Source organism: Glutamicibacter mishrai (assembly GCF_012221945.1).
Taxonomy (GTDB): Bacteria; Actinomycetota; Actinomycetes; order Actinomycetales; family Micrococcaceae; genus Glutamicibacter; species Glutamicibacter mishrai.
Map to the genome: position 1 here is coordinate 1,263,565 of NZ_CP032549.1, position 226,226 is coordinate 1,489,790.

At 59.2% G+C, this 226,226-nt stretch carries 216 protein-coding genes, 4 pseudogenes and 3 riboswitches (2 of these 223 only partly in view); of the genes and pseudogenes, 88 read left to right on the plus strand and 132 right to left on the minus strand.

Annotated features, from left to right (window positions below; translation table 11 throughout):
* Positions 1-1,272, minus strand: the 5' portion of a protein-coding gene (locus tag D3791_RS05950; RefSeq protein WP_246242366.1) for a BCCT family transporter. The gene continues 387 nt to the left of window position 1, outside the view; 1,272 of the gene's 1,659 nt are visible here — the first part of the coding sequence; the start codon lies at positions 1,270-1,272; its stop codon lies beyond the left edge, outside the window.
* A 44-nt stretch (positions 1,273-1,316) separates the two neighbouring features.
* The gene (locus D3791_RS05955) at positions 1,317-2,291 is read right to left on the minus strand and encodes a flavin reductase (RefSeq protein ID WP_172511584.1); all 975 of its coding nucleotides are present in this window, start codon (positions 2,289-2,291) and stop codon (positions 1,317-1,319) included.
* Positions 2,292-2,419: 128 nt separating this feature from the next.
* Here D3791_RS05955 and D3791_RS05960 point away from each other — a divergent pair, with 128 nt between their 5' ends.
* The 8 genes from D3791_RS05960 to D3791_RS05995 all read left to right on the plus strand — a co-directional run bounded on the left by D3791_RS05960 (position 2,420) and on the right by D3791_RS05995 (position 8,941).
* Positions 2,420-3,118 (plus strand): GntR family transcriptional regulator, encoded by a 699-nt coding sequence (locus D3791_RS05960; protein WP_141356368.1) that lies wholly within the window; start codon positions 2,420-2,422, stop codon positions 3,116-3,118.
* A gap of 31 nt (positions 3,119-3,149) precedes the next feature.
* The gene (locus D3791_RS05965; RefSeq protein WP_141356366.1) at positions 3,150-3,818 is read left to right on the plus strand and encodes an amino acid synthesis family protein; all 669 of its coding nucleotides are present in this window, start codon (positions 3,150-3,152) and stop codon (positions 3,816-3,818) included.
* On the plus strand, positions 3,815-4,366 hold the full coding sequence (locus D3791_RS05970) for an amino acid synthesis family protein (protein WP_038993192.1): 552 nt from the start codon (positions 3,815-3,817) through the stop codon (positions 4,364-4,366). The genes D3791_RS05965 and D3791_RS05970 overlap by 4 nt, the downstream gene beginning before the upstream one ends.
* A gap of 34 nt (positions 4,367-4,400) precedes the next feature.
* Entirely contained in the window at positions 4,401-5,153 is a 753-nt protein-coding gene (locus D3791_RS05975) for an alpha/beta fold hydrolase (protein WP_172511585.1), read from the plus strand.
* Entirely contained in the window at positions 5,150-6,634 is a 1,485-nt protein-coding gene (locus tag D3791_RS05980; RefSeq protein WP_172511586.1) for an aldehyde dehydrogenase, read from the plus strand. Before D3791_RS05975 ends, D3791_RS05980 begins: the two co-directional genes overlap by 4 nt.
* 13 nt (positions 6,635-6,647) lie before the next feature.
* The gene (locus D3791_RS05985; RefSeq protein ID WP_038993187.1) at positions 6,648-6,854 is read left to right on the plus strand and encodes a tautomerase family protein; all 207 of its coding nucleotides are present in this window, start codon (positions 6,648-6,650) and stop codon (positions 6,852-6,854) included.
* Positions 6,855-6,884: 30 nt separating this feature from the next.
* Positions 6,885-7,943, plus strand: coding sequence for an LLM class flavin-dependent oxidoreductase (locus D3791_RS05990; protein WP_172511587.1), 1,059 nt, complete (start codon positions 6,885-6,887; stop codon positions 7,941-7,943).
* 191 nt (positions 7,944-8,134) lie between these two features.
* Positions 8,135-8,941, plus strand: coding sequence for a GNAT family N-acetyltransferase (locus D3791_RS05995; RefSeq protein WP_172511588.1), 807 nt, complete (start codon positions 8,135-8,137; stop codon positions 8,939-8,941).
* A gap of 10 nt (positions 8,942-8,951) precedes the next feature.
* Here the strand turns inward: D3791_RS05995 and D3791_RS06000 are convergent, their stop codons facing one another.
* Positions 8,952-9,722, minus strand: a complete 771-nt coding sequence (locus D3791_RS06000; RefSeq protein WP_172511589.1) for a VOC family protein — start codon at positions 9,720-9,722, stop codon at positions 8,952-8,954.
* A gap of 191 nt (positions 9,723-9,913) precedes the next feature.
* Here D3791_RS06000 and D3791_RS06005 point away from each other — a divergent pair, with 191 nt between their 5' ends.
* A complete protein-coding gene (locus tag D3791_RS06005) occupies positions 9,914-11,473 on the plus strand; it encodes a long-chain-fatty-acid--CoA ligase (RefSeq protein WP_172511590.1) in 1,560 nt (519 codons plus the stop codon).
* Positions 11,474-11,479: 6 nt separating this feature from the next.
* Here the strand turns inward: D3791_RS06005 and D3791_RS06010 are convergent, their stop codons facing one another.
* Positions 11,480-12,274 carry an enoyl-CoA hydratase/isomerase family protein gene (locus tag D3791_RS06010; protein ID WP_172511591.1) on the minus strand — a complete coding sequence of 265 codons (795 nt, stop codon included), beginning with the start codon at positions 12,272-12,274 and terminating at the stop codon, positions 11,480-11,482.
* Positions 12,275-12,393: 119 nt separating this feature from the next.
* Between D3791_RS06010 and D3791_RS06015 the strand changes: the two genes are divergently transcribed.
* The gene (locus D3791_RS06015; RefSeq protein ID WP_172511592.1) at positions 12,394-12,894 is read left to right on the plus strand and encodes a DUF456 domain-containing protein; all 501 of its coding nucleotides are present in this window, start codon (positions 12,394-12,396) and stop codon (positions 12,892-12,894) included.
* Here the strand turns inward: D3791_RS06015 and D3791_RS06020 are convergent.
* The 4 genes from D3791_RS06020 to D3791_RS06035 are packed head-to-tail and all read right to left on the minus strand — an operon-like array spanning position 12,891 to position 16,313.
* The gene (locus tag D3791_RS06020; protein ID WP_172511593.1) at positions 12,891-13,496 is read right to left on the minus strand and encodes a response regulator transcription factor; all 606 of its coding nucleotides are present in this window, start codon (positions 13,494-13,496) and stop codon (positions 12,891-12,893) included. The genes D3791_RS06015 and D3791_RS06020 overlap by 4 nt on opposite strands.
* Positions 13,493-14,647: a sensor histidine kinase gene (locus D3791_RS06025; RefSeq protein WP_172511594.1), complete on the minus strand. Its 1,155-nt coding sequence runs from the start codon at positions 14,645-14,647 to the stop codon at positions 13,493-13,495. Before D3791_RS06025 ends, D3791_RS06020 begins: the two co-directional genes overlap by 4 nt.
* Positions 14,644-15,399, minus strand: coding sequence for an ABC transporter permease (locus D3791_RS06030; RefSeq protein ID WP_172511595.1), 756 nt, complete (start codon positions 15,397-15,399; stop codon positions 14,644-14,646). Before D3791_RS06030 ends, D3791_RS06025 begins: the two co-directional genes overlap by 4 nt.
* On the minus strand, positions 15,396-16,313 hold the full coding sequence (locus D3791_RS06035; RefSeq protein ID WP_128469341.1) for an ABC transporter ATP-binding protein: 918 nt from the start codon (positions 16,311-16,313) through the stop codon (positions 15,396-15,398). Before D3791_RS06035 ends, D3791_RS06030 begins: the two co-directional genes overlap by 4 nt.
* A gap of 315 nt (positions 16,314-16,628) precedes the next feature.
* Between D3791_RS06035 and D3791_RS06040 the strand changes: the two genes are divergently transcribed.
* The gene (locus D3791_RS06040) at positions 16,629-17,330 is read left to right on the plus strand and encodes a DedA family protein (protein WP_022875582.1); all 702 of its coding nucleotides are present in this window, start codon (positions 16,629-16,631) and stop codon (positions 17,328-17,330) included.
* A 2-nt stretch (positions 17,331-17,332) separates the two neighbouring features.
* Here D3791_RS06040 and D3791_RS06045 read toward each other — a convergent pair whose 3' ends face one another.
* From D3791_RS06045 to D3791_RS06055, 3 genes are all read right to left on the minus strand, one after another.
* The gene (locus D3791_RS06045) at positions 17,333-17,689 is read right to left on the minus strand and encodes a DUF2695 domain-containing protein (protein ID WP_022875583.1); all 357 of its coding nucleotides are present in this window, start codon (positions 17,687-17,689) and stop codon (positions 17,333-17,335) included.
* 109 nt (positions 17,690-17,798) lie between these two features.
* Positions 17,799-18,995, minus strand: a complete 1,197-nt coding sequence (locus D3791_RS06050; RefSeq protein ID WP_246242374.1) for a pyridoxal phosphate-dependent aminotransferase — start codon at positions 18,993-18,995, stop codon at positions 17,799-17,801.
* A gap of 93 nt (positions 18,996-19,088) precedes the next feature.
* Positions 19,089-20,213, minus strand: a complete 1,125-nt coding sequence (locus D3791_RS06055) for a YkvI family membrane protein (protein ID WP_172511597.1) — start codon at positions 20,211-20,213, stop codon at positions 19,089-19,091.
* A 248-nt stretch (positions 20,214-20,461) separates the two neighbouring features.
* Here D3791_RS06055 and D3791_RS06060 point away from each other — a divergent pair, with 248 nt between their 5' ends.
* Positions 20,462-20,719, plus strand: a complete 258-nt coding sequence (locus D3791_RS06060; protein ID WP_022875586.1) for a hypothetical protein — start codon at positions 20,462-20,464, stop codon at positions 20,717-20,719.
* A gap of 61 nt (positions 20,720-20,780) precedes the next feature.
* Here the strand turns inward: D3791_RS06060 and rlmN are convergent, their stop codons facing one another.
* The 5 genes from rlmN to D3791_RS06085 all read right to left on the minus strand — a co-directional run bounded on the left by rlmN (position 20,781) and on the right by D3791_RS06085 (position 25,738).
* Entirely contained in the window at positions 20,781-21,914 is a 1,134-nt protein-coding gene (gene rlmN, locus D3791_RS06065; protein ID WP_484494462.1) for a dual-specificity RNA methyltransferase RlmN, read from the minus strand.
* A 276-nt stretch (positions 21,915-22,190) separates the two neighbouring features.
* Positions 22,191-22,787, minus strand: coding sequence for a hypothetical protein (locus D3791_RS06070; RefSeq protein WP_172511598.1), 597 nt, complete (start codon positions 22,785-22,787; stop codon positions 22,191-22,193).
* Between the two features lie 268 nt (positions 22,788-23,055).
* Positions 23,056-23,724: a GOLPH3/VPS74 family protein gene (locus D3791_RS06075; RefSeq protein ID WP_172511599.1), complete on the minus strand. Its 669-nt coding sequence runs from the start codon at positions 23,722-23,724 to the stop codon at positions 23,056-23,058.
* A 53-nt stretch (positions 23,725-23,777) separates the two neighbouring features.
* Positions 23,778-24,935 (minus strand): hypothetical protein, encoded by a 1,158-nt coding sequence (locus D3791_RS06080; protein ID WP_172511600.1) that lies wholly within the window; start codon positions 24,933-24,935, stop codon positions 23,778-23,780.
* Between the two features lie 53 nt (positions 24,936-24,988).
* Positions 24,989-25,738, minus strand: coding sequence for a sulfite exporter TauE/SafE family protein (locus tag D3791_RS06085; protein ID WP_172511601.1), 750 nt, complete (start codon positions 25,736-25,738; stop codon positions 24,989-24,991).
* Positions 25,739-25,839: 101 nt separating this feature from the next.
* On the opposite strand from D3791_RS06085, the gene D3791_RS06090 reads away from it, so the two are divergent.
* Positions 25,840-27,012, plus strand: a complete 1,173-nt coding sequence (locus D3791_RS06090) for an FAD-dependent oxidoreductase (protein ID WP_172511602.1) — start codon at positions 25,840-25,842, stop codon at positions 27,010-27,012.
* Positions 27,013-27,021: 9 nt separating this feature from the next.
* Here D3791_RS06090 and D3791_RS06095 read toward each other — a convergent pair whose 3' ends face one another.
* Complete coding sequence (locus D3791_RS06095; protein ID WP_172511603.1) at positions 27,022-28,044, minus strand: agmatine deiminase family protein; 1,023 nt, start codon at positions 28,042-28,044, stop codon at positions 27,022-27,024.
* On the minus strand, positions 28,037-29,014 hold the full coding sequence (locus tag D3791_RS06100; protein WP_172511604.1) for a nitrilase-related carbon-nitrogen hydrolase: 978 nt from the start codon (positions 29,012-29,014) through the stop codon (positions 28,037-28,039). Before D3791_RS06100 ends, D3791_RS06095 begins: the two co-directional genes overlap by 8 nt.
* A 144-nt stretch (positions 29,015-29,158) precedes the next feature.
* Between D3791_RS06100 and D3791_RS06105 the strand changes: the two genes are divergently transcribed.
* Entirely contained in the window at positions 29,159-29,782 is a 624-nt protein-coding gene (locus D3791_RS06105; RefSeq protein ID WP_022875595.1) for a TetR/AcrR family transcriptional regulator, read from the plus strand.
* A gap of 37 nt (positions 29,783-29,819) precedes the next feature.
* Here D3791_RS06105 and D3791_RS06110 read toward each other — a convergent pair whose 3' ends face one another.
* The 7 genes from D3791_RS06110 to glsA all read right to left on the minus strand — a co-directional run bounded on the left by D3791_RS06110 (position 29,820) and on the right by glsA (position 35,225).
* Positions 29,820-30,911 (minus strand): signal peptidase I, encoded by a 1,092-nt coding sequence (locus D3791_RS06110; protein WP_172511605.1) that lies wholly within the window; start codon positions 30,909-30,911, stop codon positions 29,820-29,822.
* A 22-nt stretch (positions 30,912-30,933) separates the two neighbouring features.
* A complete protein-coding gene (locus D3791_RS06115) occupies positions 30,934-31,509 on the minus strand; it encodes a hypothetical protein (RefSeq protein ID WP_028268607.1) in 576 nt (191 codons plus the stop codon).
* Complete coding sequence (locus D3791_RS06120; RefSeq protein WP_172511606.1) at positions 31,509-32,150, minus strand: hypothetical protein; 642 nt, start codon at positions 32,148-32,150, stop codon at positions 31,509-31,511. Before D3791_RS06120 ends, D3791_RS06115 begins: the two co-directional genes overlap by 1 nt.
* A complete protein-coding gene (locus D3791_RS06125; RefSeq protein ID WP_172511607.1) occupies positions 32,147-32,707 on the minus strand; it encodes a signal peptidase I in 561 nt (186 codons plus the stop codon). Before D3791_RS06125 ends, D3791_RS06120 begins: the two co-directional genes overlap by 4 nt.
* The gene (locus tag D3791_RS06130; protein ID WP_172511608.1) at positions 32,704-33,279 is read right to left on the minus strand and encodes a hypothetical protein; all 576 of its coding nucleotides are present in this window, start codon (positions 33,277-33,279) and stop codon (positions 32,704-32,706) included. The genes D3791_RS06125 and D3791_RS06130 overlap by 4 nt, the downstream gene beginning before the upstream one ends.
* Positions 33,280-33,304: 25 nt before the next feature.
* Positions 33,305-33,859: an alternate-type signal peptide domain-containing protein gene (locus tag D3791_RS06135; RefSeq protein WP_022875601.1), complete on the minus strand. Its 555-nt coding sequence runs from the start codon at positions 33,857-33,859 to the stop codon at positions 33,305-33,307.
* A gap of 337 nt (positions 33,860-34,196) precedes the next feature.
* Positions 34,197-35,225, minus strand: a complete 1,029-nt coding sequence (glsA, locus tag D3791_RS06140) for a glutaminase A (protein WP_172511609.1) — start codon at positions 35,223-35,225, stop codon at positions 34,197-34,199.
* 209 nt (positions 35,226-35,434) lie between these two features.
* Between glsA and D3791_RS06145 the strand changes: the two genes are divergently transcribed.
* Both D3791_RS06145 and D3791_RS06150 read left to right on the plus strand, forming a co-directional pair.
* The gene (locus D3791_RS06145) at positions 35,435-35,857 is read left to right on the plus strand and encodes an acyl-CoA thioesterase (protein WP_022875603.1); all 423 of its coding nucleotides are present in this window, start codon (positions 35,435-35,437) and stop codon (positions 35,855-35,857) included.
* Between the two features lie 203 nt (positions 35,858-36,060).
* Complete coding sequence (locus D3791_RS06150) at positions 36,061-36,492, plus strand: VOC family protein (RefSeq protein ID WP_061956334.1); 432 nt, start codon at positions 36,061-36,063, stop codon at positions 36,490-36,492.
* A 12-nt stretch (positions 36,493-36,504) separates the two neighbouring features.
* Here the strand turns inward: D3791_RS06150 and D3791_RS06155 are convergent, their stop codons facing one another.
* From D3791_RS06155 to D3791_RS06165, 3 genes are all read right to left on the minus strand, one after another.
* Complete coding sequence (locus D3791_RS06155; RefSeq protein WP_246242385.1) at positions 36,505-37,329, minus strand: SGNH/GDSL hydrolase family protein; 825 nt, start codon at positions 37,327-37,329, stop codon at positions 36,505-36,507.
* 125 nt (positions 37,330-37,454) lie between these two features.
* Positions 37,455-38,567: a 3-isopropylmalate dehydrogenase gene (locus D3791_RS06160; protein WP_172511611.1), complete on the minus strand. Its 1,113-nt coding sequence runs from the start codon at positions 38,565-38,567 to the stop codon at positions 37,455-37,457.
* Entirely contained in the window at positions 38,564-39,205 is a 642-nt protein-coding gene (locus tag D3791_RS06165; RefSeq protein ID WP_172511612.1) for a GntR family transcriptional regulator, read from the minus strand. Before D3791_RS06165 ends, D3791_RS06160 begins: the two co-directional genes overlap by 4 nt.
* Positions 39,206-39,437: 232 nt before the next feature.
* Here D3791_RS06165 and D3791_RS06170 point away from each other — a divergent pair, with 232 nt between their 5' ends.
* From D3791_RS06170 to D3791_RS06180, 3 genes are read left to right on the plus strand one after another with little or no spacing between them, the layout of a single operon-like run.
* Entirely contained in the window at positions 39,438-40,889 is a 1,452-nt protein-coding gene (locus D3791_RS06170) for an aldehyde dehydrogenase family protein (RefSeq protein ID WP_172511613.1), read from the plus strand.
* Positions 40,890-40,915: 26 nt separating this feature from the next.
* Positions 40,916-41,686, plus strand: a complete 771-nt coding sequence (locus D3791_RS06175; RefSeq protein ID WP_172511614.1) for an SDR family NAD(P)-dependent oxidoreductase — start codon at positions 40,916-40,918, stop codon at positions 41,684-41,686.
* A gap of 22 nt (positions 41,687-41,708) precedes the next feature.
* Complete coding sequence (locus D3791_RS06180; protein WP_172511615.1) at positions 41,709-42,482, plus strand: FadR/GntR family transcriptional regulator; 774 nt, start codon at positions 41,709-41,711, stop codon at positions 42,480-42,482.
* 161 nt (positions 42,483-42,643) lie between these two features.
* On the opposite strand, the gene D3791_RS06185 is transcribed toward D3791_RS06180, so the two are convergent.
* The gene (locus D3791_RS06185; protein ID WP_172511616.1) at positions 42,644-42,892 is read right to left on the minus strand and encodes an antitoxin VbhA family protein; all 249 of its coding nucleotides are present in this window, start codon (positions 42,890-42,892) and stop codon (positions 42,644-42,646) included.
* A gap of 147 nt (positions 42,893-43,039) precedes the next feature.
* Between D3791_RS06185 and D3791_RS06190 the strand changes: the two are divergent.
* A pseudogene (locus D3791_RS06190) lies at positions 43,040-43,221 on the plus strand (IS1380 family transposase); the annotation flags it as partial.
* A gap of 2 nt (positions 43,222-43,223) precedes the next feature.
* Here the strand turns inward: D3791_RS06190 and D3791_RS06195 are convergent.
* From D3791_RS06195 to D3791_RS06215, 5 genes are read right to left on the minus strand one after another with little or no spacing between them, the layout of a single operon-like run.
* Positions 43,224-44,639: an amidase gene (locus tag D3791_RS06195; RefSeq protein WP_172511617.1), complete on the minus strand. Its 1,416-nt coding sequence runs from the start codon at positions 44,637-44,639 to the stop codon at positions 43,224-43,226.
* A gap of 27 nt (positions 44,640-44,666) precedes the next feature.
* Complete coding sequence (locus D3791_RS06200) at positions 44,667-46,409, minus strand: dipeptide ABC transporter ATP-binding protein (RefSeq protein ID WP_022875613.1); 1,743 nt, start codon at positions 46,407-46,409, stop codon at positions 44,667-44,669.
* A 2-nt stretch (positions 46,410-46,411) separates the two neighbouring features.
* Positions 46,412-47,263, minus strand: coding sequence for an ABC transporter permease (locus D3791_RS06205; protein WP_022875614.1), 852 nt, complete (start codon positions 47,261-47,263; stop codon positions 46,412-46,414).
* The gene (locus D3791_RS06210) at positions 47,263-48,210 is read right to left on the minus strand and encodes an ABC transporter permease (protein WP_022875615.1); all 948 of its coding nucleotides are present in this window, start codon (positions 48,208-48,210) and stop codon (positions 47,263-47,265) included. The genes D3791_RS06205 and D3791_RS06210 overlap by 1 nt, the downstream gene beginning before the upstream one ends.
* Before the next feature lie 30 nt (positions 48,211-48,240).
* The gene (locus tag D3791_RS06215) at positions 48,241-49,761 is read right to left on the minus strand and encodes an ABC transporter substrate-binding protein (RefSeq protein WP_172511618.1); all 1,521 of its coding nucleotides are present in this window, start codon (positions 49,759-49,761) and stop codon (positions 48,241-48,243) included.
* Between the two features lie 183 nt (positions 49,762-49,944).
* On the opposite strand from D3791_RS06215, the gene D3791_RS06220 reads away from it, so the two are divergent.
* Positions 49,945-50,703, plus strand: coding sequence for a FadR/GntR family transcriptional regulator (locus D3791_RS06220; RefSeq protein ID WP_022875617.1), 759 nt, complete (start codon positions 49,945-49,947; stop codon positions 50,701-50,703).
* A 3-nt stretch (positions 50,704-50,706) separates the two neighbouring features.
* Here the strand turns inward: D3791_RS06220 and D3791_RS06225 are convergent, their stop codons facing one another.
* Positions 50,707-51,291, minus strand: a complete 585-nt coding sequence (locus tag D3791_RS06225) for a GNAT family N-acetyltransferase (protein WP_172511619.1) — start codon at positions 51,289-51,291, stop codon at positions 50,707-50,709.
* A 125-nt stretch (positions 51,292-51,416) separates the two neighbouring features.
* Here D3791_RS06225 and D3791_RS06230 point away from each other — a divergent pair, with 125 nt between their 5' ends.
* From D3791_RS06230 to D3791_RS06240, 3 genes are read left to right on the plus strand one after another with little or no spacing between them, the layout of a single operon-like run.
* Positions 51,417-52,691 (plus strand): sensor histidine kinase, encoded by a 1,275-nt coding sequence (locus D3791_RS06230; RefSeq protein WP_172511620.1) that lies wholly within the window; start codon positions 51,417-51,419, stop codon positions 52,689-52,691.
* Complete coding sequence (locus D3791_RS06235) at positions 52,679-53,368, plus strand: response regulator transcription factor (RefSeq protein ID WP_022875620.1); 690 nt, start codon at positions 52,679-52,681, stop codon at positions 53,366-53,368. Before D3791_RS06230 ends, D3791_RS06235 begins: the two co-directional genes overlap by 13 nt.
* Positions 53,365-54,240 (plus strand): DUF4097 family beta strand repeat-containing protein, encoded by an 876-nt coding sequence (locus D3791_RS06240; protein ID WP_172511621.1) that lies wholly within the window; start codon positions 53,365-53,367, stop codon positions 54,238-54,240. The genes D3791_RS06235 and D3791_RS06240 overlap by 4 nt, the downstream gene beginning before the upstream one ends.
* A gap of 79 nt (positions 54,241-54,319) precedes the next feature.
* Here the strand turns inward: D3791_RS06240 and D3791_RS06245 are convergent, their stop codons facing one another.
* The 4 genes from D3791_RS06245 to D3791_RS06260 all read right to left on the minus strand — a co-directional run bounded on the left by D3791_RS06245 (position 54,320) and on the right by D3791_RS06260 (position 59,029).
* Positions 54,320-55,147, minus strand: coding sequence for a PspA/IM30 family protein (locus D3791_RS06245; RefSeq protein ID WP_172511622.1), 828 nt, complete (start codon positions 55,145-55,147; stop codon positions 54,320-54,322).
* An 81-nt stretch (positions 55,148-55,228) separates the two neighbouring features.
* A complete protein-coding gene (locus D3791_RS06250; protein WP_246242391.1) occupies positions 55,229-55,888 on the minus strand; it encodes an AAA family ATPase in 660 nt (219 codons plus the stop codon).
* Between the two features lie 89 nt (positions 55,889-55,977).
* Positions 55,978-57,012 carry a hypothetical protein gene (locus D3791_RS06255; RefSeq protein ID WP_172511624.1) on the minus strand — a complete coding sequence of 345 codons (1,035 nt, stop codon included), beginning with the start codon at positions 57,010-57,012 and terminating at the stop codon, positions 55,978-55,980.
* Positions 57,013-57,133: 121 nt separating this feature from the next.
* The gene (locus tag D3791_RS06260; RefSeq protein ID WP_172511625.1) at positions 57,134-59,029 is read right to left on the minus strand and encodes an FAD-dependent monooxygenase; all 1,896 of its coding nucleotides are present in this window, start codon (positions 59,027-59,029) and stop codon (positions 57,134-57,136) included.
* Positions 59,030-59,301: 272 nt separating this feature from the next.
* Here D3791_RS06260 and D3791_RS06265 point away from each other — a divergent pair, with 272 nt between their 5' ends.
* Both D3791_RS06265 and D3791_RS06270 read left to right on the plus strand, forming a co-directional pair.
* Positions 59,302-60,999 carry a purine-cytosine permease family protein gene (locus tag D3791_RS06265; RefSeq protein WP_172511626.1) on the plus strand — a complete coding sequence of 566 codons (1,698 nt, stop codon included), beginning with the start codon at positions 59,302-59,304 and terminating at the stop codon, positions 60,997-60,999.
* Positions 61,000-62,713: 1,714 nt separating this feature from the next.
* Positions 62,714-63,382 (plus strand): IclR family transcriptional regulator, encoded by a 669-nt coding sequence (locus D3791_RS06270; protein WP_172511627.1) that lies wholly within the window; start codon positions 62,714-62,716, stop codon positions 63,380-63,382.
* A 30-nt stretch (positions 63,383-63,412) separates the two neighbouring features.
* Here D3791_RS06270 and D3791_RS06275 read toward each other — a convergent pair whose 3' ends face one another.
* Entirely contained in the window at positions 63,413-63,577 is a 165-nt protein-coding gene (locus tag D3791_RS06275; protein WP_172511628.1) for a hypothetical protein, read from the minus strand.
* 218 nt (positions 63,578-63,795) lie between these two features.
* Between D3791_RS06275 and D3791_RS06280 the strand changes: the two genes are divergently transcribed.
* The gene (locus D3791_RS06280; protein WP_022875630.1) at positions 63,796-64,563 is read left to right on the plus strand and encodes a DUF2786 domain-containing protein; all 768 of its coding nucleotides are present in this window, start codon (positions 63,796-63,798) and stop codon (positions 64,561-64,563) included.
* Positions 64,564-64,713: 150 nt separating this feature from the next.
* Here D3791_RS06280 and D3791_RS06285 read toward each other — a convergent pair whose 3' ends face one another.
* The gene (locus D3791_RS06285; protein WP_172511629.1) at positions 64,714-65,172 is read right to left on the minus strand and encodes a GatB/YqeY domain-containing protein; all 459 of its coding nucleotides are present in this window, start codon (positions 65,170-65,172) and stop codon (positions 64,714-64,716) included.
* A gap of 84 nt (positions 65,173-65,256) precedes the next feature.
* On the opposite strand from D3791_RS06285, the gene D3791_RS06290 reads away from it, so the two are divergent.
* A complete protein-coding gene (locus D3791_RS06290) occupies positions 65,257-66,648 on the plus strand; it encodes a DUF4232 domain-containing protein (protein ID WP_172511630.1) in 1,392 nt (463 codons plus the stop codon).
* Positions 66,649-66,656: 8 nt separating this feature from the next.
* Here the strand turns inward: D3791_RS06290 and D3791_RS06295 are convergent, their stop codons facing one another.
* Positions 66,657-67,931, minus strand: a complete 1,275-nt coding sequence (locus D3791_RS06295; protein WP_172511631.1) for a carboxylate--amine ligase — start codon at positions 67,929-67,931, stop codon at positions 66,657-66,659.
* Positions 67,932-67,944: 13 nt separating this feature from the next.
* Complete coding sequence (locus tag D3791_RS06300) at positions 67,945-69,087, minus strand: lipid II:glycine glycyltransferase FemX (RefSeq protein WP_022875634.1); 1,143 nt, start codon at positions 69,085-69,087, stop codon at positions 67,945-67,947.
* 96 nt (positions 69,088-69,183) lie between these two features.
* Between D3791_RS06300 and D3791_RS06305 the strand changes: the two genes are divergently transcribed.
* Genes D3791_RS06305 through D3791_RS06315 form a run of 3 tightly spaced genes read left to right on the plus strand, consistent with a single transcriptional unit; the run spans position 69,184 to position 72,192 of the window.
* Positions 69,184-69,513, plus strand: a complete 330-nt coding sequence (locus D3791_RS06305) for a metal-sensitive transcriptional regulator (protein WP_022875635.1) — start codon at positions 69,184-69,186, stop codon at positions 69,511-69,513.
* Between the two features lie 57 nt (positions 69,514-69,570).
* Positions 69,571-69,891 carry a heavy-metal-associated domain-containing protein gene (locus D3791_RS16735; RefSeq protein WP_172511632.1) on the plus strand — a complete coding sequence of 107 codons (321 nt, stop codon included), beginning with the start codon at positions 69,571-69,573 and terminating at the stop codon, positions 69,889-69,891.
* A gap of 57 nt (positions 69,892-69,948) precedes the next feature.
* Entirely contained in the window at positions 69,949-72,192 is a 2,244-nt protein-coding gene (locus D3791_RS06315) for a heavy metal translocating P-type ATPase (protein ID WP_172511633.1), read from the plus strand.
* An 8-nt stretch (positions 72,193-72,200) separates the two neighbouring features.
* Here D3791_RS06315 and D3791_RS06320 read toward each other — a convergent pair whose 3' ends face one another.
* Entirely contained in the window at positions 72,201-72,992 is a 792-nt protein-coding gene (locus D3791_RS06320) for a hypothetical protein (RefSeq protein WP_172511634.1), read from the minus strand.
* A gap of 280 nt (positions 72,993-73,272) precedes the next feature.
* A riboswitch (glycine riboswitch) is annotated at positions 73,273-73,371 on the plus strand.
* Position 73,372: 1 nt separating this feature from the next.
* Positions 73,373-73,480: riboswitch (glycine riboswitch) on the plus strand.
* 176 nt (positions 73,481-73,656) lie between these two features.
* Between D3791_RS06320 and cycA the strand changes: the two genes are divergently transcribed.
* Both cycA and D3791_RS06330 read left to right on the plus strand, forming a co-directional pair.
* Positions 73,657-75,159 (plus strand): D-serine/D-alanine/glycine transporter, encoded by a 1,503-nt coding sequence (gene cycA / locus D3791_RS06325; RefSeq protein ID WP_022875639.1) that lies wholly within the window; start codon positions 73,657-73,659, stop codon positions 75,157-75,159.
* Positions 75,160-75,338: 179 nt separating this feature from the next.
* Positions 75,339-75,698, plus strand: a complete 360-nt coding sequence (locus D3791_RS06330; protein ID WP_022875640.1) for a 4a-hydroxytetrahydrobiopterin dehydratase — start codon at positions 75,339-75,341, stop codon at positions 75,696-75,698.
* A gap of 15 nt (positions 75,699-75,713) precedes the next feature.
* Here D3791_RS06330 and D3791_RS06335 read toward each other — a convergent pair whose 3' ends face one another.
* The 4 genes from D3791_RS06335 to D3791_RS06350 form a co-directional block, all read right to left on the minus strand.
* A complete protein-coding gene (locus D3791_RS06335; RefSeq protein WP_172511635.1) occupies positions 75,714-76,745 on the minus strand; it encodes an FUSC family protein in 1,032 nt (343 codons plus the stop codon).
* A complete protein-coding gene (locus D3791_RS06340; protein WP_172511636.1) occupies positions 76,745-77,194 on the minus strand; it encodes a MarR family winged helix-turn-helix transcriptional regulator in 450 nt (149 codons plus the stop codon). The genes D3791_RS06335 and D3791_RS06340 overlap by 1 nt, the downstream gene beginning before the upstream one ends.
* Before the next feature lie 217 nt (positions 77,195-77,411).
* Entirely contained in the window at positions 77,412-78,941 is a 1,530-nt protein-coding gene (locus D3791_RS06345; protein WP_172511637.1) for a GMC family oxidoreductase, read from the minus strand.
* A gap of 138 nt (positions 78,942-79,079) precedes the next feature.
* Entirely contained in the window at positions 79,080-80,057 is a 978-nt protein-coding gene (locus D3791_RS06350; RefSeq protein WP_172511638.1) for an EamA family transporter, read from the minus strand.
* Positions 80,058-80,177: 120 nt separating this feature from the next.
* Here D3791_RS06350 and D3791_RS06355 point away from each other — a divergent pair, with 120 nt between their 5' ends.
* On the plus strand, positions 80,178-80,726 hold the full coding sequence (locus D3791_RS06355) for a CGNR zinc finger domain-containing protein (RefSeq protein ID WP_022875645.1): 549 nt from the start codon (positions 80,178-80,180) through the stop codon (positions 80,724-80,726).
* A 111-nt stretch (positions 80,727-80,837) separates the two neighbouring features.
* The gene (locus tag D3791_RS06360; protein ID WP_022875646.1) at positions 80,838-81,149 is read left to right on the plus strand and encodes a hypothetical protein; all 312 of its coding nucleotides are present in this window, start codon (positions 80,838-80,840) and stop codon (positions 81,147-81,149) included.
* Between the two features lie 13 nt (positions 81,150-81,162).
* On the opposite strand, the gene rraA is transcribed toward D3791_RS06360, so the two are convergent.
* The 8 genes and pseudogenes from rraA to D3791_RS06405 form a co-directional block, all read right to left on the minus strand.
* Complete coding sequence (rraA, locus tag D3791_RS06365) at positions 81,163-81,639, minus strand: ribonuclease E activity regulator RraA (protein ID WP_172511639.1); 477 nt, start codon at positions 81,637-81,639, stop codon at positions 81,163-81,165.
* Between the two features lie 347 nt (positions 81,640-81,986).
* Positions 81,987-82,898, minus strand: a pseudogene (locus tag D3791_RS06375) (HipA domain-containing protein).
* Between the two features lie 112 nt (positions 82,899-83,010).
* A complete protein-coding gene (locus D3791_RS16905; protein ID WP_172511642.1) occupies positions 83,011-83,307 on the minus strand; it encodes a helix-turn-helix domain-containing protein in 297 nt (98 codons plus the stop codon).
* Between the two features lie 260 nt (positions 83,308-83,567).
* On the minus strand, positions 83,568-84,962 hold the full coding sequence (locus D3791_RS06385) for an amino acid permease (protein WP_246242545.1): 1,395 nt from the start codon (positions 84,960-84,962) through the stop codon (positions 83,568-83,570).
* A gap of 177 nt (positions 84,963-85,139) precedes the next feature.
* Positions 85,140-85,433 carry a hypothetical protein gene (locus D3791_RS06390; RefSeq protein WP_246242393.1) on the minus strand — a complete coding sequence of 98 codons (294 nt, stop codon included), beginning with the start codon at positions 85,431-85,433 and terminating at the stop codon, positions 85,140-85,142.
* A 38-nt stretch (positions 85,434-85,471) separates the two neighbouring features.
* Positions 85,472-86,065: a hypothetical protein gene (locus D3791_RS06395; protein ID WP_172511644.1), complete on the minus strand. Its 594-nt coding sequence runs from the start codon at positions 86,063-86,065 to the stop codon at positions 85,472-85,474.
* Between the two features lie 447 nt (positions 86,066-86,512).
* Complete coding sequence (locus D3791_RS06400) at positions 86,513-87,733, minus strand: alpha-hydroxy acid oxidase (protein WP_172511645.1); 1,221 nt, start codon at positions 87,731-87,733, stop codon at positions 86,513-86,515.
* Between the two features lie 36 nt (positions 87,734-87,769).
* Positions 87,770-89,119 (minus strand): MATE family efflux transporter, encoded by a 1,350-nt coding sequence (locus D3791_RS06405; RefSeq protein WP_425483150.1) that lies wholly within the window; start codon positions 89,117-89,119, stop codon positions 87,770-87,772.
* A gap of 148 nt (positions 89,120-89,267) precedes the next feature.
* Between D3791_RS06405 and D3791_RS06410 the strand changes: the two genes are divergently transcribed.
* Both D3791_RS06410 and D3791_RS06415 read left to right on the plus strand, forming a co-directional pair.
* Positions 89,268-90,101, plus strand: coding sequence for an MBL fold metallo-hydrolase (locus D3791_RS06410; RefSeq protein ID WP_246242395.1), 834 nt, complete (start codon positions 89,268-89,270; stop codon positions 90,099-90,101).
* A 67-nt stretch (positions 90,102-90,168) separates the two neighbouring features.
* A complete protein-coding gene (locus D3791_RS06415) occupies positions 90,169-90,822 on the plus strand; it encodes an enoyl-CoA hydratase/isomerase family protein (protein ID WP_172511646.1) in 654 nt (217 codons plus the stop codon).
* Between the two features lie 39 nt (positions 90,823-90,861).
* Here D3791_RS06415 and D3791_RS06420 read toward each other — a convergent pair whose 3' ends face one another.
* From D3791_RS06420 to D3791_RS06465, 10 genes are all read right to left on the minus strand, one after another.
* The gene (locus D3791_RS06420; RefSeq protein WP_172511647.1) at positions 90,862-92,061 is read right to left on the minus strand and encodes an MFS transporter; all 1,200 of its coding nucleotides are present in this window, start codon (positions 92,059-92,061) and stop codon (positions 90,862-90,864) included.
* A gap of 4 nt (positions 92,062-92,065) precedes the next feature.
* Positions 92,066-92,836 (minus strand): CPBP family intramembrane glutamic endopeptidase, encoded by a 771-nt coding sequence (locus D3791_RS06425; protein WP_028268621.1) that lies wholly within the window; start codon positions 92,834-92,836, stop codon positions 92,066-92,068.
* 172 nt (positions 92,837-93,008) lie between these two features.
* Positions 93,009-93,773 (minus strand): aquaporin Z, encoded by a 765-nt coding sequence (gene aqpZ / locus D3791_RS06430; protein ID WP_172511648.1) that lies wholly within the window; start codon positions 93,771-93,773, stop codon positions 93,009-93,011.
* Between the two features lie 181 nt (positions 93,774-93,954).
* Positions 93,955-95,028 carry an FUSC family protein gene (locus tag D3791_RS06435; protein ID WP_172511649.1) on the minus strand — a complete coding sequence of 358 codons (1,074 nt, stop codon included), beginning with the start codon at positions 95,026-95,028 and terminating at the stop codon, positions 93,955-93,957.
* 189 nt (positions 95,029-95,217) lie between these two features.
* Positions 95,218-96,108 (minus strand): LysR family transcriptional regulator, encoded by an 891-nt coding sequence (locus tag D3791_RS06440; RefSeq protein ID WP_172511650.1) that lies wholly within the window; start codon positions 96,106-96,108, stop codon positions 95,218-95,220.
* Between the two features lie 125 nt (positions 96,109-96,233).
* Positions 96,234-98,318, minus strand: coding sequence for an ABC transporter ATP-binding protein (locus D3791_RS06445; RefSeq protein WP_425483151.1), 2,085 nt, complete (start codon positions 98,316-98,318; stop codon positions 96,234-96,236).
* Positions 98,319-100,052 carry an ABC transporter ATP-binding protein gene (locus D3791_RS06450; RefSeq protein WP_172511651.1) on the minus strand — a complete coding sequence of 578 codons (1,734 nt, stop codon included), beginning with the start codon at positions 100,050-100,052 and terminating at the stop codon, positions 98,319-98,321.
* 257 nt (positions 100,053-100,309) lie between these two features.
* Positions 100,310-100,891 (minus strand): hypothetical protein, encoded by a 582-nt coding sequence (locus tag D3791_RS06455; RefSeq protein WP_172511652.1) that lies wholly within the window; start codon positions 100,889-100,891, stop codon positions 100,310-100,312.
* Positions 100,892-100,945: 54 nt separating this feature from the next.
* A riboswitch (SAM riboswitch) is annotated at positions 100,946-101,058 on the minus strand.
* A gap of 78 nt (positions 101,059-101,136) precedes the next feature.
* Positions 101,137-101,928, minus strand: a complete 792-nt coding sequence (locus D3791_RS06460; protein ID WP_246242397.1) for an MFS transporter — start codon at positions 101,926-101,928, stop codon at positions 101,137-101,139.
* A gap of 162 nt (positions 101,929-102,090) precedes the next feature.
* Positions 102,091-102,741, minus strand: coding sequence for a 4a-hydroxytetrahydrobiopterin dehydratase (locus D3791_RS06465; RefSeq protein WP_172511653.1), 651 nt, complete (start codon positions 102,739-102,741; stop codon positions 102,091-102,093).
* Between the two features lie 182 nt (positions 102,742-102,923).
* Here D3791_RS06465 and D3791_RS06470 point away from each other — a divergent pair, with 182 nt between their 5' ends.
* On the plus strand, positions 102,924-103,460 hold the full coding sequence (locus tag D3791_RS06470; protein ID WP_172511654.1) for a hypothetical protein: 537 nt from the start codon (positions 102,924-102,926) through the stop codon (positions 103,458-103,460).
* Complete coding sequence (locus D3791_RS06475; protein WP_172511655.1) at positions 103,460-103,915, plus strand: DUF421 domain-containing protein; 456 nt, start codon at positions 103,460-103,462, stop codon at positions 103,913-103,915. The genes D3791_RS06470 and D3791_RS06475 overlap by 1 nt, the downstream gene beginning before the upstream one ends.
* 79 nt (positions 103,916-103,994) lie before the next feature.
* Here the strand turns inward: D3791_RS06475 and D3791_RS06480 are convergent, their stop codons facing one another.
* Genes D3791_RS06480 through D3791_RS06495 form a run of 4 tightly spaced genes read right to left on the minus strand, consistent with a single transcriptional unit; the run spans position 103,995 to position 105,389 of the window.
* Entirely contained in the window at positions 103,995-104,333 is a 339-nt protein-coding gene (locus D3791_RS06480; protein ID WP_172511656.1) for a hypothetical protein, read from the minus strand.
* On the minus strand, positions 104,324-104,929 hold the full coding sequence (locus D3791_RS06485; protein WP_172511657.1) for a cysteine hydrolase family protein: 606 nt from the start codon (positions 104,927-104,929) through the stop codon (positions 104,324-104,326). The genes D3791_RS06480 and D3791_RS06485 overlap by 10 nt, the downstream gene beginning before the upstream one ends.
* A 3-nt stretch (positions 104,930-104,932) precedes the next feature.
* Positions 104,933-105,139, minus strand: a complete 207-nt coding sequence (locus D3791_RS06490) for a hypothetical protein (RefSeq protein ID WP_172511658.1) — start codon at positions 105,137-105,139, stop codon at positions 104,933-104,935.
* A gap of 40 nt (positions 105,140-105,179) precedes the next feature.
* Positions 105,180-105,389, minus strand: coding sequence for a hypothetical protein (locus D3791_RS06495; RefSeq protein WP_172511659.1), 210 nt, complete (start codon positions 105,387-105,389; stop codon positions 105,180-105,182).
* A gap of 199 nt (positions 105,390-105,588) precedes the next feature.
* Between D3791_RS06495 and D3791_RS06500 the strand changes: the two genes are divergently transcribed.
* Entirely contained in the window at positions 105,589-106,005 is a 417-nt protein-coding gene (locus D3791_RS06500; RefSeq protein WP_172511660.1) for a CBS domain-containing protein, read from the plus strand.
* 114 nt (positions 106,006-106,119) lie between these two features.
* Here D3791_RS06500 and D3791_RS06505 read toward each other — a convergent pair whose 3' ends face one another.
* Genes D3791_RS06505 through D3791_RS06515 form a run of 3 tightly spaced genes read right to left on the minus strand, consistent with a single transcriptional unit; the run spans position 106,120 to position 106,842 of the window.
* Positions 106,120-106,368, minus strand: a complete 249-nt coding sequence (locus D3791_RS06505; protein WP_172511661.1) for a hypothetical protein — start codon at positions 106,366-106,368, stop codon at positions 106,120-106,122.
* A 27-nt stretch (positions 106,369-106,395) separates the two neighbouring features.
* On the minus strand, positions 106,396-106,551 hold the full coding sequence (locus D3791_RS06510; protein ID WP_022875697.1) for a hypothetical protein: 156 nt from the start codon (positions 106,549-106,551) through the stop codon (positions 106,396-106,398).
* A 24-nt stretch (positions 106,552-106,575) separates the two neighbouring features.
* Entirely contained in the window at positions 106,576-106,842 is a 267-nt protein-coding gene (locus tag D3791_RS06515) for a DUF7218 family protein (RefSeq protein ID WP_028268631.1), read from the minus strand.
* A gap of 312 nt (positions 106,843-107,154) precedes the next feature.
* On the opposite strand from D3791_RS06515, the gene D3791_RS06520 reads away from it, so the two are divergent.
* Positions 107,155-108,171, plus strand: coding sequence for an SDR family oxidoreductase (locus tag D3791_RS06520; RefSeq protein WP_246242399.1), 1,017 nt, complete (start codon positions 107,155-107,157; stop codon positions 108,169-108,171).
* 36 nt (positions 108,172-108,207) lie between these two features.
* On the opposite strand, the gene D3791_RS06525 is transcribed toward D3791_RS06520, so the two are convergent.
* Entirely contained in the window at positions 108,208-109,302 is a 1,095-nt protein-coding gene (locus D3791_RS06525; protein ID WP_157379129.1) for a hypothetical protein, read from the minus strand.
* A gap of 245 nt (positions 109,303-109,547) precedes the next feature.
* Between D3791_RS06525 and D3791_RS06530 the strand changes: the two genes are divergently transcribed.
* Positions 109,548-109,718 carry a hypothetical protein gene (locus tag D3791_RS06530; RefSeq protein WP_172511662.1) on the plus strand — a complete coding sequence of 57 codons (171 nt, stop codon included), beginning with the start codon at positions 109,548-109,550 and terminating at the stop codon, positions 109,716-109,718.
* A gap of 47 nt (positions 109,719-109,765) precedes the next feature.
* Complete coding sequence (locus D3791_RS06535; RefSeq protein WP_172511663.1) at positions 109,766-110,938, plus strand: alcohol dehydrogenase catalytic domain-containing protein; 1,173 nt, start codon at positions 109,766-109,768, stop codon at positions 110,936-110,938.
* Between the two features lie 3 nt (positions 110,939-110,941).
* Here D3791_RS06535 and ku read toward each other — a convergent pair whose 3' ends face one another.
* Positions 110,942-111,910, minus strand: a complete 969-nt coding sequence (gene ku, locus D3791_RS06540) for a non-homologous end joining protein Ku (RefSeq protein WP_172512915.1) — start codon at positions 111,908-111,910, stop codon at positions 110,942-110,944.
* Positions 111,911-112,072: 162 nt separating this feature from the next.
* Here ku and D3791_RS06545 point away from each other — a divergent pair, with 162 nt between their 5' ends.
* From D3791_RS06545 to bcp, 3 genes are all read left to right on the plus strand, one after another.
* A complete protein-coding gene (locus D3791_RS06545) occupies positions 112,073-114,595 on the plus strand; it encodes an ATP-dependent DNA ligase (RefSeq protein WP_172511664.1) in 2,523 nt (840 codons plus the stop codon).
* A gap of 15 nt (positions 114,596-114,610) precedes the next feature.
* Positions 114,611-114,868, plus strand: coding sequence for a DUF4235 domain-containing protein (locus tag D3791_RS06550; protein ID WP_172511665.1), 258 nt, complete (start codon positions 114,611-114,613; stop codon positions 114,866-114,868).
* Positions 114,869-115,259: 391 nt separating this feature from the next.
* Positions 115,260-115,736: a thioredoxin-dependent thiol peroxidase gene (gene bcp / locus D3791_RS06555; RefSeq protein ID WP_073707239.1), complete on the plus strand. Its 477-nt coding sequence runs from the start codon at positions 115,260-115,262 to the stop codon at positions 115,734-115,736.
* Positions 115,737-115,841: 105 nt separating this feature from the next.
* Here bcp and D3791_RS06560 read toward each other — a convergent pair whose 3' ends face one another.
* Positions 115,842-116,921 carry a carboxylate-amine ligase gene (locus D3791_RS06560; protein ID WP_172511666.1) on the minus strand — a complete coding sequence of 360 codons (1,080 nt, stop codon included), beginning with the start codon at positions 116,919-116,921 and terminating at the stop codon, positions 115,842-115,844.
* A gap of 623 nt (positions 116,922-117,544) precedes the next feature.
* On the opposite strand from D3791_RS06560, the gene D3791_RS06565 reads away from it, so the two are divergent.
* On the plus strand, positions 117,545-117,868 hold the full coding sequence (locus D3791_RS06565; RefSeq protein WP_028268635.1) for a hypothetical protein: 324 nt from the start codon (positions 117,545-117,547) through the stop codon (positions 117,866-117,868).
* 145 nt (positions 117,869-118,013) lie between these two features.
* On the opposite strand, the gene D3791_RS06570 is transcribed toward D3791_RS06565, so the two are convergent.
* Complete coding sequence (locus D3791_RS06570) at positions 118,014-119,390, minus strand: NAD-dependent succinate-semialdehyde dehydrogenase (RefSeq protein WP_172511667.1); 1,377 nt, start codon at positions 119,388-119,390, stop codon at positions 118,014-118,016.
* A 430-nt stretch (positions 119,391-119,820) separates the two neighbouring features.
* On the opposite strand from D3791_RS06570, the gene D3791_RS06575 reads away from it, so the two are divergent.
* From D3791_RS06575 to D3791_RS06600, 6 genes are all read left to right on the plus strand, one after another.
* Entirely contained in the window at positions 119,821-120,693 is an 873-nt protein-coding gene (locus D3791_RS06575) for a hypothetical protein (protein WP_172511668.1), read from the plus strand.
* Between the two features lie 9 nt (positions 120,694-120,702).
* Positions 120,703-121,122: a phage holin family protein gene (locus tag D3791_RS06580; RefSeq protein ID WP_172511669.1), complete on the plus strand. Its 420-nt coding sequence runs from the start codon at positions 120,703-120,705 to the stop codon at positions 121,120-121,122.
* Entirely contained in the window at positions 121,119-121,697 is a 579-nt protein-coding gene (locus D3791_RS06585) for a DUF3618 domain-containing protein (protein WP_172511670.1), read from the plus strand. The genes D3791_RS06580 and D3791_RS06585 overlap by 4 nt, the downstream gene beginning before the upstream one ends.
* 156 nt (positions 121,698-121,853) lie before the next feature.
* On the plus strand, positions 121,854-123,236 hold the full coding sequence (locus tag D3791_RS06590; RefSeq protein WP_172511671.1) for a cryptochrome/photolyase family protein: 1,383 nt from the start codon (positions 121,854-121,856) through the stop codon (positions 123,234-123,236).
* Positions 123,237-123,558: 322 nt separating this feature from the next.
* Entirely contained in the window at positions 123,559-123,969 is a 411-nt protein-coding gene (locus D3791_RS06595; RefSeq protein ID WP_038993038.1) for a DUF4383 domain-containing protein, read from the plus strand.
* Positions 123,966-124,640, plus strand: coding sequence for a hypothetical protein (locus tag D3791_RS06600; RefSeq protein ID WP_172511672.1), 675 nt, complete (start codon positions 123,966-123,968; stop codon positions 124,638-124,640). The genes D3791_RS06595 and D3791_RS06600 overlap by 4 nt, the downstream gene beginning before the upstream one ends.
* Before the next feature lie 59 nt (positions 124,641-124,699).
* Here D3791_RS06600 and D3791_RS06605 read toward each other — a convergent pair whose 3' ends face one another.
* Positions 124,700-125,761, minus strand: coding sequence for a 2,3-butanediol dehydrogenase (locus D3791_RS06605; protein WP_172511673.1), 1,062 nt, complete (start codon positions 125,759-125,761; stop codon positions 124,700-124,702).
* Between the two features lie 117 nt (positions 125,762-125,878).
* Between D3791_RS06605 and D3791_RS06610 the strand changes: the two genes are divergently transcribed.
* The 7 genes from D3791_RS06610 to D3791_RS06640 all read left to right on the plus strand — a co-directional run bounded on the left by D3791_RS06610 (position 125,879) and on the right by D3791_RS06640 (position 133,838).
* A complete protein-coding gene (locus D3791_RS06610) occupies positions 125,879-126,481 on the plus strand; it encodes a very short patch repair endonuclease (protein ID WP_343034528.1) in 603 nt (200 codons plus the stop codon).
* 74 nt (positions 126,482-126,555) lie between these two features.
* A complete protein-coding gene (locus D3791_RS06615; protein ID WP_172511674.1) occupies positions 126,556-127,839 on the plus strand; it encodes an MFS transporter in 1,284 nt (427 codons plus the stop codon).
* Between the two features lie 216 nt (positions 127,840-128,055).
* Positions 128,056-129,600 (plus strand): ABC transporter substrate-binding protein, encoded by a 1,545-nt coding sequence (locus tag D3791_RS06620; protein WP_172511675.1) that lies wholly within the window; start codon positions 128,056-128,058, stop codon positions 129,598-129,600.
* 1 nt (position 129,601) lies between these two features.
* Positions 129,602-130,555, plus strand: a complete 954-nt coding sequence (locus D3791_RS06625) for an ABC transporter permease (RefSeq protein WP_172511676.1) — start codon at positions 129,602-129,604, stop codon at positions 130,553-130,555.
* Positions 130,548-131,399 (plus strand): ABC transporter permease, encoded by an 852-nt coding sequence (locus tag D3791_RS06630; protein WP_246242400.1) that lies wholly within the window; start codon positions 130,548-130,550, stop codon positions 131,397-131,399. The genes D3791_RS06625 and D3791_RS06630 overlap by 8 nt, the downstream gene beginning before the upstream one ends.
* Positions 131,392-132,942 carry an ABC transporter ATP-binding protein gene (locus D3791_RS06635; protein WP_172511678.1) on the plus strand — a complete coding sequence of 517 codons (1,551 nt, stop codon included), beginning with the start codon at positions 131,392-131,394 and terminating at the stop codon, positions 132,940-132,942. The genes D3791_RS06630 and D3791_RS06635 overlap by 8 nt, the downstream gene beginning before the upstream one ends.
* Before the next feature lie 53 nt (positions 132,943-132,995).
* Complete coding sequence (locus tag D3791_RS06640; RefSeq protein ID WP_172511679.1) at positions 132,996-133,838, plus strand: transporter substrate-binding domain-containing protein; 843 nt, start codon at positions 132,996-132,998, stop codon at positions 133,836-133,838.
* Between the two features lie 88 nt (positions 133,839-133,926).
* Here the strand turns inward: D3791_RS06640 and D3791_RS06645 are convergent, their stop codons facing one another.
* The 5 genes from D3791_RS06645 to D3791_RS06665 all read right to left on the minus strand — a co-directional run bounded on the left by D3791_RS06645 (position 133,927) and on the right by D3791_RS06665 (position 139,274).
* The gene (locus D3791_RS06645) at positions 133,927-135,000 is read right to left on the minus strand and encodes an alkene reductase (protein WP_172511680.1); all 1,074 of its coding nucleotides are present in this window, start codon (positions 134,998-135,000) and stop codon (positions 133,927-133,929) included.
* Between the two features lie 144 nt (positions 135,001-135,144).
* Positions 135,145-136,539 (minus strand): ABC transporter ATP-binding protein, encoded by a 1,395-nt coding sequence (locus D3791_RS06650; protein WP_172511681.1) that lies wholly within the window; start codon positions 136,537-136,539, stop codon positions 135,145-135,147.
* Positions 136,536-137,294, minus strand: a complete 759-nt coding sequence (locus D3791_RS06655; protein WP_172511682.1) for an energy-coupling factor transporter transmembrane component T family protein — start codon at positions 137,292-137,294, stop codon at positions 136,536-136,538. The genes D3791_RS06650 and D3791_RS06655 overlap by 4 nt, the downstream gene beginning before the upstream one ends.
* Before the next feature lie 7 nt (positions 137,295-137,301).
* The gene (locus tag D3791_RS06660; RefSeq protein ID WP_172511683.1) at positions 137,302-138,108 is read right to left on the minus strand and encodes an ECF transporter S component; all 807 of its coding nucleotides are present in this window, start codon (positions 138,106-138,108) and stop codon (positions 137,302-137,304) included.
* 116 nt (positions 138,109-138,224) lie between these two features.
* A complete protein-coding gene (locus D3791_RS06665) occupies positions 138,225-139,274 on the minus strand; it encodes a nucleoside hydrolase (RefSeq protein WP_172511684.1) in 1,050 nt (349 codons plus the stop codon).
* A 717-nt stretch (positions 139,275-139,991) separates the two neighbouring features.
* Between D3791_RS06665 and D3791_RS06670 the strand changes: the two genes are divergently transcribed.
* Complete coding sequence (locus D3791_RS06670; protein ID WP_216847364.1) at positions 139,992-141,584, plus strand: DNA cytosine methyltransferase; 1,593 nt, start codon at positions 139,992-139,994, stop codon at positions 141,582-141,584.
* Between the two features lie 221 nt (positions 141,585-141,805).
* On the opposite strand, the gene D3791_RS06675 is transcribed toward D3791_RS06670, so the two are convergent.
* From D3791_RS06675 to D3791_RS06700, 6 genes are all read right to left on the minus strand, one after another.
* Positions 141,806-147,394, minus strand: a complete 5,589-nt coding sequence (locus D3791_RS06675; RefSeq protein ID WP_172511686.1) for an ATP-binding protein — start codon at positions 147,392-147,394, stop codon at positions 141,806-141,808.
* A 1-nt stretch (position 147,395) separates the two neighbouring features.
* Positions 147,396-148,802: a hypothetical protein gene (locus tag D3791_RS06680; RefSeq protein WP_172511687.1), complete on the minus strand. Its 1,407-nt coding sequence runs from the start codon at positions 148,800-148,802 to the stop codon at positions 147,396-147,398.
* Entirely contained in the window at positions 148,802-150,817 is a 2,016-nt protein-coding gene (locus D3791_RS06685) for a hypothetical protein (protein WP_172511688.1), read from the minus strand. Before D3791_RS06685 ends, D3791_RS06680 begins: the two co-directional genes overlap by 1 nt.
* Before the next feature lie 408 nt (positions 150,818-151,225).
* A complete protein-coding gene (locus tag D3791_RS06690; protein WP_172511689.1) occupies positions 151,226-151,501 on the minus strand; it encodes a hypothetical protein in 276 nt (91 codons plus the stop codon).
* A 197-nt stretch (positions 151,502-151,698) separates the two neighbouring features.
* On the minus strand, positions 151,699-152,034 hold the full coding sequence (locus D3791_RS06695) for an MFS transporter (RefSeq protein ID WP_172511690.1): 336 nt from the start codon (positions 152,032-152,034) through the stop codon (positions 151,699-151,701).
* Entirely contained in the window at positions 152,006-153,091 is a 1,086-nt protein-coding gene (locus D3791_RS06700) for a carboxylate-amine ligase (RefSeq protein ID WP_172511691.1), read from the minus strand. Before D3791_RS06700 ends, D3791_RS06695 begins: the two co-directional genes overlap by 29 nt.
* Positions 153,092-153,511: 420 nt before the next feature.
* Between D3791_RS06700 and D3791_RS06705 the strand changes: the two genes are divergently transcribed.
* From D3791_RS06705 to D3791_RS06715, 3 genes are all read left to right on the plus strand, one after another.
* On the plus strand, positions 153,512-154,306 hold the full coding sequence (locus D3791_RS06705; RefSeq protein ID WP_172511692.1) for a YsnF/AvaK domain-containing protein: 795 nt from the start codon (positions 153,512-153,514) through the stop codon (positions 154,304-154,306).
* 178 nt (positions 154,307-154,484) lie between these two features.
* Positions 154,485-155,183, plus strand: a complete 699-nt coding sequence (locus D3791_RS06710; protein ID WP_172511693.1) for a hypothetical protein — start codon at positions 154,485-154,487, stop codon at positions 155,181-155,183.
* Between the two features lie 154 nt (positions 155,184-155,337).
* Entirely contained in the window at positions 155,338-155,805 is a 468-nt protein-coding gene (locus D3791_RS06715; RefSeq protein ID WP_172511694.1) for a DUF4383 domain-containing protein, read from the plus strand.
* 149 nt (positions 155,806-155,954) lie between these two features.
* Here D3791_RS06715 and D3791_RS06720 read toward each other — a convergent pair whose 3' ends face one another.
* From D3791_RS06720 to D3791_RS06730, 3 genes are all read right to left on the minus strand, one after another.
* Positions 155,955-156,263, minus strand: a complete 309-nt coding sequence (locus tag D3791_RS06720) for a DUF4193 family protein (protein WP_172511695.1) — start codon at positions 156,261-156,263, stop codon at positions 155,955-155,957.
* A gap of 159 nt (positions 156,264-156,422) precedes the next feature.
* On the minus strand, positions 156,423-156,977 hold the full coding sequence (locus tag D3791_RS06725; protein WP_083586724.1) for a type 1 glutamine amidotransferase domain-containing protein: 555 nt from the start codon (positions 156,975-156,977) through the stop codon (positions 156,423-156,425).
* A gap of 186 nt (positions 156,978-157,163) precedes the next feature.
* Positions 157,164-157,451, minus strand: coding sequence for a hypothetical protein (locus tag D3791_RS06730; protein ID WP_172510947.1), 288 nt, complete (start codon positions 157,449-157,451; stop codon positions 157,164-157,166).
* Between D3791_RS06730 and D3791_RS06735 the strand changes: the two genes are divergently transcribed.
* Positions 157,405-157,794 (plus strand): IclR family transcriptional regulator, encoded by a 390-nt coding sequence (locus D3791_RS06735; RefSeq protein ID WP_246242546.1) that lies wholly within the window; start codon positions 157,405-157,407, stop codon positions 157,792-157,794. The two genes, D3791_RS06730 and D3791_RS06735, sit on opposite strands and share 47 nt — an antisense overlap.
* Before the next feature lie 14 nt (positions 157,795-157,808).
* Here D3791_RS06735 and D3791_RS06740 read toward each other — a convergent pair whose 3' ends face one another.
* On the minus strand, positions 157,809-158,492 hold the full coding sequence (locus D3791_RS06740) for a response regulator (protein WP_172511696.1): 684 nt from the start codon (positions 158,490-158,492) through the stop codon (positions 157,809-157,811).
* Positions 158,489-160,357, minus strand: coding sequence for an ATP-binding protein (locus D3791_RS06745; protein ID WP_172511697.1), 1,869 nt, complete (start codon positions 160,355-160,357; stop codon positions 158,489-158,491). The genes D3791_RS06740 and D3791_RS06745 overlap by 4 nt, the downstream gene beginning before the upstream one ends.
* A gap of 749 nt (positions 160,358-161,106) precedes the next feature.
* Here D3791_RS06745 and D3791_RS06750 point away from each other — a divergent pair.
* Positions 161,107-162,918, plus strand: a complete 1,812-nt coding sequence (locus tag D3791_RS06750; protein WP_172512917.1) for an APC family permease — start codon at positions 161,107-161,109, stop codon at positions 162,916-162,918.
* A 468-nt stretch (positions 162,919-163,386) separates the two neighbouring features.
* On the opposite strand, the gene D3791_RS06755 is transcribed toward D3791_RS06750, so the two are convergent.
* Genes D3791_RS06755 through D3791_RS06775 form a run of 5 tightly spaced genes read right to left on the minus strand, consistent with a single transcriptional unit; the run spans position 163,387 to position 168,324 of the window.
* Positions 163,387-164,136, minus strand: a complete 750-nt coding sequence (locus D3791_RS06755) for an SDR family NAD(P)-dependent oxidoreductase (RefSeq protein ID WP_058255783.1) — start codon at positions 164,134-164,136, stop codon at positions 163,387-163,389.
* 25 nt (positions 164,137-164,161) lie between these two features.
* Positions 164,162-164,947, minus strand: a complete 786-nt coding sequence (locus D3791_RS06760; RefSeq protein WP_172511698.1) for an SDR family NAD(P)-dependent oxidoreductase — start codon at positions 164,945-164,947, stop codon at positions 164,162-164,164.
* Entirely contained in the window at positions 164,947-166,302 is a 1,356-nt protein-coding gene (locus D3791_RS06765) for an MFS transporter (RefSeq protein WP_172511699.1), read from the minus strand. The genes D3791_RS06760 and D3791_RS06765 overlap by 1 nt, the downstream gene beginning before the upstream one ends.
* A 28-nt stretch (positions 166,303-166,330) precedes the next feature.
* A complete protein-coding gene (locus D3791_RS06770) occupies positions 166,331-167,218 on the minus strand; it encodes a polysaccharide deacetylase family protein (protein ID WP_058255786.1) in 888 nt (295 codons plus the stop codon).
* Between the two features lie 17 nt (positions 167,219-167,235).
* Positions 167,236-168,324: an asparaginase gene (locus D3791_RS06775; protein WP_246242402.1), complete on the minus strand. Its 1,089-nt coding sequence runs from the start codon at positions 168,322-168,324 to the stop codon at positions 167,236-167,238.
* Positions 168,325-168,432: 108 nt separating this feature from the next.
* On the opposite strand from D3791_RS06775, the gene D3791_RS06780 reads away from it, so the two are divergent.
* Entirely contained in the window at positions 168,433-169,437 is a 1,005-nt protein-coding gene (locus D3791_RS06780; RefSeq protein WP_058255787.1) for a LacI family DNA-binding transcriptional regulator, read from the plus strand.
* 397 nt (positions 169,438-169,834) lie between these two features.
* On the opposite strand, the gene D3791_RS06785 is transcribed toward D3791_RS06780, so the two are convergent.
* The 6 genes from D3791_RS06785 to D3791_RS06810 form a co-directional block, all read right to left on the minus strand.
* Positions 169,835-171,436 (minus strand): bifunctional phosphatase PAP2/diacylglycerol kinase family protein, encoded by a 1,602-nt coding sequence (locus D3791_RS06785; RefSeq protein ID WP_172511700.1) that lies wholly within the window; start codon positions 171,434-171,436, stop codon positions 169,835-169,837.
* 63 nt (positions 171,437-171,499) lie between these two features.
* Positions 171,500-172,858: an alanine racemase gene (locus D3791_RS06790; RefSeq protein ID WP_172511701.1), complete on the minus strand. Its 1,359-nt coding sequence runs from the start codon at positions 172,856-172,858 to the stop codon at positions 171,500-171,502.
* A gap of 53 nt (positions 172,859-172,911) precedes the next feature.
* Positions 172,912-174,534 carry an FAD/NAD(P)-binding protein gene (locus tag D3791_RS06795; protein WP_172511702.1) on the minus strand — a complete coding sequence of 541 codons (1,623 nt, stop codon included), beginning with the start codon at positions 174,532-174,534 and terminating at the stop codon, positions 172,912-172,914.
* On the minus strand, positions 174,531-175,523 hold the full coding sequence (locus D3791_RS06800) for a pyridoxal-phosphate dependent enzyme (RefSeq protein ID WP_246242547.1): 993 nt from the start codon (positions 175,521-175,523) through the stop codon (positions 174,531-174,533). The genes D3791_RS06795 and D3791_RS06800 overlap by 4 nt, the downstream gene beginning before the upstream one ends.
* 169 nt (positions 175,524-175,692) lie before the next feature.
* The gene (locus D3791_RS06805) at positions 175,693-177,075 is read right to left on the minus strand and encodes a purine-cytosine permease family protein (RefSeq protein ID WP_172511704.1); all 1,383 of its coding nucleotides are present in this window, start codon (positions 177,073-177,075) and stop codon (positions 175,693-175,695) included.
* On the minus strand, positions 177,072-177,521 hold the full coding sequence (locus D3791_RS06810; RefSeq protein ID WP_246242404.1) for a YybH family protein: 450 nt from the start codon (positions 177,519-177,521) through the stop codon (positions 177,072-177,074). The genes D3791_RS06805 and D3791_RS06810 overlap by 4 nt, the downstream gene beginning before the upstream one ends.
* Before the next feature lie 72 nt (positions 177,522-177,593).
* Between D3791_RS06810 and D3791_RS06815 the strand changes: the two genes are divergently transcribed.
* The 3 genes from D3791_RS06815 to D3791_RS06825 are packed head-to-tail and all read left to right on the plus strand — an operon-like array spanning position 177,594 to position 179,951.
* Positions 177,594-178,346 carry a helix-turn-helix domain-containing protein gene (locus D3791_RS06815; RefSeq protein ID WP_343034529.1) on the plus strand — a complete coding sequence of 251 codons (753 nt, stop codon included), beginning with the start codon at positions 177,594-177,596 and terminating at the stop codon, positions 178,344-178,346.
* Entirely contained in the window at positions 178,336-179,055 is a 720-nt protein-coding gene (locus tag D3791_RS06820; RefSeq protein WP_172511706.1) for a B3/B4 domain-containing protein, read from the plus strand. Before D3791_RS06815 ends, D3791_RS06820 begins: the two co-directional genes overlap by 11 nt.
* Complete coding sequence (locus tag D3791_RS06825; protein WP_343034530.1) at positions 179,052-179,951, plus strand: EamA family transporter; 900 nt, start codon at positions 179,052-179,054, stop codon at positions 179,949-179,951. Before D3791_RS06820 ends, D3791_RS06825 begins: the two co-directional genes overlap by 4 nt.
* Positions 179,952-180,033: 82 nt before the next feature.
* On the opposite strand, the pseudogene D3791_RS06830 reads toward D3791_RS06825, so the two are convergent.
* Positions 180,034-180,225 (minus strand): annotated as a pseudogene (locus tag D3791_RS06830) (IS110 family transposase); the annotation flags it as partial.
* Positions 180,226-180,508: 283 nt separating this feature from the next.
* Between D3791_RS06830 and D3791_RS06835 the strand changes: the two are divergent.
* Positions 180,509-180,808, plus strand: coding sequence for a hypothetical protein (locus tag D3791_RS06835; protein ID WP_172511707.1), 300 nt, complete (start codon positions 180,509-180,511; stop codon positions 180,806-180,808).
* Positions 180,809-180,815: 7 nt separating this feature from the next.
* Here the strand turns inward: D3791_RS06835 and D3791_RS06840 are convergent, their stop codons facing one another.
* Entirely contained in the window at positions 180,816-181,193 is a 378-nt protein-coding gene (locus tag D3791_RS06840; RefSeq protein WP_172511708.1) for a VOC family protein, read from the minus strand.
* 514 nt (positions 181,194-181,707) lie between these two features.
* Here D3791_RS06840 and D3791_RS06845 point away from each other — a divergent pair.
* Positions 181,708-182,325, plus strand: a complete 618-nt coding sequence (locus D3791_RS06845; protein ID WP_216847365.1) for an acyl-CoA desaturase — start codon at positions 181,708-181,710, stop codon at positions 182,323-182,325.
* Between the two features lie 132 nt (positions 182,326-182,457).
* A complete protein-coding gene (locus D3791_RS06850) occupies positions 182,458-182,766 on the plus strand; it encodes a ferredoxin (RefSeq protein ID WP_172510948.1) in 309 nt (102 codons plus the stop codon).
* 241 nt (positions 182,767-183,007) lie between these two features.
* On the opposite strand, the gene D3791_RS06855 is transcribed toward D3791_RS06850, so the two are convergent.
* Together D3791_RS06855 and D3791_RS06860 are read right to left on the minus strand one after the other, a co-directional pair.
* Complete coding sequence (locus D3791_RS06855; protein ID WP_172511709.1) at positions 183,008-184,471, minus strand: amino acid permease; 1,464 nt, start codon at positions 184,469-184,471, stop codon at positions 183,008-183,010.
* 478 nt (positions 184,472-184,949) lie between these two features.
* Positions 184,950-186,176, minus strand: a complete 1,227-nt coding sequence (locus D3791_RS06860) for a tripartite tricarboxylate transporter permease (protein WP_425483152.1) — start codon at positions 186,174-186,176, stop codon at positions 184,950-184,952.
* Between D3791_RS06860 and D3791_RS06865 the strand changes: the two genes are divergently transcribed.
* Together D3791_RS06865 and D3791_RS06870 are read left to right on the plus strand one after the other, a co-directional pair.
* Entirely contained in the window at positions 186,154-186,528 is a 375-nt protein-coding gene (locus D3791_RS06865) for a FadR/GntR family transcriptional regulator (RefSeq protein WP_172511710.1), read from the plus strand. The genes D3791_RS06860 and D3791_RS06865 overlap by 23 nt on opposite strands.
* Positions 186,529-187,058: 530 nt before the next feature.
* Positions 187,059-188,255, plus strand: coding sequence for a Fic family protein (locus D3791_RS06870; protein WP_022875773.1), 1,197 nt, complete (start codon positions 187,059-187,061; stop codon positions 188,253-188,255).
* Positions 188,256-188,315: 60 nt separating this feature from the next.
* Here D3791_RS06870 and D3791_RS06875 read toward each other — a convergent pair whose 3' ends face one another.
* From D3791_RS06875 to arsB, 3 genes are read right to left on the minus strand one after another with little or no spacing between them, the layout of a single operon-like run.
* Complete coding sequence (locus D3791_RS06875) at positions 188,316-189,731, minus strand: FAD-dependent oxidoreductase (RefSeq protein WP_022875774.1); 1,416 nt, start codon at positions 189,729-189,731, stop codon at positions 188,316-188,318.
* Positions 189,732-189,766: 35 nt separating this feature from the next.
* Positions 189,767-190,180, minus strand: a complete 414-nt coding sequence (locus tag D3791_RS06880; protein ID WP_022875775.1) for an arsenate reductase ArsC — start codon at positions 190,178-190,180, stop codon at positions 189,767-189,769.
* An 11-nt stretch (positions 190,181-190,191) separates the two neighbouring features.
* Complete coding sequence (gene arsB / locus D3791_RS06885; RefSeq protein ID WP_281350623.1) at positions 190,192-191,280, minus strand: ACR3 family arsenite efflux transporter; 1,089 nt, start codon at positions 191,278-191,280, stop codon at positions 190,192-190,194.
* Positions 191,281-191,389: 109 nt separating this feature from the next.
* Between arsB and D3791_RS06890 the strand changes: the two genes are divergently transcribed.
* Positions 191,390-191,764: an ArsR/SmtB family transcription factor gene (locus D3791_RS06890; RefSeq protein ID WP_172511711.1), complete on the plus strand. Its 375-nt coding sequence runs from the start codon at positions 191,390-191,392 to the stop codon at positions 191,762-191,764.
* A gap of 10 nt (positions 191,765-191,774) precedes the next feature.
* Here the strand turns inward: D3791_RS06890 and D3791_RS06895 are convergent, their stop codons facing one another.
* The 9 genes and pseudogenes from D3791_RS06895 to D3791_RS06935 all read right to left on the minus strand — a co-directional run bounded on the left by D3791_RS06895 (position 191,775) and on the right by D3791_RS06935 (position 201,004).
* The gene (locus tag D3791_RS06895; protein ID WP_246242411.1) at positions 191,775-192,290 is read right to left on the minus strand and encodes a GNAT family N-acetyltransferase; all 516 of its coding nucleotides are present in this window, start codon (positions 192,288-192,290) and stop codon (positions 191,775-191,777) included.
* Between the two features lie 97 nt (positions 192,291-192,387).
* On the minus strand, positions 192,388-193,359 hold the full coding sequence (locus D3791_RS06900; RefSeq protein WP_172511712.1) for a hypothetical protein: 972 nt from the start codon (positions 193,357-193,359) through the stop codon (positions 192,388-192,390).
* 18 nt (positions 193,360-193,377) lie between these two features.
* Positions 193,378-193,533: a hypothetical protein gene (locus tag D3791_RS06905; protein ID WP_172511713.1), complete on the minus strand. Its 156-nt coding sequence runs from the start codon at positions 193,531-193,533 to the stop codon at positions 193,378-193,380.
* A gap of 167 nt (positions 193,534-193,700) precedes the next feature.
* Positions 193,701-193,955: a hypothetical protein gene (locus D3791_RS06910; protein WP_172511714.1), complete on the minus strand. Its 255-nt coding sequence runs from the start codon at positions 193,953-193,955 to the stop codon at positions 193,701-193,703.
* Positions 193,956-194,050: 95 nt separating this feature from the next.
* Complete coding sequence (locus tag D3791_RS06915) at positions 194,051-195,094, minus strand: hemolysin family protein (RefSeq protein ID WP_172511715.1); 1,044 nt, start codon at positions 195,092-195,094, stop codon at positions 194,051-194,053.
* Positions 195,094-196,437: a hemolysin family protein gene (locus D3791_RS06920; RefSeq protein WP_172512923.1), complete on the minus strand. Its 1,344-nt coding sequence runs from the start codon at positions 196,435-196,437 to the stop codon at positions 195,094-195,096. Before D3791_RS06920 ends, D3791_RS06915 begins: the two co-directional genes overlap by 1 nt.
* 320 nt (positions 196,438-196,757) lie before the next feature.
* Positions 196,758-198,066: pseudogene (locus D3791_RS06925) on the minus strand (ISL3 family transposase).
* 396 nt (positions 198,067-198,462) lie between these two features.
* Entirely contained in the window at positions 198,463-200,340 is a 1,878-nt protein-coding gene (locus D3791_RS06930; RefSeq protein ID WP_172511716.1) for a glycerophosphoryl diester phosphodiesterase membrane domain-containing protein, read from the minus strand.
* 190 nt (positions 200,341-200,530) lie between these two features.
* A complete protein-coding gene (locus tag D3791_RS06935) occupies positions 200,531-201,004 on the minus strand; it encodes a hypothetical protein (protein WP_022875785.1) in 474 nt (157 codons plus the stop codon).
* A gap of 336 nt (positions 201,005-201,340) precedes the next feature.
* Between D3791_RS06935 and D3791_RS06940 the strand changes: the two genes are divergently transcribed.
* The gene (locus D3791_RS06940; RefSeq protein WP_281350624.1) at positions 201,341-202,261 is read left to right on the plus strand and encodes an MFS transporter; all 921 of its coding nucleotides are present in this window, start codon (positions 201,341-201,343) and stop codon (positions 202,259-202,261) included.
* Entirely contained in the window at positions 202,201-202,446 is a 246-nt protein-coding gene (locus D3791_RS06945; protein WP_172511718.1) for a hypothetical protein, read from the plus strand. Before D3791_RS06940 ends, D3791_RS06945 begins: the two co-directional genes overlap by 61 nt.
* A gap of 197 nt (positions 202,447-202,643) precedes the next feature.
* Here D3791_RS06945 and D3791_RS06950 read toward each other — a convergent pair whose 3' ends face one another.
* The 4 genes from D3791_RS06950 to purU form a co-directional block, all read right to left on the minus strand.
* Positions 202,644-202,955, minus strand: a complete 312-nt coding sequence (locus D3791_RS06950) for a type II toxin-antitoxin system RelE/ParE family toxin (protein WP_172511719.1) — start codon at positions 202,953-202,955, stop codon at positions 202,644-202,646.
* Positions 202,952-203,236: a ribbon-helix-helix domain-containing protein gene (locus D3791_RS06955; RefSeq protein WP_028268657.1), complete on the minus strand. Its 285-nt coding sequence runs from the start codon at positions 203,234-203,236 to the stop codon at positions 202,952-202,954. The genes D3791_RS06950 and D3791_RS06955 overlap by 4 nt, the downstream gene beginning before the upstream one ends.
* 250 nt (positions 203,237-203,486) lie before the next feature.
* Positions 203,487-204,563, minus strand: a complete 1,077-nt coding sequence (locus D3791_RS06960; protein ID WP_425483153.1) for a M14 family zinc carboxypeptidase — start codon at positions 204,561-204,563, stop codon at positions 203,487-203,489.
* Between the two features lie 248 nt (positions 204,564-204,811).
* Complete coding sequence (gene purU, locus D3791_RS06965; RefSeq protein WP_172511720.1) at positions 204,812-205,684, minus strand: formyltetrahydrofolate deformylase; 873 nt, start codon at positions 205,682-205,684, stop codon at positions 204,812-204,814.
* 416 nt (positions 205,685-206,100) lie between these two features.
* Between purU and D3791_RS06970 the strand changes: the two genes are divergently transcribed.
* A complete protein-coding gene (locus D3791_RS06970; RefSeq protein WP_172511721.1) occupies positions 206,101-206,763 on the plus strand; it encodes a GntR family transcriptional regulator in 663 nt (220 codons plus the stop codon).
* Between the two features lie 34 nt (positions 206,764-206,797).
* Here D3791_RS06970 and D3791_RS06975 read toward each other — a convergent pair whose 3' ends face one another.
* The 3 genes from D3791_RS06975 to D3791_RS06985 form a co-directional block, all read right to left on the minus strand.
* Complete coding sequence (locus D3791_RS06975) at positions 206,798-208,639, minus strand: BCCT family transporter (protein ID WP_172511722.1); 1,842 nt, start codon at positions 208,637-208,639, stop codon at positions 206,798-206,800.
* A 239-nt stretch (positions 208,640-208,878) separates the two neighbouring features.
* Positions 208,879-210,093 (minus strand): formaldehyde dehydrogenase, glutathione-independent, encoded by a 1,215-nt coding sequence (fdhA, locus tag D3791_RS06980; protein ID WP_022875794.1) that lies wholly within the window; start codon positions 210,091-210,093, stop codon positions 208,879-208,881.
* Between the two features lie 129 nt (positions 210,094-210,222).
* Positions 210,223-211,158, minus strand: coding sequence for a LysR family transcriptional regulator (locus tag D3791_RS06985; protein ID WP_172511723.1), 936 nt, complete (start codon positions 211,156-211,158; stop codon positions 210,223-210,225).
* 157 nt (positions 211,159-211,315) lie between these two features.
* Here D3791_RS06985 and D3791_RS06990 point away from each other — a divergent pair, with 157 nt between their 5' ends.
* The 4 genes from D3791_RS06990 to D3791_RS07005 all read left to right on the plus strand — a co-directional run bounded on the left by D3791_RS06990 (position 211,316) and on the right by D3791_RS07005 (position 217,173).
* Positions 211,316-212,620 carry an aromatic ring-hydroxylating oxygenase subunit alpha gene (locus D3791_RS06990; protein ID WP_022875796.1) on the plus strand — a complete coding sequence of 435 codons (1,305 nt, stop codon included), beginning with the start codon at positions 211,316-211,318 and terminating at the stop codon, positions 212,618-212,620.
* The gene (locus D3791_RS06995) at positions 212,617-214,005 is read left to right on the plus strand and encodes a flavin reductase family protein (protein ID WP_172511724.1); all 1,389 of its coding nucleotides are present in this window, start codon (positions 212,617-212,619) and stop codon (positions 214,003-214,005) included. The genes D3791_RS06990 and D3791_RS06995 overlap by 4 nt, the downstream gene beginning before the upstream one ends.
* A gap of 41 nt (positions 214,006-214,046) precedes the next feature.
* Positions 214,047-216,566: a GcvT family protein gene (locus tag D3791_RS07000; protein ID WP_172511725.1), complete on the plus strand. Its 2,520-nt coding sequence runs from the start codon at positions 214,047-214,049 to the stop codon at positions 216,564-216,566.
* A 346-nt stretch (positions 216,567-216,912) separates the two neighbouring features.
* Positions 216,913-217,173 carry a GlsB/YeaQ/YmgE family stress response membrane protein gene (locus D3791_RS07005; protein WP_022875799.1) on the plus strand — a complete coding sequence of 87 codons (261 nt, stop codon included), beginning with the start codon at positions 216,913-216,915 and terminating at the stop codon, positions 217,171-217,173.
* 87 nt (positions 217,174-217,260) lie between these two features.
* On the opposite strand, the gene D3791_RS07010 is transcribed toward D3791_RS07005, so the two are convergent.
* Together D3791_RS07010 and D3791_RS07015 are read right to left on the minus strand one after the other, a co-directional pair.
* Positions 217,261-217,548, minus strand: a complete 288-nt coding sequence (locus tag D3791_RS07010; protein WP_022875800.1) for a hypothetical protein — start codon at positions 217,546-217,548, stop codon at positions 217,261-217,263.
* Between the two features lie 142 nt (positions 217,549-217,690).
* On the minus strand, positions 217,691-218,251 hold the full coding sequence (locus D3791_RS07015; RefSeq protein ID WP_172511726.1) for a MarR family winged helix-turn-helix transcriptional regulator: 561 nt from the start codon (positions 218,249-218,251) through the stop codon (positions 217,691-217,693).
* Positions 218,252-218,423: 172 nt separating this feature from the next.
* Between D3791_RS07015 and D3791_RS07020 the strand changes: the two genes are divergently transcribed.
* Positions 218,424-218,882 (plus strand): hypothetical protein, encoded by a 459-nt coding sequence (locus tag D3791_RS07020; RefSeq protein ID WP_172511727.1) that lies wholly within the window; start codon positions 218,424-218,426, stop codon positions 218,880-218,882.
* 135 nt (positions 218,883-219,017) lie between these two features.
* Entirely contained in the window at positions 219,018-219,491 is a 474-nt protein-coding gene (locus D3791_RS07025) for a hypothetical protein (protein WP_216847366.1), read from the plus strand.
* Positions 219,492-219,742: 251 nt separating this feature from the next.
* Here the strand turns inward: D3791_RS07025 and D3791_RS07030 are convergent, their stop codons facing one another.
* Positions 219,743-220,975, minus strand: a complete 1,233-nt coding sequence (locus D3791_RS07030; protein WP_172511728.1) for an MFS transporter — start codon at positions 220,973-220,975, stop codon at positions 219,743-219,745.
* Between the two features lie 802 nt (positions 220,976-221,777).
* Complete coding sequence (locus tag D3791_RS07035) at positions 221,778-222,473, minus strand: fasciclin domain-containing protein (RefSeq protein ID WP_172511729.1); 696 nt, start codon at positions 222,471-222,473, stop codon at positions 221,778-221,780.
* A gap of 492 nt (positions 222,474-222,965) precedes the next feature.
* Here D3791_RS07035 and glyA point away from each other — a divergent pair, with 492 nt between their 5' ends.
* The 3 genes from glyA to D3791_RS07050 form a co-directional block, all read left to right on the plus strand.
* Positions 222,966-224,282 carry a serine hydroxymethyltransferase gene (gene glyA, locus D3791_RS07040; RefSeq protein WP_425483154.1) on the plus strand — a complete coding sequence of 439 codons (1,317 nt, stop codon included), beginning with the start codon at positions 222,966-222,968 and terminating at the stop codon, positions 224,280-224,282.
* Between the two features lie 116 nt (positions 224,283-224,398).
* Positions 224,399-225,595 (plus strand): pyridoxal phosphate-dependent aminotransferase, encoded by a 1,197-nt coding sequence (locus D3791_RS07045; protein WP_172511730.1) that lies wholly within the window; start codon positions 224,399-224,401, stop codon positions 225,593-225,595.
* Positions 225,595-226,226: the 5' portion of a 2-hydroxyacid dehydrogenase gene (locus tag D3791_RS07050; protein WP_172511731.1), read on the plus strand. It continues 328 nt past the right edge of the window; 632 of the gene's 960 nt are visible here — the first part of the coding sequence; the start codon lies at positions 225,595-225,597; its stop codon lies off the right edge, out of view. The genes D3791_RS07045 and D3791_RS07050 overlap by 1 nt, the downstream gene beginning before the upstream one ends.

A 226,226-nucleotide genomic window follows, 5' to 3' on the forward strand; every position in this document is an offset into this window, starting at 1 on the left:
GTTGGTGTCCTCCAGCGTCGCCTGGCCGATGCCGGAGCTGCCGTTCATCTCCTGGTGGATCGAGGTGCCGCCGAAGATGCTGAACCAGACGCTGAAGACCAGCGACGGGACACCCATGACCGCAAAAACGAACTCACGGATGGTCCGGCCCTTTGAGATGCGCGCCAGGAAGATGCCGACGAAAGCACCCCAGCTCAGCCACCAGGCCATCATGAAGTAGGTCCACCATTGCATCCACTGCAAGTCCTCCGCTCCCGAGGGCGTCAACAGCGCCACGGCCGGGAATTCGCCCAAGAACTGCCCCATGGAACGGAAATAGATGTTGGAGATGAATCCGGTGGGGCCGGATACCAGGACGAAGACGCCAATAGCGGCGGCACCGATCATCGTGCCCTGGCTGAGCCATTTGATGCCTTTGCCCACGCCGGAGAGCGCCGAGAGGGTGAAGACGATGGTCACGCCGGCGATGATCACGATCTTGACGAACAAATCCGTGGGAATCCCGATCAAGCTGTTCAGCCCCTCGGCGATCTGCGAAGCACCCAACCCCAGGGAAGTGGTCGTGCCGAAGAGCGTCGCAAGCACGGTGAACACGTCAATGATTTTCCCCAACCATCCGTCCATCGACTTTCCGAGGATAGGCCTGAGCATCACCGAGACGAGGCCCGAATTGCCCCGGCGGTGTGTCGAATAGGCAATGGCCAGGCCAAATACGCCGAACAGCGCCCAGGCATTTGGTCCCCAGTCGAAGTATGAGAATTGCAAGGCCAGAACTGCGGCATCCATGGTTTCCGGCTCGGCCCGGCCATGCGGCGGCACCATGAAGTGGCTCATCGGCTCAGCAGCCCCATAGCTGATCAGCCCGATGCCCATCACAGCACCGAGGATCATCGCGATCCATGCCCAAGTGGAGAATTCAGGCCGGTCCGCGTCCTTGCCCAGCCTGATGCCCCCGTAGCGCGAAAAGGCCAGGAACAGCATCAGCACGATGCAGCCGAGAGTCACCAGCAGGTAGCTCCAGCCAATGTACTGCGCCGACCAGCTGGACGCCCCGGACATCAGTGCATTGAGCCGCTCCGGTGCAAAAGCCGCCCACAGCACGAAGACCACGACCAGGGCCAGCGAAAGGAAGAGGACGCTGCCTGGGCGCTGGAGCTGCTTGTAGACCTGTTTCGCTTCGTTCTTGTCCGCAGCCCGGCGCAATTTGCCGCCGGTGAGCGTAGGCCCTCCGCGTGGCCCATTGCCCTGCATTTCGTTGGTTTCGGTTTTCATGGCTCTCACACTTCGTTGTTTTGGAGGATTCTGCCAGCGCCGGGCTACAGCGCGGTCAATTCGGCGCCGTCGTAGAACCGGCCGGCTTTGTAGACCATCGGCTCAAGCTGGGCGACCTCGGAATGCTTGACCTTGGCGATGAATACGGTATGGGTCTTGGCCTGGAAGCGCTCCTTGATTTCGGCTTCGATGGACGCGGCCGAACCGTCGATCAGCGGGCTGCCGTTCGGGCCTTGGTGCCATTCGAGGTTGGCGAACTTGTCATCGCCCTTGGCTGCGAACGTGCCCACGGTGTCGCGCTGTCCGTTGCTCATGATGTTGATGCCCAGATGGGTGGATTTGAACAGCGACGCATAGGTGCTGGTGGTCTTCTGCACGCAAACGAGCACCAGCGGCGGCTCCAGCGAAACGGACACGTAGGAATTCGCGGCAAGCCCGCGGGGCTTGCCCTGCTCGTCCATGGTGGTCACGACGGTCACGCCGGTAACGAACTGGCGGTTGAATCCCTTGAGTGCGTCGAGGTTCGGCACCCCGCTCAAATCATCCACGACCACGCCTTCGCCGGCAGGTTCGAATGCGGACTTGAGCGAAGGGACTCCCACATCTTCCAGCAGCTCGCTCTGGTCCCACGTCACCTGCTCGGAGATGATCTTTCCATCCTGGATCTTCATCAGGTTGGAACCACGGGTTTCCACGGTGTTGCCAGTAGCCGGCACTCCCTGCAGATCGTTGATGAAGGTCCCGGTGGTGTGCCAGAAAATCGCGATGGACTGCTCCTGCTCATCAACGAGCAGGTGGTCGATTCTTGTCACCAGATCCGGGAAAGCATCCCGAACGGACAGGATCTCCTGCTTCAGTTCGCCAATGGTGGCGACGTTCTTGGATTTCTTGCTGATTCTCCGGAAGTCCGCGTGGAAGATCTCGTCCAGGGCTTCGACCTGCCCTCGGTCCCAAGCCGCTTCCCAAGCATTGACGAGCGATTCCTTGACAGGCTGGAGTGAATTTACAATTTGTTGCATGCAAGAAATGCTAGCAAAGGTTGTGATGGAGTCAACACATTTCAAAAGATTCTCATTAATTTAGCGATTTCATGCCGATCGACTAAGTTTCTGTTGCATACAAGGGAATCTATGGATAGAGTTCTTGTATGCAAGAGAGTTCAATCGTGGAATCAAAAGCCAGAAGCAACCCGGAGACGCCGCTGCTCGGCAGGCTCCGTCAGATGATCGTCACCGGAGTTGTCCAACCCGGGGACCTATTGGCGGAGACTGCCCTCGCGCAAGATTTCGAGGTCAGCCGCACTCCGATCCGGGAAGCTTTGAAGCAGCTGGAGCGCGAGGGCTTGGTTGAGGTGCGAGCGCGGGTCGGAACTTTCGTCAGGAAGCCTACCCAGCGCGAAATCCACGAGATGTTTTCGCTCAAGGAAGCCTTTGAGGGATTGGCGGCTGGCTTGCTGGCCAGGCGCGGGGCCGTACCTGAACTGGACCAGCTCAAGGAAAACGTTGCACGCAGCCAGCAGGCCGTCGAACGCGGCGACGCCGAACTCTATTCGCAATTGGTCCATGAATTCCACAGCACCTTGGTAGCCGGAGCCGACAACAGGAAGCTATCCGAGCACTATGACCTGCTGATGAACCAGCTGGCCTACCATCGCATTGTTTCGCAGACGCTGAGCTTGCCCGGGCGCTTGCAGAATTCGAAGGACGAGCATCAGGCCATCATCGACGCCATCAGCTCCAAGGATCCATTGGCCGCAGAACTCGTGATGCGCAGGCATGTTGCAGCATCAAGCCAGTCGGCTGCCCTAGCAGCGATGAAAGAAGAAGACGAAGAACAACCGGGTTAGCCCCACAATAGCCTCGCAAAGGAATAACCAGATGAATTCTCCACTGGCCCAGCCGTCCCAGCTCATCGATTTGAGCAACAGATCAACGCTCGATGCCTACGAGGACTTGGCCCGGGCCATCGGCTTGCGCAAGATCTCGTGCACGGTGGAAGAACTTCCCCACCGCGAGCTGGGCGCCATCACCCGTGCGACGGCCACCGCTGTCATCCCTAATCCATGGCTGGGCACCGGAACGTCGCAGGACTTGTCCGAGCGGACCGAAGCCATCGCTCCTTTGCTGGCCAAGCTGCTCTCGGATCGTCTGCTCCAAGCCTTGGGCGGAGCCGAGAAGGTCGAAGCTTTCGGCAAGGCCGCTTTGGTGGGCAGCGATGGGGAACTGGAGCACGCCGGCGCGCTGATCCACACTCCTTTCTTCGGCAACCTGCTGCGCGAAGCTCTCGGTGGCACCTCGATCATCTGCTTTGTCGACGGCCGAGGCGTTCCCGGTGAGTCGCTCCGCGTACCGATGTGGCACAAGACCGCAGCGGCCACCCGAACCCACTACCAGACCCTGGAGCTGTCCTTGCCCGACGCCCCGCATGCCGGGGAGATCGCCGTGATCGCCGCGGCATCCACCGGACCGCGTCCGCACGCCCGCATCGGCGACCGCACCACCGACCAAGTCATCACCTCCGAAATCCTGAAGGGAATCCAACTATGAACTACCGCAAGCTTGTCACCATCGTCGAGGAAACCGCTTCCGAAGGCGGCCGTCCAGTCGAGCCGGCGGCCAAGGTGGTCATTGTGGCCGCTGTGTTCGACAACCCCTGGGCAGGCCAGGGCTTCGTGGAAGACCTGACCGAGGGCATCGACAAGGTGGCCTCGGATTTGGGCGCCCTGCTGGCACCCCGCGTAATCGAAGCGCTGGGCGCCCCGCTGGAAGCCTACGGCAAAGCAGCCATCGTGGGCCTGGACGGGGAAATCGAACATGGCTCGGCCCTGATCCACACCCTGAAATTCGGCAACCACTTCCGCGATGCGGCCAACGCCACCACCTTGCTGCCGGCCGTAGAAAAGCGCGGACCGGCCGGGGTGCAGTTCGACATCCCGCTCAAGCATTTCACCGATGCCACGATCCGTTCGCACCACCAGAGCGTCGAGGCCAGGATCGCCGATGCTCCGCATGCCGGCGAAATCCTGATCGCCTTGGCTGGTGCGACCCGCGGCCGGCCGCAGGAACGCCTGGCCCCGCTGTCCACCGAACAGTAGCAGGACGCATCAGCCGGAACGGAGCGAAGCACGCATGACAAGCACCAAGCAGCCAATGGTTGTCCTCCTGCATGGAGTCGGATTGGACCGGACCATGTGGAAGCCCCTGCGCGAGCAGCTGGGACGCGAATCGGTGGCACTGGATCTGCCAGGGCATGGTTTGCGCCCGCCCTTGCGCAGCGAGCAGAGCCTGGCGAGCCTGGCCTCCGATGTGCTCGAACGGATCGAATCCCGGGAGCCGGTGCACCTGGTTGGATTCTCCCTCGGGGCGCTGGTTGCCCAGCACCTTGCGCGCTTCGCTCCCGAGCGCGTGCTGACCTTGTCCGCGGTGAACTCCGTATGCCAGCGCACCAGCGAAGAGTCCGCAGCAGTGGAGGAACGCCTGGCTACCGCCGGCACGAACTTCTCCCAGGGAGTGGACCGGGCCATCGAACGGTGGTTCCCGGCCTCGTCCACCACCGTGGATCCGGAGTTCATCGAAGCTACGCGGCAAACCATGGCCGGCAACGATCTCGAATCCTATCTGCACGCCTACGCGGTCTTCGCCCGGGGCGACCGGGAGATTGCCGGCGAGCTCGGGGCGATCAAGCAGCCGACGCTGGCTATCACCGGCGAGCTGGATCCCGGCTCGACCCCGCAGATGTCCCACCGGCTGGTTGCCGCCGTACCGCAGGGGCGGCTGCGCATCATCCCCGGAGCACGGCACATGCTCCCGGTGGAGAATCCGCGGGCCTTGGCCGCGGAATTGAACAGTTTTTTCAGCGATAACGAAGGGAAACAGGCATGATCGAGCGTTACATGCATTTCATCAACGGCGAGCACGTCGCTCCCAGCGAAGATCGTTTCTTCACCAGCACCAACCCGGCGACTCTCGACGAGCTCTACGAGGCCGCCCGCGGCAATGCCGAAGATGTGGACCGTGCTGTCACGGCCGCCCATAAGGCCTTCACCGCCCCATCGTGGAGCACCTTGAGCGCCACCGCCCGCGGACACCTGCTACGCCGGTTGGGCGATCTGATCGGCGAGAATGCCGAGAAGCTGGCCCGCTACGAGTCCCTGGACAACGGCAAGCTGCTGCGCGAAATGCGCGGCCAGCTGGCCACGCTGCCCGAGTACCTCTACTACTATGCCGGGCTGGCGGACAAGGTTCAGGGCTCCCAGATCCCGAGCATGAACCCGGCGATCCTGAACTACACCCAGCGCGAGGCGCTGGGCGTGGTTGGCGCAATCACCCCGTGGAACTCGCCGCTGACCCTGACCACATCCAAGATCGCCCCGGCACTGGCCGCCGGCAACACCGTGGTGATCAAGCCCAGCGAATACACCTCGCGCACGGTGCTGCTGCTGGCCGAGCTGGCCGACCAGGCCGGATTCCCTCCGGGCGTCATCAACGTGGTCACCGGTTTCGGGGCCGAGGCTGGAGCCGCACTGGTGGCCCACCCGCTGCTGGCCAAGATCTCCTTCACCGGTTCCACTGCCACCGGCTCCTCGATCGCCGCCCAGGCGGCCAGCCGCTTCATCGGCTGCACACTGGAACTGGGCGGGAAGAGCCCGAATATCGTCTTCGACGATGCCAACGTCGCCAACGCGGCCATGGGCGTGGTGGCAGGCATCTACGCCGCGGCCGGCCAAACCTGCATTGCCGGCAGCCGGGTGTTCGCCCACAAATCGGTCTACGACGAGCTGCTGGAACGTGTCACCGAACGTGCCAAGTCCATCGTCATCGGCGACCCGCTGGCGGATTCCACCGAGCTGGGCCCGCTGGCCTTCGCCGACCAGCTGGAGAAGGTCGCTTCCTACGTGAAGATCGGCGCAGACGAGGGTGCCAAGGTGCTGGCCGGCGGTGCCCGCCCCGAAGGCTTGGATCTTCCGGGCTACTATTTCTCCCCCACCGTGCTCACCGACGTGAATAACGACATGCGCGTGGTCCGCGAGGAGATCTTCGGTCCGGTGGCAGCGATCATGCCTTTCGAGCACGAAGACGAACTGCTGTCGATGGCCAACGACACCGACTACGGGCTGGCCGCTGGCGTATGGACGCAGAACCTGGCCCGCGCCCACCGCATGGCCCGCAAGCTGGATGCCGGCACGATCTGGGTGAACACCTACCGGGCGATGTCCCCGATGTCCCCGCGCCAGGGATTCAAGAACTCGGGCGTCGGCATCGAGCACGGCATCGAATCCATGAACGAATACACCCGTCTCAAGAGCGTATGGATCAACACCGACGAATCCCCCGTCGCGGATCCGTTTGTGATGCGCGGATAAGGGAGGGGCTCCCATGCCATTGATTGATGTTTCCATCGCCAAGGGCCGCAGCCCGCAGCAATTGCGCGCCTTGATCTCCGCACTGCACCAAGCGGCCGAAAACACCGTGGATGCCGCACCAGAGAACATCACGGTCATCGTGCGGGAAATCGAGCACGAACACTGGTCCCGGACCAACCAAACCATCGCCGAACGCAATAACAGCCAGGCATCTGCCTAAGGGCAGCAGAGCACCGAAAGAAGGATAGGCATGCGCTTTTCACTGTTCATCCACATGGAACGCTATGACGACTCGATCAGCCACGCACAGCATTTCGAGAATCTCGTCGAGCTGACGCAAATGGCCGAAGCCGGCGGCTTCTCCACCGTCTGGATCGGCGAGCACCACTCCATGGAGTACACCGTCTCGCCGAACCCGATCCCGCAGCTGGCATACCTGGCTGCCCGGACCTCCACCATCCGGCTCGGAGCCGGCACCATCATCGCTCCCTTCTGGAACCCGATCCGTGCAGCCGGCGAACTCGCGCTGCTCGACGTCATCAGCAATGGCCGTGCCGAACTGGGCGTGGCACGCGGAGCCTACCAGTTCGAGTTCGATCGCATGACCGATGGCATGAAGGCCACTGACGGCGGAGCCTCCATGCAGGAACTCATCCCGGCAGTCAAGAAGCTGTGGGAGGGAGACTACGCCCACGACGGTGAGGTCTGGCAGTTCCCGACCTCCACCTCGGTCCCGAAGCCCGCGCAGAAGCAGATCCCGGTCTGGGTTGCGGCCCGCAGCCCCGAGTCGCACGACTACGCTGTGGCCAACGGGTGCCATGTCATGGTGACCCCGCTGATGAAGGGCGACGAAGAAGTCGAGTCATTGGTCGAGAAGTACGAGACGGCCATCGCAGCCCACCCCGAGGTGCAGCAGCGCCCCGACATCATGGTGCTTCGCCACACGTACCTGCACTCCGCCGACGAGCCGGAGGCCTGGCGCCCGGCGGCCGAAGGCATCAACAAGTTCTACCGCACCTTCGATGCTGTCTTCGGCAACAAGGTGGATCCGGTCAACGGATTCATCGATCCGAGCCCCGAGGAGAAGTTCGCCGGACGCGAGGAATTCACGCCCGAGTCCCTGCATCGCACCGCGATGATCGGCACTCCGGACGTGGTTATCGAGCGCCTTCGCCACTATGAGGAGCTGGGCGTCAGCGAATACAGCTTCTGGAGCGACAACGCACTGAGCCATGAGGAGAAGAAGCGCTCGCTGCAGCTGTTCATCAACGAAGTCGTGCCGCATTTCGCGAAGCAGCCAGCGCTGTAACGACCCAAGGCCGCCGTGCATCCGGTTCTCCGGTGCCGGCGGCCTTCGCCGTCAAGCTCCAGATCCTTGGTTGCTCGGAGGAGCTCGACTTGCGAAACATTTCATGGGCCCGACTGTTGCTTTCCTCCCCACCAGTGGCACCGTTGGCCAGAGGAGGCAAAGTGGAGGGGCAGCGGCCGTAAACTATGCAGATGGATACCGATCGCGATCGCCTCCTCAGGCTCTACGACGAGCAGCTGCGCACCGATGCCGAGACTCCGGGCGCCCAGTCCATCACCCGGCTCGGTCCGCTGCGCCTGGCCACCTACGCCCATGGGCGCGGTTTCATCACCTATCCGCATTTCAACGGAAAAGAACCGCAAACCTTGGCCCAGCTGGCTGGAGCAGCACTGGAGCATTTCGCGGCGCAGCCGCAGATCACCGAGGTGGAATTCAAGACCCGCGGACACGACCATGCACCCGGGCTGGCCGAGCGCTTGCAAGCATTGGGATTCAATGCCGAGGAGAGCGAATCAATCATGATCGGACCGCTGCAGGCATTGCCCAGTGGCGACCCCGGTCCGGCTAGGCTGGAATTGCGGCGTGTGAGCGCTGCAGAAGAAATTGAGGAAATGTGCCGCATGGTCGACCAAGCCTTCGGCGAACCCTACGACCCAGCCACCACCCAAGCCCTGATTTCACGCATGGGACGCAATGACGGCATGGAGCTGTGGGTCGCCTGGCTGGAGGGGCGAATGGCGGGTGCGGGCCGTCTGGAGCCGGTGGCCGGCACCGAATTCGCAGGCCTCTGGGGAGGCGGCGTGCTGCCTGAATACCGCGGACGAGGTGTCTACCGGGCCCTGGTTGGTGCCCGGGCACGCAGCGCGATCGCCATGGGCCGCAAGTACGTGCACAGCGACAGCACGGAGTATTCCCGTCCGATCCTTGAACGCCAGGGCCTGGTGAAGGTTTCCACCACGACCCCTTACATTTGGAAGCGCGCGGCAACCGGAAGCTAGCCGCTTCCAGCTAGCTTTTCGACGGGGAGATGATCGCGAATTCGGCTCCGGTGACATCGCCGAGCACTGCCATGCGGCCGAAATAGGAGTCATGGGGTTCATGGATGACCGTGCCGCCGAGCTTCTCGGCAAGCGCCACGGTTTCATCGGTGTCCGCCACCGCGAAGTAGGCGCGCCAGCCGGACTTGGAGTCCGGATAGCCGGAGATGTCGAAGATGCCCGCCACCGCCTCGGGCCCTTGGCCATAGGTGTGGTAGCGGAACTCGTCCGTGTCCGAGACCGGGGACAAGTTCCAGCCCAGGGCCTCGCGGTAGAAGCGGGCCACCGTCTCGAAGTGCTTGGTGTGCAGTTCATTCCAGATCCGTGTGCCCGGTGCACGGCTCGTGGCCGTTCCCGCTGGCGCGAAGGCTTGGAAGAGTCCCACGCCGGTGCCGGCTGGATCCCCGATGATGGCCATGGTTCCCTGTCCGGGAACCTCGATGGGCTTGAGATAGACCTTGCCGCCGTGCAGCTTGGTGGCGTAGGCGGCAGCGTGCACATCGGTGACATTCAGGTAGGTGGTCCAGCAGTCCGGAACCTCGGAGTCCGGGTCATTGGCAATGAAGTCGGTGACCATCGACCCGTTGAGATAGACCTCGGCATATCCTTCGTCCGTGTCTTGCGCGTTCCGGCGCATTTCCCATCCGAATAGCTGCGCATAGAACTGGGCGGAGCCTTCCATGTCGCTGGTGAGCAGATCGACCCAGCAGGGTTCGGCTCGTGGATCCCTTGGTGCCGGCATCGCTTCCCCATTCCACAATACATCCAGCTCGCTTGGCCTGAGTCTATGTCCTTTTCGTCCAGATCAGCAACGGAAAATTTGCTGCCACCCAAGATATTACGGAACTGGATGCCTTGCGATGAACCGCGGTTTCATTATGTTTTAATGTGACACAGGGCACATAGCATTGTAAGTTCACCGAGGAGTTCACCATGAGCGTTCCCACGTCCAATCTCACAGTTTCAGTAGCAGCAATCCTCGCAGAAGGGGCCACCCGCTACGGCGAACTGAACGCCATCACCGTCGATGGCCACAGCACAACTTATAGGCAGCTATGGGACGAGACGCGGAACTATGCCGGGGCGTTGCAGGCCCATGGCATCACGGCGGGTGATCGGGTGGCTCTGCTCATCCCCAATGTCGAGGACTTCGCCCGCGCCTACTACGCGGTTCTGGCCCTGGGTGCCGTGGTGGTGCCGGTGCACGCACTGCTCAAGGCCCGCGAAATCTCCTACATCTTGGAGGACTCCGAGGCTAAGCTGATGATCTGCGCCGCGCCGCTGCTCGCCGAGGGTGCTGCCGGAGCCACCGCTTCAGGCGTCCCGGTGCTCAGCGTGCTGGCGCCAGAAGACTCGGGCACCGACCGGCTCGAAGACCTGGCACGGGCGGCTACGCCGATTGCCACCTACCTGCCGCGGCGCCCGGAGGACCTGGCCACGATCCTGTATACCTCGGGCACCACCGGCAAGCCCAAGGGTGCGCTGGGCACGCACCTTGCCTTGATTGAGCAGACCCACACCACGCTGCTGAACACCATGGATTTGCGCCGCGGCGACAGGCTCTTCGGCGGGCTGCCGCTCTTCCACACCTTCGGCCAGACCTGCGTGCTCAATACCGGGCTGCGGGTGGGCGCCGAGCTGATGCTGCTGCCCAAGTTCACCGCCGAAGGCGCCCTGGAGCTGCTGCTGGACGCGGGCATCGATGTCTTCTTCGGGGTGCCGACCATGTATGTGGCCCTGCTCGAAGCGGGCAAGCACCGCACACAGACGCCCCAGAAGCTGCGCTACGCCATTTCCGGCGGAGCGTCGCTTCCGGTATCCATCCTGACCGCCTTCGAGCAGCGCTTCGGCGCGCGGATCCACGAAGGCTACGGGCTGACCGAGACCTCTCCGGTGGCCTGCTTCAACCATGTGGGCGTCGAACCGCGGCCCGGCACCGTCGGCACCCCGGTCTGGGGAGTGGATGTGGAAATCGCGGACCCGGCCAGCCCGGAGAAGATCCAGCTGCTGCCGCGCGGCGAGCTGGGCGAACTGGTGGTCCGCGGGCATAACCTGTTCTCCGGCTACCTGAACCGGCCCGAGGCCACGGCCGAAGCGGTGGTCGATGGCTGGTTCCGCACCGGGGACCTGGGCACGAAGGACGAGGATGGCTACCTGCGCATCCTGGACCGTACCAAGGACATGATCCTGCGCAACGGCTACAACGTGTACCCGCGCGAAATCGAGGAGGTGCTGGTGTCCCATCCGGAGATTTCCAATGCCGCAGTATACGGGGTGCCGCATGAAACCCACGGGCAGGAGATCGCCGCTTCGGTGACCCTGGAGGCAGGCTCCACACTAGGCGCGCAGGATCTGGTGGCGTGGGCCAGCGAGCAGATGGCCGCGTACAAGTACCCGCGGCTGATCGAGATCGTCACCGAGTTCCCGCTGGGTCCCAGCGGGAAAATCCTCAAGCGCGAACTGGTCGCGCAATTCACCGCCGAGCAGCGCTAGCTGGCACTATTTGCGCAGCCCGCTGTAGTCCGGGGTACGGCGTGCCAGGAACGCGGATCTGCCTTCGGCCAGGTCCGCGTTCGCCCCGTTCTCTTCCCACAGCGTTTCCCACCAGCTGTCGGTGGGTTCCCCAGCGCTCACCAGGTTGATCGCTTCCTTGGTGCGCGAAATGGAATACGGCGAGTTCGCCGCCAGCTGGCCCAGCAAGGCGTCCAGCTGCTCTTCGAGCTGCCCATGGGAAACCACCTTGGTGAACATGCCCCAGCGTTCGGCTTCGGCAATGGACACCTCCGCTCCGGAGAGCAGCAGGTACTTGGCCCGGTGCTCCCCCACGGCATGCACCAGCCGCTCGATGCCCGGGCGCGGGAACACCAAGCCGATTCTTGCCGGGGTGATCGCGATGCGCACATTATCCGAGGCCAGCTGGATGTCGCAGGCCGAAGCCAGCTGCCAGGCACCGCCGAAGCAATTGCCTTCCACCACCGCAATGGTCGGCTTCGGACAGCCCACGATGATCTTGTCGAGCAGATCGAAGTGGTTGATCAGTTCCCCCTCCTCATCCCGGTCGAAGAGCACTTGGTCCATTTCATCGATGGCAATCCCGGCGCAGAAGTTCCCTCCGGCACCGCGCACCACAATGGAAGCGACCTCGTCATTGGTCGCCAGGCCGGCAAAGGCGCCCACCAGCTGCAGGCACATGTCCTTGGTGAGCGCATTGAACTGGCCCGGATTCTCCAACCGCACCACTGCGGTGGACCCGGTAATCCCTACGCTGACCCGTGCATTATTGTCCCTGCCCATCAGGATCCTCCCCGATTCATCATGCGTCTCTGGCAATCTATCGCGAATCGGCCAGCTTGCGGAACCTCTCCACGCGCCGCTGGGCTCTAAGCAGGTGGCACCTGTGCGAAACTGGGCGTGTGGATGCACAGATTATTTACACCATCATCGCCGGACTGCTGCTCGTCGTCTCCGCGTTGGGCACCATTTTCCCGGTGCTGCCAGGTTCGCTGCTGACCATCGGCACGCTCCTGGCCTGGGGCTGGCTGCTGGGATCCGGCGCATCCTGGTGGGCGGCCGGACTGGGCATGGCGATTGCCCTGCTGGGCTGGTCGGCCTCAGCAATCCTGACCGGCAAGAAGCTCAAGGAGCATCAGATCCCCAAGGGATCCATCCTCTTCGCCGTTGTCGGCGCCATCGCCGGCGCGTTCATCATCCCGGTTGTCGGCATGTTCATCGGCTTCGCGGTGGGCCTGTTCGCCGGTGAAAGCGTGCGCCGCCGCGAGGTCTCCGGGGCGTTGGGCTCATCCTGGGCTGCGCTGAAGGCCATGGGCCTGGGCATCGTGGTGGAGTTCGGTTGCGTGCTGCTGGCGTCCTCCATCTGGGTCATCGGCATGATCATGCACTTCGTGATGCGCTAGATCCAGCCCATCTCCCTGGCATAGCGCGCGGCCTCGATGCGATTAGCTGTGCTGGTCTTGCCGATCGCATTGGACAGGTGGTTGCGCACTGTACCCACCGACAGGTGCACCGTCGAGGCGATCTGCGAGACCGGCGCACCGGACGCGGCCAAGGCCAGGATCTCGCGTTCGCGCCCGGTTAGCGGGTTGCTGCGGCTCTCCACGCTGAGCATCGCACGCTGCGGATCCACCACCTTGTCCCCGCAATAGACCCTGCGGATGGCGGCAATCAGCTCGGCAGGCGGAGAATCCTTGACCAGGAAACCATGAGCTCCGGCTTCGAAAGCCTGGCGGAAGTACCCGGGACGGTCAAAGGTGGTCAGGATCAGCACCTTCACCTCGGGGTGGCTGTCCTTCAGTTCTGCCGCGGTGCTCAGCCCGTCTTGCCGGGGCATCTGCACATCCAGCAATGCAATATCGGCCCGATGCGCATCCAGCGCCGCGGCAACTTCGTCTCCGTCGGCGCATTGCGCAACGACCTCGATGTCCTCTTCGAGGTTCAGCAAGGCTGCCAGCGCGCCGCGCACCAGATGCTGGTCATCGGCAATGAGTATCCGGATCATCGGGCGTTCCCGTCTGCCGCAAAGGCTACCTGCACGCTGGTTCCGCCCAGCCGCGAGGCCCCCACCGTGCAGCTGGCGCCGAACTGCTTGGCACGCTCCTGCATTCCGCGGATCCCGTGGCCGGGCGTGCTGGCCTGCAGCCCGTCGCCGTCATCTTCAATGCTGACGTGTCCGGATTCCAGCTGCAGCACGATCCTGCTGGCGTGCGCATGGCGCAGTACATTGGTGACCGCTTCGCGCAGGATCCATGCCACATGCGAACGCAGCTGCATCGGGACCTGCTCGGCGGATCCGGCCACCGTGAATTCGAGGTTGTTGTCGTTGCAGGCCTTCCGCAGCTCAGCCAATTCCGCGGCCAGGTCCTGGCGGCTAAGCCCCTGCACCGTGGTGCGCACGGAGTCCAGCGCATCGACGGCCAAGGCGCTGAGCTGTTCCAGTTCGCCGCGGGCCCGGGCGTACTGCTCCTGGTCCAGCAGGCGCAGGGCCAGCTGCGCCTTCAGGTTCAATGCGGTGAGCGAATGGCCGATCCCATCATGCACGTCCCGGGCAACGCGTTCCTGTTCGGCGACCAGTAGGTAATCGCTGCGCATCTTTTCGGCTTCGGTCGAGCGCCGGATGGCCGCCACGGTGATCGCATATACCACCATCAGCACGAGGTTCAGGCCGATCAGGAAGATCGCGTCCATGAACTGGCCGTAGATGATTGGCAACGCGAAGCTGAGCACCAGCACCGCCGAGTAGGCCGCGATGGCCCACCTCCTGCCCAGCAGGAAGATCGCGAAGGAGGTGATGAAAGGGAAAAGCCCCATGGTGGTCAACCCGACGACCGGGATGCCCAGCACAATAATCGCGCAGAGCACCAGGAAGTTCACGTGCGCCCGGCGAGCACTGGTTCCGCCCTGCCCGATCTTCGAGGAGAATTTCGAATAGGACTGCAAATACACGGTGGCGAAGAGGGCAATCAGCGCCAAGCCGATGATCCGGGTGGGCAGCGAATAGTCCTCGACGAGCAGGTCCAGCACCGGGAAGACCAGGAAGATCACCCAGACCCCGGCCACCAGCCAGCCTCGGCGATCCCAGAATTTCTGGTCTTCGTCGAGGCCGCAGAGCGGATCGTCCACCGGCGCGGAGCCAGGCTGGCGTGGGCTCACTGGCGCGCCTTGGCCTTGCGGGTGGCGAGAACCGCGAAGAGAACGAAGATGAGTGCCCATGCCACTAGATTAGCGGTTGGGACCCACAACGCATCCGGTGCCATATCGACCCCGGCAGGCATGTCCTTGAGCAATGGGTAGCGGGCCAGCGCGACGTAGCCATACATCGGGGTGAAGCGGGCCGCGTCGAGCATGCCTCCTTCCAGAGGCATGAACACGTTGCCGAAGAAGGCGAAGAACACCATCAGTCCCGAGGCCAGGCCCAGGGCCGATTCGGATTTGAACACCATGCCCACCCCGATCCCGTAGCAGGCGAAGATCATGGCACCGAGCAGGATGATCAGGTAGCTCGCGACCCAGATCCAGCCTTCTTGCGCTTCGGCTCCGGTAGCGGCGCCCAGGGCGAAGACTAGCGCTGCCGAGGCGCCGGCAACGGTGGCCGCGACTATCATCTTGCTGCTGACGAACATGCTCGGCGGCATTTTTGTCAGCGAAATTTGCCGGCCCCACCCCTGCATGGTCTCGGTGGCCACGGTGCCAGCGATGGCCACGGTGCTGACTGCCGCTCCGTAGGCCGCCATGGAAATCATCAGATAGAACTTCACGTTGCCGGCGCCGAGCTCGAACTCGGTGTAGCTGGGGATGCTGCCGAACAGGATGTACATTGCCGCAGGCAGCAGCAGGGCGAAGATCAGGTTGTATCCGTCGCGGAAGTGCCGCGCGAATTCCACGCGGATGTAGGTGCTCATCATGATGGGTCCTTGGTCAGTTGGATGAAGGCGTCTTCGAGGCTCGGGGAGGAAATTTCCAGGTCGTAGCCTTGGTACTCGGTCAGGAGGGCGGCTGCGAAGCTGTCGGAGTCGGAGCTGCGGAAGGCGAAGCGCAAGCCATTGCGTTCAGCCACCTGCACCGAATCGCTGGAGGCGGCGGCTCGTTCGGCATGCTCGGCCGAGGGGAAGGAAGCGCTGACGGTGCGTCCGGAGATGAGCTTGCGCAGATCCTCGGTGGCGCCGTCGGCGACGATGAGCCCGTGGTTCATCAGCACGGTGCGTTCTGCGAAGTTCTGCGCTTCTTCCAAATAGTGCGTGGCGAAGATGACGGTGCGTCCTTCGGTGGCTTCGACGCGCATTGCGGCCCAGAAATCCCGGCGGGCCATCACGTCCATCCCTGCAGTAGGCTCATCGAGGATCAGCACATCCGGATCCGGCAGCAACGCCAACGCGAACTTGATGCGCTGCTGCTCGCCGCCCGAGCATTTGCCCACGCGCCGCTTGGCGATCTTGTCCAGTCCGGTGCGTTCCATGACCTCACCAATGCGATCTGCCTGCTCATGCATGTGGGCGATGACCGACACCGTTTCCTTGACGGTCATGTCGCGCAGCAGCCCGCCGGTTTGCAGCACTGCCGAGACCCTGCCAGCCAGGACCGCCTGGCGCGGGTCCAAGCCGAGGATTTGAGCCGATCCCTCGGTGGGCTGGGTCAGGCCGAGGATCATGTCCACGGTTGTAGTCTTGCCGGCTCCGTTGGGCCCCAAGAAGGCCACGATCTGACCGGTCTGGATCTGCAGGTCGATGCCCTTGACGGCTTCGACCTTGCTGCGCGGCGTTGAGAAGGTCTTCTTCAAGCCGCTGAGCGAAACTGCATTGGTTTTAGTCAGCGTTTCCATGACTCCCAGTTTTCTCCGTTTGCCAGGTAGGCAGAAGAGCAGAAAGTCATGGGTTGCCCATGACCGTTGTCATGGACCAATACCAGTTGCTCGACGCATCTATGCTGATCATTGCTTGAAAACCTGCTGTGAGCTTGGCAACTCGCCGCTGGGCGATGCGCCTTCGCCTCGGTATGCAAGCCCTGGGAAATGCCATGATCCTCCGGGTCAACGACCAAATTGGAAATTTCCGCCCTTGTGGTCGGGTTATCCCCCATCAGGCTTTACGGATTCCTCTCTGGGAAACTCACAGCGTATTCCCGTAGGATTTTTCCTGTGCTAGATCATTCTTCTTTTCTTTCCTTCGTGACGGATTATGCGTCGCCGACCATTGGCGCGGCCTTTCTGCCAGACTGGTTGAACCCTGCCGTCTTCCTGAATAACCCGGACCTCGGCCCATGGGTACTGTTGCTGGTGTGCGCCATTGTCTTCGCTGAGACCGGTTTGCTGGTGGGATTCTTCCTACCCGGCGATTCGATGCTCTTCACCGTCGGCATGCTCATCGCCACCGGCACTATCCATATCCCGCTGTGGCTTTTCTGCGCCGCGATCTTCGTCTGCGCCTTCGCCGGCGACCAAACCGGCTACCTGATCGGCAGGAAGTCCGGACCGGCCATCTTCAACAAGCCGGATTCGCGCTTCTTCTCGCAAAAGAATGTTGAACGCGCCCACGAATTCTTCGAGAAGTTCGGTGGCCGCGCAGTGATCCTGGCACGCTTTGTCCCTGTGGTTCGCACCTTCGTCCCGGTCATCGCCGGCGTGGCCAAGATGGACCACAAGACCTTCATCAGCTTCAACCTGATCGGCGCCGCCCTCTGGGGCATCGGCGTCACCCTGCTGGGTTACTGGCTGGGACAGTTCACCTGGATCGAAGAGAATATCGACATCATCTTCATCCTGATCGTGCTCATCTCGGTGATCCCGATCGGCATCGAACTGCTCAAGGCCCGCAAGCCGAATAAGAAGATCGAAGACTAGTTTCAAGCACTTCGGCGGCCGAAACGACCGCCGCCCCACTGTACGCCGCGGCGCATCAACCAATTTTCGCAAGGTTGGATGGTGCCGCGGCGTACTCCTTTGCAGAGAAGATCCTCGCCTGCATCGATCAGGCGCATCACCTCGGTGGTGGCCGGGCGCACCACATTGAGCAGGACTTCGCAGTCGCAGTATCCGCCGAGCACCCGGACTTTCTTCTCCAGCGCGCTGGCTCGCGGTGCGCATTCATCACGATAGAAGCCCAGCATCCGCAGGCTCCCGTCGCAGGCCACATCCGAGGCCACCCGATAGAGGTAGCACGGAAGGCATTCGTGGATCACAGGCCTGGGCAATTCGGACATCAGAACTCCTTAGTGCGGTAGTGGCGAGGGCGGTGCCTTCACCGCTCTCGCCACTACTGTCCGCTGATGCTCGTCCTGTCCGAAGCCATGAACCGCGAATTGTGGACATCTAGCTCACCGCGAGGCTCCTGCGCAAAAACGCGTCCACCCGTTCCAAGGCCTCGGCCACGCGCTCATAACCGGCGGCGAAGGACAGCCGCATGAACAAATGCCCGTCGAAGGGGTCGAAGTCCCCGCCGGGTGTGAGAGCCACATGCGCATTCTCCAGGACTTCTTGGCAGAAGCCGATGGCCGAACCGAAGTGATCGAGCACTTCGGCAGCCAGCTTGCCGTAGAGGTAGAACGCCCCATCGGCCGGCGCGGCCTGCTCGATGCCGAGCTTGTCCAGGCTGCCCAGAACCAGCTCGCGGGTGCGCGCGAATTCCTTGACCCGCGCGTCCGCTTCCTCCAGGCTCTGCGGGGTGAAGGCGGCGACCGCGGCACGCTGGGCCGGGGCGGGCGCGCAGAGGGCCAGGTTGGAAGCCAGCGCATCCACGGCCGGCAGCAGATCATCGGGGACGATCATCCAGCCCAGGCGCCAACCGGTCATGCCCCAGTATTTCGAGAAGGATGAGACCACTATCGAGGTCTGCGAAAACTCCCACGAGGTGTGCCCCTGGCGCTGCGGATCGAATTCGATGCCGTGGTAGATTTCGTCGCTGATCAGCCGGACATCATGGGCTTGGCACCATAACGCCAGCTCCTGCAGCTCCTGGGCGCTGAACATGGTGCCGGTGGGGTTGTTCGGCGAGGCCACCACCAAGCCGTCAAGGCGTCCGTGCTCTGCCAGCACCTGTTCCAGGTTCGCGATGGTCGGCTGGAATCGCTGTTCGGCAGTGGTCGCCACGTCCACGACCGCCAGTCCCAGGGCACGAAGAATATTGGCATAGGCCGGATAGCCGGGGCGGGCCAGCGCCACGACATCGCCCGCGTCGAAAGCGGCGAGGAAGGCAAGCTGGAAGGCGCCGGAGGACCCGGTGGTCATCACGAAGTTCTTCGCCGGGATCTGCACGCCGTATCGCCGGTGATAATGCTCGGCGAGGGCTTGACGGGTTTCGGCCAGCCCGGCCGTAGAGGTGTAGCCGAAGTCGGCCTGCTCGCCATGCAGCTGGGCCGCGAGCTGGTTGACCGCGGCCGGCGCTCCGCCGCCTGGTTCGCCGACACACAGGGAGATCACGTCGTGGCCGGCCTGCCGCATCCGGGTGACCTGTTCGACGATCTGCATCACTTCAAAGGGCGCGACCTTGGCGCGCTGGGATACCTGCACTGTAGCGTCCTCACTAGTTGCTGGCGCGGATCGCTCCGCATGGCTGCTCCAGCCTTCCATGCTACATCGGCGATCCCACCAGCCACCTAGCGGTTACACCGGCTGGCGGCGCACCAGGCGCAGCACGGTCTTGGCCAGCATCAGAACCAGGAGCAGGATCCCGACGTAGCCGTTGATCACGTAGACCAGGTTGACCATCTGCGAGAACGGCAGCATCAGGCCGATGATGGTTCCGGCAATGGCCAGGATGACGGTGAGATATTTGAAGCCCGGGGTCTTATCGGCGTAGAACCTCGATGAGACGGTCCACAGCAGCGGCACCGCGGTGGTGTAGATGCCGGCGAGGATCATGACCGAAATGCCGGCAGCCAGGATCGGGCTGATGTCGGTGGCCAGCACCAGCATCGGGATCTCGGTTCCGCCCACGCGGGTGATGTTGGCCAGCAGGCCCAAGCCGACGATGACGCAGGCCAGCGAGAAGACGGTTGCGCCGCTCAGTGCCCCGGCCACGGCTTCCTTGCGGTTGCGCGCGCTCTTGCCCAGGGCGGTCAGGAAGGCTGCCAGCCACAGCATGCAGAAGCCGACATAGGACAGGCCTGACATGAACCAGTTGGTGGATGCCTGGGTCAGCTCCAGGGTCGGCAGCAGTGCTTGGCCTTCGGCGATGCCGCTGGGGTTGCGCAGGATTCCCAGCAGTCCCAGCCCGACGGCCACGACCACGATCAAGGGGCCGATTTTGCCGATGACGTCAACGAGGTTCTTCAGGCCGAACCAGACGCTGAGCCCCACCACGATCGCCAGGCCGACGCCGCCGACGTAATTGGATAGCCCGTAGTGTTCTTCGAAGACCGCGCCGGCGCCGGCCACCATGACGGTGAAGCTCAGGAAGACGAACAGGATGGAGAAGTAGTCGAAGAAGGTGCCCAGGTATTTTCCGCAGTAGTAGTGGAAGATCTTCGAGGGCTTCTCGAATTTCTTGGCCTGGCCGACCACGAAGAATTCCACTGCCACATAGCTCATGAGCAGCAGGACCAGCGCGCCGGTCCCGAAGACTCCTGCATAGCCGTAGGAGGTGAAGTACTGCAGGATCTCTTGTCCGGTGGCGAATCCTGAGCCGATCAGGAATGCGATGATGGCTCCGGCGTAGGTGACCACGCGCAGCGCGGAACCCTTGGATGCTATTGCTTCGTGGACTTGCGGGGTGGAGGTGCTGGGCATGGAAAATCTCCCGTGATGATGCAAAGCGATGAGTGATATATCAATATGGCATCAAAGCTATGCGGGAAGAAGTGGCACGTCAAGGGGTACTGGGCAAGTGGCGGCACAGTTCTCGCAGTTGTAACACGCCTGAGAAATCCCGAACATCTGCCCCGCGCTGATGCTTGTTAAAGGGCAGGCGAACGGGGAGACTGTAACCAGAGACCTCAGGCTGCACAGGCGGCCATCGGCGGAAAGCAGGAGAAGCGTTGAGCGAGCAAAAAGTATTTCATGCCGTTGTCGGCAAAGAGGGCGGCTGGTGGAACATCTGGGTTCCCGAACTGGACCAGGTCACCTGCACCCGAAAGTCCCGCAAGATCGCCAGCTACACCCGCACCCTGATCGCGGCGATCCTCGGCATCCCCGAGTCATCCTTCCGCGTGGAGCGGGAATTGGTCAGCGCCGCCGAGTTCGAGCGCCGCTACACCGCTGCAGTTCGCGGCACCGACGCGCAGGAAAAACTATAGGACCCGCGTTGGCAGCTTAAAGCAAAAATTGGGGCCCGGTCTGGCCCCAATTTTTTGTTGGCTACTTGTCGCCGTCGGCTGCCAGCTGGCCGCAGGCGCCGTCGATTTCCTTGCCGCGGGTATCACGCAATGTGGTTGGCACGCCGAGCTCATCGAGGCGGCGAACGAACTTCGAGGTGATGTCCGGCTCGCTGCGGGTCCAGATGGAACCGGGTACCGGGTTCAACGGAATCGGGTTCACGTGGACCCAGCCGCGTCCGCGGGCGTTGAGCTTCTTAGCCAGCATTTCGGCACGCCATTCGTGATCGTTCATATCCTTGATCAGCGCGTACTCGATGGAAACGCGGCGACCGGTCTTCACGTAGTAGTCGTACGCGGCATCCAGTGCTTCGTCGACCTTCCAGCGCGAATTCACCGGGATCAGTTCGTCGCGCAGCTCGTCATCCGGCGCGTGCAGGGACAGTGCGAAGGTCACCGGGACGTTCTCGTCGGCCAGCTTGCGGATGGCCGGGACCAGGCCCACGGTGGAAACGGTGATGCCGCGGGCGCTCATGCCCAGGCCCTCGGGTGCTTCGGCAACCATGCGGTGCACGGCGTTCATGACGCGCTTGTAGTTGGCCAGCGGCTCGCCCATGCCCATGAACACGATGTTGCCAACGCGCTCATCCGGGTGCTTCTGGCCGCCCAGGCCGCCTTCGGCGATCACGCGGTTAGCCTGGACGATCTGGTCCAGGATCTCCGCGGTGGACATGTTGCGGGTCAAACCAGCCTGGCCGGTGGCGCAGAACGGGCAGTTCATGCCGCAACCGCACTGCGAGGAGATGCACAGGGTGATGCGGTTCGGGTAGCGCATCAGCACGGACTCGACGAGCGAACCGTCGAAGAGGCGCCATAGGAACTTGATGGTCTTGCCATCATCGGTCTCCAGGCGCTTCACCTCGGTGAGCAGCTTCGGGAACATGGCGTTGACCAATTCCTCGCGGCGTTCCTTGGGAAGATCGCTCATCTTCTCCGGATCGGTGGTGTAGTGCTGGAAGTAATGCACGGAGAGCTGCTTGGCACGGAATGCCGGCAGGCCCAATGCCTTCAGCTCAGCCTGGCGCTCAGCAAGGGTGAGATCGGCCAGGTGCGTTGGCGGCTGGGAGACGCGGCGCTTGGTGGAGAACTGCAGCTCCGGACGGCCATCGGCGCCCATCTCCTGCTTCCAGCCTTCGGCGGTTGGGATAACCTGCGAACGGCCTTCGGCTTCGGCGCGGGATTTGGAAATACGCAACTGCTGGGCACGCTGAGCAGCGGCCTGCTCGGTACGCAGTGCCTTGCGCTCAACGGCGGTCAGTGTGGTGGAATCGCTGGAAGTCATTACTACCTATTGTTTCACGTATCCGTGCAGGATTGGCGGTGAGTTTGGGCACGCGATAATGGTGCTGCACCGCCAGCTTAGCGACAGCGCAGCACCACATGATTCGAGCGTCTAGTACTTGTAGGTTTCCTTCAGGTGGCCGATCGTGCCGACAGCTCCGGTCACATCAAATCCACCGAGTTGACCAGTGGCCACCGTGGCAGAACGCTCCTTGCTCCAATGCCAAAACCCGCCTTGCTTTTCTTGATTGATGACAGCATCTCCAACGGCTTGCATTGTGACATCGAGTTGCAAGGCTTCGCCCCAGATCGGCTCTCCTGTTTCAGTTTCGCCATTGTAGATTCTCAATTCCCCATTGACGCTCGCAGCAGAGAGCCGTCGGTCGATATCTACGCTGAGCTCTTCGTCAAGCATCCCCACCGCCCCGAGGATTTCGCAACCGTTATTCGGATCCCAAGACGGACTCTGCCCTTCAGGACAATCAAAGTTAACAACCGTGGCATCGCCCGTGCCATCGGTCCTGGCGTAGAAAGTGATCACGCGGGAATTCCCGGCAAAACCTTCAACAACCCCGACCTGCGATACCTCGCCCATCACCCAGGTGACTTCCGTCTTCTGTGGCGGCGCCGCGGCGGATGGGACGAGTGCAGTTGCTACTAGAGCCAATGCTCCAGTGGCGGACGCAAGCCCGCGATAAATCTTATGCATGGTGCTTCCTTTCAGCCCCGCGTGCGCCTTTGCACGCGGACGTAGGCTCAGTCAGTCTGCACCCGAAACGCTATTAATGCAATAGATTGATATACCTCTTCTCAATTAGAAATAGGCAGGCCTACGGCACGACGCAACAGGCAGAGCGCACTCGAATATTGATGACTCCGCGAAAATGCGAATATTCTGCAGCTCTTCCAACGGCACCGAGCCGAATAGTCGAAATGGACCACCACGACCGGACTAGTCGGCTCCTGAAATTGAACAGTTAGAAGTAACTGGATTTTGCGGCTGTCGGAATCAAGCGCTCGCTGGTGATGATGACGTTCATTGTTGCTACCGTCCGCTGCACGGAATCAGCCGCCGGGGTGTCCTGGGCGATCTCGGCAATGCGTTCTCGCGCTTGGGGTTCGCTCATTGATGACAGCTCTTCGGCCAGAATCTGGTGGGTTTTGCCAGTGGCTTGCAGGATGGACAACACCGCGCTATCACTGATGCCAGGAGTCTTTTCCCCGTGCATTTCTGCTGCGAGGTCATGGCGGATCTGGCGTTCGATCTGGTCGTTGAGCACGCGGACGCGTTCCTTGCCCAGGCCGAACAAGCTCTTCGCGCCGTATTCAATGATGCCCTGCTTGGCCAAGGAATCAGTCACCCGCCGGACGTTGCACAGCGAGGGGATTTTCACTGCTTCACCAAGAGTGGTGACTGCCTTTTTCTCCAGCTTTTCCAGCGGCTGCGCCAATACCGGATCGGGGCAAGGCCCGGCTCCAATGAGCTGGATCCCCGAATCCGGATCATCGCTGAACGCCACCCGGCCGGCGATCATCAGGTCCGAGAGCACCGCGGCGTTCATTCCATAACCCGCCTGCGACATGACAGCTTCAGGTTTTGGGTGGTTGTTGGCCATCAGCAAATAGAGCTTTTCTGAGATCAGCATGCCTACAGGCTACCGATCATGCTGCGCCCGCGTCCTCAGTCTTTTGGCGGATATTAGGACATTCTAGGCAGCCGATGTTCTTCGGCCTTCACTACCTGGTTTCGCTCTTCCCCATCACGAGTCATCGCAGCGGTAGTGCGGATGAATACCGAAATCCAGGAGAACATGATCGCCACGACCGCCAGTTCAAAACCGGTCAGATTGTAGTAGGACCACTCGTGCCACAGGATAAAAGCCACCCACAGTGCGCCGACCGCCGCATAAGACATCAGATGGAAGACGGCAGGATAACCCGGCAAGAGGACTGCGGTCCCCATCAGAAGGATGATCATCGCGACCGAGGCCAGCTGGACAAAGCCCGAATGCACCTGCATCGACACATTCACCGGCACCAGCCCGATCCCGATAATCGCGGTGGCCACCACAACCAGGCACCACCGCACCACACGGGGTCGTGGACGAAGGTTCCTGGCCAGCTTGTACCTGCGCAAGGCGGGCCGGCATCGGTAGGCTTTCGAGAGCAGCACCAAATCGCGCGTCAAGAATTCGGTAAAGGCCGCCAAGACCAACCCCGAAATAACCAGGGTCAGGTTGAAGGTCCAGAATGAACCGCGGCCCGCCTGCGTGGTGCCCAGGAAGGAGAACATGCTGCGCCACCATCCCTGTTCCTCGGCCAGCAGCATGCTGATCAGCACTCCGGCAGCCATGAACATCCCGAGCACCACCGACAAGGTCTCGGCACTGGTTCGGGCGGTGGCAACCAAGCACAGATAGGCAGTCAGCCCGGTGACGGCGCTGACCGCCAAGGAGCCAGCCAGAACATCAAAGTGCAGTCCGAAGAATGCCTGCTGGAACAGGTGGAAGACCACCAGGATGGTCATCACCGAGCTGGCCGCGTGCACCAGGATCAGCCCCACCCCGGTCAGCAGCTGGCGCCACACGGGAATATGCCGCAGCCACGGCTCGCGGTATCGCAGGATGGAACGGAAAGCATAGGCGCTCATGGCCGCCGCAGCGGTCGCGCCGCAGACTGCGGACACCCATCCCACCGACCAGCGCCCGAACAGCGCCGGATGTTCGCCGGCGAAAAAGATCAGCCCAGCAGTGAGCCCGAAAATCGAGCAGATCAAGCCGGCCCACAAAGCTCGACGTTCAATATCGAGTTCGGTGATTCTATGGCTAACGGCGGCATCGGGATTCAGGTATGGCACGTCCCCCATTCTCTCATTGAGGTTGACGAACCCGCATCCGGTATAGCTTGGGCCTATTGGCCGGCGAGCGCGACAATGCCTTCAACCATCAGGCTGATGGCCCCGGCGAAGGCGATCAGCACCACGAACCCCCGGCTGTATTTGGCCGGGATTTTTGGCGCCAGATAGTTTCCCAGCAAGATGCCCACGAGCATGGCACCAAAGCAGGCCACCCACTGGGTCCAATGAAGGTGCGGCAATCCGCCCTTTGCCAGCAGGGAGGTGCTGGAGAGCACCAGGAAATACAGCTGGACAGAGATCGCGAACTTCGCTTGCGGCCACCGGCTGGCCACCGCGTATCCGGCGATAGCCGGCCCGGAGACCCCTGCCGTGACCGACATGAACCCTGAAATGGCGCCCGCGCCAATGGCCATGGCTTTGCCCTGGGCGGCCGGAAGGTTGCGCACCAGGAAGCTGGAGACCAGTGCGAGGATCACCATGACCGCGATGCCGATGGACAGCCACGGGCCGTCCACGCGGGCCGCGACCCACGCGCCGGGGATGGTCATGATCATGGCCGGGATCAGGATCAGCGCGACCTTTTTGTACTCCACCTGGCGGAAGACCTGGATGAAGATCATCAGGCTGCTGCAGGCGCCCAGCAGGTTGACCAGAGTGATTCCCGCGTGCGGTCCGAGCACGATGACCAGGAAGGGCGAGGCCACCAGCGCGAAGCCCATCCCGGAGATGCGCTGGGTGGAAGCTCCGACGAACACCGCTGCCGCCAGCGAAATTACCGCCGCCAGTTGCACGCTCTGCTCCACGCCGCCTCCACATCCTTGTTGTTCCTCAACTATTACGTTAGTGCACGCGCAATGCGTCCGCTGACCTGACTGCGGCCCGGCCAAGGTTCTAGGCTGGAAAAGTGAGCAACGACGTAGAATTCCTGATCATTGGCGGCGGGGCCATGGGCAGCGCGGCCGCCTTGTCGCTGGCGCAGCGGGGGCACGAGGTGCTGCTGCTGGAACGCTTCGAGCCCGGGCACCTCAATGGCGCTTCGCATGGAACCACCCGGAACTTCAATCCTGCCTACGCTAGGCCCGAGTACCTGCATCTGCTGCAGCGGGCCGACAGCTTATGGGATGAGCTCTCCGCCCAGGCGGGCACCGAGCTGCTGCATCGCACCGGCTTGGTGAACCACGGCATCGTCGCCGAACAGCGCCAGATGCATCAGGTGCTGGCCGAGGCCGGTTTCGCCAGCGAGCTGCTGGGCATCGAGGAAGCCGAGGAACGCTTTGGCGGCATGAGGTTCGAAACCGAGGTGCTGCACATTCCTGCCGGCGGGCAGATCAATGCCGACGCCACGGTGGCAGCCCTGCAGTCCTTGGCCGCGCAGGCCGGGGCCGGCGTCCGGCATTCCCAGCAGGTCACCGGCATCGAGGTGCTAGGGGAAGAGCGCGTGGCGGTGGAAGTGCGCAACGCGAATGGGAATGAGACCCTGCACGCCCGCCAGGTCATCCTCACCGCCGGCGCGTGGACCCGGCAGCTGCTGCCGGGCATTGTTCTGCCGAGGCTCCACGTCACCGAAGAGCATCCGGTGCACTTCGCGCTGCGCCAGGATCCCGGCCGCTTCCCGGGATTCAACCACATCCTCGACGGCAGCCGCGATATCGGCTCCCCGGTATTCGGGCCGATCTACGGCATGCACACCCCGGGGTCGGGCATCAAGGTGGGCTGGCATGGTTCGGGGGCGGTGATCGACCCGGAGCACCGCCCGCACCAGGTCATCGAGGAACAGCTGCATGCCCTGCAGCTCTACGCGCAGCGGTGGCTTCCCTGCGTGGACCCGCAGGATTTTGAGCCGGTCTCCTGCACCTACGCGAATACCGATGACGAGCATTTCATCCTGGACCGGCTCGGCCCGATCACCATTGGCGCGGGGTTCAGCGGCCACGGCTCTAAATTCGTCCCGGCCATCGGCGAATACCTCGCCGAGCTGGCCCTGGGCATCCGGGGCAGCGAGGCGCTCTTCGCCGCCACCGGCACCGAGCGCGCGCCGCTGTTCCTGGAACGCCGGCGCACCCTCGGTGTGGCTTAGGCTCGGCCGTTAGGCGCGCGGCAGCTGCTGGGTGATGCAGTGGATGCCGCCGCCGCGGGCAAAGAGCTCGCGCGCATCCACGCTGAGCACCTCGCGGCCCGGGTAGGCGTCGGCCAGGATCGTCGCGGCTTGCTGGTCGTTCGGATCGTCGAAGGCGCAGGCGATTACCCCACCGTTGGTGACCAGGTGGTTGATGTAGGAGTAATCCACCCAGCCTTCCTCATCGCGCAGCACGCTCGGGGCCGGCACCGGGATCAGCGTGAGCTTGCGGCCCTGGGCATCCGTGGAGGCTTCCAGGCGCTCGCGGACTTCCCGGGAGATCAGGAAGTCGGGGTGCTGGGGGTTTTGCTGGTCGTGGTAGAGCACTACGCCCGGGGCGGCGAAGCAGGCGACGATATCCACGTGTCCGCGGGTGCCGAATTCCTCGTTGTCGCGACTCAGCCCGCGATCCAGCCAGATGACCTTGCTGGTGCCCAAAAGGCGGGAGAATTCTTCCTCGATCTGCGCTTCGGTGGCGCCGGGGTTGCGCCCCGGATCCAGTTGCACGCTGCGGGTGGCCAGGATGGTGCCCTCGCCATCCACGTGGATGCCGCCGCCCTCGTTGGTGATGCCCGCGCGCAATTCGGCCAGGCCGGTGAGCTGGGCGAGGTGGCCGGCGATGAGCTGGTCCTTCTCCCAGCTGGCCCAGCTTTGGGCTCCCCAGCCGTTGAAGTTCCAGTTCACCGCGGCCAGGGAGTTGCCCTTGGTGCGCACGAAGGTCGGGCCGATATCGCGCATCCAGGCGTCGTCGAGCTCTTGGATTACGTAGTCCACCCCGTCGCCCAGGTGCCGACGCGCGTCGGCCTCGGCCGATGGGTCCACCACCATGGTGACCGGGGTGAATCGGGTGATGGCCTTGGCCACCTGGCTCCAGGTGGTCCTGGCTGCCTCGGCTTCTTCTTCGGTATCCCCCAGCGTGTAGCCGCCGGAGGGGAAGGCCATGAAGATCCGCTCATGGGCTTCGGTCTCTGCGGGCATGTAGAACTCAGGCATTGCTGGCGCTCCTTTCGCCCAGTCCGGCGTCTTCGCGCGACTGGGTCATTGCGCCGTAGGTTTCGGGGCGGCGGGTGCGCAGGAAGGGGAACAGGGTCAGCCAGTCGCGGCGGGCATCCAGGTCCAGGGTGGCGACCAGGACCGCGGATTCGTCGCGCGGGGCGCGGGCGAGGATGCGCCCGTAGGGGTCACAGATGAAGGAAGAGCCGTAGAAGGTCAGCGCGCCTTCATCGCCCCAGCGGTTGGGCACCACCATGAACAGGCCATTGGCGATGGCGTTGCCGATGATGGTCTGGCGCCACAGTGGTTCGGTGTCGAAGTCCGGGTGGTCGGGCTCGGAGCCGATGGCCGTCGGGTAGGCCAGCAGGTCGGCGCCGGCCAGCGAGTAGATGCGTGGCGGTTCGCTGAACCACTCATCCCAGCAGGTGGGCAGGCCCATGGCCAGATCTCCCAGTTCGGCGACGCGGTGCACCGGGTACGGATCATCGTTGGGGCCTTCGCGGAAGTACTTGTCTTCGTAGTATCCGGCGGTGCGCGGAATGTGCAGCTTGTTGGTGGCCGCTACCAGCTCTCCTTCGGGCGAGACGATGATGGCGGTGTTCAGTCCCAGTCCGTCGCTCTCAGGCGCGGTGCGGAACAGCGAGATGTGGATGTGGATGCCGTAGCTAGCGGCCATCTTCTTGGCGAAGCTGAAGGTCTTGCCGGTCATCAGGTCTTCCGCGGTGGCATCCGCCGCCCCTGCTTCGGGGATTTCGAAGGCCGGGTACTTGCTCAGGGTCAGCTCGGGGAGGAAGACGATTTTGGCGCCATGCGTGGCTGCGGACTTGATGCCTTCTTCCAGTTCGGCTTCGGTCTCGGCCGGGTTTTCGTGCCAGCGGTGCTGCACCAGTGCCACGGTGAGCGTGCCGCGTTCGGCATCGTCGACGCGGGCCGGGGAGGCCGGCGGGGTCAGGGCCAGGATTTCTTGCATGGTTCACCTTCAGGGTTTTAAACGAATGTGATTCGTTTTTTAGAATAGATGCACCCTGCGAGCGAAAGCAAGAGTTTTAACGAATGACTTTCGTTTATTTTGTGTATGCTCATGTCAAGAGATTCCTAGCGACAGGAGTGAGCCGTGGCCCGGCCATCACAACCCAAATTGAGCACCTCCGCCATTGCCGCGGCGGCCCTCGAATTAGTAGATGCCCGCGGCGACTTCACCCTGCCCCAGCTGGCCAAGACCCTATCGGTCTCCGCCTCCTCGCTGTACAACCACGTCCAGGGACGTGCGGAAATCATCGAGCTCATGCGCGGGCAAGCCATGTCGGAAATCCAATTGCCCGATTTGCGCGATGTCAGTTGGCAGGAGGCAGTTCAGGATATCGCCACCGAGTACTGGGCATCCTATTCGAAGCACCCACGGCTCATCCCGCTGTTGACCACCCATACCGTCAGTGACAGCACCACGCTTCGTGTCTACGATGCCCTGGCGGAAGCTTTCGCACTGGCTGGATTCGAGCCGAAACGGCGCCTGCAGGCCATCACGATTATTGATTCATTTGTGCTGGGTTCCGCCCTGGACGCAGCCGCCCCGGCAGAAGTCTGGGAAGCCTCCTGCGAATCATCAAGCTATTTCAGGGAGGCATTGGATGCAGGCTTAGCGGACAGCACTCGTCCGCGCAGCACCTTCAAGCTCGGACTGACCATGTTGCTTGGCGCGCTGAGCCAGCAGGCCGCAGCTGGATCCGAAGACCGCTAGGAGCGCGCCGTCGGCCGCAGCCACCCAGCGTCCCTAGCTACGAGCAGGTAAAGTCCCTGGCCAGCAATAGCCCGGGGTGATAGACGATGGTTCGGGTGGGTGATGTCCCCACCGGCGAAGCCCATCCGATATTGCTGCCGGTTTCGTTGACTGCGCCACCGTCGGTCGTAAAGACGACCAGCAGTTTCAGCTCCATTGACCGGGCCCCACCCGAGGTGATCAGCCCCAGAAGATTCAGCCCAGGCCCATAGGCTGCCGATGTCGCACCGGCCGCCAGATTTGTATAGCCGTAGGTCGAGGCGTCGGTTTGAAGCCTGAGCACAAGCCGGGACCCGGTCGGGATCTGCTGTGCGGGCCAGGAAATATTGGCCGTTGTGAGCAAGGTGCCGGTCTCGGTGCAGGCAAGCGCCCCTGTGGCTGGTGCTAACCTGCCCGCGGTGATCACCGATGAGGCATCAGCCGTTCCAGTAAATGCCGCTTGGGTCAGTTCGGCTTTCGGCCCGAACACCGCGTACGCCCCAAGCACTGCGAGCACAACTAGTCCGGCCCCTAGCCTCTGCCATTTCTTGGCGCCCCGCCGGGGCTGGGTTGGCGCCCCTGACTCTTCCGGGGCTGTCAGGCGGCTCTGCGACAATGCCTCGGGTCCTGCGTCGTTGCCACCTTTGCTTCGGAAGGCAATAAAGAGCAAATAGGCAGACAACAGGCCGCCGAGGGCGTAGGCCCAGGGTTGGCTGAGCCAGGAGACCACGTAGCCCAGCCCCGGAATGCTCACGAGCAACCGATCAACCTGCCCCGCTGGGTAGGTCTCCAAATCGGGCACCGGATTGGCGTCCCCCTTGAGTACCATCCCTCCGGGCACTTTCTCCACGACGCGATGGGTTATCCGCTGGTTCCCGCTGTTGACCACCGAGACCACATCGCCCACGTGGATTTGATCGGCCGTCGCAGGAATTGCCACGCCGAGGGATCCGGTGGGAATGCCCGGTCCCATGGAACCCGAGGCGAAGACCAGCGGCTTGATTCCCCAAGCCAAAGCCAGCACCGCCATGAGCAGGCACAGTGAACCCACGACAGCGCAAATGTTCAGCAAAACCTTCTGGAAGGGGCCCAGTGTGCTTGCCCTCCCCATTCGCATCCGGTCCAACGCCATCTCACGACCCCACGGTTGACGTGAAGGCCAGGGAGAGCGTGGTCGATGCTCCTTGGAGGGCATTAGCCGCGTTCACGGGCAGCGAGTACTGAACGCACAGGGTTTCACTGCTGCCAGAAGTCAGGGGCCTGGGGTTTGAAGCGCCGCCGAATTGGGCGCCAGCGTTCTTCATCATCAGCGTGGTGCCGCCTGAACAGGTGACACTGGAGCCGCTCCCGCTGACGGTGGCACCGGTTTTCACCACGACGTTGAGCCCCGCGCCCAACGTGGTGGTTCCAGCTTCGGTGATCTTCCCTTGGAAAACGTACGGCGCGGAAATAGACCCGGTATTCTTGACGACCACTACAGAGGCCGAGCTGGCTCCCGGGAAAAGGCTGCTGCCGTTAATGGGCATCTGGTAGCTGGCCGAGGTGGCGGTGCCTGCGGTGCCGCCAACCCCGAGGGCAACAGTTGCCGTGCTGATGCTGGAGGTGGCGGTCGCTTCACCGGTCCATGCGGCCAGCGTCGAGACAGCGCCGAACCCCACGATGATGCCCAAGGACAATACCGCCTTGATGCGCGCTGAACGTTCGCTCATCATTGTGTCCCGTCCTTTTCATGGTGGCGTCGATTCCTACGTCTCGACGCTATCAGTGCCACGCTTCCGACCATGGCAAGTGCAAGCGAGGCCCACAGCGTCTCGAGGTTCACGCCGGTATCCAGAAGATCGCCCTCGTGATCGTTGCTGTCATCACTCGGGCCTGGTCGCTGCGTTGGTTCGCTTGAGGCAACCGGTTCCATCGCGTGGACGCGAACTTCCAGTCCCGGCACGATCTGGTCCGCTGAATCGTTGCCAGCGGAGAGCGGCAATCCCAACCTCAACTCCACTTCGGTGGCGTCCGCAGGCTCCAGATGGAATTTCGAAGCCCCTGCGGCCTTGAAATAGATCTCGGTCGATTCCGGGGGCGGGACTGCCTGAACGCCGAGCTCGATGGCAGACTGCCGGTCATTGCGGATCCACAAGGACCCCTCGACGTCATCACCGGGCACCAGCGCATGCACATCCTTGAAGATCGGCGGAGGATTCTGCGAGTAGGACTGACCATCCACGCTATAGCTCAGGCCGTGATCTGCTGTCTCGCCCGCTATTGCGGGTACGACCGTGGCAAAAGCACAGCAGGGGGCCACAGCAAAAACACCTATGATGATTTTCAGACGCTGCCTTTCCCCCACGCTCATTGCTCCTGCCTTTCACGCCAAGCCCCTGCGAACATCACCAGCGAATAGGCGATCAACCCACCGGCGACAATCCATGTCAGCCAGGTGCGCTGCTGGCCGGTGAGCGCGTTATTGACGAATCCAAGCAAGGGCACGGAGTACCAGAGCCTGCCTCTGATTTGCTCTGGCTGAACCGGTTTGTCCTCGACATTATTGGCGTCCCCGCGGAAGATGAATTGTTGATCCCCGGCAAGGCTGGAACCGATGCCGGCCACCCGGTGCGTGATTACTTCAGGCTCGCCCGAGACCAGTTGATAGGTGGCCACGTCGCCGATGCGTAGCTGCCCGGGATCAGTGGGCTTGACCACCACCAGGGTTCCAGGAGGAAACTGCGGCCGCATGGAACCGGTGAGGACTGTATACGCCGTTGCCCCGCCCAATTTCGGCACAACGATCATGACGGCAATCAGGGCGAGCACCACAAAAAGGACAAGCCAGGAAAGGATCTGCCCGGACCACCACAGGATCCCGGTTCGCTGCCGCGGCTCTGAACGGCGCACACTCAATTCCGCCCTCATCGCTGCTGTCCTACGAAGCTCAAGGTCAATGCCACTTTCCCACCTGCGGCCGATTGCACTGCACCGGCAGGCACCGAAACGCGCACGCACAAATCCTCGCTCGCTGGTGTTGGTTCAGCACTCAGCACCCTGGCCTTCTCGAAGCGTGCGGCAGCGTCCAATGGCCCGGTGTACAACAGCTCTCCGGTCAGTGGCTGGTACGCGTCGCAAGCCGCCGGGCTCATGCCCGAATATATGGCCACGCGCAATGCCTTGGCCAACGATTGGTCGGCAGCATTCGGAGAAGTCGCTGAATTTACCGCCCCTGCAAGCTGATATGACAGGTCGACCGTCCCCGCGTTGCTGATCGCCAGCGACGCCTGAGTGAAAGACCCCGGGACCAGTTCGCTGCCGGCCAGTTTCGTGAACTGGTACCGTGCTTCGCCTCCGGCCAGAAGTCCCAGCGATCCACTCGTTAGCGCCGGCGGATCCACGGTTCTTTCGGCACGCCAGGTAGCGGCCGTGCCCTGCGCACTGATTCCCAGCAGCAAGAGCACAGTCGCGCACAAGGCGAGCTTCAAGGGTTTAGGCATGCGCCGGCCGATCCGCATTCAATAATTACGCGCGGACCTGATCCAGGGTCAGGGTGAGCGCTTGAAGGTCCAGGACCTGGTCATAGGTCGAGGCAGGCGTATCGCCTACGGCGCCTTCGTCAAAGGTGACGGTAATGAGGAACGGAACCGAGTACTTGCCAGGCTCGGCAAAGGTCAGCGTTCCATCGGCTTCTTCGGTGATGCCCGGTGCCGATGCGTCAACCTTCAGTGCCACCGTGACGTACCCTTCAAGCGCACCCAAGGCGGTTTCCAACTGATCCACGCTCAGAGAACCAGCAATGTTCTTGCCCTCGGCATCGATAGTGGCAGTCTGGCTGAAGGCAACTACGTCACCGGGAACCAGCTGATCGGTAGCCGGATTAAAGGGCACCGGTGCAGCGGGATTACTGATGTCTTGCCAGGAGCCGGGCTCCCCGGTGGTCAAATTCAGGTGGCCTGTTTCCACACTACCCGCATCGATGCTCTGCTGAGCTTGCCAGCGAGCGACCGTTCCGGCTCCGCCGAGAAGCAATGCGCCGGCGGCCACAGCCGCAATGGTTGCTTTGGTTACCTTCTTCATGAAATCCGTTTCCTCAAAGTCCGTGTGCCGCCAATGACACATACTTCAAGTAAAGCCCATTTAGTAAGAATCACAACCCCCTTGCCCACTCATTCCTTTTTCTGCCGAAACAATTAACGGAAGACCGCAATGCCTACACTGCTGCACCCCACCCCTTCGACGCCAGCATCCAACTCCAATAGTCGTTTGACTAAGCCTTTCGAAACGGCGCAACGCTGCAAGACATCACCTTGGAAAAGATTTTGACAGGTGGCTGAATCTCGCAGCGCACCCGTCAAAAAATCTAGCCAGTTGGCCAATTCCTGCGCCTGGCTGATTTGTCTAGAAACAAGTTGAATTAGATGCGCCGGTCTGGTGCCGAGGCGAAAAGGTTCAAACCCATCGCGCGCGAGAGCTGACCGATGGCCAATTGAGCCCGCACCGAATTGCCTGCCATGTCCAGCGGTGGAGAAAAGGCGCCAATTGCGCCCTTACCCGGAGCCACCGCGACGATGCCGCCGGAAACACCGGACTTGGCCGGAATGCCGATTTCAAAGAGCCACTCGCCCGACCGTTCGTAGAGGCCGTTGCTGGCCACCGTAGCCAGGGTATCGCGGCAGACATCCGCATCCACCACGCGCTGCCCGGTCACCGGATTCACTCCGCCGTCGGCCAGGGTCGCACCCATGATGGCTAGGTCATGGGCGGTGACATTCAGCGAGCATTGCTTGGTATACACGTCCACGGCATCGGTTGGATCATCGTCGAGCCGGCCGTTGCTCTTGAGCAAGTGGCCCAGGGCCTTATTGCGTTCATTGGCCAGCGACTCGGAGTGGTAGACCTCGTCATCCAAGCTCAGCGAGCGCCCGGCAAAAGCCGATAGCCCTTCGCGAACGTTCTCCCACTTCTTGGCAGCGGTTTTTCCCGGGATCATCGAAGTGGTCGCGATGGCGCCGGCGTTGACCATCGGATTCATCGGGTGCCCGTTGTTCAGCTCGAAGGCCATCACCGAGTTGAACGACATTCCGGTGTTGTTCACGCCGATGCGTTCGCGGACCAGTTCACGGCCGTGCTCCTGCAGGACCAGGGCGTAGACGAACATCTTGGAGATGGACTGGATGGAGAACTGGTGACTGCAGTCGCCCACCGAGTGCACCGAACCGCCAACATGGGACATGGCGATGCCGAAGAGATCCGGATCGGCTTGGCCGAGGATCGGGATGTAGTGGGCCAGCAGCCCCTCATCGACATCGGCGTACCGCGCATGGGCTTCCCTGAGCAGTTCATCGATCCGGTCATGTTCCAGCGCACCGGTGGATACCTGCTGAACCACGTCGTCAAAATCGGTCGGGATGGTCTCGTTATTACCTTCCGAAGGATAGTTCACTGTCACCTGCCTTTGCTGCTCTCAACGTCTATTTACTCGTGCCTGACTTGAGACTACCAACAGCGAGAACGCTTGGCATCATTCAGGGCCCCCGCCGGGCCGGCAACGGGTAGCACAGGTGGCCTGTCCATGGCGAGGCTATGTGTTTTGGGTGACAATGTGGAGCAACTTACAGCGCGCTGGGCACTGCCTGACTTAGCATTTTGAGTATGGCTAAGGGTATTACTTTTCATACGCGCAAGTGGGTTCGCCCAGAAGATCTGAATGCAAATGGCACGCTGTTCGGCGGCAGCCTATTGCGCTGGATTGATGAAGAAGCAGCGATCTACTCCATCATCCAGCTGGGCAACAAGCATGTTGTCACCAAGTTCATGTCCGAAATCAACTTCATCGCCTCCGCCAAGGAAGGCGACCTGATCGAGATGGGCCTGACCGCCATCGACTTCGGCCGGACCTCGATCACCCTGCGTGCGGAAGTACGCAACATCTTCACCCAGGAGTCGATCCTCACCATCGAAAAGATCGTCTTTGTGAACATCGGCGAGGACGGCAAGCCTGAGCCACACGGATACGACCACATCACCTACACGCGTGACCGCATTCCGCTGGAAATCACCAAGGCACTGGTCTAAGTTTCCAGGACAATTGCCCTAAGCCCACACTGCATCCAGGGTGTTTTCAAGGCCCCGGCCATGCGCGCAATTCCCGCGCCATGGCCGGGGCCTTGTTGCCTGTTTCCGATAGTTCCCGCATCGCCCTTGAACTGGCACGATGCATGGCGCAAAGTGGTACTTGCTACTTAGCATCACCCGCCTAGACAGAAGCGAGCAAAGCCATGGGCCGAATGATCTTCGTCAACCTTCCAACCGCAGACCTAGCCGCAGCCGACAAATTCTACGAAGCCTTGGGCTTCGCCAAGAACCCCGCCTTCTCCGATGAGAACGCCACCTCGTGGATCATCGATGAGAACATCTTCGTCATGAGCCTGCAGCAGGAATTCTTCGCCAGCTTCCTGGTCAATGGCGATACCCCAGGCGTTGGCTCGGCACAGCGCGAGGCGCTGAACGCGCTGTCCTCCGATACCCGCGAAGGCGTGGATGATTTTGTCACCCGCGCCCAGGCTGGTGGCGGCAGCATCTACCGCCCGGCCGACGAGCCATTCCCCGGAATGTACCAGGCGGCGGTCCAGGATCCCGACGGCCACGTCTGGGAAATCTCGTGGATGAGCCCCGAGGCCCTGCAGTCCATGGAAGCTTCCGAAGGCTAGAGCTGCGACAAGCTAGGACACTTCTGAATTCCGCAAATGCCGTGCGGATGAAACCGCGCGGCGTTTGCGGAATTGCTTTTTCATCCCCTTGGCCGGATACATCGGTTCTGGCCATCTCGGCTGGAGCTCATCGCCCAGGGTCACTCCCCGCATCCTTCGCCCGAACATCGGCAGCACCCACTGCCTGAGCCATTCGACATCGCGCTGGGTGGCCTGCCAGAAACCCACCCGCTGGCTTTCTCCGAGCGGATCGAATTCCAGGTGGTGTTCCGAGCCGAGGATCTCCAAGATGCGGATCGCCATATAGCGGTGGCCGGCACGGTTCATATGCAATTTGTCGGTGTCCCACATGCGCTTGTCGCGGTAGACATCCCACTGCCAGTAGTCCACGAGCACCACATTGTCGGGATACATGAGAGCCAGCTCGCGCACGCAATCATTAAAACGCCAGTTCCGCCTTTTGAACGGGGCCAGGACTGGATGCACGGGGATATCAAAGCCGGTGAACAACAGGACTTTGGCCCCGGTGGATACCAGGTCGGCGACGGCTTGGGAGTAGCGTTCAAGGAAGAGCTTCATGTCCTTGCGGAACTCCAGGATGTCGTTGCCGCCAGCGTAGAAGGTGATCACTTCCGGCTTCAGGTCCAGCGCGATAGGAATCTGTTCTTCTACGATCTGCTCGAGGCGGCGGCTGCGGATGCCCAGGTTCACGTACTGCCACTGCGGATCGGCCTTGGATAGCTGCTTGGCCACGCGATCGGCCCAGCCACGCACGCCGTTGGGCAGCCGAGGCTCCCAGTCCCCCACGCCTTCGGTGAAGGAATCTCCCAGCGCCATGAATAGCCGTCCCATGATAGCGACGCTATCGGCACTGGTTGAAAACCTGATTGATAGTTGGCAAACGCCGGGGCACCGGCAAGTGGATATTGAACCAACAGCCGAGCTCCATCAGTTCGCAGGCATCAGCGGCTATCTGCCAGGCTTTCCATCACCGAAAGTCCCTCCACCTTGGTGAAATCGGCGCGGATCTGCGAGGAAATTGCTGCGGCAACCTCATTGGTAGTCATTCCCATTCCCGGGCCGGCCAGTTCCGGCAAATCCTTCAGCACGTTCACCGCTGCTGCTTCGATGGCCTGCGCTGCGGTCTTTTCCCCGAGATGGGCCAGCATCATCGCGGCTGAGAGAATCGCTCCTACCGGATTCGCCCAGCCCTTGCCGGCAATATCCGGCGCTGATCCGTGAATCGCTTCGAACATGCTCGGAGCCGAGCCATCAAGATTCAGGTTCCCGCTGGCGGCAACTCCCAGCCCGCCCTGGATGACGGCACCCAAATCCGTGATGATATCGCCAAAGAGGTTATCCGTGACCACGACGTCGAACTTTTCCGGCGCGATGGGAAGGTGGAAGCACATGGCATCAACATGGACGTAGTCCACCTGGACTTCGGGGTACCGCGCGGACACTGCATCAACGACTTCTTGCCAGAGTTTTCCTGCCTCGATGAGGATGTTTTTCTTGTGGCAGAGCGTCAGTTTCCTGCGACGGCTCATGGCGAGCTTGAAGGAGTATTCGACGACTCGCTCGATGCCTGCTCTGGTATTGACCGACTCCTGGACCGCAACCGTATTGGGAGTATTGGCATGGATTGTCGAGCCCTGGCCGACGTAAGCCCCTTCGGTGTTTTCACGCACGATGACCAAATCGCAGCGTTCAGGCGTGAGGCCGGCGATCGGAGTCGCTACGCCGGGATAGAGCTTGACCGGGCGCAGGTTGACCGCTTGTTCGAATGCCTGCCGCATCGCGAGGATGAATCCGCGCTCCAGGATTCCCGGTTGCACCAAAGGGTCTCCCATGGCTCCGAAGAGCACGGCATCGTGCGTTCGAAGCTGTTGTTCAAGGTCGCGGTTCCACAGTTCTCCGGTGGTCAGATAATGTTGCGCGCCGGCTGCGTAGTGGTGGTATTCCAGGCTGATGCCGAACGTTTTTTCGGCGGCGGCCAGCACTTTTAGCGCGCCATCCATGACCTCGGGACCAATACCGTCTCCGGGTACTACGGCGATGGAGTAGCTGTTCATAGCGTGGTCCTTTCATTGTTCTCAATAAGTTGGAGCAGTTCGTCGAAGTACTTCTGAATCTGGATTCGCGCCTCTGGCACCGAGCCGTGCACGATCGCCTCACTGGCCACCTCGATATAGCGAAATAGCTGGTTCGTGAATTCCTGATACCAAGGTCGGGTGGGCAGCCAGACCTCCTCTGTCAGCCGCACCATAGGCACTGCGCGGTGCAGATGATCATTGCGCGTGTGCTCAAGCAGCTCTGTGTGAAATCTTGATCGGTTTCGAGGCGAGTGGTCGCCGGCCAGGCTGGCCAAGGATTTCTGCAACCCGGCAAGTTGTTCGGCTGCTTCATTGCGCTGCAAGAGGTCGCAGGCACCGGTCTCGATCATTCGCCGGTAGTGCAATGCGTCCTTGAAGGCACGAGGCGTCATTGCTTTCACGGTGGCTCGGCCGGATTCATCGAACTGGATCAGCCCGTCGTTTGCCAGCAGGGTCAAGGCATCCCGCAAGGGTGTCCTGCTCACTTCCAGTTGCTCCGATATGGATGCTTGCCGCAGCTGCTCGCCTTGCTCGTACCGCCCGGAGAAAATGCGTTCGCTGATCAGGCCTGCGGTTTCAGCCGCCAAAGAGATGCTGCTGCGCCACTTCGTTGTCATTGTCACCGCCCGGCATCGGATTCCTGCCCAGATCTGGCTTGGTATCCAGAGGCATGTTGTTGACCAATACTGTTCCTGCGCCCCGTCGGGTTGTCAATGATTTCAACGATTTTGGCTGTCTTTGGCGTCAAATTGAGCAAATCCATTGACTGCGAGCTAGATCACAGGTTAGCTTGAATCACCTACTGGTCTGACCAGTAAAACTTCCGCTAACGGCGTCTCGAAAGTAGGAATGGTGTCGACTTATCTGAATGCTTATCCCGATGGCCTGCCCATCGGCGACCAGTGGGTTCCGTGTGGAGACAGCGTAGATATCGTCTTCCCCTATGACTTATCGGTGGTTGCCACAGCACCGGTGGGAACCGTGGAAGATGCCGAGAACGCCTTGAATGCCGCCGAGCACGTCGCGGCAGAGGCAGAACACCTGAGCACCGGAACGCGCCGCGCCATTCTCTCTTCCGTGCATGATCATCTGGCATTACATCGCGAAGAGCTGGAAAACCTTCTGGTCCTGGAAACCGGCAAGCCATTGGTTGACTGCCGGGTGGAAGTAGCCCGGACGCTGACCACGTGGTCCTCGGCCGCCGAAGAAGTCGCCCACATCCATGGCGAGACAGTGCCGCTGGATCTGCAGCCCGCCGGCGAAGGCATGATGGGCTTCTGGGTTCGCAAACCGGCAGGAATTGTCATAGGCATTGCGGGCTTCAACTACCCGCTGCTGTTGGCAAGCCACAAGCTGGCACCAGCCCTTGCCGCGGGATGCCCGATCATCCTCAAGCCGGCCCCGAATACTCCCCTCGCCACGCTGTGGGCCGTGCACATCATCCGGGAGGTCCTGGCCGAATACGGTGTTAGCCGCAGCGCCGTCCAGCTTGTCACCGGTGGCATCGATGTCGGCGAGCGACTGGTGGGCGATCCACGCTCTGCGGTGGTTTCCTTCACCGGTTCCGCCGCCGTCGGACATCAGATCGCCAAGAACGCCGCCCCGAGGAAAACCGTGCTCGAGCTTGGCTCGAATACCGGATTCATCGTCGCATCGGACGCCAGCATTCCAGATGCCGTAGACGCTGTGCTGCGCGGAGGCTTCTACGCCAATGGCCAGGCCTGCATCTCCATCCAGCGTGTATTGCTTCAGCAGGAAATAGCCGAGGAGTTCCAAGCCCAGCTGCTGGAGCGCATCAAGGAAGTGGTTGTCGGAGATCCTCGCTCGGCAGACACCCGGGTAGCGCCGGTCATTAACGAGGCATCAACCCAACGGATTCTGGGCTGGCTCAACGATGCCGCAGAACGAGGCGCTCAAGTGTTGGCAGGGGGCGCTCTCGAGGGACGGTCGCTTCAGCCGACCGTGGTTCGGGACGTCCCGAGGGACCTGGCGTTATGGAGCGAAGAGATCTTCGGCCCGGTTGTCTGCCTGGAAACGGTTCCCGATCTTGATACGGCCTTTGAAGCACTCAATGACTCCCGGTACGGATTGCAGGCGGCCATCTACAGCAGCTCGCTCAAAACAGCTTTCCGCGCTATCGATACGCTCAAGGTCGGCGGAGTTGTCATCAATGAGATCCCCGGTTTCAGGTCCGACATCATGCCGTACGGAGGCGTCAAGGATTCCGGTATCGGCCGTGAAGGCCCTCGCTTCGCCATCGAGGAGTTCACGGTAACCCGCATGGCACTGATCCGCCCCTAAACGACTGTATAGAAAGAAGCCCCCTCGTGGACTACTCACAGTTATTCCAGTTCTCCTCACGCCGCGTTCTGGTGATCGGTGCCGGCAGCGGCATCGGGCGCGAAGCAGCCCTTGCCCTCAACGCCCACAATGCCCAGGTCATCTGCGCAGATCTCAACGAAGAAGCAGCTCAAGAGACAGCAAGCATGCTTGGCGACACCGCGACCGCCATCAAGCTCAACGTCCTGGACCAGGAAGCGGTCCAAGCAGCCGCAGAAAAATACCAGGACATCTCCGCTCTGGTATTCACTGCCGCAATGAACGTGCGCAAGCGCATTGTCGATTACACGATGGATGAATTCGACAAGGTTGTGAACCTGAATCTGCGTGCCTCGTTCTCGCTTATCCAGGCCTTCGCTCCCCGCTTGGCAGCCAATGGCGGCGGGTCCATCATTGGCGTGGCTTCAATCCGCGCTTCTGTAGTCGAACCCGGGCAGAGCGTCTACGCGGCAACCAAGGCCGCTCTGGTGCAGCTGGTCCGCACGGCGGCCGCAGAATTCGGCGAGCACGCGGTACGCGTCAATGTAATCGCCCCAGGCGTAGTTGAAACCCCGCTGACTGCTCAAATCAAGGCCAACGAAGAATGGTACAACGCCTACGCCAATAAGAGCGCCCTGGGGCGGTGGGCCAGGCCGGAGGAAATGGCTGGCGCCATCGTCTATCTGGCTTCCGATGCTTCAAGCTTCGTGACCGGTTCCGTGCTCAGCGTTGATGGCGGATGGACCGCCATCGACGGACGTTTCACACCGCCTAACTGATCTGGATCAGGGAAAACCGCCCATGACGCAGCTACCCCAGCCAGCAGAAGCCCCCAAAGCCCGGGCTTTCGAAGCCATCGTGAACCACATCGAGCAACAGGTGCTCTCCGGCGAGCTCAAAGCTGGCGAGCATCTGCCCGGCGAACGCGAACTGGTCACGACCTTCCAGGTCAGCCGCTCTTCTGTTCGCGAAGCCATGCGCGTGCTGGAAAGCAACGGGATGATTGCCTCTCGTCCAGGTGATCCCCGCGGGGCAGTGATCATGGCGCCGACCTCCGTCCCGTTGCGGAAAATGATCAGCAGGCTGGCCGCAACCTCGGCCTCAAGCCTCGCGGATCTGCTGATCTACCGCATGACTCTGGAGTCATCTGCCAACTCTCTGGCCGCAACGCGGCGTACCGAAGCCGACCTGTTGCAGCTCGAAAAGGCCATGGCCCGGATGCGGGCGGCCCGGACGCAAGGCCAAGACGCCTTCAGCAAGGCCGACTTGGATTTCCATGATGTTGTTGCCAATGCCAGCGGCCACGCGCTCTTGCGCATTTCCGCGCAAGCCGTGCGCGACTCCATTGAGCAGCTCATAACCAGCAGCATTGAGCAGAGCGCAGATGATCACGCGCTGATGCAACGCACCATTGACCACCATGCCCAGGTATTCCAGGCAATCCGCGACCAGGATGCCCACTTGGCGGAGCACTTTGCGCGCAGCAGCCTCTTTGAGTATTACGGTCATCTGCTGGCGGAGGAAGAACGGACCGCGCTGTCCGCTCTTGCTTCTTTCGGCAGCACCACCGGATAACAGGATTGCCCAGGTCTACTCCAACTAGTGAGCTGACGCGAAGCTATGGCGGCGTGACCGGATCATTCCCCAAGGCCGTCACAAGTTGCGCAGTGTGGCTTCACCCGTGGCCGGGTGAAAGGTTTCCGGGTATAAGTACGATTCCCAAGTATCAAATGAGTTCACACCGTTTTGATATCTTGCGGAGCAGCCCGTTGACACTCGGCAGTCTCCGTGGCCCGGCGTTCGTACTCCGGACGGTCAATAGCTCCGCGCATGTAGTCGGTCAGGTTTTCAACGTCTTCGCGGTTAGGCTTCCAGCCTTCATGCCACGCGGCAGCGAACGATTGCACCACAGCGCGGCGCTTCTTGGTGTCAAGCTGAGTGAAGAGTTCAGGCCATTGCGCTTCGAGATCCAGTTTGTCCGACATTACTACCTTTTTCGTTTGCCTACCTGTACTTTTACCAATCACGGTAATCGTTCTGGGTTTCAGTTGGATAGTTTCGGTTGCGGATTTCGGTGCAAAATAGGCTGGTGATTCGCCGGCACTTTGGAATGAAACTTTGGCCATTCGCAAATAATCGCCTTGGGTTCACATACTGAGCTCCTGAACGCTTTGGACTTCCGACGGATCTGCGAAGACCGCATCATCCAATTCGTGCCTGCCATTGCAACCCCGCGTCAGGGAAAATCTTCGGAGCGCTATCGCTCTCGTTGCCTGTTGGCGGCGAACGAGCCGCCGGCATCGATCAGCATAGGGACTAATCCAGCTCCAGCCAGTTGGGTACAGCGGTTGCAGGTCGCTGCGATTCGTACCAGCTGGCAGCCTTCAGCACCTGGTCATCTGCTCCTACCCGTCCGGAGAGCTGCACGCCGATGGGTTTGCCGTCGCTGGTGAATCCGCAGTTCACTGTCGCAGCTGGCTGCCCGGACATGTTGTAGGGAACGGTAAAGCCAATGTGGCTCATCGTGGCGTGAGGATCAGGGTGCGGCATGGGCTGTTCGGCGGGGAACGCAGCCATCGGGGACACCGGCGAAATCACGATGTCGAATTCGCTGGTGGCGGCAATGGTCGCCTTCTGCATCTGGTCAATGGCCCCGAAGTTCCTGATGGTATCCGCGCCATCAAACTTCCCGCCATCGGTGCACCACGCGACAATATAGTCCAGCACCTTGGACTGTTCTGCCGCTGGAAGCTCCCTGTAGTCAGCCAGCGATCGTGTCCGCCAAAAACCATCCAGCCGGTCAAGCATTTGTTGATCAATGAATGGATTGAGCACTTCCACATCTGCCCCCGTCGCTGCGAAGAGGTCAGCAACCGCGGAAACTGCCGCGGCGATTTCCGACTCGACGGCCGCGCCGGCGTTGGCATCAAGGTGCACGGCCACTTTCAGGCCCCGCACGTCGATGGGGTCCGCCGTCCAGTCCATGGCCGGGTAAGGCCTGGTCGTGTAATCCCGAAGATCGGGTTGAGCAAGGATCGACATTAACAAGGCGATATCGGTGACACTGCGGCCCATCGGCCCCGCAGCCCTGCCGATATACGGAACATCCAAAGGAATCAGCCCCGCGCTCGGCTTGAGCGTGGCCAACGCCTGCCATCCGCCCGGCAGCCGGATCGAGCCGCCAATATCCGTGCCGACATGCAATGGGCCATAGCCTGCCGCCGCGGCAGCCCCGGCCCCGGCACTGGATCCGCCGGTGGTCCACTCCGGATTCCACGCGCTGCGGGTAATACCGTGCAGGCTGGACACCCCGGAGGAGAGCATGCCCCAGTCCGGCATGGTGGTGGATCCGACGATGACCGCCCCGGCTTCCAGGATCCGATCGGTGATGGGGGCGTTCTGCGTAGGGACCTTGGGGTTGGACAGCGCGGTCCCCGAAGGCATCGGAATACCCTTCCGGGCAATATTCTCCTTGACCGTGACCGGCACTCCATCCAGGGCACCTCGGGGTGCTCCGCTGGCCCAGCGTTGCTCGCTCTGCTCCGCTTGGCGCAGCACGTCCTGGGGGTCGAACTTGTACATCGCGTTGAGTACCGGCTCGCGTTCCTCGACGCGGCTGATCACCGAGCGGGCGACCTCCACGGGTGATAGCTCGCGCGCGGCGTAGGCCGCACCGAGTTCACGGGCCGAGAGCTGGTGCAGGGCTGTGGAATGCTCTGATATTTGTGACATGCGGACCTCTCGATGTGCGCGGTACTCCTAGCGAGTCGCTAGTTCCTCGCGAAGCGACATTGATGAATTCACCAACGTGCGGGTGTAGCTATGCTGCGGATTGTCATAGATCTGCTCGGTTCTCCCGCTCTCGACGATCTCTCCGTGGTTCATCACCACGACGTTGTCGCAGATATAGCGCACGACAGAGAGGTCATGGGAGACGAAGACCAAGGTCAGCTGGTAGTCATCGACCAGATCGGAGAGCAGATTGAGCACCTGGGCCCTGACCGAGACATCCAGCGCGCTCACCGGCTCATCAGCGACGAGCACCTTGGGCTCGCAGATCAATGCCCGGGCGATGGAGATCCTCTGGCGCTGTCCGCCGGAGAACTGGTGCGGGAAGCGTTCAGCGGCATCGGCAGGCAACCCCACTGCGCCGAGCATGTCGGCTACCTGCTTGCGGTGCTTGGCGCTGTCGACTTTTTGCCCCGGAGCCAGCAATGGCTCGGCAATGATGTCCCGGACTTTCATGCGTGGATCCAGGGACCCCATGGGATCCTGGAAAACGATCTGCAATTGCTGGCGCAGCTGCAGGAGGTCTTTTTCCCTGGCGCCGGCGATTTGGTTGCCGGCCACTTGCACGCTGCCTGAGGTCGGCTGGTCGAGCCCGGCGAGAATTCGCAGCAGGGTTGATTTCCCGGATCCGGATTCGCCCACGACGCCAAATCGCTGGCCTGCGGCCACGTCGAAGGAAATGCCGCGCAGCGCTTGCACTTCTCCCGGCTTGCCAAAGAGCGACGTGCGGCCCACCGGGTAGGTGCGGACAAGATCCTTGACGCTGATCACCGGTTCCTTGCCGCCAGCCGCAACTTGCTGGTCCGGCTCCGGAGCCTTGGTTTCGGCGACGGCTTCTGGCTGCGGATCATCAAGGGACGGCGGCACATAGGCTGCAGCCGAGGCCACGGTGAACAACCTTCCATCGGCATCGGTGGCATTCAAATCCGAGGCCGCCAGCAAGCCGCGCGTGTAGGGATGCTGCGGGTTGCTGAAGACTTCTTCGGTGCTGCCCTCTTCGACAATGTGCCCGTTGTTCATCACCAGGACCCGGTCGCAGACATTGGCCACCACCGACAAGTCATGGGTGATGAACAGTAATCCGGTGCCGCGTTCAGCCACGGATTCCTGGATCAAATCCAGCACCTGGCGTTGCACCGTCACATCCAGCGCCGTCGTCGGCTCATCGCACAGCAGCAGTCCCGGATCATTGGCCAGCGCCATGGCCAGCATGGCGCGTTGCCGCTGGCCGCCCGAAAGCTGATGCGGATAAGACCTGGCGGCACGTTCAGGATCCGGCAATTTGACCGAGGCCAGCAGTTCAACGGCACGCTGGCGCGCTTCGGCCTTGCTGCCCACGCTCTTGTGCGTGCTCATGATCTCCGCGACTTGCTTCCCTACCTTCATCAGCGGGTTCAAGGCGGTCAGCGGTTCCTGGAAGACCATGGCCATGTCCTTGCCGCGGATCTTCTGCAGTTCCTTGTCGCTGGCCTCCACCATGTTTCCGGAATGGCCGGCCAATTGGATCGACCCTTGGGCGCTGACTCCCTCGGGCAACAGGCCCATCAATGCCGAAGTGGTCATCGACTTGCCGGAACCGGATTCGCCGATCAGCCCTACCCGGTCCCCGCGTTTCATGCTCAAGTTGAAGTCCGTGACCAAGGTGCGGGTCTTGGTCTTGATCGTCAGGTTGGAGACTTCCAACAGGTTTGAGCGCACGTCGTTCGCGGCCATGATCAGCGCTCTCCGTTCAGTTTGGGATCGAACCGGTCCCGCAAGCCGTCACCCAGCAGGGTGAAGCCCAAGACGGCAGTCGCGATAGCGATACCTGGCCAGACGGCCAGCATCGGATAGGTGCCAAGGAACTGCTGCGATTCCTGGAGCATGCGTCCCCAGGATGGAACCGGTGGCGGGGTGCCCAGCCCGAGGAAGGACAATGCCGCTTCGGCCAGTACTGCGATGGCAAAGGAGACGGAGCACTGGACGACGACCATGCCGATGATGTTGGGCAAAACGTGGCGTCTGGCGATCCTCCAGCTGCTTTGGCTCGCCGCCTTGGCCGCCATGATGTACTCGGTGCTCATCACCTGCAGCGTTCCGCTGCGGGCAACGCGGGCGAAGCCCGGGATCGAGCCGATACCGATGGCCAACATGGCGGTCAGGGTGCTGGCCCCGAATACCGCGCCGAACATGATGGCTACCAGCAGGGCCGGAAAAGCCAGCAGGATATCGGCGCCGCGCATCGTGATTTCCTCGGTCACCCCGCCGCGCATCCCGGCCAGGATGCCCAGCGGGGTGCCGATCAGCAAGGCAATGCCCACTGCGACCAGGCCGACCAGCAAGGTGATGCGCGCTCCGTAGAGCACGCCGGAAAACAGGTCTCGGCCATATCGGTCGGTGCCCATCAGGTGCGCGGCGCTTGATCCTTGCAAGCGGTCGGCGGGGACCGCTTGGACAGGATCATAGGGGGTCCAGATAAAGGAGACCAGGGCCGCGATCAGCACCAGGGCGACGAGCGTGCCTCCCACGATCAACGTCGATGACAGCTTGCGCTTGGCAGGCTTGGCCACCACTTGTTCTTGTGTCATTACGCTCCCTTTCTGATACGCGGATCAAGGATCGTATAGAGCACGTCGACGACCAGATTGATGATCAGCGTGATGGCTACGAGCACCATGACCACCGATTGCACGGTGAGCAGATCGCGGTTTCCGACGGCATCGAGCAGCATGGATCCCAAACCGGGAATCACGAACACCCGTTCAATGACGACGGCTCCGATGATCAATGCCGCCAGCTGGACGCTGGTGACCGTGAGCACCGGAATCGAGGCATTGCGCAGGCCGTGTTTGACCAGGGCCTGCAGTTTGCTCAGCCCTTTGGACCGGGCGGTGCGCAGATAGTCTTCGCTCATCACTTCCATGACTGCCGAGCGGACATACCGGGTGAGGATGGCTCCCTGGACCGAGGCCAGGGCGAGCACCGGCAAGATCACGCGTGCCAGGAAGTCGGCAAAATCGACGCCGGGCGGGGTCCACCCGTTGGCCGGCAGCCACCCCAGGCCCACCGCGAACACCACGACCAGCAGGATTCCGGCAAGGAAGTTGGGAACGGCAACTCCCAGCTGGCTGATGCCGCTGATCACGATGCCGCTGGGGTTGCGGTGCTTGACCGCCGCGTAGGTTCCGAAGGGCACCGCAATGGCCAAGGCCACGATCATCGCCAAGACGACAAGGATCAGGCTCACCTGCACCCGGTCCAGGATCAGCGGACTGATATCCTGCCGCGTGACATACGAGGTGCCGAAGTCGCCAAATGGCAGACCCAGCGCCCAGTCGAAGTACTGGACGATCAGCGGACGGTCGGTGCCGAATTCCGCGCGGGTCTTGGCCAACAGCTCTGGCGTCGCATTTACGCCCAAGGCGATCTGGGCAGGGTCGCCGGGGATGGCTCTCATGAAGAAGAACACCGCCACGGTAGCCACCACATAGGTGACGACAAATCTCGCCACATTGATCAGTATTCGAAGTCCCATCAGCGATTCCCCTCAGGCATCGGCAGCGTGTCAGTTCCAGCCGATTCCGGTCAGATCCAGTGCTTCGGTGACGGAGTTTTCTGGAATCCCAGTGACTGTCGACTTGGCGACAACGATGTTGGGGAAGATGAACAGGGTATCCGCGGCAGCGTCGTCGACGATGGTGCGTACGACCTTCTTCATTCCGTCGACGTAGCCGGCTTCATCGGCTGCGTCGGCCGTGGCCGCCACATCCTTGATCTTCGAGTTGTCGTAGCCCAGGTAGTAGTCCGGGTTGTTGAACATGGCCAAGACATCGCGGCTTTCCACGGCCAGGACTACCGACATCTGGTAATCCTTTTTGGTGAAGACCTGGTCCAGCCATACCGCAGGGAATTCGGCGGATTCGATGCTTGCCTTGATTCCCACATCAGCCAGCTGGGAGACGACGATTTCGGACACCGCGGTGGCGTAAGGACGGGTAGGCACCGTGAACTTCACGCTGAGGTCTTCCGCCCCCGCTTCCTTCAAAAGCTTCTTGGCTTTCTCGGGATCATAAGGGTAAACGTCATTGAGGTCTTCGTAGTACGGGTCGGTTGTCGGCACTGGCCCGCCGACGACGGTTCCGTAGCCATTCCACGCAGTGTCGACAACGGCTTGGCGGTCGATGGCATGCATGACCGCTTGGCGGACTCGCTTGTCATCAAATGGAGCTTTCTTGTTGTTCATCGACAACACGATTTCTCCGTTGGAGGTTCCCTCCAGGACCTGGAACTGGTCATTGGATTCAAAGGAGGAAAGCAGCTCCGGGGACTGCATGTTGTAGACAACGTCCACGTCACCGGATTGCAAGGCGTTGGTGGTCGCCACCGCGTCCGCGAAGTAGCGCAGCGTTGCCTTTTCGACGCCTGGCTTTTCGCCCCAGTAGTCCTCGCGCGTGGCGAAGTCGATGGACTGGCCACGGTTCCATGCCTCGATTTCATAAGGGCCGGTGCCGATGGCGGTGCTGGCCAAGTCGTCCACGCCGCTCGGGTCGAACATGGCTCCGACCAGGGTTCCCATGTCGAAGAGCCAGGCGTTGCTCGGCTTCTTGAGGGTGACCGCCACTTCGGTGTCGCTGATGACCTTCACCGAATCAACGATGTCCATCTTGGCTTTCAGGCTGGAGACCCAGGCGTCGGACTTGACTCGGTCGATGCTGAATTTGACGTCATCGGCGGTGAAGGCTTCGCCGTTGGAGAAGGTGACGCCGTCACGAAGTTTGAACGTGTAGGTCTTGTTGCCGTTGCTCAGTTCCCACGATTCCGCCAGCAGGGGCTGGATCTTGCCTTCCTGGTCGATCTCGACCAGGCCTTCGTAGACATTGGACATGAGCGCCTGGGGAATAGCTGCGCCCGCGGTCTTGGTGAAATCGAGGTTGACCGGCTCGCCGGTCAACGCCACGGTGACCGAGGTCTTGTGGCTAGCGTCATCGGTGGCGGTCGAGCTTGATCCGGCAGAGCACGCGCTCAAAGTCAGCGTGCCAACAAGTGCTGTCGTAACCAACCGGCAGAGGTTTTTCTTCGAGCTCATGATTCTCCATCGTTCAACGTGCCAATGAGTGATGTGATCCATGAAACACCATCCATGCTGATATTTCTACTAAGTTTTCTGGTCTTACCAGTTTGAGAAGTTTTCGATTTTGCATGTTCTTGAAGCGACAGCTGGGATATCTTTGTCCTCAACCGAGTGTTTTCGATCCAAGGAAGGCTCCACATGAGCAAGCTGACTTTTACGCCGGCCGTGCCAACGCTGACCTACGAGCGAGTTGTCCAGCAGATCGAAGAAGCGATCTTGTCCAAAGAGATCAAGCCAGGGCAGCACCTGCCCAGCGAACGCGAGCTGATGACGCAGTTCTCGGTCAGCCGTCCCACGGTTCGCGAGGCACTGCGGGTGCTTCAAAGCCAGGGGCTCATCGCCTCAAAACCCGGTGGACGCAGCGGCCCAGTCGTCTTGCCGGTCTCCACGGATCATCTGGGACGATCCTTCGCCAACCTCACCCGGATTTCTTCCCTGTCGCTCGATGAGCTGGTGCAATTCCGCATCGTTTTGGAAAGCTCCGCCTGCCAGCTCGCCGCAGTCATGCACAACGATGAGCAGCTGGCCGCAATGCGCGACGCCGTCGAACGCATGGAAGTCGAATCCAGCACCGGTTCCGATTCATTCAACCGGGCCGATCTGGATTTCCACGCGGCGGTATGGGAAGCCAGCCACAACAGTATCCTGCGGATCTGCGGCGAGGCAGTGGCCGGCGCGATCCTGCAGGTCATGAACGACCAGATGAGCCATTCGGATAATGAGCGGCGGGAAATGAAAAAAGTCGTTTCCCTGGACCGAGCCATCTTCGATGCCATCGAAGCCGGTGATCCAGTCGCGGCGGGCGACGCGGCCAAAACTGCGATCTCCTCCTACTTCCACAAGAGCCTGGATGAGCAAGGACTTCTCGGCGTGCAGGCCCTCACCGAAAAACGGTAGCCATCACAGCGTCTTGCGCATGATCAGCCGCGGCATTCGGCTGGCCACCGCATCACTGACGCCCACCACTTCGAAACCGGCCTCCTCGAACATCTTGCGCGTCCCGACAAAGGCCATGGTCAGATCCATCCGGCCTTCAGGATCCACCGGGTAGGCCTCCACCGCGGGCGCGCCCAGGCTCTTGGCATACTCCAGCGCACCGAGCACCATCTGGCGATTCACTCCCCTGCGCCGGTAACCACCGCGCACCACCATGCAGATGATGCTCCACACCCTCAGATCATCCACCGGTCGGATCAGCTTCGAGTTCTCCAGCTTCGGAATCTGCGCCCGCGGCGAGATGCTGCACCACCCCACCGGCTGGTCCCCCAGATAGGCGATGACTCCCGGGGCGATCTTCTCGCGGGCCAGCGAGCACATCGCTTCATAGCGGTCTTCTCCGCCGCGCTCCCGGATTTCCTGGGTGCTGAGCCGGTGGGACAAGCACCAGCAGTGCTTCTGCCGGTGATTCGGGTTCACCACCGCGGCGAAGTCTTCCATCCGCGACTCGGTCAACGGTTCGATTCTCAGGGATTGGACGGTATCCATGCCATCATCTTGCGCTCAAACCCGATTCATCACCAGAGTCGCCGGCTGAAAGTTCGGGTTTTCCCTACCGAACTTCTCCGGTTCCCTCGGTACCCGCGCCACAACGCGCAATCTACTGTTAAATTATGACTTCGACACCTTGGGCTTTACCGGGCGCCAGAACCGGACGCCCACCACTGAAATTAGGCTTCACGCTGCTGCATCTGGCGGTGCTCGGCACTTTCGGCACCATCGGGATCTCGCTGCTGATCGCCTGGCTAGCCATGGGCATCGGGCTGACCCCGCTGCTGGGCATCGGCCTGCTGGTCCTGGTGGGGCTGCTCTACGCATTGTTCGCGGTGGCCCGCACAGAAATCCTGCGTATCAGCGGGCTCTACGGCATCGACGCGGTGCCGCTTGGCTGGCCGGCCCGCCGCGGTCCTGGCTTTGGCGGGTACGTGAAAACCCTGGGTCGGGCCTTGGCCGATGGGCGCATGTGGGCCTCGCTGGGCAGCTTGGTGCTCTCCTGCATCATCGGCACGATCATGCTCGGTGTATTGCAATGGACCGTGCACCTGGCCATCATCTCCTTTGCCCCGCTGACCAATGTGGATACGGTCGCCGGCCCCTTCTCCCTGCATACCCCGGCCGCCCAGGCACCATGGCTGATGCTGCTGGCGATCGCAGGCGCCGCCATCGTGATCGGCACCGCGTTCCTGCACCGCAGCGTCACCGTGGGCATCATCGGGTCCCTGGCCCGTGAAACCCAGTTGACCGAACAGGTGCGCAGCACCACGGTGCAGCGCCAGGGAGCGGTACGCGCCGCCGAGGTGGAACGCACCAGGATCGAACGCGACCTGCACGACGGCGTCCAGCCTCGGCTGGTTTCGGTGGCGATGACCCTGGGCCTGGCCCACCAGCAGATCGACAGCAACCCCCAGCAGGCCAAGGAGTTGGTCGCAGAGGCCCATGCCTCCACCAAGTCGGCCATCACCGAGCTGCGCCAGCTCACCCGCGGCATCTACGCCTCGGTGCTCGATGACCGCGGCCTGGATGCGGCGCTGTCCGCGGTGGCCGGCCGCTCCCATATCCCGGTCCAGCTCGATGTGCAGCTTGAAGGCCGCTACCCCCGGGTGGCCGAGGCGGCCATGTACTTCGCCATCGCCGAAGCGCTGACCAACGCGGCCAAGCATTCGCGGGCCCAGCGCTGCCAGGTCACCGTGCGGGTGCGCGAGCAAAACGGGCAAGAGCACTTGTGGGCCCGGGTTGAAGACAACGGCGTGGGCTCAGCCCGCATCACCCCCGGCGGCGGGCTGGACGGAATCAACAACCGGGTGGTGGCTGCCGGTGGAACCCTGCAGCTCGACAGCCCGGCCGGCGGACCAACAACACTGGAAGTGAGCGTGCCATGCGTGTACTGATTTGCGAGGACTCGGTCCTGCTGCGCGAAGGGCTGGTGCGATTGCTGGATCACAGCGGGCACCGCGTGGTCGCCGACCTGCCCGACGCCACCGGGCTGATGGGCTTCCTGGACACGGCGTCCGATCAAGACTTCCCGCAGATCGCCATCCTGGATGTGCGATTGCCGCCGAGCTACACCGATGAAGGGATCCGCGCAGCCTTGCAAGTGCGGGCCAAGTACCCGGATCTGCCGCTGCTGGTGCTCTCCCAGTATGTGGAGGAACGCTACGCCTCGGAATTGATCTCCACCCAATCCGGATCCATCGGCTACCTGCTCAAGGACCGGGTCGCCGACGTCAATGAGTTCATCGCCTCGCTGGAGCAGATCGCCGCGGGCGGCACCATCCTGGATCAGGAAGTCGTCGCGCAGCTTTTGACCCGGCGCAACCATGATGACCGAATGCAGCGGCTGACCGATCGGGAACGCAGCGTCTTGGCCGCGGTGGCCGAAGGAAAATCCAATCAGGCCATCGCCGCGCTGCTATTCCTCTCGGAAGCCAGCGTCGAAAAATACATCACCTCCATCTTCCAGAAGCTCGGCCTCGAAGCCGATGGAACGGGCAACCGGCGTGTGCTGGCAGCCCTGGCACATATACAAAACCTGGGCAGCAACAGCACAGATAGGAACGGATCATGACCGACACGCAAACCACCCCGATGCCACCGGTTCCCCCGACGCCCCAAGGCAATCCGCGGGGCCACGGCACGGCACTGAATATCACCCTGGCCGTGATCGGCGGCCTGGTGATCCTGACCCTGCTGATCAGTTCCGCGCGCAGCGCCTTCGCTGCCCTCAACCGGGATAGCACCACCCAGAACGCCAGCGTTCAGGGGGTGGGCGGCCTGCAGATCACGGCCGGCTCGGGCAGCTTCGACCTGCGTTTCGCCAAGGTCGATGAGGCCACGCTGGAGGTGGACAGCTCCAATTCCCGGGACTGGGAGCTGAAGCGCGAAGGCAATAAGCTCGTGGTGGACTCTCCGGATTCCTGGGATAACTGGTGCTTCTTCGGCTGCGGTTCCTACGAGAATACCGCCGTGCTGACCCTGCCCGAGTCGATGAACGATGGCAGCCTGGATGCGTCCTTCGAACTGGCTGCCGGAGACTTCAATGCTGTGGGCTCCTACAAGAACCTGGCTATCGAGGTGGGCGCCGGCCAGCTGGATATGTCCGGCACCGCGCAGAGCGCCAAAGTCCATTTGGGCGCCGGCCGGGCCGAGGTGTCTTTGGAAGATGTCAAGCAGGCCGAGTTCGATATTTCCGCCGGGCATTTGAGCGGCACCCTCTCGGGCAAGGCACCGAAGAACATCACCGCAAACGTGAGCGCCGGAGCCTTGGAGCTGGAGCTGCCGGATGACACCTATGATCTGCGCCAGAATGTCGAGGCCGGGGACGTGAGCAACTTGCTGGCCACGGACATGGATTCGCCGAATAAGATCTCGGTGGATGTCTCGGCGGGCCACGCGACCTTCTACCCGCAGGATTCGGGCCCCGGCCCGTGGGAGCACTAGCCTTCACCCAGTAACAGCGCGAGCCGCCAAGGATTTTAAATCCTTGGCGGCTCGCGCTGTTACTACGTGTTGCGGGCGGCTAGGCCTGCTTGTTCTTCAATGCGGCCAGACGCGCCTCGACCTCGGACAGATCCGGGGCCGCGGCTTCCAGCTCTGGGCCGGCCGGCGCCTGCTCGATGACGTCTTCGGGACTGTTGTTGGCCTTCAGCGCTGCCAGGCGGGCATCAACCTCAGTGGCTGCGCCCAGATCCTCGAGCTGTGCGAACTGCGCGTCCAGCGATGAGGCGGCCAGTTCCTGGGCTCCGCGGACCTTGGCCTCGTCCTGGCGGATCTTCTGCTCAAAACGGCTGATCTCGCTGGATGGATCGTTGAAGTCCAGGGCCTTCATGGTGTCCATCATCTGGGTCTGGGTCTTGGCGTTGCGGGCGCGAGCCACCAGTTCATCACGCTTGGCGACCAGTTCCTGGCGCTTGGACTGCATGGTGTTCAGGCCGGACTTGAGCTTGTCGACCACTTCGCGCTGGCTGGCCACGGTGGACTGCAACGATCCGGCCTTCTTCTCAGCCGACATCTGGCGCTGGATCGCAACGGTGGCCAGCTGGTTGAACTTCTGCTGGTTGGCAGCGTCCCCGGCGGCAGCGTATTCGTCGGCCTTGTTGGAGGCCGCCACTGCCTTTGTGCCCCATTCGGTGGCTTCCTGCTGCAGCTTGGCCAGGTCATCCTCGGCCATGCGCAGGTTGCCGATGGTCTGGGCTACGGCCTGCTCGGCCTGGGCAATGTTGTTGGTGTAGTCGCGGACCGTCTGGTCCAGCATCTTCTTTGGATCTTCGAGGGCGTCCAGTGCCGCGTTGGCGTTGGCCTTGCCGATTCCGAAAATTCGAGCCCAAATTGAGCGCTTCTGTGCCATGGTGCGTCCCTTCATTGTCCTTTGCTTAAAAGCTTAGGGGAAGAGCGCGCGGCTCAATAACCGAGCGATGTTTTGATGAACCTAGGCCTCGAAGTGCCGCAGGAATCGGCCCGGCGCATCGAGGAACAGACGCCAGTTGCTGACCATTTCCAGTTCGTCATAACTGGCCGCGCGGATCCCCCACTGGCCGATTTCGTAGATTGTTGAATTCGGCAAGGAGGCGAGGATCGGCGAGTGGGTGGAAAGGATGACTTGGGATCCGCTGCGCAAGAGGTCTGAAATGTGCGAGAGCAGCATCAGGCAGCCGTTGAAGGAAAGCGCTGATTCGGCTTCGTCGAAAATCCAGAGCCCGTTGACGCTGGAGCGTTGGGTGAAGAATTCAATGAAGGATTCGCCGTGGCTCTGGAAGTTGTGCTTGCCGCGTGAGCCGATCGACTCCAGGTAGGCAAAGAGTCCATGCATCGTTTCGGCGCGCAGGAAGACGCCGGCCTTGGAAGCGCCGGCTCCGCGTTCCATTTTCAGATGCGATGACAACCCTGATTCGGTCAATTGGGTTTGGTGCATGGAGTTTCGCGTTCCGCCCTCGGGATTCAAACCGAATGCGCCGGCGATACCTTCAACCAGCGTGGATTTGCCGGCACCGTTTTCCCCGACCAGCACTGTCAGTTGCCCCAGTTCCAGGCCTTCATCCAAAACCTGGCGTACAGCCGGGATCTGGGCCGCCCAATCGGTGCGGTCCATGGGTGCTTTGGGATGCTCCGCGATTCGGCGCACCGGCAATGAATCAAAGAACGCGTTCATGCACAGAGAGTAACAAGCCGCACCGACTATTAGGTACGCGAAAGAGGAATTGCCACACTGCCAAAGGCAACCAATGAGGCAATCAGCGGAGTTAGCACCGCCACGCTAGCGTTAAGCCCCGCCCACGATTCATTCCGGTCATTGTTGATAGCCCACATGGCCAGAACCATCATGATTAATGAATTCCAGGGAATCATCATGCCGATGAATGCATTAGCACCAGCAGTTGCCATGTCCGGGGTATCGCGGAATTCCAGCATCACATAGGAAATGAGAGTCATGAGGTTCACTGCAAGCATCAGCAATCCTCGCCAGCTATCGGCAAGGAAACCCTCGCGTCCACGCTCGCTAATTTCCGCCCAGATCATAGATACCGGCAATGACCACGACATGACTATCGGAAGTCCCAGCATCAACAACGTAGTTTGAGAAACCGCCGCAGTGGTTCCCAGGGCCATGAAGAGCATGTATGAAATACCAAACCCGATCAGTGCGTATCTGGCCCAGATACGTCGACGGAGCACTTGGATGCCCAACCACAACGACAGTCCGATCGCACTTGCAGCAATCAATAACCGAACCGGCAGTGGAAAGAGCCTTCCAGACTGATCGAGCTCTGCCTGATACTGAGCAACTTGTGGATTCTGGACAAACACCGCCTGCAAATCTGGCCAGATCGCCAGCACCGTGAACAGTCCAATCACCAGAGCAACGATGCCTCCAACGGTTCCCGCCGAACTCACGACTCCAACAAGCGGCGGCCTTGGCGCAGTAGTCCGAGCCTCAAAGTCTGCTCGTTTAGCCCACTTCCAGACAAAGAACAGAACTGAGAACATGACCAGCGCTGCTGCTCCTGGTCTCATGATGGAAGCGATGAATGCAGTAGCTGAAGCTTCTTCGCCTTCACCTGTTTTGCTGGATAGGATCCCGGCAAAAATCGCGTTGACGATATCGAAGAACGCTACGGCCATGATCACGAACGCGAAAATCAGCGGAAGGTGTGAAGTGTGGCCACGACGCCCGAATCCTACTTTTCCAGCGACAGCCGTTGCGAACTGACTCATCGTGCAGATTTCACCCATTCATTTGAAGTATCTGCACCGACTTTATCAGTCACTCACCCCCTAAGAATTCGCCACCCGCCTCAAGACGGATGGCGAACTCTAAAAATTACTGCTTGTCGACTCAAGAAATCGGCAACATGTTCTGGGCGAAGAACTCACTGATTTCCTCGCGGGCACCCAGCGGGAAGATGCCAGCAACATACTGATCCGGACGGACCACGACGATAGCACCGTTCCGGCTGACTTCGCGTTCACGGAAGATGTCGCGACCATGACCGGCAGCAAATACCTGGTTGATGTCGTGCAGCGCGTAGGGAACCTTCAGCGGCTGGAAGATCTTGGGCACATCATGCAATTCCACCTCGGTGTAGTCCTGCTGGTAGATGGCCTTGGTATCGAAGACCGCGTCCTGATCCCCATCAACCGGAGTGTAGAGGTTGCGCGGCGATGCGGAGTCCTTCTCCCACCAGATGGCGAACTCCGCCATAGCGGTGCCTTCCAAAGCCGGAGCCGCAGCGTCGGCGAAGGCGTAGACGCGCCAGCGTCCATCGGCCTCATGCAGGTGGCCCAGGTGGCGCCAGCGGTTATCAGAGCGGCGGATCACCTCGGCGGATTTGAACCTCTTGCCTACCGGGAATCCCGCGGCCAGATCCTGGTGCTCCAGACCGGTGGTGATGGCCGATTCGGTGTACTGGGTCATGAAGCCAGCAGGGAACTCCATGGTCTTGGTGTAATACTTCTCGAGTTCGTCCGGGTCCTCCCAGTCGTCCACGGACTTGGCCATCAGCGAGGACCATTCCTTGTCGAAGTCGATGAGGTTCTGGGCAATGACCTTGCGCTCTTCAGCGTAGGTATCCAGCAGCGCTTCAGGGGCGCGTCCTTCGAGCACCGCGGCGAGTTTCCAACCGAGGTTGAAGCCGTCCTGAATCGAGACGTTCATGCCCTGGCCGGCCTTGGCCGAGTGGGTATGGCAGGCATCGCCCATGATGAAGGCATGCGGTGTGCGGGTGCCGCGTTCTTCGTCGGAGACGTCGTCGAAGCCGTCGGTGATGCGGTGGGCTACTTCGTAGACCGAGAACCACGCGACGTTCTTCACGTCCATGGTGTACGGGTGGATGATGCGGTTGGCGGTGGCCACGATGTCTTCAACCGGGGTGTTGCGGATGGCTCCGGCATCTTCTGCGGTGAGCTCGCCGAGGTCCACGTAGAAGCGGACCAGGTAGCCGCCTTCGCGCGGGATCAACAGGATATTGCCCGCGTCGTGGGACTGGATGGAGCACTTGACCTGGATGTCCGGGAAATCGGTATTGACCATCACGTCCATGACGCCCCAGGCGTGCAGAGCGGCATCGCCGTGGAGCTTATGGCCCAGCGAGCGGCGCACCTGGCTGCGGGCGCCGTCGCCGCCGACCAGGTACTTGGCCTTCACGGTGCGTTCTTCCCCGGCGCGCTCTCCGGCAACATATTTGATGTGCGCGGTAACCGGGTATTCGGCGTTCGGGTCGATCTCGCAGCCCAGGTATTCCACCCCGTAGTCCGGGGTGACTTTTCCGGGGGCGCGTTCTGCGTCGCGCAGGAAGTAGTCCAAGATGCGCGACTGGTTCACGTAGATGTGCGGGAATTCGCTCATGCCGGTGGAATCATCAGCAGCGCGCGAATGGCGCTTGATGTTCTGGGGGTTTTCGGGATCCGGGGTCCAGAAGCACATCTCTACATTGCGGTAGGCCTCTTCGATAACTTCATTGGCGAAGCCGAAGGCCTGGAAGGTCTCCACCGAGCGGGCTTGGATGCCGTCGGCCTGGCCGACGTCCAAGCGGCCCGGGCGCATTTCGATGGCGCGCACGTTAATGCTGGGGAACCGGGAAAGCTGCGCCGTCACCACGGAGGCTGCCGGTCCGGTGCCGACAATCAGCACGTCCATTTCGTCCGGGATTTCCGTTGCCCGGTTAATCCCGTAGCCTGCGGCTTCTTTGACGCGTGGATCTCCCGAGACATATCCCCGGTGGTGAATCTGCATGGTGTGACTCCTAGTTCCGCGCCGCAACAACTTCATTGTCTCTATAGTTGCGACACTGTTCTAACTATAGAAACAAGTGTAGCTCTAATGTGACCCCTTACACCATGCTCCGCCGCTCTTTTCTGCGCAACCACCCCTGACCACATCCGTTGTGAGCACAACTCCGGCAAGCCGACCACGTAACCAAGGGTTCACGCGGGGCCGACGTAATTTACGTGCTGGACACAGAAGAGCCGAACCCGGCGAAACATCGGCTCCATAAGCTGAGGCACATGACAGCGACGAATGAACAACAGCAGGCACCGGCCAGCACTTCTGGCGGCACCAATCAGGGGCAACTGAACGCCGCCAAGGAATCCCTGGAGGACTACACGCTTCGATTCGCCCCGCGCTCCTACCGCCGGTGGGTCCCGTCGGTGGTGGCCACCAGCGCCCTGGGCGGAATCGCCTACCTCGCCGACTTCTCCATCGGCGCGAATATCGCCCTGGCCCACGGCACGGCGAGCGCAGTCACCGGCGTGCTGATCGCCGCGGTGATCATCTTCGTTACCGGTTTCCCGCTGGCCTACTACGCGGCCCGCTACAACCTGGACCTAGACCTGATCACCCGAGGATCCGGTTTCGGCTACTACGGTTCAATCGTCACCAACGTCATTTTTGCCACCTTCACCTTTATCTTCTTCGCCCTCGAAGGCGCCATCATGGCCCAGGGCCTGGAACTGGGCCTGGGCATTCCGAAACCGCTGGGCTATGCGATTTCAACCCTCATGGTCATCCCGCTGGTCATCTACGGCATGAAGACCCTGGCCAAGCTGCAGGTCTGGACCACGCCGCTATGGCTGATCCTGATGGTCGTCCCCATGGTCTACCTCGTCGCCACCCACCCCGAATCCGTTGACACCTTCGTGAACTACGCCGGCGAGCAGGGCAATGGCCAGGGCGTGAACTTCGCTTCGGCCATGCTGGCCGCAGGCGTCTGCTTGTCCTTGATGGCGCAGATCGCCGAGCAGATCGACTACCTGCGCTTCATGCCTCCCAAGACCGCCGCCAATGCCCGCAGCTGGTGGACCGCCGTGATCCTCGGCGGCCCGGGCTGGGTCATCTTCGGTGCCATCAAGCAGATCACCGGCATGTTCATCGCCGTCTACCTGATCGCCACGCTGGACCCGCAGGCTTCGGCCACCGCCAACGAACCGGTCCACCAGTTCCTCGGCGTGTACCGCGAAATGATGCCAGCCTGGCTGGCCATGAGCCTGGCCGTGATCCTCGTGGTCATCTCGCAGATCAAGATCAACGTCACCAACGCCTACTCCGGCTCGCTGGCATGGACCAACTCCTTCACCCGCGTCACCAAGACCTACCCGGGCCGCATGATCTTCGTGCTGGTGAACCTGGGCATCGCGCTGATCCTGATGGAAGCGAATATGTTCGACTTCCTGAACACCGTGCTCGGCTTCTACGCGAACTGCGCCATGGCATGGGTGGTCACCGTGGCCAGCGACATCGCCATCAACAAGTACCTGTTCAAGCTCTCCCCCAAGGTTCCGGAGTTCCGCCGCGGAATGCTCTACGCGGTGAACCCGGTGGGCTTCATTTCGATGCTCGTCTCCGCGATCGCCTCCATTGCAGTGTTCTTCGGACTGCTCGGCCCGCAGATCCAGCCTTTCAGCCCGCTGGTTGCCGTCGGCCTGGCGTTGCTGCTGCCACCGGTGCTGGCCTCCCTTACCAAGGGCCGCTACTACCTGCGCCGCAGCGATGACGGCATCGACAGCCCGCTGCTGGATGCCGATGGCAACCCGAGCGATGAGCTGTACACCTGCTGCGTTACCGGCTTGAAGTTCGAACGACCAGACATGCTGGCCTCCGCGGTGCCCGGACCGAACGGGGAAAAGCAGTACATCTCCTCGCTGGCCCTGGCCACAGACCGCACCGGCGAGCACCTGCTGCCAGCTGATCCACCGATCCGCTAATTAAGGACAGATCAAGCTCCACTGAAGGCAGGCTACCGCCCGTAGCCTGCCTTCAGTGTTTCCTTATCGACCGTTTTAGACCAAGGTTGCATTCTCCATGGTTCACGGTTGCTTGGGGACGACTAACAGCAGCAGTATTAAAAGTTTTAGAAACGAACGTATAGTTCACAGAATCAACTGAGAACCTACGGCATTATTGGAAGAATGGCGTTCCTATCTTTCATATAGACGTCCGGTGTCCCGTATTCGTGTAACGTCGCTTTGACTCAAATTTGTGCGAACACCTATCGCACGGACGGTTACTCCATGCGACAGGGCCGAAGCAATAGCATGTTCTAGTTCTGCAATGCAGCCAACCAAAGCGCCGGTAGGTGTGGGGTTCTTCTCGACTGCTTGCAACTGAACCAATCTAGCGATCAACGTGTCAATCCTCGCCCAGTCATATTCAACCACTGTGTTGGAATCGTTCCCGTGGTGAAATATGACCCAATCGTTCATCAGCTACAGCCCTCTCACGCGGTGACGTTGCAAGCAAATATCTTGCTTGCAGACTCGTAAGGGCCAAATTGAATGCCCCTTACATAGACTCTAACGCCGGTTAGGAAGCGATAGTTCGCATTAGTGTCGCAGCGTGGTTCGCGGTAAATGTTGGCCACACGGGATGAACGATTGTTGGTAGACGAAACCGGCCCATCCTCATCTCGATACAATCCACATGCCGGCCAACTTCCAGCACAGGTAGCCCGCAGAGCCCCCGTGATCCAGTGTGGGTAGACTCCCGACACGGAAGTTGAGGCGCATGAATTGGTTGCTCCCCAATGGAGTTCGCCCGTCTGTTTAGCCATGGGCTTAAAGGAACCCACACAGCCGGTTGCGCTCCAGTTCGCTGGAAGGGCGACGTCTAAGGCATGTTGCTTGAGAGGCAAAGAGGCAGGCTCGCTAGGTATCTGCAAAAACCAGTTCCCTTCAGTGTCCAGGAGGAAACGTCCTCCTTTCGCATCGGATTGGATCGTGAGGCCTTCAAGCTTCAGCCCTTTCGATTTCGCTAGTGATCGTGTTGAAGGGTCGTTGACAGGGCTTTTTGTCATTGGAGCCTGGGCAGCACTATTCTCCGTTGAAAGTCCGTTTGAGGACGTATTGGCATGAATTTCAGGACTGGCCTGGGCTCCCGCCATGGTTGTTACAGAGAGAGCCACTACGGCGAGACCTGCGAGCACTGAGGCGAACAACGATTTCATGGGATTCTTCCTGGTGGATAGAACAATCGAATGGGCAACAGCACGAGTTAGGGAGAAACTACGAGATGATTGTTTGGTATGTCAAGGCTAAAGATATATGAGCCGAGGAGCCAAAAAAGTAATTGTTTCGCCTATTATCCAGCAAGTAATATTCCGGGCTTTTAGTTCCGTCAGACTCGAGTGTTCAGGTAACACACGACAATGATCCCGATCATGATGACCGTTGCGATTGCACCTGGTATGACGCCCGGATTGTTGTTCGAGTTCCAGAAAAATTAGATCAGAGTACTGATGATTTCGGCTAGGCCCAGAGCGATGGTGTCGACTTTGAAAACGTACTGGTTTTCTCTTCGCTTCAAAAACGACCGTTTATGAAATTCCGCATGCCCGCAGTGGGCTAGGCTGTGAGCAAGAAAATAAACACTGGCAGAAGTACCTTGCCGGCCCAACGGCGGGCGGGATGAAATGATGAAGCAATGACCAAATCCACCGAAGGCGGATCCCAGACCTTGGGCCGCGGCCTTGAAGCCCTGACCCTCATTGGCGAATCGGCGGCACCCATCAGCGTGGCCGAGCTGGCTGCCCAATTGGGGATCCACCGTTCCATGGCCTACCGCCTGGTCAAGACCTTCGAGCAGTACGGCTTTGTTGAGCGCATGCCCTCCGGTGATTTGGAACTCGGCGCACGACTTGGCGCGCTGGCCCGCAATGTGGCCAAATCCCTGCAGTCGGCAGCGGCCCCGCATTTGGCATCGGTGTCCGATGAACTTCGGATGACCGCGCTGCTGGTGGTCTTCGACGGCGAAGCGGCCGTCACCTTGAGCACCGCCGAGCCGCGCATGGCCGATGCCACGGTGGCTCAGCGCCCGGGCACGCGCCACCCCATTGATAACGGAGCGCCGGGACGAATCATTCGCTCGCAGCTCAATCCGGAGAAGTATCCGGCCAAGGCCTTTGAGTTCAGCCACGACGAGGTGATCCCGGGGCTTCATTCCATCGCAGTACCGTTGTTATTGCCGCAGGAGAAGCCGGCGGCCATTGCGGTGATCTATCCACCGCTGGAATTGGATGAAAACCATATCGCCCAGGTACTCGCCACAGCCTCCGAGCGCATCTCTGCGGCTCTGGGAATCCGGATGAAGTAAATACCTGAGCGATGGGCTACTGGTTACTGCCTACGCGGTGCAGGCTTCATTGGAGCATCCGGCATCACGCGGCTTGTAGGTTTCCGTCCCTTCGACCTTTTCCCACACAACGTGACGATGCTGTCCGCACCGCTCGCATGAAGGAGCCAGGTAGGTGGCCCGCTCTTCCATGGTGTATGTCCGAAAATCACCCATCAGAACCTCTCCTAAACCAGCCTCGGATCAAGGATCCGGAGCGTGCTGGACCTGCTTGGTGCCTACACTCTACGCGTTGATCTCATCACCGGCTAGAGTCGTTTCCAAACAGTTACCCACACCCCGGCAAGCAGCATTCACAATGACCTGCGACACTGGTGCCGTGAACCCGCACAAGCCGCTTTACTACCCATCGCACTGCCCGGAAAGAAGACGTCATGAGCACCTCTGAACAGAAGCTTCAGCGACTGAAGGAACGCATCGCGCTGCTGCTGAATAAGGCGGAAAACACCAACTTCCCGGCAGAGGCGCAGACCTTCCAGGAACACGCCGAACGGCTCATGGTCCGTTATGGCATTGGACGCGCCGAATTGGATGCCCAGCCCATTGGTCCTGGCAAGAAGAAGGAACCAATCATCGAAGAGCACTTCGATATGCGCGGCACCTACCGGCTGGGGCAACGCGACGGACTGTCCTCGGTGGGCCATGCTTTCCGGACCGTGACGATGCTGCAGACGAACTATTCGAACTTTTGCCGTTTGTACATCATTGGCCACGAGTCAGATGTGAACACGGTGAAGAACCTATTCTCTTCTTTGGTGATCCAGGCCAGCGTAGCGATGAGCCATTGGTGGAGCGAAGAAGGAAAGTATCTGGCATGGGATCGGACCGATTCAGAGAAGGTCATCGAGCGCCGCGAGTTCCAGCGCAGCTTCTACTTGCAGGTGGCTGAACGCATTCGCGGGCTGTACCAAGAGGAAAGCCAGCACAACGGCAGCGGCACCGAACTGGTCTTGGTCAGCCGCAAAGAACAGGTCGATGACTTTGTCAGCGAAAAATACCCATTCCTTCGCCGCAGCCGAAACCGCGCCGCCACCGGCAGTTTGAACGCTGCTTTAGCTGGCCGGGTCGCCGGCAGCCGGGCCGATCTTGGTTTTGGAAAAGACGTCGAATCCAACGGGACCGCAGGAGAAGTAGCCAGCTAGGGCTTCTTACTCGAAATCCCACCCCTAAATTCCGAGTTAGATTATCTAAGTGGGAATTTTCAGTGGATAGGTCTCAACGCGCTCGCCCGTGAAAGCTGCAGGTACGGCAAAGGGCCGCTCCGAAGAACGACCCTTCATGCCAGCCGGAGATCAGCCCAGCTTGGCGCGAACCATCTGTGAGACAGCCTTGCCGTCAAAACGGCCAGCGATTTCGGCGCCGACCAATTTCATTGCCTGGCCCATATCCTTCATGGTCATTTCATGATCTGCGGCAAGCTCGGCCATGACCTTGTCCACGATGCCCTGGGCTTCTGCCTCATCAAGCATCTTTGGCAGGTAAGTCGAGATGAACGCCGCCTCGGCCAGCTCTCGTTCTGCAAGATCCGCACGACCATCCTTGGCAGCCAGCGCCGCGGTTTCCTCGCGGTTTCCCACTTCCTTGCGCAAGAGGTTCTCGACGTCCTGGTCGTTGAGCTCGCTCGGGTTCTTGCCCGACTTCTCCTTGGTGCCAATGGCGCTGAGGATATTGCGCAGGGTGGTTTTCTCCAGCTCGTTGCCTGCTTTCAGGTGGACGATGCTGTCTTCGCGCAATCGATCTTTCAAACTCATGGGGGTCTCGCTTTCAAAGTATGTGTGGTTGAAACTCTACCCGCTGGCAGCTTCGATTCTTTCCCGCCTTGGTACGGTAGCTACATGAAACCACTGCGGCTTGGCGCGATCATCGCGATACTCCTTCTCGCAGTGGCCGTCGCGTTTCTCTGGAGGCCATGGGACGCACTCAAGCCCTGCGACGCACCCAAGGAGTACTGCACGCTTGCTTCCGAGTTGGAAGATAAGGAAGGCATCAACTCGACCGAGGTCGGTTTTGAAACCACCATGATCGATGCCAAGGACGGAAACTCTTCACTGGCATCGTGGACCGTGGAACTCGACGAAAACCTTGATGCAGAACAAGCCGGCCAGATAGCGCATGGAGTTTCATCCCGGATTCGGGACTTTGCCAGCGAGCAGTCAAAGGTGCGCAGTTCTCTGCGTTTTGTCGCCGGCGAGCCACAGGAATCAGCTGTCCCGGATCTCGTGCTGTACCCGCTGGATGTCTCCGACAGTGAAGCGGTCAAAGAGCGTATTGTCCAAGCGTTTTCCCTGCTCAAGCTCGGTGCCCTCAGCGTGGGACCCGGTTCCGCCGTGGCAAGGGATCTGCCGACGTTGAAAATCCTGGGCGATTACGCTGCCCAGCAGGAGATGCCCGTAACCTTGGCGCTGGAAGACTCTTCGCTGAGGTACAGCTCGGATCAGCGATTGAATACCTCCGAGTTTGATCTGGCTCTGGAAGCAGCCGGCCTCGATGGAGTGGACAACGTGGTCTTTGATTCCAGTGGGCTATCGCTGCACACGAATCAAGAGGAAGATTCCCAAGAAACCGGCAAGCTCAAAGACTGGCTGGGCCAGCATGCGCCGCTGGAAGAACCGGTCGCGTTCACCCTCAGCAGCGCCGGTTATGCGAAGGTGACTGAAGGCTGGGTTGGCGGCAAGCTTCCTGAATCTCTCATCGCCCGCCCTGCACGGATGCCCGATGGCCTGGCACCGTGGCCGAAGGATCCTTCGGCGCCTGCCTGCGCCGCCGGGGATTTGGAGCTTTCCCTCGGTGCTCCCGATGCCGCGTTGGGCTCCAGATATATGGCCTTGTATGCCAAGAACATCTCCAGCGAATCCTGCGCTATCCAGGGATATCCGCGGATCGAATTCCGCAACTCCCAAGGCGGGCGGCAGCAGGACATGGCTATCGAGCCGATGGCGCACATCAAGGCCCAGCGCGTGGTGATCCCCGCGGGCGAAAGCATCTTGTCGGCCTTGAAGTGGAAAGCCATGTCCACCGCCAATGACCCGGATGAAACGACCATGCTGAGCGTTGCGGCGACAACAGGTTTCGGGACGGTGAAGCTTATTCCGAAGGAGGGTGATTCGCCCGTAAGCCTTGATATCCTCGACGGCGGCCAAGTTGATCAAAGTCCGTGGCTCCAGGCCCTCGATGGCTGGCCGATACCGAGTACAGTCGGCCAGCAACCATCAAGAGAACTCCCCTGATCCCAGAATTACTGGGCGCGCGGCGGGAACTTCTTGTACTTGCGGTAATGATTGACCGCATTCAGAACCAGGTAGAACTTTCGGCGTGGATTCTTTTCCGCCGAGAACTTCAGCGGGTTGGATACCTTGCCGGCCTTGAGCAGCACGGCAGCCTTTTTGCCGGTCTCGCTGTCGAGGAATCGGCGCAGCAGGTGATGCGGCAGAACGGTGAAGAGCTGCTCGCGGCGCAGCTGCAGTACCCCAGCCGCGGTTTCCATGACTGCATCGGTGTGCGGGTCCGAAGCATCGAAGTCAGCACCAAGGAACTCCGTGACGTAGAAACGCGCCGGGTTCACGCCAGCAGCCGTGAGATAGAAGTGGTTGCGGCCCAGGCGGGGGTTGATCTCGAAGAATTTGATCTTCCCATCCCGGCGGTCGTACTTCGCATCGATCATCGCGATGCCGCGCCAGCCCAGTTCTTCGAGCATGCGGGCGCCGTCGGCGGCCATCTGGTCGTTCTGTCCAGTGACGATTGCGGCCGAATTGCCCAGTACCAGCGGGGCATGCTCCTCGATGACCACTTCGCCGTAGCCGGCAAAGATGACCTTGCCTTCCTGGGTGGCGAAGTAGGTGCACAGGCGCATCGCGTCATCGCCACCGGGAACGTATTCCTGCAGGATGTAGCCCGAGGTATAGCCGCTGCCATCGATCTTGCCCAGCAGGGTTTCCAGCTCGGCGCGGGAGTCGATGGTGTGGATCTTCTGCTTGCCTTCGAACTTCGCCGCGATCCAGTCCCCCGAGCTTGAAGGCTTGCCAATGACCGGGTAGGTGAAGTCCTTGGCCATGCTGTCCAGATCGGTGCCCGGGTAGTACACGGCGGTGCGCGGGTGGGCGATGTCCAGCTTCTCAGCCAGGGCGTAGAAGTTCTCCTTCAACGCGGCCGCTTCGATGGTTTCCAATTCCGGGTAGGGAATCACGTACTGGGCTTCGAGCTGCTCGCGGTGCTTGGCGATCAGCATGATGTGGAAGTCCAGCGATCCGAAAAGCATCAGCGGACGCTCGGATTCTGACTTGAGTTCGGTGGCCAGATCCCTCAGAGCCGCCACGACGCGGGACTCGTCAGCCATGGAGCCAATAGGACGCAGTTCGATGGCTACCGAATGCTCGATGACCCCGTTGCCAGCAGCTGGGAGCACGACCGAACGCACGCCGTAGGCTTCATAGAATTCTCGGGCCAGGGTGTAGGTGCCGATATCGCCGCCGAGTATGACGGGGACAAAAGGCTGGGTTGGATCAATTGCCACGGTGCGGGATTCCCTACTTCTTGCGCCAGTTCATGTACTTTTCGAAGGCCCAGGCCAGCGGCTTGTTCAGCGCCAGGTCCCATTCGCCGTTGGTCTGCACGATGTCGCAGCCGGTGTTGGTCTTGAACTTGGTCAGGCCCGACAGGTGGTGCTCCTTGTCCAGGGTGGCGCTCACGCCACCCTGGTCCAGGTAGCGGCAGCCGGCGGCGATGGAATCTTCCACCATGCGGTTCATGATGGCCTTCGGCGCGAAGATCTTGCGCTGCTCCGAGGAGGAAGCGCCGTAGAGGTACCAGGCCAGGTTGGATGAGCGGATCACGATTGAGGCCGCGAGGTCCACGCCTTCGTTGCTGGCGATGTAGAGGGTGCAGGATCCCGGCACCGCTTCGTTGAGCACGCGGTGCATGGTCTCGAAGTAGCTCAGCGGGCGTCCGGTGAATTCCTGGCGGTCTGCGGTGTGGTTGTACAGGGCATGGAAGCGGGCCATGTCCGCGGTGTCCCCCACCTCGATTTCCAGGGTGCTCTTCAGGGCCTTGCGGGTTTCGTTGCGAGTGGTTGCCGAGTAGCTGGCCATCACCTGCTCCACATCCAGCTGGTTGCCTTCTTCATCCTGCAGGGCAACGCGGGCCACGTATTCCGGCTGGCCTGCGCCGAAGTCCAGTCCGACATCTTCCTTGGTGAAGCCCAAATCCAGCAGGGCGTCGTTCAGCGCCAAGGCCTGCTCGGAGCTGCTCTTCAGTTCCAGGTCGGCCAGCTGGGCGAAGCCTTCCTTGCCGAGGTTCTTGCGCACGGCAGCCGCGGCCCAGGTGCGCACTTCGCGGCCCGGTCCCATTTTCAGCTGGAAGGCGCCACGGTTCTTGAGGTAGGCGGCCAGCGGGCGGATGACATTTTCTGCCGGGTGGGCCTGGAAGTCGATAACCGGGCCGTCGGGGACGTAGGCCAGGGTCTTCTTGATGACCGGGGCCGCGCGGTGCAGCACCAGCGCGGTGCCGACCAGCTCGTCCTGGTCGAAGAAGCCGAGGGATTCGCCACGCCAGCCTCCCTTGACGCGGGCCCATTCAGGACGCTGCAGGAAGCTGACGTCGTGGGCGGTTTCAAGGAAGGCTGAGTGTTCGGCGCTGGAAATCGGACGCACGTGCAGGTCGTTGTGGCTCACGTGTGAAATCCTATCGTGCTTCCCCTGCTTATGCAGGGAGATTTGATACCCCCAGGGGGTACTTGACTTTATACCCCCGAGGGGTATTATCGAACTATGGAAACCACCCAGAATCCGGATGCCCCGGCACAGCATCACGGTTATCACGCGGACAAGTCCGCACTGGAGCGTCGCCTCAAGCGCATCGAAGGCCAGGTGCGCGGGGTCGCCAAGATGGTCGACGAGGACAAATACTGCATCGACATCCTGACCCAGATTTCTGCCATCAACGCGGCATTGCACAAGGTCAGCGTGCAACTTATCGATGACCACATCGGCCATTGCGTAGTTGATGCCGCGAAGTCCTCCATCGAAAGCGGAGACCCGAGCATCGTCCAGGACAAGATCGCCGAGGCCACGGCCGCGATCTCCCGGCTGGTGCGCTAAGCACGCCCGGATCCCAAATTCAGATTCACACAAAATTCATCGAAAGAGAGCAAGATCATGAGCCACAACTGCAACTGCGGATGCTCGTCCGAGAACAACTCCAGCACTTCCCAGGGACTGCAGATCACCACGCGTGACCAGGCCACCCCGCTCACCACCCAGACGGAGATCAAGATCTCCGGCATGACCTGTGGCCACTGTGTCTCTTCGGTCACCGAGGAGCTCAAGGAACTGGCCGGCGTGCAGAACGTCGACGTCATCCTCGATGCCCAGGGCATTTCCACCGCCACCGTCACCGCAACCGAGAAGCTCAGCGAATCGAGCATCCGCGAAGCCATCGACGAGGCCGGTTACACCGTCGAAGCCATCAACGCCTAGCTCCACCAGCCAGGCGCCAAGCCCCCCAGAGGTGGCAGGAAAGTGCAAGGTAGAACAATGACTTCCCACGCGCCAGAACACGCGCTGCCCGAAGTACGCACCGTCGACCTAGATATCCAGGGCATGACCTGCGCCTCGTGCGTGAACCGGGTTGAACGCAAACTCGGCAAGCTGCCCGGGGTCACCGCCTCGGTCAACCTCCCGTTGGAAACTGCCAAGGTCCAGGTGCCCCGAGATGTCAGCGACGAGACGCTGATCAACACCGTCGAAGCCGCCGGCTACACCGCCACGCTGAAAAAGCCTGCAGTCCACGAGCATGAAGAACATGGCGAGCATGCCGGGCATGAGCATCTGGTCCCCAACCACCTGTTGCTCCGGCTGATCATTTCCGCGGTATTCAGCATCCCGCTGTTCGTGATCTCCATGATCCCGGCAGCCCAGTTCCCGCACTGGGGCTGGGTAGCCTTCGCGCTGGCGACGCCGGTGGTCTTCTATGGCGCCTGGCCATTCCACAAAGCCGCGGCAATCAATGCCCGGCACCTCTCCTCCACCATGGACACCCTGGTGTCCCTGGGCGTGCTGGCCGCTTACCTGTTCTCGGCCATCCAGCTGATCCTTGATCCGCAGATGACCGCGCACACCGGCATGGCGATGAGCGAGCACGCGCTGTACTTCGAAACAGCCGGCGTCGTGGCCACCTTGCTGCTGCTCGGCCGCTATCTGGAGCATCGCGCCAAGTCTTCGGCCTCGGATGCGCTGAAGTCCCTGCTAAACCTGGGAGCCAAGGACGCGGCGGTGCTGCGTGATGGCCAAGAGGTCAAGATTCCGGCAGCCCAGCTGCAGGTCGGCGACCGCTTCGTGGTGCGCCCAGGCGAGAAGATCGCCACCGACGGCGTCGTGGTTGAAGGCTCCAGCGCAGTGGACACCTCGCTGCTCACCGGCGAATCGGTGCCACAGGAGGTCAAGACCGGTTCCGAAGTCACCGGCGCAACCCTGAACACCTCGGGGCGGCTGGTGATCGAAGCCCAGCGCGTCGGTTCGGAAACGACCCTGGCACAGATGGGCAAGCTGGTCTCCGAGGCGCAGTCCGGCAAGGCTCCCATCGCCCGGCTGGCGGACCGCATTTCGGCTGTCTTCGTGCCGATCGTTCTGGCCATCGCGCTGCTCACCTTCGTGATCTGGTGGCTGGTGAGCTCGGATCCCTATCAGGCGTTCAGCGCCGCGGTCGCAGTGCTGGTCATCGCTTGCCCTTGCGCCCTGGGTTTGGCGACTCCGATCGGCCTGCTGGTCGGCACCGGCCGGGGCGCCCAGCTGGGCATCTTGATCCGCGGCCCGCAGGTCCTGGAAGACACCCGCAAGCTGGACACCATTGTTTTGGATAAGACCGGCACGGTGACCACCGGCGTCATGGCCCATGTAGGGACCTTCCCGGTCGCTGGCGTTGATGCCGCTCAGATCCTCGGATTGGCAGCTGCCGTCGAGCATCACTCGGAACACCCGATCGCCCAGGCGATTGCCCGAGCCGGAGCAGAGCGCTGCCCGCTGGCCGAGGCCACCGATTTCCGCTCGGAACCCGGCGGCGGCGTCATGGGTACTGTTGATGGCAAGAAGATCGTTGTCGGCCGGCCAAGCTGGCTGGAATCCACGGGAACGGTACTGGATTCCGAGGCGCACGCGCTCTTGGCCGAGGCTGAGGCGGCCGGAGCCACGGCAATTCTGGTTTCTGTCGACCAGCAGTTCCAGGCCATCATTTCGGTTGCAGATCAGATCAAGGACTCCTCCGCTGCGGCCATTGCGCAGTTGCAGCAACGCGGCTTGCGGGTGGTCCTGTTGACCGGCGATAACCCGTCGGTGGCAGAGAAGGTCGCGGCCAAGGTCGGCATCGATCCGCAGGATGTGTTCGCCGGGGTCTTCCCCGCCGATAAGGCCAAGGCCATTTCTTCCCTACAGGAACAGGGCAAGGTGGTGGCCATGGTGGGCGATGGCGTCAACGATGCACCGGCACTGGCCCAAGCCGATCTGGGCATCGCCATGGGGTCGGGCACCGATGTGGCCATCGAGGCCGCCGATATCACCTTGATGGGCAATGATCTGAAACAGGTCAGCGCCGCCATTGATCTCTCGGCCAAAACCTTGGCCACGATCAAGATGAACCTGTTCTGGGCTTTCGCCTACAACACAGCTGGCATCCCGATCGCGGCCTTGGGTTTGCTCAATCCGATGATTGCTGGCGCCGCCATGGCGGCCAGCTCGGTATTGGTCGTCGCCAACTCGCTGCGTCTTCGCAGCTTTGGCAAATAACGCAGGACTTACGGCGTTTCCCTGACGCTGGTCATGACTTTCTTGAGAGTTGCATACTGCTCGCTCTCAAGGAAGCTCGTGGCCTCGTCCAGGGTCACGACTCCATCGTCGTCATAGCCCAGCGCTTGCAGATACCCCGGGGCCATGCCCATGATCGAATTCCGGTCAGCGCTGGTCATGAAGCAATCAATCGCTGGCTTTTCTGTCCAGTTCTGCCACTCATCATCGATGATGACTGCGACGCTCAGATCCCGCTCGCCAAAGCTGGCCACCCAGTAATAGGTGACCACACTTGTTGGCGCGTACTGGAGTTGGGATGCAGCAGCAGTGTCGAGAATGCCTCGCTCATAGGAGTTCGGGTTGTCAGTGTCCCTGAAACTATTCGTTTCAAAATTCATCGCCAGGTTCTGCTCTGAGTCCCAGACCTCGAACGCCGAATAGTTTTCGTCGCATCCATAATCGCAATTTTCAACAACTTCCCAATCCTGGGGAACGTCAAACGTGAGGTTGTAGGAGGACACGGTGCGCCATTGCTCTCCCGGATCTTCTGTCGGTTCCGTTGGTTCCGGCGCTTGGGTCGGCGCACTTGTTGGCGGCCCTGCATGCTCTGGTGCTGGCGCCCAGCTCGGTGGACCAGCATGCTCTGGCGGACCTGGATTTTCTTGAGGGCTTGCGTGTTCAGGTGGCGCAGCGGTTGCTGCGGACATGAAGCTTGCCCCGGTGACTGCACTACTGGTCAGCAGAAGTCCTGCTGCGAGCACTGCGCCGCCTTTGGCCAGTGCTTTAATGGTTGGTTTCATATTGGGTCCCCTTTCCCATCCACAACGATGGGGCCGAGCCACCCATTAATCACTACACGGGATATAAAGTATTGGCCGCGAATTCATACCAGGCATTCGTGATTTGAGCCTGCATTCCTTGCTTCACTGAAGCCCCAAAACCCCGCGACTTCTACAAAGGCAATCCGCGACCATCCACGCACGCATGCTTAGGTGAACGTCGATGAAATCTTCAGACATGCGACTTGCGTCACATTCGATGTTCTGCGCATACTGTGATGGCAATCACCACATATGCCGTTGATACGTGGCGGGAGAGACCCGTCCTCACCAAGGGCGGGCGCCGTAGGAGCAATTTCCTCCCCGGGAAACTCTCAGGCACCCGTACCGCCACGAGAAGGCAACTCTGGAAAGCAGCGCAGAATGAACTGCGCTCACCGAAGGAGCAAGCTTCGCCCAGTAGTCGGGTTGAAGTGAAAACTCTCAGGTTCAAATACAGATTGGGGAGGGACCACGAACAGTGACGCATGATGCTCACCAGATTCGACGGCTCTCTCCAGTGGCATAGGCAGCAGTTGCTCTCAGCGCAGCGAGCTGACGTTGCCTTCCCGGAGCCGGGCGATTCTGGCGTTCTCAGCAAAGTAAGTTGCTAGGCGTCACGCCACACTCCTGGAAGGCAACCAGCATGAGTACCACCAGTTCTGATCCCACACTTGAACGCGGACTATCCAACCGGCACATCCAGCTCATCGCCATCGGCGGTGCTATTGGCACCGGCCTGTTCATGGGCTCCGGCAAGACCATTTCCGTCGCCGGCCCCTCGGTCATCTTCGTCTACATGATCATCGGCTTCATGCTCTTCTTCGTCATGCGGGCGATGGGTGAGCTGTTGCTCAGCAACCTGAACTACAAGACTTTTGCCGATTTCGCAGGTGACCTGCTCGGCCCCTGGGCCGCATTTTTCACCGGCTGGACCTACTGGTTCTGCTGGGTGGTCACCGGCATTGCCGACGTTGTCGCCATTGCCCACTATGTAGCGTTCTGGTGGGGTGACCTGCCGCTATGGGTTCCAGCCTTGGCCTGCATCGCGCTGCTACTGGTGCTGAATCTGGCCACTGTGAAGGCCTTCGGCGAAACCGAATTCTGGTTCGCGCTGATCAAGATCATCGCCATCGGCGCGCTCATCGTCGTCGGCCTGGTCATGATCATCACCGGCTTCCAGCACAACGGCGCCACCGCTTCCGTCGCGAACCTCTGGGCTAATGGCGGGATGTTCCCCACCGGTTTCATGGGCTTTGTCGCCGGATTCCAAATCGCCGTGTTCGCCTTCGTAGGCATCGAATTGGTCGGCACCACGGCCGCCGAAACCAAGGACCCCGAGAAGACCCTGCCCAAGGCCATCAACTCCATCCCGGTGCGCATCCTGTTCTTCTACGTCGGTGCATTGATCATCCTGATGACCGTCCAGCCATGGAAGCTGTTCTCCTCGGAGAACTCCCCCTTCGTGGGAATGTTCACCCTGGCTGGGCTCGCCGGAGCCGCCGGGATCATCAACTTCGTGGTGCTCACCAGTGCCACCTCCAGCGCTAATTCCGGGATCTACTCCACCTCGCGCATGCTGCGCGGCCTCGCCTTGGAAGGTGATGCACCCACTGGTTTCGCGAAGCTTTCGAGCCGCAAGGTGCCCAAGAACGCGTTGATGTTCTCCTGCATGTTCCTGCTGGCCGGCGTCGTCCTGCTTTACAGCGGGGACTCGGTGATGGGCGCCTTCACCCTGGTCACCACGGTCTCGGCGCTGTGCTTCATGTTCGTCTGGACCATCATCCTGCTCAGCTACCTGGTATACCGTGCACGCCGGCCTCACCTGCACGATGCCTCCAACTTCAAGGTTCCCGGCGGCCGGGTCATGCCCTACGTGGTGCTTGCCTTCTTCGGATTCATCCTGTGGGCTCTGACCACCCAGCCAGATACCCTGGTCGCCCTGCTGGTGACACCGATCTGGTTTATCGCGCTAGGCCTTGGCTACCTGGTGGTTCGCCGCAATCCGAAGCATGAGGCGCTACGCCTGGCCCATCTGGGCAAGGTCGCGCACGAACGCTACGAAGCAGCCGCGTACCGCGACAGCAAGGCCTTTGGCCACAAGGAGAGTTCAGTGGCTGACGAAGTCGTGGAGCACGAGGCACGTTAGCAGTCCCAGCTGGTTCAGCACCGACGCCTGCTGCCCCGTGCCTTTGTTTCCAAGGCACGGGGCAGCCTGCGTATTGGCTGTGCGCCCTGTACCTTTGAATCGATTACTGCGACGATGATAAGTGGCGGCCTCTGGCCAGCACCATGGGATAACCCTCCGCCTTACAAGGAGATGTTTCCATGACAAATATTCGACAGCTTTCCCAAGCCCAATCAGCGGTCAGCCTGGTTCCGCAGCAGCGGTTATCCGCCCTTGAAGATTGGAAGCGCAGCAAGGAATCCTTCACTGCGTCCTACCGATTTTCTTCGACCGCCACAGCATTGGAATTCATTACCCTCGTCGGGCTGCTTGCCGAAAAGGTCGGCATTTACCCGCATGTTGATTGGCGTATTGACGCGGTCTACTTGCGCCTAGCGCAGGGCCTGAATACCGAGATAACGGCGCAAACCATCAACTTGGCCCGCCGCGTTTCAGTCGACGCGCACCGGCTTAATGGCGCGGCAATGGTCGATTACCGGGACCGCGAGGCCACCGCGTAAGAAGGCCTGCAGGTTCTACTTATTGCTCGCGCGCCGGTGGGCAATAATACCGATGACAATGCTCTGCACGGCGCCGACCCCGGCGCCCAGCGCGGTCATGGCCACGCGGTCGATAAGCAGGCTGGACGCCGGTTCCGGGCTGACCATGTGGACCATCAACAGCGCAGTCACGGTCATGAACACCATGCCAATGGCGTAGTTGCGCAGAATCACCAGCTCGATGCAGATCTGGCCAATGATCGCGGTGACCAGGATGACCCAGATGGGTGGTTCAAAGAGGAGCACGCCAGCAGTCAGCACCACACCGACGCAGGTGCCGACACTGCGCTGCAGGCCGCGGGCAACCCGGGAATAGGCGTCAATTCCGGTAACGGCAGCGATGGCGCCAAGGCTGGCCCAGTACCAGTGCCCGCCGTTAAGTAGTTCGGCCGCGATGCCAGCGAGCAGCACACCCGATCCCATTTGCGCGGATTCGCGCAGGGCCCGCCCGGTTGGCGTCCAAGAGTATCCCGCACCCAAGGTATGCAGGAGATTGGCTCGGCGCACCGAAAGCCCCAGCATGAACAGCAGGCTGAAGATCATCGTTCCGCCACCCACCAGAAGCACGCCGATGAAGGAATGCGTGGTGGCCGGAATGGTAATGCAGGCGCCTCCGGCGAATACGGCAAAGATGGGGCCGGGCGGCATCCAGCGTGCCGCGTGCGAAACATAATTCGCACCGAAGCCGATCACCGCAAGGACCAGAGCGCAGATGATGAATGGCGCGTGGATCAGCGAGAAGAAGGTTCCCAATAGCATGGCGGTCAGCTGCACCAGTCCGACCGACAGCTGCTGCCAGAAGCGTTGAGCGTAGCCGTCATAGCGTCCGAAGACGGCGCAGAATGCACCGAAGGCCGCGTACATTGCCCAGGCCAGATGCCCGGTAACGGTCACCAGCACCAGCGGAACGGTCAGCGCGAAGGCTGCCTTGGCCGCTGGGATCACCGAGGGCCGTGGTGGCGCGACGACAACGGAGCGCGTGAGTACTTCTTTGACATGTCGTTTCATCAGCGCGCCTCGCCATCCTTGATGGCTACCAGTTGCAGCAGGGTGCGCAGGGTTTCTTGTTGTTTCGCGTCGAGGGCACCGAAGACTTCCGCCTCGCTGCGTTCTGCCGCAGCGGTAGCCCGGGCAGTGAATTTCTTGCCGACCGCGGTCAGTGTGATGATATTGCGGCGCCGGTCCGAGGGGTCCACGCTGCGTTCCAGGATCTTGCGGTCCGCGAGCTCGTCGAGGTATGCCACCAGGTGCCCGCGGTTCAGGTTCGAGTGCTTGGCCAGATCGTTTTGCGACATGGGCCCGAATTCGGCGAGCGCGCAGACAATCATGAAGTGATTGCGGGTCAGCGACTCTGATTCCATGAGTTCGGTGAGTTCTTGGGTGCCCACCCTGCCGGCTCGCGAGGTCAGATAGCTCAGGGAGTTCCATTGGAACTGCGGAATCAGGAAGTCGTTCATCCCTCCAAAATATCATTTCATGGCGAAACTATTTCTTGGCGAGCCAATAATCCATCGAACATCACACTTGCGTGACAAGCAGCAGGCAACACCGAAGGTGGGGGCAACCATCCAGGTACTTAGCCGTACCAATCACTAAGATTTCGACCATAGGCTGCGGGAATCAGACCCCCTGATTCACCTTGCGACAATGAATGCACGCGGCAATCATGGCGTCCTAATCTGCCAACCCGAGCTCCTTGAGCATGAACTTGGCGCCCTGCTCCCCAATCAAGACGGAAGGCGCATTGGTATTTCCGGTGGTAACTTTCGGCATGATCGACGCATCAATCACTCGCAGTCCTCGCAGACCATGAACCCGCAATTCGGGGTCAACCACGGCCTGCTCATCGATGCCCATCGCGCAGGTACCGACCTGGTGGTGGTAGGTCACCACGTTATTGCGAATGTACCGCTCCAGTTGTTCATCATCCTGTACTTCGGGCCCCGGATAGATTTCCTGCGCGCCCCAGGCATCCGCCAATGCTTCTTGTTGAACCATCTGTCGGCACTGCTTGATGGAGAACAAGAAGGCGTCCATATCCCGCTGGTCAGACAAGGCGTTGAGATCGATATTCACCGGATCATCCAGCTCTGGCCCGCTCAACGTCAGCTCGCCGCGGCTGTATGGGGTGACGATTCCAGAATGCAGCGTGAAGGCCGTGCCATCAATCGGTTCCATCCCCGGCGAATACATCGGGACGGCAAAAAAGATCGGCTGGGTGTCAGGCCTATCCAGATCCTCGCAGGACTTGGCAAAGAGATGCGACTGGGACACCGAGACTCCCTGTCGCGGAGCCGGAATTTCTCGCGTGGTAGTTTTTGAGATCACTGGAGCCAGCAGATGGTCATGCAGATTCTTTCCCACCGCAGGCAGCGAATGCACCGGAGCAACTCCCACCTGCTCCAGCTCTTCAACCGCTCCGATGCCAGAGCGCAGCAGGATCTGCGGGGAACCGAGGGCGCCGGCGCTGAGCACGACGTGATCCGCGGCCAGCTGGTGCATCTTCCCGTCCTTCCGGTATTTCACACCGGTGGCCGTTCCACCTTCAACAATCACGGAGTGCACTTCCGCGCCGGTGATGATGGTGGCTTGGTCTCGAACCGGCTTCAGATAGGCTTTCCACGTATTGACCCGCTGGCCGTCAACGATATTCACCTGTTCCTTGGAGACACCGTCTAGCACGCCCGAGTTGTAGTCGGGGTTGTACGGGATTCCGGACTGTTCGGCGGCCTTGATGATGGACGCGTGAATCTCATCGAGCTCATAGTCATTGTCGACCGGAACCGGTCCGCCGACTCCATGAACGCCGCTGGCTCCCCCGGAGAAATCTTCAATTTCTTTGTAGATGGGCAGCACGTTGCCCCAGGCCCACGCCGGTCCGCAAGTCTTGGCCCAATCGTCAAAGTCCTGTTGCGCGCAGCGAACCCAGATCGTTGCATTCAACGCATGGGAACCGCCCAGGACCTTGCCTCGCGGCAGATGCACCCGCTGGCCACCTGCGCCTTCCATGGGCGTGGTGTAGTAGTCCCAGTCATCAGCGCTATGCCACAGCTCTCCCATGCGCGAAAGATCGTGGATCGCAGGGTTGGTGTCTTCTCCCCCGGCTTCGAATACCGTCACCTCAGCACCGGCATCAATCAGACGCCGGGCAACAACCGCTCCCGCCGAACCCGCACCGACCACAATGACAGATACCTTGCCCAAGGCAAACCCACTTCCTATCCCAACAGCGCACCCCGATGTGCGCCGTGAAGCCTAGGATTCAGTGTGCCGTGGATCACCTGCGATAAATTGCCATTGCGCGCAGGGCCATTGTCAGCCAGTGCACAAGGCAGCTGTTTCTCAGCGCTCCTTGCGCACGGCCCGCAGTTCGTCAACGCGCACCAGCACCACGCCGGCGACAATCAGCAGCCCGCCGAACAGCTGCACCAGACCCGGCAGTTCCGCCAGCAGCAGCCAGGCCCACAGCACGGCGAACAGCACCTCGGTCAGCGAAATGAAGCTCGCCACCTTGGAGCCCAATTCCCGGGCAGCCATCACGCCGGTCGTGTAGGAAAACACGGTCGCAATCAGGATCAACCCGATCAGGGCCGCCCACCAAGGGGTCTGGAACCCGGCAAATGAACCGCTGCCCGCAGCGAAGGTCATCGGCAGGATCCCCAAGGAGCCCACCAGCACCATGGTGATCGCACCAACGGCCATGCCTCCGGCAGAGAGCATGATCGGCGGCAGCGCGCCGTCGACCTTGGCGCTGATGAAGAAGTACACGGTCAACCCCACCGCCGCGCCCAGCCCCCAGAGCACGCCGATCGGATCGATACTCGATGCTCCGGTGAGGTCCAAGACCGCAACCAGACCCAGCAAGGACAACAGCGTGCCGATAATGGTGGCCGCCGAGGGGCGCTTCTGGTGCCTGGCCCACAGCACCAAGACGATCAGCACCGGCGCCAGGTATTCGAGCAACAAGGCCACACCCACATCCAGCCGCTGTACCGCCAAGAAATAGCACAGCTGGCAGGCGCCCACGCCAAAGAGCCCGAAGAGCAAGATCGAAAGCCAGTTGGTGCGCACCAGCACCCAGCGTCCACGCATCGCCAGGATCGCTGGAATAGCCAGCACCACTGCGGCTCCTGCCATGCGAGCGGCGACCGCGGCGGTAGGACTCCATCCTGCTTCGAAGAGTCCCCGGGCAAAAGATCCGGAGATCCCGAAGGCCGCCGAGGACGCCAAGGCGATCCAGACTCCCTTCACTTGGCTGGTGCTGCGCGTGGCTGATTCGCGGCCGCTGATCGGCAGCTGCGAACCGGTGGTTTCGCTCATGGGGTGATGACGTCTTTCATGAAGAAATTTCTGCCCACACAGGGGCAACAATGCATATGGGCATGACGATACGGTTAGGCTTGAGAGGCAGTCAATCCACCCCTCGCTCAGGAACGAATTATGACCTTTGCTCCAGATATCGAAGCTTCACTGAAGACCGTCGTGAATCTTTTGAATACCGAGGTGCAGATCATTGACATGCTCTCCACCGTTGCGGATCTGGATGAGTTCCTCGACTCCGAAAACTTCGAAGGCTCCCGCGCGCACAACCAGTCCGAACTGCGTTCCATCCGCCAGCTGCGTTCCCAGCTGAAGCGGATCTGGACCGGCGACGAAGAGGATGCTGTCTTCCGCGTCAATCAGATCCTGCGCAATGCCAATGCCCAGCCGCAGCTGATCAAGAGCGAGAATCTCGGCTATCACCTGCACGCAACCACCACCAGCACGCCGTTGTACGACCGCTTGGCGGTGGATGCGGCCATGGCGCTGGCGGAGGTCATCCGCTCTGGCGGTATTGAGCGGCTACGTATTTGCGCCTCCAGCGACTGCCAGAATGCCCTGCTGGATCTCTCGCGCAACCGCTCGAAGCTCTATTGCGATATCGGCAACTGCGCCAACCGCGAGCACGTTCGCGCCTATCGTGCCCGCAAGGCCGGCAAGTCGGCTTAGCCGCAAGGCATTTGCGATAACCCCGGCAGGTCCTCGCCTTTAACCCGATACGCGCCCTATGATGAACACACCATCGGTATACCCGAGTTGCAGCAGGTGAAAGGGCAAGTCATGTCAGATCAAACACACGCGTCAGATGACTACGAGGCACGGCTGGAGGCCGCTCACAGCAACCCGCTGATGGCGGCCGGACGCTGGGTGGTCGCACTGGCCTCGGCAACTTTGGGTGATGGCGAGTTCGAAGCCAATGAGCCCCAGGTCGTGGTCCATTCCCGCGTGGATGATTCGGTGATGCTGCGCATCACCACCGCCAGCTTGGAAGAGGCCGAACGCCTGATTGTGCAGATCCGCGAGGACTTGGAGAACCTGAGCACCGAAGAGTTCCGTGCCGAATGGGAACCGGCAGCAGACCGGGAACGCTAAGGCTCCCGCCCGGCTAGTGTTCGACGAGGATCCCGTCGATATCCGCGTAGACCATGGCGCCGGGGCGTACCTTCACGTCGCCGATGCTCAGCACTTCATCCACGGTGCCATGCGAGCGCTTGACGGTTTTGCGCGGATTGCTTCCCAGCGCCTTGATGCCCAGTTCGAGTTCCGCCAGGGCCGCGCGGTCGCGCACCGCGCCATAAATGACCACGCCGGCCCAGCCGTTGATTTCGGCGCTGGCGGCGATCATGTCACCCATCAGCGCATAGCGCAGCGACCCGCCGCCATCAACAACCAGGACCGCGCCGTTGCCCGGGAAACTCAGGATCTCCTTGATCAGCCCATTGTCTTCATGGCACTTCACGGTGCGCGCCGGTCCGTGGAAGGATAACCGTCCGCCGAAGTCCTGGAATTGCACCGAGATGGATTGCAGGGCTTCACCGTGCTGGTCGTACAGGTCTGCGGTGCTGATGGGGTCCTGCTGCATGATGCTCCTTTGAATCTGCGATGCTCTTCCACCACACAGCATATCCGCGAGCGCCCGATCATTGGCGAACGATCCGTAATTTAGCAGATCACAAGTACCGGTCGCTCGCTAAAATGAACAATATGCTCATTGATTCCCCGTGCTGCCAGGTCGATTTCATGGGTATGCCACCCGTCTTCTTTGCAAGACTCGACTACTCGGGGCAGCTCCTTGCGCAAAGAATCAAGTACACGATCCATGTTTGTTGATGCCAGCTTAGACGGCATCCCCCAGGAAATGAGTTCGTCAATAATCTGACCACGGGTCAGGTCTTCCAACAGCGGTTCACCACCCACATGAAGCGAGAGCTAGGTGTCATGTTGTTCCCACGTCGCAGTAGGTACAACATCATAGGCTGGGGTTAGTTGTACAGCATTCTTATCAATGAGTATGCCAGTGTTTCTGGCGTGCATGTCACAGTTTCCGATGGTCAAGTTAGCAATCAGATAACTGGCCAGCAGGTTGCGCTCTACGACTGGATTGCCCGATTTATTCCACAGAACTTCATCCATCGATTAAAGAAATGGGAGGATCACGCCTGTTTTCTGGTACTTGTTTCGGGATGCTAGCGCTTGGCACATATCCTCCTGATGGATACGGATAACCCGCCCCTCATCAACCCGACGGTCGAATCTCTCCACCAAGATTGCGTTACGCCCATGTATGGTTAGCATTTCGGCCCGTGCCGCGATCAGTCGATTCCTTTGGGCTGACGTGACACTTGCTTCAACAAGGCGAAGCCCGAAGAGTTCAAGTTGAGCGATCGACGGCCAGACCTCGGATCCGTCTTCATTGAGTAGCGCGGGTTTAAGAATGTGAGTCGTTGGCGTACCGTCTAGCGGAACACCAAACTTTTCACCTTGGTGCACAACCAATAGCTTGCCTTGTAGTCCTCCAAGGCTGACACGCACATTCTGATCAATGGAGGTGCCCAGTGGAGCTGATGGCAACTTTGTGATCGCTTGATGAAGAGCTTCATCGTCGAGCCATCTAATATCCTGCGGGAATGGCTCTGGTAGCTGACGTTGCGAAAGCACTTGGACGGCACCTGCACAATCGCGTCCGTAGGCTTTGAGCATGAGGAAAGTGTTGTCAACTGGTATTCGTTCCCGGGCTGCCAGTTGGCTACGTACAGAGCCCTCCGGCAACAGTCCATCGAGAAAATCCCTGCATTGGACCCATGGATACGGCTCGTCACGCACAGGTAACCTGACAGACAGGAACGACCCCCAAGACTTAGCTTCAGGAGTCTAAGTCAGCGTGGCTCCCCCGAGCCCGTCTGATGTCAGCACTGCTACAAGTTTGCCGTCATTCCATAGTCACAGTTCACCTTCACTCATCTAGGCTCCTTTTGACTCGCACATGCTGGTTGGTGTTCTCATAGGTGCGGATCATGTTGTTCCGCAGAGCCAAGGCATCGTTGGAGTGCCGTGGAGCAACGAGCAAATCGAGCCCGAGGCTATCCAAAACATTAAGGAGCACGGCAACTGTTCCTGGTCTACCGTTTTCGATTTGACTGATCGTTGTCCTGGACATGCAAAGGGCTTGGGCAACGTCGTCCTGGCTCAGACCCAGTTCAACGCGACGTTGCCGAATAGTACGGCTGAGCGAATGAAGGTTATTACTCAAGACTCACCACATCAATGTACTGAAATCTATGCATTATCATGCGAACTTCATTAAAGTTCAGATATTTGTACATTGCATGATCCTTGCATCTAACGTACAGAAATCTAGACGATAAAAACTATTCGAACAATCGTCACGCCAAGCGGAGTGGCCATCTGACCGGCCAAGGCTACAAGCCTTACCCACAAGACGCTCACTACGAAAAATTAGAAATCAGCAATCCGCAACACATCAGTTCTCGTGGCTGCTATCCCTAAACCCTAGAGCTCCAGCTCCTGCTGGTAGGCCTTGGCGTCCAAGGAACCCAAACGTGAGTGGCGACGCCCGTAGCCGAGGTAGATGCTGATGCCGACGATCATCCACAGCCCGAAGACCACCCAGGTGATTCCGGCCAGGTTGAACATCAAGAACAGGCAGGCGGCGATGCCCAGGATCGGAGTCACCGGATACAGCGGAACCCGGAAGGTGCGCGGGGTATCGGGCTGGGTCTTGCGCAGGTACATCACCGAAACGCCGACCAGCGCGAAGGCGAACAGCGTGCCGATGCTGGTGGCCTCGGCCAGCTGGCCCAAGGGAATCAATGACGCGGCAATGGCGACCACGAGGCCGGTGACGTAGGTGCCGATCACCGGGGTGTGGGTCTTCGGCGACACCTTGGCGAAGAAGCGCGGGATCAATCCGTCGCGCCCCATGGACAGCAGGATGCGGGTCTGGCCGTACAGGGTGGTCAGCACCACCGAGACGATGGCGATGACCGAGGCCAGTGCGAAGGCCAGCACCATCCAGCGCTGCCCGGTGATCTCGGAGACGATCTGCACCAGCGCGGCTTCCGAGTCAGCGAACCAGTTCCACTCGCGGGCGCCGATGGCCGCCACGGCAACCAGGACGTAGATCGCGGTCACCAGGACCATGGCGATCATGATGGCGCGCGGCAGGTCCTTCTGCGGATTCTTCGCTTCTTCGCCGGCAGTGGAGGCCGCATCAAAACCGATGTAGGAGAAGAAGACCATCGAGGCGGCCCCGGTGACACCGGCTGCGCCCATCGGCAGCAGCGGGGCGAAGTTACCTGCGTTGAAAGCGGTGAAGGCAACGAACACGAAGAAGATCAGGATCGCGATCTTCACCAGCACCATGATGGTATTGGCCATGGCCGATTCGCGCGCTCCGCGCACCAACAGCACCGTAGCCAGCACCACGACGATCAGCGCCGAAAGGTTGATGACCCCGCCTTCGCCCGGTCCGCCAGCCAGAGAATCCGGCAGCGACAGGCCAAAGATCTGCAGGGTCTGGTTCACGTAGGCTCCAGCGCCGACGGCTACCGCCGCGGCGGAAACCGCATATTCCAGCACCAGGCACCACCCGCAGATCCAGGCCACGCCTTCGCCCAAGGTGGCGTAGGAGTAGGAGTAGCTGGAACCGGAGACCGGGACCATGCCAGCCATTTCGGCATAGGACACTGCCGAGAGCAGCGCGGTGACGCCGGCGAGCACAAAAGCGATCCAGATGGCCGGACCGGCGACCGGAACCGCTGAGCCGAGGATGACCAGGATGCCGGTGCCCAGGGTAGCGCCCACGGAGATCATCACCAGTTGCATCACGCCCAGGGATCGCTTCAGCGAGCCGAGCCCGTTGTTGTTGGCGGCGTCGTTGGCCATCGCGTTGATGGACTTGCGTCGTCGCAACTGCTGGCCCAGCGGGGTGCGTCCGGCAGGCGGGGTGGTACTGGTGCTACTCACGGGGAATCCTTGATACGTGTTTGTGGCAAACAAGAACGCGCCAGGACTATCTGTTGTGGACAGTCCCAGCGCGTGATCTCTGGTTAAGCTTTATTATCAGTCTTCAAACTTCTTGTCCGGGTTGGCTGAGGATCGGTTCACTCCGGTCCCCTTGCCCAGTTCTGGATCGTTCTCCTTGCCCGCCATGGTCATCACCGAGATGACCAGCAGGCAGGCGATGAAGGCAATGCCGAAGCAGGCCAAGCCGATGTCGAAGCGCATTGGGTTCTGCGATCCGCCGGTGGAACCGACCAGGCCGACGACTCCTGCGACGATCGCCATAACCAGCGAGAAGCTCAGTGGGCCCTTGATCGACTGGCTCCACGGCTGCTTCTTCTTGTTGTTTCCCACCAGGAACTCCGTTTCTACTTTTCCTGCAGACTTCAAGACTAGTTGTTTTCTTGCTCTGGCGTATCAGCCGCGGTCACGGCTTCGGCCTTCATTTCGTGGCGATGGCCGAATCCGGCGATCAGCTCGAAGACTGCAAGGACAATGGTTCCGCCGCCGATCAGGCCGAAGAGCGCGTGAGCATCCATCCCGCCGCTGAAGCACAGGGCAATGGCCAAAATCACGCCAACCGCACCGGTGACCAGCTGGTTCCGAAATGGCGGGAAGGCTTCGCGCAGCTTGGCGAAAACGTACAGTTCGGCAAGGCTGGTGACCAGGAAGGCGAAGGCCGCGATGTACCCGATCCAGGCCACCGAGGTGACGAAGATGGTGGCGATGCCGGCCAGCAGCATCAATCCTGCGCCTGCCGCATAAGCTCCGCGGGACTTCTCCGGAGCGCTGTCAACCACCACGTACTGCCACATGAATACGCCGGTGACTACGAGGAAGCCTGCCGTTGAATAGGCCAGGGCCTTATCGTCTGCGCCGATCCAGAAGATCGAAAGCAGCGCGTAGGCGAGCGCGGTGAGTCCGCGCAGGAAGACCGGGCGGAAAACTTCTTTGGCTTGAGCGGGGGTGGTTTTTGGTGCAGGCACAATTTCTATTCTACCGTGCATAGAACTAACCGCCAGCTCGATGGTGCCGATTGCCACAGGCTGCGCATTTCCGGTTCGCGTTTCCGGTACGGATCCTAAGCTAGTGCAATCAGCGGGCGGGCGAAGTTGGCACGCTTGGTTGGTCCTCTTTGCCCAGGTGGTCGAAAGGCGGACGCGCAATCCGTGAGTCTTTTCTTGAGACTCAACTCATGGGTTGTGCGCTCGTCGCCCGTGCAGAAAGGCCGGTGATGAACCATGACGAAGCGAAAGAAGTGCCCCAAGGTTTGCGTAGGCAAGCCAAAGGCCACGAAAGCCGAAACGTTCTCAAATGTTTCCCGACTTATCGTGGCCTTGCTGAGGCTCATTATTGAAGCCCTCTAATTGGTTGGTCGTTCGACCGCGGGGTTCGGTGTAACGGCACCGTCCTCCTGAAAACGGGCTAAATCCCTAGACACGCCGGCGAATCAATGACTCATCAAGATCCGCAATCGACGCGGCGCCCATCAGCTGCATGGCCACTTCCACTTCCTTGGCCAGTAGCTCGATCGCGCGGGTAACACCTTGTTCACCGCCGGCCATCAGTCCATAAAGGTAGGCCCGGCCAATGAGCACGAAGTCGGCACCGGCACACAGTGAAGCGACGATGTCCGCGCCGGACATGATGCCTGAGTCCAGGATGATCTCCATGTCATTGCCGACCTCGGCACGGACTTCGCTCAGCGCTTCGAAGGCGATCGGCGCGCGGTCCAGCTGGCGGCCTCCATGGTTGGAGACCACCAGGCCATCGGCGCCAGCGGCTTTGGCTTTGGCCGCGTCTTCGGTCGTCAGCACGCCCTTGACGAAGAGCTTGCCCTGCCACAACTCGCGGATCCATTTAAGGTCATCGAAGTCCAGCGAGGAATCGAACATGGAGTTGATGATGGTGGGCAGATCCGCCGACGACTCGGAGAGCGAGGCGAACTTCAGCGAATCGGTGGTCAGGAAGTTGAACCACCACTCCGGACGGTAGGAGGCATCAACGATGGTCTTCAGCGTCAGCTCGGGCGGGATCTTCATGCCGTTGCGCGTATCGCGGTGGCGCTGGCCGGCCACCGGAGTATCGACGGTCACCAGCAAGGTATCAAAGCCGGCCGCGGCGGCACGCTGCACCAGGGCCTTGGACTTCTCGCGGTCTTTCCAGAGGTATAGCTGGAACCAGTTGCGCCCCTCGGGCGCGGCCGCGGCCACTTCCTCGATGGAGCGGGTGCCCATAGTGGACAGGCTGAAGGGGATCCCCGCCTTCTGCGCGGCGCGCGAACCGCCGATTTCGCCTTCGGAGTGCATGAAGCGGGTGAAGCCGGTGGGAGCAATGCCGAAGGGCAGTTTGGACGCTCCCCCGGCAATGCTGGTGGATAGATCCGAATGTGCGGTGCCGTGCAAGATCCGCGGAAGCAGCTCGACCGAGTCGAAGACCTGTCGTGCGCGCTGGGCCGTGATCTCCCGGCCGGCCGCTCCATCAACGTAGTCAAAAGCGGCGGTGGGTGTCCGTCGTTTGGCCATGGTTCGCAGATCCCAGATATCGGCGGCGGCAGCCAAGCGTGCGGTTCGGCGGTCCAGTGAAGGTGCCTTGAATTTCATCAGGCTGACCAGCTCGGATACATCCGGCAGCTGTCGTTTGAGGTTTCCCATTGTGCTCCTAACTACGGTGTTAGATCAGTTCAAAGATTAGTGGCCCAAACGCATCCACGCGGTTCCTCGGGCACGCACCCACAGCGTGATGCCGCGTGATGCCATGAACCCCAGCGCAAAGGCCACCCAGATCCACCAGATCGCCGAGTGCGGGTCGCTAGTGAATGCCATGACCGCCCAGAGCATCGGCGCGTACACCACCAGGTTCACCGCGCCCACGATACCCAGGTAACGGGCATCCCCGGCACCGATCAGCACCCCGTCGAGCACGAAGACCAGTCCACACAAGGGCTGGGACAGGGCCAGCACCCAGAGACCCACCGTCGTCAGCTGGCGGATCTGCTCGTCCGCGGTGAACATCATCGGGAAGACCCATGAGGTGGCGAACAGCAGCAGCCCGGTCACCACACCGAAGTAGATGCCCCAGCGGCTCATGATGGCGGTCAGCTCGCGGACCCGTTGCGCATCACCGCGGCCCAGTTCCTGGCCGATCATCGCCTGGGCGGCAATGGCCAGAGCATCAAGGGCAAAAGCCAGGAAGCTGAAGATCGTGAATACCAGTTGGTGAGCGGCCAGGGTTTGGGTACCGGATGATGTGGCCACAAAGACCGTGAGCAGCAACGCCGCGCGCATGGTTAGGTTGCGCAGCATCAGCCAGGAACCGACCTGCCCGGTGGAGATGAATCCGGCCCAGCTTGGCGCCAGCGAGATTCCCTGTTGGCGGATCCGCGGCAAGAGCATCCACAAATAGACCGCAGCCATCAGCCACTGGGCAATCGAAGTACCCAGGGCTGCGCCGGCCACGGACATGTGCGCCCCGTAGACCAGGACGAAGTTCAAGACGATGTTCAGCCCGAAGCCGGCGGTAGCGACCACCAGTGGAGTCTTGGTATCTTGCATGCCGCGAAGCACGCCGGTCGCTGCCAGTACCAGCAGCATGGCGGTGAGGCCGGGCAAGGAGTAGTGAATATAGTCCACCGCGAAATCGGTGGTGGCACCCGTGGATCCCATGGCCTGCACCAAAGGCCTGGCCGTGAAGTAGCCCAGCAACGAGAGCACGACGCCAAGTGCCACCGCGAACCACATGCCATCGCGCCCGGCGGCCATGGCCTGTCCTGGCCGGCCGGCGCCGATGGCCCGGGCGACCGCAGGAGTGGTGGCATAGGCCAAGAAGATCATCAGGCCTACGGCGGTCTGCAGGACCGTGGTTCCCAAAGCGGCCCCTGCCAATTCGTTGACCCCGAGGTGTCCCACGATGGCTGAATCGGCCATCAAGAACAATGGCTCGGCGATCAGCGCGCCGAGGGCCGGAACGGCAAGGGCAAGGATCTGCCGAGAAATCGACTTCGGGGATTCGGTTGGGGTTGAGGAACTCACGCTTCCCACTCTACGAAGCGCCGTCGACTTTCACCATTTAATATCGCTGGTCGAGATGACCGGCCACAAGGAGCATCTACCGCACGATTCAGAAACCCACTAGGTTGGAATCAACCCAGTGGCTGCAAGGAAGCGGCCAGAAGGAGCAGCAGATTCCATGAGCCAGGAACATCTTGACCGGTGGCAGTGCGCTGGATGTGCTGTGGAGTTCCCTCCGGGCAGGCCTCCCGAAGGCCTGTGCCCTATCTGCACCGACGAGCGCCAGTACATTCCCGGTGGCACCCAACGGTGGGTGCGGACCGAGGACTTGGTCGCGGCCGGGCACGAGTTGACGCTGACTGAACTTGAGCCGGGTCTGACCGCTATCTCTTCGCCGGAAATCGGCATTGGCCAAAGCGCCCTTCTCGTGGAAACCACCGGAGGAAATCTGCTCTTTGATATTCCGGGGTTGATCACAGATCAGATCGTTGCCTGGCTTCAGTCCCGTGGCGGGCTGGCCGGGATCGTTGCCAGCCATCCGCATATGTATGGAGTTCAGCAACAGTACAGCCAGGCTTTTGATGATACGCCGATCTATGTGGCGCATCTTGATGCCCATTGGGTGCAATATTCATCGGCAGCAATCAAAATATGGCGGGATCCATTTGAAGTCCTGCCGGGTCTGACCTTGAAGCAAGTGGGCGGCCATTTTCCGGGAAGCACTGTCGCTTGCTGGGAAGTCGGCGCTGATGGGCGCGGAGTCCTGCTAGCCGGTGACGCCATCTTCCCGGTGGCCGATGGCAATGTGACTTTTCTGCGCAGTTACCCGAACCGCATTCCGCTCTCCGCCACGGTGGTTCGGCGTATGGCCAAGAAGCTCGAAGAGGTGGAATTCGACCGCCTTTACAACAACTTTGCGTCCTGCGTTCGTTCCGATGCGCAGCGCATCGTACAGTTTTCCGCAGATCGCTATTCCCGCTGGGTTTCGGGCGAATTCGACCATCTCACCTAGTGGAGAAGCCAGAACAGATATTCCCTCTGGAGAATATCTAAGTTTTCACAACACAGAAAGAGCACCTATGCCCAGCCTTCAGATCACTGATCAGATAGCGGTCCTCGACCTTGGTTCGGAGGAAAACAGATTCAGTGACGACTGGGTCACTGAGGTCGAGTCACTGATCGATCAGGCGGTAGCCCAGCAAGCTCTCGGATTCGTAACCATAGGCAGCGGGAAGTTCTACTCGAACGGGCTGGACGTGGATGAGTCGGCTAATGACATCGATCTGGATCCGGCGTATTTGCGTGCCGTTCAAGCGTTGTACGGCAAAGTCCTCGCGTTGCCGATGCCCACGGTCGCTGCCGTCAACGGACATGCGTTCGGGGCCGGTGCACTGTTGAGCATGGCTCACGATTACCGGATCATGCGTGAGGACCGTGGGTTCTTCTGCTTCCCCGAGGTCCAGGTCGGAATCGTCTTCCCGCCGGGGATGGCTGCATTAGCGCAGAGCAAGCTGGATCCTCGCACGGCGCGCACCGCCATGCTCTCCGGCCATCGGTACGCCGCGGAGAAAGCACTGGAACTTGGACTCGTGGATGCCACCGCTCCCCAGGATCAGCTGATGGAACAGGCACGCGCCTTGGCCGCCTCGAATGCCGTTCAGAACCCGGCGGCCTTGGGGAAAATCAAAGAAGTCATGTATGCAGATGTTCTCGCCAAACTGGCAGGCGCCTAGACCTGGCTGGCAGCGCTCTTGCCACCGTGATGCCTCGCCTCAAGAGCCCAGCGACGGATCCTTCTTGGAGAGGAACGAAGCGAGCACCATGGCCAACGTCTGAAGCGCAACAACACTGAGTACGACACTGCCCCAGCCGAGGTGCATGAACGGGATGCCAATCAACCAACCCAGCACCGAAGAGCCAACGTAGTAGAACAAGTTGTAGAGGCTGGACGCTTGGGCGCGGGCGCCGGAAGCCAAAACCGGAACCCAGCCGCTGGCCACAGCATGGGCGGCGAAGAATCCCGCGGTAAAGATCAAGAGCCCGGCGACAATGACCACGAGATTGCCGGCGAGGGTCAGGGCAAGCCCGATGGCGCTGATGAGAATGCTCAGGCGCAGGGTATTGCGCCGTCCAATTCTGGCCACCACTTTGCCGCTGGCCACTGACGTGTAGGTGCCGGAAAGATAGGCCAGGAATACCAAGGCTGCCAGCGAAGAGGGAATGAGATAGGGCGCAGCTTCCAGGCGGAAGGCCAGGTAGTTGTAGACGGCAACGAAGCCACCCATTAGCAGGAATCCCTGGGCATAGACCAAGACCATTTTGCCGCGCAACGCGTGGCCGAACTTCGCAGTGATGCCCTTCAGGCTTTGCCCGCGGATGGGCGAGAAACCTTGGGCCGATGGTGCCTTGATCAAGAAGAACAGCGTCGCCAGCCCCGCCATGATGCTCACGGCGGCAACGCCCCAGCGCCAGCCTGCCGGTTCGCCAATGAAGCTGGCCACCAAGCGTCCGGCCAGGCCGCCAAGCGTGGTTCCGGAAATATAGGTGCCGCTGGCCACGGCGACTGCCTTCGGGCTGACCTCGTCGACAAGGAAAGCCAACGCAGAGCCGGGAACACCGGCCAAGGCCACGCCCTCGAAGAATCGGATGACCACCAGCGACTCGAAATTCGGTGATTGGGTGCTGAGCAATCCCAGCAGCACCGAGGCAATCAATGCCGCACCGATGACTTTGCGCCGGCCAATGCGGTCCGAGATGATGGCCCACGGTGTCACGGCCAGGGCCAGTCCCAGTGTGGCTGACGAGACGGCCAACGCGACCTGGGACGAAGTGATGTGGAAATATTCCGAGATGACCGGCAGCAACCCCTGCACCGCGTAGAGCTGCGAGAAGGTCGCAACACCGCTGGCGAAGAGGGCTAGCAGCATCCCGCGGTAGGCGGGGGTGCGTGGTTCATGTCCTGCGAACGACACTGCTTTAGACTCCTGCAGGAAGTAGCGGGTAGATAAGGTACACAACCAGCAACGCGATGGTGTTGTTCAGTACGTGCAGCATGTAGGAATAGGCCATCGACTTGCCACTGAGGATGTAGGCCAACCCCATGGTGATTCCGAGCATGAAGTAGGGAACCACTTCCATCCACGACCCGACGCCGGCTCCAACAAAGTGGATCCCGGCGAAGAGAACGGTGGAGATGATCAGGCAAACCCAGACGTTGATCTTGCGTGAGAGCTTGCCGATGAGCAGATGCCGGAAGAAGTATTCTTCAACAAACGGGCCGAAGAGTGCCGTCACCACCAGCATCACCGGAAGCGGCACCGTCGTGGCCATCCCTTCCAGGGCCGCTTGGTTTTCACTGGTCACCACCTGGCCGGTCAGGCCGGCGATGAGTGCGTTGACCATGATGGTCAGCAGCCAGCCTCCGGGAAGCATCAGCCATTTGGCCCACGGGTGATAGCGCATGGTCTTGAAGGAATCGAAGAACTGCGGTCCGCACTGGATCATCGCGAGGATGAAGAAGGTGACATACAGGATGAGGTTGATGCCAAAGAGCGCCTGTTCCTGGGTGGGGAACGCCGTCATGTAGCCGGGGATCAGCGCGATCAGGCTCGCGGCCCCGCCGATGAAGAAGACCAGATACGCGATGACCGTCAGCAGGTCTCCCTTGCTGAACTTTCCAGCATTGAAGACTCGTTGCTTTGGCCGTACAGCCATGTAGTGGACTGGGTGCTCTGGCCATTGTTGCATGGTACAAGCCTAATGGCCTTGCCTATGTAATTGCCTAAACCGTGAGCGAGCAGACGAAGATCTGTTCGCTCACTGTCTCCGCACGCACAAGTGCCCGGAGGCAACTGACTGCAGTAGCAGTATTGCCTCCGGGCACTTGGGAGTCAGCGTTGAGAGCTAACGAGATTCTCGGCTAGTTGCGATCGAATCCTTCGCGGCCCTTGTCGACAAATGCCGGGAACAGCATCTTGTAGGTGTAGCCCGCAATCGCAGCGCCGATAATAGGCGCGACGATGAACAGCCATACCTGGCCCAGTGCTTCCGGCCCGGCGAACCAGGCGACACCCAGCGAACGAGCTGGGTTGACCGAAGTATTGGTGACAGGGATCGAGACCAAGTGGATCAGGGTCAGTGACAGGCCAATGGCGATGGGCGCGAAGCCCTTCGGTGCACGCTCGTCGGTGGAGCCCAGAATGACGTAGAGGAAGATGGCGGTCAACACGATTTCTGCAACCAAGGCCGCGACCAGCGAATAGCCATCAGGGGAACGGTCGCCATAACCGTTGGAGGCGAATCCGGAATCAACGGCGCTGAACCCGTCCTTGCCCGAGGCAATCCAGAACAACACCGCACCTGCAACAGAAGCGGCGACCACCTGGGTGACGATGTATGGTCCAACGTCCTTCCACGGGGTACGGCCAGCGAAGGCAGTACCCAGGGTGACGGCTGGGTTGAAGTGACCGCCGGAGATGTGGCCGACAGCGTAGGCCATGACCAGCACGGTCAGACCGAAGGCCAGTGAGACACCAACAAATCCGATTCCCATGTTGATGGATTCATCGGCGATGACCTTTGCTGCGAAGATGGCCGAACCACAGCCACCGAAGACCAGCACGAATGTGCCCAAGAATTCTGCTGAAAGTTTTGCGCCCACAGTTGGCACGGATGTATCAGACATGCTTTCTTCCTTCCCTCGATGAAAATGCGAGTTCACGGCCAGCTTAGGCGTCACGGAGGTGTGAAGAATAGAGGCTTCATCAATTATTTCGTTATTACTCGCAAATTATTCTCTTGTCAGAAGGTCAGCCTTCGAACCAGACCTTATCTTGAGAAGGTGGTTGCCTCTGGCGATGTCTCGATCATCCAACGACTCCACTGGAGTATTGCAGTCTTGGCCTCCGCTCAATGATGGCAGCGACGATAATCCCGACGATGACACCGAGCAGATTCCCCATGGCGCAGTCCCACACCATCTGAATGCCAATCACGGGGTTCGCTAACTGAAGCATGAGAATGATCAATGGTGTGAAGAAGCTCAGGGCGAGACCGTAGTTTCGAACCATGTAGGCCTCGGTGGGGAACATGAGCAAGATGATGCAACACCCGATGACCAGTTCGCTGGGCTCCAGAAGTTGAAGTCCCAATAGCACTGCGATGCCAGCCAGCGTTCCGGCAATTCGATGAGCGCCCCGCTTGATTCGGCCCCGAGCATTACCTGCAGCCAGCGGAACGGCTGCTCCTGCCATCGTCCACTGCAGATGTTCCGCGTGCAGAAAAATACCAATACTTCCGGCCACGAGGATGACGACTAGATAGGTTGCGGCTCTCTGTCCGATATTTGGCCACGGTATGGGCAGGGTCTTTATGCCGTGTTCGGCAGCTGGTCCGAAGCGCGCCATTTGTCCCAAGAGAATGCTGAACAGTGCCGTGGCAACGAAAGCGATTAACCCGTCGATGGCAATGGTTTCACCCACCGGTAGGGTACCTAATGCACCAAAGGCAAAGAGCGGAAAGAATGCTCCGCCGGGCTTCACCCCGTGGCGGTCTGCCACGACTGAACTCAGTACAGCCCAAAATATGCCGCCGGCTAACAAAGTCCATCCGTGCAGTCCCAGTGGTGCCACGGCGATGCCACAGATTCCGGCGCATAGCATCAGCGCCGCTCCCAGTAGCTGATCTTTAAGCCGTTGTAATCTGCGCGGGTCTCGCCCGTACATCCCGACTACAGATCCGAAGACGGCATAGGCCAGAAGATCGCTGCGCTCCGTCAACAACAGCGCGGTGCCTGGAATACCGAGTCCTAAACCCACCCGAAGTGCCGGTCGGAGTTCCGGGCTGTGCGAGATCAAAAATAGTTGCCATTGTGTGTTTGGCCGTAGCTTGTGTCGAAGAGAGGGCAAGAGGCTCAACGAAAACGGTGAACGTTCGGCCATCACGAGAACCGTGCGGCCTTCGGGTCAACCATGCGTTCCATGACGCTCTCCTCTTTGCTCGGTACAGGGAATCCACCGCCGGGGCGGTTGGGGTTTCTGCACTTAGCTTCGAGGATTTCACTTGATCAGATCAAACAATTAGAACCAATTGATTCATCGGCCATGCTTATCATCACTATTCAGAGGGATTTATTCTTGGGGAAAAATCTCAAAAATTAACCGATTTAACGCTTGAGACATAAGACTTAACGGTTCTTCATCTTCCATGACCAACGAAATTTCCGACGTAACTTTCGGGTCATCTAGCCGGGTCTGCACGATATCCGGCAGGTCTCCAATCGGCGGCAACCATTGGCGCGGAACGATACTCGCCCAGTGCCCCGTGGCAACATGCGCCAACAAGGTCACGATCGAGTCGCACTCAATTCGTGGCTTTGCTTTCAGCCCGTGCTGCAACAGCGCTTGATCTAGTACCTGTCGCCCACGCAGCGAGGAATCAAGAAGACACAAGGGAAGCTGCAATGCTTGAGTCCAAGAGCTCTGCTCCGGGCTGATCTGCATCTGCGGAGAAGTAAGAAGCACATGCTCTTCTGAATACAATCTGAAACTCCGCAGCCCTTCCACGTCTTGTGGCTGCGCATAAATGAGCCCGGCATCAAGTTCATAGTTTCGGATCTGTCGAACGATCTCGGCCGAATGAAGACTTGCCTGCACCTTGATGTTCACCAGTGGATGTTCTCGGGCGAAAGCATTGGTCAGTGCCACGACGGTTGATGACGCCGCCGGAACCGTGCCTACCCGAAGGGTTCCGTTCAGCCCGGCTTCGTGATGCGAAACTTCCTGTTTCAGTGACTCGTGATCCTTGACGAGCTTTCGTGCCCACTTGAGCACGGTCTGCCCCTCGACGGTGAGTCCTTGAAAGGCATGGCCACGGCGGACCAACGGCACCCCGAGTTCCTTTTCGAGCTTTCTAATTCCTTCGGAGAGCGCAGGCTGAGACACAGCGCATTCCTCGGCTGCGCGAGCAAAGTGTTGCTCGCGTGATAGCGCAATCAGGTATTCCAGCTGTCGAAGCATCATGACTCCATTGCATCACCTTCGCAGTGTACTGTTGCCATCGATGACCCGAGTCTTGGTCAAAGAGAAAGCCCCGACTCGGGCAGTTGAATCAACTGCCCGAGTCGGGGCTAACCGCGAAGTAGGAGCTACTCGGTTTCTTCCTTGGTTTCAGGTGCCGCGTCAGCAACGACCGGCGCACCAGCAGTTACCGAAGGCACTGCCGCGGTATCAGGATTTGCATCCACATCCTCAGCTGGACCAGCGAACTGCGACTGGTACAACCGGTAGTACGCACCCTGGGTCTTGAGCAACTGCTCATGGTTTCCCTGTTCCACAATCTTTCCGGCTTCCATCACCAAAATGGTGTCAGCGTCACGGATCGTTGACAGGCGGTGGGCAATCACGAAGCTTGTGCGATCACTGCGCAAGGCAGCCATCGCTTGCTGGACCAACAGTTCGGTACGCGTATCCACCGAGCTAGTCGCTTCATCAAGAATGAGCAAGGATGGGTTGGCCACAAAAGCGCGGGCAATCGTGATCAGCTGCTTCTCACCGGCAGAGACGTTGGTGCCCTCTTCATCGATGATGGTGTCATAGCCATCTGGCAGGGCACGCACGAAGCGGTCCACGAAGGTCGCCTTGGCCGCCTCGATGACTTCCTCATCGGTGGCATCCAGTCGTCCGTAGCGGATGTTCTCCATGATGGTGCCGCCAAACAGCCACGCATCCTGGAGCACCATGCCCACCTTGGAACGAAGATCAGCCCGCGAGAGCTGGGTGATGTCGTGGTTATCCACCATGATCTTGCCCGAGTTCAACTCGTAGAAGCGCATGACCAGGTTCACCAAGGTAGTCTTGCCAGCACCGGTTGGGCCGACAATTGCCACCGTATGACCTGGATCCGCGTCGAAGGAGAGGTTCTCGATCAGCGGCTTCTCCGGGGTGTAGGAGAAGGACACGTCCTGGAAGGACACGTGGCCATCGGTCCGCTCAGGCAAGGTGGCCTGGGCATCTTCTGGATCCTGCTCTTCGGCATCCAGCAGCTCGAAGGTCCGCTCGGCCGAGGCGACACCGGACTGCAGCATATTGGCCACGCCGGCGATCTGACCCAGCGGCTGGGTGAACTCGCGCGAGTACTGGATGAAGGCCGTGGCATCGCCAAGGCTCATCGCGCCCGAGGCAACGCGCAAACCTCCAACAACGGCGATGCCGACGTAGGAGAGGTAGGACACGAAGTTCATCACTGGCATGATCATGCCGGAAACGAACTGCGCGCCGAAGCTGGCCTTGTACAGCTCTTCGTTGCGAGCGGTGAAGCGATCAACCATGTCATCTTCGCGGCCGAAGACCTTCATCAGCTCGTGGCCGGAGAAGGATTCCTCGATCTGGCCGTTGAGCGCACCGGTGTTCTTCCACTGCGCGGTGAACAGCTTCTGCGCCCTGGAGCCGATCACACCGGCGGCAACACCGGAGAGCGGCAGCGCCACCAGAGCGATCAGTGCCATCTGCCAGGAGACAACGAACATCATGATGACAATGCCGATGACCGTCATGATGGACTGCACCAACTGGCTCAATGCCTGCTGCAATGCGTTCTGGATGTTATCCACGTCGTTGGTCACGCGCGAGAGCACGTCACCGCGCTGGCGGGTATCGAAGTAGTTCAACGGCAAGCGGTTGAGCTTGTCCTCGACGTCCTTGCGCAGGTTGTAGACCACGCGCATGACCAGCTTGTTCAACAGCCAGCCCGAGGCCCACGAGAAGACCGAGGCCACGAAGTACATCGAGAGCACAATCAGGATGAACTGCGAGAGCTGGGTGAAGTCGATGCCCTGGCCAGGCACGAAATCCACCTTGGCGAGCATGTCCGCCTGGGTGCCCTGGCCCGAGTCGCGCAGCTGCTGGATGACCACGTCTGCCGGGGTTCCGGCAGGGATGTTCTTGCCGATCAAGCCGGCGAAGATCACGTCCATGGCCTTGCCCAGGACGCGAGGGGCCACCACGGAGAGCACCACGTACACGGTGATCAATGCGAAGACCAGAACCATGCCCCACTTATAAGGGGACATCAGCCCTACAAGGCGCTTGGCCGATGGCCAGAAGTGCTCGGCTTTGCGTGCTGGCGCACCGCCGCTCCAGTCATCTGCACCGGCGGCGACTTCAAATTCGTCAATTGCGGCGAGCTCGCTATCAAGCTGCTCTGGTTCCGCGTTCTTCTGTTTCTTCGCCACTTAGGCCACCTCCTCCACGCTCAGCTGGGACGTCACAATTTCTTGGTAGGTTTCCGAGGATTCCAACAGTTCTTCATGGGTTCCGCGGGCCACGATTTCGCCGTGGTCCAGAACCAGGATCTGGTCTGCCTCGGTAATCGTGGAAACACGCTGGGCCACGATGATGACCGCGGCATCCTTGGTAGGTTCTACCAAGGCTGCACGCAATTTGGCATCGGTGCTCACGTCGAGTGCTGAGAAGGAATCATCAAAGAGGTAGGTCTTGGGCTTGGCCGCCAAGGCGCGCGCGATGCACAGTCGTTGACGCTGACCACCCGAGACATTGGTACCGCCCTGAGAAATCTTCGACTCAAGCTGCCCCTCACGCTCGGCGACAAATCCGTCGGCCTGCGCAATACGTAGGGCTTCCCACAAATCTTCTTCCTCGGCCTCTTGAGCACCAAAACGCAGGTTGCTGGCGATGGTCCCGGAGAACAGGTACGGACGCTGCGGCACGGAAGAAATGTTCTGCGAGATCGTCTCGCGGCCCAGTTCCCTCAGCGGCAGGCCACCGATGAGGATTTCGCCTTCCGTCGCGTCGTAGAGTCGCGGAATCAGGTTCAACAGGGTGGTCTTGCCGGCACCGGTGGAACCGATGATGGCGGTGGTCTGCCCTGGCTTGGCGGTGAAGGAGATATCGGAGAGCACCGGCGCCTCGGCTCCGGGATATCCGAAGGTCACGTTCTTGAATTCGACGGTGCCGGGTGCTGGCAGCTGGACCTCGCGGTCGGCGGCATCCTGCATGGACGGTTCGCTATCAAGGACCTCGGAGATGCGGTCGGCCGAAACCATGGCGCGAGGGATCATCATGGCCATGAAGGTACCCATCATGACGGCCATCAGGATCTGCAACAGGTACTGCAAGAAGGCGGTCAGCGCGCCAACCTCAACCTGGCCGTTATCCACGCGGTGGCCACCGAACCAGAGCACTGCCGCGGTGGACAGGTGCAAGATCATGGTGATCGCCGGGAACATCAGGACAAAGAGGTTGCCGACCTTCACGCCCAGATCGGTGAGCTTCTGGTTGGCATCGTCGTAGCGTTCGGTTTCGTGGTTTTCGCGAACGAAGGCGCGGACCACGCGAATACCGGTGATCTGCTCGCGCAGCACTCCGTTGATTCCATCGATGCGGGTCTGCATGTCGCGGAACAGCGGCATCAACTTGATGACCAGCAGGCCAACAACAATCAGGACCATTGGCACGGAGACCCAGACCAGCCACGACAGTCCGGGATCTTCGCGGATGGCCATGACCACGCCACCAATGGACATGATGGGGGCATTGATCATGAAGTTCAACGCCATCAGGGTCAGCATCTGGATTTGCTGTACGTCGTTGGTGCCACGGGTGATCAAGGTGGCGGCGCCGAATTTGTTCACGTCTTGGGCCGAGAAGGTGGAGACCTTTTCAAAGACCGACTGGCGGATGTCACGGCCCACGCTCATGGCGGTTTTGGCTCCGAAGTACACGGCGGCCACGGCGGTGGCCACCTGGACCAGAGCGACAATGAGCATCAGTCCGCCGGTGCGCCAAATGTAATCGACGTCCGCGTTCACCACGCCGACGTCAATGATTTTGGCGTTGAGGCTGGGGAGATAAAGAGTGGCCATGGTGGTGGCCAACTGCAAAATGATAACGGCAATGATCCAGCCTGTATAAGGCTTGGAGTGTTTCAAGATGAGCTTGAGAAGCATGTGGAAAAATCCTCGCTGGCATCAGGCTCTCCGGCACCAGGCCACTTCGGATTAAGGGCGCGGTGATTGAAGAGCGAATGCCAGTCTAGCGCTCCGCTTGGACACTTAGTATCATCCTTCCGATTGATATTTGCCAACCAGTGATTAACGCTCGATTAACGGCAGAATTCCGGGGATGGTGGCGTTAATCATAGGTTATGGAAATAGCGCAAAGAGCCGAGATTTCCGGCGGACTTTCATCCGCCGGAAATCTACGCTCATTTACGCCTGAACGCTACCGGAAACCTCGCAGGCGTAGTTCCCTCGGATGTACTCGGACAAGGCCACGGACGGGCGTTCGAAGCACAGCAGCCGCGGGAAGCCGGTCCAGGCCTCGGGCACCAGCTGCACGATGTGCTCAGGCCGCGCCCGTTCTTCCATGTTGCTTCGGCCAGTGTCCGGGTCCTGCCGGTCACCCGCAGACATCTCTGGCCCGGCTGCGGATTCTTGGCTTTGATCCCGAGCAGTTCCAGCCGTTGCTCCAGGCGATCTAGGCCCTCAAAATTTCTGCAGAGCTCGCGGGCATGCCCCAGCGCGGCTTTAAGCCCCGCGCTGGCTGCCCAATGCAGTTCCGGGGTGAACCCGGAGGCAATCCAGCGGGCCACATATTCGTGGACATGGGGCAGGTTCAACCCCGGTAGTCCACCACGTTGCTTCTCGGCTTCGAAGGCCAGGAATCCTCCTGATTGGAGGGTGCGCGATCCTGCATGGAAAGGATCGTCCAGCAGCACGCTGTGCCACTTCCGCTCGCTGTCGGTTCCCTGCGGATTCCCTGTCGTGTATTCATGAATGGCGCCCACGGCATCCTCGCCTTCGTTCCAGGCGGCGCGGCATCCCGAAGGATCAGCACAGCCGATCGACTTGCCCGGGATGGCTTCCCGGACCGGATCTTCCCCTGGGGCACCCCGCTCGATGAGGAGGGTTGCCACCCGGCCAGCCAGGTACTTAGCGCCGCGATTCTGTGAGCTTGCTTCAATAGTACTGGGCACCACCGACAGCTTGTCTTGGGCCGGTGCGCAGCACCGGCCCAAGACAAGCGATTCGATCAGTCTCTGATTGGCGGAGGTGCCACCTCGTCGTGCTGGGACTTCCCGCTGTCCTTCTTCTTTTCCGGCGGCACGGTGACGATGATCGACGCGATGGCGATGACCACCATCAGCACGTTGAACAGCAGGCCGATGGCGCCGCCGAAGCGCGACGCCACATTGTCCTGGCGGCCAATGAACAGGCCCCAGGACTGGATCATTGCCGGATCCATGGCCCGTCCAGCCACGTACAGGGCCGCGGAGATGGCCGCGGAGATGGCCGCGCCGATGGCGTTGCCCAGCGACGAAGCCACCTTGTGGATGCCGGACGCGGAGCCCACCTCGCCGTCGGAGACATTGGACAACGCCGCGTCGGTGGACGGCGTGGCATGGAAACCCAGACCGATGCCGAACAACGTAAAGCCGATAACCGAGAGCACGATGCACTGGTCGATATACAGGAAGGTCATCGTGCACATCAGGATGCGCAGACCGGTGATCATCGACCCCCAGAGCAGCGGCTTCTTCGGCCCGAAGCGCTGCAGCAGCTTCTCCCCCACGCGGGTGGTGGCACGGATGGCCACCAGATAGCCCAGAGTCAGCAGGCCGGGCTGCAGCGAGGACATCCCGGCCGCCACCTGGACCAGGCCCCGCGAGACAATCAGCGTGCCAGCGGCGCCATTGAGCAGGAAGTTGGACAGCTTGGCGCCGGTGAAGGTGCCGACGGAGAACACCTTCAGGTTCACGAACGGATTGCGGCTGCGCACCTCGATCTGCAAGAACAGCAGCCCGGTGACCACGAAGATCTCCACGAGCGCGGTTCCGTCTACTGGGTTCCCTTGCTTCGCGCTTAGCTGCGGTTAGCCGACATGGCTCAGCTGGCTTCGGTGATTTCAATCTATCCCCCGGCTGGACAGGCAGTCCAGCAACCGGTTGAATGCAATATTCAGCAACTTCGGCGAGCGCCGGCGCCGCTAGCGGTCCTGCTCGGTGCAGATGCAGAACCTGTTGCCCTGCCGATCCGTCGCCACGGTGAAGCTGGGGGCGTACTGGCTATCGAGCTCGGTGCTTTCGCTGCCCAGCGCTTCGAGCACCGGCTGGCTTTCGGAGAAAGGGACCCACACATCCAGGTGCAGCCGGTTCGGGTTGGGGTCTTCTGTTTTCTGGAACCAGATGGCAGGCAACCGGTGGTTCGGGTCGGCCAGGCTGCCGTCTTCTTGCTGCTTGTATCCCAGGCCGGCGGCCCACTGCGCGGCGACCTGCTGCCGGTCGGCTGTATCGATGCCGATTTCCACCGTGCGGATCAATCCCGGGCGGGAAGTGGCGCCAAGTGCCCGGGCCTGTTCGGAGATCCTGCGTGCCAGGGCGATATCCCGGGTGGTCACCCGCCCTCCGGCGTCATGGGAAGTAGTGGTGACGAAGACGCGGTTGTAGCGCCAGTCCACGTCCGGGTGGTGGTTGTCCATTTCGGCGGCTCCGGCGATATCGCTGAAGAGCTCGATGGCGGATGCCGCTGTTTTGGTCTGGAAAACGGCGGCTATGCCGCCGGGGATTTCCCGCCAATGCGGCAGGTCCTCCAGATAGTCGCTGATCTGCTGGTCACTGAGAATGTCGTTGCTGCCCATGCGTATCTCCTCCTTGAAAACACGATGGCACCGGTGCCGCTTCACCTCAAGGAGATTTCCTGAAGGCACAGGTTTCCATCAGTGCCAGATCTGGATGTCTCCTGTGAACTGATGCGCTACCTGCCCGTACGCGGGCGGGACGGCCTAGCCTCGATGGCAAAGCGCAAGGAGGCCTGAATTCCATGCTGAACATCTTCCAAGCCGAGATCAATGATTCGACGTTGGATGACATCAAATCTGCGCATAGCAATCGCAAGCGCCGGCGGCTGCGCCGTGCCGCGCTCCTGGCGGTTGCGGTCATCGTCGTGGCTGCCTTGCTCGGCCTGTTCGCCCAGGAGAAGACCGTGGTGAACGACGGCGACGGCTTCACGGCCGAAGTGCAGCTCCCCACCGTGATCAGAGCCGGAAATGAAATCGAGCTGAGGATTGAAATCACCGCTGCCGAGCCGTTGCCCGAGACCATCACCCTGGAGCTGAACGAGGACTACCTGATGCTCTTCGAGGACTTCTCGGCCTTTCCCGAACCCGAGTCCGTAGCAAGCGGCGCAGGTGGCACCATCCAATTCGAGGTGGCCCCGGTGCCCGGGTCCAGGCAAATGGTCGCCACGCTCACCGGCCGCGCCTCGGATCAGTGGTCCCCGAGCACCGGCGGGGTGCTGGGCATCGAGGTGAAGGGCAATACAACGGAACTAGAGATCAGAACCTGGAGGATCCCCTGATGGATATCGTCATCCGCGCTGCCGTCGCGTTCATCATCCTATGGCTGGCCACCCGCGCCGCGGGACGGTCCACACTCGGCGAGCTCAGTTCATTCGAGCTGGTGCTCTTCGTGGTGCTGGGCGATTTGGTGCAGCAAGGCATCACCATGGAAGACCGTTCGCTGGTCGGCAGCTTGCTGGCGGCCTTCACCATGATCGTGCTCGCAGCGATCCTGAACTATGCAAATATGCGATGGCCCAAGCTGGGCAAGCTGATGCAGGGCAGGCCCATTGTGCTGGTGCGCGACGGGGTGCTTGACCGCAAGGCGCTGCATGCTGAGCGCATTGGCCTGGATGAGTTGAGCATGCTGGCCCGCCAAGCAGGCATCGAGAACTACAGCAGCATCCGGCTGGCCATATTGGAAGCCAGCGGCAAGATTTCCTTCTTCACCCAGGAAGCCCAGTCCCGATCCTGAGCGCAGTTGCCGGAAATGCGGGAAAGCGGGCGGTGCCAACCAGATAGGTTGGCACCGCTCGCTTTGTGCGCTCGGTCCGCTACTGCTCTTCCGGGGTCTCGCGCTGATCGGGCAGGTTGGCGCTGCGCTCCGCGTCCAGCCCGGGGTCCTCGAACTCTTCGAGGCCATCGAGCTGCGTGTCATCGACAGCGCGTTCCCCGTCCAGCGGTTCGACCAGCGTGGTTTCGGGATTCAGCAACAGCGGGTCATCGTCGCTTTCGGCCAGGATGCGCTCTGCCCCGCGCAACGGGTCATCCGCATCCAGCTGCGCAGGCGCATCCGAGGAGCCTTCGGCCGGTTGGCTGTCGCGGCCATCCAGCGGCTCGTCGATGTCCTGGTCCTTGCGCACATTCTCGAATTCTTCATTGTTCAGTGACATTTGCGCTCCTCTTGCCTTGTCCATAGGTAAATGATTTCTTCGGTGTCCATCAGCTTCTGCCGATGCTGGGTACTCATGTATTCCAGTGCGTTCTGCCCTGCCTGCGGGTCCGGGGACGCACAGGCATCGGTGGCGACCGCAACCGGGAGATTCGCGGCAAACGCGTCAGATGCCGTAGCCCGGATGCAGGTATCGGTGGCGACCCCGGCCAGCACCAGGGAACTGGCGCGGCGTTGCAGCAGCAGCGTCGTCAGCTCCGTGTTCCAGAAGGCGCTGTCCCGGCGCTTGACCACCTCGATGGCCCCGGCCAGCTCCAGCTCCTCCAGGTACCCGGCTTTCGCCGTGCCTTCGAAGAGGTAGCCCTGGCCATCCTCGAGCATCTTCAGCGTCCAGGTGGACCTGTCTTCCTTGTGCACGGTGCGCACGCTGAACACCGGCACCCCGGCCCGTGCCGCCGCCGCGGCCAGCCGATTGCAGTTGGCAGTGATCTGCTGCCTCCATGCGGTCAGCCCGGGGTCTGCGAAGAAGCCGCGCTGCAGATCGATGAGCAGCAGGGCCGGGTGCCTGAAGTCGCTCGTGGAATCCGTAGCACCCATGGCTCAGCTGTGCGCCGCGCAGTGCTGGCAGCAGAACACGTCCTGTTGCTGGCGCACCGGATGGCCCAGGATGGCGCAATTGCAGTGTGCGCACCGCTCGGCCATGTCCTGGATGGCGCATTCGAAACTGTCGTATTGGCCTGAACGCCCATCCCTGCTGAGCATGAACAGCGGGTCCTGGCCGTTTCCGCACAAATCGCAGGTCTGCATTGGTTCTCTCCTGTCTTCTGCTGAGTGTTCCCCTTTGCGGCTAGCGTTCCTCGTCATCCTCGCGGTACTGGTCTTCGGTCGAATCATCCAGATCCGGGTCGATGCCCTCAGGCTCGTGGGCCGGGGCGGGAACGTGCTCGTCATCCGGCTGGCCCAGCGGCCAGGTCTTCTCGACCAGATCCTGGTCCGGGTCCTTCAGCCGATCTGCGGCGTGGGCAATGGCTTCCTTGGCCTTGTCGATGAGTCCCATGGTTCTTGTCCTTCCGGATTGATCCGATACGGTCCTCTAACCGAATACCAGTGAAGCGTGCCCCGCGTACATGGTTAATCGGCTGTTGCCAGCTTCGCCCCGGGCGAGCCTGCAAGGACGCTGGCAATGGTTGATGGCCTGCTTGCGGTGCTGGAGCGTGGGAAGCGTCCCCGCAGGAAAACGCGAAAGGAGCACGATCATGGTTGCAGCCAAGGAACTAATGACCTCGCCAGCCAAATGCGTCAAGGAACAGGACTCGGTCCAGGTCGCAGCCCAGCTGATGAAGGACCTGCAGGTCGGCATGCTGCCCATCTGCGGCAAGGATGACCGGCTGGCCGGCACCATCACCGACCGCGATATCGTCATCAACGCCGTAGCCGACGGCGTGGTCATCTCCAGCACCAAGGTCGCCGACTATGCCCAGGGCAAGCCGGTGACCATTGGCGCCGACGATTCCATCGAGGAAGCCATCCGCACCATGCAGGAGCACCAGGTGCGCAGGCTTCCAGTCATCGACGGGCATACGCTGGTGGGAATGCTCGCCCAGGCGGACATTGCCCGCTACTACGACGAGCAGAGCACCGGAAGCCTGGTCGAAGGGATTTCCCAAGACTAGGACCAGACCAGGACCTGCCGCCGGCAGCAGCACAAGGGAGAGCTTCCGGGCAAACCACGGTTTTCCCGGAAGCTCTGTTCTTGCTCTTGGCGATTTTTCGCGGCAGTTGCCGCGTCACCGTCCGTTGGCGTCCGTGCCTCCCCTCGGCTCATCCAACGAGCTTGGTCCCCGAACCAGGCGGTACACGCCGTAGATGAAGAGCAATGCGCCCCAGCCTGCCACGATCCACAGTGGTCCCGAGGTGCTGTCCGGCGCCGCGAGCAGCGCGTAGATGGCGAATCCTACGGCCACGAGCCCGCCCACAATCGTGAGCCACAGGCCGGGCCGACGGCCGTGAGCCCTATTAATCGGTTTGTCCGTCATGTCTTCATCCTTTCCTCGAAGGAAAGCTCAACCCGCGTCAAAGCGGTCTTCGCTTTCCTCAGACGTATCCTCGGTATTCTCTTTGATGCTCCCCCGGCGGGCCACACGCTCGTCGCCGGGTTCTGCTTCGCGATCCGGCTGCGTGGTGCGTGCCAGGTTCTCGGGCTTGTCTCGGTCGCTCATTGCTTCTCCTGTCGTGGCGATCGGCTATGAATTGCGCAGGGCATCGATGAGCTCGGCCTTGCGCATCTTCGAACGGCCCTCAACCCCGATTTCCTTGGCCCGGTCCTGCAATTCCTCGACGGTCCAGTCCTCGTAGTCCCCGGATTTGCCGCCGCGCTTGCCCACCTCGGAGCGGCCATCGCGGGCGGCGGCATTGGCGATGCGCGCCGACTTCTGCTTGGAGTTCCCCTCCTCGCGCAGCTCCTCGTAGAGTTCCTCATCCTTAATCCGGCTCTTGCCCTTGCCTGCCATGGGTTTCCTCCCTCTCACGCTTCGACAACTGGCCTTCGGATAACCAGCACTGTGCGTCCCACGCTAGCTATCTGCGGCCACGGGCGACAGGGGAGCACCCGGACTCTGCGCTGGATCCCAGACTTCGTCGATAGCACATTTTCTGGCAGCAGCCGCGAACCTGATGCTTGCCCGAAAGCTCTCTGGCCGTTGCCGCTAAGTGCGCAACGTGCTGTTCACCGCCGGTACCCCGCGGAGAACACTGGGAGGGTGTCCCTGACGCCGTTGGCGCTCTCGCGACGGCGTCTTCCAGCAACTACAGGAGGAAAAGCCATGCCCGGGAAGAATCCCCCGCACCACAATGAGCCAGTAGGCACTGCCAGCGATTCGAGCAGCACCGGGTTGCCGGATCTTGGTACAGCAGATGAGCCGGTGGGCACCGGCAGCCACCCGGATTCGCGCACCAGCGATTCCGCGGAAACCGAGCGTGCCGGCAAGGAAAAGATCAGCCCTCCCGAACAGCGCCAGCCGGAGCCCGGCCTGGATCAGGAGTTGAAGCCGAAGGCGGACCACGGCGAGCGCAGCTACCAAGGCCGCGATCGATTGGCCGGGAAGCGTGCGCTGATCACCGGCGGCGACTCCGGCATCGGCGCGGCGGTGGCCATCGCCTTTGCCCGCGAGGGGGCCAAGGTCGCCTTGGCCTATCTGCCCGCCGAACAGCCTGACGCCGACGCCATCGCCGGGGTCCTGGAAGATGCGGGAGTCGAAGTCCACCTGCTGCCCGGGGACCTGCGGGACCGAAATTACCGCGATTCATTGATCGACGAGGCGGTGACCGCGCTGGATGGCTTGGACATCCTGGTGAACAACGCCGGCAAGCAGATCAGCGTCGAGTCCCTGGACGAGCTGAGCGACGAGCAGGTCGAAGCCACCTTCGATGTGAACATTTTCGCGATGTTCGCCTTGAGCCGCGCAGCCCTGCAGGTGCTTCCCGAAGGCGGCTCCATCATCAACACCACCTCCATCCAGGCCTTCGATCCGTCGGACCACCTGATGGACTATGCCGCCACCAAGGCCGCGATCAGCAATTTCACCAAATCGCTGGCCTCCCAGGCGGCCAAGCGCGGGATCCGGGCCAATGCCGTGGCTCCCGGCCCGATCTGGACTCCCCTGCAGCCTTCGGATGGCCAGCCCATCGAGGCGCTGCCGGAGTTCGGCCACGACACCTGGCTGGGACGCGCAGGCCAGCCGGTGGAAGTGGCCCCGGCCTATGTGTTCCTGGCCAGCGATGAAGCTTCATACGTGGTCGGTTCCACGGTGCACGTGAACGGCGGCAAGAACCAGCCGTAGGGCCGTGAGCTGGTCCCCGGGTGATAGGCCCGGGGATCAATCCACGTCATCCTTGCTGATGGTGAATTCCATATTCCTCCGCTCGTATTCGCGCTGGCTGAAGGTGGCGCGCTGGACTTCCTTGACCTCGTCAAAGCTGGAGCCTATGGCTCCGCCCATGGTTCCCAGCGAGGATGCCAGCCATGCAAGGTTTACGTATTCGGCCAGCGTGACATCATGGCGCAGCTGGTAGGCAAGGTATTCCTGGTCAATGACAATCAGCGAGCCTGCCAGCAGGGCAAGGAACAAGAGCAGGTACATGACCGCCGCGGCAAACCCGACCGTCAGCACGGTGGCCGCGTTGTAGACGACCATGCGCTCGCGGCGGCGGTTGCCCTTGGGCTTCTCCCACAACCGGTTATGCAGCAGCAGCCAGAGCGTGAGGATCAGGATGCTTGAGACCGTGATCAGCGAAAGCCGCGCGGCAGGCAGGTAGTCGGCCATGGACCAGATGCTCGTGTAGAACACGCCGAAAGCACCGGTAGCCACCGCACCTGCCATCGCGGAGGAGAGCCGCGGCACCAGTTTCCAGGGCTGGTTGCTGCGCACCATTCCTGCGAGCAGCAGCAACCGCCCGCGCAAACCCTCGATGCTCGAGATGCGGTTCTGCTCGTTCTGCGCGTCCTGCCGGCTGGCGTGCACTCTCATCGCCCGTCCCAGCGGGGTCGGAGGCGGAGCCGGCTGCTTGCCGGTAGCCAATTCCCTGACCAGTTCGGCCAGTTCCCGTGCCACGGTGCGCGGCCGGGCCAACCCGAGGCTGGGCATGGAAAGCACGGCCGAGGCATCCTCGACGGAAATCACCGAACGCACCGGCCGGTTCTGCACATAGTGCGGTGCATCCGTGAGGTAGATGATGAAGTCCCAGCCATGCTTCTCCCGCAGCCTGGGCACCTTGTCGCTCAGCGCGACCCGTCCGCTCTCCCCCAAGGGCAGGGAAAAGGGTGCCACCTGCACGTCCCACTGGTGATCCTGCTCCTGCAGCTTCTCCATGACCCCTTCCAGCCGGGCAGCGATCCGATTGGCCATCGCGTCGGCTATGCCAGGGTCGGCAATTAATCCCACCGTGCGCTTCTCGGGCTCTTGCACGCTCATCAGCACCTCGCAGCTCTCAGGGCAGCAGCTTGGCCCGCTCCCACAGCACACACTAGGAAGTCGCGCCCGGGCCTGCAGTGCCGTTCAGCAACCTTGCAGGAATCAGCACCGGCAGTGCACGCTTGATCCCCGGAATTCCGGGGATCCCCGACTCACAGGCAATGCCCATCAAACTTGCCTTGTTGCCTGCTGCCCGGTGTGGAATGGTCGGTGTCATCGCCCATCTGATGAAGAAAGGACAGTCCATGGAATCCAACCAGCCAGACGAAGAGCGGCACCCGGGGATCGTTCCAACGCCCGATGAGCCCGCGGAGGAAAAACAGAATTCTGTCGGGGACCACGAAGACGCGTTCGAACAGCCAGCCGAGGAGCAGGACCCGGACCAGGTGGACACCGACCAGTTCAATACCGACTGATCCGCGCTTGTGTTCCGCCGGCAACGATACGACTAGGAGATAACCTCTTGAAAGCATTGACATGGCAAGGTAAGCGAAAGATCGGTTTCAGCGATGTCCCGGATCCGGTGATCCAGGATCCCGGGGACGTCATCATCAAGGTCACTTCCACTGCGATCTGCGGATCGGACCTGCATCTCTATGAGCTGCTCGGCCCCTACATGCATGCGGGCGACGTACTGGGCCACGAAACCATGGGCATCGTCCAAGAAGTTGGCAGCGGCATTACCAAGCTGTCGGTAGGCGACCGGGTGGTCATCCCATTCAACATCTCCTGCGGCCACTGCTGGATGTGCCAGCACGACCTGCAGTCTCAGTGCGAGACCACCCAGGTGCGCAAGCACGGCAAGGGCGCCCAATTCTTCGGGTACTCCGAACTCTACGGACAGGTGCCCGGCGGCCAAGCCGAATACCTGCGCGTGCCCCATGCCGATTACGGTGCCGTGAAAGTTGGCCACGAGCTGCCCGACCACCGCTATCTGTTCCTCTCCGATATCCTGCCCACCGCGTGGCAGGGCGTGGAGTACGCAAGCGTCCCGGACGGCGGAACCCTCGCGGTCTACGGGCTCGGGCCGGTGGGCCAGCTCGCCGCGCGCATCGGCCGCCACCTGGGCTATGAGGTGCTGGGTATCGACCCGGTAGCCGAACGCCGCGCCATGGCCGAGCGCCACGGGATCCAGACTCTGGACTTCACCAAGGACACCGTGGGCGAATTGCGCGGGCGCACCGGGCGCGGCCCCGACGCCGTGCTCGATGCAGTGGGCATGGAAGCCCATGGTTCCCCGGTCTCCTCGATGTTCCAGCAAGCCACCGGGCTGCTGCCGGACAAGGCCGCGCAGCTGGCCATGGAGAACGTCTCCGCGGACCGCACCAGCGTGCTGGATTCGGCCATTGATGCCGTGCGCCGCGGCGGCACCCTGTCGATCAGCGGTGTCTATGCCGGGGCCGCCACCCCGATGCCGATGGTGAAGCTGTTCGACAAGCAGATCCAGATCCGCCAGGGCCAATGCAATGTGCGCTCATGGACCCAGAAGCTGCTGCCGCTGGCCGAGGATGCAGCCGATCCGCTGGGCCTGGACGACTTGGTCACGCACGAGCAGCCGCTCTCGAACGGTCCGCAGATGTACGAGACCTTCCAGAAGAAGCAGGATTCGTGCATCAAGGTGGTGCTCAAGCCCTAGCGGCTAGGCGCTTTTCTTCCCGGAACCGGAGGCCTTCTTCTTGTGTGGCGAGGAGGAGGCCTCCTTTGCCGTCGCCTTCTTCTTGGCTGGTTTCCTGGCAGCAGCCGTTTTCTTCGCAGGTTTCTTCGCCGCTGACTTCTTCGCCGCTGAGGCCTTCCCATCCTTGGCTGCCTTGGCCGGGGCCTTGGCATTTCGCCCGTCAATGCTGCGTTTGAGCGCCTCCATCAGATCGATGACCTCCCCGGACTCGCTGCCCTGGTCCTGGGAACCGAAGGTCGCTTCGGTATCCAGTTCCTCGCCTTGCTCGATTTTCGCTTCGATCAGCGCTTGCAGTTGGAGCTGGTAGTCGTCCTGGAATTCTTCCGGCGTGAAATCGGTGCTGTACTGGTCCACCAGGGCGGCAGACATCTTCAGTTCCTGCTCACTGATCCGCGGTGATTTCTCCGGTGCCACCTGCTCGGCGTCGCGCAGCTCGTCCGCCCACATGACCGCTTGCAGCACCATCACCTTGGACCGGACACGCAAGATGCCCAGCCGGGTCTTCTGGCGCAGGGCAAAGCGCACCACCGCCAGCTTCTCAGTGTTTTCCAGTGTCTGGCGCAACAGCTCGTAGGCCTTGGGCGACTTCGAGTCCGCCTGGAGATAGTAGCTCTTCTCCAGCATCAGGGGATCAACTTGGCTTGCCGGGACGAACTGGACTACCTCGATTTCGCGGCTTTTCTCCGCAGGCAGAGCGTCCATGTCCTCATCGGTGAGCACAATGGTCCGTTCCCCGTCTTCATAGGCCTTGTCCAGATCCTTGTAGGCGATTTTCTTCCCGCAGACTTCGCATCGGCGTTCGTAGCGGATTCGGCCGCCGTCCTTGTCATGGACCTGATGCAGGTCGATGTCGTGGTCTTCGGTGGCGCCGTAGGCCTTGACCGGCACGTTCACCAAGCCGAAGGCAATTGATCCAGTCCAGATAGCTCGCATGGGCATAGTGAAGCATCTTTCCGGCCGCGCGTCACTGTCCGGATGAGACTGGCAGGCTGCACGGAGGTTCAGCAGCGCAAAACGCAAAGCTTGCTTGGAACGCTGGATTCCCCGGCGCTGCTCGGGAAGATTGGCCCCATACGGAAAAGCAAAGGACAGCGCATGGCACGCAGGGAGCAAACCGTGAAAGTCGCGGGGCACACGCTGAAAGTCAGCAATCTGGACAAGATCTTGTACCCGCAGACCGGAACCACCAAGGGAGAAGTCATGGACTACTTCCAGCAAGTGGCTCCGGCGCTGATTCCGCATGCCGCGTGGCGCCCCGCTACCCGCAAGCGCTGGGTGGACGGGGTGGGCACTGCCGAAGAACCGGGCAAGGTGTTTTTCCGCAAGGATCTTGAAGACTCCGCCCCCAGCTGGGTTCCCTCCGCCAAGCTGCAGCACAAGACCCATGCGAATACCTATCCGCTGGTCAATAACGAGGCGGTGCTGGCCTGGCTGGCCCAAATGGCAGCGCTGGAAATCCACGTTCCCCAATGGCGTTTCGATTCGTCGCTGGAACCTGCCAACCCGGACCGGCTGGTTCTGGACCTCGATCCCGGTCCCGGTGCCGGTTTGGAGCAGTGCGCTGAAGTCGCGCTGATCTGCCGGGAGATCCTCGACGGCATGGAGCTGCCCAGCTTCCCAGTGACCTCTGGTTCCAAGGGCATCCATCTCTATGCCGGGCTGGATGGCAAATACACCTCAGACCAGGTCAACGAGGTGGCCAAGGAACTGGCTTCGACGTTGGAGAAGGAGCACCCGCAACTGGTTCTCTCCAGCATGAAGCGCTCGCTGCGCGAGAACAAGGTGCTCGTGGACTGGAGCCAGAACAATGCCTCGAAAACCACTGTCTGCCCATATTCGCTGCGTGGCCGCGCCCGGCCCACCGTCGCGGCCCCGCGGACCTGGCAGGAAATCGAAGCGCAGGGGTTGGCGCAACTGGACTTCCACGAGGTGCTGGAGCGCATTGCCGATGGAATGGAACCGCTGGCGCAACTGGCCTCGGCGCAACGGCAGGACCCGGATCGCCTGGCGGCCTACCGCTCCAAGCGCGATGCGTCGCTGACACCCGAACCGGTGCCGGAGCAGTCCGGGAAGGCTGAGAAGGCACAGTCCGTTCAGGCCGGAAGCGACGGCACCGGGTTGTCTTTCGTCATCCAGGAGCACCATGCCCGCCGGCTGCATTGGGATTTCCGCCTGGAGCACGAGGGAGTGCTGGTCTCCTGGGCAGTGCCCAAGGGCCCGCCGCTGGAACCCGGAGTCCAGCGCCTGGCGGTCATGACCGAAGACCATCCGCTATCCTACGCAAGTTTCGAAGGCAGCATCCCGAAGGGGCAATACGGCGCCGGGGAAGTATCGATCTGGGATTCGGGCCGGTGCGTTATCGAGAAATGGCGCGAAGGCAAAGAAGTCATCGCGGTACTCACCGGTGATCCAGCAGGAGGACTGGGAGGCGTGCCACGGCGTTTCGTGCTGATCCAGGCCGCAGGGATGGGCGGAAAGGACAATTGGCTGCTTCAACTGGCCAAGGACCAGCCTTCGGCAGCCGAGGGCGGGGCCTCCGCTGATTCCAGTGGCGCAGGACCGGACGCAGCTCGCGAGCCCAGCGCCAAGCAGGCCGTGGCTGACCTGTCTGGCCAACCCTTGCGCCCCATGCTGGCCACGCCTGGCACGGCCGGGGACTTCGGCGTTGAGCAGGACTGGAGCTTTGAAATGAAATGGGACGGCTACCGAGCACTTGCAGTAGTCAGTGACGGTGGAACCAAGCTGCTCAGCCGCACTGGCCATGACCTGACCGGCGACTTCCCGGAACTCGGAATTCTCGGTTCGCTGCTGCCGGACCGCTGCGTAGTGGATGGGGAAATCGTTGCCCTGGATTCTTCGGGCCGCCCAGATTTCTCGCTGCTCCAGCAACGGGTGTCCCACCAGCGCAAGAAGCGCACGAAGCAGGCCTCGGCCATCAGGATCCAGTACATGCTCTTCGACGTGCTGCAATTGCCCGCCGGCAAAGGCGCCGGGCTAGAGGATCTGACGGCGCTGCCCTACGAGCAACGCCGCCAGCGGCTTGCGGGCCTGGATATCGACCACCAGTACGTGCAGGTTCCCCCGGCCCACACCGGGACCTTGGAACAAGCCATCGAGACCAGCCGCGAGCTAGGCCTGGAAGGCGTGGTGGCCAAGGAACGCGACTCGGCATACGAGCTGGGCCGGCGCAGCGGCAGCTGGTTGAAGCTCAAGCACCAGCTGCATCAGGAAGCCGTGGTGATTGGCTGGCGGACAGGGCAGGGGTCGCGCAGCCGCAGCCTGGCGTCGCTGCTGCTGGCCATTCCGGGACATGACGGTTTGGAGTACGCCGGTCGGGTGGGCACCGGATTCAGCGACACGCAACTTGCCGAGATCCGCGAACGGCTTGAGCAGATCGAGCGCAACACTCCGCCAGCCAAGCAGATTCCCGCAGCGCATCGGCGTGATGCCCACTGGGTGAGCCCGAAATACGTGGCAGAAGTCCGATACACCGAACTGACCTCGGAGCGCCTTCTGCGCCATCCCGTGTGGCGCGGTTGGCGCGAAGACAAGCAACCGGATGAGGTCCACTGGGAAACAGCGGATCCTTCCGGAAACCAAACCGCAAATGGCGGATAACACAAGGAGCAAAACATGAAATTGCTGGCAAAGATCTTCGGAACCCTGGTCTCACTCGGCGCTGGCTGGCTTGGCGCCAAGCTCGTCTCCGGGATCTGGCACAAGGCCATGGGCGAAGAACCGCCGTCACTGGCCAACCCCGATAAGCAGCAGCAGGCAGCCGTAGGCAAGGTGCTGGCATTCGCCGTGATCTCAGGGGCAAGCGCTTCTGCCATCCAGGCTCTGGCCAAACGGTGGGCGCGTTCCCTGGAAGCCAAGGCAGCGGGCCGGTAGCTGGTCGCAGTCAGGCAAAAACCCGGATGCTGGGTCGGGCAGCTGTTATGCAGTCGCCCGACTCGCTGCTGCCCGGTCCTGCGGAATGGTTGCACTCGGTGCATCCACCGCAGTGATGAATTACGGGTACCTGAAGCCCTTTGGGATACGAGCGGTGATCAGCTGGCCGGCAGATTCATATCCGCCGGCGGAAAGATCCATGCCGTAGCCATTACGCGTGGCGATCTGCGAGGGCAGGCAAAAGCAGCTTCGGACTGGCCGGCAATCTCGACGAGACCGAAGGGCAAAAGTGCAGCGATGCAACTCGCGGCAAAATCACCGACGCCTCTGGTATCTGGGCAATCATGGACTTAGAATGGAAAGAAAATATCACTATACGAAAGTGGAATCCATGTCCATCCAATCTTCTCCCCTAGCCGCAGGCCAGGCAGCTCCGGACTTCTCCTTGCAGGACGCCAAGGGGGAAACAGTTTCCCTCTCCGACTATTCAGGTCAGAAGGTTATCGTCTATTTCTACCCCAAGGCCGCAACTCCAGGCTGCACCACCGAGGCCTGCGATTTCCGCGACAACCTCAACTCGTTGCAAGCGGCAGGATACTCCGTACTGGGCATCTCCCCGGACGCACCGGAAGAGCTGGCAGCCTTCGCCAACGACGAATCGCTGAACTTCCCGCTCCTCTCCGATCCTGGAAATGAAGTTGCGACAGCCTACGGCTCCTACGGCGAAAAGACCATCGGTGGAAAAACGATCGTGGGCACTTTGCGCTCCACTGCAGTCATCAATGAAGATGGCAGCATCCAGCAAATCGAATATTCGGTGGATGCCACGGGACATGTAGCCCGACTCCGTGACTCGCTGGGAATCTAGAGGATTTCACATCCGGTTCTTTCCTGCGCCAGTAGTGATGCTTCAGCCGGGGCCAGCTTCGTCTGGCCACGGTTGTGCTCTGCAGCCCGCGCTGGGACCGTCAAGCTATATCTGCATTTCGGCATGGGCGTTGGCCAAAAGATGCATGAAAGCACCACGGTCGAATGCAGCTCGCTGCCGGACCGCGCCATTGCCCGTCTCCAGCATATTCCTCAGGGAAATCACGGCGAAGTCGTAGTCCCCATGAGCTCGCAGTGCGTCCTCGGCAATACGTAGCAGCCTGCGAGCCAGCTCTTTCACCGCAATCGGTGCGCCGGTTTCCGTATCCACTTGCTCTCCGGTGATTCCATTCTTGGCCGCTTGCCACAATGACAGATCCAGGACTTCGGGAAGATACTCGACAGCTTCGAATTCACCGGCCACGGCAGTTTCGACAAGCCCCCGCAGCAGCACGGCAAGCAAAACCGAATCTTGCGCTCTGAGCTGCGAATCGGCGACACGAATTTCGACTGTGGGATACTTTTCCGACATCCGTGCGGACCATCCGATATGCCCGGGGTCGGGTACAGCAGCGGTGCCGTTGATGCGCGCAAGACGCGACTCATAGTCCCGGGAATCTGCAAAGTACGGCGGGACTCCCTGGACAGACCACTTCCGGTAATGAATGGTTCTCCACGATGAGAAGCTGCTGTCGACGCCTCGCCAATATGGTGAATTCGCGCCTAATGCGCAAAGAAGGGGCAGCCAGCCGCGCAAGAAATTCAGTGCACGAACGCCGGCTTCCGGATCAGGGACCGAGACATGGACGTGCAAACCGCACATGTAGTGCTCGGCAGCTATTCCTGAAATGAATTTGCCGATTTCCTGATACCTTGCGTTATCGGTAAATGCCGGAGGCTGCTGGGGAATCATGGGCGCCGAACCTATGCCCGCGACCAGCAGACCGCTAGAGGCCGCTTTGCTTGCCAGGGCCCTGCGAAAGCTTCCCAACTCGTGCAACGCCTGGTCCCGGTCTTCGCAGATGGAACTCGCGTGTTCAACTTGGCAAGCTAGAAACTCATTTTGCACTTCCCCGTCGCGTTGCGAATCCAGTGCCTGCCGGAACGGCTCCTGATCCACGCTGGCAGGCAATCCTGTTTCTGCGTCAAACATGAAGAATTCTTCTTCAATGCCAAAGGTACTCATCTCATGCCTCCCGGAATGGGTTTGCTTGGGCGCCAAGCTAGCAATTGGCCAGCGTTGAATTTCCAGGTCGCCGCAGGACCACCCGCATAAGTTGTTTGCGCTATTGCGCGTGCGGCTTTTGAAACACTAGTTCGCATGGCTTGGATGCACCCGGTTGAGGCAGGGATTCCCATGGACCTCCCATCAATCCGACATGAATCGAACACGAAGGCTGAAACAGGTCCGGATGTGGAATTGATGCGCTGCAGTGTCCTCGCCCGCATGAATCCGGCGAAGTTCGGATGATATTGCGGAACCTGCGAACCAGCTACTGACTAGTAGGGAAACTCGAGCTGGCAATAGGCTGGGTGCGGGTTGATTCCCGCCCACGCCCAAGCCAAACACCTTACGCTTGAAGCACACTCCGCTTCTCATTGACGGCGAAACTATGCCCTGCCAGCAAGCCAACCCGCAATTTGCGAAGTGGCGTGACTTATGGGGACAACTCGAAAGTTACGAACAAAGTGGAGGTAGTACCAATGTCAGGACGTATGGTCAGGTCGAAAACTGCTGAACGTGTCGCGGAACTTCTGGGATCCCGAGAGGGACGCTCCCATCTGAGCGAGCATGGATGGATCCGGGGAATGCCGGTGATCATTGGACAAGTCAACGAGCCGGTTGACGATGTCATGGGTCTCGTTTCCGTTCACAATTGCCCTGTTCTTGTGGCAATACTCGACAACCAGGGTGAGCGGCTTCGTTTCATTCACGTCTCGCCACCAAATGATGCTCTCGAAATAGTTGAAGAAACTCCGGCGCACCACCCGATCTGCTCTCTTTTCGAGCTAGCCGAGGAACACGGCATGCTGGAGTTCCGAGTCCGGTACTGGGCGCACACTGCTGTTGCAAACGCCCTTCCGGACTTCACACCGAAAGAACAGGTGCAAATGACAATGCTGCGCAGATAAATTCCGAACTGCGCGACGTACTTCAGCCGGGAATGGCCGGCTTGCGCCATACCGCTACGCACCGATTGCAGCCTAAGGCGCCAAAACGAGAACGGTCCTGCCCTCCGATTTACGGAAGGCAGGACCGTTGTCGTTTTGCGGACGGCTAGCGGCCGGCGATCTTCACCAGCTTGTGGTTGATGAATTCATCCATGCCGTACTTGCCCAGCTCACGCCCGATGCCCGAGCGCTTCACTCCCCCGAAAGGCAGCTCAGGGTAGGAAGCGGATGGCTCATTGATGGCCACCATGCCGCTTTGCAGCTGCAGTGACACGCGCTGCGCGCGTTCCATGTCCTGCGTGTGGATAGAAGCTCCCAGCCCGTAGTCGGTGCTGTTGGCCAGGGCCACGGCTTCCTCTTCGCCGTCCACCTTGTAGAGCACGGCGACCGGACCGAAGAGCTCTTCGGAGAACGCGCGCATCTCGGGAGTCACCCCGGCCAGCACGGTCGGTTCGTAGAATGCGCCATCGCCCTGGATCGGCTTGCCGCCGGCCAGCACCTGGGCACCCTTGTCGATGGCATCCTGCACCTGGGCGGCCAGTCCTTCGCGGGCAGCGGCGGAAGACAGCGGGCCGAGGAAGTTCTCTGGCTGGGACGGGTCACCCACAGTGATCCCGGAGACCTGCTCCACCAGTGCCTTGGAGAAATCCTCGTAGACCGAGGAGTCGACGATGAAGCGCTTGGCGGCATTGCAGGCCTGCCCGGTGTTGCCGAATCGAGCACGCATGCCCAGCTTGGCGGTGCGGGCCACGTCTGCATCCTCGAACACCATGAATGGATCCGAGCCGCCGAGTTCCAGCACGACCTTCTTCAGGTTGCGTCCGGCAACTTCCGCCACGGCAGCGCCGGCACGCTCCGAACCGGTCAGCGAGACGCCCTGCACCCGGCGGTCCGCGATCATGTCCGCGACCTGCTCATTGGTGGCAAAGATGTTCACGTACGCGCCCTGGGGCGCACCGGCTTCGCGGAAGATCTCTTCCATTACAAGCGCCGACTCCGGGCACTGCGGAGCGTGCTTGAGCAGGATAGTGTTGCCGTTCATCAGGTTCGGTCCGGCAAAGCGGGCCACCTGGTAGTACGGGAAGTTCCACGGCATGATGCCCAGCAGCGCGCCCACTGCTTCCTTGCGCACCAGCGCCGTGCCGCCGGAGGCGATTTCCAGCTCCTCATCCTCCAGGTACTTCGGGCCGTTCTTGGCGTAGTAGCGGTAGATTGCCGCCACAATGCCAATTTCACCCAGCGCCTGCTTGATGGGCTTGCCCATTTCGCGGGTGATGATCGCTGCCAGCTCCTCGGCACGTGCCTCGTAGATGTCGGCCACGCGTTCGAGCAGGGCGACGCGCTCCTCCAGCGCGGAGACCGACCACTGGGTGTAGGCGTTATGCGCCTTGGCCATGGCTTCCTGGATCTGCTCATCGGTGGCGGTCGGGTAGGTTGCCTCGACGACGCCGGTGGCAGGGTTGGTAACAGCATAAGTGGACATGGTGCTCCTTCGACGATTCGCTATTTGGACACTTAGCGCCCAGTCTTCCAGCTCCCGTCGCCAATGCCCCGGACTCTTCGGCTATTGGCGTGTTCGCCGCGGAAACTGCCGCTGTTCCTCCAAAGTCGCAGACTGGGCCGCAGCAGGGATTGCAGTGCTGCTGGACTCCTCGCAGCTGCGCCGGGTGATGCGCTGGACGCTCGGGATCCGGCTCGATCCTACTCGCTTGCCTCCTGCTTTCCTGGAAGCTCCGAGCTCTCGCCATCGAACCTGAATGCTTCCTGCGGATTGGCCGCGATCCGTGACCTGCGGCGCGCTCTTGCCTAGCGTCGTATGCAACCAGCAGCGCTCCGCACGGACTGCGGAGCCGGATGCGCGGCCACCCGCCGCGCCACCCGCAGCTGACGACAGCAGCAGAGGAAGGGAAGACATGAGCACCAACGATCACCCCCGTTCGAATCCATTCCCCGATGACCCGCGCAGCACCCCGCAACCCGGAACCGTCCGCCACGGCTTGAACGATCCGGATCCGTTGACCGAGCCGCAAACCGACCTGTTCCCGTCGGGCACTGTCGAACCAGTGCCGGCCGACGCGCATGATTCCGGTGACCTGCAGTCCCCAGGAAACGGCAGTACGTCGGGCAAAGCGCAGGCAGCCCAGGATCTGGCGCGCGAGGGCCAGGAATCCGCCACCCACGTGCTTGACAGCGCCAAGCAGGAAGCCTCGATGCTCGCTGAGCAGGCCAAGGACCAGGCCACCCACCTGTGGGATGAACTCGGCTCCGACCTGAAGGAGCAGACCTCCGCGCAGCAGCGGAAGGTCGCGGCCAACCTGCGCGACATCAGCGATGAGTTCCGCGCCATGCTGGACCAGTCCAGCGCGAGCGGAACCGCGTCCATGCTGGTGGATCAGGCTTCGCATCACAGCGGCCAGGCCGCCGATTGGCTCGAACAGCGCGAGCCGCACGACTTGCTGGATGAGGTCAAGGGCTTTGCACGCAAACGCCCCGCCGCCTTCTTGGGGCTGGCGCTGGGCGTCGGCCTGCTGGCAGGACGCATGACCCGGAATGCCAGCGAGCCGAAGGAAGGCACAGGGCACCGCGATCAGGAACCGCGCCCCGGCACCACCAGCGCACCGAACGCCGCGTCCGGTGACGGGCCAGGTCCGGTGCGGGTTAACCCGTCCTTCCAGGGAACTACCCGCGTGGATTCGGCAGGCAACCCGCTGCATGCCGATTCGGTGGACGTTGACCCGCTGCGCTCCTACCCTCCTGGGGATCCGCGCAGCACCGACTACCGCTAGGAGCATTCGATGACTCACACGACGCCAGATCCCGATTCCGCAGAACATGAACGCAGTTCCCTCGGCGCCCTGTTCAATGACCTGACCCAGAATGTATCGCTGCTGGTTCGCCAAGAGATCGAGCTGGCAAAGACGGAGTTGAAGGAGTCGGCCAGCTCCGCCGGCAAGGGCGCGGGAATGTATGCCGGTGCCGGTGTTGCCGGCCATTTCGTCTTGCTGTTCCTTTCCGTTGCGGCTTTCTTCGGATTGGCGCTCTGGATTGGCTACGGCTTCTCGGCCTTGGTGATCGCCGCCCTCTGGGCGGTGATCGGTCTGGTCTTGGCAAGCGCAGCCAAGAAGAAGATGCAAGAGATCAAGGGACTGCCTAATACGGCCGAGACAGTCAAGAGGATTCCATCAGCTTTTACTCCGAAGGATGATGCACCATGAGCAAGAATTCAGAAGAACTCCGCGCGGAAATCGCCCAGACACGAGGCGACATGCAACAGGATGTGGATGCGATTGCCGACAGGGTCAGTCCCAGCCACATTGCCCACCGACAATCCGAAAAGGTTAAGGACTCATTCAGGAAGGTGAAGGACTCCGTCATGGGAACCGGTGAATCAACGAGTGACCAGCTTCACCACTACAGTGAAGACGCCGCGGAAGCCGTCAGGGAGGCACCGCACAGGGTGGTGGAGCAGACCAAGGGCAATCCGCTGGCCGCCGGAATCATCGCCTTCGGGGCGGGACTGCTGGCCTCATCGCTGCTTCCGGGGACCCAGAAAGAAGCCGAGCTGGTCCAGCGGGTCAAGGACAAGGCAGAACCGCTGGCCGAAGAGGCCAAGGATGCGGCGAAACAGATTGCCGAAGACCTGCGGGAGCCTGCGCGGCAGGCCGCAGAGGACCTGCGGGATTCCGCCCAGGAATCCGTGCAGACCGTCAAATCCGAAGCCAACTCCGAAGCCGAGCATCTGCACAGCGAAGCAAAGGACACGGCCAAGGATATGGGTAACGGCTCCTGATCCCCGGGTAGCGGCAAGAGGCTGGTGCGTGCAATCACTGATTGGAACCACCAGCCTTTTGCTATGCCCGGTAGCCGCCGAGCTAGACGGGCCATTCACCGTAATTTAGCTAGCCAAGCTAAATAAACACTAGAATGGTTCCATGGAGAATTCCAAATGACTCATTCGTCTTTGCCTACCCAGCTGGTTTGGTTCCGCGATGATCTGCGCACCAGCGACCACCCAGCGTTGAATGCCGCTCTTTCCTCCGGTCCGGTGATCGCGGTGTATGTCCTGGACCAGGAATCTGCCGGCATCCGCCCGCTGGGTGGCGCGGCCAAATGGTGGCTGCATCAGGCGCTGGAGGACCTTCGCCGATCTCTGGAAAAACTGGAAATCCCGCTCATCCTGCGCCAAGGCCCGGCCGCCGGGATCATCAGCGAACTCGTGCACGAAGGCAACGTGCAGACCGTGCACTGGAACCGCCGCTACGGCCACGCCGAACGTGCCGTCGACATGCAGATCAAGCAGGACCTGCACGCACGAGGCGTCCACGCTCGCAGCTACAGCGGAACGCTCTTACATGAGCCCTGGGAGTTGCTGACCAAGAACAACACCGGCTACAAGGTCTTCACGCCCTTCTACAACGCGTTGCGCGACAGCGAGATCCGGCCTCCGTTGCCCGCGCCACACGCACAAGAACCCCTCCCGGACACTAATCTTCCCGCCAGCGACGAGTTGGAGAGCTTGGGATTATTGCCGGCTTTGGACTGGATTGACGGGCTCGCCGCGCAATGGGAACCCGGAGAAGCGCCTGCGCGCCAGCGCCTGGAGCAGGTGCTGGAATCGATCGCCGAAGACTACCCGGAGCACCATGACCGCCCCGATCTGGACGGAACGTCTGCCCTCTCCCCCGCCTTGCGCTGGGGGCATGTCAGCGCAAGCCAGACGTGGGAGGCGCTGGGCCGTCTGGCCGCCGTAAATCCCGAGGCTTCCGACGGTGCCACCGCGATGCGCCGCCAGCTCGCCTGGCGGGATTTCTGCTGGCACCTGCACTACCATCACCCGCAGCTTCCGGAGCGGAATCTGCGTGCGCAGTTCGATCATTTCGACTGGGCCTGGCCTGAGGCAGACCCGCAGGCCGCGGAATATATGAGCTGTTGGCAACAAGGACGCACCGGTTTCGGTCTAGTGGACGCCGGCATGCAGCAGCTCTGGCAGACCGGATGGATGCACAACCGGGTGCGCATGGTGGCAGCCAGCCTGCTGGTCAAGAACCTGCAAGTGCATTGGAAAGCCGGCGAGCGCTGGTTCTGGGACACCTTGGTTGATGCGGATCTCGCCAGCAATACTGCCAATTGGCAATGGGTCGCCGGCAGCGGAGCCGACGCTTCCCCATATTTCCGGGTCTTCAACCCGGAATTGCAGGCCAAGAAATTCGACCCTCAGGGAAGCTACATCGCAAAGTACGCCCCGCTGGCTACCGAACCCATTGTGGATCTGAAGCAATCGCGGCGGGCTGCATTGGATGCCTATGAGCAGATGAAGCTCATCTCATAGTCGCGAAGCATCGGGCAGCGGGAAAATGAAGCCGCGGATCCACGAAGATCTTCACATGCTCTACGCTGTTTCAGCCCGATGCCTCTTCGGCTCCCTGTCTCAGTGCATCAGCTTCCTTGCCGGAGGGTCCAGAGCATTCTCCACCGAGTGCCGGAGCTTATACGCATACCAGCCTCCTTAGGTGCGCCCGATAACCGCAAATAAGTCCAATCAAGACCAATCCGCCTTCCGCCCTTCTCCGAAGAACCTCTACAGGGTTCCTTCCGGAGCCCGCAGAACTCGATGCGGAACAGAATCCGTGTCCCAGGAAGGACTGATTGCCATGCGCACTTCGCCTAACCGCTTGCTCGCAACGATTTTCGGAGCCGTGTATCTCCTAGTCGGCCTGCTCGGATTCCTTGTCACTGCCGGCGTGGATTTCTTCGCCACAGAGGGCGGGAAGTTGATCATCTTCGAGGTCAACCCACTGCACAATGTCATCCACCTGGCTATCGGCGCAGCACTGCTTATTGCAGGGCTCGGATCCGTACGTGCTGCCAAGCTCGCCAACACCACGGTGGGAGCCGTCTATCTCCTCGTAGGCATTTTGGGGCTCTTCTTGGCTTCTACAGCATTGAACATTATTGCCCTGAACGGTGCAGATAACGTCCTGCATCTGGCCAGCGCACTTGTCCTGCTGTCGGTCGGCCTGTCCCAGGACCGGACTCCAGCAGCCCATACTGCACGGTCATGAATTCCCCCGAGGCGACGGCCCCTGCCACCGAACCTGACATGCAAGGGCGAGATGCAACTGCGGGCTCCGTTGCCTTCGGCGGCCTATACGCCGGGATCGCTGGTCTAGGAGTCGCGGCGCTGGCCGCGGCTTCCTCCGCCAGCTTGGCATCGACGTTCGGGATCGGGTCCGCCCCGGCACCATGGTGGGCGTGGCTCGGCGCGATAGCATCCGCGGTGTGGGCAGGCATGGCGCTGGTCTACGCCGTGGCCAGCCTGTTGAAGGCAGCGGCCCCTGCCGTGAATCTCGCCGTCCCTTGCCTGGTGCTCGTCTCCTCCGTGCATTTGGCCAGCATTCTTGCCGGCCTTTGGGGGTTCCCGGAGGGAGCGAAGAATCTGGATCTCACCATTGGTTCCTTGCTGCTGCTCGAGCTGTCGGTGCTGTCGGTCTTCATGTGGCAGCGCAAGCGGCGGAAGAACCTTCCGCACCGGGCAGTGCGGTCCAGCAGCCTAGTTGTCCTCGGAGGCATGTTTGCCAGTTCAGTTGCGGTTGCGGCGGTTGCCAGTTTGGGGTTGGCAGCCTCGTCCGCCGGAGAACTGGCGGTACCTCATTCCGAACACGGCATTCATCATTCGGGAGACATCGACCCGGGAATCATTCAAAAGATGAAACAGGCAGAACACCACCACTAGCCGCAGCCCGGGGGCCAGTGCCAGTTATCCGGCTGGCCCCCATAGCCGAGGATTGCTGGCTAGGCCCGCGGATCAACGATGATCTTCACGTGTTCCTCGTTGTTGTTGATCAGCTGGTCAAAGCCTTCGGAAATAAGCTCATCGAGTCCGATGCGCCCGGTGATGAACGGCGCCAGATCCAGCTTGCCGCTTTGCACCAATGCAATGGTGTCCGGATGGTCATTGGCGTAGCCAATGGTGCCTCGCAGGTCGATTTCCTTCAGCACCAGCTTGGGCATGTCCACTTCAGGCTTATGCCCCCAGATCGAGACGTTGACGATCACCCCGCCGGGAGCCACCGCGTCCAGGAGCATGTCCAGCACCGCCGGGACCGAGGAGCACTCGAATCCGGCATCCGCACCACGGCCACCGGTAGCTTCGCGCACCTTCTCGGCCACGTCCCCATCCCTGGGATCGAAAACCTCGTCGGCAAGCCCGGTTTCCCGTGCCTTGGCCTTGCGGGCCTCGGAGAGCTCCGAGATGTAGACTTCCAGGCCTTTCGCCTTGAGCACCGCTGCGGTCAGCAGGCCGATCGGGCCGGCCCCGCCCACGATGGCCACCTGCCCGGCTTGGGCGCCCGAGCGGACGAAGGCGTGGTGGGCCACGGACAGCGGCTCGATCAGCGCGGCTTCATCCAGTGGGATCTTGCCGATGGGATGCACCCAGCGGCGTTCCACGACGATTTTCTCCGATAGCCCGCCGCCGCGGCCGCCCAGGCCGATGAAGTTCATGTCCCGGGAAAGCTGGTACTGCTGGCCTTCGCCGGTGTCCACATCCTCGTGGATGATGTAGGGTTCCACCACGACGTTCTCGCCGACTTCAAGGCCGGTGACGCCCTCGCCCAGGGCGGTAATGGTTCCGGAGAACTCATGGCCCATGGTCACCGGCGCGCTCTCCCCCGAGATCGGGTGCGGATGCCCGGCCGGCGGGATGAAGATCGGGCCCTCCAGGTACTCGTGCAGATCGGTGCCGCAGATGCCGCACCAGGCAACATCGATGGCCACCGTTCCGGGCTTCAGCACCGGCTCATCGATGTCTTCGATCCGGATGTCCTTCTGGTCGTAGTACCGTGCTGCTCGCATGGCTCCCCCTCGAATCTTCCTGCCTGTTCCCGACCGGCCCAATGCCGATCGGTGCTTCCAGCACCCAAGCTACTGCGGCCGCCAGGATTTGAGAACCGTTGCAAGAGGTTTCACCCGATGGCCTCAGCAAGCCATCCAGTCAATGCCCAGCCAGCAACGCACGGCCTGGTTAGCGGCGCACAATGGACTATGGACATCATGTCGGCGGCGCAGCGTTCGCGGCTCATGTCGCGCATTTCCAGCAAGAACACCGGGCCGGAACTGGCCTTGCGCCGATTGCTGCATGCCGCCGGGTACCGTTACCGCGTGCACGGTATCCTGCCTGCACAGCAAGTTGCCCAGCTGCACTCTTTGCATCCCGGGATCCCGCTGCGGGGCGGGAAGCTCCCCGGTTCCCCGGACCTCGTCTTCAGTGCCCGGCGCAAGGCGATCTTCGTCAACGGCTGCTTCTGGCACGGCCACGACTGCCCGGTGGGCCAGCGCCGCCCCGCATCCAATACGGGATATTGGAATCCCAAGCTGGATGCCAATATCGCCCGGGACCAGCGCAACCTCGATAACCTGGCCGCGCTTGGCTGGGAATCGCTGACGCTCTGGGAGTGCGAGCTGAAGACCATGGATGACGTCCTGTGCAGGGCAGCAAGCTTCCTCGGCCCCGTCCGCATCGCACAGCGCGGCGCCACCGCGCAGGGTCCGCCCCAGGGCACCGGCGTTGGCTAAGATCGGAGAGTCCACCCTGCCGATATCGAGGCCGCCGCTAGCGGTTAGCCGAACCAACACGTTCCCCGAGGTCCATGAAATCCAGCACCCCCCGCTTCGAAGTCCCGGTGCTCCTGGGAACACAGACGCTGTTCAATATCGGTTTCTACGCTGTGGTTCCTTTCCTTGCTGTAGTGCTAGCCAACGACTTCCTGCTAGCAGGTACCGCGGTGGGCCTGATCCTGGGTGTCCGGACCTTCGCCCAGCAAGGGCTCTTCCTGGCCGGAGGCAGCCTGGCCGATCGCTTCGGCGCCCGGCGCATGATTCTCATTGGTTGCGCGGTACGCGCCGCGGGGTTCTCCACACTGGCGGCCTCGCTGTCCGTGGGCGACCCGCAGCTCTGGCTATTTATCCTCGGCACATTGCTCACCGGATTCGGCGGAGCGCTCTTCTCCCCGGGCCTGAGCATCCTGGTGGGCGCGGCCCAGACCGCGCGCGACAGGGGCCAGGCCACAGGAGCCAAACGGGCCTCCCTGTTTGCCTGGCTGAGCATTACCGGAGAGATCGGCGCCGTGACCGGACCGCTGGTCGGGGCTGCACTGTGGGGCTGGGGGTTCGCAACAGTTGCAGGCTTCGGGGCGCTGTTCTTCATCGCCATCGGATTGTTCCTCGCTGCAGCCTTGCGCCGTCCCGCCCCGGACAGTTATTCGCGCGATCGCTCGGAAAGCCCGGAACAGCCGAAGCGCCAGCCCGGCAGCCTGCGCCGCTGCTTGGCGGACCGGAAGTTCGTGGCGTTCTGCGCCTTGCATGCCTCGGACCTGCTGGCATACAACCAGCTCTATTTGGCCATTCCCCTGGAATTGCAACGCGCTGGCATGCCCACCCAGTGGCTGGGACTGGTATTCGCTTGGATCTCTGTACTGACCTTGGGCTTGCAATTGCCCGTCGCCTGGATCGCTGCACGGATCGGCGCGGCGGCGACCCTGCGTTGCGGGTACTTCTCGAGCGTTTTGGGATTTGGCGTGCTGGCGTTCCTCCCGGCCTCTGCCTTCGGCGAGCAGACTGGTCCGATCCGCATTCTGTGCGCGGTCACTCTGCTGGCTTTGGGGCATATGAGCGTTCATCCCACGGCCTTGTCGTTGGTTCCAAAATTCGCCGGGCACCGCGCCACTGGATCCTACTTCGGCCTGCTCGCCAGCTGCGGCGGCCTGGCTGTGCTGGTGGGGAACATGCTGGTCGGGTGGCTGCTGGCGCAGGCCGGCCAGGATCTCATCACCGGCTTCCTGCCTTGGCTTTTCCTCATGCTCCCCTTGGGCCTTGCTGCTTGGCTCGCCGCATCACTCGTGCGACGCTCAGGTGTCCTTGCCCAGGGTGCATGAACTGCGACACATGACGCTTAATCTGCGAAAAATTTCCATACGGCACCCCAACTTTGCACTACTCAGCTTCAACTCTTACAGAACGCTGCACGGGTGCTTTCCTTCCGGTTTTCAAGCGGGGTGATTATCAGCAAGACAAGGCCGCTAATTAGGGTACGCTTACCAAGGCACTATTGCATTAGATGCCAATCCATCACGTAATGCCGAAGGATTTCCATGAAACTTGGACGATTGAGCGCTGCCGCAGGATTCGCGGCCCTTGCCCTCGCGCTGGCCGCCTGCAGCTCCACCTCCGCCAGCTCCGCTCCGGAGAAAGCAGCGGACCCGGAGGCCCGGGTTGTCGTAGCGAACTTCCGCGCCCCGATCTCCAATTGGGCCCTGGAAAGCGATGACGCCTACGTGCTATCCATCGCCGGCTGCCTGGAAACCCTGGCCAAATACGACCAGGGAACCAAAACCGTGGAACCGATGCTCGCTACCTCCTGGAAGCAGTCCTCGGACACCGAATGGGACTTCGAGCTGCGCAAGAACGTGGAATTCCAAGATGGCACCATCATGGATGCCAAGGCCGTAACCGCTTCACTCAACCATGTGCTCAAGGCGACCGCACCGGCCCGTGCGGTGAACCCCAAGACCATCAAGAAGGTTGAAGCCCTCGACGCTGATACCGTACGCGTCACCACCCCGGCAGCTGATCCGCTCTTGCCGTATCGCATGGCCAGCGTGAATGCTGGGGTGCTCTCGCCTGCCGCGTACACGGAGACGGGCATTGATCCGATGAATCACTGCACCGGGCCTTTCGCTCCGGTTTCAGAGAAGGCCGGACAGTCCTTGACCTTGGACCGCAACGAGAACTACTGGGACGGCGATGTGAAGCTGGCCGGCGGAGAAATCCGCTACATCACCGAAGGCGCCACCCGAGCCACCCAGGTCCAGACCGGCGAAGCGGACATCTCCATGTCCATCCCTGCCACCAGCCTGGCCGCCTTGGAAGCCGATAAGCAGATCAGCGTGCTCAAGGCCGACTCGCCTCGTACCTCGACCCTGTACCTGAACAACTCGCGTGCTCCTTTCGACAACGTAGATTTGCGCAAGGCTGTCACCATGGCGCTGGACCTTCCGGCCATGGCCGCCAGCGTCTACGAAGGTGCAGCGCAGCCTGCCACCGGTCCCTTTGCCCCGAGTGAGCCATGGGCCAACCCGGATCTGGGTGTCCCACAGGTGAACATCGAGGAAGCCAAGAAGTTGGTTGAGGCTTCGGGCTACAAGCAAGAGAAGCCTTTGGAGATCATTGCGATCACCGAACGTGCTGAATTTGCTGGTGTAGGTGCCATCATCCAGGAGCAGTTCAAGCAGATTGGTTTGAAGGCCAATGTGGTGACCAAGTCCTACGGTGCGGTGGAACCAGACGTACTGGCCGGCAAGTACGACATGATCCTCAGCCAGCGCAACCGCATGATTGATATCGCTGACCCTATCGGATTCCTGCAGGCTGACTACAGCTGCGAGGGTGGCTACAACCTGAGCCACTACTGCAACAAGGACTACGACGAGCTGATCAACCAAGCATTGGTGGAAAAGGACGAAGCCAAGCGCCACGACCTCTACCGCCAGGCCGGCGACATCCTCGCCGAGGACGCCGTGAACGTCTGGCTGGTCAATGAGCAGGCCATCGACGGAGTTGGCTCCAAGGTCCAGGGCTACGTCCAGGATCCGCTGACCCGCTACGTGCTGACCAAGGATCTGGCGAAGATCAAGTAACGTGTCCCCACTAGCCACCGTGCTGCGCCGAGTTGTTGGACTCGGCGCAGCAGTTCTGCTTTCATCCTTCGCGGTATTCCTCGTCCCCTTTGTCTCCCCCGGGGATCCGGTCCGCGCCCTGCTGCGCGCGCGGATGGACATCGGCGAGGCCGATGAGGCCACCGTGCAGGCCTACGCCGAGCAGTTCGGCCTGCATGACCCGATGCTGGTGCAGTTCGGACGGTGGCTGGGACGGTTCTTCACCGGAGATATGGGCCTGTCCCACATCTCCGGAACCCCTGTAGCAGATCAGGTGCTTCCCGCCATTGGCGTCACCCTGTCCCTGGCCGGCGGCACTTTGCTGGTGGCCATCCTCGTTTCCATTGTGCTGGGTGTCGTTTCGGCCACCCGCGCCGGCCAGTGGCCGGACAGGCTGATCACCTCGATGACCCACGCATTCATCGCCATTCCCGAATACGCCCTGGCCCCGCTGCTGGTGCTGCTCTTCGCTGTGCGCTTCTCCCTGCTGCCCTCTGCCGGCTATGATTCCCCGGCCTCCCTGGTGCTCCCGGTGTTCATCCTGGCCTTGCGCCCCATCAGCTTTTTCACCGTCGCCGTGCGCTCGGGCGTGCGCCAGGCACTGGATTCCGAGCATGTGCTGGCGGCCCGTGCCCGCGGCCTGGGCCGCACCCAAGCGCTGATGCGCCACGTGGTGCCGCACGGGCTGCTGCCGTTGTGGACCATGGTGGGCGTCTGGTTTGCCGGGCTGCTGGGCGGCTCGGTCATCGTGGAGGTCATCTTTGCCATCCCCGGCATGGGACGGCTGATCTTCGATGCCATCATCAATGGCGATATCCCGGTGGCCCAGGGCGGCGTGGTGGTTGTGGTGACCTGCGCCGTGCTGGTCACCGGCATCATCGACCTGGTCCACAAGCTCAGTGATCCGAACGTGAGGATTGGAGTCCGTCATGGCTAGAAGCGCTACTTCAAGGATCCTGCTTTCTGCTCCAGCGTTCATCTTGCTGGCGATAGTCATCGTGACCATTGCAGCGCCTTTGATCTCCCCCTATGATCCTGATGCGCAGTCTCTCGCGGACCGTCTGCAGGGACCAAACCCCGCTCACCTTTTGGGCACCGATGCGCTGGGCCGCGATACCCTCAGCAGGGTGCTGCACGGCGGCCAGTTCTCGCTGTCCGTCGCCTTGATCACCACGCTGTTCTCCCTGCTGGTGGGCACGGTGCTGGGCCTGATCAGCGCTTTGCGCGGCGGATGGCTGGACGAGATCTTCTTGCGCGTCAACGACTTGCTGCTGGCCTTGCCGGAAATTGTCATCGCGTTGCTGATCATTGCGGTCATGGGCCCCGGATTCCTCACCATGGTGCTTTCGGTCGGCGTCGTCGCCTGGACTCCCACCGCCCGCCTGGTGCGCTCCATGGCCGCCCAGGCACTGTCCACCCACCATGTGGAGGCCTCCAAGCATGTCGGGGCGTCGCGCTGGTTCATCCTGCGCCACCATGTCCTGCCCTTCGTGGCCGGCCCGGTGCTGGCCCAGGCCGCGTTGCGCTTCGGCCTGCTGCTGGTGCTGCTCGGATCCCTGTCCTACCTGGGCATCGGTGTCCAGCCGCCGCAGTCCGACTGGGGATCCATGCTCTCTGACGCCCAGCCCCACGCGATCCGCTCCCCCTGGGGCCTGATCGCTCCGGGCGCCGCCATTTTCCTGGTCAGCTTCTGCGTGACCTTGCTGGGCAACCGCATCACCCATGTGCTGGGCGGCGAGGATGTGCTGGACACCGAAACCAAGGCGGAATCCCATGGCTGAAGAACTTGAATTCATCGACCTGTCCGTCGTTTCCAGGCAGAAGCTGCTGCTCTCCAAGGCCCGTGGCGCGCTGCGTTCCGGGGAACTGGTGGCGGTGGTCGGGCGCTCCGGCTCCGGCAAGACCCTGCTGACCAAGGCGATCATGGGCCTGCTGCCTGAACAGCTGCGCGCCGAAGGGCAGATCCTGCTCGATGGCCAGCGGCTGGACCAGCTGGATGACAAGGCCATGGACCAGGTGCGCGGCCGGCGGGTCAGCATGCTCTTCCAGCAGCCCAAGCGGGTGATGAATCCACGGATGACCATCCGCGCGCATCTGCTCGAGGCCCTGGGCGCACACGGCTGGGGCAAGGCCCGCCAGCACGAGGGCCAGGTGCTCTCGCTGCTGGAAGAGGTGGGGCTCTCCCCTGCCAAACCGATCGCCGGCAAGCGGCCGGACCAGCTCTCCGGCGGCATGGCCCAGCGCGCCATGCTGGCCATCGCCCTGGCCGCCGACCCGGAATTCATCCTGGCCGATGAGCCGACTTCCTCCCTGGACTCGATCCTCAAGGCCGAAGTCCTGCAGCTGCTGCGCCGCAAGCAGCAAGAACGCGGCGTGGGTGTCTTGTTCATCACCCATGACATCGCCAGCATCCAGCACATTGCGGACCGGGTCGTGGTGGTCAGCGATGGTCAGATTGTGGACCAGTGCCCCACCGCGCAGATCTTCTCCCGAGACCGCCATGCCAAGACGAGGGAACTGGTTGAAGCCGCCCTTCCGGCAATGCGCGCACCACGCCCGGAGACTTCCGAATGCCTGCTTCAGGCAGTGGGGGCAAGCAAGAACTACACGCGGCGGGCCAAGGGCCCGGCGGCGCTGGAACCCACCAGCTTGTCCCTGCATGCCAGCCAGGTGCTGGGCGTCGTCGGCCGTTCCGGCTCCGGCAAGAGCACCTTCGCCAGGCTCCTGGCCGGGTTGGAGCAGCCGACTTCCGGGCAGATCATCAGCAACCACGGCGATGTGCCAACCCGAGTGCAGATCATTGCCCAGGAGCCCTACTCCTCCTTTGATCCCCGGCTGGATGTGCGCACCTCCATGAGCGCCGCGGTGCACCGGCTGCCAGAAGACCAGGCTGCTGAACGCATGGCGCGGGCCATGGCCCAGGTCCGGCTGCCCGGGGAATTGCTGGACCGCCGTCCGGGCCAATGCTCCGGCGGGCAGCTGCAGCGCCTGGCCATCGCACGGGCGCTGCTGACCGATCCGCAGGTCTTGATCTGCGATGAATCGACCTCGGCGCTGGACTCGGTGGCCCAGCGCCACATCCTTGATCTGCTGCTTGAATTGCGCGACACCATCGGGTTGAGCCTTGTCGTCATTTCCCATGATATGGACGTGATCCGCTACGTCAGTGATGACGTCGCGGTGTTCTATGAAGGTGAGCTGGTGGAGCACCGTCCGCTCAATGATTTCCTGGCCAATGCGGAACACCAGCACAGCAAGGACCTCATCGCCGCCCTGGACATCACAGCGGCGGCCTCTTCGGCTGGAGGCCACCCGGGCGCGTAAGAATAAGCTCCGGCTCTTGTGCGCTGGCTGCGGGAACTTATAGGTTCATGGCTATGACCGACCGTTCAAAGAAGATCCCGTCATTCATCCGCACCTCTTGCGTATTTGTCCTTGGCTCAGTCCTGTTTGTCTCGGGGTGTTCTGCTCCGTCTGAAACGACAGATGACGGCGGGGCAACCGCCGAGAACGCTGGATCGCGCCTGTCCAATGTCAGCGAGGCAGGAAAACTCAAGGTGTGCACCACCGGCGACTACCGCCCATTTACCTATCTGGATCCTGACTCCGGCGAATGGTCCGGCATCGATATCGACATGGCCAAGAACCTGGCGGAGTCCCTTGACGTAGAGCCCGAGTTCATCCAGACCACATGGAAGGACTTGATGCCGGACTTCCTCTCCAAGTGCGACATGGCAGTAGGCGGGGTTTCCATTTCCATGGAACGTGCCCAGCAGGCCTACTACAGCGAAGCCACACTGGACGAGGGCAAGACACCCATCACCCTGTGCGAGAACGTGGAGAAGTACGACACGATCAAGGAAATCAACCAGCCCGGGGTCCGTTCCATCACCCCGATCGGCGGCACCAACGAGAAATTCGCAGACGCGAACTATCCCGACGGGGAAATCATCCGCTTCGAGGACAACAACAAGATCTTCGATGAGATCATTGCCGGACGGGCGGATGTGATGACCACCGATGCCTCGGAAACCCGCTGGGTGGCCAATGAGCATCCCGAGCTGTGCGCAGTGCACCCGGACAAGCCGTTCAACTTCTCCCAGAAGGCCTACCTGCTGCCGCTGGGTGATGACGAGTTCCAGGAGTACGTGAACCAGTGGCTGAACATGGCCAAGAACGACGGGACGCTCGCCGCGGCCGAGAAGCCCTGGTTCGGGTAGGTTCGAAGCTAGAACATGACAATAAGCCAGCGGCTCCATCCAATGCAGGTTGGACGGAGCCGCTGGCATTGCTATTCAGCTGGCGTGATCAGTTCTCCCAGAACGGGTAGTCGATGTAGCCCTTGGGACCTTCGGTGTAGAAGGTCGCGAAATCCGGTTCGTTCAGCGGCAGCTGTTCTTTCCAGCGGCGCACCAGATCCGGGTTGGCAATCGCAGGGCGGCCCACGACAACGGCTTCGCCCCAGCCTTCGGCAGCCACGCGAGCGGCTTCCTCATAGGTGGTGATCTCTGCGAAGCCGGTGTTCAGCAGCACCGGTCCGCCGAATTCCTTGCGCAGCGACTGGACGAGCTCGCCGGCTGGGTCATGGTGCAGGATGCTCAGGTTGGCCAGCCCCAGTGGCTCGATGCCCCGAACCAGCGCGGTGTAGGTAGCCAGCACATCCGCGCGATCGTTTTCCAGCGCACCCTGGACATTGTGTTCCGGCGAAATGCGCAGGCCGGTCTTCCCGGCGCCAATGGCGTTGGCAACCGCGGTCACTACTTCAATGACAAAGCGGGCCCGGTTCTCCGGGGAGCCACCATAGTTATCGGTGCGGGTGTTGGCCGAAGGAGCCAGGAACTCGTGCAACAGGTAGCCGTTGGCACCGTGAAGCTCCACGCCGTCGAATCCGGCGGCGATGGCGTTGCGCGAAGCAGTCACGAATTCCTCGATGATCCGTGGGAGTTCTTCAAAACCCAGTGCATGCGGAACCGGGTAGGCGTGCTTTCCGGTGTAGGTGCGCGACTCGCCCTCAACCGCGATGGCACTGGGTGCTTCGACGTAGTCGACACCGGTGGTTTCCGGGTGGGTGACGCGGCCAGCATGCATGACCTGGGCGACGATGAGGCCGCCTTCGGCGTGCACCGCGTCGGTGACCTTCTTCCAGCCGGCAATCTGCTCATCTGTGACCAGGCCCGGCTGGCGGACGAATCCTTGGCCGGCAAAGCTCGGGTAGGTACCCTCGCTGACAATCAGACCCAGGGACGCGCGCTGGCGGTAATACTCGACTACATCAGCGTTGGGCACGCCGTCCTTGCCCGAGCGGGAACGGGTGAGCGGTGCCATCACCAAGCGGTTGGACAGCTTGAGGTCGCCGAGGGCGAGAGGGGAAAACAGATCCATGGGATAAGACTCCTGAAGTGGAATTTGTAGTTGCATAGTCCAACTAGGTTTTCCGTGGAGGTATTCCAGTTCGGCTGGAAATATGAGCTGGCTAACGGCCAGGGCAGTCTGTTGAACAAGGTCCAGTGAGCAGTTTCCCCGCTGTTATCGCGGCATTCTGTGCACCCGATCGGCAGTGCGCGCCATGAACTGCTCATCATGGGAAGAGAACAGCACCGCTCCCCCGCGTTCAAGCATCGAATCGATGACCTCGTTCAGGATTTGAAGCCCCGCCGAATCCAGCGCCTCGGTTGGTTCATCAAGAAGCAGCAGCCGTGGTTCGCGCACCAGCACGGTAGCCAAGGCAACAAGCCGTCGGGCCGAAGCCGGCAGCTCATAAGGATGGGTCTGGGCATAGGATGCCAAACCCAGTTGCTCAAGAATTCGCGGGACCCGGGCGCGTTGGAGTCCCTTCTTGGGAAGGCCAAAGGCAATCTCACGAGTTACCGTTCGCTCGAATAACTGATCCGAAGGATTTTGCAGGAGCATCCCGGAATCAGCTGCCACCCGCAACTTGCCGGCAACTGGCTTGAGCAGGCCCGCGGCAGCCTTGAGCAGGGTAGTCTTGCCCGTCCCATTGGCACCGGCCAGCCCCACGCATTCTCCTGCATGGACTTCGAGATCTAGGTTGGAGATGACCGGGACACTTGCACCCTTGTATCCGAGGTGCACTCCCGTAAAGGCCAGCAGGGGCTTGGAGGAGCCTGCTGCGACGGATGTATCAGTTCGCTTGGAAGGGAACGGAGTAGATCTGGCCGTTTCAGCCACAGGCCGCAACGTTCCGTCCACCAATTTCCACAGGGCATCCGCTTCGGCTTCCCATGCTTCAGTTGTCCGAGCCAGCACCACAATCGCGGTGCCCGCGGCGCGCAGCCGCGTGATCATCGCGGTCACCGCCACCGTAGCCTTGGAATCCAACCCGGCCAGCGGTTCATCCAGTACAAGGATGGACGGCTTGGCAGCGGACAACGCCGCCAGCGCGACCAATCGTTCCTGGCCTCCTGAGAGCTTGGAGGGGTCGCGTTCCAGCAGATGTTCCAGAGACAGCCGCGTGGAAAGCTCGGTGATGAGCTCTGTCATCTCTTCGCGGGGCATTCCTTCGTTCTCCCGCGCGAAGACCAGCTCTTCTGCAACTGTCTGGCGAATCCTCGAAAGGTAGAGAGCGGCATCCTGGGGCAGCAATCCCACGTGCCTGGCCCAGCCGGCGACGTCGATTCGCGCCGAATGCTCCGGCGAATAATCAATCCGTTGACCCGCCAGGATAAGTGGTCCCTCGCACCGATCGGCTCCCGGCCGCGGAAGCATGCCGGCCAGCACCTCGCCCAATGTGGACTTCCCGGAACCCGAATCCCCCGCAATGACAGTCAGGGACCCCGGAGATAATTCCAGCTCGATTGCGCGCAAGGTATCGCGATCCGCGTCTGCGTAGCGGAAGCTTCCCAGCCTGAGGTGCAGCGCCGCGGTGGTTCCGGCGTGTCCACGGTGATCCATATCCATCATGCGGCTCCTCCGAATGGCATCAGAATCGCTACCGGCACCAGCACCGAGCTCAGCAGGGCAACCCAGCGCACGCCCCGCTGGATCTGCGAGTCTGCGACTAGGCGCAATCTGCTGTGCTCACCGCGGGCCGGGAAACCGCGCGCGGCCAGATGAACCGAACGGTCATGGGCATCCTGCACCGAGGAAAGTACCAGAGGCACAGCACGCAGCCTCAGGCGCTGCAGCCACCCGGCCAACCCACGGCCGGTCCCTGCCTTCCGCAAGGCTTGGGCTTCGCCGATGGCATGCTGCTTTTCCATCATCTGCGGAAGAAGGAACAACGTGGATGCCAACAGGTATCCCGCCTGCGGTGGAGCGGGAGACAAATCAATGGCTGCCACCAGTTGGTGCTTATCGATGAGCAAACCGCAGAGCAAGCCGACCACCACCAGCACCGCTGTGCGCAAAGCCAATGCCGCTGCAATCTCTACTCCCCCACGCGTCAGGCTGATTGGTCCCCAGGCAGCAATTACCGGAGACGAATCCCGGGATGCCAGTCCATGAATCATCAGCAAGGACAGCAGGGTTGGAAGCATGATTGCACCGCTAAGCGCCGCGAGTTTGCGGGCTTTGCCGGCCACCGCGCCAATGGCCATGCACAGGACTATCACCGCGCAGCTCAGCCACCATACGTTGGCAGCCGTGGCTACGGCAACCGTGAACACTGCGAGGCAAAGCACGGTAAAAGGGTGCAACTCGGTGATGCGGCGCTTCATCGGTGTACTACTTGTTTCCGCTCTTGCCTAGCACCTTGTAGCGGCGGATGAATTCGAAGGAACCGCTCAGGCGCTTCGGCAGGGCGAAGACCAGCAGTGCCGCAATAAGGAAGACAATGGCCTTATCTCCCGGATCGGAGATCAGGGCCTGCTTGGTGACTGCGGAGAGCAGCGAATCACCCATGGAACGGAAGGCTGCAACTACTGCGCCGGTACCGACTCCCGAGGTGCCGCCGTAAACGAAGGCAGCCACTGGGGAAGAGACCACGCCCACCAGCACACCGGAAACCAGACCGGCGATTGGGGCAAGGTAGGGCCGGCGCAAGGCTCCGTAGCGGGCGGCAGTTCCGGCAAGGAAACCGACCAGCGCGGCTCCGGCTGCGAATGGCAGGACAGTGGGAGCGAACAGCGACCAGATCAGGGTGCTGAGCACACCGGTGGCGGCACCGGCACGGCGTCCGGCCAGGAAGCCCACCAATACGGTGCCGATGGAATCCAGGTAGAGCGGGATCATGACGGATCCGACGAATTGGCCCAGGATGATGTTCAGCGCCAGGGCGACCGGGATCAGCGTCAGGGCAGAAACTGGCAGATCCGGCAGGACTGCGAGCAGCAGCAGCATGGCAGCGATCAGGTAAGCGGCGAAAGTTGCCAGAGCAACTCCCTGGCCCAGCCCTTCAACGATTCCCGCTGGTTGGGTGATGACCAGAAACAGGTAAGTTCCAACGAGAAGCAGGGTTCCCGCGGCGCCGAGCACCCGGCGGCGCAGGAGCTGGGTCGGTGATGCTTCGGGCAAGAGAAGATTCGGTGACATGATGAGGCAATCTTGGGTATACGAGTTAATTGCGCGCAGGATTGCTCCCGCAACGCGCGAATGGCGGGTCTATGTCACCTCGACCCGGTAGAAGATTCTAGCCCACCTGCCTGCGCTCAGGAATTCTCATTGAGTTTTCTTGCCAGCGCACCGAGTCGTTGGACCAGCTCGGCAAATCCCGCCTCGGGATTATTTGCCACGACCACTTGTGCATTCGCCGGTTTGCCCCACAGCCCGCGGAAGTCAGCCACTGTCGTACCAAAGAGCAATGGTGAATCTGTTTCTACGTCCACCGTTGCGGGGCGGGTCTCGTAGTCCAGCGTGCCGGCGGCCACACCGGCTGCAAAGAAGTCGTGCACGTGGGCGATATAGCCCTGGTCGTATTGGCGATGGAACTCGAAGTAGAACCGCAGGGCGTCGGAGAGATAGCGCACCAACGGATTCGAGGATTTGCTCAATGTGCCCTCCGGGTCGCTCGCCTGGACAATTTCCGGTTCAGCGCATCCGGCTTCAATGGAGAGCTTCGTCAGGAAGTCCGGCTGCATTTCGAAGCGCTCCGTGGTGTCCAAAGAACAGACAATCGGCAGCTTCGAGGAATCCAATCCTTGCTCAGCCGCGGCCTTGTAGGCAGCAAAGACTTCCTTTGCAGCGTGAGGGTCCACATGAGTATTCCACTCGGCCGTAGGCGTGGTGTTGCCCTGGTAATAGAAGGCACCGCCCATGATGACCACCTTGCGCAGCAACCAGGGAAGACGTGGTTCGCGGCGAAGCGCAAGGGCGAAGTTGGTCAGTGGCGCGGTGAGGAGGACAGTCAGTTCGCCCGGGTTGCCCCGCGCAGCTTCGATCCAATAGTCGATGGCGTCGAAATCCGTTGGCATTGGGTCTGCAGGTTCTGGAAGGGTCGCATACCCTACGCCCTGTGGTCCATGGGTTTCCGGCGTAGTCACCAACGGAATTTCTAGAGGCTCGCGCTCACCAATGAGCACTGGAATGTCCGGATTCCCGCAGAGCGCAAGCAGTGCGCGATTGTTCACCGCGACCTGCTCAGCATCAACGTTGCCCGGAGTGCTGGTGACAGCTTCTAACTGTACATGGTCCAGCGAGCTCAGATACGCCAGCGCTAAGGCATCATCGATGCCGGTGTCGCAGTCAAGCACTAGTCGCATACGCTTCAAATGTATCTCCAATTCGGTTGTCTCTAAAGTATGCACTTGACACACGTACTTGGATTCTTCAAATCACTAATCAGAAGCCAGGAGTATCCGCTTCACATTCAGCCTTTAATTATTTGAACCTTTCCTCAATACGAACGACCGCGTCATAACTTCGTCTGTTCGTCTACCGCAATCGGTTCTCGGCAAAGGTGATATTAGTAGGATCAGCCTTATTTCTTCTATTTCATATCCACCGCTGACATGCGTAAACTCCAATCAGTACGGATTTTACTGCAGGAAGTCTTCTTCAGAATCTTTGTCTGGTCAAGTTTCCACCGTATACGTAGAATCGAGCCGTTCGCGCATTTCTGACCTGATGCGAAGAACATAAGGGGCAAAGTACATCATTATATTCTCGCGTCCAACGTTGCGGCGTTCAAGACATAATTTCGTTCGTGGATCCTTGGCTACACCATACGACCAGTCAGATACAGTCCTTAGTAAATGCGGCCTCTCGAACATACTAAGTACATGCGCCAATCACCTATGAGATCCCACCCTGCGGCTTTCGGTCGCATAAGCACGTAAAATAGAAGCACGGGTCAAAGACTTCGCTTCCGTGTGGGACTTCGGCATTTGACTTTTCAACCACCGATCATCAGTTTTTGCCGTCTGAGGCAGACGTAGACGATCATTAGAACTCTGATGTATGTGCATGAAGAAGGTAACTTGAGACAGTTCATTGAATTGTTTGCCGGTTGTGGCGGCATGTCGCTTGGCTTGCAATCAAAAAATTTCGACCTCGTCTTGGCCAACGAGTTATCTCCAATGGCTGCTGAAACTTTTGCGTTGAACCATCTTGGTATTGACTTGTCTAAAACTACATCGGCTGGTTCCAATAAAGTTTCGTGGCTCGCATCAAACCATTCCATCGACAATCTCGATAAGCGTCTACGGGAGAATCCTTACGAAACGCGGACAGCAGATGCCGGTGGATATTCTGACATTAACGACGAGGACCTAGTTCATGGTCGGCACCTCATTATTGGAAGCATCGTTCAACTGAACGAGTTCCTTGAACAAGAGCTAAACGCCAACATTCCTCTTAAGGACAAGCTGACCGTAGATCTTGTGTCTGGGGGGCCTCCCTGCCAGAGCTTCAGCATGGCTGGACTTCGGCAGAAAGATAATCACCGCAACCGCCTGCCATGGGAGTTCGCTCGCTTTGTGGGACTGACCAGACCCAAAATCGCGCTTCTAGAAAATGTCAGCGGAATTCTCCGAGCTTTCAAAGAGGGTGGAAATGAATTCCACGCCTGGATAGAAGTATCAAAGGCTTTTGCATCAATCGGATACGCACCTATCTGCATCCATGTGAACGCCAAATACGTAGGTTTACCGCAAAATCGTCCTAGGTTTATTATGCTGGCCCTACGCCGTGATGTGCTCGACAAATTATTGCGCACACCTTTGAATGATGCTGAAAAAGAAGCACTCGAACTAGCCCTGGAATCCCTATCAAGTTCTTTTCGATGGGATCAGATGAAGTATTGGGATGTCAGCAATTCAGCAGACGCAGGTTTCTTCTTAGGTGATCTTTTTGGATCTTTTTTCACCCACCGAACGTCAACCGAATGGGTTCCATCCCAGTCCGCGCTTCAAGATTTAGAAATCAGTTCCAAAAGCGAATCACCTCAATCAAGTTATGTCCAGAAAATCAACATTTTATTTGGACACAAATTGTCAAGCACCAAAACAAATACTCAGCTTCGCAAACACACAAACAAAGTGAAACAACGCTTCAGAGTATATCAAGTATTAGAGAATGTTGGAATTAGGTCCCTTTTTAGCGCAATATGCAACGAAAATGACCCTCAAGTTCTAAAAATACTTACAGCTCCATTACTTAAAGAGGAATTCCTATTTGAGGGAAATTCTTTACGAACGCCGCGGGACATGAACGAAGTTGTCGATCTGTTCAAGAAGCTCAAAACCAAGAAGCACACACAAAGAGCCCTGGTTCGCTCAGCGCCGGCGCCAGCGGCGCTATCCATACCTGATGACTGCTGCCACTACTCAGAAACTGAACTCCGAACACTCAGCGTTCGCGAAGTAGCACGTCTTCAGTCTTTCCCAGACTCGTTTGAATTCAAATCCAAAGTTACTACTGGCGGCATGAACCGTAAGTTTGAAGTGCCTCAGTACACTCAAGCTGGAAACGCGGTCCCACCACTTCTCGCACGCGCTGCCGGCACATCCATTAACACCATTCTCGAACGAATTGAAACCATTGAAACAGAGAGCCTAAAGAGACGATGGTAAGTCAGATGTCACTCTAAGAACTTAATTCAGACTATTTGACGGCGGACCGAATCGCTTGGTGATTTATCCGTGAAAAAACGACCCTGTGCAGTATCCGTGGCAAAGACAACGTCTCCATCCTGCTATTAACGGTGCAGACAATTTGCCTCGGCCGTGCGCTTAGATTTGCAGCGAATCAGATTAGGCACAGAGCGAATGGAGGCCCACTTCACTTTTGGCATTCACTCCCCTAAATTGCTATATAACTTGTAGTACGAGTTGTCATTAATAAAGCGACCACGATACCCATACGAACTGTAATAACTGCACAGGTTCTCAAGCGATTTAATCCTATCCGCTGTATAGTCATCCGCCTCGGGGAGACCAAGCTGCGCCAGCTGCTTTCCAGTGACGTCGGGAACCTTATGAATAAACCAGGTATTAAGGGGTTCTGCATAATTGATTTTCGAACTACTAAAATGGCTCAAGAATTGAGAAGCGAGAATGACGCCAAATCCAAATTCTCGGCTTTCAAGCATCAACTGTTGCAGTACATCGAAATTGTACTTCATAATATTATTTGCTTCGTCGACCAAAAGGTAAGACTCAATATGCCGTACACTGGGGATATTAGCTCCGGGACGTGGAGAGACCTTGGTCGTATTTTTCATGTAATCATAAAAAAGATTCAGAAAAAGTATTACTATAGCATTCTTCATCGTCTGGTCAGAGCCCAGTCCATGCAGATTTACTACTACAACGGAATCCGACATCAAATCTTCGAATGAACGAATTTCCGTCGGGTCTTCCGTGAAGATATTTCCATAGACGAAATCAGAAAGAATCGAACTAACTGAGTCCGGTCTACCTAAGGACATGTATCGCTCAAGAATCTCTCCTAAAACAGGGTCCCTGTTTGTGCATTCTTCGAAGGCAGATCCTGCTGCCTCTGCAAACCGCTGTCTTTGGACTGGACCGACTCCAGGGTATATCCGCTGAATCACGTCAAAAAATTCCATCGATCGGCGACGGTTATTGATTCCAGATTTCTTTGACCGCGCGAAAATGTTCAATGGCATATTCTCTGGCTGAAGCACAACACCGTCGACTTTCTCAAGGAAGTCAGGATCTTGGTAGTCGTTCTTATAGTCAAAGACTAAGAAACTCGTAGCTTTATGCTGAGTATTTCGAGACTCTTCTCGAATTCGGGCAATTAATGTCTTTATGATTTGAGTCTTGCCAGTTCCCAGATCGCCGACAATGCCGATGTTCATCTGATTCAATCTCGTGTCGCCTGGCGCGTACCAGGCGGGCGACTCCTGCATGGTATCAAGCAGCATGCCAACATTGATTCGAACACCATCATTCAGATCTTGCGGAAACGCTTGACCTTCTTGTGCTCCGATATATTTATTCGAATCAACCGAGGAAGAGTCTATTACTCCACGGTCACTTTTACTCGGGTTGTTCGATCCGGCGTCACAAGTTCCGCTGCCATTTGTCGATTCGGATATATCTCGATCCTTTTGGTCAGTATCTGGTGCAGTTTGAGTCACAGAGGGCTCAACAACCGGCGTATCAATTTCTGGCTTATCCGTTGGTCCTTGTATGTTGGTTGCGTCCGATACAACCTGTTGCCAATCCGTAAATAATTTTGAATATTCGTTGTCCGCATTTGATAATGCGTATCCGGTTTGGCAGGACAAGAGCGAAATTCTAGATTTTTTATCGAACTCAATGGAGTAGTACTTGTCCGCCTGCAAACTACGTCGTGGAATATTTGAGAAGTAAGCAATGATTCCGCTGCCAGTCGCTAGTTCGAATTCCCCAGTGGCTACAGCAGATAGGCGATCTCTGACAAAACCAGCATCTTCGAGTTTTAGCGGCTGAATCTTTGAGGCGGCTTCCAATAATGACGCGAATCCATTTGCCCAAAGGTACTTATCAGCTTCATTTTCACCATTGGATATCTCTTGCCATTTATTGGACAATTTATCTAAAAGATCCATGCTCGATAAAAGCTGGTTCTTCGCGTCGGCAAGGCTCGCGTCGCTGAGCCCAGGCAATATCCTACTAGGTGATTCACCTGCGAGCCCATAACACTTAATCTCAATTGGTGAAAGAATGATTCTCTTCCTCGAAATCTTTACCAATAGAAGATCAGCGCGTCTGTTCGATTCGCTCTGTTGGGGATTGCCCGAAAGTTTTCGCAAGAAGGCATCGCAAGAATCTATGGGCAGGATGAATGTAGGATCGGTCGAGTTTTGTAGAGTCTTGCTCAAAGCCAATGTAGCGTAGAATCCGATAGCTCCGGCCGTTTGACTTCCGCCATTCGAAAGCAACGTTGATAGGCCGATTCCTCTTGCACCTAAGGTAGATAAAACAGAATCAACTTTGACACTGGCGGAATTCGACTCAGTAGCCTTAGAAATCATTGCTTCTAGCTCTGATCTAAAGAGACCTGATATTCGGCTGATAGTAATATAAGGGCGGTCCTGAACAGCGAGATCCTCACGTTTGGACTCCACTGCCAAGAACGGCGGCCGCCATTCCCATAGCATTTGCTTCGCCGAGCCATCGCCCTGCAGCATTGAGACAAGAGCATGTGGGCTAGTGAAAGCCTCCCCCGCAACAGTCCAATCTGCAGACGCTGATTCTAGAATCTCTGCTGATGGTTGACTAAACAGGGCGAACCCACGGTTGCTACCCTCAGCTCTCGACAGGGCACGAGCGAACGCGTTATCAGTTGAACCGCCCGCAATTAATGGGAACATTTCTGTTCGATATCCTTGCGTACCACGGGCCACGCCAACAATATGGCGTTTCAATGGGACTGGACCAAGAACCCCAAAAGATGTTGACGACTGTGCAGAGTATGATATAAGGCTTGCAGAATCGTTCAGTAACCTGACGTTCGAGCGGACAGTTCTCTGAACTTCATCATTATCGTAGCGCCGCCATACGACGGGAATATCGGGATAGTTCTCAATTAACGCTTCCAGGGCATGCTGAGGTGGCGGTCCCATTCTGCAAGCCGAATCATGTACACGAATACCTCCAAGAAGCGGGGAATACGAATCCGCAATCCATTCTTTCGCTGTCGATAATAGCGCTTCGTCAAGTTCTGGAAGCCTTGCTGCTTTGGAATTGGATGCTATATCAACGACTAAAGTGTTCACGTAAGGAGTGATTCTCCGGAAAGTTCGTAGCGCAGAGCGCGTAACCTGACCATTTAGGCCGCCTACGGAACATCCTGGGACTGTGTACTTGCCCGAAGTCGCAACTGTTTGCAATGCGGTTGCTCTTCCGGAGGAGATAGGTACCATCATCGACCAGCCTAGGAACAACTGTCCAGGGCCTGGATCCATGGGTGCTGCGATGAGTCTGGAGTGATCTGATTCGGCTGGACCTGTGACTGGTAAATTCCATCCTTCAATAGTTCCCATGAACGACTTGCCTATTGTAGACTCCCACAATGTCGTTTCAATTCCAGCTAGCCAACAAAGACGAAGTGGATGAAGCGGGCTCAAAAATACCGAACGACAATACATATTCGGGTCGCTATCGTCCCAAATTACAAGGCTAAACGGGTAAGTCACCCAGAAAAGAGAAAAAGGATCTGCCTCTTCCTCAGCGAATTCTATTAGTGCAGCGTAAGAATTCAGGTATTCATCTAATTCCTGTCGTTTATCTCCTAGTAGATGCTTCCAAGATACTTTCGAAGGAGCGATAAGGCTTGAGTCTTCACCTTCACTCAGTCCGCAACTTTCAAGAATCTCGAGTTCCTCGAATGCAACAATAAACCTTCTCAGTTCTTCAGATTCTAATATCGAAGAAGCGACTTTGAGTTGCGGATTTAAAGAAAACTTTTCGCGAAGACCATCAGTTACGAACGCGAGAACTTTAGAGTCTTCAATAAAGTCGCCGAAATCATATATTTCGTGCTCGGGGACAAATACATGTCCAAGATTAGTCGAATTCGATTCAATAGCTTTTTTAAAATTGCGAATTACGTATTTTTCATACATTGCACAAAGAGAATTATCTAGCTCTTCCGGCATTGAAACGGTAGCGACAAGTTTTTCTGCTGCAGCTACTACCGGTGATTGATGTTTATTGGAACGCGCAGGAGGAACCAGATGATATTCTTTACCCTCAATCTCTATTGTGGAAGCGCCACTTACTGATATGCAATCATGATATAAATCAGAACCACTCGAAACAAACTGCATTTTTCGTCGATTGCACACAGGGTGAGATTGAGCGGATTGCACTAATACCTCTGCCTTCGTTAGGCCGGTATTCATCTCGATTGAATAAGGTGCATGATCCCTAAACACGCCTTTGTCGGAATCAAAGCATGTTGATCCATCGAATAACACTCGCCGCAGTTTGCTCTTCTGGTACGGGAATAGTAAAACCAAATCCGTTCCCGCGGGAACGATTATCACTTTAATTGGCATGGAGAGGTTGCAAAAACTATGTAAAGATACGTCCGAAATATTTATGGTTAGATTCTGTTCACCATGCAAGGTCTCCCCGTCTTTATTCGAAATATTCACGAGAAAATGACCTGAAAGAATGAGAGCTCCTTCGGTCTGAACCACTTCTTCTTGGTGCCACTCGACTTTATTTCCAACAAACTTAGCGGAGAATATAGAATCTAGATTCATCAAAATAGGGAAGTCTTCTGAAATTGGAACAATAATCTTATGGGTTTTGGATCTCAGAAATACTTTACCTTTTTCAGATTCATTCAGTTCAGCCTGAATTACGTTGATCGAACTTTCGTTAAAAACAGGCGAAAGATCGTTTTCATCGCTTAAATATGGCAGTAAAATTTCACTTTGTGATCGATCTGGATTTACAAACTGATCGTGCGTTGTGTCGTGAAGTGCCTCAAGCAAATCATTATCGTAGATGAAGCGCTGGAATGCCGATGGTATGTTTGCTTCCCTAGCGATGAGCAGATCATACTGCATCCAGTCGCCGTCAGCCAGAAGGTGTACTGGAGTATTCGTGTCGGGGTGAGAAGCTAACTGATGGATACTGACGGTAGCTTGTTCTGCGTCTTGCCAGTTGCTCTGATAAGCATCACAGATGTCCTTCCAACGCTTCTCAGAAGACATCCGATCCTTAGGCTGAGGCAAACCAAAAGCAGGCCACACCCAAGTTGCAAGATCTGCATATCGGCAAACAGGATCGGTATTTTGCATAGTTCTGATGGTCTTAGAGAACCCCCGAAGCCCCGTCTCGACGGCGCGGAACCACGAGACATTCCACTTCTCTGCCCCACCGAAAGCACGGAAGATGTTGATGAGTATCGCAAGAGCAGATTCGATCTCTTTACACAAGATTAATCGGTCTGCATTATTTATTCTTTTTATTTCTGCAGATTCAATTAGAATATCCAGAATATTCTTGGAAAGACGATCAAGCGTAAGCAACCTACCCAGATTATTCGGGTAATCCTGTGACATGCCAGTCCGTGTTGAATTATCAAATGATGCAAGTTCGGTAGGATTGTTGAAAAGTACAGTCAATCGATCGTCTTTTCGATACATTAGCGACTCATTCGGAGTGACTACTGGGCAACCATCAATAATCTTCCGAACGGGAGTTGAGGAAACCAAAATAGAATAGCTCGGATTAGATGCAAGAACTTCCGGGTCATAGGAATCCAATGAACTATTTGTAGCACGCAAAGAATTCGCGGCGCTGACGATAGAGGCCGCTAGTTCGTAATCGACTCCCTCCGGAAGATACATAGCGATACTTCCCGATACCACCGCGGCCGTGCGACCAATGGCTTCTCCGATAATACTCAACATTCTAGAACGCCCTTTCTACACGAACGCCGCGATCTGCATCAGCGCTTCCGCGAGCTAATCCTGCAGCTTCTAAGTATCCGATTAGATCTTGAAGGCGTGGTCTCGCGCCAAGAAGTTGAAGATCATCGAGTACCTCACCGGCATCACAAGATCGACGATTGCGATCGCAGGTTAAGCTAGCGGCAACTGTCATCCACTCCACACCGGGGCTTGGCAACAAATACTTTGATCCGCGACGCCGCAACAAACCGTAGTAGTCTACAAACTCACCAACAGAATCACGTCCAGCTAATGTGTAAGAGATGGCTTCCCAGGTGTTTTTACCAGTTCTCTCTGCTGGTTTCAAAGACGTCATAATCTGCACTTGTAAGGCTTCATTCGAGTCGTATTCCTGCGCTAGCCTTTGACATTCCTCTACGGATAGGGACTTCCTGCTACCCAAAAATACGTCCCGCAGCGCATGTGCAGACTTGACGCGATGCTTGAGAATACTCGATACGTTTCTCATTGAAACTGGAAGTTCCTCAGATTCCCATGGTAGAGGTGGAAGCATAGATTCTTTAATCTCCAGCAAGAAGTTCTCATTGGCTTTGCCCCGTTGAATATATCCGGAAATTGCATGAATCCAAGACGCTTCCCACAAGTAGGACATACCGATACCAAGACGAAGAACGGTAGTCGCCCAATCAACCCACACTCTTGCAGGCAAGGATTTGCACCATTCAGCTGAAGTAATCTTTAGCCAATTATCATGAAACCAACGAAAGGGTGTGTCGTGAAAAAGTTCACTCCATTCACGTTTCCCCTCTATAAGCTTGTCTGGCTTGGGAAGTAGCTCATACTTTAACAAGCTTTCACTAGTTGATCGATCAATAACTTCCAAAAATTGATTGCCATTTAGTCGATATTCGTACGCCTGTTTCAATAATGTATGTGCTGCAGGGCCAGTGTATGATTCAGGAGCCCCCAAATGAAATATCGTATCTAAGATCTTGCCGATATCTGCCGGACCTTGTTTGTTAAGCATCCCCGCTAAGTTTTGAGTTAACGCCAAGGAAGGGGTGAGTGGTGCAGCAGCTTGTGTATTACTACGCAAGCTCTTCGTGCCAAGAACGCTATGACGAACTGCATCAGCAACTAGATATGCTGAATCAATTCCGCCTTTTTTACTCGTCACGAATCCGTTATCTCTTAGGCTCTGGTCGAATTCTGCTAGCTGCACTTGATCTCGTGGATAATACTCTTTGACAGTAGAATTATGTAAATCGGGATCATTCTTCTTATAAGTACGACCGATTTCCTTGCTACTCCTGTCGCCAGATCCATAGGCATGTGCGGCCAAAGATGAAAGTAAAATTTCAGGAGCAACCATGTATTGCGGACGCGGAAGGTCAGGCAAGATATTCATTATCGTTTCTTTGCCTTTCTGATCAGAAATTCTGTATCAGTATTCCCATGCGCTATGACTAGTTGCTTATTTGACCAGTCAGCCGAAGAAAGACGTGTCGATCTGAATCTCTCTATCCTCGGGGCAGCTACACTGGAAAGTTCCGTAAGCCCCGGATACCTTTTCGATGAAGCGAGTGCTTCTCTCACCAACGGGAAATCTAAAACTATCTCTTCGACTACCTCGTTCTTTTCCTCCAAGATAAGAAAAAGTTCTTCACCACTTCTGCGAGTTTTCAAGTCAACATGATCAGCGTTAATCGCAAACTTCGGATTACGCGTATTTCCAATCACGGGGAGGGTGCGACTGTCAAGAATAGGCATCAAACGCTTGGAATTCCAATTTTCCGGATCTCTGTTAGGGATTAGAATTGCGTTCAAGCCTTCTTTTAGATTTGAGGGCAGGATAGAGCTGCTATTCCAAGCATCAGTCCACGTATCAATTTCTTCCCTGAAAGCTGGCACTCCGAGGAATAAGGAGAATAGACGAGTCAAATATCTAGAATACCAGGATATCGCTTTCCGTACGTCATTGCTCTTACATGACTCTTTTGAAATGTATTCGGTGTATAGTACGTCAACTAATCTATCGAAGTCAGTCACCAATTCAACACAATTTGCCAGATCATTATTGAGTAAATACCGCAGAGGCGATGTTGAGGTACTGGCATGAGAGAAAGCTTCGCTCACACAATAGGCAATCGATATTTGCTGCTCGCCGGCATTATTAGATGTGCTCTTTGAATCTCTTATCGGGTCTACTGTTCTCGTCATTTTCAAAACAGGGTGCGTCTTTGAATTAGTTTCTTCTTGGCGGCCAAAGAAACTTGAGTCAAATAGTGCCTCGCTGAATCTTAACGCAGCCATACGTTTCGCCTCGTCAAAAGTTCGAATTTCACGCCCGAGAATGGATTCTAAGCTCATATCTGGATTAGCAGTAACACTGTCCGCCAAATCACCGATGATGCATCGGGCGAAAATCCCCCATAGATCCCGGTAAGTCATAATCTTGCCGTTTAAAATTTCGGAAGATCTTAGAATATTTAACAGGCCCCTTTGCGCCATCGGCTGAGCGAGGGTTTTGAGGTTTGCAGATATTGGATCTTCTTCTTCAAGATTAGAATCGAATTTATCAGTTATATCACTGATTATTTGCTTTATTACCAAACCTGCCGGAATGTCCTCAATGCAAATCTTTTCTCGATCTGAAAAATGTGCAATACGATACTCCGGAGCAACCAGAATAGTACCTTCATCATTATTATCACGCAACCGAACTTTTGGATTTATCTCCAATAAGGAACAAACATCAGCATATACAGCAACTGCTTGGAGGATCGGTTTTGAATCCTTACAGATCCGCAAGTATGAAATATAATTTTCTGTTTCTATAGTCAGTTGACACTGATACTTGGAGTTACCATCTATTTTAATTTCACGGCTGGTACAAGATTCCGGCGAGTGTAACCAACGAATGATAATCGATGCAACGTTGTCTGGCCCTTGCATAGGTGTCAAGTCGGCGAGTTCTTCGACAAGAACTCCACGGTTTATACAAGCGAGAAGATTATCCTGTTCGGTAAATACTGATTTTATGTCTTCATACAACTCAAGACGATTTTCGTTTTTCTTAATCGTCGCATCATTGATGAGAAAAACCTTCTTAGTTTGGCTCACATATTGATACTTTCGGTGCGCTAAACCGTCATGATATTTCGTTACAGGCGTTAGATCCCGTACAATTTTTGCTGCTGAATGAGATTTCCCAGCTCCGGGTCCACCGATGAAAAATAGAAAGTTACTCTGTTCTGGATCGTCTATAGCATTACGAAACCATGCTGATGCTGCCTCTATCCCTGCGGGCCTTGGGCCAGCGAACCATATTTCTTGGGAGCTGTCACCTGGTTCGGCTGCCACGTTGGTTCCTCCTGTGGCGCGTTTCTTCAAGTCTTCAAGACGAGCTAAACCATTTTTCACAGACTTCCTCGCATCTATTCGATTACATGTCAGTCTACCTTTTGCTGTTGACAAATTGAAGCTGCTTGACGGCACGTTTCTGATATTTGGCTCGCGTCATTCGCCTGACTCGATCAGCATCTCAAGCATGTTCGATTAAATCTACCTTCGTGCTTACTCTTATTAATGTAATTTAATGGTTGCATAATCATCGACTGCTCTGTCAAGACCATGATTCTTTTCGATTCTTGATTAGAAAAGAGAGATGAATTCGAAGATGCACATTGATCTTCTGAATCGTAGGCACTTCCGTCATGTGCGGAAATTACATTTCCTTTAGGCCAATAATCTGCGTATCCATGTCGCAGTTCCTTCATTTTTCCTGAATCAGGTTCTTCTAGCGCGCACTCTCGCCGCGAACGATCGCTTTCAATTTTCCTCTTGCTTATGAATCGATTTCGCAATAATAGGTTCCAGAAACAAAGTTCGAACCAACATAGCACCGGATGTGTCGCAAGACCTCGATGACTTCTTGCGGCCCACCCGGTCAGTGACCACTCCGCCAATCCACGTCGAGTCCAGCCAGGCCTGCGAGCCGATGGTGATGACGTTCAGAAGGTCTCCGGCTTGCAGTCGCAGCTTGTTTGTCGCGTAGCCCAGGATGAAGCCGCCGGTGAGCATGTAGCCGGCGGTGTTATTTCCCATGAAAACCAAGGTGGCGCGGATGACCTTCTTCGGATGCTTGGAGAAGAGCGCAGCTAACGGAGCAGATTCGGTCTAATTGGTCTTTGCCATCTCCTCGAAATCTGGGACTTCTCCACGCCCCGGCGGATGCAGTAGCCGATGAAGATCAGCACGAAGCTGATCAGGAACGAAATGCGCCAGCCCCAAGCCATGAACCGCTACGGGGAAACTACGGCAGCAAATATGGCGCGGACCGCGGAGGCCAGCAGCATGCTTGCCGGAAACCCGAGTTGCGGGAAGGCCCAGAACTTGTCGCGCGCTTGATCCGCCGCGTCCTCCGCCGCCATCAATGCCGCACCTCCCGACTGGCCGCCGGCGGAGAAGCCCTGGATGTAGCGCAGGACGCTCAGGGGAATCGGAGCCCGATGCCGATGCTCGCATAGGTGGAAAGCAAACCCACTAATGAGGTGCCGACGCCCATCGGCACCTGGATGGACGATCAGTACCGCTCGGCGGCTGTACTTGTCAGGCCTGCGCGAACAGCTTGGCGGCATCAGCGACTACCTGCTTCGCACCGCTCTGGTTCCAGCTCTCGCGTTGGCGCGTGGCTCCATTTCCACAATTGGCGAGTGAGTCCAGGTAATTGGCTACGAACTGTTCATCGCCATTGCGATGCAATGCCCGGCCCGTATAGTCGAGCACCCGCTGGATCACGGCCTTGACAGGCACGGAGGTCCTGGATTCGCTATCGAAATAAGTGCCTTCCACTCCCGATTTCGCTGCTTGCCACAGGCCCAGGTCAAGCACTTCGGATGCTGCCGTGACGGCAGAGCCGTCAGTTTCCGAGGCGGTATCCACAATGGCCCGGATGAGCAGGGCCAGGGCCACGGATTCGCCGGCTGCCATCTGCGTGTCCGCAGCGCGGACTTCAATGGTCGGATGGTTCACCGACAAGCGGGCTCCCCAGCTAATGTGGCCCGGATCGAGCAACGCCCCGGAAGCAATCATGTCCTCCACCCGCTGCTGGTATTCATGCACTGTCGCAAAAGCCGGCGGAATGCCTGTCGCAGACCATCTGCGGTAGTGCACCGTCCGCCATGACGCGAAACCCGTCAGTTCCCCGTTCCAGATGGGAGAGTTCGCGCCAATTCCCGCAATCAGCGGCAACCAGCCGCGCAAGGCATTCAGCGCCCGGACTCCGGCTGCGGCATCCGGGATATGCACATGGATGTGCAGCCCGTTGATGAAATGCTCGCGGGCGATCCCCGGGACGAACTCATGAATGGTCGCGTAGCGCTGGCCCGTGGTGAAGTCCGTAGCGCTCGGCAGCTGCAGCGACGTTCCCGAAGCAAAGGGAAGCACGTGGTGTTCGCTGCATATCCGCTCAATGGCGGCGCGCCGCCGCACCAGCGCTTCCAGGGCTTCGTCCGCCGAGGCGCAGATTCCGGTGACGATTTCCAGCTGGCTGGCCAGCAGTTCACGGTGGACCGTGGTGCCCGGCAGTTCCAGGCCAAGCAGCTGGGAGCTGAGCGGATCGGACATCGGCACCGGGGCGGCAGTTGACGGATCCACGAGGAAGAATTCCTCCTCGATCCCAAAGGTCCTGTTCATGGATGCTGGTTCGCCTTCCCTGGGCAGCAGTACGAACTGAACATTAGACCGCAGCTAGCCGGGACGGCCGTTCCAGGCACGAAACCCAGCGATTTTCCAGTTTCGCCGCAGCGACGCACGCGGCTGTTCACAGGCACCCGTTCACCCTCCTGGCCCTACGCCCGATGGCTGCCCCGGGCACCTGCTGCCTGCTTTTCACAGCTGCTACCGAGCTTGCGGCCATGCAAGTACAAGCCCCGGCGCGGGCGCTTGCGTAGTGTGCGACGATCGATTCACCGCGGCTCGGCAAAGCACCGCAAGACGCAGAGTTGCGGGCCGTCACGCCCAATTGGAGGCGCAGCTTCAGCCGGCCGGCTACTGGCCAGCCGGATCGAGATTACTGGATTGATCCGAAGTCGAACGCAGCAGGAGGACAGAGCCATGATCAGCACAGAACAGCTTCAGGAACTCAGCGCAATTGGCGGCACCGTCATTGGCCCCGACGGCCAGAAGATCGGCAAATTCGGCCAGATTTTCCTTGATGACCGCAGCGGACAGCCGGAATGGGCGACGGTCCGCACCGGACTCTTCGGCCTCTCCGAGAGCTTCGTTCCGCTCAGCCAGGCGACCGTCGCAGGCGATACGCTCTCGGTGCCCTATGACAAGCAGACCGTCAAAGACGCCCCGAACATCGACCCCGAGGGCCAGCTCACGCCAGAGCAGGAGCAGGAGCTCTACCACTACTACAGCCTGTCCTATCATGAAGCGGACCAGGCCGCCGTGCAGCCGGGCGTTCCGGACACCGATGCCCGCGCCGAGTATTCGCGGGAAGACGTGCGCGGTCCGGGAGCCGGCGCTCCAAGGTCCTCTGCCGTCCGTTCCGAGGAGCAGCCGCAGGTGGGTACCGAAGGCGTGGAAACCGGCAAAGTGCGCCTGCGCAAGCACGTGGTCACCCGGGATGCGGCAACTACCGTGCCGTTAAGTCATGGGGAAGCGCGGCATGAGCGCGAGCCCATCACGGATTCCGCAGCCGCCGGCACAAGCGGCGAACTGGCTGGGGACGAGCAGAAGGCGGCCTTGGACGAGGAACGCCCCGCTGCAAAGAAGGCTGTTGATCCGGTCGAGCGAGTCAGCCTGGAAGAGGAAGCAATCACCGAGGAAGAGCGCCGCGAAGCGCAATTGCGCATGGAACAGGCGCAAGCCGAGGGCTGGGAAGGCGGCCGGCAGACCCGCTAGCGCCGGCGCGCTGGCTTAGCGCAGGAGCTGAACCTGCACGCAGCGGTGATCGGGGCGGAATCAGGCGGGTGCCGGGTTCCGCCCCGATCCGTTTTCCGGAAGCATGCTGGGTATCCGCCGTTGCCCTCGAATCCATTGCCGCACCCGGTTAGATTCGGGATCCAAGGAGGCAAGCACCATGGCGAAGCAAAAAGGACACCAGATCTACCGGTGGGAACAGGCCGAGCTGCTTGCCACGCGCCTGGACCGTCCCATGGGGATGCTCGGCGTGATCTTCCTCTTTGTGGTTCTCGGGCAGTTGCTGGTGACCGACCCGTTCTGGACCCGGACGCTGGCCATCGCAGGATGGATTTTCTGGGCAATCTTCGCTGCTGAATTCGCCTTGCGGGCGATCATCGCCAGGTCCCAAGCTGATTTCTGGCGCCGCAACTGGTGGCAGGTGCTGTTCCTTCTGTTCCCTTTCTTGCGTTTTCTGCGCGCTTTCCAGGCCTCCCGCCTGCTGCGGGTGGGCCGTGCCGCCCGGGTGAGCGGCATCCTCTCGGCAGGGGTCCGCGGTTCGCGCTCCGCAGGCAGGTTGCTCAGCGGCCGCATCGGCTGGCTGGCTGCGGTAACCGCCGTGGTCATCCTTGCCTCCAGCCAACTGCTCTACGCGATGGAATCGACCAGCGACTATTCTTCGGCACTGTACGAGACCGCCATGGCAACGATTACCGGCTCCGGGATCACCAGCACGGATACGTTCTCCAAAGCCCTGCAGCTGATCTTGGCGAGCTACTCCGTGGTGGTGTTCGCTACCTTGGCAGGCTCACTCGGCGCGTTCTTCCTCCAGACGCCAGACGGAGCGAAGAGCGAGGATCACGCACCGCGGCACCAGTGATCTGCGCACCACCGATTCTGGACGTTCCCTAGGTACTGGAAGATTCGCGTGCCATCCAGTCGGCAATCCCCTAGCGTGGCTTGCATGACGGCGGCCAGCATGCCTGGCCAACGTTTCCTTCCGATCGCAACAGCCAGAATGAAGGAGCAAGATCATGGAACATCCAAACGATCCTGTCATAGCAACACGTCCGCTGGTGCAAAAGGCCGCATTAGCGGTCGGCATCGTGTTCTTCCTGGTCGGCGTCCTCGGATTCATTCCGGGAATCACCACCAACTACGAATCGCTCTCTGGTGCCGGCCACCACTCTGAAGCTAAGCTGCTGGGAATTTTCCAGGTCTCGTACCTGCACAATGCCGTGCATCTGCTCTTCGGTGTCGCCGGCTACCTGATGGCGCGAACCGTGCCTGCTGCCCGCAGCTACCTCATTGGCGGCGGAATCATCTACCTGGCCCTGTGGGTCTACGGGCTGGTCATTGATTTCGACAGCGCCGCCAACTTCATCCCGCTGAACGATGCCGATAATTGGCTGCATCTGGGGCTCGGTGCGCTCATGATCGTCTTGGGATTGCTCCTCTCCCGCAAGGCGACCGGACAGCATCGGGACCCGCACACGGCTTGACCAGATGCTGAATTGCTGAAGCGGGCACCCCGGCATGACGGGGTGCCCGCTTTTCCATGCAGCCATGGCAAAGTCCTCAGCGTCATCGCCATACCCAACGCCTTGGAACGACGAACGCCGAACGCCGGGATTCTGGGAATCCCAGGAAGCTAGGCGAGTTCGCTGGCGCAGTCGCGGCAGATGACGCCTAGGCCAGTCTTCTGCACGGCTTGGCTGCGATGGCGGATAGTGAAGCAGCTGGCGCAGAGGAACTCATCCGCTGCTTGCGGAAGGACTTCAACGCTCAGCTCTTCCTCGACGATGGCGCCAGGGAGCTCCACGCCATCGGAAAGGTCGGTTTCTTCAAGCTCGGCCGCAACGCTCTTCGCGTCGGGGGCATCGGCTTGTTGCACGTCCTTGAGCGTCTTCTCGGACGCCGCGGCGAAATCCGGACGAACCTCGTCATAATCTGCAGCCATGTTCCTGCCTCCACAGGTGGGAAAATACGCGACAACCACAACGTAGTGGCGTGCCCTTCGATCGCCAAAGCCGTGGATGGCGGGCTTTGGTCCCAGCGCAGCGAAGCCGCCGTCCGGAAGGCTGGCTTCGACGGCGGCTTGGCCGGCTGGCGGCAATTGCTAGGAGCTGAGCTCCTCGGCAATGGCACTGCTGAACGCGTCGAGGTCGTCCGGATTACGCGAGGTAATCAGCACGTAGCCGTTCGCCGGGCAGCGGAAAACCTGTTCGTCCTTCCAGGTGCCGCCGGCATTGACCACATCGGTCTTGATCGAGGTGTATGAGGTCAAGGTCTTGTCCTTGGCTAATCCGGTTTCCACCAGCAGCCATGGCCCATGGCAGATGGAAGCGATCGGCCGGCCTGAACCGGCAAAGGACTTGGCAATGCGCTGGGCGTCGGCGTCCAAGCGGAGGTTGTCGGCATTCAGCGTTCCGCCGGGGATCAGCAGCAGGTCGAAATCCTGCTCGTCCACTGCCGCCAGTGCTTCGCTGGCTTCGAAGACCTCCCCCAGATCCCAATCGCCAACCAGCGACTTGACCTGGCCGGCCTCCGGGGCCGCGATCACCACCTCAGCACCGGCTTGGCGCAAGTGCTCCACTGGCTTCTTCAGCTCATCCTGCTCGACTCCGCGGTTGGAAACTGCCGCAAGGACTTTCTTGCCTGCTAGATCTGGCATATTCATGCTCCTTTCATCGACCACTGCCCACTGTGCTTTGAGCAACCAACGAAGGCAAGCCGCACTCAGGAAGCATCCAGCTACCGGCTGCGAATGGGGGACGTTGCCTGCTGCAAGGCTTGGTTGCATGCAGCAGGCCTTGCCACCGTGGAGTCGGCAAGGCCTGCTGCGCTGGGCATAGGATGCTCAGGCGTTGGCCGGCTGGCCCTGCTCTTCGGCCAGTGCCTTGGCCTTCTTCTTCTCGCGCATGTGCTTGATGCCGGTGAATGCAAGGGCCAGCGCGAGGACGGTGTAGAGGATGACCGTGATGGAGCTGTCCACCAGGATTCCAATATCGCCTTCCGACACCGTCAGTGCACGGCGCAACTCGGTTTCGGCCAGCGGCCCGGGGATCACCGCGATCAGTACCGGTACCCGCGGAGCGCAAATGCGCTCACGCGTAGGACAACGCTTGCCACTAAGCCGTACGGGCATCGGCAAGGCCTTGTTACTAGTCACTCCTGAACGCTGGGAAGCGACCTTTGACTCTGAGTCACCGGTGGAACAGGCCACCCATCAAACTAAAGAGGCTTTCTTGAGCCGTATGAAAACCTACGCCAGTGAAGGAATCGCTCTGGACTTAGAAGACAATGAACCCGGGATCCGTTGCGTAGCTGCGCCTATCCGTGATGGTAGCGGTCAAATCATTGCCGCCATCAGCATGTCAGCTACTAACCCCTATATGCTTGATGAACGGATGAAGGCGCTCAAATCAGTCATGGGCTCTACCGCTGCCCAGATATCCCGAAAGTTAGGTTACTCGGGCAAGACATTCTAGAGATTTCTACCTGACTACGGCGTAAAGCGATAACCCATACCAAGCTCGGTCAAAAAGTATCGTGGGTTAGAAGGTTCTGGTTCTAACTTGGTGCGTAGCTGCGACATGTACACCCGCAGGTAATTCGCTTCCGCCCCATATTCTGGGCCCCATACCGTGGTCAGTAACTCGCTACCGCCAATCAACCGATGAGGATTGCTGGCCAGTACTTCCAACACGCGCCATTCCAGCTTGGTCAACCGCACCGCCTCACCATTAACGCTCACCGAGTGACTGGCAAGGTCAATGCGCAACCGCCCATCAGAGGTTTCCACAACTGCATGGCGTGGGTCTGGCAGTGCGCGGCGTAGTGCAGCGCGTAACCGGGCCAGTAATTCATCCATGGCAAATGGTTTGGTGACAAAGTCATCGGCGCCACGGTCCAATGCATCCACTTTGCTATGTGAATCATGGCGGGCAGAGACAACAATTATCGGCATCGTTGACCACCCACGAATCCCGTCAATCACTTCCCCACCTTCAAGGTCGGGTAATCCCAAATCGAGTAAAACCACATCAGGATGTTCATCGGCCGTCAACTGCAGACATTGCACTCCGGTGGCAGCGTGGAGCGTGCGGTAACCGCGTGCCCTCAGATTGACCAGCAGGGCGCGGGCTATCTGAACGTCATCTTCAACGATTAGTACCGTAGCGCTCATAGTTCTTCCTTGAATATCGGCAGGGTAAAGACCATAGTGGCCCCACCGCCGGGAGTATCTTCCACATTCACGTGACCGTCCATGCCCTGGGCCAGGCCACGAGCTACGGCTAATCCCAGGCCCAACCCGCTGTTATTGTTCCGGTCTCCGTTCCGTTGGAAGGGACGGAAGATCCTGTCTTTTTCTGTTTGTGGAACCCCGGTACCGTGGTCAATGACAAGGATCTTTACCTCGGAGTCGGTGGAATCTGCCTGTAATTGCACCGTACCGTTCCCGCCATGACGCACCGCATTTTCCATGAGGTTGGCTAGCACTCTCACTGCCAACCCGTAGTCTGTACGTACCCGCGGGCAGTCCTCTGGAAGCTGGATTTGCAGGCGGTCCGGATTCACCTGCCCAGCCGCATCACGCATTGCCGAAGCCACCAAGTCTTCAACTTGAATGGGACTACGGCGGACCACCAATTCACCGGCCTGAATTCGACTCATATTTAGCAAATCCTCGATTCGTTCACTGAGTTGGTCCGTTGAATCCTCAATGGTGGCCAGTAGCGTTGCGGTGTCTTCTTCGCTGAGCACCACATCTTGCATGCGAAGGCTAGAGACCGAAGCTTTGATCCCTGATAGTGGGGTGCGTAGGTCATGGGATACGGCAGCAAGCAAGGCCGTGCGCATCGCGTTTCCAGCAGATAATTCTTGGGCTTTCAGACGTGCCTCAGCAAGTTCCCGCTGTTGCAACACCGCGGCGATTCGCCCAGCAAAAGCCTCAAAGACCCCCTGATCCGAAGCCTCTCGCGGAGTCCCGTCAATGAGCAGTGTATGTTCAGTGTCCACGGTGATTACATAGTCACTGGTCTCGTGGCTGCTAGGCGGTTCTCCCGCCGAAGCCACCGTAGACCCGGTGCTTTGGTGAACCAGCGCAGCCCCGCGTAATGCATAGGAGCGGCAGAGCCTCTCCAGGAGGGCTGGAACGCTCAAGCCCTCACGAATCACACCACCAGACAGCTCAAATAGGATGTCCGCTTGGTGTCGGGCTAGCCCTGCTTCGGTAGTGCGCCTGACTTCCACGTCAACAACCCGGGCCACCCCAGCCGCAACCAATAAGAAGAGCACTAGTGCCACCACATTGAGTGGCTCATGAATATGCCACTGCCCGGTGGGTGGGGTGAAATACCAGTTTAGAATTCCGGTGCCCAGCAAGGCGGCAGTCACGGCAGGCCACCAACCGCCCAAAAGCGCCACAAAGACCACTAGAGTCAGCTGACCTAAGAAGTTCAGGGTGAGCAGTTCACCTTCATCACTTCCTTGCACGAAGCCAATACCAATGAGTGGCGGACCGATGAGGGCCAGGATCCATCCGAATATCCACCGGGGTCCACGGGGACGATGCACTGCCCGAGACTTCTGAGGTGTAAAGCGGGCAGTCTTCTTCGCTTCTTGGTGACCAGGAAAGATCACTATTTGTGGATCTGTTGGCGCAGTGGCCTGCTGCAGTAGGTGAAGAGATACCTGCTGAGTTAGTCGGCGGTTGCTCATTCCTGCGAGCACCCCGGAAACCACGAGGTGCGTGGCCTGTGTGCTTCGAGCAAATCCAAGCAGTGCCTGACAGATGTCTTGGCCAAGGACCATATGCCAAGTGGCGCCAGATTCTTCCACGAGTTCACGCAAGCGTGCCAGTTCAGCATCTTTTTCGCTTCTTGTTGCACGAGTTCCCCGTTCAAGGACGTGGACTGCCATCAGTTCTGCATCAGGTAACTGTGAGGCTTGCACTAGTGCTTGGCGGAACAATACTTCAGACCCCGCATGCCCCGAGAGCGCCACAATAATGAGGGGGTGAGTTGACGGCGGAGTAGTCGACACATCCATAGCGCTCCTTGGTGTTCGAGTTCCTTGGCCGGTATGAAGTGATCGTACCGGAATAGAGCGGGGTTCTCCGCGAGACGAATCACGGCCACCAAGAAACCCGATGACGCGATATCGGGTAAGTTGTTTGGCAAAGACCTACATTGAGGTCATGACTACGTGAGCATCACCAATATGTGACTCCGTTGCCTTTCTATTGCACCCCGAAACAGATCGAGTACAGACCGCCTCTTAACGCCTTCTTAATGCGATGGCTAAAAATCTTGATATGGACTTTATGCCTCGGTTTTCATGTGCTGCAAGACACAGTGTTTTCTGCATAAATTTTTGCGTTTCTCCAAGCCTGAACGCTCCCTCATCCAAGAGAAGTGAAGCTCACTTCTAACCAACAAATGTCGTTTAAAAAATCACGTCAAATCGTATATTCAAAGAAAGCAGAGCAGAATCTATCGTTACTCCTCGCCCCTAGATAGTCCCGTAAAGCACTGGCGGAAGACCCGCTATTTCCGGAGTCACTCAGTGAGCAAAAAATTTTTACTCTTCGGTGGTTCTTTATCTCGTATTCAGGCGTACTGTTCATCTTCGTGAACAAAACAATTGAGTCGGCCCAAGGGTCGGAACAGGCACCACAAGCCACGGTGCCCTCACGGTTGCGGCGCTGGCTGACCGACAGTTCTGTCGGCCAGGAAGACCCCAACAACTCCAACAACTCCAACAACTCCAACAAGCATGGTGCCAAATGGTGGCAAGTCATGTGCCTGTCGGGTTTGGACTACTTTTCCACGCTTGGCTACCAGCCGGCCATTGCCGCACTGGCCGCAGGTGCGCTAGCTCCTTTTGCCACTTTGATCCTTGTTGCCGTCACGCTATTCGCGGCCCTGCCCGTGTATCGCAGGGTTGCTAGCGAATCACCACATGGCCAAGGCTCGATCGCCATGCTGGAAAGGCTCATGCCTCATTGGAAGGGCAAAGTCTTTGTCCTAGTGCTCTTGGGCTTCGCAGCAACCGACTTCATGATCACCGCGACGCTCTCCGCGGCTGACGCTTCGGCTCACCTGATTGAAAACCCCTTCACACCCAGCTGGTTCACCGGCAAAGAAGTACCCATCACCTTAGTGTTGCTGATCCTGCTCGGCGCTCTCTTCCTACGTGGCTTCACCGAGGTCATTTGGATTGCCGTCACCTTGGTCTTCTCCTTCTTAGCCTTGAACCTCGTGATCATTGCCGTATCAGCAGCCAACATCATCGGGCACCCAGTCGCTGTCACCAATTGGCTAGATTCCCTGTTCACTGCACACGGGGATCCCATGATGATGCTTCTGGTCTGCCTGATTGTTTTCCCCAAGCTGGCACTGGGCCTATCTGGTTTTGAGACCGGTGTCGCCGTGATGCCACAGATTTCTAAGGCACCCGGCGATACCGAAGCCAATCCTGCAGGACGTATTAAGGGTGCAAAGAAGTTACTGACCACAGCTGCTCTGATCATGAGTGGCTTCCTCGTACTGTCGTCCATCGTGACCACAGTGCTGATCCCTGCCGCAGAATTCCAACCCGGAGGCTCTGCCAACGGCCGAGCCCTATCCTGGCTGGCTCATCACCTGATGGGTGACGGATTCGGCACCGTCTACGACGTATCAACCATTTTGATTTTGTGGTTTGCCGGTGCTTCGGCGCTCGCCGGACTGCTCAACCTCATCCCGCGCTACCTGCCACGTTTTGGTATGGCTCCGGCATGGGCCAGTGCCGTGCGCCCACTGGTACTGGTGGTCTTGTTGGTAGCTATCGGCATCACCATTCACTTCAAGGCCAGCGTTGACGCGCAGGGTGCAGCCTATGCCACCGGTGTTTTGGTGTTGATGAGTTCTGCGGCCATCGCGGTCACCATTTCGGCACGACGCCGAGGCGAAAAGGGTAAGGCACTGCTTTTCGGGGCAACCAGTCTGGTCTTCATTTACACGACGGTGGTCAACTGTGTTGAGCGTCCAGATGGTCTAAAGATTGCTGCGTTCTTCATCGCAGCGGTGCTTGTCGTGTCGTTGCTCTCCCGCTTCCGTCGCTCCACCGAACTTCGAGCCACCTCAGTGATGTTTGATGACTGCGCGGTAGAAATCATTCGCAAGGCTAGTAGTGCAGGGTTGCTACGACTCATTGCCCATGAGCCGGTCAAGATTTCTAAGCGGCGCTATCTGCATAAGCATCAGCATGCCATCTTGGCTAGCCATATCCCCCAGCGGGCCCCCGTGGTGTTCTTGGAAATCAAGGTCAGCGACTATTCGGACTTTGCTCAAGATATTGAGGTACGCGGTATTACCCGTCATGGCCAGTGGATCCTTGAAGCAACAGCACCGTCAGTGTCCACCTCCATTGCGGCCATTGCCATGGCTATCCGAGATAACTACGAGGTAATGCCACACATCTACTTCCGTTGGACCGAAGGCAACCCGCTGCTCAACCTCGCCAAGTTCATCTTCCTTGGACAGGGTGAGATTGCACCGCTGACCCGTGAAGTCCTACGTGAAGCAGAGCCGAATCTGCAACGGCGCCCATGGGTCCACGTGGGTTAGATCTTGTTTCATCCGGATACTCCAAACAGCCGATGCCAACTTTCGTAAGTGGGCATCGGCTGTTTGTGTCTCTTCATGTGCTTACGAACAAGCTCATTCGACTTTGTCGCTTACATTTCACCACGGGTCTAAGCAACCCCGAGCTGGCTTATTTCAACTCTGGATTATGCGTAAGTGCAAGATATCTGAAAGCACTCGATCCGGATGACGATCGCTTCTCCAGTCCGACCGACAAGGGCCACCCAAATCTGAGATCAGTAGTTCGACGTCTGGGTACACGACTAAGCGCCCCGTCCGTCGTCGTAGTATCCACTGATCACCGCTAAGCGTAAGTGTGCACCCGTGAGCGAGACACTGTTTAAACTCTGACAACAGTCGTCGCTTGAGTTGAAACTTGTTCAGTTCAGCGGTAGTCGTTGAAACTCGAATGCCCCCTGGGCAAGCTCCACACATATTGGACTAGTCCCCCTACGGCATTACATCGCCGCTGTTGGGCCCCAGCGTCTGGCCAACATATATGTCGCCGCCAGGAGACGAAGCAAGCAACAAAGCGGTAGGAGCAATTTCCGCCGGAGTACCAAATCGGCCCAGTGGTAATTCCTTCTGTTTCGCCTTTTTCCATTCCTCAGTGACCCCGTTGAGCAAAGGCGTTTCAATAGGTCCAGGAGCGATGGCATTTACCAGTATGTTCTCACCGGCAAGCTCCAAGGCCATCGCCTTGGTCATACCAATGACCCCAGCCTTGGCCGCCACATAATGCACTAATCCAGTACCACCCTTGATTCCCAACTGTGAGGCGATATTGATGATGCGGCCGCCTCCACGTTGTTTCATGTGATCAACAGCCCAGCGCCCTGCCAGAAATACACCTTTTAGGTCGATATCGATGGTCCGGTCAAAATCGTGCTCGGTCATGTCAACGAATGGCTTCTCATCAAGGATTCCGGCAGCCGTCACCAAAATATCAATGCCACCTAGCTCATCAACAATAGAGTCAAACGCGATGCGCATCGACTCCGAGCTAGTCACATCAACCGCTCTGAATATCGCAACAGTTCCCGTAGCTTGGAGCCGACCAACCACACCATCCCCCGCCGCAGCATCGCGATCTAGGATGGCAATCTTGGCACCATGCTGTGCGAAGAGTCGGGCAATCTCGGCTCCAATTCCACTGCCGCCGCCGGTGATGACTGCGACCTTATTGTCTAGCGTCTTCATTCTTGTCCTCGTTTCTTTGACCGGCTCAGCTTGGCCAGCGAACAGTTAGCCCGCCATCAACAATTAATTGTTGTCCAGTCATATACGCTGAATCATCGCTAGTGAGGAAGCGAATGGTTCGGGCTGCCTCATCAACAGTTCCGACTCTTCCCCACGGAATGATGTTGCCGGCCGCGTCCAGTCCCGCGTCGCCAAGCGAATTCTTTGCGTCCATGGATTGTGGGCTACGGATGAGACCCGGGATTACTGAATTGACTCGAATCTTCCGTGGAGCAAGCTCGACTGCTAGCGAGCGACAAAGTCCGAGAACTCCGGATTTTGCTGCGGCGTAATGAGCATGTTCTTCCCATCCATAAACCCCACCAGCGATGGATGATGTTGCAACCACCGCACCGCCATCAGTCATCTTGGAAGAAGCAGCTCTGAACACGCGCATTACCCCAGTAAGATCCACATCTAGCATGTCTGACCAAGCTTTATCTTCCATCTGTCCCAGTGGATCCCGTCGGAGAATGCCAGCAGCCGCTACTGCAATATCAAGGCGTCCAAAGTGCTTGATAGCGGCGTCGGCGAGTCCATTGCAATCTTCTGTACTTCGCACATCGGCGGCAACAGCAATGCACTCGCCACCTATATTCGCTACTGCCTTTACCGTTTCCTGAGCATCATGCGGATCTTGTGGAAAATAGTTGACCACGCTGCGTGCACCGGCTCTGGCATAAGCAATTGCTAAGGCCTGTCCAATCCCGCTTGCTCCTCCGGAAATTAGCGCAACTTTACCTTCTAGGCCGTCGTCACGTTGTACCGTCATTATGCCGTTACTCCTTCATTTACGAGGTCCGAGGAATCCCTGTCCTCGGATTCAACTTTCTTGGTTCCAAGCATGCATAGGGCTGAGAAGAGCAGTCCCAGTGTTCCACTACAGATCGCGGCGGCAGTCATGCTAAATCCTGAATAGAGAACGAGGCTAAGTACGCCTGAACCCGCGATTGCACCTACCGGGGCCATTACGTGAGCAACGTTCGCGCCAGTACCTCGAATGTGAGCTGGGAACGACTCTCCCATGTAATAAAGCAACGCTGAATAAGGTCCCGTCAGGAAGAACAAGGTTAGACCATACATTGCGATAACGAACCATGTACTGCCAGGAATAAGCAGCATGCACAGACTTGAAGCGGCACCCGCAAACCAGCCGAATATCACTGTGGATCGACGACCGATCCTGTCTCCCAGCCAGCCATGGAAAAGGTAGCCTATGAACCCGACAGCGTTGGCACCAATGAGAATTACGAGCGCATTTTCAAACGAAACGCCCTTGGCCCCCACCAATACGGTGGTACCCAGAACCGAAAAAACCTGAATGCCGATCCAGTTAAAGAACCAGGCAAGGGAAAGGAAAATCGTATGTCTACGTAGCCCCTTGGAAAATACTTCTTTGAGGCCACCTTTAGATTTTTCGCCTAGCGCTAGTCCATGTTCGTCGACAAGCGCCTTGGCCCCATCCAGGTCCCCAACAGCTTGTCGTCGTTTCGCCTCTTTGATGGCCGCGAAGGTTGGCGATTCTGGCAGGCGCGTGGCCCACAGCGCGACAGCTACAGCCGCGGTTCCAGCCACCACAAAGCTCCAGCGCCACCCTATAACGGGCAACAGGAGCGCTGACATGGTAGCTGCGACGAGAGCCCCGATCGGATATCCAGCTTGAACAACAGAAAAGAAGAACCCTTTGTTCTTAACATCCTTGTAGATCTCGCTGAGATAAACGGCGTTCACCACTTCCTCTGACAGGGATAAACCCGTCACGGAACGAATGATCACAAATGCCACGGCTCCGCCGGCTAATCCGGTCACACCCGAAGCTATGCCGCCACCGATCATAAGAATGACCAAGGCATTTCGACGGCCCAACTTATCGATGATGGGGCCAACGGCGAGAGAAACAAGAAATACGCCCGCCTGAGCAATGGTGTTTATCGTCGTGGATTGCGCTGTGCTCCAACCGAAGTCCTCCGCAATCAGTGGCAGCAAAGTGCCAAAAAGCGTGAAGTCATAGACTGAAGCTACCCAGGCCACGAAACAGACAATCGAAACGTTACGGATCATTTTCGGTGTCACGGCAACGTCCCATGGGGCGACAGGACCGCGAACGTTGGTACTGGAATCGGACATGATTTTCCTTAGGTCTAGATGCGAAGGGTTATCCCGCGGAGCGCGGTGATCGTTTTGCGAAGTCGCGTGCAACATCTTCCATGAAGGAGAATTCGACACCATCGTGGCTTTGCATGTGATCAAATAGCCGTTCTAGCATCAGCAAGTTCTGTGGTCGCCCAGAAACATCTGGATGGATGGTAATCGGGAATACCGCGTAATCCTTTTCCCGGTAGACCCAGTCAAATTGGTCTTTCCACAACTGTTCAACGTCACGGGGCGAGACGAATCCGTGGCTATTTGGGCTCGACTTGATGAACATCATGGGAGGAAGGTCATCCAAGTACCAGGACGCCGGAATCTCAATGAGATCGGTTTCTTCCCCACGCACCAATGGCTTCATCCAGTCTCTGGCTGAGGCGGCGTCGTAATCGATCTTCGTCCACGAATCACCCACACGTACGTAATACGGAGTGTGATCATCGTGCATCAGAGAATGGTCGTAAAGAAAACCACGTTCCAACAGGATCTCGTTAGTCACCTTTGAAAATTCCCACCACGGTGCGACATATCCAACTGGCTTCTTACCTGAACGGCGCTCGATGAGATCAGTGCAGTAGTCGAGAATCTCAGTTTCCTGAGTCCGGGTCATCGCAATCGGATTTTCGTGCGAATATCCGTGGACACCGATTTCATGCCCAGCGGCTACAACCTGCTCAAACTGCTCTGGAAAGGTTTCAATTGAGTGTCCTGGCCAAAACCAAGTCACTGGAATGTCGCGTCGTTGCGCCAGTTGAAGCAGGCGTGGGACGCCGACTTCTCCCGCGAACATGCCGCGTGAAATGTCGCCTGGCGAGTCTTCGCCACCGTAGGAGCCGAGCCATCCTCCTACTGCGTCAACATCGATACCGACAGATACATAGATCTTCTTGGACATTTTCTTTCCTTTCTTATTCAGCGATAGCTGCTGAATAGTTCCTTGAATTCGAAAACCGAAACTTCTTGAGTAATGAGGCAAGCCGCCAATATTCGCGCTTGGAACGGGCTAAGAACTCCAGCGCTTACTGCTCCTGCGGCAATCAAATCCACACCACCGCCATTGCCATAGATTGGAACCACTGGTCCAGATGGTGCCCTGCTAGCTAAAACAACTGGCACTCCCATGTCAGTCAGGTGCATGACCGCTTCAACATAACCAGGACCTGCGTTCCCAACGCCTGTACCCGCCAAGACGACTGCATTCGCGCCGCCACGTGCAGCTTTGATCAATTCACCAGAATCAGAACCGGGATAGGCGAAATGGACGTCAATTCGGACTGAACCAAAGCCATTGGCAGGTAAGGCCAAAGTCGAGCGTCGGTCAGGAGTAGCGACCATCTCCAGTTTGTTGTCATGGAACGTTGCCACCGTTGCTCCGCCTGAGAACGGCTGACTAGCTGTGGTGTGAGACTTTCGTACGCCTCTTGCCGACTGAACTACACCGTCAAAGCACACCAGCGCGCCCATACTGCTCACCCTTGGATCGGTTGCTGCCAAGATCGCCTGTCTGAGATTTCGCGGACCATCTGTATCCGCATGCTCTGCTGAACGCTGCGCACCAGTAAAAATAACTGCTTTAGAACCGTCGTTGACAAGCTCACTTAGAAACGCCGTTTCTTCCATGGTGTCAGTGCCATGAGTTACTACCACCGCGTTGATGTGCGGATCCTTGATCCGGTTCTGTATTTGATCGACGATCATCAAGATCTGACTCATGTCCAAGGCGTAGCTACCGGTTAGCAGGAGGTCCTCCGACGAGACTTCCAGGTCACCCTCTACGGATGTAACCCCAATGATGTCCGCGATGCCAACCGAAGCGACAGCCCCGGAAGTCGAATCGTCGAGATCATTTGAACGACTCGCACTTTCAGGCTTAGAGGCAATCGTCCCTCCGGTACCGATGATGTGAACTCTCGTCAATTCGTTTTCCCTCAATTTCTTTGCTTTGTCGACAACTACACAAACGATTGCCACAAACGTTTGTGTTGTGTCGTAGAACACCATAAGTGACGGGGCTTACTTGGCGCAAGGGAAAATTTTCATAAAGTAGACTGGCAACGCAATGACACAAAGACCAAAGTCGTCTTTGACCGCAGGAAAGGCGGTGAGCACGTGGCCAGACGAAGCGCAGTAACACTCAAGGAGTTAGCTCAGGCGCTAGAACTGAGCCCTTCGACGGTCTCCCGCGTACTCAATGATCCATCTGGTATCGACTCTCGCTGGGCTTCGCCCGAAACGAACCAAAAGATTTATGACCTCGCTACTGAACTGGGATACGTCAAGAATCAGTACGCCGCTTCATTAAGAACTGCTAAATCTCTCCTGATCGGCGTCGTGGTTCCAAGACTTCAGGACTACGTGCTCGCCACCATGTATGAAGGAATTGACGAAGCTGCACTCGAACACGGTTACGCCGCGGTCGTCGCAAATTCTCTAGACCAACCCGCCACCCACGACCTGCGTGTCCGTAAATTCTTGGATCGCAGAATCGACGGACTCATCCTTGGCGACACTCCATTTGATGGGGCGACGTTGAAGTCTCTAGATAAAGAAAAAGTACCATTTGTCCTGGTCAACCGCAGATCTCCAGGACATTTATCTGTCACGTGCAACGACCAAATGGGCGGGCGTCTCGTGGGTGAACACTTCGCGGAGTTTGGTTCAAAGAAAATTTTTCTACTCGCTGGTGATCATCGAATGTCCACGTCGATTGATCGCACAACAGGCTTCATCGAAGCTCTAGCAGAACAGGGAATTCATCTTCCTGTCAGCCACATCGCTTACGGTGGATTCGATACGTCTAGTGGCGAAAAAGCCACTCGTGATCTGCTCGATGCACACGGCATTCCGGAAGCAATATTCGCTGTCAACGATTTCGCCGCCATTGGCGCTTTAGGTGTTCTACGCGAGCGCGGTCTTAAGGTTCCGGAAGATGTGAAGGTAGTTGGATATAACGACACTCCCCTTGCCAGCGGAGTTGGCCTGACTTCCGTGCATTCGCCGATGCATGAGATTGGGCGCAGGGGGTTTGACCTACTTTTGAAGAACATTCAAGGCGAAGAATGCGAGAGCGTCCAGCTTGATACAAATCTCGTGATTCGTTCAACGTCGCGGTAACCTCTTTGGTCATTGACCTCAGTGGCACACTTTGCTGTCTGTCGCTGTTGGTCTACTACTGAAATTTTTGGATAACTTCAATCGCTCAGCCGGCATGTTAAATGATCAAATGACGCAAGGTGGGAACTGTACTTACTTGTTCAGTTCCCACCCTGCCGCGCCTTGCAACGCGTTCTTTGGCTCTCTTGGCTTAGTACGCGATACGGCGAACCAAGCGGTAAGTGAACGCTGCGGTTCCTAAAAGGGCTACAGCGACGACTGCCTTACGAATGCTCACCACTTTCCTCTCCTAGAACCGGGCGTTCCCGATATACATCCAGTCTCACGGTGATCTAAGTTCAAAACGTCGTCTTTTTGAACCCCCTTTGACTTATGCACTGGCAGTGCCTCGACTGATTTAGTTCTGCCACGGGCGAGGCCCGCCAGCATCAAGCATGATGGATAGTGCCTGCGGCATGATCTCAGCCCGGAAGAACGTGGATTCTCCGGCGTAGTCACCATCCAGCTGGCAGGCCACCGGCTGATCCGCTCGAATCTCAATGACCTGACCCTGCTGATGGCTCAGCGACTTCGCATCGGTGCCTAGGACAATTCCTCTAGCTATGGAGGCTAGTTCCCGAGCTCCGGTGGGCGAAGCGATCATGGCGTCGATCTTTCCATCTGTGGGGACGGCGGAAGGGATCAAGTTGATTCCACCCATCAATCGGCCGACATTGCCAATGAGGGTCATGATCGAAGAATGGTGTTGAATCGGCTGGTCATCGATGGTGAGAGTACATTCAAAAGGTGTGAGGCTGAACTGTTGTGCCGCAGCTACCACGTAGGCTACGGCTTTGATGGTCTTTTTCAACTCTGGATTGGTATTGCCCATAATCTTGGCATCAAAACCTAGACCACACATCACGGCGCAAACAGAGTTTCCTGCCTCAGTGGTGCAGCTGATCAAGTCAATGGGAACCGCTTCACCAGCAAGAGCGGTACGGATGGCTTCGCTCTCATCTAGTGAGGCTCCAAGGTTCCTGGCTAACAGGTTTCCGGTACCCGCCGGAATCGGTGCAACCGGGATTCCTTGATTGGCTAATTCCTGGCAGACCATTCGAACCGTGCCGTCGCCTCCGGCCACGATCACCACATCAACGTTGGCATCGATAGCCTGCTGAGACATCTTGCCCCCGGGGTTTTCACGTTCGGTTTCTAGCCACAAAGGCGGCTTCCACCCTGCAGCTTGTAACTCGTACTCCACACGTCGTCTGAACAGCGCAAAGTCCAATACCTTGGTGGGGTTGTAAATTACCGCAGCACGCTTGTCACTTTGTTCAACGGGTAGGCCCAGCCCGGCCCACCCTTGAAGTATCGGACCTACCCCAGTAACCACAAGGACGCCGCTGGCCCACGTGATTCCCAACAGGACTCCGCCAATGAGCTGGCTTGTTGTTTGGGTACGCATTATCCATTGATCGCCTAAGACCATGAGGATCAATAAGGTAGCAATAAGTCGCGAACGCAACGCTGAACTAGTTGTTAGTCGTTGTGCATGGCCCAGGGTCGCCAGCACCCAGGCAAGTACAGACACCGCCACCATATGGGCCGAGGGATAAGCGGAGATTTGATAGGTCAGCGAATCTTCAAAGGGCGAAGCTGGACGCGGCTGGTTGGTAATGAACTGAATCCCAGCGGTTATCGGAATAACGAAGGCTACTGCTCCCAGTGCTCCGGCCAACCGTCGTATCCGGCGTCGCAAGGTCCACAATGCCATCGCCAGAATGAAAGCAAATACCAGCGCCGGATGAGTCAGCAGCGCAAACGCTTCGGCAATCTGTCCTGCAAAGCTGCGCGCATTGATCCACGGCGCCAGCGTCAGTTCATCAAGATCTTCTAATCCCCAGACTGTAGAGAGCAGAGTCCATCCAGTGAACAAGAAGATGAACTTCATGAAGAATCGGCCCTGCGCCAGTGACGCCAAATCAAAACGACCGAGAGGTTTCAAGATTCGCGTCATACCTTGATTCTCACTGTGTCAGGGCAAACAGTCAATTGACCAAAACCCGGCGCTTACATGGCTTTATCCCAGACGAATCTCATCAATACCGTCAAGATCCCACTGCCCGTCATCCCATTTCAAATTTTTGGCCAGTGGCAATTGATGAGAGGCACTTTCAATAATGTGCATCAGGTATCCCCCGGTATTTGGGAACGCCACGATGTCGCCCTTGGCTACGCCTTGCGGGAATTCAAAGCGGCGGCGCAAGATGAGTTCTTCTTCAATGCAATAAGCACCTACGAGGAAGCCGCTGTACGGTGCGAGCTGTCTTGAATGTCTACCCGCCGTCTTGACCAGCAGTGGGTCAACTAGGAAATCTGCAGCCGTTGAACGGCACTGGGTGCGATTCATATGGAGACCCACAAGGCTTACGCCATCACTGCGTTCCTTGGTGAAGGCCACCTGGGACAGCGTGAGCCCACAGCCATCGAGCAGTGAGCGCCCCGGTTCACACCTCAGCTGAATCCCGCGTTCATTGAGCATCTCGGCTACGCTTTGAGATCCATCGGCTCCCTTGGTAGTCAGGATCTGTTCTAGCCACGGACCACGAATCAACTGCTGGTGATACGGATATAGGGCCTTGCTGGCCTGCGGGCCCGTGGCACCAAGCCGATCAGCTTTCCAGGTCAAAGATTCGTCCCCCTCGGGCAGCTCGGCGAGCGCCTCCCAGAATCCTCTCCACTGGATTGAATCATCAAGATAAGACATGGGAATACCGCCGCCCATATCTACAAACTTCACCGAATGACCTTGCTGACGCAGCGCATCAACTAAGTCCAGTGACTCCTGCAGCACTGCTGCGCGCTGCCCACCGTCGTAGCCGTTGAGGTGGAAGTGCACACCGATGACTTCGAGCGCCTTTTGATTGGTGACGCCACCCAAAAACTCCAGCCAACGCTCTGCGCTCAGTCCGAATCTGGTGGGTGGGATCTGCGGATCAGCAGAAGCCAGTCGCAGGGCAACCCGGGCTGGAGTGTTCGTAGCGTTAGCGATCTGAAGTAGATCATCTACTTCATCTTCATTATCTAGACTCAGCACCACATTGTTCTGGACTGCCAGCTCAAGTAGGGCTTGGGACTTCACCGCAGCGGTGACAATCAATGAATCGGAGCTGATTCCACGCTTCAGACACTGATCTAATTCGTGGAAGCTTGCTACATCCACTCCGCAGCCTTCGGCAAAAGCCTTGTCGATAGCACCAAGGGTCTTATTGGCCTTGCGCGCTAGATAGATTTGGAAGTCAACCTCATATTCAGCCGCTGCCTCACGTAGCTCGGTGATGTTCCGTGCCATCGATGAGAAGTTGTGAACGTTTAGTGGTGACCCATACTTGGTGAGTAGTTCTTGGCAGAGTTTAGGATTCTCAACAAGTTCTGTCATCCATGGTTCCAGACGGGCCGTCAGAGGTAGGGTTCCGTGCATCAGCGGTGGCATCAATAAGCTACTTTCTGGCTTTGAACGGTCACTTGCGTTGCAATGCGCTTGACCCATTCTCGGTACTCGGTATGCAAAGTTCGGTTCAAGGTGTCATGACCCAAGGTAGGGTCCTCCGTCGGACGCCCCAGAGCGCTCAACGACTCATTGCGTTGGCCCTGTGAATCGATGCAGGTTCCGTCAGTGTCGGTGAGCAGTCCGCGCTCGCCGGACCTGATCATGATTTCTCCTGCCGCCAACAGGCCATCAATGAGCGAGTTCGCTGGTTTGCCGTGAGGAGCTGCGGCGGTGAGCACGCCCGGCGCGGCAGTCACAGAGTCTATTTCAACGGTGTCTGTTCTTTGATCTTCGCCTTGATCAGTACTAGCTGTACTTGCTACGGATTGTTGGAGGCGCAGGATCCCCGCGTCGTGCAGGGCTAGCAGTTTTTGTGCTGTGGGCTCTGGTGGGCCAAAGGCCATACGTTCAAGGTTGCTTGCTGCTAGGTTAAATTCTCCTCGCTCGGTGTGGCTCCAGTTATATCTAGAGAGCGCACGGACCAGTTCTGAATATAGCTTTGACCAAGTTACCGCCCACACCCATTCATGGGTTCCGCTTACTAGTCCACGGTTAGCTTCCAGGCTATAGCGTAATTGTTCAAAAGGTCGCTCATGTTCTGAGAATTGTGCGGATCTACCGGTACATACGGTGTCCCAGAGTGATTCCTTGGTGGCCGGTACGCCGCTGAAATCAGCGATGTGCTTCGCGCAGTCCAGCAGGATGCTCCACATTTTCCTAGTATAAGGCGTTGAAGAGCCCGCCCAGGCACGCAGTTGAGTTTGGTAAATGCCCAGAACGCTGTGCAGGTCTTCGCCAATGTCTCTTGGCTTTGGCGTCATCGCAATACCCTTGCGCGAAACCATCGTGATCAGCGCTGGCTCGTTTCCGCTGGGCAGATATCGCAGCGCACCCCCGGCATCATCGGCAACAGGTTCCCAACGGCCACCGCGCCCTTCGGTCAAGACCATGACCACGTCATAGGCTGTCAGTGCGGCACCGCGAATCTTGACCGTACTTCCAGCTGGTACTTGCGCGATGGCTTCAGGGGCTTGTTCCACGCTCAGCGCTGCTGCGGGAATTGTTGAAACCGGTTGCTCTTCATTCTTGTAGCCTGCCAACCCGTGGCCGGTAGCAAGGACAACTTCATCATAGAGTTCAGCACCAGAAGTCGTTGATACTGCCCACTGTTCGCCTTGCCGTTGAACCCGCTGAACCACCAGCGGTCGATGGGATACCGATAGCTCACCGTGTTTGGTCAACAGTTCAAATTGCTCGCTGAGGTATGCGCCGACCTCGGCCCGTGGTGCAAAGACGTCTTGGATTTTATCCGAAGCATGCGGCTGCCTGTATTGATCAAACGTCTTTTCGCACAGACTAGAAGACGCGTCGATTATGCGCGAGTTGACGTTCAGCCTCAGTTCTTTGGGCTGCGTGGTATTCCATACCCGTCCGGCTCCCGGCGGGTAGGGGTCATAAACATCAACCTGAACAGTTTGGCCTTCGTTGTCGCTGAGCACATCGTTGAGTTCCAACAGAGCAAACAGACACTTTGGGCCGCCACCGACCATCGCTATGCGGATCATCGTTCAGCGCCAACTTCTAACTCAGACAAGTTCGCAGACTGAGGTGACTCACCAAGAGTTTTTTGCACCCATTCATCGTTGTAAACGGTGTGTAGATAGGGAACCCCGGAATCGTGCACCAAGAAGGCAACCCGTGAGCCTTGGGGAATGCCTGGGAGCATTTTCCCCATGGCCGCGACAATTGCTCCGGTAGAGGCTCCGGCAAGGATGCCTTCCCGTTTGGCCAGTAGTCGGCAGCCACGAACCATCTCAATTTCAGGGATACGGAAAACTTCGTCGGGCTGCACTTCTAGGGACAGATCAGGGACGATTCCTGCGCCCAGACCGGGCAGGCGCCGTTCTGCCGATTGGCCACCAAAGAGCACTGAGCCAAGTGCATCCACCGCAATCAGTTTTGTTTTGAGCTGATGTTCTCGCACGTACTTTTGGCATCCGAGAATCGTGCCCGTGGTACTGGTGGCGACAAAGAGCATATCTAGATCTCCTCCCATCGCCTCCATAATTTCTGGCATGGTCGTAGAGTAGTGAGCCTCAGGGTTGCGTGCGGATCCATACTGGTTGGTGGTCACCGCACCAGGGTTTTCGGACAGCAGTTGGGCGACCCGTTTGCGGCGCGCGGCTAGCCTGTTGCCATCGGGTGGATCCATGACAAGATCTACGGTTGCTCCGTAGGCGCGCATGATGTCTAGAGCTGATTTGTTGGCGTTTTCATCAACCACGGCAACAAAGTTGATATCTCGCACGATGCATTGCCGGGCCAGTGAGATCCCCAAGTTACCTGAGGTTGATTCCACCACCATTCCGCCAGGCTTGAGTTCACCTGTTTCTAAGAACGCAGTGATCAGAGATTCAGCAGTGCGTTCCTTGGTGCTGCCAGAAAGTTGCAGTGAATCCAGCTTGGCGAAAAGCTCGATTTCACTTGAATCGAATAGCCTCTCAAGTTTCACAATCGGTGAATTGAAGGGTGTTAAAGCACCGGTAACTTCCATAGTCACTACTCACATTCTTACGACGCAGAACACTGCTGACGGTCATTTCCAGGTCAGTAGCTATGAGCTTGACTCGTCCCGTTTTTCGCAAGTCTATGTGTAGAAGTGAAGCGATGGCTACCGGTGCCGCGGATTCAGATGTAAGCCCCAGACGGTGCACTCTTGCCGCTCAGCTGACGTTCTGAGATTCCTCCCTTACCAGGTGCTCAGACGGTGCAGTGTGGCCCTGATCTCGGTTTTTCCGTGACAGAGCCAGGTAGAGCAGGAAGCTGACAAAGAAGCATGGAACCGTGGCGCCAATTGGGCTGGGGAACATGTAGGTCAGCAGGTAGGCGACAACCGCACCTGCCACCCACACGCCAACGGCAATCGGGTTCACTCCGTTGCGGTACCAGTAGGCACCACCGCTGTGGCGCAGGATGTCACGCGTGTAGCGCGAACGCTTAAGCAGGTAGTAGTCCACAATCATGATGGCGAAGACCGGAACGAAGAATGCACCGATGAGTGTCAAGAAATCAGTGAACTGATCCAGTAGTGCTAGCCAGGTAGCTCCGAGGATAGATACTGCGCCAACTACCAAAGCTGTGGCCAAGAACGGCAACTTACGTTCGGGACGGGAGTTGACCACCGAGGTGATCATTCCGTAGACGGCCATTGTATTGGTAGCCATTACTGACAAGAAGATGGCGATAGCCAGTGGGGCACCAAAGGCTGCAACAAGAATTGTTGGGTCAAACTCTGTTGCTTGGCCACCGGAGAGGATGACGTACCCAATAGCAGTGGCGCCAAGGATCATGGCCAAGACGGTAGAAAGCGTATAGCCAATGCCTGAACCGACAATGCTGGCACGAGTATTGCGAGCCATACGGTTGATATCCGCCGAAAGCACGGTCCATGAAATCGCCGTGGCAATCACGATATCCAGAACGATGAACGGTGTGTATCCAAGGGAGGCATCAACCGGAATCGCAGCAAACTCTTCAGGATTATATTTGCCGAAGGCCATGGCAAAGACGTAGGCCATGATGGCCAAGATCAAGACAGCAAGCCAGGGTTCAACTTTCGAAATTCCTTCATGCCCAAACAGTGCCAGAGTCACGACAAAGACTTGGCAGATCACGGAGAATAGGACGGGATTGCTGAACCCGGTCAGCGAATCAACGAGGTAGTTGACGGTGACGCCTGCCAGCATGGCCTGCACCCAGCTCCAGCCCATCAGCACGATGACATTGGCTGCCACCGGCAGCAAGCTACCGCGAGCACCAAAGGCACCGCGTGTGATGGCCATGGTGGGCAGCCCGGTACGAGTGCCGATGTTTCCTACCAGGACCAAGATGACGGCACCGATTAGCGTGCCGACAACAATCATCACCAGTGCAAGTGAGAAGTTCAGTCCGGGCACAAAGAATGTGCCGGTCAAGAGCGTGGTCACCACGAGGTTGGCTGCTAGCCAGATCATGCCAATACGCCCGGTGCCCAGCTGTCCGCGAATCGGGCCGGAGCTTTCGGCGCCGGCTTCTAGCTTCTGTTCAAATTTGCGGTAGAGATTCATGCGGTCTCACCGGTGGCTTCAGTTGCCGCTTGCTCCGGCACGGTTGAAAGGTGCTCGTGGATTGCAATGAGTGAACCGTCTGCTTCGAGGCGGAAAACGATAGTTTCACGTTCTACGTAAGAGTCAATGGTGTAGTTCTCTGGATCATTTCCACTGCGCGTTTGTGTTGCCACGCTGTGGCTGAAGACTGCACCGCCAGCGAAAACATGAACGAGTTGGTCAGTGGACTGGCAACCGGTAACCTGCCATCCATCAGCTAGCCAGCTGCCCCAAAGCTTTTCGTAGCTAGCGCGATCATCTAAGCGGGATGCTTCGGGATGAAAAATGAAGGATGCGTCTGGCGCGAAGTGTGAGAAGTATTCTTCAGTGTTTGTCGTGCCAAATGCTTCTACGATCTTGGCGGCGGCGGCCAGTACGTCGCTTTCGGTAGGTGCAACTGTGCTCAACGGTTCTCCCAAGGCTGAGGTCCGGATTCGGACGCTTCTAGGTAGGCATATGGCGTGAGGTGGATTACCTATATGCATTTTTTGTTTACCCTAGGTGATCAATTGGTGCCGGTCAATGAATTTCGCTCATATGACAGGTGCCCTATTACCCCGAAGTTACGGTCATTCCGGACACTAAATATGGGCTTTGCACTTTTAGTGCAGTATGATGCACTCATGGAGATTAACGCCGAACGGCTTGCGCAAACCATCGGTACGCGAGTAAAAAACGAACGCAAAAAGCACGAATGGACGCTGGATCAGCTCGCTGAGCATGCCGGGGTCAGCCGCCGCATGCTCATCAACGTTGAGCAAGGAACAGCCAACCCCAGCGTCAGCATTCTGCTTAAGCTTTCTGATGCGCTGGGACTAGGACTGCCCGCCTTGGTCGAACCACCGGAAGCACGCCACTCTAATGTGACGCGGGCAGGCGAAGGCGCCGTCTTGTGGAACGGTGAGAATGGCGGCCGAGGAATTCTGGTGGCTGGCACCCAAGCCCCTGAAGTACTTGAGCTATGGGACTGGAATTTAGCTCCCGGCGAGCGCCACGAGAGCGAAGCCCACGCTGCAGGAACCCGCGAACTTCTGCACCTCCTTAAAGGCTCTATCACCGTAGTAGTTGATGGTGAATCCCATGAGCTCAAAGCCGGTGATGCCATGTCCTTTGACGGGGACACCATCCACTCTTACTCAAATATTCACAAGACCACCGCCACATTCAGCCTGTGCGTATTCGAACCAGGTGTGGGCCACACACATAAGACGGAGAACAGCAATGACGAATAGGCTGACCCCCACCGAATTCCTCTACGGCTGCTCTATTGACCCGTCAGTCCTAGAACTACGCCCGGACTACCGCGCACTGTTGCTGGTGGTTGAAGGTATCGACCCACGGGCGAATTCTGAGATTGCTCATGAATTGATCAACAAGGCAGAAGCCCACGCTAATGAGCTGCTGGCCGCGACCCCAGTGGACCAGTTGCCACAGATCAGCGCCTGGCGCGAGGCCTACCGCGGTTTTGGTGCCAAGCCTCAGCGCACCCGCAATAGCCTCGAAGCACTCACTCGTCGCGCGGGTGCAGGGTTACCGCGTGTGAATGCATTGACTGATATTTACAACGCCATTTCTGTACTACATCAAATTCCGCTTGGTGGTGAAGACTTTGATCTCTACGACGGACCGGCCACGCTCACCCGTGCTACCGGGGATGAATCCTTTGATACGACCGCTGGCGGCGAAGTGGTGCTTGAAAACCCTGAAACAGGCGAAGTGATTTGGCGAGATAACACCGGGGTGACCTGCCGCCGCTGGAACTGGCGCCAAGGTAAGCGCACCGCGCTGTCCCAAGACACCACTAATGCTTTCTTCATCTTGGATGCTTTGGCACCCATGAGCGATGAAGAGCTGGAGGCGACCGGCGAAGCCTTGAGCCAAGCCTTGGAGTCTTTGGGCACCGCAGTACAAGTTTCCAAGCGGATGGTAGGTGCCCAGTGAGCCCTCGCTCAACACTGAACGGTCTGCCGCCGTGGACCTTGGCAGTTACCGCGATGCTGGCAGTCCAGCTATCCAACGCCACGTCCGTCTTTGTCATCGGGCAGGTTGGCGCCGGCGGCACAGCATGGCTACGTATGTGCTTTGGTGTTGTTTTCCTTTGGATCATCGCGCGCCCAAAGTTCCGCTCTATTCGCAAGCAAGACATCCCAGCGCTGATCGGGCTAGGCGTGGTCACCGGTTTTATGACCGCGTTGTTCCTCGAAGCCGTTGACCGCATCCCTCTGGGCACTGCCGTATCCATCGAGTTCCTCGGTCCGCTCACTGTTGCGGGGATCATGAGCAAAAACCGCAAGGCGTTGATATGGCCAATTTTGGCCGTTCTAGGCGTTGTACTGCTCACCGAACCGTGGCACGGGAAAATCGACGGCGTAGGTGTGCTGTTCGCATTGGGTGCCGGAACCTGTTGGGGTTTGTACAACATACTCACTCAACACGTTGGTGATCGTTTCTCGGGAATCAGCGGCTTGTCGCTGACCATTCCCGTGGCTGCCATCGCAACGATGCCGGTGGGTTTGCCACAAGTTATCAGCCACGATTTTGCGTGGTGGACTCTGCCCGCTGCCGCAGGCATTGCCCTCATCACCCCGGTCATCGCCTTTGGACTGGAGATGCTGGCCCTGAAACGAATGACGCACACCGCTTTTGGTACATTGCTTTCCATCGAACCGGCCTTTGGAATTCTTATCGGATTGCTCGTTTTGGCCCAGACTCCAAGCTGGCTCCAGGCCCTTGGCATCATTATCGTGATCGCTGCCGGAGCCGGGGCACAGCGAGGGGGCCGGCGTAAGAGTCAGGATCTTGCGTTCACTGATTTACCCTTAGAAACTCAAAAATAGTTGGTACCACGCCTTTAATGTTCATAAATGTATTTGAGTTTCCCCGCAACTAGTGAACACGTAATCCAGCTCATACAGTCAGCGTTAGCACGGTCCCGTAGGAGGCTGAGCCTTCGATGACCCACAAGGTGCTAGCGTCCCCGCCGGTGCGGCGCCCGGCCCAGATAATGGCGCGTTTGATGCCTGCCTCAGTGGTGGGGAAGTCGCGGGTTTCGATGTGCTCGCCGGTGTTGGCGAGGATGGCATAGACATGCTTTTTCGCGTGGGTATCCATGCCGATGATGTAGGAGTATGTTTTGGTGACGGTCTGCTAGATGATAGGCATGCGGCTGAAGTGATCCTTCATTTTCATGGATGGGGCATTCGGCCGGGATGCGGCCGGTACCAGTCCGGGAGAAAGGTCACCGTCGGAGCAACACTGTGATGGGTCACACCCCATGGGGTGGACAGTCTTCTGATCAGGCTACCGTGGTGGGCCGGTTAGCTGCCGGCCGCTCACTACCGGGAACAGACAATTCTCCCGAATGACACCGTGAGGGTCGTGTCCACTATGAGTCATGCTCTCGGCCGTGGGAGGCCTGGTTCCTACCTTGCCAGCTGATCCCAGACCAGCTACTACAAGACTCACAGCCGACTTCTATGTTGAACAGAACCAGGCTCGCTTTGGCATCGAGATCGGCTTGCGGGACAAAGACGACGCCATTAGCCCCGAAACGTTGGAATATGAACTGCGACTGGCCGAGGAACGCCATGTCCCTCGGCTTTTAATCACCCCTACGTCGCTGATGGATCAGAAGGCGTGGGACATCTTGCGGCGCGTGTGGGGTTCGCCAGAGTCTTCCGACAATAAGAACTGATGTCTGGCTAGCTCACCGGTGGATGCTCAGCGATGCAGAACAAGTTGCCTTCTGGATCCGCAAGGGTGGTCCACTGAACGTGTTCGTGTTCTTCAAGGACATCCCACTTGTAGGTTGCGCCCAACTCGATCGCTCGCCGGACTTCCTCTTCACGGGAGCCCCAAGGAACAGTCAGATCCATATGCGAGTCCTGCGACTGCAGACGTGGTTCGCTGCTTGGCTGGAAGAACATTCCGAATCCGTCTGGCCCGTTCGGCGCAAGATAGAAGCTGTCGCCTCCACCGGAGATTTCATTGCCGGTCACTGCCGACCAGAAAGTCGCTTGCGCCTGCGGATTTTCAGCGGTCATGTTGATGGCGCCGAGGGAAATCTTAGAAGAGGTCATTTCCTCACGATAGCCTGCATTGCTCTCGATCACTACTAGCTGGTCATTAGACTTTCATATGGGTATTGACGGATGACAAAGTACTTCCCTCACCTATGCAGGCGGTTCTTGGCCGCTCACAATTTCTCGCCACACTGTACATCAGCTGTTAAATCTATACGTGGCAGACTGCTGAGCCTATGGTGTACCCATAGGGCTCTGCCGGCGCCATCGGAAGTCCAAGGAAATCTCATCTTGCATCGAGGCTCCTCATGAATTCTCATCGCTGCGACGAAAGCTACCGTCAGCTAAGTGCCTAGGTGCATGACGCGGGTTTAGCTCGGCGCAGACATGCCTACTACGCAGCGTCCATCCTCGGATGGATACTTGCACTGGCGGGCACCATGGTGGCGGTCGCCTTTCTCGGCGATACCTGGTTTCAACTTGCCGTAGCGATATTGGCAGGCGTCGTTTTGACGCAACTTGGGTTCCTGACCCACGAAGCAGCACATCGTTCGATCTTTGCCTCACGAGCATGGAACGAATGGACTCGCGCTGCATTTCTGCACTGCTGATGGGCCTGAGCTACAGCTGGTGGATGGCAAAACACAATTCGCATCACGCCAACCCGAATAAGGAAGATGCAGACCCGGATGTTCATTCAACGGTGCTGGTTCTCACCCCTGGAGCCACCATCCGCCGAAGAGGATTTCCTGCTGAGATATCTCGTTTTCAACGATGGTTCTTCCTTCCTTTGCTGTGTTTTGAAGGATTGAACTTGCACGTGGCTTCGCTGAAGATGTTGCTCTTCACCTCTGGAGTCAGACATCGGATAGTCGAACTGCTGATGATCATTGCCAGGCATAGCGCTCTTGCGGTGTTCCTATTGGCATACCTACCTCCGGGAAAGACCCTTGCGTTCCTGGGTGTTCAGCTAGTCGTCTTCGGGGTCATGTTGGGCGGTGCTTTCGCACTCAATCACATCGGGATGCCAACAGTTCCCCGGGGAGTTCATCTTGACTTCTTAAGACGTCAGGTTCTCATGTCCCGAAATATCAGCGACGGTCCCCTGATTCGGTTTCTGATGGACGGATTACAATACCAGCTTGAACACCATCTGTTTCCGATCATCCCCGCGCCCACAACTGCCTGAAACGCATGGCCTAGTCCGTCAGCGTTGCAAGGAACTCGGCATTAGATACACAGAGAAGAGCTTGTCCGAAGCGTTGTTCCATGTCGTTTCGTACCTGAATCAGGTGGGATTGCGGACTCAAGATCCCTACGCATGTCCCTTGGTCCAGAGATACCGTGGCTGACGCTAAAGAACGACAAAGTGGAGCTGACAATGAAGATTAGAGTTCACGGTGCCATGTCTGTAGCCTCGGGCAATTGCGGGTTCACTGCTCCGCGGATATTTCAGAATCGCCCAGAAAATGGCGGTTTTGCGGAGCTGCTGCAGGATGAACCTGGTGCGGAGGACCAAAAGGCCGCCCTGGAGGCAGAATATCTGTGCCCTTCTGGCGCGATCCAGATTGATAATCATCGAATTCCGGTTCAAAAATGGAGAAACGGTACACCTAGGTTCGAAGCCTAGGCAGTGGCATCTACAAAGCAGTGCGTCCAGCGAACAGCGAACGAGGCCTTACTGATCGTTGATCACAAGAATCTATAGCCGGCGCATCGTTGCCCGTATTGACCCCAGCGTTGCTTCGGTCCATGCCTGGTCTTCGCGGGTAGGCGTTCCTCGCGGCGTCTTCCAAAGCTCTTGGCCAGGACGGCAAACGCCCCCAGCCATAATCAATGGCTGAGGGCGCTTGTCACCTGATCGAGGATCTCTAGTGCTCGCTGATGCGCTCACTATTGGTGTCGTCGTGAATTGCTGTGGCATCTTGCGGTGTTCCGCGCTTCTTCAGGTTCTTGCGCACCAGTGGCCAGAAGGCAACGAGCACCACGGTGGCCAGCAAGCTGGTCCACACCTGGGTTCGACCGCTCTCGGAGCTGAGCATGACTCCCAGCACGCCGGCGATAGCGACAAACAGCAGGATGTTCAGCCACGGGTGCAGCCACATCTTCAGCTTCAAGCCGGCAACCTCTTCGGGGGTCATCTTCTGGCGCAAGCGCATCTGCGTCAGCGAAATGAAGACGTAGACGAACAATGCCACCAGGCCGGCAGAGTTCATGATGAAGTCGAAGACTCCCGAATTGGGAGCAGCGAAGTTCACGATGGTTGCGATTACCGCACCGGAAGTGGATGCCACCAGCGCCCACAGCGGGACGCCGTTCTTGGAACGGCGGGCCACGAACTTGGGTGCGAAGCCCTGGTCAGCCAGCGCGGCGAACATGCGCGAGGCCGAATACAGGCCGGAGTTGAGCACGGAAATCACCGCGGTGAAGATGACCAGCTGCATGATGATCGCCGCTCCCGGCAAGCCGAGCAGTTCGAAGACCTTGGTGAATGGCGCGGCGGCCACGTTCACTGGTTCAGGCAGCTCATCCCAAGGAATCACCATGGTGATGATCAATACGGCGCCGACGAAGAACAGCAGGATACGCCAGATCACGGTGCTGGTCGCCTGCTTGATTCCCTTGGCTGGGTCTTCCGACTCGGCCGCTGCCATCACCGCGATCTCAGTGCCGAAGTAGGAGAAGATCACCAGTGCCACACCGGTCAGCGCCACACCGAAGCCATTCGGGGCAAAGCCTCCGTGATCCCACAGGTTGCTGACCGAGATTTCGGCATCAGGCCATAGGCCCAAGGCGAAGAGCAGACCGGCTCCGAGGAAGACCACGATGGCCAGGACCTTGATGCTCGCCAGCCAGAATTCGACCTCTCCGAAGGTGCGTACCGAGATGGCGTTGGTCCCGATGAATATCAGGATCAGCACCAGTGACCAGGCCCAGGCGGGGAGGAACGTGAACCACGAGTTCAGGGTTTCACCGCCAAGCACTGCCTCGTAGGCGAGCACACCCACCCAGAAGTACCAGTACAGCCAGCCCACCAGGTAAGCGGCCCAATTGCCCAGCCCTACCCGGGCGTATTCCATGAAGGAACCGATCGTTGGTCGTGCGGCGGCCATCTCGCCGAGCATCCGCATGGCAAGGAATACCAGCAGGCCACCGATGAGGTAGGAGATGATTGCCGCTGGTCCCACCGAGCGGATGACGTTGCCCGAACCGACGAACAAGCTTGCGCCGATGATTCCGCCGAGGGTAATCATCATGACGTGGCGCGAGCGCAGCCGCTTGGGCTCCGCCGTTGTTCCGGTTGGGTTGCTGGAGGGATCTTGTGTTCCTGCCATGGTGCCTCACTAGAGAAAAGTTCAATCTGCACGCGTTGCTGCAATGATTTTTCGTACGGTTCAGCATAAACGCCACGCTGTGAGCGAAGAAATTGTGTGTCTGCGCTTCCAGAGGCGGTGATGGAGAACTGGATCGCTCAGTGAACCAAGCTTGCGCAGCATCTGAACGCCTCCATCGAGAACCCAACATAACCCCGGATGTATCTGCGAATCCACGCGGAATCCGGGGACATACCACCACTGCAAACATCAAACTCCGGTCAAAGAAGTTCTCCAGGCATGCCCGCCTGGAGAAGGATCCACGAAGCGATCTCGGTGGAGAAGCAACGCGGATCATGGGCATCAGAAACCCGGAAGAAATCACTTTTTAACAAGTCATTTACCAGTTCTGGTTGGCTGGCTCCTTATGCAACGGCAGCACGAAGCCGGCGCCTCTTCCCTTGGAGGGAAGAAGCGCCGGCAACGTGTTCAGCAGGTCCTAGACGCTGGTCAATTCACTGGCTGAGGCAGACTCTGCGTCAGCCTGTTTGCGGCTGCGAATATGCTTCCACGCGGTGAAGGCCACGGTGATCACGAGGATTGCGTACAGCACGATGGTGATCGGGCTGGAGACCAGGATTCCCATGTCCCCTTCGGAAACGGTCAGCGCGCGGCGCAGTTCGGTTTCCGCCAGCGGGCCGAGGATCACGGCAATCAGCACCGGAGCCAATGGGATCTCGTAGCGGCGCATGACAAAACCGAGAAGGCCGACGCCCAGTAGGATCCACAGATCCAAGATGGCCGCGCTGATCGCGTACACGCCCAGCACCGAGAGCACCGTAATGCCGGCATACAGGTATTGGCGTCGAACCAGCAGCAGCTTGGCCCACAGCACCGTGAACTGCATGTTCATTATCAGCAGGATGACCAGGCCGATGAACAGCGAGGCGAGCAGGGTCCAGACCATCGGGCCGCTGCGTTCGAAGAGCAGCGGGTCTGGCTGCATGCCGTACTGTTGGAAGGCGGCGATCATGATGGCCGCAGTCGCCGAGGTCGGCAGGCCCAGCGCCAGTAGTGCGCCCATGGCGGTACCGGCCGTCGCGTTCGTGGCTGCTTCCGGAGCAGCCGCACCGCGGATCGAGCCCATCTGGCCGAACTCGATATCGCCGCGGCGCTTGGCCAGGCGCTTTTCGGTGGCGTAGGCCAGGAAGGTCGGAACCTCGGAACCGCCAGCGGGAATGATGCCGAAGGGCAGGCCGAAAGCGGTGCCGCGCAACCATGCAGGCAGTGCTTTCTTGATGTCGTGCCGGTGCAGGCGGGGACGTCCGCTGGGCTTGATCTTCTCGGCATCCGGGTCGCGGTGGATACGCGAGGCAATGTGCAGCACTTCACCCAAAGCCAGCAGGCCCACGGTGATCACGACAATGGAGATGCCGTCGAAGAGCTGCGGCAGGCCCAGGGTGTAGCGAATGGTGCCCGAAGGGCCGTCAACACGCACCAGGGCGAAGACCAGGCCGATGGCCAGAGCCGCCAGGCCCTTGATGATCGATTCGGAAACCACCGAGGAAATCGCGAGGAAGGCGAAGACCGCCAGGGCGAAGTATTCGGCCGGTCCGAAGGCGGTAGCCAGCTTGACCAGGGTCGGTGCGAAGAATACGACCACGGTGGTGGCCAGCAGGCCGCCGTAGTAGACGCCGGCGAACATGATGAACGCCGCGGTGCGCACCGAGGTCGACCTCGCCCGCCTGCAGGGGCTGGTTGATCGCGATCTGGCGCTGAGCGATCCCGATGACGCCACCCGCTTGTCGACAAATATCGGCTTCCACCGGGCGCTATGGCACGCTGCGCACAACCCGGTATTGGAGGACCTGCTGGAGCGCTTGGCCACGCACCAGATCCACGCACCTTCATCCACGTTGTCGGTGGGCACCCGCTGGGTTGATTCCCTGGGCGAGCACCAGAGCATCGTTGACAGCATTCGCGATCGCGATGCCGCCAAGGCGCGCGATCTCATCCAGGCGCATATGGCCACCGCGAAGTCGATGCGCCTGAAGATGTTTGCGAATTTGATGCACTAGTTCCCACCCACACGTCGCAATCACCAAGCCGACCGATTCCCCAGCAACTCTCGGGAACCGGTCGGCTTCTGTGTGCCTCCCTGCGATTATTCACAGATCACCCTGAACAGGTCATCGGAAAGCAAGACCCACGCGAGACTTCTCTTAGTGGAAAACTCGACTTTTCGATTCTGATCATTATTCGCGGAGGCAACGAATGGGTAGTCACGACGAAGGGAACTGGATCCTTGAGTGCCGGGCAAAGGTCGGGCACGACCTTCGACTTCTTCCCAACAATGTGGAAGTTCGCCTCTGAATAGGCCAGAAGAGCATTGCTTTCAACACGGAAGCAACCATCTGCAAACTTTGGTAAAACGATTGCTCCAATTTGACAACTGATTGTGAGCTCGATGCCCAACACTTACCGTTGCCAACCGCATGCTGCATGCCTATGGTTCAACGATATAAGAGAGGTGCGTGCTTGTTAGTCATAATGTCCGCCGTATGAATTATGAGTAAATTGGTTACTCAGAATTTTGGTGGAGGACTTTATGAGCAATCCTGATTCCTGGCCACAACTCGCCTATGAAGAACATATTTGGGAGTCCTCCGCTCACTTTTGGGGCGTCAACGCCGAATACACCAACACAGGACTGCGCTATGCAGCAGCCATTCCTCCACAGATCGCGTCCCAAAGCATTAGCGGGCTCAACGCCAGCACTCTGCGCCATGCAGAGCAAGCAACCATGGAACTCATACGGTTCGATCAAGAACTCGGATCAATGATCGCCAATTTTGCTCCTGTACTGCTACGGTCAGAGTCCGCTTCTTCTTCGCAAATCGAAAACCTTTCCGCCAGCGCACGAGCTATCTTCAGCGCCGAACTTGGCCTGATCAAGAGTCGCAACGCAGAAATGATCGCTGCCAATACCAAAGCGATGGAAGCTGCCATTGACTTGGCTGAGGAAATAAGCAGCGGCTCAATCCTTAAAATGCACGAAGTTCTCATGTCTTCGCAAAATATTCATGCACCAGGTCAGTGGCGTGATGAACCGGTATGGATCGGCACCAATAGCCACAGCCCCCATGGGGCAGAATACGTGGCACCGCATTCTGCGCGTGTGCCAGAACTCGTCGATGACCTTGTGCTTTTCCTTCAGCGACAAGATATTCCCCCGCTGGTTCAAGTGGCTTTAGTTCACGCCCAGTTCGAAGCAATCCACCCTTTCACAGACGGGAACGGACGCACCGGCCGTGCACTAGCTCAGTCCACCCTCCGACACCGAGGTATTACGCGTAATGTAGCCATGCCCGTATCCGCCGGGCTTTTAGCAGACATCGACGGGTACCATCAGGCACTCACCGACTACAGGCAAGGCAAACCAGAGGCCATCATCCAAGCCTTCTCCGCGGCCTCGCTACGGGCGGTCGCGAACACACGGCAGCTCGTCACTGAAATTACTGAGCTCCGAAATTCATGGAACGACCGGTTCCACGCACGCAAATCAAGCAACGCGTGGGCAATCCTTGATTTGCTTATGACACAACCTGTTGTTACTGCGGCAACCGCAGCACAACACCTCGGCGTAAAAACACCGAACGTCTACCCGCCGCTGAAAGCATTGGTTGAAGCAGGAGTTCTCCAGTCAAAAAACGAGCACAAGCTCGGATTATTTTGGCGTAGCGACGAAGTGCTTCAGGCAATCGACCGGTTCGCTAAACGTGCAGGAAAGCGCAGCAAATCTTGAACCGAGCCCATTGATATTATCTGCGGGAGATAAGCCGAAGATTGCCGGGTTCAACCAAACTCACCACTCGCCGCTTGGCCTACCCACCAATTCAGTACCCCCATGCATGGTTCCGGTCGGTATCCCTAACGCCACCGGTTGCGGACCGCTGCTGCAGCAAGAGGACTCCTGCTGCGCCGGAGCATCGCACGAGCCACCCAGATCCGTGGAGCAGACTCCGGTTTCCGGCAGTTCCAGCTCCAGTCGCTCAGCTGCTTGGGCATCCCCGGAGAGCGCAGCGGCGATCGAGCGGATCTGCTCATAGCCGGTGGCCAGCAAGAAGGTCGGAGCGCGGCCGTAGCTCTTCATGCCGACGATGTAGAAGTTCTTCTCCGGGTGTGCCAGAACCTTCTCCCCGTGGGCGCTGACCGTGCCACAACTATGGAATTCTGGATCGATCAATGGTCCCAATTGCCGTGGCGCTTCAACGCTTTCATCCAGATCCAGACGCAGCTCAGAAAGCATCTGCAGATCCGGGCGGAAACCGGTCGCGGCAATAATGCGATCCACCACCAGCTCTCGCTCGTCGGCCAAGACAACCGTCAGTTGCTCTTCAGGCTTCATCGCTGCCACCGAGACGTTCTCCAGCAGTTGCACGTTGCCGTTCTCCACCAGCCGGCGCAGGCTTGTGCCTAGTTGCCCTCGCGCGGGTAATTGGTCAGCGGCTCCTCCTCCGTAGAGGCGAATCGGGTTGGCCACCCCACGCAAACCCCATTGGATCTTCGTGTCTGGGTACTGCTTCTGCAAGCGGCCCAGGGCGATGATCGTATTGGCCGCCGAATGCCCCGCTCCGAGCACCAGCAAGGATTTTCCTGCTAGTTCCTGCCGGTCGGCGCCCAGCGGGTCAGGAAGTCCACCGAGGATGAATCCGCGTTCGCGAGCTTCGGCTTCACCGATGGCGTCGATACCCGCTCGGCCGACCGGGCTTGGCTGGTTCCAGGTGCCGCTAGCATCCACCACGGCGCGGCCGATCAGGTCCACCGGTCCATCCGCGGTTTCCGTACGTACCAGGAATGCTGACTCGTCGCGCCCTGCGGTGCGCGCCTTATCAGCTCCGCGGCCATCCTCCAGCAAACGACTCACCTTCACCACGCGGTGGCCATACCGGATACGCGGCTGCATTTCGGGGTGGGCAGCCAGAGGTTCCAGGTACTCGCGTACCAGTTCTCCACCGGTGGGTAGCTTGGTGATCCGAGGCGCTTCCCAGTCCCCCGCATATCCTTCGCATGGGGTTTCCAGCAGGCGCCTGGCTGCGGCGTCGATGTTGAATCGCCAAGGAGAGAAGAGCTTAATGTGCGCCCACTGTTGCATGGCGGCGCCCGCATGCTCCCCTGATTCCAGAACCAGGACTTCCTGTCCGCGTTCGCGCAGGTGTGCGGCGGTGGCCAGGCCGATAGGCCCGGCACCGATGACAATCACTGGATACGGCTGGCTCATGGATTTCTCCTTACCTTGCTGACAACGGTAGGTGATTAGTTGGCTGGAAGTAACTCGGAAATCAGGGTTTCAATCCGCCCGCGGATCTCATCGCGAATCGGGCGAACGGCCTCCACGCCCTGGCCTGCTGGATCATCGAGCTTCCAGTCTTCGTAGCGCTTGCCTGGGAAGATCGGGCAGGTGTCCCCGCAGCCCATGGTGATCACGACATCAGATTCCTTGACCGCTTCGGTGGTGAGGATCTTCGGGGTTTCTGCCGACATGTCGATGCCTTCTTCGGCCATCGCCTGCACCGCTGCGGGGTTGACGGAATCAGCCGGGGCGGAACCTGCCGAGCGGACCTCGATCCTTCCCTGGGCCAGATGCGAAAGGTAGGCGGCGGCCATTTGCGAGCGTCCTGCATTGTGGATGCAGACGAAGAGCACCGAGGGCTTATTGATATCAGTCATGATGATGTTCCTTAGGCTGAAGTGGTGGCGAGTTGGGTGGAAGGAAAGAACTTGCGTGACCAAAGGGCCACGTAAACCAGGGCTACCAGGATGGGCACCTCGATCAGCGGGCCGACAACGCCGGCCAAGGCCTGGCCGCTGGTTGCACCGAAGGTGGCGATGGCTACCGCAATGGCCAATTCGAAGTTGTTTCCTGCGGCGGTAAAGGCCAGCGTGGTGGTGCGCGGGTAGCCGAGATTCAGCGCCCTGCCGATGAACATGCCAGCGCCAAAAACGACTACGAAGTAGGTGAGCAGCGGGATCGCCATGCGAAGCACATCCAATGGCTTGGAAGTGATGTTATCTCCCTGCAAGGCGAAGAGCAGGACGATGGTGAACAGCAAACCGTAGAGCGCCCAAGGCCCGATTTTCGGGAGGAACTTGCCTTCGTACCATTCGCGTCCCTTGGCTTTTTCGCCAAGGATGCGAGTCAAGAATCCAGCCACCAATGGAATGCCGAGGAACACCAGGACCGAGGCGGTGATTGCTGCGATGGAGAATTCTGCGCTGGTGGTTTCCAGTCCTAGCCAAGATGGCAGCAGCTGGAGGTAGAACCAGCCCAGCGCGCCGAAGGCGATGACTTGGAAGATCGAGTTGATGGCTACCAGGACGGCCGCGGCCTCGCGGTCCCCACAGGCCAGGTCGTTCCAGATGAACACCATGGCGATGCAGCGGGCCAAGCCGACAATGATCAACCCGGTGCGGTACTCGGGCAAGTCAGCAAGGAAGATCCAGGCCAGCACGAACATGAAGGCTGGTGCGAGCACCCAGTTGATCACCAGCGAGGTGATCATGAGCTTCTTATCGGCCAGAACCTTGCCGGTTTCGTTGTAGCGGACCTTGGCCAAGACGGGGTACATCATCACCAGCAAACCGATGGCAATTGGAATCGAGACCCCGGCGACGGTGAACTGGTCAAGCAATTCCCCGAGCTTCGGGAAGATACGGCCGATTCCCAGACCCACGGCCATAGCAAGCAGGATCCACAGCGCGAGATATCGGTCGAGGAAAGAAAGCTTTTGCACCACGGGGGCGGTGTCTGGCGCGGGCGCGGCTGTCACTGAGTCATCACTCCAAGATTAGACATCGACGATTATCGATATCTTGAGTATGATGACATATATAGATGTTTGTCAATATATGGCAGGATCAACAAGAAAGCACGAAAATATGAGCGCGAACGCAGTGAATTCAACGGAACTCGAAGCCGAGATCCTTGATGCCCCGTGCTGCGTACCAGCCCAAGGCGACAACGTCTTGCAGGCCGAAGAAGCAGAGCAGCTGGCTGCACGATTCAAGGCGCTGAGCGACCCCAACCGCCTGCGTATTCTCTCGATTGTTGCCGCGAACGACAGCGAAGAGACCTGCGTCTGCGACTTGCCAGAACCGCTGGGACTCAAGCAGCCCACCGTCTCGCATCACCTGAAAATCCTGGTGGATGCCGGCATCCTGCATCGCGAAAAGCGCGGAGTCTGGGCCTACTTTTCCCTCGTGCCGGGAGCTCTGGAATCGCTGAGTTCCACCCTCGTGACACCCAAGAAGTAGTCGAAAGACTCTAGAGCCTCAACTCATAGAGGTAAGTATCCAGCCACTGTCCGGCCACCTCGCCCCGAGCGCCCTGTGCGATGCGCTCGCGCCGGCCCACCTCGCGGAACCCGGCTTTCAGATGCAGGGAACGGCTCGCCTTGTTCTGGGCGATAATCGAGGACTGAATGGTCCAATAGCCAAGCTCCCTGGCGCGGCTGACGAGTTCGTTCAGCAATGCCTGCCCGACTCCCCGGCCGGAACTTTTCGGATCAACATACACCGAATGCTCAATGACTCCACGGTAGGCAGGCCGCTCAGAAATCGGCCCGGCGGCTGCCCAGCCAAGCACTTCATCCGATGGTGACAGGGCCACGATGTTCAGAGCAGCGATTTTGCTCCGCAAGAATTTCTCCCGGGCCGGTGGCTCGGATTCGAAGGTCGCCAGGCCGCTGGAAATTCCAGCCGCATAAATCCGGGCTAATTCATCCCAGTGCTTTTCGGTCATATCGATGATTTGGAAGCCGAGTTCCTTGTTGATCGCCACACCCACATCCTATAACCGTCGTTGAATTCCGCAGGCAGGCGAGCAGAAAACAAGCGGTGCGAGCATCCCCATCTGCTCGCGCCGCTTGCCAGCTCTCTTACTTGGCTATCGAAACGAACCGATCGATTGCCAGCTCACCCGAAGTGGCATCATCAGCGTCATCCCCCAGGCCCATGGCACCGATTGTCTCGGTGGCCGTTAAGGCTCGTGTATCAGTCGAATAATTTTCGACAACAATCTGGCCATCCTCATGGATCCGCTGGCGATACTCAAATTTCTCGACTTCGCCTTGGCCCACGGCTGTGATATCAACCGGCACTTCCTTGAAGGTGCCCGACTCCCAATCCAGTTGCACCATGGCGCCAACTGCTGTGGCCCCCGTTAGCCGGGTGTCCATTGAGACTTCCAGCGGCTCGTCAACGTACAGATCCCGGGTCCCGTTCTCGACGCAATTCGAGTCTGCACCACCGTTGGATTGCGTTGGAGGAACTTCGTCCTCGGGACAGGTCCAATCGGTGATCACCCCGTAACCACTCCCGTCCTCCCACAGGCCCACATATCCGGTGTGCGCATCTCCCGCGACACCCTCCAGCTCTCCGATTTCGGTCCAGAACAGCTTCATCATCTGATCATGATTCTGCAAGTGCTCCACCGGTGGCACAATGGCCCGGCCTTCCGAACGCTCCAGCACCGCAGTGGCGGACGAGAAATCGATAGAACCGAACGTTCCGGACACCGTGGCTTCGCGGGTGCTGTAGCTGTTCGTGGAACTGTGGTGCCGCCACGAATCAGTGATTACTTCACCAACTCCGGTCACCACAAGATCAACCGGATATTCTCCGCCGACCTCGAATTCTCCTGACTCATCGTTGTAGATGTAGTTGATGAAGGTTCCCGAGATCGATGCCGATGCCAATTCCGGGTCGATATTCGCCACGGTATTCTCTCCGCTGACTTCATGCGCGGAGAGCAGGTCGCAAGCGCCTTCCTGATCGATCGATTCTCCCGGTTCACAGTTATAGGATTCGATGTACGCAGGAGAATAACCATCAGGATATCCGCTGATCAAAATCGCATGGACATTACCCTACAGCCCGTCCAACGAGCCTTCATGAACCATTTTCACGGAGAACCCGTAGTATTCCTCTTCAACAACCGGGCTCGCTTGGGCGGCACCGGCTCCCGACTTTGCCAAAGCCACCGCGCTCAGGCCCAGAGTTGTTCTATACAAGATCTTTCGCATAGTTTTGTCTCCCCATTGAGGCGAAAGGAATGCGGCCAGGATCCCGACCACCGGTGAATCATGCATCTAGACAAAAGGGGTGGCAAGGCAGTTCACCATACCGTGCTCTTACCGTTACCATCGCCATGCCTCAGATGACACCACCACCCACCGTCGACTGAACAGATTCAAACTCGAACCCTCAGGTCGACCCGCCATAAGCTATGAGCGCGTCCCATCCTGTCTATAGTCAGTCCTACCAACTCGTTATCAAATGTCTGCGTCTTCCGTGACACCAGCAGCTCTTCAATATCGGCAATTTTTACGGGACCGATGCTGCTGGCCGCGATGGCTTCATGGACCGGAGGCTGGAATTCAACATGGTGGCTGACGGTGTTCTTCGCTGCACTCGGCCCGCTGCTCATCTTCCAGCTTTCGCTCAAGAATTGGCCATTCGCCAGTTCCCGATGACAGCACAGCAACGGCCACGGTGGGTGGCTGCGCCGCCCCGCCCTGGCCGTTAGCCGATGCTCCACCGCTATGGGGTACTGCGGTGCTCGTTCCTGATCTGCCCCACTAGCTCGGCAAGCATATCCTCCAAGGTCACCATGCCGGTCACTTGTTCTCCCTCGGCATCGCGCACCAGCGCCAGGTGCGCGCCGGAGAGCTGCATCTCCTGCAGCGCCGCGCGCACGCTTTGCTTGCCACTGAATGAGGGCAAGTCTCGGATCAAGCTACCTGGCAGCGGTTGCAGGCGAGCGTGCGCGTCTGCACCCAAGACGTCTTTGACGTGGACATACCCTATAGCAGTTCCGTCGGGTTGTACCAGCGGGAATCGCGAGAAGCCATCAGCGGCAGCCATTTCGACGTCCTCCACGGTGCAATCCACAGGAAGCGTCTGGACTTCTTCGAAACTGATGGCCACCGAATCGATGCGCCGGGCATCAAAGTGTAGCGCGCCCATCAACAGCTGCTCGTCGTGCTCGTCCAAGACGCCTCCTTCGCGGGATTCGGCGACCATGGAAGAAACCTCGTCACGCGTGAAGGTGCTGGCCACTTCGTTCTTGGGGGCCACCTTGAAGATGCGCAACACCACGTTGCCCATTGCGTTCATCAGCCACAACACCGGACGCAGGACCTTCACCAGAATAACCATGCTCGGCCCCAGGATCAGCGCCATGCGTTCCGGGCCAGCAAGGGCCATGTTCTTCGGCACCATCTCCGCGAGCACCACGTGCAGGTAAGTCACTGCGATCAGCGCGATCGCGTAGGACAGCGCGTCGATCATGCCCGCCGGGATGCCAATGGCCTCGAAAGGCCCGGCCACCGCGTACTTCACCAGCGGCTTGGTGACATAGCCCAGCGCCAACGAACACACAGTGATGCCCAGCTGCGCCCCGGCCATGACCAGAGAAACGTTTTCAATGGCCCAGAGGGTCATCTTCGCGCTGCGGCTGCCTTCGATGGCCTTGGGCTCGATAATGCTCCGGCGTGCCGAGATCAGCGCGAATTCGGCGCCGACAAAGTAGAAGTTCGCAGCAAGCAACAGGATCGTGACAAGAATTCCGAGAAGATCGCTCATCACTTCGCCTCCCCTTCTACCTGCTCGCTGACCTTCACGTCAATGGTGGCGATCCGCTGCTCATCCATGGCGTGAATAGTGAACTGCAGCTCCTTGGGCCCACTGCCTGGCTCGCCGGGCACAACTAGGTCAACGACATCGCCCACCTCGCCGAATCTGCCTAGCTGAACCGTGAGCAATCCTGCGAGGGTCTCGTAGTCCGCGTCGTGCGGGATGCGGCAGCCCAGCAGTTCATTGGCCTCGTCCGGGCGAAGTGCCGCGTCAAGCCGCCAGGTATCTTCCGAAAGCACCTGCACGGTGAAATCTTCAGGGTCATGCTCGTCGCGCACTTCACCGACGATTTCTTCCACGAGATCCTCCAAGGTCAGCATGCCAGCAACGTCGCCGGTCTCGTCAATCAGCACTGCCATCTGCAACCCGTCGCTGCGCAGCTGGTCCATCAGGTCATCAAGCTCGATGGTGTCAGGGACCAGCCGGGCTTCTTCGGCAAAGCCGCCCACCGGCGTCTGCTGGCGTTCTTCATAGGGGACAGCGAGCAGGGCACGGATATGCACGAGCCCTAGAATCCGGTGTCCGCTCTCGCCGGCCAGCGGGAATCGGGAGTGCCCGGTGCGCGCCGCCAGCTGGAGCACCTCGTGCACCGTTTGCTCAGCGCCCACGGTGACCATCCGGGAACGGGCTGTCATCACGTCGTGGCCGCGGCGGTTGCCGAAAGCCACGGTCCGGCGAAGCATCTCCGCGGTTTCCGAAGGTAAGACACCTTCGCGGGCCGAGTGCCCCACCAGCGCCACGAGCTCCTCGGCAGAACGGGTGGAGGCCAATTCCTCCTGAGGCTCGATGCCGAAACGGCGGACAATCCAGTTCGCGTTGCCATTGAAGAACGCCAGGAATGGCTTGGTCACGGTGCTGAAGCCGCGCTGGAATCCCACCACGGCCTTGGCCGTCTCGAAGGGCTTGGCAATGGCCAGGTTCTTGGGCACCAGCTCGCCGAACACCATGGTCAAGACGGTGGCCAGCACCAGCGCGAGGGCTATGGAGGCCGACCTGGCCAGCGCCTCGTTGAGTCCGAGGTCCTGTAGCGGCCCTACGACAAGGGCCGCGATGGCGGGCTCGGCCAAAAAGCCGATGCCCAAGTTGGTGAGGGTGATCCCCAGCTGCGCACCCGAAAGCTGGGTGGACAAGGTTTCCATGCCCTTCAGGACACCCGAGGCGCGGCGGTCGCCGGCCTCGGTGGCTTGCTTCACCCGGTTTCGATTGACCGTGATCAGGGAGAATTCAGCGGCTACGAACAAACCGCATCCGAGAATGAGGAGCATTGCTATGAGCAGCGAGATCCATTCCATTATTTGCACCCCCTGTCCTTCGAAGCCTGTGCGGTAATCCTGCCGGGCAGAGGGCTGGAACTATGAGATCTACTGTCGCCTGAAGCGTCCATCATTCCCTTCCGGCCACAGTATCTTCCTGTGGCCTGATGTGTTCTCACCATTATCCGGCACGCGGCAGGGCAATTTGCTTGAACCGTACATCTGTTTGCCGGATTCCCCACTTCTGCACAGCAATTTCATAGAAGAGCCAGCTGGAAGCCTCCATGAAGATGTCGGCGGCTTAGTCAATCACGTGACCATCAACCATCTTCTCCAAACATGAGGGCATTGCCGGCTCTTCACAATTCAGAGTGTAAACCGGGCCTGAAACCACCGGCCTCCAACAATGACCGTGCGATATAGTGCACCAAATTCCTGAACCCCAACGCGATACCCCGCAAATGCTCCAAACGACCATTCAACGCTTCGGTAGGTCCGTTGGAACTGCCAATATGATCAAAATACGCGAGAATATCCGTCTTCCTCCTACTCAGGGTACCGCCGAGCTTTTTCAACTCCGGCAACCCCTTCGGAACCTTCCTACCGATCTCGCTGATCAGTTGCTCCAACGCCCACCGCCCAACCTCAGGCTTGGGCTGCCGATAAGCATCCACCATCCTCTGATACACACTCCACACCAGCTGCACCGGTTCATGCTCCGGGACCTTGAACAGGCCTTCAAGCTAGGTTCTCTGCTTCTCCGTAGCCAAACTCAGCCCCGTGGTCAGAGTGCGCCGGCACTGATACAAAAGGTCTTCCTTGCGCCCACGCCGCCCGTACTGCTCACGCTGAACTCGTTGCCGCGTCGTATCCAACGCTTCGGAACCGAGCTTGACCACATGAAAAGGATCCAACACTTCCACCGCGTGGGGCAGTTCCTCGACGGCAGCGGTTTTGAAGCCGGTGAAACCATCCATCGCGACCACTTCAATGCTTTGCTTCCACCAATCATCTTGTTCGCCCAACCAGGTTTTGAATACAGCTTTAGATCTTCTAAGGGATCATGTCCAGCAGCCGTGCGGTACCGGTGCCATCACGCTCGGCAGTGAGATCCACAATGACCGTCACGTATTTGTCGCCGGTGCGAGTATGCCGCCAGACATGCTCATCCACACCAAGGACTTTGACCCCGTCAAAGCGGGTGGGGTCATCAATGAGCAGGCGTTGACCTTCGGCCAATACCGCCTCATTAGCGGTATTCCAATTGACTCCTAGACCTTCGGCGATCCGCGACACCGACAGGTGCTGGCAGACCAAACCGACCAACGCCCAGTGCAGCCCGGTTCTGCTGATTTTCTGCCGTGGCGCCACTGCGCTGCTGAGGTCTTCAAGCCACACTCGTCGGCAATAGGCACATCGGTAGCGGCGATGCTTGATGACCAGGACGGTGGGCCGCCAGCCGAAGGGTTGGTGGGCGATCCTGCGGATCACGGTATCGCGGGGAACACCCGGTGCACCGCAGGTGCGGCACCACGGGTCAGGGTTGGTGACGTGACAGACGATTTCGGCTTTCGTTTTACTCAAATGCTGACCGGCCGCGGTCAAGCCCAGCTCGTTCAGGCCGGTGAATGTCGTGAGGTCGGGTGCGGTGAAGGTAGAATTGAGCAACGCCGAGGTCTTTCGAAAATGGGTAGTGTGGTAACTTCCATTTTTCTGGGAGACCTCGACTTTTTAGTGCATTAACGGCATGCCCGGGATCCGGGGTGTTGGGTTTAGGTCGTTACACTCTTATTTCTGAAGAGCCACTTTGACCAACTCCGAAAAGCGGATAGTTCTTGGAGAACGCCGCATTTTTTCGATCATGCCGTCTATTGATGGCATGATCCGATGATCCCACTATTGATACCACACGGGCAAGGTTGAGTTCGTTTTCCCTCGTTCATTCTTTGAAAATAGACGCGTACCCATGAACATTCCGGAGGCAGGACTCGAAATGTTAATAAGCTCTAGAGCCCTATGCCTGAGCTGGTGCGCCTCCATAGGAAATACAGAGCGCTCTTACCTTTAGCGGAAGAGATCCAAGTAAGCCAATGAGTATCCAACGCGATATTCGGACGCTGGATTGTTGGCCACCATCTGTCGATCGCTGATCGCCATTTCGACCTGGTCGGTCACGATTCCATCCACCGGCATGCTCAGCAATTCACGGATGGTGGACTCGTCATTAACAGTCCAGACATAGACGTCTTGGCCTTGTTCGTGAGCCTGCTCCAATAGCTCGGGGCGGAAAGATGCCTGTTCCAACGTGTAGAAATCGCAGTTCACTCGTGGCAGCTTGCCCACGCTCATTGCGACAGTCAGGCCAACGCGGAGCTCGGGACGCTCGCGCTTGATTTCATTTACTGCCGTCGGACTCAACGAATGGTAAATGTTCTTGGTCGTTGTCCCCGTGGCATCAATGTCTTCAAGGAATCGATCCAGATACCCCTTGGATTCGTGGCCGGTGACCTTGAGCTCGACCAGAACGGGGATCCCCAGTTCGTCAGCATGTTCCAGATACTCCTGCATGGTGGGAATCCGATCGGTGAACCCGCCTTCGCGCACTGTCACATGTCGCACTTGTTCCAAGGTCATCTCATAGATGTTCTTGTTGACCCCGGACACCATGAGCAAGTTGGTGTCATGGCTGGCAACGAAGTGGCCATCCTTGGTTTCCTGGAAATCTGCCTCAACATAATCCGCGTGATGCTCCGCGGCAGCGTCTAGTGCGCCGAGGGTATTTTCAACGCCACCGGCCGAGTAACCGCGGTGCGCGAGAATCTGGGTGTCTTCCGCGCCGGAAACGGTTTGCCCCGAAGCCGGCAGTGCATAGAAGCTCACTGCCACGGCGAGCCCGAAGGCCACTGTTCCTGCCGAAGCGCGAGCGGCACGCGCCTGAACCGTTCGATGCTCCTTGGTCCGGACTTCAAATACCGAAGTAAGACCAAGGCGGTCTCGGGTCAGGGCGACCAGTATCTGGAGTGCAACAACCGTTGCAGCACCGATGATCATGAAGCCCAGTGTGTGGCCCAACCCAATGCACAGACTGGCAATTACCCCCGAGCTTTGTTCCGTCATCAGGCTGGTGGCAAGGTCCGAAATCCACACCAGGACTCCAACCAGCGCTGAGGCGGACAGCGCTGCGACGCCCAGCGGCAGCCCCACCAGTACCAGGTATCTGAAGAAGTTCTTATGCGTAGCACGCAAGCTACCGCCCAGCGCTGACAAAGGCTTCTTCTCGCCGACAACCAACATTGGCAATGTCAGGATCAGTCGAAGATTCACCCAAAGGATGGAGCCGATCATCAATACGTAGATGGCGGTACTGAGCGGAACCTTCAGATACTCACGGGTGACAAAAGGAGGAATTCCCACACCCTGGATCAGCACCGAAGAGAGTCCCAGCCCGCCTAGCGGCAGGGCGAGGAAGAAATAGACCATCAGCAACGGTGACGGATAGCTGAGCAACCTGCCCAGGCAAGTCAGGGTGTCGGCAAACATCTCACCAAGGTTTGGCGGTCGGCCCGACTGCTGCCGATTGACCATCACAATCAGTGCGACAAACTGGAGGCTCACGGCAGCCAAGGCCAGAACGGCGATGGCCAGAAGCAACAGCACAGAAATGGGCTGGCTCAAAAGCACGGTGTACGTCCGGTCGGTGACGTTTTCAAGGTGGCTGGTTTCAAGAGCCAGGCCGAAAAGGTACCGAATGGCGGGCAATACGCCTAAGCCGTTCACCAGCTGGATGACGCTGATGACGAGAAGATACCGGAATACGCGTGCGTGGCTAAGACGCCAGATACGGCGAAGGAACTCTGGTATTTCGGTGAACTTCGGGGCGCCTTGGCTGGAATCAGCATGGATTTGAGCAGAATGATCTTGGCCGGTTGAACCAACACCCATTCCACTGCCCACCGCTGTAAATCCCGTTCCTGTTGCGTGTATTGCTAAAGAAGACTAGCTACCATTCTATCGCTGCAGCTCTTTATCGGCTGTGGAGGAGGTCTCAGAATGCTCGGCAAAATATCGGCGTTTGCTGAACGCCGACTACTGGCCGCTGGTTTGGCTGCGGCCGCAGCCAGGAAAGATTGCCCTACTTCTTGAACGCCGGGGTGGTGACATCGCACTGGACGCGTTCACCCGGAGCACCGGTTTCGGAGGCAATCTCCTTCACACCATCCAACAGAACGCGGCAGGTCGCGGTGCCATCCTTATCAGGTGTCGCGGCAACTGAGGCATCCTTCTCAGCGGTGACCATGCTCTCTACAGACCAGACCTTGTTTTTGTTCTTGCCTGTGGCTTCCGTTGTATTTACGGATTCTTCAGTCACCGGGGTCGAATCCTCGCCGCGTTTTTCGGCTTCGAGGTAAGACACATCGTGCAGGCTGTCATCGGTGGTTCCGGTTACAGAGACCTCATAGGTCACAGCCCATGCGTCAGAAACAGCTTTATCGTAGGACTCCACTGCACCGCAGCCGGCAACGCCTACTCCCAGTGCCAGCATTGCGGTGCTCGCAGAGATTCGGGCAATGTTTCGCGAGGGGTCCGAGGACGAGAAGCGGCTCATTAAAATCCTTCAAGAAAAGTCATGCGGTTTAATCCACTATCCAGACTAGGGCCTCGCTCAGGGCTGTGTCCTGCCGACCAAGGACGACTTCCTGCCAACTCGCCTCCGACCCTGGGTGGAATTCTTGATGGATCAGTGCGCGGAATCAGGACTCGTTGTATCCATTGGTCAAGATGTCTCGCATCGATTCCACCGGGACATCAGCCACTCCGCAATTGCTTCTGAGCCAAGCAGTGGATGCGACGACGTTGAACAAGTCATTGCCTGTCACCGAAGCCCGAGCATGGCCGTTCTTTTGCGCGGCGGCCAGCAAGTCGTTGGTCGTTTCTATGTTGGTTGTGCAGGGAACCGAGAGCGGGCTGTCCTTGTATCCCTCTTGAGCGGCGGCTACCAGCGGTCCGGGCGCGTGGCCGGCGCATGGGCAGCATCACCGTGGTGATCGCGGTAGCTCCCGCTATTGGCCCCACCATCGCAGGCCTCATCCTGAGCCAGTTCTCTTGGCGTTTCCTGTTCTTCGTGATGTTGCTGCTGGCGTTGGCAGCCTTGATCCTCGGCGCGCTGTGGATGAAGAACGTGACCGAACCGGTTGCCACTCCGGTGGACGTATTCTCTGTTGTTCTCTCCGCCCTGGCGTTCGGCGGAATCGTCTTTGGGCTGAGCCATATCGGTGAATCCGGCGGCTCGGTGGGCGCGGGTGTCATCATTCCGCTGGCAGTCGGCGTGCTCGCTCTGGCAGTGTTCATCCTTCGTCAGGTCAGGCTGCAGCGCAAGGATCTGGCATTGCTGGATCTGCGAACATTCAAGACCCCGGTCTTCACGCTGTCCGTTATCGCCCTGGGCATTAGCGCCATGGTGCTCTTTGGATCATTGATCCTCTTGCCTACCTGCATGCAGAGCGTTCTGGGAATGAGCGTGCTGCAAAGCGGGCTGTTGTTGCTTCCCGGCGGCCTGGCCATGGGCCTGTCCTCGCCAATTATCGGACGTATCTACGACCGGTTCGGCCCCAAGCCTCTGGCAATTCCAGGCACCATCCTGATCACCCTTGCCATTGCCGCACTGTCGCTCTTGACGGTCCAGTGGCCATGGTGGGTTCTGCTGCTCATTCACGTCACCTTGAATATCGGTTTGGCGATGACCTACACCCCACTGTTCTCCACCGCCATGTCTGAGCTGCCCACCAGCATGGCTCGGCTGCAATGGGCACGCTTCAGCAGGTTGCCGGCGCCATTGGCACCGCGGTCTTCGTCTCCACGCTGAGCGCATTGAGCGCGACCGAGATGGCAGCCGGAACTCCTGCACCGCAGGCGATGGTTGCTGGCATGCATACCGCGTTCATCATTGCCGCTGTCATTTCTGTTGCGGGCATCGTGATCGCTTCATTCGTACGGCGTCCGGCCGAAAGCGCCGAGGGCAATCGCAGCGAAGTTCCGGCGCACTTGTAGGAGCTGCGACGTGATTCGCGATAGTCACCAGATGTGAATCGACGGGTAAATCGCCTGAAATCACGTGCATCTGACCACTGAAAAACGCTAATGGCGGGCCTTATATGGCCCGCCGTTAGCGTTTGGTTTTCACCGACTACTTAACATCTTCATTATTGGACCTCAACTGGCAAGACCCACACGAAAGGGACCGGGAGTCACTTTTCTTCCCGAAGCAGAACTTCGTGGTCACGTCCACCGTAAAATATGCCATGAATTTCAATACGGCTAGGCAACACGGCAAATGCGACGATCACCCTGCGGCGAAAACCAAGTGTTCGAAGTCCGGGACGAATATCGTCACGTGAAACCCCGCGCAGAGGATACTGCGGCAAGTCTTCACAGAAATCCATGATTTCCGAAACGAAAGCCTCTGCTCTCATCGCATAACCCGACTTTTCTGTGATCCAGGAATACAGGTCAGCCAGATGCTGTGCGGCGCTAGGAGAATAAACAACCTCGTAGGTCACGATTCATTCGCTGCCAGTCGTTCACGGTGAACTTGCGCTAAATGAGCTCGCACATCCACCGCACTAATTCCTTGAGAAGGGTCATTTCGAAGCTCGTCGTACGAAGCTGCAACTTCCTCCCGCAGCCAAGCTTCAACTGCGTTGTCTCTTGCAAACAACGCTCGAAGTCCATCGCGGATGACTTCACTTTCACTCGCGTAAGCCCCGGAAGCGACCCGGCTCTTAAGCTCTTTCGCCATTTCTTCAGGCAACGTAATGCTCAGCTGTTTAGTTGTGCGCATAATGCTTCTACCTCCAGTAGGATTCAATCCTACTCTTGCGAATCGCTGGCCAATAGATGCGGGTAGCAAAATGTGCAAAGTGAGCAACGCTGTCTGGTTGAGTACATCTTCCAAGGCAACAAACGATTCTCGCTTGGGCCTCTGATTGATCCAGCGAGTCAAATTCAATCAGCCCGTGTCGCACGCTGACCTGGAGGAATAGTTGGAAGTCAGGCCACTTTTGAACTGGCCCGCCTCCCAGCTCATGGATCTATTCGTCGGCTTCTTCGCCAAGCAACGTCGATTGCTCTGGCAAAGTGTCCCAGAAGGACGTATCTGCGGTTTCCACCGAACCATCAGCCACGGCCTTGATGGTGGATTCCAACGTCAGAATGGTCTGCTGGCGCAGATACCCATTGGACTTCTGTCCTAGGACGTAGTCTTCGTTGTAGTGGTCGCTCATTCCGCGCATTTCAAAGAGCAGGGTCGAGATGCCGTATTCGGCGGCGATGCCATTGCGGGCAATGGTGTTTGCGGTGCCCCCGACGTACTTGCCCAGGCGGCCCCAGCCGGTGGAGTCCACGTTCTGATAGACGATGGAGCCCAGTCGCTTGGACCCTTCACGCACTTCTTCCGACACGTCGGTAGTCGTTGGGTAGAGAATCGATCCCGAGACCAGCTCGCCATTGATGGCCGAACGGGTTCCCTGATGGTGCAAATCAATCATGTAATCGATATTGAAGGCAGAGAGCACATTGTTGTGCAGGGCTTGGATTTCGGGCTGGGTCTTGGCAACGTGATCACGGTTGATGTCCACGTTGTTGGCGTTGTAACGGGTGAGATGGCGATCCCCGGAGGCGATGTAGTCATCAAGGGAGAAGTTCACATCTCCCATGGCGCCATCCGGGTTGAGCATTGGCACCACCAGGATGTTGATGTCCTTGAGTACGTCCTTCATCCGGCCGCTTCCGAGGTGCTTGATCACTTCGAGGGTTCCCTCGGTGGTCAGCTGTTCGTTGCCATGCTGCTGGGTCAGGAACAGGATGGTCGGGTTGCTCGGGTCCGAGATGTACTTGGCCAGATACAGGTCGCGGCCCTTGACCGACTGGCCGATGACCTCGAGATCCAACGCCGACTGCTTGGCGTCCTGGGTCGTCAGTTCGGCGACCATCGAATCATAGGTGTGCAGGATCGAGGTGTTGGTCGTTCCGTTTTCATTGTTGTTCGGTCCCCCTCCGACGGCTTGCGCCGGGGCCATCCCGAGGCCGAGCATCAATGCTGAACCGGCGATGATGCAGGCGCCCTTCTTCATCGTTTGGGTTAGGAACAGTGGCGAACTTGCTGGCATGATTCTTCCTTCGTTCTTCCTCGACAGTGACGGGTGATGAAAGGATCGATATCCCCGGATCGAGGCGTTCGATCCGGCACTCAATCAGGGATATCAACGCGTCAATGTGACGCCCATCGCACTTGGTGCTGACACTTATCCTTACCGAAGAAAATGCGCCTCGCAAGGGAAAACAGGATATTACTAAACGCCGAAAGCCAGTTGCGGCATGAAGAATCCGCAACTGGCTTTCGGCGTATTCGACTGAGTTAGCGCAGCACCACGGTGCGCGAACCGTCGAGGAAGACACGGTCTTCGCAGTGCCAGCGCACCGCGTCGGACAGGGCCTTGCATTCGGTGTCGCGGCCTGCGGCAACCAGGTGTTCCGGCTCGTAGCTGTGGTCGACTTCCTGGACGCGCTGGGTGATGATCGGGCCCTCATCCAGCTCGCTGTTCACGTAGTGCGCGGTGGCGCCCACGGTCTTCACGCCGCGTTCGAATGCCTGGTGGTACGGCTTGGCGCCCTTGAAGGACGGAAGGAAGGAGTGGTGGATGTTGATGGCTCGTCCGCTGAGCTTGCGGGTGAGGTCATCGGAGAGGATCTGCATGTAGCGGGCGAGCACCACCAGGTCCACGTCGAAGCGGTCCACCAGTTCCATCAGCTTGTCTTCGGCCTCGGGCTTGGTCGCTGCGGTGACTGGTACATGGAAGAACGGAATGCCGTTCCACTCGACCTGCTGGCGATGATCCGGGTGGTTGGAGACCACCGCAGCGATCTCCACCGGCAGTTCGCCGATGCGGGAGCGGAAGAGCAGGTCGTGCAGGCAATGGCCGAACTTGGAGACCATGATCAGCACGCGCTTCTTCTGGCCGGCTGGGCGCAGGCCCCACTTGGCCTCGTGCTCTTCACCCAGGCCCTTGAGGTTGGATTCGAGCTCGGCCATTTCCGCGGCGTTGTCATCGCTGGCCGAGATTTCGAATTCGATACGCAGGAAGTAGGTGCGTGAACGCTGGTCGTCGTGCTGCTTGAGTTCGCGGATGTCACCGTGGTGCTTGAGCAGCAAACCGGTGACTGCATGCACGATGCCTGGGCGTTCGGCACAGGTGTATGTCAGGACGTATTTGTTGTTCGGTTCGGTCATCGTGCCGCTCCTTGCATTCGCCGAGTTAGCGCTAGCTTCGCCATGGCTCGTGGTGGTCATTGAGAACAAATATGGTGGCGTGGTGTGATCGTCGGGTCGCAAGCTGTCATCCAGTGAGTACTTGCTCCGCTGCTGCTTGCCACCCGAAGACCCTTGTGATCCCCTGCTTTCAGTGAGCCTGAAATCCCGATCAAGAGTCTGATATATCAATAGCTGATCACAATACTATGTGTGTGCCAGCACAGCGTCAACAAGATTTCAAAGGAGATTTTTAAGTTCTTCCCGCACCCTGCATTTCGGCGCAAATCTGCACCAGAATGCGCCGACATCGCGGGGCACAATCACCCAATACGCTCTCAAGCGATACCCTGTCACTATTGCAAGTGAGATTTGAACAGTGAAGAAAGCGATTTTTCATGCCCACGGACTTCTCAAGCACCATTTCGGAACAAGGCTCCATGGCTGACCGAGCCTACTCGGCCCTTCGTGACCGCTTGATGCTGCTGGAAATCGCTCCAACCCACCCGATCCACGAACCGCAGCTGGCCGAGGAACTCGGTGTAGGACGCACCCCGATGCGCGAAGCCCTCAAGCGCCTGGAAACCGACCACCTGGTGGTCTCCTACCCTCGCCGCGGCACCTTCGCCACCGCAGTGGACTTCCATGAACTGAACTACATCTCAGAAATACGCCAGGTCCTTGAACCTCTGGCCGCCCGCAATGCCGCGGCCAACAAGGACCCCGAGATCCGCGCCCAGCTGGCCAGCTATCTGGAGCGGATCGATGAACTGGATCCCGCCCTGGACCAGCGTTCCCTGCTGCTGCTGGATATCCAGATGCACCGGCTGATCTACAAGGCCGCTGGCAATAAGCACCTGGAGGAGACCCTGGTGCGCCTGGACAACTTGGTGACGCGTATCTGGTGCCTGGTCATCGATCAGATGCCGCCGATTGCCGAACACATCAAGGAGCATTCGGCCATGTTGCGCGCGATCCTGGATGGCGACGCAGATCTGGCCGCCGAGCTCGTGACCAAGCACGTCACTCACTTCGAGCAGACGCTGCGCAGCGCCCCTTAGCCCGAAGGCCAAAGGGCGCTGCTAACAGTCCTTATTACTTGCCGGCACCTTCCGGTTCCAGATCCGTATCAGGCTCGGACGCCGCTTCGGAAGCCGGCAGGATCACGGGCTCGCTGCCCGCCACCTGCACAATCGGCTGCTCCGAGGTCATCAGGCTGAAGTGCTCGCCGGCGTGGCGGTCAATGCCTTCATCCACGGCCTGTTCCAGGACCTCCTGGGCTACCTTTTCACGCAGCACCAGCGGGTCATGGCTCAAGTCCTTCCAAATGGCCACGCAGAGCAGCAACATCACGAGCACAAACGGCAGGGCCGAAACAATCGTGATGTTCTTCAGGCCATTGAGCGCTTCGGCCGGGTGATCACCGCCGGCCAGCAGCATCACCGCGGCCACTGCGCCCACCGAGACGCCCCAGAAGATCACCGACTTCTTGGTGGGCTCCTCGGCACCTCGTTCGCTCAGTGCGCCCATCACGATGGAGGCCGAGTCGGCGCCGGTGACGAAGAAGATCGCAATCAGCACCACGGTCAGGACCATCAGCGCCGTGGCGATCCAGCCCGGCAGGTTCAGGCTGCCCAACAGGGTGAACAGAATGGAGTCGAAGTTGATATCCGGCGCGCCGTCCACCATCTTGGTCAGCGCTTCGCCCATATTACCGCCGCGTTCGGCGCGTTCCTGGATGCCGATGGCTCCGCCACCGAAGATCGCGAACCACAGCAGGGTGACGGCCGAGGGAACCAGCAGCACGCCGGTGACGAACTGGCGGATGGTGCGGCCACGGGAAATGCGTGCGATGAACAGGCCCACGAATGGGGTCCATGAAACCCACCATGCCCAGTAGAAGATGGTCCACGAGGACAGCCAGCTGGCCATGTCCCCGTCACCCGAGGAGGCGGTGCGCGATGCCATCTGCGGCAGGTCCGCGATGAAGGAACCGACCGCATTCGGGATCACGTTCAGGATGAACAGCGTCGGGCCACCGATGAAGACTACCAGGGCCAGCGCCACGGCCAGGACCATGTTGATATTCGACAGCCACTGGATGCCGCGCTCGATACCGGAGACGGCCGAGGCGACGAACAGCGCGGTGAGGATGGCGATGATCAGCACCAGCACCCCGGAACCGACCGAGGACATGATCCCTGCGGACTGGATGCCGCCGCCGATCTGCAGCGCGCCCAGGCCCAGCGAACAGGCCGAGCCGAAGAGGGTGGCCAAGATGGCTAGGATGTTGATGGCCTTTCCGCCCCAGCCGTTCACTGCCCGTTCGCCGAAGATCGAAGAGAACATCGAGGAGAACAGCTGCGGGCGGCCCAGCCGGAAGCTGCCGTAGGCCATGCCCAAACCGACGATGGCGTACATGGCCCAGGGGAACAGGGTCCAGTGGAAGAGCGTGGTGCCCATGGCGGTTCCCACGGCGGCCGAAGTCTGCCCGCCGACGGTTTCCGGTGGCGGAACCATGTAGAAGTACAGCGGTTCGCCCACCCCGTAGAACACCAGGCCGATGCCCATGCCGGTGGCGAACATCATGGAGATCCATGAGACCGTGCTGAATTGCGGTTTTTCGTCGTCCTTGCCCAGCGGGATGCGCCCAAAGTTCCGGGCGGCCACCACGAGGACGAAGATGGTGAATACCGTTGCCGCGATCACGAAGACCCAGCCGGTATTGGTGATGACCCAGTCCAGGGCGGTGGATGCGACGGACCCCAATCCTTCGGGGGAAGCGAAGCCCCAGATGATGAAGGCGAGGGTCAGGATTCCAGCGATACCAAACACCCAATAGTCGGTGCCGCTGTTCAGATACCGTCGCGGCCTTCGTCTTCGTGCCGAATGCAGCTCGCTGACGAGATCTTTGACGGGTTGCTCGGTGCTCTTCATAGCTTTTCCTTCAGTGAGGGGGAATAGGCAGACGCCGGTTGGGTGTGGTCCTCGGCGTGCTGCCGGTGGCTAGATCATGAAAATCCTCATGATGCAGGGAGTCGGGAGGGTCAAGGACCCTAGCCCGGGCTAGAAATGGCAGGCAACCGGCTCCGTTGGCGGGCTTGCCGCAGTTGCTGCGGGGCCAAGGCTTCGCTGCCGTGGCCCCGCAACCTGCTGCAGGCTTAGTGGGCGCGTGCTCAGGCGCCGATCAGACCGTGCGGGTCCAGCACGAACTTCTTTGCTACTCCGCTGTCGAACTCGGCGTAGCCCTTCGGAGCGTCCTGCAGCGAGATCGCCGTGGCGTTCACGTTCTTTGCGATCGAAACCTTGTCGTTCAAGATCGCATTCATCAGGCCGCGGTGGTACTTCATCACCGGGCACTGGCCGGTGACGAAGGTGTGGGACTTGGCCCAACCCAGGCCGAAGCGCATGGACAGCGAACCGACCTTGGCGGCTTCGTCGACTGCGCCCGGGTCTCCGGTGACGTACAGACCCGGGATGCCCAGGCTGCCACCGGCGCGGGTGATCTCCATGATGGAGTTCAGCACGGTGGCAGGCTGTTCGGTGGCTGCGCCGTGGCCGTGGCCGCGGGCCTCGAAGCCCACTGCGTCAATGGCGCAGTCGACCTCTGGAACGCCGAGGATCTGCTCGATCTGCTCGGCAGGATCACCCAGCGCAACGTTGACGGTTTCGCAGCCCATGGCGCGAGCCTGGGCCAAGCGGTCCTCGTTCAGGTCGCCGACGATGACCACTGCGGCGCCCAGCAGCTGCGCCGAGGTGGCGGCGGCGATGCCCACCGGTCCGGCACCTGCCACATAAACGGTGGAACCGACGGTCACCCCGGCACCGATGGCACCGTGGTAGCCGGTCGGGAAGATGTCAGAGAGCATGGTCAGGTCGAGGATCTTTTCCATGGCCTGGTCGCGGTCCGGGAATTTCAGCGCATTCCAGTCGGCGTAGGGAACCAGGACGTATTCGGCCTGGCCGCCAACCCAGCCGCCCATGTCAACGTAGCCGTAGGCGGAGCCCGGACGGTCCGGGTTCACGTTCAGGCAGATGCCGGTCTGGCCGGTCTTGCAGTTGCGGCAGCGGCCGCAGGAGATGTTGAAGGGCACCGAGACCACGTCGCCGACCTTGAGGAATTCGACGTCACGGCCGACTTCCACGACTTCGCCGGTGATTTCGTGGCCGAGGACCAGGCCTTCGGGTGCGGTGGTGCGGCCGCGGACCATGTGCTGGTCGGAGCCGCAGATGTTGGTGGCGATGGTCTTGAGGATCACGCCGTGGTGGACTTGGCGTCCGATGTTGGCCGGGTGGACTCCCGGGCCGTCTTTCAATTCGAACTCCGGGTACGGGGTGTCGATCAATTCGACCTTGCCCGCTCCTGCATAACTCACTGCTAAGTTGCCCATGCCAGACCTTTCGCATGAAATATCAGTTGGATACTAATCGGATGTAGGAAAGTCTCCCCATGAGTGTGAGCCATGTCAATAGCCCGGGCGGGTAATCAACCGAAGATGTCGGCAGGCCTGGCGGATCTATCAGTCCAGTTCTTCGGCGGCGCGCTGGGAAATAATCCCCTTGGCGGTGTCCTGCAAGATTTTCAAGGATTCCTCGATCATCGGAGAACCCAGCGAGCCCTTGCGGGTCACCGCGACAATGCGGCGTGAAGGCTTGGCCACGCCGGTGATGCGGCGGCGCACCACATTGTCCACATTGCCCAAGGTGGCCAGCCGCGGCAGCAGCCCGACCCCGAGCCCGGCGCCGATGAAGGCGATCATGGTTTCCCATTCCACTGCCTCGTGGGCGATATGCGGGGTCACGCCCAGCGAGGTGAAGGCGGCGACAAACAGCGCACGGTACACCGACTGCTCGGATTCGGTGATCCACGGGTCCTCGGCCAGCTGCTCCAGGGACACCGACTTGTTCATCGCCAGGCGATGGTCGGCCGGCAGCACCACATCCAGCGGATCATCAAGCAGCACCGTCTGCTCGAAGCGGGCCTGCACCAGGGTGCCGGTCTGCGACTGGCTGGCCACGATCACCGCCAGGTCGATGCGCTCGGAGAGCAGCAGGTCCAGGCAGCGCTGGGGCTGGGCCTCGACCAGGCGCACTTCCATCTCCGGCCGGCTGGTGCGCAGCTTCGCGGCCAGCGGGGCGAGCAGCTCGGCCGCGGCGGTGGAAAAACCGCCCAGGCCGAAGCTCGACTGCAGCTGCCCGGAGGCAGTGCGGGAGGAGGCCATCAGCAGCTCCCACTGCGTCACAATCGAGTCCAGCCCCGCCACAAAATGCCGGCCGGTGGCGGTCAGCCGCACCCCGCGTCCGTCCTTGACCAGCAGCTCGATACCGAGGGTGCGTTGCAGTTCGCGCAGCTGTGCCGAGACCGCCGAAGGTGAATAGCCGGTCAGTTCCGCGGTTCGCGCTACATTGCCGGTGGAAGAGAAGACCCTGAGGGTGCTGATGCGTGGATCGATCATGCAATTATTCTGCACGATTACATCCAAAATCTTGCGCTTTTCATGGACACTAATTCTTCCTAGTCTCGATGCATGCGGTTGATCATCCTGGTGATCCAGTTCACCGCCTAACCACATCTCAAAAAGCGCCTCGGCGCTGTGTTTCTAGGAGTAACAGATGACTGCTTCGGTAAGTGCCGCGCGGAGCACACGCGGCAAACTCTCTTCGACAGTTCAGGACCAACAGCTCGCCGAGATTACCGAACTTTTCCAGAACCGGCGCAAGGGCTACTCCCTGGAAGCACCGTTCTACACCGACCCATCCATCTTCAAGGTGGAGATGGAAGCCATCTTCGGCACCCACTGGCTCTTCGCCGCCAGCGTGGCCGAAGTTCCAGAGCCAGGCGACTACGTCACCTTGGACTACGGGCCGCACTCGCTGATCGTCCTGCGCAACGACGACGGCGGAGTCAACGTCCTGCACAACGTCTGCCGCCACCGCGGCGCCCGGGTGCTGACCGAAAATTCGGGCAGCACCGGCAACCTGGTCTGCGGCTACCACTCCTGGACCTACTCGCCCGAAGGCGATTTGATCCACGCCTCATCGCCAGGCGAAATCGACTTCGACAAGAACTGCTTCGCCCTCAAGCGCGCCCACGGCCGGATTGTCGCCGGGCTGATCTTCGTCTCCATCGCCGCCGAGCCACCCACCGACTTCGACGAGGTCTCGAAGATCTTCGAGCCATACCTGGCCCCGCATGACCTTGGCAGCGCCAAGGTCGCCTACCAGCAGGACATCATCGAAGAAGGCAACTGGAAGCTCGTGATGGAGAACAACCGCGAGTGCTACCACTGCGACGGCCACCCGGAACTGGCCTGCTCGCTGTTCCCCACCTGGGGCCTGACCGACGAGCTGGTCCCGCCGCACCTCGAAGAGGTCTGGGAGCGCAACAAGAACGCGCAGTCGGCACTGGAAGAACGCTGCCGCCGCTACTCACTGCCCTACGAGGTCGTCGAGGAGCTGGATACCCGCATCGCCGGCATCCGCATCTCCCGCGAATCCCTGGACGGCGACGGCGAATCCTTCTCCGCCGACGGCCGGCGCCTTTCCAAGAAGCTGCTCGGCGATCTGCGCGACTTCCGCCTGGGCCGCTGCTCCATGCACCTGCAGCCCAACTCCTGGTTCCACTTCCAGTCCGACCATGTGATCACCTTCGCCGCCTACCCGATCAACGAGCACCAGACCCTGGTGCGCACCACCTGGCTGGTGGCCGATGACGCGGTGGAAGGCCAGGACTACGATCTGGAAAAGCTGACCTACACCTGGAAGCAGACCAACCTGCAGGACAAGGCCTTTGTCGAGCTGTGCCAAACCGGCGCCGGCAGCCCCGCCTACCAGCAGGGCCCGTACATGAAGAGCGAATACCAGGTCGAGGCCTTCATCAACTGGTACACCCAGCGCGTGCTGGAGCACCTGGCATGAACAAAGGCACAACCGTCGTAGGCACCTCCACCGCGCAGCGCATCCGCGGACTGGAAATGCCATGGAATCGGGTGCTGCGCAGCACCGAGCAGCCGGCGAACGCCGCCAAGGCTCTGGGCCCATGGCACCCGCAGGAATTCTTGGCCGAGTGCGTGCAGAACATCGAGGAAGCCGGCGGGCTGATGACCTTCGTCTTCCGCCGCCTCGACGGAGCGCCCCTGGCCTTCCGCGCCGGGCAGTACCTGAACATCGCCTTCCCGGTCTACGGCGAAGGCGAAGAGACGGTGGACCGCAGCTACTCGATCTCCTCGGCTCCAACCGTGCCGTGGACCTTCAACGTCAGCATCAAGCGCGATCCCAAGGGCCTGGTATCCAACTGGGCGCATGAGAACCTGCGCCCGGGCATGGTGCTGGATATGCTCGGACCGGTCGGCGCCTTCCACCTAGGCGACTCGGACCGCCGTGCCCGCTACCTGTTCTTGGCCGCCGGCGCCGGAGTCACCCCGATCATGTCCATGGTGCGCACCATCCATTCCCTGCCGGGCCAGGCCGATGTGATCGTGCTCTGCCACGGCACCGTGCCCGGGGACTTCCCCTTCTGGCAGGAACTGGAATACATCTCCAAGGTCGATACCCGGATCAAGGTGTTCTACTCGCTGGGCGACCGCGAGAAGCCCAAGAGCTGGAAGGGCTACACCGGCCGGCTCTCGGCGCAGATGATCGACGATGTCGCCCCGGATGCCAACGGCCGCAAGGTCTTCGCCTGCGGGCCGGAAGGCTACCTGAACTCCGCCACCGAGCTGCTGCGCCAGGTCGGCGTGGATGATACCTCGGTATTCATGGAGTTCTTCTCGGGCGACCGCAAGACCCTGCTGGAATACCAGCAGGAAATCGTGCTCGCCGAGTCCATCGCCGAGGAAGTGGCCGAGTCGGTGGAGGAGTTCTACGAGAGCCAGCCGCCAGAATTGGGCATGTACGAACCGGAGTACGACGAAACCGGCACCATCGAGGCCGTGGGCCAGGAGCTGATCGCGGTACCCGCCGATGCTCCGATCCCGCCGCCCGAACCGGCCGGCGAGCAGCTGCCGCCGGATACCTCCGGTTACCAGACCGTGGGTGAAGGCAGCATCACCATGAGCTTTGTGCGCACCGGGATCAACGTCAAGATCAACCCCGAGGACAAGATCCTGGGCGCGGCCAAACAGGCCGGAGTGCGCATCGCCGCCAACTGCCAGGAAGGAATGTGCGGCTCGTGCAAGGTCGTCAAGCTTTCCGGCGAAGTGAATATGAACCACCAGGGCGGCATCCGCGCCCGTGAAATCACGGCCGGGAAATTCCTGCCCTGCTGTTCCACCGCCCAATCAGATCTGGTCATCGACGCCTAGCCGTCGCCCCCCATAGCCACCCAGTATTAAAAGGAGTCACCATGTCCCCCGCTTCCCCTCGGGTCATCATCATTGGTGCCGGCATCGTCGGCGCCAACTTGGCCGACGAACTGGCCCTGCTGGGCCACACCAATACCCTGGTCATCGAGCAAGGGCCACTGAACATTCCCGGCGGATCCACCTCGCATGCTCCGGGCCTGGTGTACTCCTCCAACTCCTCGAAGTCGATGACGGAGTTCGCCCAGTACACCATCAAGAAGCTCAGCTCCCTGATCGGTGCCGACGGCACCAGCTCCTTCCTGCCGGTGGGCGGACTGGAAATCGCCACCACCGAGGACCGCCTGGCCGACCTGCACCGCCGTGCCGGCTGGAACCGCTCCTACGGGGTCGAGGCCGAGGTCATCGATGCCGAGGCGTGCCTCAAGAAGTTCCCGATGCTCGCCGAAGGCAAGGTCTTGGGCGGCCTGTACACCCCGGGCGACGGCCTGGCCTTGGCCGCCAAGGGCACCGCGCTGGTCATGGAACGCGCCAAGGCCGCGGGCGTGGAATTCCGCGACCGCACCATCGTCACCGACATCGAGCAATCCGGTGGTAAGGTCACCGCGGTGATCTGCGGCGAAGAGCGCTTCGAAGCCGATATCGTGGTTTCCTGCGCCGGCTTCTGGGGCCCGAAGATCGGCGAAATGGTCGGCACTTCCATCCCGCTGCTGCCACTGGGCCACCAGTTCGTCTGGACCACCCCGGCTCCAACGCTCGCCGGTGTGAACGAGCTGCCCAACGGCGCCAGCCGCCCGATTCTGCGCTACCAGGACCGCGACCTCTACTACCGCGAATGGGGTGACCGCATCGGCATCGGCTCCTACGCGCACCGCCCGATGCCGGTGAACCTGGACACCCTCAAGACCTACCGCCCGGAAGAGATCACCCACGAACGCATGCCGTCCTCGCTGGACTTCACCCCCGAGGACTTCGCCGCCGAATGGGAAGCCACCCAGGAGCTGCTCCCGGATCTGCGCAACACCCAGATCCAGCGCGGCTTCAACGGCATCTTCTCCTTCACCCCGGACGGCGGCTCACTGGTCGGCCAGTCCAAGGAAGTGGACGGCTTCTACGCCGCCGAGGCCGTCTGGGTCACCCACGCGCCGGGCATTGCCAAGGCCGTGGCCGAACTGATCCTCACCGGCACTTCCAAGACCGATCTGTCCGACTGCGATCTGAACCGCTTCGAGGACGTGCAGAGAACCAAGGAGTACGTCAGCGAGACCTCGCAGCAGAACTTCGTGGAAATCTACGACGTCCGCCACCCGCTGGAACCGCGCACCAAGCCGCGCGCCGTGCGCACCTCCCCGTTCTACTCCCGCCAGCAGCAGCTCGGCGCGTTCTTCCTCGAAGGCACCGGCTGGGAACGCCCGCACTGGTACGAAGCCAACGCCGCGCTGCTGGACCAGCTGCCGGCCGAATGGGCCGCACCGGAACGCGATAGCTGGTCGAACAAGTTCCACTCGCCGATCGCGGCAGTGGAAGCTTGGAAGACCCGCACCGCGGTGGCCATGTTCGACATGACCCCGCTCAAGCGCGTCGAAGTCACCGGACCGGGAGCCGGAGAAATGCTCCAGGGCTTGACCACCGCGAACATGCTGCGCGCCCCGGGCATGGTCAGCTACACCCTGCTGCTCGATGCCGCCGGCGGCATCACCAGCGATATCACCGTGGCCCGGCTCTCCGACGAGGTCTACCAGGCCGGCATCAACTCGAATGTTGATGTCGCCTACCTGAACCGCGAGGCCAAGAAGTTCAACGCCGCCAACCCCGGCAAGTGGGTCGCCGTCCGCGACATCACCGCTGGCACCTCCTGCATCGGCTTGTGGGGCCCGCTGGCTCCAGAAGTGATGGCCAAGGTCACTGACGATGACATGAGCAACGAGGGCCTGAAATACTTCCGCACCAAGCAGATCTCGATCGGCGGCATTCCGGTGACTGCCATGCGCCTGTCCTATGTGGGCGAATTCGGTTGGGAGCTCTACGCATCGGCGGATGTCAGCGCCAAGCTCTGGGACGTGCTCTTCGAGGCCGGCCAGGAGCAGGGCATCATCGCCGGTGGCCGCGAGGCCTTCAACTCCATGCGACTGGAGAAGGGATTCCGCTCCTTCGGCACCGATATGACCAGCGAGCACGAACCGGAACAGGCCGGCCTGGGCTTCGCGGTCAAGGCTGCTAAGACCGTGGACTTCGTGGGCAAGTCGGCCCTGGCCGAACGCGCCGCAGCCGCCACCAAGCGCCTGCGCTGCTTGACCGTTGATGACGGTGTTTCGGTGGTCATGGGCAAGGAGCCGGTATACGTGGACGGCAAGGCTTCGGGCTATGTCACCAGTGCCGCCTACGGCTACACGGTGCGCAAGCCGATCGCCTACGCATGGCTGCCTGTCTCGGTAGAGACTGGCGATTCGGTGGAAATCGAGTACTTCGGCCAGCCGATCGCCGCCACCGTGGTTGACGATCCGCTGTACGACCCGCAGATGGACCGCCTGCGCGGATTGTCGCTGGCCAGCACGGCCAGCTAGCGGCTAGCTAGCGGCTAGCTAGCGGCTAGCTGCGAAAAGGCCGGGCGGCTGTTCACCCTGAACTGAACAGCCACCCGGCCTTTGCGCTGCCTGGATCACTGCTTGCCGGGCCGAAACGATCAGGATCGCTTACCACGCCCGCCCGATCCTACAAGATGCGTTGCACCACTGCTCTTGGATGTGCTAATTGCCAAGGCGATTTTCCGGGCATCACCAGCGCCGGGTTCTCAGGAAGCACCCAGCTTGGCATCGATGCTCCAGCGGCTTCTAGTACCTTGCTTATCTGGAAGGCGGTGCCAGCCGGCACCACCGGAGCACCGTGAAACCGAGCAGAGGAGAAATCTCCATGGGCATTCTAGGATGGATCGTTTTGGGACTGATCGCCGGAGCTATTGCCAAGGCCATCAAGCCCGGGCAGCAGGGCGGCGGATGGATCGCGACGCTGCTCTTGGGCATTGTCGGCGCGCTCGTTGGCGGATGGATCGGCTCCGCGATCTTCAACGTGGGAATCAACCAGTTCTGGTCGCTCTCGACCTGGCTGCTGGCTATTGGCGGCTCGCTCGTTGTCCTGGTCATCTGGGGCTTGCTGACCCGCAAGCGCGCCTAGCTATCACGACATTGACCGCGGGCGCGCCCTTTGAAGGGCGCGCCCGCGGTCAATGCTGATCCAGAATTCTTCGGTCCACCGCACGGCCTAGTCATGCGGGTCCGACTGCGTCTCGCGGCCCGGCCGCGGCCCGGATCCCGGGGGCCGACTCGAGTCCTCGGCTGCCGCTGGTTCCTCACGGCTGTGCTCGTTGACTTTTTCGAGCAGGCTTTGGACTTCATTGGCTCGGCCCGCCCAGTACTCGGGTTCCAGGCCAAGTCCGTTGGACGCTTCCTCGGCCATATCCGTGAATCCATTGCGGTGGTCTTCGAGCGCGTTGTTGAGGTCTTCGAACTCGTCATGGCTGACACTGACTTCAATGCGCCTGCGTGGCATTGACATCACCCTCTCTCATGTAGTCACCTATTTCTGCTGGGCTTCAACCTACGCATCCAGCACAGCTTGAGCATCCGCTTCAAGGTTTTCTCCAGAATCGGCCAGGGAACCTTGGCCAGGGGGCCGCGGCCGCTGTCCGGCCCTAGGAAGATGCTAGGTTGCTCCCGGGGACATCGCGAAGCTCTTGATCGCGCTGCGCCGCATGACCCAGATCAACGTCATTCCATTCCACGCTGGCTATGAGGGCATGCAGGAATTTTGCTGCTGCCTTTCGCTCTTCTGCGTCGAGCCCATCAACCGCAGACATCATCCGCTCATGCATCTGCTGCAAAGTTCCGCGGACCTCGGTATCGCTGTACTGGGTTGGGATAATGCCCACCGATCTGCGGTCTGCCGGATGCATGACCCGTTGCGCGTACCCGTCGCGGCAGAGCCTGTCGATCAGGGCTGAGACTGAGGCATTGGATATGCCGAGTTTCTCGGCGAAATCACGCTGACGCGGCACTTCGCCCTTTCGGTGCGCTCCCAGCAAGAAGCGCAAAGCAGTCATGTCGGTCTCGTTCATCCCCATAGATCCGCGGGTATTGGCGCGCATGGTCCGCTCTGCATCGCGATAGCGTCGCATGAGGTTCAGCAAGTCGACGGCCTCCGGAGCCGACTGGTCGTCACCATACCAATATCCACTCGCCTCATAGCCGCTCATGAGAACTCCTTTCGTCGGATACGAGCACAACGCCCGAGGAATCTGAGGGTCTCGCGCTCCTCACTTCGAAATCCCGGCTTGCCTTTTCTGAAAAAAATAATGTAGCCTATCTAATAGTTAGCCAGTCTACATATATTCTACTACGAAAAACTGACCAGTGCCGGAGCACAAGATGAAAGAGCAGTTAGCAGTTTCCGCAGATAAGAAAAACGCAGGCAACAACGCGTGGGCGGCGAGGATGCGGGATATAGCATTCTTCGGGACACAGCAATGCGAACTCCAGAGCACCGTTCATTCGGCGTTCTGCACTATCCAGGGAACCCCGGAAAAGCTGGTCGTCAACCTGGCCTGCACAGCAAAGAGCGAAGAACACGTCACGGCGCTGATGCAGTACGTCAATGACCACCTGTTGCCGCAGATGGAGCAGTCACTGGGTATCCAGTTCGAAGTGCGCAACCTGCAGTTCGCCGTGGCCGGCCGGGAGAATCTTTTGCCGCAGCCAGAACGCCTGCACGGTTCCGGGCACTGCGCCGGCTGGTTGGACGATCCCTTCGCAACCCCGGCTCTGACCGCCACCGAAGGCTTCCGGCCAGAGACAGGAGGGACACACGCAGATTTGAGCATGGCCTAGTGCAGCACCATGGCCACTGTGGATCACTCGATGGTCCACGAAAACCGGGCCGGTCGATGATGCTCAGATGCATCGCAACAAGGCCCTGGGATGAACCATATTCACTGAGGAATGCAAGAAGGGGAAGTATCTACAATGCCAGGCCGAATTGCTAGAACCCAGACCGCCGTGAGGGTCGCCGATTTTCTCGCCACCCGTGAAGGCAAGTCCCATTTGGCTTCATACGGCTGGGCACCGGGAATGCCCATCGTGATGGCCCGCTCCAGCGAACCGCTTAATGACGTGATGGCGATGGTCTCCATCCACGGACAAGCAGTACTGGTCGCCATGCTCGATCCCCGCAGCGACGAGCTGCGCATGCTCCACATCACCACCCCGCAATCGGCGCTGCGCGTCGTTGCCCCCTCCCCTGCCACGGTCACCATCGGAGAATTCTTCGACCGTCTCAGCTCGGTGACGATTGCCGAGTTCCGCGTGAAGTTCTGGCAAAACACTGCCGTAGCCCACGTTGTCCCTTCTTGCCATGCCATGCAGGCGCCGGGCTTCGCGGGCAAGCGCTACCAGTTGCCAGACCCGCGGCAAGCCCTGGCATCCACTGGCGCAGAATAGCCAATCAGCCTTTTCCAGATAGCCGTCGTTGGACAGCTCCAGATCCGGCAGAGACAGGATCTGCCCAACCATGATTCTCTGCAGAACGATTGACAAGCGGGCCCACTGGCGGGTGGCGCGAGTGGTCCCAGGCCAAGCAGCAGCCAGCACTCAAAAGAGCAAAGCACCACGAAACACGGGTTTCTTGCGGCAGGCACCTGGCACCGGATCGCGGAACTTGGGCGGAAAAGTCTAGATTGGGCTTCGCGTCGCTACAATGCGATATTTTCTCTGGTTTCTGAAACCCGAAGATGCTGAGGGGCCTTCAAAGTGGCAGTCCAGTATGCTAAGGCGCCAAGGAGAATTGATGCACAAGTAATTGCCCAAAGTAGCAGTGCGTTTGTTTCCAAAAGACCGAGTAGTGCCGGATATAGAGCGATACCAACTGCCATCGACGTCTGGAAAATAGATATCGATACGCCGCGAATGTTCCGAGGTGGCATTTCCGCCATTAGAGCATTAGTTGCCGGCATGTAAAGCATGTCCGCCACAGCGAGTATCACGCCGACATAGATGACGAAAAGCCATGCTGCGATGCCGCTCAATGGAGGCATGATGGCCACGAGTATCAGCATTACAGCCAGGAGGAAGGATGACCAAGAAATTAGAACTGCTCGCCGTATATAGCGGATCTTATGAGTCAGCCATGGCTGTGCCAAAGCAACCAACCCTGCATTTATGCCAAATAGTACTGCAGCAACAGCTGGATTCATGTCCCACGTCACTACGAAGTGGACAGAAAGTACAGCCGTAGGAAGGACCATGATGGGTGCGAGGAAAAATTGCCCAAACATCAATCCCCAGAAACCTGGCTGAGTAAACAGAGCCTTAACGTTAGGCTTCGCGCTCTGTGGATCAGCGGTTTTATTGAGATCCAGCTCCTTCACTGGGGATGGCGCTAGTGCGTAAATCACCGCAGCCGCGACAGTCAACAGTACGTTAATGATGATTAGCCAGCGCGCTCCTGTAGCTGCGCTGATTGCAAGAACGATGGCGGCTAGTCCTGCACCTGATCCCATTGCGGCCATCTTGATAGACTCCAATCTGGCGAATATCTTCTCATATGGCCTTCCGGCCGACAGATCATGAATATAAGACGTCCAAGCTGCCCAATAGATCCTGTCTCCGATGCTCACCAACAAAACGGCTGACAGCACTAAGGCAAAATTGTCAGCTATCAAGTAAATACAGAATCCTGCCGCTGCAAGCACGTTGTTCATCACCATGCCAAATTTTGAACTAAAGCGGTCACAGATCCACCCTCCCATGACACCAAGTGGGAGTGCGATCAGAGCACCAGTGGCGGTCGCTAATCCAATCTCCGCTAGGGGAAGATTCGTAAGAAGTGCAAAATAAAGCACTGATAAGGCAGACACAAGCCCTGAACCAAAAGAATCCGTGAAGGCCGCAAGCGCTACTCCACGAGTGTTTTCCAAGGACTTCAATGCATTCTCCAACTTTCAGTTTTTGAGTATTTACAAAAAAGTTAACCAAGAAATACCTTGTGCTCTAATTACTATTTGTTGATAGAATCTTTCCAAATGCTCGGTTAATAAATATTTGCAAATTCTCGGAGATTATTACATGTCAGTAGCCGGTAATGGTTTGGTTTGGACAAGTAGTTCTCGTAGCGAGTAGCCAAGTCGTTTCACGTTATCGACGAGATCGCTACTTACGAGGCTAAAAACTCAAATCAAGGTAAGGTGCGCTCCACAAGTTCCACGTCCAAGAGATCGCTGAATGTGAGTGGGAATGCTTTCTTGGACATTCCTTAGACCTTTAATGACCAGCCTTGAGGGTCGATCTGCGGCAGTCCCGATTGCAAAAAGCGTTACTTTTCATAACGTATCCTATCGACTTGGATGGCTTACGCAGGAAGCCAACTCTTTAAGTGAACTACGCCCGATAACGAGTCCAGTTCAGTAGCGACGTTTCACCTAGAGGATCGTCGCTGCATTGTAAAGAGCAGCCACGGCTGTTGACGGTTTTCACGAAACATTGCATGGGCTTGTCTTCTAATATCCCTATCGTAGTGCCCGGCTCCCTCGCCAGCCGATCGGCGAATACGGAACAGGTCAGCGCCAGCGGACCAACCGATCTGGGATTTCATACCAATAGGCAGGCCACTGCAAGCGAGCAGCCAAGGTAAGTACGATCCAGCCAGAGGCAGGCAAAAAGCCAGGAAACGGGCCTCCCCCAAATTACGAATCGCCCGTTCCCTGGCTTCTTCGGCTTTAAGCCGTAATGCTAGTTCTTTGCCGGTGGCATCAGCACCGAGTCAACGAGGTAGACGGTGGCATTGGCAGTCTGCACGCCACCGCAAATGACCTTGGCATCGTTGACCATCAGGTCATCGCCGCTGCCGCTGATCTTGACCTTGTCGCCTTCAACGGTTTCCAGATCACCCTTCAACTCATCGGGGGTTATCTGGCCTGGGACCACGTGGTAGGTCAGTACCTTGGTCAGCATGTCGGCATCCGACACGACAGCGTTCAGGTCTTTTTCTGGAATAGCCTTGAATGCGTCATCCACCGGTGCGAAGACGGTGAACTCATCGCCGTTGAGCGTGTCTACCAGGTCCACGTCCTTATTCAGCTTTCCCGATACCGCCTTGGTCAGGGTGGTCAGCAACGGGTTGTTGGACGCTGCCACTGCTACCGGATCCTGGGCCATGCCAGCAACGGAACCGTCACCTTCGGGCACGGCTTCTGCGTACGCTGCACATCCTGAACCAACGAGCTTGGCGGCTGGATCCATGGCCGATTCGCTGGCCATTCCGGAATCCTCAGATGCCTCCGGGCTGCTAGGAGCCATGCTTGATGCCGAACTTTCGCTGCTGGGAGTGGACTCGGCGCTGTTGTCCATCGAGCAGGCGCTCAATCCGAACGCGGCTACCGCGGCAATCGAGAGCAGTCCTACCGTCTTGCGCTGCATGGTTTTCATGTCGAACTCCTTACCTGGCGACCCCATTGGGCCAGTCGGTTTCCCAAGCCTCTTGGATTGGGCTGTCACAGGGCATTCGGGGCCATGGAGAATCCGGATTGGATTATTTAAAGGTTTTTTCCCTCGTGTCCGGAACTTGAGATGACAGGCAACAGCGCACCATGTCGAACCGCGTACAAGGCATGGAAATCCCGAAGGAGATGCAGACATGCCCGCCAGGGCGTGCGCGAGCATTGCCGGAACCCTGAACAACCGCCCCTGGCTACCAGTGGGGCATGATTTCCACTTCAACCTCGGCAAGCGCATTTCGCCATGAACCTTCCTGCGCGCATGTGTATAAAAGGCCCTGATCCTTCCGCCGTTGCCCGCTTCCAGCTGTGGCCTTGGAATGAATGTTTCCAAGACTATTGACTCATCAGGATTCGACTCATAGCCTTTTCATAAACTATTGATATATCAGTTGTCTTCAATTCGTACATTAGGGAGAATTCGTTGACCAGTACCCAGGACCTGCCCATCAGCTCATTGACCGCAGACCTCGCCACACTGGACCCGGAGGTAGCACAGCGCATCGACGCAGAGCTGGCCCGCCAGCAGCGCGGCCTGGAAATGATCGCCTCGGAGAACCACACCGCCCAGGCCGTCATGCAGGCCCAAGGTTCGGTGCTGACCAACAAGTACGCCGAAGGCTACCCGGGCCGCCGCTACTACGGTGGCTGCGAAGAAGTCGACGTCATCGAGACCCTGGCTATCGAGCGCATCAAGGAACTGTTCGGCGCGAACTTCGCCAACGTCCAGCCGCACTCCGGCGCCCAGGCCAACGCCTCGGTCTACCACGCACTGGTCCGTCCGGGCGACACCGTACTGGGCCTGAACCTGGCTCACGGTGGACACCTGACCCACGGCATGAAGATCAACTTCTCCGGCCGCCTGTTCAACATCGTTCCTTACGGCGTGAACGAAGAGACCAACGTGGTGGACATGGACGAGGTCGAGCGCCTTGCCATCGAGCACCAGCCAAAGATGATCGTTGCCGGCTGGTCGGCGTACCCACGCCAGCTGGACTTCCAGCGCTTCCGCGAAATCGCTGACAAGGTCGGCGCCTACTTGTTCGTGGATATGGCACACTTCGCTGGCCTGGTCGCAGCAGGCCTGCACCCGTCTCCTGTGCCGCATGCCCACGTGGTCACCTCGACCACCCACAAGACCCTCGCCGGTCCTCGTGGCGGCATCATCCTGTCCAACGACGCTGAAATCGCCAAGAAGCTGAACTCCGCAGTCTTCCCAGGCCAGCAGGGCGGCCCGCTGGAGCACGTGATCGCCGGCAAGGCTGTAGCCTTCAAGATCGCTGCGTCCGAAGAGTTCAAGGAGCGCCAGCAGCGCACCTTGGCTGGTGCCAAGATCCTTGCCGAGCGCCTGACCCAGGACGACGTGGCAGCCAAGGGCATCAGCGTGCTGACCGGTGGCACCGATGTGCACCTGGTCCTGGTTGACCTTCGCAACTCGGAGCTCGACGGCCAGCAAGCCGAAGATCTCCTGGCACAGGTGGAGATCACGGTTAACCGCAACGCGGTGCCATTCGATCCACGCCCGCCAATGACCACCTCGGGTCTGCGCATCGGTACCCCGGCGCTGGCAACCCGTGGCTTCTCGGAGGCAGCTTTCGCTGAAGTTGCCGAGATCATCGCCCAGACCCTGATCGCTGGCGCTGATGGCAATACCTCGGTCTTGCCAGAGCTGAAGGACCGGGTCCTGAAGCTGGCCGAAGCCCATCCGCTGTACCCGGACCTGGCCAAGGTTTCCGAGTAGCACCATCTTGTGAAGATGAGGGCCCGGAAGGCTGAACTCAGCACCGACCGCGTCCTCGGCTATGGAATCCGCGCAGCAGCCCTGCGCCAACTGACCACCAACGAAAGATCTCCACTATGCAACAACTGGCACAACGCCTCGAACGGCTAGGCACCGAAACGGCATTCAGCGTGGCGCAGGCCGCCGCGGCATGGAAGGCCAAGGGCAACCGCGTCTACCCGTTCCACCTGGGCGACATCAACATCCCCACCGCGCCGCACATTGTCGACGCCATGAACCAGGCCATTTCCGAGGGCTACACCGGCTACTGCCCGGGCCCCGGTATCCCGCAGCTGCGCGAGGCCCTGGCCCATGACATCGGCTCCCGGCGCGGCATGGAATTCACCGCCGACAACGTGGTGGTCATGACCGGCGGCAAGCCGGTGATCACCAAGTTCCTGCAGGCGGTCATGGATCCGGGCCAAGAAGTGCTGTACCCGAACCCGGGCTTCCCGATCTACGAATCCCAAATCGAGTACCTCGGTGGCACTGCGGTGCCGTATAACTACGTGCCCACCGAGTCGGGCTTCGCCATTGACCTGGAGCAGGTGCGCGCTTCGATCACCGAGAACACCACGGCGATCATCTACAACGACCTGCAAAACCCGATTTCCGCCGAATCCACGGCCGCCGAACGCGAAGCCGTGGCCCAGCTGGCCATCGAGCATGACCTCTGGGTGCTCTCCGACGAGGCCTACTTCGAAACCCGCTACGAAGGGGCTTCGAACTCCATCGCAGCGCTGCCTTCGATGGCCGAGCGCACCGTCATCCTCTACACCTTCAGCAAGAAGTTCGCGATGACCGGCTCCCGCCTGGGCTGCGCCGTCGCGCCGCTTGAGATCGCCAATGTCATGAGCAAGCTGAACACCAACGACGAGTCCTGCACCACCCACTACGTGCAGTGGGCGGGCATTGCCGCGCTGACCGGGCCCCAGGAGCCGGTCCAGAAAATGCTCGACACTCTCAAGGAACGCCGCGACGTCGCCTGCGAGATCGTGAATTCGATCCCGGGATTCAGCGTCGCCGTGCCGCAGTCCACCTTCTACCTGTTCCCGGATGTCACCGAGGCCATGGAGCGCAAAGGCTTCACCGAAGTCGGGGAATTCGCCACCGCCGCATTGGAGAACACCGGCGTCTCCTTCTGCACCCGCGAGCACTTCGGCCGCCGCCTGCCCGGCGAGGAACGCCAATACATCCGGCTGGCCTACTCGGGCATTGAAACCGCGGACATCCGCGAAGGCCTAGGCCGGCTGCGCGAATGGATCGAGGCGTAATGGCGAAGGTAGTAGTCACCGGCCGGATCCCGGAGGCCGCGCTGGAAAAGCTGCGCGCCGAGCACGAGGTTGACGCATGGGACGACGGGCAGTCCATCTCCCGCGAAGAACTGCTGGGCAAGGTGGCTGGCGCCGACGCGCTGGTCACCCTGCTGACCGAGCGCGTGGACGCGGAACTGCTGGAAGCCGCAGGCCCGCAGCTGCAGGTCGTCTCCAATGTGGCGGTGGGCTACGACAACATCGTCGTGGCCGACTGCACCGCCCGGAACGTGCGCGCCACCAACACCCCGGGTGTGCTGACCGAGGCCACCGCGGATATCGCCTTCGGCCTGATCCTGATGGCCACCCGACGCCTGGGCGAAGGCGAACGCCTGATCCGCTCCGGAACCCCATGGAAGTGGGGCATGTTCTTCCTGCTCGGCTCAAGCCTGCAGGGCAAGACCCTGGGCGTGGTGGGCATGGGCGGCATCGGCCAGGCCACAGCCCGCCGGGCCAAGGCCTTCGGCATGGAGGTCGTCTACCAGTCGCGCAGCGAAATCGATCCGGCAATCGCCGCCGAGCTCGGTGCGCGGCGGGTCGAGCTCGACGAGCTGCTGGCCATCTCCGATGTTGTCTCGCTGCACTGCCCCTA

What these genes read in the sequence shown, in the direction of transcription:
- aqpZ (WP_172511648.1), bottom strand. Translation starts at nt 93,773, where the DNA reads ATGTCTGATACATCCGTGCCAACTGTGGGCGCAAAACTTTCAGCAGAA.
- D3791_RS07025 (WP_216847366.1), top strand. Translation starts at nt 219,018, where the DNA reads ATGCCAGGCCGAATTGCTAGAACCCAGACCGCCGTGAGGGTCGCCGAT.
- D3791_RS06410 (WP_246242395.1), top strand. Translation starts at nt 89,268, where the DNA reads ATGAGCCAGGAACATCTTGACCGGTGGCAGTGCGCTGGATGTGCTGTG.
- D3791_RS06635 (WP_172511678.1), top strand. Translation starts at nt 131,392, where the DNA reads ATGGCTGAAGAACTTGAATTCATCGACCTGTCCGTCGTTTCCAGGCAG.
- D3791_RS06595 (WP_038993038.1), top strand. Translation starts at nt 123,559, where the DNA reads ATGCGCACTTCGCCTAACCGCTTGCTCGCAACGATTTTCGGAGCCGTG.
- D3791_RS06205 (WP_022875614.1), bottom strand. Translation starts at nt 47,263, where the DNA reads ATGACACAAGAACAAGTGGTGGCCAAGCCTGCCAAGCGCAAGCTGTCA.
- D3791_RS06245 (WP_172511622.1), bottom strand. Translation starts at nt 55,147, where the DNA reads ATGGCACAGAAGCGCTCAATTTGGGCTCGAATTTTCGGAATCGGCAAG.
- D3791_RS06260 (WP_172511625.1), bottom strand. Translation starts at nt 59,029, where the DNA reads ATGCAGATTCACCACCGGGGATATGTCTCGGGAGATCCACGCGTCAAA.
- D3791_RS06560 (WP_172511666.1), bottom strand. Translation starts at nt 116,921, where the DNA reads ATGAGTACCTTTGGCATTGAAGAAGAATTCTTCATGTTTGACGCAGAA.
- D3791_RS06070 (WP_172511598.1), bottom strand. Translation starts at nt 22,787, where the DNA reads ATGCATAAGATTTATCGCGGGCTTGCGTCCGCCACTGGAGCATTGGCT.
- D3791_RS06850 (WP_172510948.1), top strand. Translation starts at nt 182,458, where the DNA reads ATGTCCCTTGGTCCAGAGATACCGTGGCTGACGCTAAAGAACGACAAA.
- D3791_RS06835 (WP_172511707.1), top strand. Translation starts at nt 180,509, where the DNA reads ATGCTCTCGGCCGTGGGAGGCCTGGTTCCTACCTTGCCAGCTGATCCC.
- D3791_RS07020 (WP_172511727.1), top strand. Translation starts at nt 218,424, where the DNA reads ATGAAAGAGCAGTTAGCAGTTTCCGCAGATAAGAAAAACGCAGGCAAC.
- D3791_RS07045 (WP_172511730.1), top strand. Translation starts at nt 224,399, where the DNA reads ATGCAACAACTGGCACAACGCCTCGAACGGCTAGGCACCGAAACGGCA.
- D3791_RS06960 (WP_425483153.1), bottom strand. Translation starts at nt 204,563, where the DNA reads ATGCCAGCAAGTTCGCCACTGTTCCTAACCCAAACGATGAAGAAGGGC.
- D3791_RS06195 (WP_172511617.1), bottom strand. Translation starts at nt 44,639, where the DNA reads ATGTCACAAATATCAGAGCATTCCACAGCCCTGCACCAGCTCTCGGCC.
- D3791_RS06630 (WP_246242400.1), top strand. Translation starts at nt 130,548, where the DNA reads ATGGCTAGAAGCGCTACTTCAAGGATCCTGCTTTCTGCTCCAGCGTTC.
- D3791_RS06305 (WP_022875635.1), top strand. Translation starts at nt 69,184, where the DNA reads ATGGAAACCACCCAGAATCCGGATGCCCCGGCACAGCATCACGGTTAT.
- D3791_RS06600 (WP_172511672.1), top strand. Translation starts at nt 123,966, where the DNA reads ATGAATTCCCCCGAGGCGACGGCCCCTGCCACCGAACCTGACATGCAA.
- D3791_RS06115 (WP_028268607.1), bottom strand. Translation starts at nt 31,509, where the DNA reads ATGAGCGAACGTTCAGCGCGCATCAAGGCGGTATTGTCCTTGGGCATC.
- D3791_RS06180 (WP_172511615.1), top strand. Translation starts at nt 41,709, where the DNA reads ATGACGCAGCTACCCCAGCCAGCAGAAGCCCCCAAAGCCCGGGCTTTC.
- D3791_RS06110 (WP_172511605.1), bottom strand. Translation starts at nt 30,911, where the DNA reads ATGGGGAGGGCAAGCACACTGGGCCCCTTCCAGAAGGTTTTGCTGAAC.
- D3791_RS05980 (WP_172511586.1), top strand. Translation starts at nt 5,150, where the DNA reads ATGATCGAGCGTTACATGCATTTCATCAACGGCGAGCACGTCGCTCCC.
- D3791_RS06145 (WP_022875603.1), top strand. Translation starts at nt 35,435, where the DNA reads ATGGCTAAGGGTATTACTTTTCATACGCGCAAGTGGGTTCGCCCAGAA.
- D3791_RS06315 (WP_172511633.1), top strand. Translation starts at nt 69,949, where the DNA reads ATGACTTCCCACGCGCCAGAACACGCGCTGCCCGAAGTACGCACCGTC.
- D3791_RS06655 (WP_172511682.1), bottom strand. Translation starts at nt 137,294, where the DNA reads ATGAAGCGCCGCATCACCGAGTTGCACCCTTTTACCGTGCTTTGCCTC.
- D3791_RS06425 (WP_028268621.1), bottom strand. Translation starts at nt 92,836, where the DNA reads ATGCAACAATGGCCAGAGCACCCAGTCCACTACATGGCTGTACGGCCA.
- D3791_RS06155 (WP_246242385.1), bottom strand. Translation starts at nt 37,329, where the DNA reads ATGGCGCTGGGAGATTCCTTCACCGAAGGCGTGGGGGACTGGGAGCCT.
- D3791_RS06720 (WP_172511695.1), bottom strand. Translation starts at nt 156,263, where the DNA reads ATGGCTGCAGATTATGACGAGGTTCGTCCGGATTTCGCCGCGGCGTCC.
- D3791_RS06000 (WP_172511589.1), bottom strand. Translation starts at nt 9,722, where the DNA reads ATGCCGGCACCAAGGGATCCACGAGCCGAACCCTGCTGGGTCGATCTG.
- D3791_RS06690 (WP_172511689.1), bottom strand. Translation starts at nt 151,501, where the DNA reads ATGGGAAATAACACCGCCGGCTACATGCTCACCGGCGGCTTCATCCTG.
- D3791_RS06605 (WP_172511673.1), bottom strand. Translation starts at nt 125,761, where the DNA reads ATGCGAGCAGCACGGTACTACGACCAGAAGGACATCCGGATCGAAGAC.
- D3791_RS06270 (WP_172511627.1), top strand. Translation starts at nt 62,714, where the DNA reads ATGACCAAATCCACCGAAGGCGGATCCCAGACCTTGGGCCGCGGCCTT.
- D3791_RS06995 (WP_172511724.1), top strand. Translation starts at nt 212,617, where the DNA reads ATGAACAAAGGCACAACCGTCGTAGGCACCTCCACCGCGCAGCGCATC.
- D3791_RS06920 (WP_172512923.1), bottom strand. Translation starts at nt 196,437, where the DNA reads ATGGAATGGATCTCGCTGCTCATAGCAATGCTCCTCATTCTCGGATGC.
- D3791_RS06710 (WP_172511693.1), top strand. Translation starts at nt 154,485, where the DNA reads ATGGCGAAGCAAAAAGGACACCAGATCTACCGGTGGGAACAGGCCGAG.
- D3791_RS06955 (WP_028268657.1), bottom strand. Translation starts at nt 203,236, where the DNA reads ATGCGCACAACTAAACAGCTGAGCATTACGTTGCCTGAAGAAATGGCG.
- D3791_RS06095 (WP_172511603.1), bottom strand. Translation starts at nt 28,044, where the DNA reads ATGCCTGAGTTCTACATGCCCGCAGAGACCGAAGCCCATGAGCGGATC.
- D3791_RS06005 (WP_172511590.1), top strand. Translation starts at nt 9,914, where the DNA reads ATGAGCGTTCCCACGTCCAATCTCACAGTTTCAGTAGCAGCAATCCTC.
- D3791_RS06750 (WP_172512917.1), top strand. Translation starts at nt 161,107, where the DNA reads ATGTGCCTGTCGGGTTTGGACTACTTTTCCACGCTTGGCTACCAGCCG.
- D3791_RS06280 (WP_022875630.1), top strand. Translation starts at nt 63,796, where the DNA reads ATGAGCACCTCTGAACAGAAGCTTCAGCGACTGAAGGAACGCATCGCG.
- D3791_RS06120 (WP_172511606.1), bottom strand. Translation starts at nt 32,150, where the DNA reads ATGAGCGTGGGGGAAAGGCAGCGTCTGAAAATCATCATAGGTGTTTTT.
- D3791_RS06590 (WP_172511671.1), top strand. Translation starts at nt 121,854, where the DNA reads ATGACTCATTCGTCTTTGCCTACCCAGCTGGTTTGGTTCCGCGATGAT.
- D3791_RS07005 (WP_022875799.1), top strand. Translation starts at nt 216,913, where the DNA reads ATGGGCATTCTAGGATGGATCGTTTTGGGACTGATCGCCGGAGCTATT.
- D3791_RS06075 (WP_172511599.1), bottom strand. Translation starts at nt 23,724, where the DNA reads ATGCTGATCTCAGAAAAGCTCTATTTGCTGATGGCCAACAACCACCCA.
- D3791_RS06725 (WP_083586724.1), bottom strand. Translation starts at nt 156,977, where the DNA reads ATGCCAGATCTAGCAGGCAAGAAAGTCCTTGCGGCAGTTTCCAACCGC.
- D3791_RS06510 (WP_022875697.1), bottom strand. Translation starts at nt 106,551, where the DNA reads ATGAGCGACCGAGACAAGCCCGAGAACCTGGCACGCACCACGCAGCCG.
- D3791_RS06185 (WP_172511616.1), bottom strand. Translation starts at nt 42,892, where the DNA reads ATGTCGGACAAACTGGATCTCGAAGCGCAATGGCCTGAACTCTTCACT.
- D3791_RS07010 (WP_022875800.1), bottom strand. Translation starts at nt 217,548, where the DNA reads ATGCCACGCAGGCGCATTGAAGTCAGTGTCAGCCATGACGAGTTCGAA.
- purU (WP_172511720.1), bottom strand. Translation starts at nt 205,684, where the DNA reads ATGACCGAACCGAACAACAAATACGTCCTGACATACACCTGTGCCGAA.
- D3791_RS06775 (WP_246242402.1), bottom strand. Translation starts at nt 168,324, where the DNA reads ATGGTGTTCTACGACACAACACAAACGTTTGTGGCAATCGTTTGTGTA.
- D3791_RS06355 (WP_022875645.1), top strand. Translation starts at nt 80,178, where the DNA reads ATGACCTTTGCTCCAGATATCGAAGCTTCACTGAAGACCGTCGTGAAT.
- D3791_RS06990 (WP_022875796.1), top strand. Translation starts at nt 211,316, where the DNA reads ATGACTGCTTCGGTAAGTGCCGCGCGGAGCACACGCGGCAAACTCTCT.
- D3791_RS06805 (WP_172511704.1), bottom strand. Translation starts at nt 177,075, where the DNA reads ATGAATCTCTACCGCAAATTTGAACAGAAGCTAGAAGCCGGCGCCGAA.
- D3791_RS06470 (WP_172511654.1), top strand. Translation starts at nt 102,924, where the DNA reads ATGCTGAACATCTTCCAAGCCGAGATCAATGATTCGACGTTGGATGAC.
- D3791_RS06160 (WP_172511611.1), bottom strand. Translation starts at nt 38,567, where the DNA reads ATGAACAGCTACTCCATCGCCGTAGTACCCGGAGACGGTATTGGTCCC.
- D3791_RS06225 (WP_172511619.1), bottom strand. Translation starts at nt 51,291, where the DNA reads ATGGATACCGTCCAATCCCTGAGAATCGAACCGTTGACCGAGTCGCGG.
- D3791_RS06565 (WP_028268635.1), top strand. Translation starts at nt 117,545, where the DNA reads ATGCCGGTGATCATTGGACAAGTCAACGAGCCGGTTGACGATGTCATG.
- D3791_RS07000 (WP_172511725.1), top strand. Translation starts at nt 214,047, where the DNA reads ATGTCCCCCGCTTCCCCTCGGGTCATCATCATTGGTGCCGGCATCGTC.
- D3791_RS06320 (WP_172511634.1), bottom strand. Translation starts at nt 72,992, where the DNA reads ATGAAACCAACCATTAAAGCACTGGCCAAAGGCGGCGCAGTGCTCGCA.
- D3791_RS06480 (WP_172511656.1), bottom strand. Translation starts at nt 104,333, where the DNA reads ATGTCACTGAACAATGAAGAATTCGAGAATGTGCGCAAGGACCAGGAC.
- D3791_RS06840 (WP_172511708.1), bottom strand. Translation starts at nt 181,193, where the DNA reads ATGACCTCTTCTAAGATTTCCCTCGGCGCCATCAACATGACCGCTGAA.
- fdhA (WP_022875794.1), bottom strand. Translation starts at nt 210,093, where the DNA reads ATGGGCAACTTAGCAGTGAGTTATGCAGGAGCGGGCAAGGTCGAATTG.
- rraA (WP_172511639.1), bottom strand. Translation starts at nt 81,639, where the DNA reads ATGCAGCAGGACCCCATCAGCACCGCAGACCTGTACGACCAGCACGGT.
- D3791_RS06520 (WP_246242399.1), top strand. Translation starts at nt 107,155, where the DNA reads ATGCCCGGGAAGAATCCCCCGCACCACAATGAGCCAGTAGGCACTGCC.
- D3791_RS06505 (WP_172511661.1), bottom strand. Translation starts at nt 106,368, where the DNA reads ATGACGGACAAACCGATTAATAGGGCTCACGGCCGTCGGCCCGGCCTG.
- D3791_RS06435 (WP_172511649.1), bottom strand. Translation starts at nt 95,028, where the DNA reads ATGGCCGAACGTTCACCGTTTTCGTTGAGCCTCTTGCCCTCTCTTCGA.
- D3791_RS06035 (WP_128469341.1), bottom strand. Translation starts at nt 16,313, where the DNA reads ATGGAAACGCTGACTAAAACCAATGCAGTTTCGCTCAGCGGCTTGAAG.
- D3791_RS06615 (WP_172511674.1), top strand. Translation starts at nt 126,556, where the DNA reads ATGAAATCCAGCACCCCCCGCTTCGAAGTCCCGGTGCTCCTGGGAACA.
- D3791_RS06165 (WP_172511612.1), bottom strand. Translation starts at nt 39,205, where the DNA reads ATGACAACGAAGTGGCGCAGCAGCATCTCTTTGGCGGCTGAAACCGCA.
- D3791_RS06795 (WP_172511702.1), bottom strand. Translation starts at nt 174,534, where the DNA reads ATGATCCGCATAGCGATGGTCGGTGGCGGCCCAAAGTGTCTGTTTGCT.
- D3791_RS06265 (WP_172511626.1), top strand. Translation starts at nt 59,302, where the DNA reads ATGACAGCGACGAATGAACAACAGCAGGCACCGGCCAGCACTTCTGGC.
- D3791_RS06755 (WP_058255783.1), bottom strand. Translation starts at nt 164,136, where the DNA reads ATGAAGACGCTAGACAATAAGGTCGCAGTCATCACCGGCGGCGGCAGT.
- D3791_RS05965 (WP_141356366.1), top strand. Translation starts at nt 3,150, where the DNA reads ATGAATTCTCCACTGGCCCAGCCGTCCCAGCTCATCGATTTGAGCAAC.
- D3791_RS06970 (WP_172511721.1), top strand. Translation starts at nt 206,101, where the DNA reads ATGCCCACGGACTTCTCAAGCACCATTTCGGAACAAGGCTCCATGGCT.
- D3791_RS06550 (WP_172511665.1), top strand. Translation starts at nt 114,611, where the DNA reads ATGAAATTGCTGGCAAAGATCTTCGGAACCCTGGTCTCACTCGGCGCT.
- D3791_RS06230 (WP_172511620.1), top strand. Translation starts at nt 51,417, where the DNA reads ATGACTTCGACACCTTGGGCTTTACCGGGCGCCAGAACCGGACGCCCA.
- D3791_RS06770 (WP_058255786.1), bottom strand. Translation starts at nt 167,218, where the DNA reads ATGTCCAAGAAGATCTATGTATCTGTCGGTATCGATGTTGACGCAGTA.
- D3791_RS06665 (WP_172511684.1), bottom strand. Translation starts at nt 139,274, where the DNA reads ATGCGACTAGTGCTTGACTGCGACACCGGCATCGATGATGCCTTAGCG.
- D3791_RS06570 (WP_172511667.1), bottom strand. Translation starts at nt 119,390, where the DNA reads ATGTCCACTTATGCTGTTACCAACCCTGCCACCGGCGTCGTCGAGGCA.
- D3791_RS06415 (WP_172511646.1), top strand. Translation starts at nt 90,169, where the DNA reads ATGCCCAGCCTTCAGATCACTGATCAGATAGCGGTCCTCGACCTTGGT.
- D3791_RS05975 (WP_172511585.1), top strand. Translation starts at nt 4,401, where the DNA reads ATGACAAGCACCAAGCAGCCAATGGTTGTCCTCCTGCATGGAGTCGGA.
- D3791_RS06130 (WP_172511608.1), bottom strand. Translation starts at nt 33,279, where the DNA reads ATGCCTAAACCCTTGAAGCTCGCCTTGTGCGCGACTGTGCTCTTGCTG.
- bcp (WP_073707239.1), top strand. Translation starts at nt 115,260, where the DNA reads ATGTCCATCCAATCTTCTCCCCTAGCCGCAGGCCAGGCAGCTCCGGAC.
- D3791_RS06150 (WP_061956334.1), top strand. Translation starts at nt 36,061, where the DNA reads ATGGGCCGAATGATCTTCGTCAACCTTCCAACCGCAGACCTAGCCGCA.
- D3791_RS06285 (WP_172511629.1), bottom strand. Translation starts at nt 65,172, where the DNA reads ATGAGTTTGAAAGATCGATTGCGCGAAGACAGCATCGTCCACCTGAAA.
- D3791_RS06210 (WP_022875615.1), bottom strand. Translation starts at nt 48,210, where the DNA reads ATGGGACTTCGAATACTGATCAATGTGGCGAGATTTGTCGTCACCTAT.
- D3791_RS06515 (WP_028268631.1), bottom strand. Translation starts at nt 106,842, where the DNA reads ATGGCAGGCAAGGGCAAGAGCCGGATTAAGGATGAGGAACTCTACGAG.
- D3791_RS06890 (WP_172511711.1), top strand. Translation starts at nt 191,390, where the DNA reads ATGAGCGCGAACGCAGTGAATTCAACGGAACTCGAAGCCGAGATCCTT.
- D3791_RS06985 (WP_172511723.1), bottom strand. Translation starts at nt 211,158, where the DNA reads ATGATCGATCCACGCATCAGCACCCTCAGGGTCTTCTCTTCCACCGGC.
- D3791_RS06240 (WP_172511621.1), top strand. Translation starts at nt 53,365, where the DNA reads ATGACCGACACGCAAACCACCCCGATGCCACCGGTTCCCCCGACGCCC.
- D3791_RS06525 (WP_157379129.1), bottom strand. Translation starts at nt 109,302, where the DNA reads ATGAGCGTGCAAGAGCCCGAGAAGCGCACGGTGGGATTAATTGCCGAC.
- D3791_RS06045 (WP_022875583.1), bottom strand. Translation starts at nt 17,689, where the DNA reads ATGTCCGAATTGCCCAGGCCTGTGATCCACGAATGCCTTCCGTGCTAC.
- D3791_RS06170 (WP_172511613.1), top strand. Translation starts at nt 39,438, where the DNA reads ATGGTGTCGACTTATCTGAATGCTTATCCCGATGGCCTGCCCATCGGC.
- D3791_RS06880 (WP_022875775.1), bottom strand. Translation starts at nt 190,180, where the DNA reads ATGACTGATATCAATAAGCCCTCGGTGCTCTTCGTCTGCATCCACAAT.
- D3791_RS07015 (WP_172511726.1), bottom strand. Translation starts at nt 218,251, where the DNA reads ATGAGCGGCTATGAGGCGAGTGGATATTGGTATGGTGACGACCAGTCG.
- D3791_RS06275 (WP_172511628.1), bottom strand. Translation starts at nt 63,577, where the DNA reads ATGGGTGATTTTCGGACATACACCATGGAAGAGCGGGCCACCTACCTG.
- D3791_RS06870 (WP_022875773.1), top strand. Translation starts at nt 187,059, where the DNA reads ATGAGCAATCCTGATTCCTGGCCACAACTCGCCTATGAAGAACATATT.
- D3791_RS06490 (WP_172511658.1), bottom strand. Translation starts at nt 105,139, where the DNA reads ATGCAGACCTGCGATTTGTGCGGAAACGGCCAGGACCCGCTGTTCATG.
- D3791_RS06360 (WP_022875646.1), top strand. Translation starts at nt 80,838, where the DNA reads ATGTCAGATCAAACACACGCGTCAGATGACTACGAGGCACGGCTGGAG.
- D3791_RS06500 (WP_172511660.1), top strand. Translation starts at nt 105,589, where the DNA reads ATGGTTGCAGCCAAGGAACTAATGACCTCGCCAGCCAAATGCGTCAAG.
- D3791_RS06695 (WP_172511690.1), bottom strand. Translation starts at nt 152,034, where the DNA reads ATGCCGCCAAGCTGTTCGCGCAGGCCTGACAAGTACAGCCGCCGAGCG.
- D3791_RS06340 (WP_172511636.1), bottom strand. Translation starts at nt 77,194, where the DNA reads ATGAACGACTTCCTGATTCCGCAGTTCCAATGGAACTCCCTGAGCTAT.
- D3791_RS06765 (WP_172511699.1), bottom strand. Translation starts at nt 166,302, where the DNA reads ATGTCCGATTCCAGTACCAACGTTCGCGGTCCTGTCGCCCCATGGGAC.
- D3791_RS06785 (WP_172511700.1), bottom strand. Translation starts at nt 171,436, where the DNA reads ATGACGCGAATCTTGAAACCTCTCGGTCGTTTTGATTTGGCGTCACTG.
- D3791_RS06465 (WP_172511653.1), bottom strand. Translation starts at nt 102,741, where the DNA reads ATGGGCAGCAACGACATTCTCAGTGACCAGCAGATCAGCGACTATCTG.
- D3791_RS06440 (WP_172511650.1), bottom strand. Translation starts at nt 96,108, where the DNA reads ATGATGCTTCGACAGCTGGAATACCTGATTGCGCTATCACGCGAGCAA.
- D3791_RS06790 (WP_172511701.1), bottom strand. Translation starts at nt 172,858, where the DNA reads ATGACAGAACTTGTTGAGAATCCTAAACTCTGCCAAGAACTACTCACC.
- D3791_RS06700 (WP_172511691.1), bottom strand. Translation starts at nt 153,091, where the DNA reads ATGAACAGGACCTTTGGGATCGAGGAGGAATTCTTCCTCGTGGATCCG.
- D3791_RS06215 (WP_172511618.1), bottom strand. Translation starts at nt 49,761, where the DNA reads ATGAGCTCGAAGAAAAACCTCTGCCGGTTGGTTACGACAGCACTTGTT.
- D3791_RS06865 (WP_172511710.1), top strand. Translation starts at nt 186,154, where the DNA reads ATGATGAACGCCGCGGTGCGCACCGAGGTCGACCTCGCCCGCCTGCAG.
- D3791_RS06820 (WP_172511706.1), top strand. Translation starts at nt 178,336, where the DNA reads ATGACGAATAGGCTGACCCCCACCGAATTCCTCTACGGCTGCTCTATT.
- D3791_RS06220 (WP_022875617.1), top strand. Translation starts at nt 49,945, where the DNA reads ATGAGCAAGCTGACTTTTACGCCGGCCGTGCCAACGCTGACCTACGAG.
- D3791_RS06610 (WP_343034528.1), top strand. Translation starts at nt 125,879, where the DNA reads ATGGCCTCAGCAAGCCATCCAGTCAATGCCCAGCCAGCAACGCACGGC.
- D3791_RS06745 (WP_172511697.1), bottom strand. Translation starts at nt 160,357, where the DNA reads ATGGATGTGTCGACTACTCCGCCGTCAACTCACCCCCTCATTATTGTG.
- D3791_RS06730 (WP_172510947.1), bottom strand. Translation starts at nt 157,451, where the DNA reads ATGCCCGTACGGCTTAGTGGCAAGCGTTGTCCTACGCGTGAGCGCATT.
- D3791_RS05995 (WP_172511588.1), top strand. Translation starts at nt 8,135, where the DNA reads ATGGATACCGATCGCGATCGCCTCCTCAGGCTCTACGACGAGCAGCTG.
- D3791_RS06855 (WP_172511709.1), bottom strand. Translation starts at nt 184,471, where the DNA reads ATGGCAGGAACACAAGATCCCTCCAGCAACCCAACCGGAACAACGGCG.
- D3791_RS06125 (WP_172511607.1), bottom strand. Translation starts at nt 32,707, where the DNA reads ATGAGGGCGGAATTGAGTGTGCGCCGTTCAGAGCCGCGGCAGCGAACC.
- D3791_RS06030 (WP_172511595.1), bottom strand. Translation starts at nt 15,399, where the DNA reads ATGATGAGCACCTACATCCGCGTGGAATTCGCGCGGCACTTCCGCGAC.
- D3791_RS16735 (WP_172511632.1), top strand. Translation starts at nt 69,571, where the DNA reads ATGAGCCACAACTGCAACTGCGGATGCTCGTCCGAGAACAACTCCAGC.
- D3791_RS06650 (WP_172511681.1), bottom strand. Translation starts at nt 136,539, where the DNA reads ATGATGGATATGGATCACCGTGGACACGCCGGAACCACCGCGGCGCTG.
- D3791_RS06705 (WP_172511692.1), top strand. Translation starts at nt 153,512, where the DNA reads ATGATCAGCACAGAACAGCTTCAGGAACTCAGCGCAATTGGCGGCACC.
- D3791_RS05985 (WP_038993187.1), top strand. Translation starts at nt 6,648, where the DNA reads ATGCCATTGATTGATGTTTCCATCGCCAAGGGCCGCAGCCCGCAGCAA.
- cycA (WP_022875639.1), top strand. Translation starts at nt 73,657, where the DNA reads ATGAGTACCACCAGTTCTGATCCCACACTTGAACGCGGACTATCCAAC.
- D3791_RS05955 (WP_172511584.1), bottom strand. Translation starts at nt 2,291, where the DNA reads ATGCAACAAATTGTAAATTCACTCCAGCCTGTCAAGGAATCGCTCGTC.
- D3791_RS06250 (WP_246242391.1), bottom strand. Translation starts at nt 55,888, where the DNA reads ATGGACCGCACCGATTGGGCGGCCCAGATCCCGGCTGTACGCCAGGTT.
- D3791_RS05960 (WP_141356368.1), top strand. Translation starts at nt 2,420, where the DNA reads ATGCAAGAGAGTTCAATCGTGGAATCAAAAGCCAGAAGCAACCCGGAG.
- D3791_RS06485 (WP_172511657.1), bottom strand. Translation starts at nt 104,929, where the DNA reads ATGGGTGCTACGGATTCCACGAGCGACTTCAGGCACCCGGCCCTGCTG.
- D3791_RS06385 (WP_246242545.1), bottom strand. Translation starts at nt 84,962, where the DNA reads ATGGCCAACGACGCCGCCAACAACAACGGGCTCGGCTCGCTGAAGCGA.
- D3791_RS06645 (WP_172511680.1), bottom strand. Translation starts at nt 135,000, where the DNA reads ATGGATCTGTTTTCCCCTCTCGCCCTCGGCGACCTCAAGCTGTCCAAC.
- D3791_RS06735 (WP_246242546.1), top strand. Translation starts at nt 157,405, where the DNA reads ATGCGCTCACGCGTAGGACAACGCTTGCCACTAAGCCGTACGGGCATC.
- D3791_RS06545 (WP_172511664.1), top strand. Translation starts at nt 112,073, where the DNA reads ATGGCACGCAGGGAGCAAACCGTGAAAGTCGCGGGGCACACGCTGAAA.
- D3791_RS06055 (WP_172511597.1), bottom strand. Translation starts at nt 20,213, where the DNA reads ATGCCCAGCACCTCCACCCCGCAAGTCCACGAAGCAATAGCATCCAAG.
- D3791_RS06495 (WP_172511659.1), bottom strand. Translation starts at nt 105,389, where the DNA reads ATGGGACTCATCGACAAGGCCAAGGAAGCCATTGCCCACGCCGCAGAT.
- D3791_RS06580 (WP_172511669.1), top strand. Translation starts at nt 120,703, where the DNA reads ATGACTCACACGACGCCAGATCCCGATTCCGCAGAACATGAACGCAGT.
- D3791_RS06100 (WP_172511604.1), bottom strand. Translation starts at nt 29,014, where the DNA reads ATGCAAGAAATCCTGGCCCTGACCCCGCCGGCCTCCCCGGCCCGCGTC.
- D3791_RS06945 (WP_172511718.1), top strand. Translation starts at nt 202,201, where the DNA reads ATGGGCACGCTTCAGCAGGTTGCCGGCGCCATTGGCACCGCGGTCTTC.
- D3791_RS06875 (WP_022875774.1), bottom strand. Translation starts at nt 189,731, where the DNA reads ATGAGCCAGCCGTATCCAGTGATTGTCATCGGTGCCGGGCCTATCGGC.
- D3791_RS06715 (WP_172511694.1), top strand. Translation starts at nt 155,338, where the DNA reads ATGGAACATCCAAACGATCCTGTCATAGCAACACGTCCGCTGGTGCAA.
- D3791_RS06235 (WP_022875620.1), top strand. Translation starts at nt 52,679, where the DNA reads ATGCGTGTACTGATTTGCGAGGACTCGGTCCTGCTGCGCGAAGGGCTG.
- D3791_RS06640 (WP_172511679.1), top strand. Translation starts at nt 132,996, where the DNA reads ATGACCGACCGTTCAAAGAAGATCCCGTCATTCATCCGCACCTCTTGC.
- D3791_RS06350 (WP_172511638.1), bottom strand. Translation starts at nt 80,057, where the DNA reads ATGAGCGAAACCACCGGTTCGCAGCTGCCGATCAGCGGCCGCGAATCA.
- D3791_RS06905 (WP_172511713.1), bottom strand. Translation starts at nt 193,533, where the DNA reads ATGCGAAAGATCTTGTATAGAACAACTCTGGGCCTGAGCGCGGTGGCT.
- D3791_RS06290 (WP_172511630.1), top strand. Translation starts at nt 65,257, where the DNA reads ATGAAACCACTGCGGCTTGGCGCGATCATCGCGATACTCCTTCTCGCA.
- D3791_RS06200 (WP_022875613.1), bottom strand. Translation starts at nt 46,409, where the DNA reads ATGGCCGCGAACGACGTGCGCTCAAACCTGTTGGAAGTCTCCAACCTG.
- D3791_RS06585 (WP_172511670.1), top strand. Translation starts at nt 121,119, where the DNA reads ATGAGCAAGAATTCAGAAGAACTCCGCGCGGAAATCGCCCAGACACGA.
- D3791_RS06335 (WP_172511635.1), bottom strand. Translation starts at nt 76,745, where the DNA reads ATGAAACGACATGTCAAAGAAGTACTCACGCGCTCCGTTGTCGTCGCG.
- D3791_RS06675 (WP_172511686.1), bottom strand. Translation starts at nt 147,394, where the DNA reads ATGTTGAGTATTATCGGAGAAGCCATTGGTCGCACGGCCGCGGTGGTA.
- D3791_RS06660 (WP_172511683.1), bottom strand. Translation starts at nt 138,108, where the DNA reads ATGTCACCGAATCTTCTCTTGCCCGAAGCATCACCGACCCAGCTCCTG.
- D3791_RS06475 (WP_172511655.1), top strand. Translation starts at nt 103,460, where the DNA reads ATGGATATCGTCATCCGCGCTGCCGTCGCGTTCATCATCCTATGGCTG.
- D3791_RS06450 (WP_172511651.1), bottom strand. Translation starts at nt 100,052, where the DNA reads ATGCTTCTCAAGCTCATCTTGAAACACTCCAAGCCTTATACAGGCTGG.
- D3791_RS06400 (WP_172511645.1), bottom strand. Translation starts at nt 87,733, where the DNA reads ATGGGAAACCTCAAACGACAGCTGCCGGATGTATCCGAGCTGGTCAGC.
- D3791_RS06255 (WP_172511624.1), bottom strand. Translation starts at nt 57,012, where the DNA reads ATGAGTCAGTTCGCAACGGCTGTCGCTGGAAAAGTAGGATTCGGGCGT.
- D3791_RS06915 (WP_172511715.1), bottom strand. Translation starts at nt 195,094, where the DNA reads ATGAGCGATCTTCTCGGAATTCTTGTCACGATCCTGTTGCTTGCTGCG.
- D3791_RS06930 (WP_172511716.1), bottom strand. Translation starts at nt 200,340, where the DNA reads ATGGGTGTTGGTTCAACCGGCCAAGATCATTCTGCTCAAATCCATGCT.
- D3791_RS06800 (WP_246242547.1), bottom strand. Translation starts at nt 175,523, where the DNA reads ATGGAAGTTACCGGTGCTTTAACACCCTTCAATTCACCGATTGTGAAA.
- D3791_RS06740 (WP_172511696.1), bottom strand. Translation starts at nt 158,492, where the DNA reads ATGAGCGCTACGGTACTAATCGTTGAAGATGACGTTCAGATAGCCCGC.
- D3791_RS06845 (WP_216847365.1), top strand. Translation starts at nt 181,708, where the DNA reads ATGGAACGAATGGACTCGCGCTGCATTTCTGCACTGCTGATGGGCCTG.
- D3791_RS06935 (WP_022875785.1), bottom strand. Translation starts at nt 201,004, where the DNA reads ATGAGCCGCTTCTCGTCCTCGGACCCCTCGCGAAACATTGCCCGAATC.
- D3791_RS06135 (WP_022875601.1), bottom strand. Translation starts at nt 33,859, where the DNA reads ATGAAGAAGGTAACCAAAGCAACCATTGCGGCTGTGGCCGCCGGCGCA.
- D3791_RS06010 (WP_172511591.1), bottom strand. Translation starts at nt 12,274, where the DNA reads ATGGGCAGGGACAATAATGCACGGGTCAGCGTAGGGATTACCGGGTCC.
- D3791_RS06815 (WP_343034529.1), top strand. Translation starts at nt 177,594, where the DNA reads ATGCATTTTTTGTTTACCCTAGGTGATCAATTGGTGCCGGTCAATGAA.
- D3791_RS07035 (WP_172511729.1), bottom strand. Translation starts at nt 222,473, where the DNA reads ATGAAAACCATGCAGCGCAAGACGGTAGGACTGCTCTCGATTGCCGCG.
- D3791_RS06760 (WP_172511698.1), bottom strand. Translation starts at nt 164,947, where the DNA reads ATGACGGTACAACGTGACGACGGCCTAGAAGGTAAAGTTGCGCTAATT.
- rlmN (WP_484494462.1), bottom strand. Translation starts at nt 21,914, where the DNA reads ATGGGCGCCGATGGCCGTCCGGAGCTGCAGTTCTCCACCAAGCGCCGC.
- D3791_RS05970 (WP_038993192.1), top strand. Translation starts at nt 3,815, where the DNA reads ATGAACTACCGCAAGCTTGTCACCATCGTCGAGGAAACCGCTTCCGAA.
- D3791_RS06575 (WP_172511668.1), top strand. Translation starts at nt 119,821, where the DNA reads ATGAGCACCAACGATCACCCCCGTTCGAATCCATTCCCCGATGACCCG.
- D3791_RS06020 (WP_172511593.1), bottom strand. Translation starts at nt 13,496, where the DNA reads ATGATCCGGATACTCATTGCCGATGACCAGCATCTGGTGCGCGGCGCG.
- D3791_RS06330 (WP_022875640.1), top strand. Translation starts at nt 75,339, where the DNA reads ATGACAAATATTCGACAGCTTTCCCAAGCCCAATCAGCGGTCAGCCTG.
- ku (WP_172512915.1), bottom strand. Translation starts at nt 111,910, where the DNA reads ATGCGAGCTATCTGGACTGGATCAATTGCCTTCGGCTTGGTGAACGTG.
- D3791_RS06620 (WP_172511675.1), top strand. Translation starts at nt 128,056, where the DNA reads ATGAAACTTGGACGATTGAGCGCTGCCGCAGGATTCGCGGCCCTTGCC.
- D3791_RS06975 (WP_172511722.1), bottom strand. Translation starts at nt 208,639, where the DNA reads ATGAAGAGCACCGAGCAACCCGTCAAAGATCTCGTCAGCGAGCTGCAT.
- D3791_RS06530 (WP_172511662.1), top strand. Translation starts at nt 109,548, where the DNA reads ATGGAATCCAACCAGCCAGACGAAGAGCGGCACCCGGGGATCGTTCCA.
- D3791_RS06680 (WP_172511687.1), bottom strand. Translation starts at nt 148,802, where the DNA reads ATGAATATCTTGCCTGACCTTCCGCGTCCGCAATACATGGTTGCTCCT.
- D3791_RS05990 (WP_172511587.1), top strand. Translation starts at nt 6,885, where the DNA reads ATGCGCTTTTCACTGTTCATCCACATGGAACGCTATGACGACTCGATC.